General features: G+C 60.2%; 215 protein-coding genes, 7 tRNA genes, 1 other RNA gene, 1 riboswitch and 1 other annotated feature (2 of these 225 cut by a window edge). Of the genes, 115 read left to right on the top strand and 108 right to left on the bottom strand.

What is annotated here, in order from left to right:
* Positions 1-21: the beginning of a YbgA family protein gene (locus tag ACMGGW_RS04360; RefSeq protein ID WP_025301870.1), read on the bottom strand. The gene continues 936 nt to the left of window position 1, outside the view; only the first 21 of its 957 coding nucleotides appear in the window; the start codon lies at positions 19-21; its stop codon lies beyond the left edge, outside the window.
* A 142-nt stretch (positions 22-163) separates the two neighbouring features.
* A complete protein-coding gene (locus tag ACMGGW_RS04355; RefSeq protein ID WP_004939916.1) occupies positions 164-373 on the bottom strand; it encodes a YbfA family protein in 210 nt (69 codons plus the stop codon).
* Between the two features lie 440 nt (positions 374-813).
* Between ACMGGW_RS04355 and ACMGGW_RS04350 the strand changes: the two genes are divergently transcribed.
* The 6 genes from ACMGGW_RS04350 (at position 814) to kdpE (ending at position 8752) form a co-directional block, all read left to right on the top strand.
* Entirely contained in the window at positions 814-903 is a 90-nt protein-coding gene (locus ACMGGW_RS04350) for a K(+)-transporting ATPase subunit F (RefSeq protein ID WP_016928742.1), read from the top strand.
* The gene (kdpA, locus tag ACMGGW_RS04345; RefSeq protein WP_043136574.1) at positions 903-2591 is read left to right on the top strand and encodes a potassium-transporting ATPase subunit KdpA; all 1689 of its coding nucleotides are present in this window, start codon (positions 903-905) and stop codon (positions 2589-2591) included. Before ACMGGW_RS04350 ends, kdpA begins: the two co-directional genes overlap by 1 nt.
* Before the next feature lie 26 nt (positions 2592-2617).
* Positions 2618-4687 carry a potassium-transporting ATPase subunit KdpB gene (gene kdpB / locus ACMGGW_RS04340; RefSeq protein WP_025301868.1) on the top strand — a complete coding sequence of 690 codons (2070 nt, stop codon included), beginning with the start codon at positions 2618-2620 and terminating at the stop codon, positions 4685-4687.
* Between the two features lie 18 nt (positions 4688-4705).
* Entirely contained in the window at positions 4706-5275 is a 570-nt protein-coding gene (gene kdpC, locus ACMGGW_RS04335; RefSeq protein WP_025301867.1) for a potassium-transporting ATPase subunit KdpC, read from the top strand.
* Positions 5276-5349: 74 nt separating this feature from the next.
* Positions 5350-8046, top strand: coding sequence for a two-component system sensor histidine kinase KdpD (gene kdpD / locus ACMGGW_RS04330; protein ID WP_043136571.1), 2697 nt, complete (start codon positions 5350-5352; stop codon positions 8044-8046).
* A 16-nt stretch (positions 8047-8062) separates the two neighbouring features.
* The gene (kdpE, locus tag ACMGGW_RS04325) at positions 8063-8752 is read left to right on the top strand and encodes a two-component system response regulator KdpE (RefSeq protein WP_016928747.1); all 690 of its coding nucleotides are present in this window, start codon (positions 8063-8065) and stop codon (positions 8750-8752) included.
* 27 nt (positions 8753-8779) lie between these two features.
* On the opposite strand, the gene ACMGGW_RS04320 is transcribed toward kdpE, so the two are convergent.
* The 4 genes from ACMGGW_RS04320 to seqA all read right to left on the bottom strand — a co-directional run bounded on the left by ACMGGW_RS04320 (position 8780) and on the right by seqA (position 12174).
* Positions 8780-9079, bottom strand: coding sequence for a DUF3861 domain-containing protein (locus ACMGGW_RS04320; RefSeq protein WP_004939927.1), 300 nt, complete (start codon positions 9077-9079; stop codon positions 8780-8782).
* Positions 9079-9720, bottom strand: a complete 642-nt coding sequence (locus ACMGGW_RS04315) for a PadR family transcriptional regulator (protein WP_025301865.1) — start codon at positions 9718-9720, stop codon at positions 9079-9081. The genes ACMGGW_RS04320 and ACMGGW_RS04315 overlap by 1 nt, the downstream gene beginning before the upstream one ends.
* A 190-nt stretch (positions 9721-9910) precedes the next feature.
* The gene (gene pgm / locus ACMGGW_RS04310; RefSeq protein WP_115436692.1) at positions 9911-11554 is read right to left on the bottom strand and encodes a phosphoglucomutase (alpha-D-glucose-1,6-bisphosphate-dependent); all 1644 of its coding nucleotides are present in this window, start codon (positions 11552-11554) and stop codon (positions 9911-9913) included.
* Between the two features lie 77 nt (positions 11555-11631).
* Positions 11632-12174: a replication initiation negative regulator SeqA gene (gene seqA, locus ACMGGW_RS04305; protein WP_025301864.1), complete on the bottom strand. Its 543-nt coding sequence runs from the start codon at positions 12172-12174 to the stop codon at positions 11632-11634.
* Between the two features lie 224 nt (positions 12175-12398).
* On the opposite strand from seqA, the gene ybfF reads away from it, so the two are divergent.
* From ybfF to fur, 4 genes are all read left to right on the top strand, one after another.
* The gene (ybfF, locus tag ACMGGW_RS04300; RefSeq protein WP_025301863.1) at positions 12399-13172 is read left to right on the top strand and encodes an esterase; all 774 of its coding nucleotides are present in this window, start codon (positions 12399-12401) and stop codon (positions 13170-13172) included.
* 256 nt (positions 13173-13428) lie between these two features.
* On the top strand, positions 13429-13716 hold the full coding sequence (gene ybfE, locus ACMGGW_RS04295) for a LexA regulated protein (RefSeq protein WP_004939936.1): 288 nt from the start codon (positions 13429-13431) through the stop codon (positions 13714-13716).
* Between the two features lie 264 nt (positions 13717-13980).
* A complete protein-coding gene (gene fldA, locus ACMGGW_RS04290; protein ID WP_025301862.1) occupies positions 13981-14520 on the top strand; it encodes a flavodoxin FldA in 540 nt (179 codons plus the stop codon).
* A gap of 329 nt (positions 14521-14849) precedes the next feature.
* Entirely contained in the window at positions 14850-15296 is a 447-nt protein-coding gene (fur, locus tag ACMGGW_RS04285) for a ferric iron uptake transcriptional regulator (protein WP_019454058.1), read from the top strand.
* Positions 15297-15542: 246 nt separating this feature from the next.
* Here fur and ACMGGW_RS04280 read toward each other — a convergent pair whose 3' ends face one another.
* From ACMGGW_RS04280 to nagE, 5 genes are all read right to left on the bottom strand, one after another.
* The gene (locus ACMGGW_RS04280) at positions 15543-18200 is read right to left on the bottom strand and encodes a beta-N-acetylhexosaminidase (protein ID WP_089180624.1); all 2658 of its coding nucleotides are present in this window, start codon (positions 18198-18200) and stop codon (positions 15543-15545) included.
* A 13-nt stretch (positions 18201-18213) separates the two neighbouring features.
* On the bottom strand, positions 18214-18540 hold the full coding sequence (gene chiQ / locus ACMGGW_RS04275; protein ID WP_025301860.1) for a ChiQ/YbfN family lipoprotein: 327 nt from the start codon (positions 18538-18540) through the stop codon (positions 18214-18216).
* A 45-nt stretch (positions 18541-18585) separates the two neighbouring features.
* Entirely contained in the window at positions 18586-19989 is a 1404-nt protein-coding gene (gene chiP / locus ACMGGW_RS04270) for a chitoporin ChiP (protein WP_025301859.1), read from the bottom strand.
* A 577-nt stretch (positions 19990-20566) separates the two neighbouring features.
* Positions 20567-22231 carry a glutamine--tRNA ligase gene (gene glnS / locus ACMGGW_RS04265; RefSeq protein WP_025301858.1) on the bottom strand — a complete coding sequence of 555 codons (1665 nt, stop codon included), beginning with the start codon at positions 22229-22231 and terminating at the stop codon, positions 20567-20569.
* Between the two features lie 240 nt (positions 22232-22471).
* Positions 22472-24508 (bottom strand): N-acetylglucosamine-specific PTS transporter subunit IIBC, encoded by a 2037-nt coding sequence (nagE, locus tag ACMGGW_RS04260; RefSeq protein WP_025301857.1) that lies wholly within the window; start codon positions 24506-24508, stop codon positions 22472-22474.
* A 334-nt stretch (positions 24509-24842) separates the two neighbouring features.
* Here nagE and nagB point away from each other — a divergent pair, with 334 nt between their 5' ends.
* The 12 genes from nagB (at position 24843) to ACMGGW_RS04200 (ending at position 33267) form a co-directional block, all read left to right on the top strand.
* The gene (gene nagB, locus ACMGGW_RS04255; protein ID WP_004939952.1) at positions 24843-25643 is read left to right on the top strand and encodes a glucosamine-6-phosphate deaminase; all 801 of its coding nucleotides are present in this window, start codon (positions 24843-24845) and stop codon (positions 25641-25643) included.
* 18 nt (positions 25644-25661) lie between these two features.
* Positions 25662-26801, top strand: a complete 1140-nt coding sequence (gene nagA, locus ACMGGW_RS04250) for an N-acetylglucosamine-6-phosphate deacetylase (protein WP_025301856.1) — start codon at positions 25662-25664, stop codon at positions 26799-26801.
* Between the two features lie 27 nt (positions 26802-26828).
* Positions 26829-28049 carry a DNA-binding transcriptional regulator NagC gene (gene nagC / locus ACMGGW_RS04245; protein ID WP_004939956.1) on the top strand — a complete coding sequence of 407 codons (1221 nt, stop codon included), beginning with the start codon at positions 26829-26831 and terminating at the stop codon, positions 28047-28049.
* A gap of 67 nt (positions 28050-28116) precedes the next feature.
* On the top strand, positions 28117-28869 hold the full coding sequence (locus ACMGGW_RS04240) for an HAD-IIA family hydrolase (protein ID WP_004939957.1): 753 nt from the start codon (positions 28117-28119) through the stop codon (positions 28867-28869).
* Positions 28870-29059: 190 nt separating this feature from the next.
* Positions 29060-30502: a carbohydrate-binding protein gene (locus tag ACMGGW_RS04235; RefSeq protein ID WP_060447626.1), complete on the top strand. Its 1443-nt coding sequence runs from the start codon at positions 29060-29062 to the stop codon at positions 30500-30502.
* A gap of 283 nt (positions 30503-30785) precedes the next feature.
* Entirely contained in the window at positions 30786-32450 is a 1665-nt protein-coding gene (asnB, locus tag ACMGGW_RS04230) for an asparagine synthase B (protein WP_004939961.1), read from the top strand.
* A 218-nt stretch (positions 32451-32668) separates the two neighbouring features.
* Positions 32669-32745, top strand: a tRNA-Met gene (locus ACMGGW_RS04225).
* Between the two features lie 16 nt (positions 32746-32761).
* Positions 32762-32846, top strand: a tRNA-Leu gene (locus ACMGGW_RS04220).
* A 30-nt stretch (positions 32847-32876) separates the two neighbouring features.
* Positions 32877-32951, top strand: a tRNA-Gln gene (locus ACMGGW_RS04215).
* Between the two features lie 44 nt (positions 32952-32995).
* A tRNA-Gln gene (locus tag ACMGGW_RS04210) sits at positions 32996-33070 on the top strand.
* Between the two features lie 41 nt (positions 33071-33111).
* A tRNA-Met gene (locus ACMGGW_RS04205) sits at positions 33112-33188 on the top strand.
* A gap of 4 nt (positions 33189-33192) precedes the next feature.
* A tRNA-Gln gene (locus tag ACMGGW_RS04200) sits at positions 33193-33267 on the top strand.
* A gap of 87 nt (positions 33268-33354) precedes the next feature.
* Here the strand turns inward: ACMGGW_RS04200 and ubiF are convergent.
* Positions 33355-34536, bottom strand: coding sequence for a 3-demethoxyubiquinol 3-hydroxylase (gene ubiF / locus ACMGGW_RS04195; protein WP_197832312.1), 1182 nt, complete (start codon positions 34534-34536; stop codon positions 33355-33357).
* Positions 34537-34733: 197 nt separating this feature from the next.
* Between ubiF and miaB the strand changes: the two genes are divergently transcribed.
* The 12 genes from miaB to ACMGGW_RS04135 all read left to right on the top strand — a co-directional run bounded on the left by miaB (position 34734) and on the right by ACMGGW_RS04135 (position 46417).
* Positions 34734-36158, top strand: coding sequence for a tRNA (N6-isopentenyl adenosine(37)-C2)-methylthiotransferase MiaB (miaB, locus tag ACMGGW_RS04190; protein WP_025301853.1), 1425 nt, complete (start codon positions 34734-34736; stop codon positions 36156-36158).
* Between the two features lie 119 nt (positions 36159-36277).
* Positions 36278-36613 (top strand): zinc ribbon domain-containing protein YjdM, encoded by a 336-nt coding sequence (locus ACMGGW_RS04185; protein WP_004939967.1) that lies wholly within the window; start codon positions 36278-36280, stop codon positions 36611-36613.
* A gap of 234 nt (positions 36614-36847) precedes the next feature.
* Positions 36848-37903, top strand: coding sequence for a PhoH family protein (locus tag ACMGGW_RS04180; RefSeq protein ID WP_025301852.1), 1056 nt, complete (start codon positions 36848-36850; stop codon positions 37901-37903).
* Positions 37900-38373, top strand: a complete 474-nt coding sequence (gene ybeY / locus ACMGGW_RS04175) for an rRNA maturation RNase YbeY (protein ID WP_016928766.1) — start codon at positions 37900-37902, stop codon at positions 38371-38373. Before ACMGGW_RS04180 ends, ybeY begins: the two co-directional genes overlap by 4 nt.
* An 85-nt stretch (positions 38374-38458) precedes the next feature.
* The gene (gene corC, locus ACMGGW_RS04170) at positions 38459-39337 is read left to right on the top strand and encodes a CNNM family magnesium/cobalt transport protein CorC (RefSeq protein WP_025301851.1); all 879 of its coding nucleotides are present in this window, start codon (positions 38459-38461) and stop codon (positions 39335-39337) included.
* A 7-nt stretch (positions 39338-39344) separates the two neighbouring features.
* Positions 39345-40874 (top strand): apolipoprotein N-acyltransferase, encoded by a 1530-nt coding sequence (lnt, locus tag ACMGGW_RS04165; protein ID WP_025301850.1) that lies wholly within the window; start codon positions 39345-39347, stop codon positions 40872-40874.
* A gap of 392 nt (positions 40875-41266) precedes the next feature.
* Positions 41267-42163, top strand: coding sequence for an amino acid ABC transporter substrate-binding protein (locus ACMGGW_RS04160; protein ID WP_025301849.1), 897 nt, complete (start codon positions 41267-41269; stop codon positions 42161-42163).
* A 213-nt stretch (positions 42164-42376) separates the two neighbouring features.
* Complete coding sequence (locus tag ACMGGW_RS04155; protein ID WP_420279206.1) at positions 42377-43117, top strand: amino acid ABC transporter permease; 741 nt, start codon at positions 42377-42379, stop codon at positions 43115-43117.
* On the top strand, positions 43117-43791 hold the full coding sequence (gene gltK, locus ACMGGW_RS04150) for a glutamate/aspartate ABC transporter permease GltK (protein WP_025301848.1): 675 nt from the start codon (positions 43117-43119) through the stop codon (positions 43789-43791). Before ACMGGW_RS04155 ends, gltK begins: the two co-directional genes overlap by 1 nt.
* On the top strand, positions 43791-44516 hold the full coding sequence (locus tag ACMGGW_RS04145) for an amino acid ABC transporter ATP-binding protein (protein ID WP_025301847.1): 726 nt from the start codon (positions 43791-43793) through the stop codon (positions 44514-44516). The genes gltK and ACMGGW_RS04145 overlap by 1 nt, the downstream gene beginning before the upstream one ends.
* 115 nt (positions 44517-44631) lie before the next feature.
* Positions 44632-45564, top strand: a complete 933-nt coding sequence (rihA, locus tag ACMGGW_RS04140) for a pyrimidine-specific ribonucleoside hydrolase RihA (RefSeq protein WP_197832313.1) — start codon at positions 44632-44634, stop codon at positions 45562-45564.
* A gap of 148 nt (positions 45565-45712) precedes the next feature.
* On the top strand, positions 45713-46417 hold the full coding sequence (locus tag ACMGGW_RS04135) for an FMN-dependent NADH-azoreductase (RefSeq protein ID WP_049206176.1): 705 nt from the start codon (positions 45713-45715) through the stop codon (positions 46415-46417).
* 40 nt (positions 46418-46457) lie between these two features.
* Here the strand turns inward: ACMGGW_RS04135 and ACMGGW_RS04130 are convergent, their stop codons facing one another.
* Entirely contained in the window at positions 46458-46940 is a 483-nt protein-coding gene (locus tag ACMGGW_RS04130; RefSeq protein WP_025301844.1) for a zinc ribbon-containing protein, read from the bottom strand.
* A 285-nt stretch (positions 46941-47225) separates the two neighbouring features.
* Between ACMGGW_RS04130 and leuS the strand changes: the two genes are divergently transcribed.
* From leuS to lipA, 13 genes are all read left to right on the top strand, one after another.
* Entirely contained in the window at positions 47226-49808 is a 2583-nt protein-coding gene (gene leuS, locus ACMGGW_RS04125; RefSeq protein ID WP_197832314.1) for a leucine--tRNA ligase, read from the top strand.
* A 14-nt stretch (positions 49809-49822) separates the two neighbouring features.
* Complete coding sequence (lptE, locus tag ACMGGW_RS04120) at positions 49823-50383, top strand: LPS assembly lipoprotein LptE (RefSeq protein WP_049242706.1); 561 nt, start codon at positions 49823-49825, stop codon at positions 50381-50383.
* Positions 50380-51414, top strand: coding sequence for a DNA polymerase III subunit delta (gene holA / locus ACMGGW_RS04115; RefSeq protein WP_149570297.1), 1035 nt, complete (start codon positions 50380-50382; stop codon positions 51412-51414). The genes lptE and holA overlap by 4 nt, the downstream gene beginning before the upstream one ends.
* On the top strand, positions 51404-52066 hold the full coding sequence (gene nadD, locus ACMGGW_RS04110) for a nicotinate-nucleotide adenylyltransferase (protein ID WP_025301840.1): 663 nt from the start codon (positions 51404-51406) through the stop codon (positions 52064-52066). The genes holA and nadD overlap by 11 nt, the downstream gene beginning before the upstream one ends.
* Before the next feature lie 194 nt (positions 52067-52260).
* Entirely contained in the window at positions 52261-52578 is a 318-nt protein-coding gene (rsfS, locus tag ACMGGW_RS04105; RefSeq protein WP_025301839.1) for a ribosome silencing factor, read from the top strand.
* 3 nt (positions 52579-52581) lie between these two features.
* Positions 52582-53052: a 23S rRNA (pseudouridine(1915)-N(3))-methyltransferase RlmH gene (gene rlmH, locus ACMGGW_RS04100; protein ID WP_004940002.1), complete on the top strand. Its 471-nt coding sequence runs from the start codon at positions 52582-52584 to the stop codon at positions 53050-53052.
* Positions 53053-53090: 38 nt separating this feature from the next.
* On the top strand, positions 53091-54986 hold the full coding sequence (gene mrdA / locus ACMGGW_RS04095; RefSeq protein ID WP_025301838.1) for a peptidoglycan DD-transpeptidase MrdA: 1896 nt from the start codon (positions 53091-53093) through the stop codon (positions 54984-54986).
* An 8-nt stretch (positions 54987-54994) separates the two neighbouring features.
* Positions 54995-56107 carry a peptidoglycan glycosyltransferase MrdB gene (gene mrdB / locus ACMGGW_RS04090; protein ID WP_004940006.1) on the top strand — a complete coding sequence of 371 codons (1113 nt, stop codon included), beginning with the start codon at positions 54995-54997 and terminating at the stop codon, positions 56105-56107.
* Positions 56108-56117: 10 nt separating this feature from the next.
* On the top strand, positions 56118-57203 hold the full coding sequence (gene rlpA, locus ACMGGW_RS04085) for an endolytic peptidoglycan transglycosylase RlpA (protein WP_060447629.1): 1086 nt from the start codon (positions 56118-56120) through the stop codon (positions 57201-57203).
* 180 nt (positions 57204-57383) lie between these two features.
* A complete protein-coding gene (gene dacA, locus ACMGGW_RS04080) occupies positions 57384-58595 on the top strand; it encodes a D-alanyl-D-alanine carboxypeptidase DacA (RefSeq protein WP_004940010.1) in 1212 nt (403 codons plus the stop codon).
* A 104-nt stretch (positions 58596-58699) separates the two neighbouring features.
* Entirely contained in the window at positions 58700-58966 is a 267-nt protein-coding gene (ybeD, locus tag ACMGGW_RS04075; RefSeq protein WP_004940012.1) for a DUF493 family protein YbeD, read from the top strand.
* Positions 58967-59100: 134 nt separating this feature from the next.
* On the top strand, positions 59101-59769 hold the full coding sequence (gene lipB, locus ACMGGW_RS04070; protein WP_025301836.1) for a lipoyl(octanoyl) transferase LipB: 669 nt from the start codon (positions 59101-59103) through the stop codon (positions 59767-59769).
* Entirely contained in the window at positions 59762-60727 is a 966-nt protein-coding gene (gene lipA, locus ACMGGW_RS04065) for a lipoyl synthase (RefSeq protein WP_025301835.1), read from the top strand. Before lipB ends, lipA begins: the two co-directional genes overlap by 8 nt.
* Before the next feature lie 93 nt (positions 60728-60820).
* Here lipA and tatA read toward each other — a convergent pair whose 3' ends face one another.
* Positions 60821-61036 carry a Sec-independent protein translocase subunit TatA gene (tatA, locus tag ACMGGW_RS04060; protein ID WP_025301834.1) on the bottom strand — a complete coding sequence of 72 codons (216 nt, stop codon included), beginning with the start codon at positions 61034-61036 and terminating at the stop codon, positions 60821-60823.
* 218 nt (positions 61037-61254) lie between these two features.
* Here tatA and ACMGGW_RS04055 point away from each other — a divergent pair, with 218 nt between their 5' ends.
* Positions 61255-62322, top strand: a complete 1068-nt coding sequence (locus tag ACMGGW_RS04055; protein WP_025301833.1) for a diguanylate cyclase — start codon at positions 61255-61257, stop codon at positions 62320-62322.
* Position 62323: 1 nt separating this feature from the next.
* Here the strand turns inward: ACMGGW_RS04055 and ACMGGW_RS04050 are convergent, their stop codons facing one another.
* Positions 62324-62752, bottom strand: coding sequence for a GNAT family N-acetyltransferase (locus tag ACMGGW_RS04050; RefSeq protein ID WP_025301832.1), 429 nt, complete (start codon positions 62750-62752; stop codon positions 62324-62326).
* 82 nt (positions 62753-62834) lie between these two features.
* A riboswitch (Fluoride riboswitch) is annotated at positions 62835-62897 on the top strand.
* 79 nt (positions 62898-62976) lie between these two features.
* Here ACMGGW_RS04050 and crcB point away from each other — a divergent pair.
* The 3 genes from crcB (at position 62977) to ACMGGW_RS04035 (ending at position 65442) form a co-directional block, all read left to right on the top strand.
* Entirely contained in the window at positions 62977-63360 is a 384-nt protein-coding gene (gene crcB, locus ACMGGW_RS04045; protein ID WP_016928782.1) for a fluoride efflux transporter CrcB, read from the top strand.
* 288 nt (positions 63361-63648) lie between these two features.
* Entirely contained in the window at positions 63649-64245 is a 597-nt protein-coding gene (locus tag ACMGGW_RS04040; protein WP_025301831.1) for a TetR/AcrR family transcriptional regulator, read from the top strand.
* Positions 64246-64251: 6 nt separating this feature from the next.
* Positions 64252-65442, top strand: coding sequence for a multidrug effflux MFS transporter (locus tag ACMGGW_RS04035; protein ID WP_025301830.1), 1191 nt, complete (start codon positions 64252-64254; stop codon positions 65440-65442).
* Between the two features lie 57 nt (positions 65443-65499).
* Here the strand turns inward: ACMGGW_RS04035 and cspE are convergent, their stop codons facing one another.
* Positions 65500-65709: a transcription antiterminator/RNA stability regulator CspE gene (gene cspE / locus ACMGGW_RS04030; protein ID WP_004940030.1), complete on the bottom strand. Its 210-nt coding sequence runs from the start codon at positions 65707-65709 to the stop codon at positions 65500-65502.
* Between the two features lie 346 nt (positions 65710-66055).
* On the opposite strand from cspE, the gene ACMGGW_RS04025 reads away from it, so the two are divergent.
* The 6 genes from ACMGGW_RS04025 (at position 66056) to ACMGGW_RS04000 (ending at position 71973) form a co-directional block, all read left to right on the top strand.
* Positions 66056-67219 (top strand): M20 peptidase aminoacylase family protein, encoded by a 1164-nt coding sequence (locus tag ACMGGW_RS04025; protein WP_025301829.1) that lies wholly within the window; start codon positions 66056-66058, stop codon positions 67217-67219.
* A 189-nt stretch (positions 67220-67408) separates the two neighbouring features.
* Entirely contained in the window at positions 67409-68734 is a 1326-nt protein-coding gene (locus ACMGGW_RS04020) for an LLM class flavin-dependent oxidoreductase (protein WP_025301828.1), read from the top strand.
* Positions 68735-68760: 26 nt separating this feature from the next.
* Complete coding sequence (locus ACMGGW_RS04015) at positions 68761-69681, top strand: ABC transporter substrate-binding protein (protein ID WP_025301827.1); 921 nt, start codon at positions 68761-68763, stop codon at positions 69679-69681.
* Positions 69682-69690: 9 nt separating this feature from the next.
* A complete protein-coding gene (locus ACMGGW_RS04010) occupies positions 69691-70218 on the top strand; it encodes a GNAT family N-acetyltransferase (RefSeq protein ID WP_025301826.1) in 528 nt (175 codons plus the stop codon).
* Between the two features lie 30 nt (positions 70219-70248).
* On the top strand, positions 70249-71136 hold the full coding sequence (locus ACMGGW_RS04005; RefSeq protein WP_019454099.1) for an amino acid ABC transporter permease: 888 nt from the start codon (positions 70249-70251) through the stop codon (positions 71134-71136).
* A 9-nt stretch (positions 71137-71145) separates the two neighbouring features.
* On the top strand, positions 71146-71973 hold the full coding sequence (locus tag ACMGGW_RS04000; protein WP_025301825.1) for an amino acid ABC transporter ATP-binding protein: 828 nt from the start codon (positions 71146-71148) through the stop codon (positions 71971-71973).
* A 36-nt stretch (positions 71974-72009) separates the two neighbouring features.
* On the opposite strand, the gene ACMGGW_RS03995 is transcribed toward ACMGGW_RS04000, so the two are convergent.
* The gene (locus tag ACMGGW_RS03995; RefSeq protein WP_025301824.1) at positions 72010-72519 is read right to left on the bottom strand and encodes a VOC family protein; all 510 of its coding nucleotides are present in this window, start codon (positions 72517-72519) and stop codon (positions 72010-72012) included.
* 166 nt (positions 72520-72685) lie between these two features.
* Between ACMGGW_RS03995 and ACMGGW_RS03990 the strand changes: the two genes are divergently transcribed.
* Complete coding sequence (locus ACMGGW_RS03990) at positions 72686-73165, top strand: cold-shock protein (RefSeq protein ID WP_025301823.1); 480 nt, start codon at positions 72686-72688, stop codon at positions 73163-73165.
* Positions 73166-73246: 81 nt separating this feature from the next.
* Positions 73247-73408: a YnfU family zinc-binding protein gene (locus ACMGGW_RS03985; RefSeq protein ID WP_015376921.1), complete on the top strand. Its 162-nt coding sequence runs from the start codon at positions 73247-73249 to the stop codon at positions 73406-73408.
* 6 nt (positions 73409-73414) lie between these two features.
* On the opposite strand, the gene ACMGGW_RS03980 is transcribed toward ACMGGW_RS03985, so the two are convergent.
* The 7 genes from ACMGGW_RS03980 to ACMGGW_RS03950 all read right to left on the bottom strand — a co-directional run bounded on the left by ACMGGW_RS03980 (position 73415) and on the right by ACMGGW_RS03950 (position 79418).
* A complete protein-coding gene (locus ACMGGW_RS03980) occupies positions 73415-74863 on the bottom strand; it encodes a GGDEF domain-containing protein (protein ID WP_038628979.1) in 1449 nt (482 codons plus the stop codon).
* A 630-nt stretch (positions 74864-75493) separates the two neighbouring features.
* The gene (locus tag ACMGGW_RS03975) at positions 75494-76045 is read right to left on the bottom strand and encodes a flavodoxin family protein (protein ID WP_004940045.1); all 552 of its coding nucleotides are present in this window, start codon (positions 76043-76045) and stop codon (positions 75494-75496) included.
* A 327-nt stretch (positions 76046-76372) separates the two neighbouring features.
* Complete coding sequence (locus ACMGGW_RS03970; protein WP_025301821.1) at positions 76373-77905, bottom strand: glycosyltransferase family 39 protein; 1533 nt, start codon at positions 77903-77905, stop codon at positions 76373-76375.
* Between the two features lie 125 nt (positions 77906-78030).
* On the bottom strand, positions 78031-78174 hold the full coding sequence (locus tag ACMGGW_RS03965) for a hypothetical protein (protein ID WP_016928795.1): 144 nt from the start codon (positions 78172-78174) through the stop codon (positions 78031-78033).
* 109 nt (positions 78175-78283) lie between these two features.
* Positions 78284-78610, bottom strand: coding sequence for a gamma-glutamylcyclotransferase family protein (locus tag ACMGGW_RS03960; RefSeq protein ID WP_025301820.1), 327 nt, complete (start codon positions 78608-78610; stop codon positions 78284-78286).
* Positions 78611-78743: 133 nt separating this feature from the next.
* A tRNA-Arg gene (locus ACMGGW_RS03955) sits at positions 78744-78820 on the bottom strand.
* A 388-nt stretch (positions 78821-79208) separates the two neighbouring features.
* On the bottom strand, positions 79209-79418 hold the full coding sequence (locus ACMGGW_RS03950; RefSeq protein WP_025301819.1) for a hypothetical protein: 210 nt from the start codon (positions 79416-79418) through the stop codon (positions 79209-79211).
* Between the two features lie 205 nt (positions 79419-79623).
* On the opposite strand from ACMGGW_RS03950, the gene folD reads away from it, so the two are divergent.
* On the top strand, positions 79624-80490 hold the full coding sequence (gene folD / locus ACMGGW_RS03945; RefSeq protein ID WP_016928798.1) for a bifunctional methylenetetrahydrofolate dehydrogenase/methenyltetrahydrofolate cyclohydrolase FolD: 867 nt from the start codon (positions 79624-79626) through the stop codon (positions 80488-80490).
* Between the two features lie 10 nt (positions 80491-80500).
* Positions 80501-80713, top strand: coding sequence for a ribosome-associated protein YbcJ (gene ybcJ / locus ACMGGW_RS03940; protein WP_033637394.1), 213 nt, complete (start codon positions 80501-80503; stop codon positions 80711-80713).
* Between the two features lie 58 nt (positions 80714-80771).
* Here ybcJ and cysS read toward each other — a convergent pair whose 3' ends face one another.
* The gene (gene cysS / locus ACMGGW_RS03935) at positions 80772-82157 is read right to left on the bottom strand and encodes a cysteine--tRNA ligase (protein ID WP_033637393.1); all 1386 of its coding nucleotides are present in this window, start codon (positions 82155-82157) and stop codon (positions 80772-80774) included.
* A gap of 308 nt (positions 82158-82465) precedes the next feature.
* On the opposite strand from cysS, the gene ppiB reads away from it, so the two are divergent.
* The 4 genes from ppiB (at position 82466) to purK (ending at position 85431) form a co-directional block, all read left to right on the top strand.
* Complete coding sequence (gene ppiB, locus ACMGGW_RS03930) at positions 82466-82960, top strand: peptidylprolyl isomerase B (protein WP_025301816.1); 495 nt, start codon at positions 82466-82468, stop codon at positions 82958-82960.
* A gap of 10 nt (positions 82961-82970) precedes the next feature.
* A complete protein-coding gene (locus tag ACMGGW_RS03925) occupies positions 82971-83693 on the top strand; it encodes a UDP-2,3-diacylglucosamine diphosphatase (RefSeq protein WP_060432577.1) in 723 nt (240 codons plus the stop codon).
* Positions 83694-83842: 149 nt separating this feature from the next.
* Complete coding sequence (gene purE / locus ACMGGW_RS03920; protein ID WP_016928802.1) at positions 83843-84367, top strand: 5-(carboxyamino)imidazole ribonucleotide mutase; 525 nt, start codon at positions 83843-83845, stop codon at positions 84365-84367.
* A complete protein-coding gene (purK, locus tag ACMGGW_RS03915; protein ID WP_004940189.1) occupies positions 84364-85431 on the top strand; it encodes a 5-(carboxyamino)imidazole ribonucleotide synthase in 1068 nt (355 codons plus the stop codon). Before purE ends, purK begins: the two co-directional genes overlap by 4 nt.
* Positions 85432-85494: 63 nt before the next feature.
* Here purK and ACMGGW_RS03910 read toward each other — a convergent pair whose 3' ends face one another.
* From ACMGGW_RS03910 to ybbA, 3 genes are all read right to left on the bottom strand, one after another.
* On the bottom strand, positions 85495-86901 hold the full coding sequence (locus ACMGGW_RS03910) for a sugar porter family MFS transporter (protein WP_193402536.1): 1407 nt from the start codon (positions 86899-86901) through the stop codon (positions 85495-85497).
* Between the two features lie 357 nt (positions 86902-87258).
* A complete protein-coding gene (gene ybbP / locus ACMGGW_RS03905) occupies positions 87259-89691 on the bottom strand; it encodes a putative ABC transporter permease subunit YbbP (protein ID WP_025301813.1) in 2433 nt (810 codons plus the stop codon).
* Positions 89688-90374 (bottom strand): putative ABC transporter ATP-binding protein YbbA, encoded by a 687-nt coding sequence (gene ybbA / locus ACMGGW_RS03900; protein ID WP_025301812.1) that lies wholly within the window; start codon positions 90372-90374, stop codon positions 89688-89690. The genes ybbP and ybbA overlap by 4 nt, the downstream gene beginning before the upstream one ends.
* On the opposite strand from ybbA, the gene tesA reads away from it, so the two are divergent.
* From tesA to ACMGGW_RS03885, 3 genes are all read left to right on the top strand, one after another.
* Positions 90345-90983 carry a multifunctional acyl-CoA thioesterase I/protease I/lysophospholipase L1 gene (gene tesA / locus ACMGGW_RS03895; RefSeq protein ID WP_161800806.1) on the top strand — a complete coding sequence of 213 codons (639 nt, stop codon included), beginning with the start codon at positions 90345-90347 and terminating at the stop codon, positions 90981-90983. The genes ybbA and tesA overlap by 30 nt on opposite strands.
* Before the next feature lie 26 nt (positions 90984-91009).
* Entirely contained in the window at positions 91010-91786 is a 777-nt protein-coding gene (locus tag ACMGGW_RS03890) for an SDR family oxidoreductase (RefSeq protein ID WP_197832316.1), read from the top strand.
* Positions 91787-91863: 77 nt separating this feature from the next.
* A complete protein-coding gene (locus ACMGGW_RS03885; RefSeq protein WP_025301810.1) occupies positions 91864-92718 on the top strand; it encodes a co-chaperone YbbN in 855 nt (284 codons plus the stop codon).
* A gap of 112 nt (positions 92719-92830) precedes the next feature.
* Here ACMGGW_RS03885 and cfa read toward each other — a convergent pair whose 3' ends face one another.
* Positions 92831-93982 (bottom strand): cyclopropane fatty acyl phospholipid synthase, encoded by a 1152-nt coding sequence (gene cfa, locus ACMGGW_RS03880; protein WP_049295151.1) that lies wholly within the window; start codon positions 93980-93982, stop codon positions 92831-92833.
* A 320-nt stretch (positions 93983-94302) separates the two neighbouring features.
* Between cfa and ACMGGW_RS03875 the strand changes: the two genes are divergently transcribed.
* The gene (locus ACMGGW_RS03875) at positions 94303-95208 is read left to right on the top strand and encodes an SPFH domain-containing protein (RefSeq protein ID WP_004940203.1); all 906 of its coding nucleotides are present in this window, start codon (positions 94303-94305) and stop codon (positions 95206-95208) included.
* A 2-nt stretch (positions 95209-95210) separates the two neighbouring features.
* The gene (locus tag ACMGGW_RS03870) at positions 95211-95672 is read left to right on the top strand and encodes an NfeD family protein (protein WP_025301808.1); all 462 of its coding nucleotides are present in this window, start codon (positions 95211-95213) and stop codon (positions 95670-95672) included.
* On the opposite strand, the gene cueR is transcribed toward ACMGGW_RS03870, so the two are convergent.
* Positions 95669-96070 carry a Cu(I)-responsive transcriptional regulator gene (gene cueR / locus ACMGGW_RS03865; RefSeq protein WP_025301807.1) on the bottom strand — a complete coding sequence of 134 codons (402 nt, stop codon included), beginning with the start codon at positions 96068-96070 and terminating at the stop codon, positions 95669-95671. The genes ACMGGW_RS03870 and cueR overlap by 4 nt on opposite strands.
* 107 nt (positions 96071-96177) lie before the next feature.
* Here cueR and copA point away from each other — a divergent pair, with 107 nt between their 5' ends.
* From copA to ybaK, 3 genes are all read left to right on the top strand, one after another.
* Positions 96178-98889, top strand: a complete 2712-nt coding sequence (copA, locus tag ACMGGW_RS03860) for a copper-exporting P-type ATPase CopA (protein ID WP_127146257.1) — start codon at positions 96178-96180, stop codon at positions 98887-98889.
* A 133-nt stretch (positions 98890-99022) separates the two neighbouring features.
* Complete coding sequence (locus ACMGGW_RS03855) at positions 99023-99829, top strand: TraB/GumN family protein (protein ID WP_197832317.1); 807 nt, start codon at positions 99023-99025, stop codon at positions 99827-99829.
* Positions 99830-100057: 228 nt separating this feature from the next.
* The gene (ybaK, locus tag ACMGGW_RS03850) at positions 100058-100537 is read left to right on the top strand and encodes a Cys-tRNA(Pro)/Cys-tRNA(Cys) deacylase YbaK (RefSeq protein ID WP_049272291.1); all 480 of its coding nucleotides are present in this window, start codon (positions 100058-100060) and stop codon (positions 100535-100537) included.
* Between the two features lie 10 nt (positions 100538-100547).
* On the opposite strand, the gene dacB is transcribed toward ybaK, so the two are convergent.
* Positions 100548-102014 (bottom strand): D-alanyl-D-alanine carboxypeptidase/D-alanyl-D-alanine-endopeptidase, encoded by a 1467-nt coding sequence (dacB, locus tag ACMGGW_RS03845; RefSeq protein ID WP_197832318.1) that lies wholly within the window; start codon positions 102012-102014, stop codon positions 100548-100550.
* A 92-nt stretch (positions 102015-102106) separates the two neighbouring features.
* Positions 102107-103270, bottom strand: coding sequence for an MFS transporter (locus ACMGGW_RS03840; RefSeq protein ID WP_197832319.1), 1164 nt, complete (start codon positions 103268-103270; stop codon positions 102107-102109).
* 100 nt (positions 103271-103370) lie between these two features.
* Here ACMGGW_RS03840 and ACMGGW_RS03835 point away from each other — a divergent pair, with 100 nt between their 5' ends.
* Complete coding sequence (locus ACMGGW_RS03835; RefSeq protein ID WP_147823487.1) at positions 103371-104138, top strand: AraC family transcriptional regulator; 768 nt, start codon at positions 103371-103373, stop codon at positions 104136-104138.
* A 108-nt stretch (positions 104139-104246) separates the two neighbouring features.
* Here ACMGGW_RS03835 and ushA read toward each other — a convergent pair whose 3' ends face one another.
* The gene (gene ushA, locus ACMGGW_RS03830; RefSeq protein ID WP_197832320.1) at positions 104247-105899 is read right to left on the bottom strand and encodes a bifunctional UDP-sugar hydrolase/5'-nucleotidase UshA; all 1653 of its coding nucleotides are present in this window, start codon (positions 105897-105899) and stop codon (positions 104247-104249) included.
* A 178-nt stretch (positions 105900-106077) separates the two neighbouring features.
* Here ushA and ACMGGW_RS03825 point away from each other — a divergent pair, with 178 nt between their 5' ends.
* Positions 106078-107298, top strand: a complete 1221-nt coding sequence (locus ACMGGW_RS03825) for an MFS transporter (RefSeq protein ID WP_049206191.1) — start codon at positions 106078-106080, stop codon at positions 107296-107298.
* Between the two features lie 245 nt (positions 107299-107543).
* Positions 107544-109235 carry a YbaL family putative K(+) efflux transporter gene (gene ybaL, locus ACMGGW_RS03820; RefSeq protein ID WP_025301798.1) on the top strand — a complete coding sequence of 564 codons (1692 nt, stop codon included), beginning with the start codon at positions 107544-107546 and terminating at the stop codon, positions 109233-109235.
* A gap of 58 nt (positions 109236-109293) precedes the next feature.
* Here the strand turns inward: ybaL and ACMGGW_RS03815 are convergent, their stop codons facing one another.
* The 12 genes from ACMGGW_RS03815 to ACMGGW_RS03760 form a co-directional block, all read right to left on the bottom strand.
* Positions 109294-110598 (bottom strand): inosine/guanosine kinase, encoded by a 1305-nt coding sequence (locus tag ACMGGW_RS03815; RefSeq protein ID WP_025301797.1) that lies wholly within the window; start codon positions 110596-110598, stop codon positions 109294-109296.
* Positions 110599-110688: 90 nt separating this feature from the next.
* The gene (gene hemH, locus ACMGGW_RS03810) at positions 110689-111651 is read right to left on the bottom strand and encodes a ferrochelatase (protein WP_004940253.1); all 963 of its coding nucleotides are present in this window, start codon (positions 111649-111651) and stop codon (positions 110689-110691) included.
* A 119-nt stretch (positions 111652-111770) separates the two neighbouring features.
* Positions 111771-112934, bottom strand: a complete 1164-nt coding sequence (locus tag ACMGGW_RS03805; RefSeq protein ID WP_089195595.1) for a glycerate kinase — start codon at positions 112932-112934, stop codon at positions 111771-111773.
* Positions 112935-112943: 9 nt separating this feature from the next.
* Positions 112944-114209: a GntP family permease gene (locus ACMGGW_RS03800; RefSeq protein ID WP_025301795.1), complete on the bottom strand. Its 1266-nt coding sequence runs from the start codon at positions 114207-114209 to the stop codon at positions 112944-112946.
* Positions 114210-114328: 119 nt separating this feature from the next.
* Positions 114329-115462, bottom strand: a complete 1134-nt coding sequence (locus tag ACMGGW_RS03795) for a sugar diacid recognition domain-containing protein (RefSeq protein WP_025301794.1) — start codon at positions 115460-115462, stop codon at positions 114329-114331.
* 166 nt (positions 115463-115628) lie between these two features.
* The gene (adk, locus tag ACMGGW_RS03790; protein WP_025301793.1) at positions 115629-116273 is read right to left on the bottom strand and encodes an adenylate kinase; all 645 of its coding nucleotides are present in this window, start codon (positions 116271-116273) and stop codon (positions 115629-115631) included.
* Positions 116274-116476: 203 nt separating this feature from the next.
* Positions 116477-118342, bottom strand: coding sequence for a molecular chaperone HtpG (gene htpG / locus ACMGGW_RS03785; RefSeq protein WP_197832321.1), 1866 nt, complete (start codon positions 118340-118342; stop codon positions 116477-116479).
* A 144-nt stretch (positions 118343-118486) separates the two neighbouring features.
* The gene (recR, locus tag ACMGGW_RS03780; RefSeq protein ID WP_025301791.1) at positions 118487-119092 is read right to left on the bottom strand and encodes a recombination mediator RecR; all 606 of its coding nucleotides are present in this window, start codon (positions 119090-119092) and stop codon (positions 118487-118489) included.
* On the bottom strand, positions 119092-119421 hold the full coding sequence (locus tag ACMGGW_RS03775) for a YbaB/EbfC family nucleoid-associated protein (RefSeq protein ID WP_025301790.1): 330 nt from the start codon (positions 119419-119421) through the stop codon (positions 119092-119094). Before ACMGGW_RS03775 ends, recR begins: the two co-directional genes overlap by 1 nt.
* Positions 119422-119462: 41 nt before the next feature.
* Complete coding sequence (gene dnaX / locus ACMGGW_RS03770) at positions 119463-121421, bottom strand: DNA polymerase III subunit gamma/tau (RefSeq protein ID WP_089180605.1); 1959 nt, start codon at positions 121419-121421, stop codon at positions 119463-119465.
* Positions 120066-120130 (bottom strand) — a sequence feature (DnaX frameshifting element). Its footprint overlaps the gene before it by 65 nt.
* Positions 121422-121513: 92 nt before the next feature.
* Positions 121514-122065, bottom strand: coding sequence for an adenine phosphoribosyltransferase (gene apt / locus ACMGGW_RS03765; protein WP_019454166.1), 552 nt, complete (start codon positions 122063-122065; stop codon positions 121514-121516).
* 153 nt (positions 122066-122218) lie between these two features.
* A complete protein-coding gene (locus ACMGGW_RS03760; RefSeq protein WP_197832322.1) occupies positions 122219-122599 on the bottom strand; it encodes a DUF454 family protein in 381 nt (126 codons plus the stop codon).
* Positions 122600-122733: 134 nt separating this feature from the next.
* Between ACMGGW_RS03760 and priC the strand changes: the two genes are divergently transcribed.
* Entirely contained in the window at positions 122734-123270 is a 537-nt protein-coding gene (gene priC / locus ACMGGW_RS03755) for a primosomal replication protein PriC (protein WP_141970581.1), read from the top strand.
* Positions 123271-123376: 106 nt separating this feature from the next.
* Positions 123377-123556, top strand: a complete 180-nt coding sequence (gene rsmS, locus ACMGGW_RS03750) for a pleiotropic regulatory protein RsmS (protein WP_016928837.1) — start codon at positions 123377-123379, stop codon at positions 123554-123556.
* A gap of 40 nt (positions 123557-123596) precedes the next feature.
* On the opposite strand, the gene mscK is transcribed toward rsmS, so the two are convergent.
* The 3 genes from mscK to acrR all read right to left on the bottom strand — a co-directional run bounded on the left by mscK (position 123597) and on the right by acrR (position 128120).
* The gene (gene mscK / locus ACMGGW_RS03745) at positions 123597-126980 is read right to left on the bottom strand and encodes a mechanosensitive channel MscK (protein ID WP_164063555.1); all 3384 of its coding nucleotides are present in this window, start codon (positions 126978-126980) and stop codon (positions 123597-123599) included.
* 100 nt (positions 126981-127080) lie between these two features.
* Complete coding sequence (locus ACMGGW_RS03740; protein ID WP_004940282.1) at positions 127081-127434, bottom strand: DsrE/DsrF/TusD sulfur relay family protein; 354 nt, start codon at positions 127432-127434, stop codon at positions 127081-127083.
* A gap of 11 nt (positions 127435-127445) precedes the next feature.
* Positions 127446-128120, bottom strand: coding sequence for a multidrug efflux transporter transcriptional repressor AcrR (gene acrR / locus ACMGGW_RS03735; RefSeq protein ID WP_025301785.1), 675 nt, complete (start codon positions 128118-128120; stop codon positions 127446-127448).
* Positions 128121-128262: 142 nt separating this feature from the next.
* Between acrR and sdeX the strand changes: the two genes are divergently transcribed.
* The 4 genes from sdeX to ykgO all read left to right on the top strand — a co-directional run bounded on the left by sdeX (position 128263) and on the right by ykgO (position 133208).
* On the top strand, positions 128263-129450 hold the full coding sequence (gene sdeX / locus ACMGGW_RS03730; protein ID WP_025301784.1) for a multidrug efflux RND transporter periplasmic adaptor subunit SdeX: 1188 nt from the start codon (positions 128263-128265) through the stop codon (positions 129448-129450).
* Between the two features lie 17 nt (positions 129451-129467).
* Positions 129468-132614: a multidrug efflux RND transporter permease subunit SdeY gene (gene sdeY, locus ACMGGW_RS03725; protein WP_025301783.1), complete on the top strand. Its 3147-nt coding sequence runs from the start codon at positions 129468-129470 to the stop codon at positions 132612-132614.
* 186 nt (positions 132615-132800) lie between these two features.
* Positions 132801-133055, top strand: coding sequence for a type B 50S ribosomal protein L31 (locus tag ACMGGW_RS03720; RefSeq protein ID WP_004940303.1), 255 nt, complete (start codon positions 132801-132803; stop codon positions 133053-133055).
* 12 nt (positions 133056-133067) lie between these two features.
* Positions 133068-133208 carry a type B 50S ribosomal protein L36 gene (gene ykgO, locus ACMGGW_RS03715; protein WP_004940304.1) on the top strand — a complete coding sequence of 47 codons (141 nt, stop codon included), beginning with the start codon at positions 133068-133070 and terminating at the stop codon, positions 133206-133208.
* Between the two features lie 107 nt (positions 133209-133315).
* On the opposite strand, the gene ACMGGW_RS03710 is transcribed toward ykgO, so the two are convergent.
* The 3 genes from ACMGGW_RS03710 to ACMGGW_RS03700 are packed head-to-tail and all read right to left on the bottom strand — an operon-like array spanning position 133316 to position 135787.
* Entirely contained in the window at positions 133316-134194 is an 879-nt protein-coding gene (locus ACMGGW_RS03710; protein ID WP_197832323.1) for a metal ABC transporter solute-binding protein, Zn/Mn family, read from the bottom strand.
* A gap of 25 nt (positions 134195-134219) precedes the next feature.
* The gene (locus ACMGGW_RS03705) at positions 134220-135077 is read right to left on the bottom strand and encodes a metal ABC transporter permease (RefSeq protein WP_043135664.1); all 858 of its coding nucleotides are present in this window, start codon (positions 135075-135077) and stop codon (positions 134220-134222) included.
* Complete coding sequence (locus ACMGGW_RS03700) at positions 135074-135787, bottom strand: metal ABC transporter ATP-binding protein (protein ID WP_043135662.1); 714 nt, start codon at positions 135785-135787, stop codon at positions 135074-135076. Before ACMGGW_RS03700 ends, ACMGGW_RS03705 begins: the two co-directional genes overlap by 4 nt.
* A 408-nt stretch (positions 135788-136195) precedes the next feature.
* On the opposite strand from ACMGGW_RS03700, the gene ACMGGW_RS03695 reads away from it, so the two are divergent.
* From ACMGGW_RS03695 to ACMGGW_RS03685, 3 genes are all read left to right on the top strand, one after another.
* Positions 136196-136549, top strand: coding sequence for a hypothetical protein (locus ACMGGW_RS03695; protein ID WP_025301779.1), 354 nt, complete (start codon positions 136196-136198; stop codon positions 136547-136549).
* A gap of 158 nt (positions 136550-136707) precedes the next feature.
* Complete coding sequence (gene tomB, locus ACMGGW_RS03690) at positions 136708-137076, top strand: Hha toxicity modulator TomB (protein ID WP_004940312.1); 369 nt, start codon at positions 136708-136710, stop codon at positions 137074-137076.
* Positions 137077-137126: 50 nt separating this feature from the next.
* Entirely contained in the window at positions 137127-137330 is a 204-nt protein-coding gene (locus ACMGGW_RS03685) for an HHA domain-containing protein (protein ID WP_004940313.1), read from the top strand.
* A 330-nt stretch (positions 137331-137660) separates the two neighbouring features.
* On the opposite strand, the gene ffs is transcribed toward ACMGGW_RS03685, so the two are convergent.
* Positions 137661-137757: signal recognition particle sRNA small type (ffs, locus tag ACMGGW_RS03680), an RNA gene on the bottom strand.
* Between the two features lie 156 nt (positions 137758-137913).
* Between ffs and ACMGGW_RS03675 the strand changes: the two genes are divergently transcribed.
* The gene (locus ACMGGW_RS03675) at positions 137914-138228 is read left to right on the top strand and encodes an MGMT family protein (protein WP_025301778.1); all 315 of its coding nucleotides are present in this window, start codon (positions 137914-137916) and stop codon (positions 138226-138228) included.
* A gap of 64 nt (positions 138229-138292) precedes the next feature.
* On the opposite strand, the gene ACMGGW_RS03670 is transcribed toward ACMGGW_RS03675, so the two are convergent.
* Complete coding sequence (locus ACMGGW_RS03670; RefSeq protein WP_025301777.1) at positions 138293-138784, bottom strand: YbaY family lipoprotein; 492 nt, start codon at positions 138782-138784, stop codon at positions 138293-138295.
* Between the two features lie 231 nt (positions 138785-139015).
* Between ACMGGW_RS03670 and tesB the strand changes: the two genes are divergently transcribed.
* Positions 139016-139879 (top strand): acyl-CoA thioesterase II, encoded by an 864-nt coding sequence (gene tesB / locus ACMGGW_RS03665; RefSeq protein WP_016928847.1) that lies wholly within the window; start codon positions 139016-139018, stop codon positions 139877-139879.
* 90 nt (positions 139880-139969) lie between these two features.
* Here tesB and amtB read toward each other — a convergent pair whose 3' ends face one another.
* The 5 genes from amtB to ACMGGW_RS03640 all read right to left on the bottom strand — a co-directional run bounded on the left by amtB (position 139970) and on the right by ACMGGW_RS03640 (position 146011).
* Positions 139970-141256: an ammonium transporter AmtB gene (gene amtB / locus ACMGGW_RS03660; RefSeq protein ID WP_038628958.1), complete on the bottom strand. Its 1287-nt coding sequence runs from the start codon at positions 141254-141256 to the stop codon at positions 139970-139972.
* Between the two features lie 36 nt (positions 141257-141292).
* Positions 141293-141631, bottom strand: a complete 339-nt coding sequence (gene glnK, locus ACMGGW_RS03655; RefSeq protein ID WP_004940327.1) for a P-II family nitrogen regulator — start codon at positions 141629-141631, stop codon at positions 141293-141295.
* Positions 141632-141910: 279 nt separating this feature from the next.
* On the bottom strand, positions 141911-143689 hold the full coding sequence (gene smdB, locus ACMGGW_RS03650) for a multidrug efflux ABC transporter permease/ATP-binding subunit SmdB (protein ID WP_151429016.1): 1779 nt from the start codon (positions 143687-143689) through the stop codon (positions 141911-141913).
* The gene (smdA, locus tag ACMGGW_RS03645) at positions 143682-145457 is read right to left on the bottom strand and encodes a multidrug efflux ABC transporter permease/ATP-binding subunit SmdA (protein ID WP_060432557.1); all 1776 of its coding nucleotides are present in this window, start codon (positions 145455-145457) and stop codon (positions 143682-143684) included. The genes smdB and smdA overlap by 8 nt, the downstream gene beginning before the upstream one ends.
* A gap of 92 nt (positions 145458-145549) precedes the next feature.
* On the bottom strand, positions 145550-146011 hold the full coding sequence (locus ACMGGW_RS03640) for an Lrp/AsnC family transcriptional regulator (protein ID WP_004940330.1): 462 nt from the start codon (positions 146009-146011) through the stop codon (positions 145550-145552).
* Between the two features lie 122 nt (positions 146012-146133).
* Between ACMGGW_RS03640 and ACMGGW_RS03635 the strand changes: the two genes are divergently transcribed.
* Positions 146134-147174, top strand: coding sequence for a PLP-dependent cysteine synthase family protein (locus ACMGGW_RS03635; RefSeq protein WP_025301773.1), 1041 nt, complete (start codon positions 146134-146136; stop codon positions 147172-147174).
* A gap of 61 nt (positions 147175-147235) precedes the next feature.
* Here ACMGGW_RS03635 and cof read toward each other — a convergent pair whose 3' ends face one another.
* Positions 147236-148060 carry an HMP-PP phosphatase gene (gene cof / locus ACMGGW_RS03630; RefSeq protein WP_025301772.1) on the bottom strand — a complete coding sequence of 275 codons (825 nt, stop codon included), beginning with the start codon at positions 148058-148060 and terminating at the stop codon, positions 147236-147238.
* Between the two features lie 103 nt (positions 148061-148163).
* Between cof and ACMGGW_RS03625 the strand changes: the two genes are divergently transcribed.
* Positions 148164-149879, top strand: a complete 1716-nt coding sequence (locus ACMGGW_RS03625) for an SgrR family transcriptional regulator (protein ID WP_164099568.1) — start codon at positions 148164-148166, stop codon at positions 149877-149879.
* A gap of 115 nt (positions 149880-149994) precedes the next feature.
* Entirely contained in the window at positions 149995-150693 is a 699-nt protein-coding gene (gene queC, locus ACMGGW_RS03620) for a 7-cyano-7-deazaguanine synthase QueC (protein WP_049296013.1), read from the top strand.
* A 35-nt stretch (positions 150694-150728) separates the two neighbouring features.
* On the opposite strand, the gene ACMGGW_RS03615 is transcribed toward queC, so the two are convergent.
* The 9 genes from ACMGGW_RS03615 to bolA all read right to left on the bottom strand — a co-directional run bounded on the left by ACMGGW_RS03615 (position 150729) and on the right by bolA (position 161379).
* Positions 150729-151142 (bottom strand): acyl-CoA thioesterase, encoded by a 414-nt coding sequence (locus ACMGGW_RS03615; RefSeq protein ID WP_025301769.1) that lies wholly within the window; start codon positions 151140-151142, stop codon positions 150729-150731.
* Positions 151143-151296: 154 nt separating this feature from the next.
* The gene (locus ACMGGW_RS03610; protein WP_025301768.1) at positions 151297-151677 is read right to left on the bottom strand and encodes a ComEA family DNA-binding protein; all 381 of its coding nucleotides are present in this window, start codon (positions 151675-151677) and stop codon (positions 151297-151299) included.
* A 138-nt stretch (positions 151678-151815) separates the two neighbouring features.
* The gene (ppiD, locus tag ACMGGW_RS03605; RefSeq protein ID WP_025301767.1) at positions 151816-153699 is read right to left on the bottom strand and encodes a peptidylprolyl isomerase; all 1884 of its coding nucleotides are present in this window, start codon (positions 153697-153699) and stop codon (positions 151816-151818) included.
* A 178-nt stretch (positions 153700-153877) separates the two neighbouring features.
* Positions 153878-154150 carry a nucleoid-associated protein HU-beta gene (gene hupB / locus ACMGGW_RS03600; RefSeq protein ID WP_004940351.1) on the bottom strand — a complete coding sequence of 91 codons (273 nt, stop codon included), beginning with the start codon at positions 154148-154150 and terminating at the stop codon, positions 153878-153880.
* Positions 154151-154366: 216 nt separating this feature from the next.
* Positions 154367-156721, bottom strand: coding sequence for an endopeptidase La (gene lon / locus ACMGGW_RS03595; RefSeq protein ID WP_025301766.1), 2355 nt, complete (start codon positions 156719-156721; stop codon positions 154367-154369).
* Positions 156722-156915: 194 nt separating this feature from the next.
* Positions 156916-158187, bottom strand: coding sequence for an ATP-dependent protease ATP-binding subunit ClpX (gene clpX, locus ACMGGW_RS03590; protein ID WP_004940354.1), 1272 nt, complete (start codon positions 158185-158187; stop codon positions 156916-156918).
* 143 nt (positions 158188-158330) lie between these two features.
* A complete protein-coding gene (gene clpP / locus ACMGGW_RS03585) occupies positions 158331-158954 on the bottom strand; it encodes an ATP-dependent Clp endopeptidase proteolytic subunit ClpP (RefSeq protein ID WP_004940356.1) in 624 nt (207 codons plus the stop codon).
* Between the two features lie 438 nt (positions 158955-159392).
* Complete coding sequence (tig, locus tag ACMGGW_RS03580) at positions 159393-160697, bottom strand: trigger factor (protein ID WP_004940358.1); 1305 nt, start codon at positions 160695-160697, stop codon at positions 159393-159395.
* Positions 160698-161064: 367 nt separating this feature from the next.
* On the bottom strand, positions 161065-161379 hold the full coding sequence (gene bolA / locus ACMGGW_RS03575; RefSeq protein WP_004940361.1) for a transcriptional regulator BolA: 315 nt from the start codon (positions 161377-161379) through the stop codon (positions 161065-161067).
* A 314-nt stretch (positions 161380-161693) separates the two neighbouring features.
* Between bolA and ACMGGW_RS03570 the strand changes: the two genes are divergently transcribed.
* The 8 genes from ACMGGW_RS03570 (at position 161694) to ACMGGW_RS03535 (ending at position 170601) form a co-directional block, all read left to right on the top strand.
* Positions 161694-162272, top strand: a complete 579-nt coding sequence (locus ACMGGW_RS03570; RefSeq protein WP_033634001.1) for a lipoprotein — start codon at positions 161694-161696, stop codon at positions 162270-162272.
* A 51-nt stretch (positions 162273-162323) separates the two neighbouring features.
* Positions 162324-163802, top strand: a complete 1479-nt coding sequence (gene ampG / locus ACMGGW_RS03565) for a muropeptide MFS transporter AmpG (protein WP_127146261.1) — start codon at positions 162324-162326, stop codon at positions 163800-163802.
* Between the two features lie 440 nt (positions 163803-164242).
* Positions 164243-165193: a cytochrome o ubiquinol oxidase subunit II gene (gene cyoA, locus ACMGGW_RS03560; protein WP_025301763.1), complete on the top strand. Its 951-nt coding sequence runs from the start codon at positions 164243-164245 to the stop codon at positions 165191-165193.
* A 3-nt stretch (positions 165194-165196) separates the two neighbouring features.
* Positions 165197-167188 (top strand): cytochrome o ubiquinol oxidase subunit I, encoded by a 1992-nt coding sequence (cyoB, locus tag ACMGGW_RS03555; protein WP_025301762.1) that lies wholly within the window; start codon positions 165197-165199, stop codon positions 167186-167188.
* Positions 167178-167792 carry a cytochrome o ubiquinol oxidase subunit III gene (locus tag ACMGGW_RS03550; RefSeq protein WP_004940367.1) on the top strand — a complete coding sequence of 205 codons (615 nt, stop codon included), beginning with the start codon at positions 167178-167180 and terminating at the stop codon, positions 167790-167792. Before cyoB ends, ACMGGW_RS03550 begins: the two co-directional genes overlap by 11 nt.
* The gene (locus ACMGGW_RS03545) at positions 167792-168130 is read left to right on the top strand and encodes a cytochrome o ubiquinol oxidase subunit IV (protein ID WP_016928864.1); all 339 of its coding nucleotides are present in this window, start codon (positions 167792-167794) and stop codon (positions 168128-168130) included. Before ACMGGW_RS03550 ends, ACMGGW_RS03545 begins: the two co-directional genes overlap by 1 nt.
* Positions 168131-168147: 17 nt before the next feature.
* Positions 168148-169038 carry a heme o synthase gene (cyoE, locus tag ACMGGW_RS03540; protein WP_025301761.1) on the top strand — a complete coding sequence of 297 codons (891 nt, stop codon included), beginning with the start codon at positions 168148-168150 and terminating at the stop codon, positions 169036-169038.
* A gap of 198 nt (positions 169039-169236) precedes the next feature.
* Positions 169237-170601, top strand: coding sequence for an MFS transporter (locus ACMGGW_RS03535; RefSeq protein ID WP_025301760.1), 1365 nt, complete (start codon positions 169237-169239; stop codon positions 170599-170601).
* A 34-nt stretch (positions 170602-170635) separates the two neighbouring features.
* On the opposite strand, the gene ACMGGW_RS03530 is transcribed toward ACMGGW_RS03535, so the two are convergent.
* The gene (locus ACMGGW_RS03530) at positions 170636-171127 is read right to left on the bottom strand and encodes a YajQ family cyclic di-GMP-binding protein (protein WP_025301759.1); all 492 of its coding nucleotides are present in this window, start codon (positions 171125-171127) and stop codon (positions 170636-170638) included.
* Between the two features lie 182 nt (positions 171128-171309).
* On the opposite strand from ACMGGW_RS03530, the gene panE reads away from it, so the two are divergent.
* Both panE and yajL read left to right on the top strand, forming a co-directional pair.
* Positions 171310-172221 carry a 2-dehydropantoate 2-reductase gene (gene panE, locus ACMGGW_RS03525; protein WP_025301758.1) on the top strand — a complete coding sequence of 304 codons (912 nt, stop codon included), beginning with the start codon at positions 171310-171312 and terminating at the stop codon, positions 172219-172221.
* Entirely contained in the window at positions 172184-172774 is a 591-nt protein-coding gene (gene yajL / locus ACMGGW_RS03520; protein WP_043135643.1) for a protein deglycase YajL, read from the top strand. Before panE ends, yajL begins: the two co-directional genes overlap by 38 nt.
* Before the next feature lie 66 nt (positions 172775-172840).
* Here yajL and thiI read toward each other — a convergent pair whose 3' ends face one another.
* Positions 172841-174289, bottom strand: a complete 1449-nt coding sequence (thiI, locus tag ACMGGW_RS03515; protein WP_043135640.1) for a tRNA uracil 4-sulfurtransferase ThiI — start codon at positions 174287-174289, stop codon at positions 172841-172843.
* Between the two features lie 160 nt (positions 174290-174449).
* Between thiI and xseB the strand changes: the two genes are divergently transcribed.
* From xseB to ACMGGW_RS03495, 4 genes are all read left to right on the top strand, one after another.
* The gene (gene xseB, locus ACMGGW_RS03510) at positions 174450-174713 is read left to right on the top strand and encodes an exodeoxyribonuclease VII small subunit (RefSeq protein ID WP_025301755.1); all 264 of its coding nucleotides are present in this window, start codon (positions 174450-174452) and stop codon (positions 174711-174713) included.
* Positions 174714-174718: 5 nt separating this feature from the next.
* Positions 174719-175639: a (2E,6E)-farnesyl diphosphate synthase gene (ispA, locus tag ACMGGW_RS03505; RefSeq protein WP_043135638.1), complete on the top strand. Its 921-nt coding sequence runs from the start codon at positions 174719-174721 to the stop codon at positions 175637-175639.
* Between the two features lie 34 nt (positions 175640-175673).
* Complete coding sequence (gene dxs, locus ACMGGW_RS03500; protein WP_025301753.1) at positions 175674-177539, top strand: 1-deoxy-D-xylulose-5-phosphate synthase; 1866 nt, start codon at positions 175674-175676, stop codon at positions 177537-177539.
* A gap of 107 nt (positions 177540-177646) precedes the next feature.
* Positions 177647-178621: an aldo/keto reductase gene (locus ACMGGW_RS03495; RefSeq protein ID WP_025301752.1), complete on the top strand. Its 975-nt coding sequence runs from the start codon at positions 177647-177649 to the stop codon at positions 178619-178621.
* 33 nt (positions 178622-178654) lie between these two features.
* Here ACMGGW_RS03495 and pgpA read toward each other — a convergent pair whose 3' ends face one another.
* The 6 genes from pgpA to nrdR form a co-directional block, all read right to left on the bottom strand.
* Positions 178655-179149 carry a phosphatidylglycerophosphatase A gene (gene pgpA / locus ACMGGW_RS03490; RefSeq protein WP_004940382.1) on the bottom strand — a complete coding sequence of 165 codons (495 nt, stop codon included), beginning with the start codon at positions 179147-179149 and terminating at the stop codon, positions 178655-178657.
* On the bottom strand, positions 179142-180134 hold the full coding sequence (gene thiL / locus ACMGGW_RS03485) for a thiamine-phosphate kinase (RefSeq protein WP_043135634.1): 993 nt from the start codon (positions 180132-180134) through the stop codon (positions 179142-179144). Before thiL ends, pgpA begins: the two co-directional genes overlap by 8 nt.
* A gap of 51 nt (positions 180135-180185) precedes the next feature.
* The gene (nusB, locus tag ACMGGW_RS03480; RefSeq protein ID WP_004940384.1) at positions 180186-180602 is read right to left on the bottom strand and encodes a transcription antitermination factor NusB; all 417 of its coding nucleotides are present in this window, start codon (positions 180600-180602) and stop codon (positions 180186-180188) included.
* Positions 180603-180622: 20 nt separating this feature from the next.
* A complete protein-coding gene (gene ribE / locus ACMGGW_RS03475) occupies positions 180623-181093 on the bottom strand; it encodes a 6,7-dimethyl-8-ribityllumazine synthase (protein ID WP_004940385.1) in 471 nt (156 codons plus the stop codon).
* 107 nt (positions 181094-181200) lie between these two features.
* Positions 181201-182310 (bottom strand): bifunctional diaminohydroxyphosphoribosylaminopyrimidine deaminase/5-amino-6-(5-phosphoribosylamino)uracil reductase RibD, encoded by a 1110-nt coding sequence (gene ribD, locus ACMGGW_RS03470; RefSeq protein ID WP_025301750.1) that lies wholly within the window; start codon positions 182308-182310, stop codon positions 181201-181203.
* A gap of 10 nt (positions 182311-182320) precedes the next feature.
* The gene (gene nrdR / locus ACMGGW_RS03465) at positions 182321-182770 is read right to left on the bottom strand and encodes a transcriptional regulator NrdR (RefSeq protein WP_004940387.1); all 450 of its coding nucleotides are present in this window, start codon (positions 182768-182770) and stop codon (positions 182321-182323) included.
* 176 nt (positions 182771-182946) lie between these two features.
* Between nrdR and ACMGGW_RS03460 the strand changes: the two genes are divergently transcribed.
* Positions 182947-183507 (top strand): DUF3251 domain-containing protein, encoded by a 561-nt coding sequence (locus ACMGGW_RS03460; RefSeq protein WP_025301749.1) that lies wholly within the window; start codon positions 182947-182949, stop codon positions 183505-183507.
* 64 nt (positions 183508-183571) lie between these two features.
* On the opposite strand, the gene secF is transcribed toward ACMGGW_RS03460, so the two are convergent.
* The 5 genes from secF to queA form a co-directional block, all read right to left on the bottom strand.
* The gene (gene secF, locus ACMGGW_RS03455) at positions 183572-184540 is read right to left on the bottom strand and encodes a protein translocase subunit SecF (protein ID WP_004940389.1); all 969 of its coding nucleotides are present in this window, start codon (positions 184538-184540) and stop codon (positions 183572-183574) included.
* 10 nt (positions 184541-184550) lie between these two features.
* Positions 184551-186398 carry a protein translocase subunit SecD gene (secD, locus tag ACMGGW_RS03450; RefSeq protein ID WP_004940390.1) on the bottom strand — a complete coding sequence of 616 codons (1848 nt, stop codon included), beginning with the start codon at positions 186396-186398 and terminating at the stop codon, positions 184551-184553.
* 24 nt (positions 186399-186422) lie between these two features.
* Positions 186423-186755: a preprotein translocase subunit YajC gene (yajC, locus tag ACMGGW_RS03445; RefSeq protein WP_004940391.1), complete on the bottom strand. Its 333-nt coding sequence runs from the start codon at positions 186753-186755 to the stop codon at positions 186423-186425.
* A 33-nt stretch (positions 186756-186788) separates the two neighbouring features.
* Positions 186789-187913 (bottom strand): tRNA guanosine(34) transglycosylase Tgt, encoded by a 1125-nt coding sequence (gene tgt / locus ACMGGW_RS03440; RefSeq protein WP_016928877.1) that lies wholly within the window; start codon positions 187911-187913, stop codon positions 186789-186791.
* A 72-nt stretch (positions 187914-187985) separates the two neighbouring features.
* Entirely contained in the window at positions 187986-189056 is a 1071-nt protein-coding gene (gene queA, locus ACMGGW_RS03435; protein WP_089180598.1) for a tRNA preQ1(34) S-adenosylmethionine ribosyltransferase-isomerase QueA, read from the bottom strand.
* A gap of 120 nt (positions 189057-189176) precedes the next feature.
* Between queA and ACMGGW_RS03430 the strand changes: the two genes are divergently transcribed.
* The 3 genes from ACMGGW_RS03430 to ggt all read left to right on the top strand — a co-directional run bounded on the left by ACMGGW_RS03430 (position 189177) and on the right by ggt (position 192588).
* Positions 189177-189758, top strand: a complete 582-nt coding sequence (locus ACMGGW_RS03430) for an ACP phosphodiesterase (RefSeq protein ID WP_033651078.1) — start codon at positions 189177-189179, stop codon at positions 189756-189758.
* 229 nt (positions 189759-189987) lie between these two features.
* A complete protein-coding gene (locus ACMGGW_RS03425) occupies positions 189988-190590 on the top strand; it encodes a peroxiredoxin C (protein ID WP_004940403.1) in 603 nt (200 codons plus the stop codon).
* A 234-nt stretch (positions 190591-190824) separates the two neighbouring features.
* Positions 190825-192588: a gamma-glutamyltransferase gene (gene ggt, locus ACMGGW_RS03420; protein ID WP_127146263.1), complete on the top strand. Its 1764-nt coding sequence runs from the start codon at positions 190825-190827 to the stop codon at positions 192586-192588.
* 53 nt (positions 192589-192641) lie between these two features.
* Here the strand turns inward: ggt and malZ are convergent, their stop codons facing one another.
* Positions 192642-194465 (bottom strand): maltodextrin glucosidase, encoded by a 1824-nt coding sequence (gene malZ, locus ACMGGW_RS03415; protein ID WP_164099572.1) that lies wholly within the window; start codon positions 194463-194465, stop codon positions 192642-192644.
* Positions 194466-194712: 247 nt separating this feature from the next.
* Between malZ and ACMGGW_RS03410 the strand changes: the two genes are divergently transcribed.
* Positions 194713-195969 (top strand): mechanosensitive ion channel family protein, encoded by a 1257-nt coding sequence (locus ACMGGW_RS03410; RefSeq protein ID WP_049295136.1) that lies wholly within the window; start codon positions 194713-194715, stop codon positions 195967-195969.
* A gap of 132 nt (positions 195970-196101) precedes the next feature.
* On the top strand, positions 196102-196365 hold the full coding sequence (locus ACMGGW_RS03405; RefSeq protein ID WP_164099573.1) for a hypothetical protein: 264 nt from the start codon (positions 196102-196104) through the stop codon (positions 196363-196365).
* A gap of 32 nt (positions 196366-196397) precedes the next feature.
* Here ACMGGW_RS03405 and proY read toward each other — a convergent pair whose 3' ends face one another.
* The 5 genes from proY to phoB form a co-directional block, all read right to left on the bottom strand.
* A complete protein-coding gene (proY, locus tag ACMGGW_RS03400) occupies positions 196398-197804 on the bottom strand; it encodes a proline-specific permease ProY (RefSeq protein WP_025301743.1) in 1407 nt (468 codons plus the stop codon).
* A 73-nt stretch (positions 197805-197877) separates the two neighbouring features.
* Positions 197878-199194 carry a branched-chain amino acid transport system II carrier protein gene (brnQ, locus tag ACMGGW_RS03395; protein WP_021504688.1) on the bottom strand — a complete coding sequence of 439 codons (1317 nt, stop codon included), beginning with the start codon at positions 199192-199194 and terminating at the stop codon, positions 197878-197880.
* Positions 199195-199679: 485 nt separating this feature from the next.
* Positions 199680-200642: a PstS family phosphate ABC transporter substrate-binding protein gene (locus ACMGGW_RS03390; RefSeq protein ID WP_025301741.1), complete on the bottom strand. Its 963-nt coding sequence runs from the start codon at positions 200640-200642 to the stop codon at positions 199680-199682.
* A 14-nt stretch (positions 200643-200656) separates the two neighbouring features.
* Positions 200657-201973 (bottom strand): phosphate regulon sensor histidine kinase PhoR, encoded by a 1317-nt coding sequence (phoR, locus tag ACMGGW_RS03385; RefSeq protein WP_025301740.1) that lies wholly within the window; start codon positions 201971-201973, stop codon positions 200657-200659.
* 24 nt (positions 201974-201997) lie between these two features.
* Complete coding sequence (gene phoB / locus ACMGGW_RS03380) at positions 201998-202687, bottom strand: phosphate response regulator transcription factor PhoB (RefSeq protein WP_004940438.1); 690 nt, start codon at positions 202685-202687, stop codon at positions 201998-202000.
* A 215-nt stretch (positions 202688-202902) separates the two neighbouring features.
* Here phoB and sbcD point away from each other — a divergent pair, with 215 nt between their 5' ends.
* From sbcD to licT, 3 genes are all read left to right on the top strand, one after another.
* Positions 202903-204135 (top strand): exonuclease subunit SbcD, encoded by a 1233-nt coding sequence (sbcD, locus tag ACMGGW_RS03375; protein WP_025301739.1) that lies wholly within the window; start codon positions 202903-202905, stop codon positions 204133-204135.
* Positions 204132-207383 (top strand): exonuclease subunit SbcC, encoded by a 3252-nt coding sequence (gene sbcC / locus ACMGGW_RS03370; protein WP_164099574.1) that lies wholly within the window; start codon positions 204132-204134, stop codon positions 207381-207383. Before sbcD ends, sbcC begins: the two co-directional genes overlap by 4 nt.
* 232 nt (positions 207384-207615) lie before the next feature.
* A complete protein-coding gene (gene licT, locus ACMGGW_RS03365; RefSeq protein ID WP_043135622.1) occupies positions 207616-208464 on the top strand; it encodes a BglG family transcription antiterminator LicT in 849 nt (282 codons plus the stop codon).
* Here the strand turns inward: licT and ACMGGW_RS03360 are convergent.
* From ACMGGW_RS03360 to mak, 3 genes are all read right to left on the bottom strand, one after another.
* Positions 208461-208847: a type II toxin-antitoxin system VapC family toxin gene (locus ACMGGW_RS03360; RefSeq protein ID WP_049209293.1), complete on the bottom strand. Its 387-nt coding sequence runs from the start codon at positions 208845-208847 to the stop codon at positions 208461-208463. The two genes, licT and ACMGGW_RS03360, sit on opposite strands and share 4 nt — an antisense overlap.
* Entirely contained in the window at positions 208844-209077 is a 234-nt protein-coding gene (locus ACMGGW_RS03355) for a type II toxin-antitoxin system Phd/YefM family antitoxin (protein ID WP_025301735.1), read from the bottom strand. Before ACMGGW_RS03355 ends, ACMGGW_RS03360 begins: the two co-directional genes overlap by 4 nt.
* 102 nt (positions 209078-209179) lie before the next feature.
* Positions 209180-210094, bottom strand: coding sequence for a fructokinase (mak, locus tag ACMGGW_RS03350; protein WP_420279194.1), 915 nt, complete (start codon positions 210092-210094; stop codon positions 209180-209182).
* Between the two features lie 216 nt (positions 210095-210310).
* Here mak and rdgC point away from each other — a divergent pair, with 216 nt between their 5' ends.
* Positions 210311-211222, top strand: a complete 912-nt coding sequence (gene rdgC, locus ACMGGW_RS03345; RefSeq protein ID WP_004940461.1) for a recombination-associated protein RdgC — start codon at positions 210311-210313, stop codon at positions 211220-211222.
* Positions 211223-211287: 65 nt separating this feature from the next.
* On the opposite strand, the gene ppnP is transcribed toward rdgC, so the two are convergent.
* The 15 genes from ppnP to ACMGGW_RS03270 all read right to left on the bottom strand — a co-directional run bounded on the left by ppnP (position 211288) and on the right by ACMGGW_RS03270 (position 226041).
* Positions 211288-211578 (bottom strand): pyrimidine/purine nucleoside phosphorylase, encoded by a 291-nt coding sequence (ppnP, locus tag ACMGGW_RS03340; RefSeq protein ID WP_004940463.1) that lies wholly within the window; start codon positions 211576-211578, stop codon positions 211288-211290.
* Between the two features lie 211 nt (positions 211579-211789).
* Entirely contained in the window at positions 211790-212467 is a 678-nt protein-coding gene (locus ACMGGW_RS03335) for an AroM family protein (RefSeq protein WP_197790692.1), read from the bottom strand.
* Between the two features lie 4 nt (positions 212468-212471).
* On the bottom strand, positions 212472-213401 hold the full coding sequence (locus ACMGGW_RS03330; RefSeq protein WP_025301732.1) for a DUF1177 domain-containing protein: 930 nt from the start codon (positions 213399-213401) through the stop codon (positions 212472-212474).
* 34 nt (positions 213402-213435) lie between these two features.
* Complete coding sequence (locus ACMGGW_RS03325) at positions 213436-214992, bottom strand: OPT/YSL family transporter (RefSeq protein ID WP_049209291.1); 1557 nt, start codon at positions 214990-214992, stop codon at positions 213436-213438.
* 219 nt (positions 214993-215211) lie between these two features.
* Positions 215212-215985 carry an IclR family transcriptional regulator gene (locus ACMGGW_RS03320; RefSeq protein ID WP_025301730.1) on the bottom strand — a complete coding sequence of 258 codons (774 nt, stop codon included), beginning with the start codon at positions 215983-215985 and terminating at the stop codon, positions 215212-215214.
* A 253-nt stretch (positions 215986-216238) separates the two neighbouring features.
* A complete protein-coding gene (locus ACMGGW_RS03315) occupies positions 216239-216538 on the bottom strand; it encodes an energy transducer TonB (protein WP_254623382.1) in 300 nt (99 codons plus the stop codon).
* Between the two features lie 20 nt (positions 216539-216558).
* On the bottom strand, positions 216559-217029 hold the full coding sequence (locus ACMGGW_RS03310) for a hypothetical protein (RefSeq protein WP_420279191.1): 471 nt from the start codon (positions 217027-217029) through the stop codon (positions 216559-216561).
* 2 nt (positions 217030-217031) lie between these two features.
* Positions 217032-218363 (bottom strand): HlyD family type I secretion periplasmic adaptor subunit, encoded by a 1332-nt coding sequence (locus ACMGGW_RS03305; RefSeq protein ID WP_197832325.1) that lies wholly within the window; start codon positions 218361-218363, stop codon positions 217032-217034.
* Positions 218360-220138: a type I secretion system permease/ATPase gene (locus tag ACMGGW_RS03300; protein WP_089180590.1), complete on the bottom strand. Its 1779-nt coding sequence runs from the start codon at positions 220136-220138 to the stop codon at positions 218360-218362. Before ACMGGW_RS03300 ends, ACMGGW_RS03305 begins: the two co-directional genes overlap by 4 nt.
* Positions 220139-220210: 72 nt before the next feature.
* Positions 220211-220777: a heme acquisition protein HasA gene (locus ACMGGW_RS03295; protein ID WP_033642038.1), complete on the bottom strand. Its 567-nt coding sequence runs from the start codon at positions 220775-220777 to the stop codon at positions 220211-220213.
* A gap of 78 nt (positions 220778-220855) precedes the next feature.
* Positions 220856-223555, bottom strand: coding sequence for a TonB-dependent hemoglobin/transferrin/lactoferrin family receptor (locus ACMGGW_RS03290; protein ID WP_197832326.1), 2700 nt, complete (start codon positions 223553-223555; stop codon positions 220856-220858).
* A 156-nt stretch (positions 223556-223711) separates the two neighbouring features.
* Entirely contained in the window at positions 223712-224665 is a 954-nt protein-coding gene (locus ACMGGW_RS03285) for a FecR family protein (RefSeq protein WP_127146271.1), read from the bottom strand.
* Positions 224666-224741: 76 nt separating this feature from the next.
* Entirely contained in the window at positions 224742-225242 is a 501-nt protein-coding gene (locus ACMGGW_RS03280; RefSeq protein ID WP_049206220.1) for an RNA polymerase sigma factor, read from the bottom strand.
* A 146-nt stretch (positions 225243-225388) separates the two neighbouring features.
* Positions 225389-225589 carry a YaiA family protein gene (locus ACMGGW_RS03275; RefSeq protein WP_004940491.1) on the bottom strand — a complete coding sequence of 67 codons (201 nt, stop codon included), beginning with the start codon at positions 225587-225589 and terminating at the stop codon, positions 225389-225391.
* A 47-nt stretch (positions 225590-225636) separates the two neighbouring features.
* A complete protein-coding gene (locus tag ACMGGW_RS03270) occupies positions 225637-226041 on the bottom strand; it encodes a nuclear transport factor 2 family protein (RefSeq protein WP_043135601.1) in 405 nt (134 codons plus the stop codon).
* A 96-nt stretch (positions 226042-226137) separates the two neighbouring features.
* Here ACMGGW_RS03270 and ACMGGW_RS03265 point away from each other — a divergent pair, with 96 nt between their 5' ends.
* Positions 226138-226881 (top strand): helix-turn-helix domain-containing protein, encoded by a 744-nt coding sequence (locus tag ACMGGW_RS03265; protein WP_049209288.1) that lies wholly within the window; start codon positions 226138-226140, stop codon positions 226879-226881.
* A gap of 36 nt (positions 226882-226917) precedes the next feature.
* On the opposite strand, the gene aroL is transcribed toward ACMGGW_RS03265, so the two are convergent.
* The 3 genes from aroL to ACMGGW_RS03250 all read right to left on the bottom strand — a co-directional run.
* The gene (gene aroL, locus ACMGGW_RS03260) at positions 226918-227442 is read right to left on the bottom strand and encodes a shikimate kinase AroL (protein WP_025301720.1); all 525 of its coding nucleotides are present in this window, start codon (positions 227440-227442) and stop codon (positions 226918-226920) included.
* A 109-nt stretch (positions 227443-227551) separates the two neighbouring features.
* Positions 227552-228070: a GNAT family N-acetyltransferase gene (locus ACMGGW_RS03255; protein ID WP_049295125.1), complete on the bottom strand. Its 519-nt coding sequence runs from the start codon at positions 228068-228070 to the stop codon at positions 227552-227554.
* A 53-nt stretch (positions 228071-228123) separates the two neighbouring features.
* Positions 228124-230221: the 3' portion of a TonB-dependent siderophore receptor gene (locus ACMGGW_RS03250; protein WP_049206223.1), read on the bottom strand. It continues 26 nt past the right edge of the window; the window shows 2098 of its 2124 coding nt (coding positions 27-2124); its start codon lies off the right edge, out of view; it ends in the stop codon at positions 228124-228126.

The following is a 230221-nucleotide window of genomic DNA, read 5'->3' as shown; positions in this document are numbered from 1 at the left end:
GATAGGGATCTTGTCGCTCATACCGCTCTCCCATGTTGTTGACCGATGAGGAAAGTGTAGAAGAATGGCTTGCCAAATACGACCTTGCGCTTGATAGGGGTGGCCAGAGGCATAAAAAAACCCCCGCCACAGGGCGAGGGTTTTTTCGTGAATCGGCAGCGACTCAGTAGAAATCGCAGGACGCCAGTTCCGCCTGCTGCAGCCAGACCGGCTTATCGCTGGTTTTTGACCAGACGCGGTGCAGGTAGCTGTAAAAACGCCCGCGATCGCTGCGGAACAGCATCACCGGCAGGGCCAAAATGCCCGCGATAACCACTGCGCTGCGGCGCAGGAGAATCCGATGCAGTGAATAAGCGTGATAGGTCGTAGACATGCGAACCTCCTTAAAAACGCCTGCCGTTGATTTGTCAGGGAAAACGGCGTGGGCGTATCAAATGAACAATCGGTAATTTGGTAACTGAGCAAAATTTTAGCGCACTTGATGAAAGTTTACTACTCATCCGACCACTAAATCGCACAAAAAATCGCTAATCACCGCAGCGATTCGTAATTTTGTTACAGTCAGGTTAATTTTTAACTAATCATGGGTTACATTGTGGTTATTATCCGGTTCCTGCTTCCACACCCTGCCCTTGCTTATTCACTCATCAGGCGCAATCTCGCCGCCAACCTGCTGCTTGAAATGCTCAATTTCCGCTGAAATTTCAGCCATTTTTATACTTTTTTTACACCCGCCCGCGCGATTTTTTCATCTTCTTTCTACCCCGCTCCCTACACTGCCTCTATCAAAAACAACACCTCTGGAGGTGTCCCGTGAGTTTCAGCGTTATTGGTGGTGCGCTGTTGGTCCTGCTGCTGTTGGCCTATCTGGTCTACGCCCTGTTTAACGCGGAGGATTTCTGATGGCGGCTTCAGCCTTTTTACTGATCGCCAGTTTCCTGCTGGTGCTTCTGCTGCTGGCCCGGCCGCTGGGCGGCTTTATGGCGCGCCTGATCGAAGGTGAGCCGCTGCCTGCGCTGCGCGGGGTGGAAGCCGGCGTCTGGCGCGCCTGCGGCATCCGCGCCACCGAGATGAACTGGTGGCAGTACGCGCTGGCGATCCTGGCGTTCAACCTGCTCGGCCTGGCGTTGCTGTTCGCCCTGCTGATGACGCAGGGCTCGCTGCCGCTCAACCCGCAAGGCTTCCCGGGCCTCTCCTGGGATCTGGCACTCAACACCGCCGTCAGCTTCGTCACCAACACCAACTGGCAGGCCTACAGCGGTGAAAGCGCTCTCAGCTATTTCAGCCAGATGGCCGGGCTGGCGGTGCAGAACTTCGTCTCCGCCTCCACCGGCATCGCCGTGGCCTTTGCGCTGATCCGCGCCTTTACCCGCCGCGCCGGCAAGACCGTCGGCAACGCCTGGGCCGATCTGTTCCGCATCACGCTGTATGTGCTGCTGCCGATCGCGCTGCTGATCGCCCTGTTCTTCGTCAGCCAGGGCACGCTGCAAAACTTCCTGCCTTACCTGCACGTCACCACGCTCGAAGGTGCGCAGCAGACGCTGCCGATGGGGCCAGTGGCCTCGCAGGAAGCGATCAAGATGCTCGGCACCAACGGCGGCGGCTTCTTCGGCGCCAACTCGGCGCACCCGTTCGAGAACCCAACCGTGCTGACCAACTTCGTGCAGATGCTGGCCATCTTCCTGATCCCCTGCGCGCTGTGCTTCTCCTTCGGCCAGTTGGCCGGTGAAAACCGTCAGGGCCACGCGCTGATCTGGGCGATGGCGCTGATCTTCGTGGTGGCGGTGGTGGTGGTGATGGTCGCCGAGCTGGCGGGCAACCCGCACCTGAGCGCGCTGGGCGCCGACAGCAACATCAATATGGAAGGCAAAGAGTCGCGCTTTGGCATTCTCGCCACCAGCCTGTTCTCGGTGGTGACCACCGCCGCGTCCTGCGGGGCGGTCAACGCCATGCACGACTCCTTCACCGCGCTGGGCGGCATGGTACCGATGTGGCTGATGCAGATCGGTGAAGTGGTGTTCGGCGGCGTCGGCTCCGGCCTGTACGGCATGCTGCTGTTCGTACTGCTGACGGTATTTATCGCCGGCCTGATGATCGGCCGCACCCCGGAATATCTGGGCAAGAAAATCGACGTTTACGACATGAAGATGACCGCGCTGGCGATCCTGGTCACGCCGACGCTGGTGTTGCTGGGCAGCGCGCTGGCCATCGGCACCGACGCGGGCCGCGCCGGCATCCTCAACCCGGGCGCTCACGGCTTCAGCGAAGTGCTGTACGCCCTGTCCTCCGCCGCCAACAACAACGGCAGCGCCTTCGCCGGGTTGAGCGTCAATACGCCGTTTTACAACCTGCTGCTGGCCTTCGCCATGTTCGTCGGCCGCTTCGGGGTGATCCTGCCGGTGCTGGCGATCGCCGGTTCGCTGAGCGCCAAACAACGCCAGCCGGCGGGCAACGGCACCCTGCCGACCTATGGGCCGCTGTTTATCGGTCTGCTGATCGGCACCGTATTGCTGGTGGGTGCACTGACCTTCGTGCCGGCGCTGGCGCTAGGCCCGGTGGCCGAGCATTTGCAGCTTTGGTTGGCAAACTAACCGACGTCACAGAGAGAGAATAAGAGATGACTCGCAAACAACGCGCGCTGTTTGAACCGGCTCTGGTGCGCACCGCGCTGATCGATGCGGTGAAAAAACTGGATCCTCGCGTTCAATGGCGCAACCCGGTGATGTTCGTGGTGTATATCGGCAGCCTGCTGACCACCGCCATCTGGCTGGCGATCCTCGCCGGCCAAACCGACGGTGCCGCCGCCTTTACCGGCAGCGTCGCCCTGTGGTTGTGGTTCACCGTGCTGTTCGCCAACTTCGCCGAGGCGCTGGCCGAAGGCCGCAGCAAGGCCCAGGCGGAAAGCCTGAAAGGCACCAAGAAAACCAGCTGGGCGAAAAAGCTGGCCGGCCCGCGCCGCGACGGCGCCACGGAGAAAGTGGCCGCCGAAAGCCTGCGCAAAGGCGATATCGTACTGGTGGAAGCCGGCGATACCGTCCCGTGCGACGGCGAAGTGCTGGAAGGCGGCGCCTCGGTAGATGAAAGCGCCATCACCGGCGAATCCGCCCCGGTGATCCGCGAATCCGGCGGGGACTTCTCCTCGGTCACCGGCGGCACCCGCGTGCTGTCCGACTGGCTGGTGGTACAGTGCAGCGTCAACCCGGGGGAAACCTTCCTCGATCGCATGATCGCCATGGTGGAAGGCGCCAAGCGCCGCAAAACGCCGAACGAGATCGCGCTGACTATTCTGCTGGTGGCGCTGACCATCGTGTTCGTCCTGGCCACCGCCACCCTGTTCCCGTTCTCGCAATACAGCGTGGAAGCGGCCGGCAGCGGCAGCGTGGTCACCATCACCGTGCTGGTCGCCTTGCTGGTTTGCCTGATCCCCACCACCATCGGTGGCCTGCTGTCCGCCATCGGCGTGGCCGGGATGAGCCGCATGCTCGGCGCCAACGTGATCGCCACCAGCGGCCGCGCGGTGGAAGCCGCCGGCGACGTGGACGTGCTTCTGCTGGATAAAACCGGCACCATCACGCTGGGCAACCGCCAGGCTTCAGAGTTCCTGCCGGCGCCGGGCGTGAAAGAGCAAGAGCTGGCGGACGCCGCGCAGCTGGCCTCGCTGGCGGACGAAACGCCGGAAGGCCGCAGCATCGTGGTGCTGGCCAAACAGCGCTTCAACCTGCGCGAACGCGATCTGCAGGCGCTGAACGCCACCTTCGTGCCCTTCTCCGCCCAGACCCGCATGAGCGGCGTCAACGTGCAGGAGCGCATGATCCGTAAAGGCGCAGTGGATGCCATTCGCCGTCACGTCGAAACCAATCAGGGGCACTTCCCGCGGGCGGTGGACGATCTGGTGGAAAGCGTGGCGCGCACCGGCGGCACGCCGCTGGTGGTGGCGGAAGGCGCCCGAGTGCTGGGCGTGGTGGCGCTGAAGGATATCGTCAAGGGCGGCATCAAGGAACGCTTCAATGAGCTGCGCAAGATGGGCATCAAAACGGTGATGATCACCGGCGATAACCCGCTGACCGCGGCGGCGATCGCCGCCGAAGCCGGGGTGGACGACTTCCTGTCGGAAGCCACGCCGGAAGCCAAGCTGGCGCTGATCCGCCAGTATCAGGCGGAAGGCCGTCTGGTGGCGATGACCGGCGACGGCACCAACGACGCCCCGGCGCTGGCGCAGGCCGATGTGGCGGTGGCGATGAACTCCGGCACCCAGGCCGCCAAAGAGGCGGGCAACATGGTCGATCTGGATTCCAACCCGACCAAGCTGATCGAAGTGGTACACATCGGCAAACAGATGCTGATGACGCGCGGCTCGCTGACCACCTTCAGCATCGCCAACGACGTGGCCAAATACTTCGCCATTATTCCGGCGGCGTTCGCGGCCACCTATCCGCAGCTGAACGCGCTGAACGTGATGCACCTGCACTCCCCTGCCTCCGCCATCATGTCGGCGGTGATCTTCAACGCCCTGGTGATCGTGTTCCTGATCCCGCTGGCGTTGAAAGGGGTGAGTTACAAACCGATGAGCGCCGCGGCCCTGCTGCGCCGCAACCTGTGGCTGTACGGGGTCGGCGGTCTGCTGGTGCCGTTCGTCGGCATCAAACTGATCGACCTGATCCTGGTCGCGCTGCACGTCGCCGGTTAACCATTGAGGGAAATGAACATGACGTATTTACGACCTGCGCTGGTGATGCTGATCCTGCTGACGTTGATCACCGGCATCGCCTATCCGCTGCTGACCACCGGGCTGGCGCAGCTGCTGTTTTCTGGGGCGGCCAACGGTTCGCTGCTGTACCAGGGCGACAAGGCGGTCGGCTCCGCACTGATCGGCCAGAACTTCACGCGCGCCGACTATTTCTGGGGCCGCCCATCGGCCACCGGCGATTCGGCCTATAATTCGCTGGCCTCCGCCGGCAGCAACCTGGCGGCCACCAACCCGGCGCTGGATAAGGCTATCGCCGAGCGCGCAGCGCAGCTGCGCCAGGCCAATCCTGCGATGAGCGGCCCGATCCCGGTCGATCTGCTGACCGCCTCCGGCAGTGGGTTGGATCCGCAGATCTCGATCGCCGCGGCGCGGTATCAGCTGGCGCGGGTCGCGGCGGCGCGTCATTTGCCGCCGGAACAGGTCGCCAAACTGATCGAAGACAACACCGATCGGGCCACGCCCAACTTCATGGGCGAATCGGTGGTCAACGTGCTGAAGCTGAACCTGGCGCTGGATGCGTTGAAGTAACGCGCCGTATTCAGCATAGTGATAGGGTTCGGCATGCCGAACCCCTTTTTTGCTTGGTAACACAAGGAATTGTCATGGTCGAAGAAGAACAGCAGCGTCCCGATCCCGACAGCCTGCTGGCGCTGGCCAATGAAAAACCGCGCGGCCGGTTGAAGGTATTCTTCGGCGCCTGCGCCGGCGTCGGCAAGACCTACGCCATGCTGCAGGAGGCCCAGCGCTTGCGCGCTCAGGGGCTGGACGTGTTGGTCGGCGTGGTGGAAACCCACGGCCGCAGCGAGACCGCCGCCCTGCTCGACGGCCTGGCGCTGCTGCCGCAAAAGCGCATCCAGCATCGCGGGCGACTGGTGCATGAATTCGACCTCGACGCCGCGTTGGCGCGCCACCCGGCGCTGATCCTGATGGACGAACTGGCGCACAGCAACGCCCACGGTTCGCGCCACCCCAAACGCTGGCAGGATGTGGAAGAGCTGCTGGACGCCGGCATCGACGTGCTGACGACCGTCAACGTGCAACATTTGGAAAGTCTGAACGACGTGGTGGGCGGCGTGACCGGCGTGCGGGTGCGCGAAACGGTGCCCGACCACGTGTTTGACGAGGCCAGCGAAGTGGTGCTGGTCGATCTGCCGCCGGACGATCTGCGCCGACGGCTGCACGAAGGCAAAGTGTATATTCCCGGCCAAGCCGAGCGCGCCATCGAGCACTTCTTCCGCAAAGGTAACCTGATCGCCCTGCGCGAGCTGGCGCTGCGCCGCACCGCCGATCGGGTCGATGACCAGATGCGCGAATTTCGTGACACCCAGGGGCGCGAGAAAGTGTGGCACACCCGCGACAGCATTCTGCTGTGCGTCGGCCACAACAGCGGCAACGAAAAGCTGGTGCGCATCGCCGCCCGGCTGGCGGCGCGGCTTGGCTGCCACTGGCATGCGGTCTACGTGGAAACCCCCAAGCTGCACCGGCTGCCGGAAAACCAGCGCCGCGCCATTCTGCGCGCGCTGCGGCTGGCGCAGGAACTGGGTGCCGAAACCGCTACCCTGGCCGATCCGTCCGAAGAGCGTGCGGTGCTGCGCTACGCCCGCGAACATAACCTCGGCAAAATCATCATCGGCCGCCGCAGCGAGCAGCGCTGGAAGCTGCGCGGCAGCTTCGCCGATCGCCTCGGCCGGCTGGGCCCGGATCTCGATCTGGTGATCGTCGCGCTGGAGAGCGACGCCGCACAGCCGCCGCCAGGCAAGGAGCACGACGGCCGCAGCTTCAATGAGAAATGGCGCATGCAGCTGCGCGGCTGCGCGGTGGCGGTGGCGCTGTGCGCGCTGATCACCCTGCTCTCGCAGTGGCTGCTGCCGGGCTTCGATCAGGCCAACCTGGTGATGGTCTACCTGCTCGGCGTGGCGATCGTCGCACTGTTCTTCGGCCGCTGGCCATCGGTGCTGGCGGCGGTGATCAACGTCGCCAGTTTCGATCTGTTCTTCGTTCAGCCCGAATGGTCGTTCGCCGTCAGCGATATGCAGTATCTGCTGACCTTCGGCGTGATGCTCGCCGTCGGCATCATCATCGGCAACCTGACCGCCGGGGTGCGTTATCAGGCCCGGGTGGCGCGCTACCGCGAGCAGCGGGCGCGCCATCTGTACGAAATGTCGCGCGGGCTGAGCCGCGCGCTGACCGTGGCCGACATCGCCAACACCAGCCGTCATTTCCTCTCCAGCAGCTTCCAGGCGAAAACCGTGCTGCTGCTGCCGCAGGAAGGCGGCCGGCTGCAGCAAATGGTCGGCGAGGAAGGCGGGCTGCTGTCGGTAGACGAAGCCATCGCGCGCTGGAGTTTCGATAAAGGCTTGCCGGCCGGCGCCGGCACCGACACCCTGCCCGGCGTGCCTTACCAGTTGCTGCCGCTCAATACCCCCAAGCAGACCTTCGGCCTGTTGGCGATCGAGCCCAATAACCTGCGCCAGCTGATGGTGCCGGAACAGCAGCGGTTGCTGCAAACCTTCGCAGTGCTGATCGCCAGCGCGCTGGAACGACTGCACCTGGCGCGCAGCGCCGAAGAAGCCAAGCTGGACGCCGAACGCGAACAGCTGCGCAACTCGCTGCTGGCGGCGCTGTCGCACGATCTGCGCACGCCGCTGACGGTACTGTTCGGCCAGGCGGAAATCCTCACGCTGGACCTGGCGGCCGAAGGCTCCAATCACGCCACCCAGGCCAGCCAGATCCGCCAGCAGGTGCTGAGCACCACCCGGCTGGTGAACAACCTGCTGGATATGGCGCGCATCCAGTCCGGCGGTTTCAGCCTGCGCAAAGAGTGGCAGTCGCTGGAAGAGATCGTCGGCGCTTCGCTGCACATGCTGGAGCCGCTGCTCAGCCAGCATCCGATCGAGGTCGAGCTGCCGCCGGAACAGATCCTGGTCAACTGCGACGGCAGCCTGCTGGAACGGGTGTTCACCAACCTGTTGGAAAACGCCAATAAATACGCCGGCGCCGAGGCCACCATCGGCATTCGCGCCCGCACGCTGCCCGAGTGGCTGGAAGTCGAGGTCTGGGATAACGGCCCCGGCATCCCCGCCGATCAGCTGCAGCTAATTTTCGACAAGTTTTCACGCGGCAATAAAGAGTCGGCGATCCCCGGCGTCGGCTTGGGGTTAGCGATTTGTCGTGCCATTATTGAAGTGCATGACGGCCGCATCTGGGCGGAAAACGGCGCCAACGGCGGCGCCAGCTTCCGCTTCGTGCTGCCGCTGGAAAAACCGCCCGAGATCGACGGCGACGCCTTCGATCTGTAATCAACGCAGAGGAAACGTGAGCATAACGCCAACCAACATTCTGATTGTTGAAGATGAAAAAGAGATCCGCCGCTTCGTGCGCACCGCGCTGGAGAGCGAAGGCCTGCGGGTATTTGAAAGTGAAACGCTGCAGCGCGGGTTGATTGAAGCCGGCACGCGCAAACCGGATCTGATCATCCTGGATTTGGGCTTGCCGGACGGCGACGGGCTGAGCTACATCCGCGATCTGCGGCAGTGGAGCGCCATTCCGGTGATCGTGCTCTCGGCGCGCAACGCCGAAGAGGACAAGATCGCCGCGCTGGACGCCGGCGCCGACGACTACCTCAGCAAACCGTTCGGCATCGGCGAGCTGCTGGCGCGGGTGCGGGTCGCACTGCGCCGCCACTCAGCTAACCAACAGGAAAGCCCGCTGGTGAGCTTTTCGGCGATCACCGTCGATCTGGTGAATCGCCGGGTGCTGCGCAACGACGAAGATCTGCATCTGACGCCGATCGAGTTTCGCCTGCTGGCGGAGCTACTGGCCAACGCCGGCAAAGTGATCACCCAACGCCAGCTGTTGAGCCACGTCTGGGGGCCGAACTACGTGGAGCACAGCCACTATCTGCGCATCTACATGGGCCACCTGCGGCAGAAGCTCGAAGCCGATCCGGCCCGGCCCAAACACCTGCTGACCGAAACCGGCGTCGGCTATCGCTTCATGCCTTAACCCCGGTGGGCGCGGTTTGCCGCGCCTTTACGCCGCCGGGCCCTTCTTCAATCCGACCATAAATTCCTTAAACGCCTCGCGCAGCGGAGCGAACACCGGGTGTTTGCGGTTTTCGATCATCACTTCGGAGAACAGCTTCAATCCTACGGCGAAGGCCGCGCTCTGCTCGGGGCCGAAGTTCAGATCGTCACGCGCCCGAATGCGCTCGACGATCTCGAGAATATCGTCGTGGTTGGTCACCTCAAAACTCAGCGGTGCTTTCTCGACGGGGTTGCCCTGGCGATCGCTCAGGGCTTCAACGGTAATGTTAAAACGGTGGCCGGGCATCAGTTCTTCTCCTGCTGCGTGGGTTGAATATGCATTTCGCTTTCGATCGCCGCCACGGCGGTCAGCAACGCGGCGTTGATGCGCTCCACCTGCTGCGGCGTGAGATCGGCGCGCATCACGTTGCCGCGCAGCAGGCTGCGCAGACGGTTCATGGCGTCGTAGATGCCTTCCGCCAGGTTGCCGTGCCGATGATGCTCGCGGCCGGCGCCCGCCAGGCGCGCCAGAATGACGTCAACCACCTGTTGATGCTTTTGCAGCTCGCCCTCGCCCGCCACGGTGATACGGTAGCTTTTGCGGCCGTTGCCGGTGGTGAGCGGCTCAAGGAAATCCTGTTCTTCCAGCAGCGTCAGCGTGGGGTAAATCACCCCCGGGCTCGGCACGTACAGGCCGGATGACGCTTCCTCGATCGCCTTGATCAATTCGTACCCGTGGCTGGGCTTGCGCGCCACCAACGCCAGCAACACCAGGCGCAGATCGCCGTGTTCGAACAGACGATGACGCCCGCCCCGGCCACCACGCCCACCTCGGCCGTGTTCTTCGCCTTCGCCGCCGAAGTGATGGCGCCCGCCGCGATGACGGCGGCCCTCTTCGCACTCATGATGGTGGTGGTGATGCCGGTGTAAACCTAATCGATGAAACATAAGGTGATACCTCGCTTAACAGTGAACATCAATACGAGGTTGTTTAGATATATCTAAACAGCGTCGATAGCGCTAATCTAGATCGATATATCTAAATGCGCAAGCGCGTGCCGTGAAAAAGATATATCTAAATTACAGGCATAAAAAAAGCGCTGTAAAAACAGCGCTTTTTATCCATCAAGAAAAGCGATTACTTGGCGGAAGCCAGCACTTCGCTGACGATCTCGACCGCTTCGTGCTCAATCTTCTCGCGGTGTTCCGCCCCGAGGAAGCTCTCGCAGTAGATCTTGTAAGCCTCTTCAGTACCGGAAGGACGGGCCGCGAACCAGCCATTGTCAGTCATCACTTTCAAGCCGCCGATCGACGCGCCGTTGCCCGGCGCCGCGGTCAGACGTGCGGTGATCGGATCCCCGCCCAGCGTACTGGCCTTGACCATCTCCGGCGACAGTTTGGACAGCGCCGCTTTCTGCGCATGGGTTGCCGGCGCCTGGATGCGGTTGTAGCTCGGCGCGCCGAAGCGCTTGGCCAGATCGTCATAATGATGCTGCGGGTTCTCACCGGTTACCGCGGTGATTTCAGCCGCCAGCAGGCACATGATGATACCGTCTTTGTCGGTCGACCACGGCTGGCCGTTGAAGCGCAGGAACGAGGCCCCGGCGCTTTCTTCGCCGCCGAAGCCCAGGCTGCCGTCGAACAGGCCGTCCACGAACCACTTGAAGCCGACCGGCACTTCCACCAGCTTGCGCCCCAGGTCAGCCACCACGCGATCGATCATCGCGCTGGATACCAGCGTTTTACCTACCGCCACATCGGCGCCCCACTGCGGGCGATGTTGGAACAGGTAGTTGATGGCTACCGCCAGATAGTGGTTCGGGTTCATCAGGCCCTTCGGCGTGACGATGCCGTGACGGTCGTAATCCGGATCGTTGGCGAACGCCAGATCGAATTTGTCGCGCAGCGCCAGCAGGCCGGCCATCGCCGACTCGGACGAGCAGTCCATGCGGATGATGCCGTCATGGTCCAAGTGCATAAAGCGGAAGGTCTGATCGATGGAGTCGTTCACCAGCGTCAGATCCAGCTTGTAGTGTTCCGCCACCCGCTGCCAATAGGCGATGCCGGAGCCGCCGAGCGGATCCACGCCCAGCTTCAGGCCGGCGCGTTGAATGGCCGGCATGTCGACCACGTCAACCAGGCCTTCGACATAAGGCTGCACCAGATCTTTGGCATGCAGGTGGCCGCTGTTCCAGGCCTTATCCAGCGACTGACGCTGAACGCCTTTCAACTGCTGCGCCAGCAGTTCGTTGGCGCGCTTCTCGATCACCGACGTCAGGTTGGTGTCAGCCGGGCCGCCGTTCGGCGGATTGTATTTGATACCGCCATCTTCCGGCGGGTTATGGGACGGCGTAATGACGATGCCGTCGGCCTGAGCGCCGCCGCGGCGGTTGTGGCACAGAATGGCGTGCGATACCGCCGGCGTTGGCGTGAAGCCGTTGTTTTCCTGCACGATCACATCGACGCCGTTGGCGGTCAGCACTTCCAGCACGGAAATGAAGGCCGGCTCGGACAGTGCATGGGTGTCTTTGCCCACGTAGCACGGGCCGGTAGTGCCTTGCTGATAACGAACTTCGGCGATCGCCTGAGCGATGGCGAGGATGTGCGCTTCGTTGAAGCTGTGGCGCTGCGCGCTGCCGCGGTGGCCGGAGGTACCAAACTTCACCGCATGTGCGGCATTGCCGGCTTCCGGTTGCAGCACATAGTACTGCGACGTCAGCTGGGCTACGTTGATCAGATCGCTTTGGCGGGCGGGCTGCCCGGCACGTGGATTATTCGCCATCGACATATCTCCCTCATCCCTGTCGGTGACCGGGCAAATACGTCGCGCACGGCCATCATGACGGGCTGTTCGCTAAATTAGACGGTACCGCAAACTTTCTCGATCAGTTCCGCCGGGAACTGCATCGCCTGCATGATGTGTTCGATCATGCTGCGCTTGCGGCCGGTATTGGTATTGGTGATCACCCAGTAAGGGGTGCCCGGTACATGCTTCGGCTTGGTGTGCGTGCCGTTGGCCAGCAGAGTCTGCTGATCGCCGGCGAAATAGGTGCGGGTACGGCCGGTCAACGCCTCGGTAGCGGCGGCGAAACCGGCGGCATCGAGGGTGTACAGCGTGGACAGCACCAGCATGAAACGGTTGACCGCTTTGTTCTGCTCGGCGTATTCATCCGACAGCAGCAGTTCACGCACGGCGCGTACGCGATCGCGCGGACGCTGAGCCGGCACCGCTTTTTCCAGCTCGACGGACTGTGACGCACTGGCGGCAGGCAACGCGCGCACCGGTTGCCCGGCGGTGAATTTCAACATGCGGCGTAAAATATCGGACGCGCTTTCACCGATGTGTTGCGTGTGGCTGGCAATATAACGGTAAAGCTCTTCGTCGACTTCAATAGTTTTCATCTTTATCCAATACTGTTTTTTCTACTTAGAACCTGAAGCCAGATCCTGCATTCAAGCCATGGGATTATAAGGTTAAAAGCGCTGGGGCGAACACAACAATGTGCCTCCGGACGGCAAATGCAGACTAATACCTATAGCCGGCACTGCCAAGCCCGCGCCGCGAAAATTCCGCATGATTCATCGTGCGATTCAATCATGATACCCTAATCTGAATCTCTCTCAGTATGAACTTCGCCATGAAATTACATTATCAACTGCTGGCCGCCGAGTCAGACGCGCTGCCGGTGCTGCTGATCCACGGGCTGTTCGGCAATCTGGACAACCTGGGCGTGCTGGCGCGCGATCTGCATAAACAGCACAGTGTGATCAAGGTCGATCTGCGCAACCACGGCCTCTCCCCGCGCGCTGACGACATGAACTACCCCGCCATGGCGCAGGATCTGCTGGCGCTGCTCGACGAACTGCAGCTGGAAAAAGCGATCGTCATCGGCCATTCGATGGGCGGCAAAGCGGCGATGGCACTGACCGCCATCGCGCCCGAGCGCATCGCCAGGCTGATCGTCATCGACGTCGCGCCCGTGGATTACCAAACCCGCCGCCACGACGAGATCTTCGCCGCGCTGAAGGCCGTCAGCGCCGCCGGCATTACCCAGCGCCAGGCGGCTGCCCAACTGATGCGCGACTACCTGCAGGAAGAAGGCGTGATCCAGTTCCTGCTGAAGTCCTTCCATAACGGTGAATGGCGCTTCAACCTGCCGGTACTGATCGAACGCTACGCAGACATTACCGGCTGGCAGGAAGTCCCGGCCTGGCCGCATCCGACTCTGTTCATTCGCGGCGGCCTGTCGCCGTACGTGCAGGACAGCTACCGTGCGGATATCGCCCGCCAGTTCCCGCAGGCCCGCGCACACGTCGTCGCCGGCACCGGCCATTGGGTGCACGCCGAAAAACCGGAAGCGGTGCTGCGCGCCATCCACCGTTTCCTCGGCGAAGCCTGAAAAACGCACTCACCTGGCGAAAAAACGCGCTAAAGATAACGGCTTAGCGCGTTTAGCCCGCAGTTAGGCATTGTCGCCGCTCCATCTGCTGGGGTAATATGGCGCGCTATAATTTTGCCGCCGCGCCAGCGCGTTCGCGAACGCCGGTTCGGAGGTGAATTTGGGTTAGGGTTTATTGGCCCGAAGTGTGTTAACCGATGCCTCCGGAAGCGTGCGAGCGCTTTTTGATGCAAACTCCCTTGCAGTACCGCTACCTATGGCAAAAGAACAAACGGATCGCACGACGCTGGATCTGTTCGCAGATGAACGCCGTCCGGGGCGCCCGAAAACCAACCCGCTTTCCCGCGATGAACAGCTTAGAATCAATAAGCGCAATCAGTTACGGCGCGATAAAGTGCGTGGATTGCGACGCGTAGAGCTGAAAATCAACGCGGACGCGGTGGATGCCCTGAACAAACTGGCGGAACAGCGCAACATCAGCCGCAGCGAACTCATCGAGCAGATGCTGTTGGCACAACTGGCGGAAGAACAGCCGGAACATTGATCTCTTCGGCCGCACGCGCGGCGCGGCGTTAAGGACAACGCCGGATCGACCCCGCTTTTCTTCATTCTCCGGCATCGCATAAATGCGATAAAACCCCGGCGCCACTTTCTGGCATGATACGCATTTACCGGTAAGAGACTGCGCCTGTCGGCGCCCGCCCCGGAGGCGAAAGGCTCTTGCCATGGCATCATTTTAATCGGCGTCAGCGGCGGCAGTGCTGGCATCGAGTAATGCAATTACTTGAATTTAAAGGTTATACGCGATATGGCTACTGTAGGCATTTTCTTTGGCAGCGACACTGGCAATACCGAAAACATTGCCAAAATGATCCAGAAAATTCTCCAGAAACAGTTTGGCGACGACGTCTCTGAAGTGCATGACATCGCTAAAAGCAGCAAAGAAGACCTGGAAGGGTTCGATATCCTGCTGCTGGGTATCCCGACCTGGTACTACGGTGAAGCGCAGTGTGACTGGGATGATTTCTTCCCGACGCTGGAAGAAGTCGACTTCAACGGCAAACTGGTGGCGCTGTTCGGCTGCGGCGACCAGGAAGACTACGCGGAATACTTCTGTGACGCGATGGGCACCATCCGCGACATCATCGAACCGCGCGGCGCAGCCATCGTGGGCCACTGGCCGACCAAAGGCTACCACTTCGAGGCCTCCAAAGGCCTGGCGGACGACGATCACTTCATCGGTCTGGCGATCGACGAAGACCGTCAGCCGGAGCTGACCAACGAGCGCGTGGACGCTTGGGTCAAACAGATTGTCGAAGAGCTGAGCCTGGCCGATATTGTCGGCTAAACCCCGGCACTGGCGAAAGGTTGAACAAAGGCCCTGTAAAGTGCATAGTGTGCCGACAGGGCCGTCATCGGCAACAGGGATTGCTGCGATAGAAGCTACAGATTTGTAACTTCCCACCCCGTCACGGTAGACTGAGATATCGGTTTATCCCATCCATCAAGGCGTTGCATGCAAAACATGCAATAGTGCAATTATATCTTTGTTAACAACCGGCGGTTTCCATTTAGTACAACCGGTTCTATAATGAGACGCATTAACTCTTTGTGCCGACCGATGCCACAGGCGAGTACGCCTCAACTTGATTAGCATAGTAACAGGACTGAATTCGCATGACCGACAACAACATCGCATTGAAGAAGGCCGGCTTAAAAGTCACGCTTCCGCGACTCAAAATCCTGGAAGTACTGCAAAATCCGGAATGCCATCACGTCAGTGCGGAAGATTTGTACAAAAAACTGATTGATATGGGCGAAGAGATCGGGCTGGCAACGGTTTATCGCGTACTGAACCAGTTTGACGATGCGGGCATTGTGACACGTCACAATTTCGAAGGCGGCAAGTCCGTGTTCGAGCTGACCCAACAGCATCACCACGATCACCTGATTTGCCTGGACTGCGGCAAAGTGATCGAATTCAGCGACGAATCCATCGAAGTGCGCCAGCGTGATATCGCCAAGCAGCACGGTATCAAGCTCACCAACCACAGCCTGTACCTGTACGGCCACTGTGAAACCGGTGACTGCCGCGAAGACGAAACGCTGCACGACAAGAAGTAAGCCCTGACCGGCTATGAAAAACCGCCTCACACCGAGGCGGTTTTTTTATGCCCGCCGTACAACGGACAAAAAAATCCCCGGGCAAGCCGGGGGAAAATCATGTCATGAAATATCACAATTGCAGCGGCACAGCGACTCCACGTACTACTCTCACTACAACGTCCGCCCTACGCCGACACGCGTGGGCGAACGCATTCCCCCTTCGTTATACGGCCGCCGCCAGGGCAGCGGGCCGTTGCACCGGGCTTAGACCTTCTCGGCGCGGCTGTAGCGTTTGCCGTCCGGGCTGACCGAACGCACCTGCACTTCACCGGAGATCGCCGGCTTGGCCTTGGCATCATAGCGCTGCCACTGCTTGCCACCGTCGGTGGAGTACTCGATGCCCAACCCCGGCAGCGCGATATTCGCCTCCAGCTTGCCGCCCGCTACGCGTGCGCCCGGTACCGGCAGACGGTAAGCGACGCCGCCCTTGTCCAGCTTGGCCAGTTCACGCTGGCCCAGGATATTGGCAAAGCGCAGCCAGTCTTTCTCCAGCGTCTTGGTATCGACAAAGTGGGTTTCCCCGCCTTTGTATTCGCGGCCGGCGCGATAGTCCTGCTCCCAACCGGCGCGGTGCCAGGCACGTTCTGCCACCGAGAGCGCGCGTGGGAAGATCATGTATTCCATCTGCGGGTCGGTGCGCTGGGTTTCGCTCCACAGCTGAGCGGACAGCCCGTAGGCGCCCGGCCACGGCTTGTCGCTCTTGGCGTTGAAGTGGTTGCCGTCTCGGTCAACCGAGGTTTCCGCGTTCTGCGGCATGTTGTCCGGCGCGAAGCTGAACACCTTGCGTTCGTCGCTGAAGCGGGTACCCCAGTAGTAACCGCGCTCGTCCGGGTTCACCTCGTAAGGGAAGTCCATATAGACGTAGTCCGGGTTGGAGACCACCACTTCATACCCTTTGTTGGCCCAGTCGTTGACGCTATCGAAACCGCCCCAGTACAACGTGTCCCAGAAGTTGACGCCCACGCGCGAGGTGGCGAACGCCTTCGCGCTCTCGGCGTCTTTCAGGCCGTCTTGCCAGGCCTGCATTCTGTCGATGCCGTGCGCTTTCACCAACTTGCTGACCTCTTGGCCAAAGTAGCTCGGCAGGTGCTCCATGTCGGCCACCTTGCCCTCTTTGATCATCGTCTGGCAAACCTGCGACTTGGCCCACGGCTTATCTTCGTTGCTCTGATCGATGATGCCTTTGCCCGGCTCCGGTTTCGCCTTGTCGGTATAGCCGGCGCCCAGGCGAATGTTTTTCGCTTCGTCGCCGCCGAAGTGCCAGGTCTTGATCGGCTGGCCGGCCTCTTTATGCATCTGGGCGATCTCTCCGATCACCTTGTCGACAAAGCGCTGGGAAGAGTCCAGGCACGGGTTCAGGTAGCTCTGGCGGTTAAAGAACTGCACGGAGGTGGTGTTGGAGGTATCGGTCGGATCCACCAGGCGGAATTCGTTGGCCTCCTGCTCTTTCCCGGCGGCATGCAGCTTTTTATAGCGCGCTTCCATCGAGACCACCGCGGCGCGGGCGTGTGCCGGCATGTCGATCTCCGGGATCACCTCAATCTGGCGCGCCTGAGCGTATTTGATGATGTCGATATAGTCCTGACGGCTGAAGAAGCCGCTGTAGACGTCCGGCCCCTGGCCGTACTGCGGCAGCAGGCAGGTGGTTTCGCTCAGATCGTGGCAGCGCTGGCCGCCGACTTCCGTCAGCTCCGGCAAACCGGGGATCTCGATGCGCCAGCCTTCGTCATCGCTCAGGTGGAAGTGGAATTTGTTGAGCTTGTAGGCCGCCATCTGATCCAGCAGGCGCAGCACCGCATCCTTCTTATGGAAGTTGCGCGCCACGTCGAGGAAAATGCCGCGATACTGGAAGCGCGGCGCGTCGCTGGCGTCCAGCGTGGCGATCTTGCCGCTGCCGTCGCTCGGCACTAACGACAGGATCGACTGCAGCCCGTAGAACACCCCGGCCTGATCGAAGCCGATCACCCGCGCCTCTTTCTTGCCAATTTTCAGCTCATAGGCACCCGGCACCGCCATCGCGCCTTTAAATTTGCCCGGCTGGATGTCGGTTTTGATCGGGTAACCGTTGGCCTGAACCGGCACGCCCAGCAGCGCGAAGCGCTGGTTGACGACGTCCGCCGCCGGCTTAACCAGCGTGCTCAGATCCGGCGATACCCCTTTGCGCAGATCGACGTCCTGCGCGTGAACCTTCACCTGCATCGGCGTCGGCACGATCTGGCCGCGCAGCGCACCGGCAGGCAGCGTCTGCAGATCGGCATTGCTGACAAAGCGCGAAGCCGGCGTCATCAGAATGTTTTTGTCGTCCTTGGTGCGCTTCCACTGGTCGCCGGTGAACGGCGCCACAAACTGATCCAGGTTTTCGGTGTCGGTATTCGCCAGCATTTTCGGCTTAGCGTCGCCGGAGGTGGCATACCAGCGCGGCAGGAAGTCGTTTCTGAACAGCTGCCAATATTCGGCGACCACCGGGATTTCCACCGCCTTACCGGCCGGGAAGCCGCTGAATTTGGCGGTCGGCTCCAGCTTGTACAGATCGCCGGTGAGGTGAGCGATCTTGAACTGGTCGTTGTCTACCCGCAGGGTCTGGCGCGGGCTGTGGAAATAGATGACCCAGTCTTTGCCGTCGATCGCCTGGCCGTCGTTGCTGAGGGTGAACAACACCCGGTTGCAAGAGGCCCAGTCAGCGCCCAGCGCCGCGCAATCCACGCCGTTTTCGCCGGCGCGGTTATCCAGCATTTTCACGTTCAGCTTCAGCTGGCTAAGCTGATCCACCAGCTGTTGATCGGCCATGGCGCTCCCCATGCCGCCCAGGAATCCCATCGTTGCCGTCAAGGCGGCAAGCGCGCTCAGTTTGAATGCGTTCATCTTCTTATCCTTCTTAATTATTGTTATCGCGAATTTCTTGCCACAGCTTGCCGCACTTGGCGTCGTAAGCCTGACCGTTACCGCTGTGCACCGCCATAATGCAGTTCTGATAATCCATCACCCGCACCGTTTCCTGCGCGGCGAACTGCTGGTGCTGCTTCTCTTGTTTCAGCACGTTCAGCACCGCCTTACAGGGCTGCAGACGCTCCGGCGAGCCTTCGGCAGTGTTGATGCAGGCGCTGTAAGCCTGCTTCAACTTGGCGTCTTCCGGCGGCGCGGTGGGTTGCGCGCAGGCGCTCAGGGCCGCAGCGGCCGCCAACATCAGCATGATTTTTTTCATCGTTGAATTCCCTTAACTGCCCCGGCGGCGAGGCCGGGGAACGCATCAGAAGATGGTGAATGGCGCGATGACCATGAACTTGACGTCTTTCTCGTCCTGGAAGATGTTGCCGTAACCGCCGCCCCAGCTCGGGATGTTGGTGTGGTTGTCATACTGGGTGTAGTGCAGTTTGATCAGGGTGCCCTTGGCGCGCCCTTCCTGGATGGTATACATCGCGTCCAGGCTCCAGGCGCTCTCTTTCAGGCGCTGGCTCTGATCGTAGATCGGGTTGGTGCTCGGCTTGGCGTCCCAGGCGTAAACGTAGGAGCCGCCGACCGCCATGCCCGGCAGGTTCCAGTTGCTGAGGTCATACATCACGCCGGCGTACACCGCTTTCTCGCCGTTGGCGTTAAAGTCGGAGCGGTTATCCCACCACACGTCCAAACGACCGTTGGACGAAGCGTAGGTCGGGGTCATGCGCTGCAGGAAGAAGCCCTGGTTGCCTTCCGCCTTGACCATGGTGCCTTCCAAACGCCAGTTGAACTGCCCGGTGGTGTAACCGAAGGTCAGCGCCTGCAGCCAGGCCAGACCGTCGTAGATGCTGTTCGGATCGTTCTTGTCGCTGATGCGGTCTTCCGCACCGTAGAACTGGTAACTGGTGGTCAGCGGGTTGCCCAGCAGATCGAATTTGTAAGACGCCTTGGTGAAGTATTGATTCACATACCCCTGTGCCTGGCCGAAGGCAGCTTCCAGCACCAAATCGTTTTTGAAATCGTACTTGGCGCCCAGCGAGTGCAGGTAGGAGACGCGGGTTTTCTTATCGTTCTGGCGGAAGTCATCCACCTCGATATGCCACGGCGCCTTGTATTTGTCGGCCCACATGTAGGAGAAGCTCAACGCGCCGGCATCGCCGTAATCGAACTTGGCGCCGGCTTCAGCCCCCTGATAGGTGCCCGGCATAAAGCTCCAGTGCGGCGCCAGCAGGGTTTGGCCGCTCGGCTGAATGTAACCGGCACGCGCCCAGACCGGGCCGTATTTGAATTTAGCGGCAGCTTTGTACAGGCTGACGCCACCTTTGTCACCGGAATAGTCTTCGTCGTAGGTACGGTTTTTAGAGGAGAACGCGATCTCGTTCGGGTGGCCGCTGGCGCTGGATTCCGCCAGCTCGATGGCGGTAAAGGCGCCGACGTCCAGGCCGAACATGTCCCAGGCGTAGCCCGACGCGAAATCCAGGCTCAGGTTGGCGGTGGAGTGCGACAGGTTGGTGGTGTATTGGTTGTAATCCTTGCTGTCCGGATTGAGATCTTTACGGTCGCGCTCACGTTGCCAGTAATAAATGCCGCCGGTCAGCGTGGAATCATCGATAAACCCTGCGGCTTTCGCCTCAGGCGCCATGGCAAACCCTGTTCCCAACAGCGCGCCCGCGACTGCGAGCGCCAGCGTTTTACGCTGAGCACCGTGCGTACCCATAGTGAAATTCCTCTTTGACTTAACTTAAAAGTTGCAGCCGCCTGTGTTCACCACTGCCCTGCACGACTGCCAATAAAAAACCCGAACGGGTAAAAAATATTGCCGACGAGATGTTATTCCCACAGCACTAATTGCTACAGACAGACTATTTTTCGCGACGCGAATTATCAAATGAAAAATGCGGAAGATTTGTCAAAGTATGACAAGGAGCACATATCAGTGATATTTTGTTACGCCGGCAATCATGGAAGGTGTCGAATAAAAAATTCAATTAAATCAGAATAAATTGAGATACAAGGTCAACCAGAGACGATTAATGGTTTCAGCCTGACTAAATTCGTCAGGCAGACGATAAAAATTGAGAGCGCTCTCTAAATGAAATTAATTCGCATCACGAATATATAAGTGAAAATTAAGATTAATAAGGCCAATATCAGAAAACTTATGGCCTCACGCGCTGCGATTAATTAAACGCAGCCCAGATAAATGTGAGAGGAACAGATTATTCGCTAAATCGCAGGTATAAAAAAGCGCGGCCTAAGCCGCGCTGATTCATTAATTTTCGAGGCGAATAAGATTAGCCTTCGATTTTCGCCCAGGTGTCACGCAGGCCGACGGTGCGGTTAAACACCAGATGCTCGGCCGACGAGTAACGGTTGTCGGCGCAGAAGTAGCCTTCACGCTCGAACTGGTAGGCTTTCTCCGGCTGTGCGGCCGCCAGGCTCGGCTCAACGAAGCCGTGCTTGATCACCAGCGATTCCGGGTTGATGGTGGAGAGGAAGTCCTCCGCCGCGCCCGGGTTAGGCACGCTGAACAGGCGATCGTACAGGCGAATTTCCGCCGGCAGCGCGTGCGCCGCAGACACCCAGTGGATCACGCCCTTCACCTTGCGGCCGTCGGCAGGATCTTTGCTCAGCGTTTCCGCATCGTAGCTGCAGAAGATGGTGGTGATCTCGCCCGCTTCGTCCTTCTCGACGCGCTCGGCCTTGATCACGTACGCATTGCGCAGACGCACTTCTTTGCCCAGCACCAGACGCTTGTACTGCTTGTTGGCTTCCTCGCGGAAGTCGGCGCGATCGATATAGATTTCGCGGCTAAACGGCACATCGCGGCTGCCCATTTCCGGTTTGTTCGGGTGGTTAGGCATGGTGACCATTTCCACCGCATCGCCCATGTTCTCGATGACGATTTTCACCGGATCCAGCACCGCCATGGCGCGCGGGGCGTTCTCGTTCAGATCGTCACGGATGCAGGATTCCAGCGCCACCATCTCGACGTTGTTGTCTTGCTTGGTCACGCCGATGCGCAGGCAAAACTCGCGGATAGAGGCGGCGGTATAACCGCGACGGCGCAGACCGGAAACGGTCGGCATACGCGGATCGTCCCAGCCCTCAACGATCTTCTCGGCCACCAACTGGTGCAGCTTGCGCTTCGACATGATGGCGTATTCGAGGTTGAGGCGCGAAAACTCGTACTGACGCGGGTGGCAAGGAATGGTGATGTTATCCAGCACCCAGTCATACAGACGGCGGTTATCCTGGAATTCCAGAGTACACAGCGAGTGGGTGATCCCTTCCAGCGCATCGGAAATGCAGTGGGTGAAATCGTACATCGGATAGATGCACCATTTATTGCCGGTCTGGTGGTGTTCGGCGAACTTGATGCGGTACAGCACCGGATCGCGCATCACGATAAACGGCGAAGCCATATCGATCTTGGCGCGCAGGCAGGCGGCGCCTTCGGCAAACTCGCCGTTGCGCATCTTCTCGAACAGCGCCAGGTTCTCTTCCACGCTGCGATCGCGGTACGGGCTGTCTTTGCCCGGCGCGGTCAGCGTGCCGCGATATTCACGGATCTGCTCCGGCGACAGCTCATCGACGTAGGCCAGGCCCTTGGAGATCAGCTCAACCGCATACTGATGCAGCTGATCGAAATAGTCTGAGGAGTAACGAACGTTGCCGCTCCACTCAAAGCCCAGCCACTCCACGTCGTGCTTGATTGACTCCACGAACTCGATGTCTTCTTTCACCGGGTTGGTGTCATCGAAACGCAGGTTGCACTGGCCCTGATAGTCCTTGGCGATGCCGAAGTTCAGGCAGATGGACTTGGCGTGGCCGATATGCAGATAGCCGTTAGGCTCCGGCGGGAAGCGGGTATGTACCGACGTGTGTTTCCCCGACGCCAGATCTTCATCGACGATCTGACGGATAAAATTGGTTGGGCGGGCTTCAGCCTCACTCATTTCACTGTTCCTCAATGCAAAGCGCTACACATAACCGCCTATGATCCAACAAGCCACGTCTGGAAACAACCGTTTGTTTCACGAAAAATGCGGCGCGTTGCACCATCGGCGCGCAGCGCACCGCCATGGGGCGAAACGGAATAAAAAAAGCGGGAAGAGATCGCTCTCTTCCCGCCAAGTCGGGGCAAACTCCGCCATGATGCGTGACCGGCCCCGGATACTACTCAGGTAAAAACGGCCTTACTTTTGGATCTCGTACAGCTTGGTCTGACCGGCGACCACCGAGCCGCTGGCCAGCGCCGCCAGGCCGGCGTAGTCGTCAGCGTTGCTGACCACCACCGGGCTTATCATCGAGCGCGCGTTAGCGTTCAGGTAATCCAGATCCAGTTCCAGAATCGGTTGACCGGCTTTCACTTCCGCGCCCTCTTCCACCAGGCGTTTGAAGCCCTGGCCTTCCAGCGCGACGGTGTCGATCCCCATGTGTACCACGACCTCAGCGCCCTTGTCGGTTTCCAGGCAGAACGCGTGGTTGGTATTGAAGATTTTCACCACGGTGCCATCCGCCGGCGCCACCACGATCTTGTCGGTCGGGCGAATCGCCAGGCCGTCACCGACCGCCTTGCTGGCGAAAGCTTCGTCCGGCACCTGATCGAGCGCCACGACTTCACCCGTCACCGGCGCCACCAGCGTTTCAAACGCGACTTTCGGTGCGTTCGGCACCGCCTGCGGTTTGACTTCCGCGGCAGGGGCCGCCGCCGGAGCCGCCGCAGCCGCTACCGGGCCGGCCGCAATTACGTTGCGCATTGCGCTGGCAATCAGCTCGGCACGGGTGCCGACGATCACTTGTACGCTCTGCTTGTTCAGACGAATAACGCCCGACGCACCAAGGCGTTTCGCCAATGCGTCGTTCACCAGCGCAGAGTCCTTCACGTTCAAACGCAGGCGGGTGATGCAGGCGTCGATGCCGGTCAGGTTGTCGGAGCCGCCGATCGCGCCGACGTAGCGACGGGCCAGCGTGGTGGTTTCGTTCTCGTCTTTACCGGCGCTGCTGTTGACGTTGACGTCATAACCGTCGGTTTCGTCACCGGCAACCGCCAGCTCGCGGCCCGGGGTCATCAGGTTGAACTTGTTGATGGTGAAGCGGAACACCACATAGTAGATAACGAAGAACACCAGGCCCTGCGGGATCAGCATGTACCAGTGGGTCGCCAGCGGGTTACGCACCCACAGCATCATATCCACCAGGCCGGCGCTGAAACCGAAGCCTGAAATCCAATGCATGTTAGCGGCGATGAACACCGAGATACCGGTCAGTACGGCGTGGATCACGTACAGCACCGGTGCCACGAACATGAAGGAGAACTCCAGCGGTTCGGTGATGCCGGTAAAGAAGGCAGCGAATGCCCCTGCCATCATGATCCCCAGCACCTTCGCCTTATTCTCAGGACGCGCGCAGTGATAGATGGCCAGCGCCGCGCCCGGCAGACCGAACATCATGATCGGGAAGAAGCCCGCCTGATAACGGCCGGTGATGCCAACAACCGCTTTACCCGCGTCAATCGACTGCTGGCCGCCGAGGAAGTTAGGGATATCGTTGATGCCGGCCACGTCGAACCAGAACACCGAGTTCAGCGCGTGGTGCAAGCCGACCGGGATCAGCAGGCGGTTGAAGAAGGCATAGATACCCGCGCCGACGGAGCCCAATTTTTGGATGTGTTCGCCGAAGCTCACCAGAGCGCCGAACACGACCGGCCAGACGAACATCAGGATGTAAGCGACCAGGATCATCAGGAAGGAAATGAGGATCGGCACCAAACGGCGGCCGCTGAAGAACGACAGCGCCTTAGGCAACTCGACACCGCTGAAGCGGTTGTACACTTCGGCGGAGATGATACCCACCAGAATACCAACGAACTGGTTCTCAATCTTGCCGAACGCGGCAGGCACCTGATCGAGCGGGATCTTCTGAATCATCGACACGGCGGCCGGTGAACAGAGGGTCGTCAGCACCAGGAAACCGACGAAACCGGTCAGTGCGGCAGAGCCGTCCTTATCTTTGGACATGCCGTAGGCGACACCAACGGCGAACAACACCGCCATATGATCGATAATCGCAGAGCCAGACTTAATCAATAAGGCAGCGAAAGCGTTGTCGCCGCCCCAACCAACAGGGTCAATCCAGTACCCGACGCCCATCAAGATGGCGGCGGCGGGCAGCGTGGCGACCGGCACCATCAGCGCCCGTCCCACCTTTTGCAAATAACTAAGAATGTTCACCTTTTCCCCCTATGTTGTCCGCGGACGGACCCTATTAGTAGTTTATTTGGAGCTCTCACTACCTTTTTAGAAACAATGCTTGGCACGTATCACTCATGCCGAGTGTAAAAAATTTATTTTGTATCGCAAATTAAAACCTCCTTTTTTGTGATAAATATCACCAAAAAGTAGTCTTTCCCTCCCAGATTGCTGGCCATCACACAAAACTTATTTTATCATTCAAAAAATCAACCGGACGGACGATTCACGCGAGAATCATAAAGCTGGGTTACGCTTAGGACTCCCGCAGGCCCGTACAGTATAGCTTTAGTTTACTTATCCCAAGAGGTGTTAGATGAGACTTATCCCACTGAAAGATACCGCACAAGTCGGCAAATGGGCCGCGCGTCATATCGTTCAACGCATCAACGCATTCAAGCCAACCGCAGAGCGCCCGTTTGTCCTCGGCCTGCCTACCGGCGGCACGCCGCTGGAAGCCTACAAACATCTGATTGCGATGCACAAAGCAGGTGAAGTAAGCTTTAAGCATGTTGTGACTTTCAACATGGACGAGTACGTTGGCCTGCCGCAGGAACACCCGGAAAGCTACCACACCTTCATGTACCGCAACTTCTTTGACCACGTTGATATCCCTCGTGAAAATATCAACCTGCTGAACGGCAACGCCGCGGATGTCGACGCCGAGTGCCGCCAGTACGAAGAGAAGATCAAATCTTACGGCAAAATTAACCTGTTCATGGGCGGCGTGGGTATCGACGGCCATATCGCGTTCAACGAGCCGGCTTCGTCCCTGGCTTCGCGCACCCGCATCAAAACGCTGACCGAAGACACCCGCATCGCCAACTCGCGCTTCTTCGGCGGCGACGTCAGCCTGGTGCCGAAATATGCGCTGACCGTCGGTGTTGGCACGCTGCTGGATGCCGAAGAAGTGATGATCCTGGTGACCGGCCACGCCAAGGCGCAGGCGCTGGAAGCCGCTGTGGAAGGCAATATCAACCACATGTGGACCATCAGCTGCCTGCAGCTGCACGCCAAAGCGGTGGTGGTGTGCGACGAACCGGCCACCATGGAACTGAAAGTCAAAACCGTCAAATATTTCCGCGAGTTAGAAGCGGAAAGCGTGAAAAGTCTTTAATCTTTGCAGGGGGCTACGATGTTCGCTTTAACCCACGGCCGAATCTATACCGGCCACGACGTACTTGATGACCATGCAGTCATTATCGCTGATGGGCTGATCGAGAGAGTCTGCCCGGTGGCTGAATTGCCCGCCGGCATCGAAACGCGCGATCTGGGTGGCGCCATCCTGGCCCCCGGGCTTATTGACGTGCAGCTGAACGGCTGCGGCGGCGTCCAGTTCAACGATTCGCTGGAAGCAATCTCGGAAGAAACGCTGGAGATCATGCAGCGCGCCAACGAGAAATCCGGCTGCACCAGCTATCTGCCGACGCTGATCACCAGCAGCGACGAATTCATGAAGCACAGCGTCGACGTGATGCGCGCTTATCTGAAAAAGCACCAAAACCAGGCGTTGGGCCTGCACCTGGAGGGGCCGTACCTCAGCCCGGTAAAAAAAGGCACTCACAACCCGGCGTTCATTCGCAAGCCAACGCAGGACATGATCGATTACCTGTGCGCCAACGCCGACGTGATCACCAAGGTGACGCTGGCACCGGAAATGGTTGAGCCGCACGTTATTAAACAACTGACCGAGGCCGGCATCGTGGTCTCCGCCGGCCACTCGAATGCCACCTACGATCAGGCGCGCACCGGCTTCGCCGCCGGCATCAGCTTCGCCACCCACCTGTACAACGCCATGCCGTATATCACCGGCCGCGAACCGGGGCTGATGGGGGCGATATTCGATACGCCAGAGGTCTATACCGGCATCATCGCCGACGGCCATCACGTGGCCTGGGCGAGTATCCGTAACGCCAAACGCCTGAAAGGTGATAAATTGGTCTTGGTCACCGACGCGACCGCACCGGCGGGTGCAGATATTGACCAATTTATTTTCGCCGGTAAAACAATATACTATCGGGATGGGCTGTGCGTGGATGAGAACGGCACCCTGAGCGGTTCCGCGCTGACCATGATCGAAGCGGTGCAAAACAGCGTCGAGCATATCGGCATCGCGCTGGACGAAGCGCTGCGCATGGCGACGCTGTATCCGGCGCGCGCCATTGGCGTCGATCACCGTCTGGGCACCCTCGAAGCCGGCAAGGTGGCTAACCTGACCGCCTTCACCCGTGATTTCAAGATCACCAAAACGCTCGTTAACGGTAACGAGGTTTAATTCAATGAACAGCGAGTAACATTATTGATGAGCACTGGCGGACAAGCACAAATAGGGAACGTTGACTTAGTCAAACAACTTAACGGCGCAGCAGTTTACCGCCTGATCGACCAGCAGGGCCCGATCTCGCGCATTCAAATTGCCGAACTCAGCCAGCTTGCTCCCGCCAGCGTCACCAAAATTACTCGCCAGTTGCTGGAGCGCGGGCTGATCAAAGAAGTCGATCAGCAAGCCTCCACCGGCGGCCGCCGCGCGATCTCCATCGTGTCGGAAACCCGTCATTTCCATACCGTCGCGGTGCGTCTCGGCCGCCACGACGCCACCATCACCCTGTATGACATGAGCGGTAAATCGCTCAGCGAAGAACACTATCCGCTGCCGGAACGCACCCAGGAAACGCTGGAGAATGCGCTGTTCGCCGCCATCGCCCAATTCATCGAAGCGAACCAGCGCCGCCTGCGCGAACTGATCGCCATCGCGGTGATCCTGCCCGGCCTGGTGGATCCGGCGCTGGGCGTGGTGCGCTACATGCCGCACATCAGCGTCAGCAACTGGGCGCTGGTGGACAACCTGCAGCAGCGCTTCAACGTCACCAGCTTCGTCGGCCACGACATCCGCAGCCTGGCGCTGGCGGAGCACTACTTCGGCGCCACCCGCGACTGCGAAGACTCGATTCTGGTGCGCCTGCACCGCGGTACCGGCGCCGGCATCATCGTCAACGGGCAGATTTTTCTCGGTAATAACGGCAACGTCGGCGAAATCGGCCATATCCAGATCGATCCGCTGGGTGAACGCTGCCACTGCGGCAACTTCGGCTGCCTGGAAACCGTGGCCGCCAACGCGGCGATCGAACAGCGCGTGCGCCAGCTGCTGAGCCAGGGCTACCCGAGCAAATTGACGCTGGAAGACTGCGGCATCAACGCCATCTGCAAGGCCGCCAACCGTGGCGATCTGCTGGCCAGCGAAGTGATCGAACACGTCGGCCGCTATCTGGGCAAGGCAGTGGCCATCGCCATCAACCTGTTCAATCCGCAGAAGGTGGTGATCGCCGGTGAGATCACCGAAGCGGATAAGGTGCTGCTGCCGGCGATCCAGAGCTGCATCAATACCCAGGTACTGAAGGACTTCCGCAAAAATCTGCCGGTGGTGACCTCCGAACTCAATCATCGCTCGGCGATCGGCGCTTTCGCCCTGGCCAAACGCGCGATGCTCAACGGCGTGCTCTTGCAGCGATTGCTGGAAAGCTGATCCGCCGCTTCTGGCAGGTGTGTTATCGTCACCTCTTGCCTGCCGTAATCATGAGAAACAGCGACAAATGAAAATCAAAAACGTTATATGCGATATCGACGGCGTGCTGCTGCATGACAATACGCCGGTGCCCGGCGCCGATCTGTTCCTGGCGCGCATCCAGGAACAAGGCATGCCGCTGGTGGTGCTGACCAACTACCCGTCACAGACCGCGCAGGATCTGGCGAACCGCTTCGCCGCCGCCGGGCTGGAAGTGCCGGAGAGCGCGTTCTATACCTCGGCGATGGCCACCGCCGATTTCCTGCGCCGCCAGGAAGGCAAAAAGGCCTACGTGGTCGGTGAAGGCGCCCTTATCCATGAGCTGTACAAAGCCGGTTTCACCATCACCGACATCAACCCGGATTTCGTGATCGTCGGTGAAACCCGCTCTTACAACTGGGACATGATGCACAAAGCCGCCTATTTCGTGAGCAATGGGGCGCGCTTTATCGCCACCAACCCGGATAGCCACGGCCACGGCTTCTCGCCGGCCTGCGGCGCACTGTGTGCCCCCATCGAGAAGATCACCGGCCGCAAGCCGTTTTACGTCGGCAAGCCCAGCCCGTGGATCATTCGCGCCGCACTGAACAAAATGCAGGCGCACTCGGAAGAAACGGTGATCGTCGGCGACAACCTGCGTACCGACATCCTGGCGGGCTTCCAGGCGGGCCTGGAAACCGTTCTGGTACTGTCCGGTGTCTCCACGCTGAGCGACATCGAAACCATGCCGTTCCGCCCGAGCTATGTCTACCCTTCCGTCGCCGATATCACTATCTTCTGATGCGGCCATGGCGGCCGTCCGGCCGCCATTATTTCCTTCTCCCTCAGCGTCAGTTTGAATTTAATTCGTTCATGGCAGCAAAAGGTTTCAGCCTGCCTGCATTAAAAATCCTCATTATAACTTTACGCCCCGCCAATAGCTGATATTGCCGGCGAGCGGAAAACCCTTCCCCCTTATCAATGAGGCTACCATGAGCACAAATAACATTATTAATGCCGTCGCCGCCGATGATGCGGCCATTATGCCGTCTATCGCCAATAAAAAGATCCTGATGGGTTTCTGGCACAACTGGGCCGCCGGCGTCAGTGACGGCTATCAGCAAGGCCAGTTCACCAATATGAACCTGACCGACATTCCCGCCGAGTACAACGTGGTGGCCGTCGCCTTTATGAAAGGCCAGGGCATCCCGACCTTCAAACCTTACAACCTGTCCGACGCCGAGTTTCGCCGCCAGGTAGGCGTGCTGAACAGCCAGGGCCGCGCGGTGCTGATCTCCCTCGGCGGCGCAGACGCGCATATCGAGCTGAAAACCGGCGACGAAGACAAGCTGAAAGACGAGATTATTCGCCTGGTGGAAGTCTATGGCTTCGACGGCCTGGATATCGATCTGGAACAGGCGGCGATCGGCGCCGCCAATAATAAAACCGTCTTGCCTGCGGCGCTGAAAAAAGTAAAAGACCATTACGCCGCCCAGGGGAAAAACTTTATTATCAGCATGGCGCCGGAATTCCCGTATTTGCGCACCAACGGCACCTACCTGGATTATATTAACGCCCTCGAAGGCTATTACGACTTTATCGCGCCGCAATATTATAACCAGGGCGGCGACGGTATTTGGGTGGATGAACTCAATGCCTGGATCACGCAGAATAACGACGCCATGAAAGAGGATTTCCTCTACTACCTGACGGAAAGCCTGGTTACCGGCACCCGCGGCTATGCGAAGATCCCGGCGGCGAAATTCGTCATCGGCCTGCCGAGCAACAACGATGCCGCCGCCACCGGCTACGTGGTCAACAAACAGGCGGTGTATAACGCTTTCTCGCGTCTCGACGCCAAAAACCTGTCGATCAAGGGCCTGATGACCTGGTCAATCAACTGGGATAACGGCAAGAGCAAAGCCGGCGTCGCCTACAATTGGGAGTTCAAAACCCGCTATGCGCCGCTGATTCAGGGCGGCGTCACCCCGCCGCCGGGAAAGCCTAATGCGCCGACGGCGCTGACGGTCTCCGAGCTGGGCGCCACCTCGCTGAAACTGAGCTGGGCCGCCGCCACCGGCGCCTCACCGATCGCCAGCTACACCGTCTACCGCAACGGCAACCCGATCGGCCAAACCGCCGGTCTGTCGCTGGCCGACAGCGGTCTGACGCCGGCAACCCAGTACAGCTACTTCGTTACCGCGACCGACACCCTGGGCAATACCTCCCTGCCGAGCAGTGCGCTGGCGGTCAAAACCGCCAACGACGGCACGCCGCCCGATCCGGGCGCGCCCGAATGGCAGAACAACCACAGCTACAAAGCCGGCGACGTCGTGAGTTATAAAGGCAAGAAATACACCTGTATTCAGGCGCACACCTCCAATGCCGGCTGGACGCCGGATGCCGCGTTCACCCTCTGGCAGCTCATCGCCTAATCGCTAATCGATTGCCGGTCAAACTGGCCGGCAATCCCGCCATCACGCTAAAAATTGCATAATCGACAATTTTTTACGCCGATAACTGAAAATCCGTTAAAAACCTCAGCCACGCAAACAACTATTTCTCAGCGCATGGCTAAAACGCTTGCATCCTCCGCAGCTTTTGGCGCATTTTCATAACCACAGCGCAGCAAAACCGCGTTATCGCTGATAAATCGGCAATGCTGCCCATAACAGTAAAAACAACATCACAGTCATAAAAGCCCGTTAGGAGAGTTGTATGTGTTCTATTTTCGGTGTGCTCGATCTGAAGTCCGATCCCGTTGAACTGCGTAAGAAAGCGCTGGAGCTGTCACGTCTGATGCGCCACCGCGGCCCGGATTGGTCCGGCGTTTACGCCAGCGACAAAGCCATTTTGGCCCACGAACGCCTGTCGATCGTCGACGTCAACAACGGCGCTCAACCGCTGTACAACGCTGCGCACACCCACGTTTTGGCGGTCAACGGCGAAATTTACAACCACCAGGCGCTGCGCCAACAGCTGAGCGACCGCTATGCGTTCCAGACCGGCTCCGACTGTGAAGTAATCCTGGCGCTGTATCAGGAGAAAGGACCGGACTTCCTCGACGATCTGCAAGGCATGTTCGCTTTTGCCCTGTATGACACTGAAAAAGACGCCTACCTGATCGGCCGCGATCACCTGGGCATCATCCCGCTGTACATGGGCCATGACGAACACGGCAACCTGTACGTTGCCTCGGAAATGAAAGCGCTGGTGCCGGTGTGCCGCACCATCAAGGAATTCCCGGCCGGCAGCTACCTGTGGAGCCAGGACGGTGAGATCCGCGAATATTATCGCCGCGACTGGTTCGATTACGACAGCGTCAAGGACAACGTGACCGACGCCGCCGCCCTACGCACCGCGCTGGAAGAGTCGGTGAAAAGCCACCTGATGTCCGACGTGCCTTACGGCGTGCTGCTGTCGGGCGGGCTGGATTCCTCGGTCATCTCGGCGATCACCAAGAAGTACGCTGCGCGCCGCGTGGAGGATCAGGAACGCAGCGAGGCCTGGTGGCCGCAGCTGCACTCCTTCGCCGTCGGGCTGGAAGGCTCGCCGGATCTGCGCGCCGCGCAAGAGGTGGCTAACCACCTGGGCACCGTGCACCATGAGATCCACTTCACCGTGCAGGAAGGGCTGGACGCCATCCGCGACGTGATTTATCACATCGAAACCTACGACGTCACCACCATTCGCGCCTCGACGCCGATGTACCTGATGTCGCGCAAAATCAAGGCGATGGGCATCAAGATGGTGCTTTCCGGCGAAGGCGCGGACGAAGTGTTCGGCGGCTACCTGTACTTCCATAAGGCGCCGGACGCCCGCGAATTCCACGAAGAGACCGTGCGCAAACTGCTGGCGCTGCACATGTTCGACTGCGCGCGCGCCAACAAGGCGATGTCCGCCTGGGGCGTCGAAGCCCGCGTGCCGTTCCTGGACAAGAAATTCCTCGACGTGGCGATGCGCATCAACCCGAAAGATAAAATGTGCGGCAACGGCAAAATGGAAAAACACATCGTTCGCGAATGTTTCGAGTCCTATTTGCCCGCCAGCGTGGCCTGGCGCCAGAAAGAGCAGTTCTCCGACGGCGTCGGCTATAGCTGGATCGACACGTTAAAAGAGGTGGCTGCGCAGCAAATTAGCGATCAACAGCTCGAAACCGCGCGTTTCCGCTTCCCGTACAACACGCCAACGTCGAAAGAAGGCTACCTGTACCGCGAAATCTTCGAAGAGCTGTTCCCGCTGCCGAGCGCCGCCGAATGCGTGCCGGGCGGCCCATCCGTCGCCTGCTCGTCCGCCAAGGCCATCGAGTGGGATGAATCGTTCAAGAAGATGGACGATCCTTCCGGCCGCGCCGTCGGCGTGCACCAGGCCGCCTATAAATAATTGCGCGGCATTTCCCTCAGGGCGGGCCTTTTGGCCCGCCTTTTTGTTGCCTTTTCCGCCCGCCAACTGCCTGAATTGCCGATTTTATCGCCATAATGTTCACAACCCAGACAAACGGCGCTTCCGGGCGCTTTTTCGGGAAAAAACTTGTTGACGCAAATCGGTCATATACGCATAATGCGCCCCGCAACGCCGATGAAGGCAAAGCAAAAAAAGAGGGCTACGTAGCTCAGCTGGTTAGAGCACATCACTCATAATGATGGGGTCACAGGTTCGAATCCCGTCGTAGCCACCATCTCTTTTTTGTATTTGCGGGAGTGGCGAAATTGGTAGACGCACCAGATTTAGGTTCTGGCGCCGCAAGGTGTGCGAGTTCAAGTCTCGCCTCCCGCACCATTTCTCTTCATCGTCGGCGCAGTATGTTGATGGGGTATCGCCAAGCGGTAAGGCACCGGTTTTTGATACCGGCATTCCCTGGTTCGAATCCAGGTACCCCAGCCATATTCTTTCGGGAATGGGGTTTCAACATAAGATTTGTTTGCAGGTGGGGTATCGCCAAGCGGTAAGGCACCGGTTTTTGATACCGGCATTCCCTGGTTCGAATCCAGGTACCCCAGCCATAACAAACTGCTTGCAAATCAAAGAAGTAAAAAGTAACATCGGCTACGTAGCTCAGCTGGTTAGAGCACATCACTCATAATGATGGGGTCACAGGTTCAAATCCCGTCGTAGCCACCATAATTGGGGTGTCGCCAAGCGGTAAGGCTCTGGTTTCTGATACCAGCATACCCAGGTTCGAATCCTGGCACCCCAGCCATATTTAGAAAAGCCCGCTTCGGCGGGCTTTTTGCTGTCTGGCGTTCAGCCAATCCTAACGGGCCCAGCCACCGCTGAGCCCTGTCGGTTACAATCCCAACGCGTACTTCAACGCATGTTCTTTCAGCTTGCCCGCCCGCTGCGCGGCCATCAGCGCCAGATTGCGCGCGACGTTCAGCGGCGCCAGGTTATTGCTGAAGGCGGTATAAAACAGATCCATGCCGCTCTGCATCAGCAGATTGTCGGTACGGCGGCGACGCTGATAACGCAGCAGTACCGCCTCGCTGCTCCAGTCCTCTCCCTGATCCCGCGCCTCGCTCAGCACGTTCAGCAAGGCATCCACATCGCGATACCCCAGATTGACGCCCTGCCCGGCCAGCGGGTTGATGGTATGCGCCGCATCGCCCACCAGCGCCAGCCCCGGCAGCACGTAGCGCTGCGCATGACGCCGCGTCAGCGGGAACGATCCGGCAGCGTGCACCTTGACCGGGCCCAGTCGCGCCGGAAAAGCGGTAGCGATTTCGCGCTCCAGCTGCGCCGGCGGCATCGCCTGCAGTTGGCGAATGCGCTGCGGGCTGTCATACCACACCAGCGACGCCCAGCTGTCGTACAGCGGCAGGAAGGCGCGGGGCCCGGACGGGAAGAAGCGCTGCCAGGTCACATCCTGCTGCGGCGCGCCGGTATCGACGGTGATCAACATGCACGCCTGACGATATTGCCAGCCGTTGGTGCCGATCGCCGCCAGCTTGCGCACCTGCGAGTTGGCCCCGTCGGCACCGACAACCAGCCGCGCTTGCAGCGTCTCGCCGCTGTCCAGCGTCAGCTGCCAGGCATTGTCCGCCCGCTGCAGCGATTGCAGCCTGGCGGGGCACAGCAGCGTCAGGTTGGCGCACTGCGCGAACTGTTGCCACAGCCCCAGCTGCAGAATGCGGTTTTCCACCATAAAGCCCAGCTCGGGCAGCCCCAGGGACACCGCGTCGAACGCCACGCGCGACGACGCCCACTCCCAGGTCTCCAGCCGGCGATACGGCGTCGTACGCATCGCCGTCACGGCCTGCCAGGTGCCGAGCTGTTTCAGCAGCCCCACCGAGGTGCAGCCGATCGCGGAAATGCGCAGGTCCGGCGGGCTTTGCGCCTCGAACGCCTGCGGCGCCTGATGTTCCAGCAACGCCACCGACCAGCCCGCCTGCGCCAGCCCCAGGGCCGCCGCCGCGCCGACCATGCCGCCACCCACCACCACCGCGTCATACCGATTTTGAGATGTCTTCATATTGGCTATGTTTTCTATGTGAATGCTCGCCATCCCACCCGACATGGCGTTTTGCGCAGTGTACCGGATTTTCGCTTCGGCTTCAGGTTGCGTGCCATTTTCCCCCGCGCTGGTCACAACGGCGGCAAATGATTACAATACGCGCCCTGCATGTCGCGTAACGCAACTTTCGCTCCGCACTGAGTAATGGCAAGTCAATGACGAAAAAACTACATATCAAAACCTGGGGCTGCCAGATGAATGAGTACGATTCATCGAAAATGGCCGACCTGTTGAACAGCACGCACGGCTTCGAGTGGACCGACAACGCCGAGGAAGCGGACGTGCTGTTGCTGAACACCTGCTCGATCCGTGAAAAAGCGCAGGAGAAAGTTTTCGCCATGCTGGGGCGCTGGCGCTTGCTGAAAGAGAAGAACCCGTCTGTCATCATCGGCGTCGGCGGTTGCGTGGCCTCGCAAGAAGGCGAACTGATCCGCAGCCGCGCGCCTTGCGTCGACGTGGTATTCGGCCCGCAGACCCTGCACCGCCTGCCGGAAATGATCAATCACGTTCAGGGCACCCGCAGCCCGGTGGTCGATATCAGCTTCCCGGAGATCGAAAAATTCGACCGCCTGCCGGAGCCGCGCGCCGAAGGCCCGACCGCCTTCGTGTCGATCATGGAAGGCTGCAACAAATACTGCACTTTCTGCGTGGTGCCTTACACCCGCGGCGAGGAAGTGAGCCGCCCGAGCGACGACGTGCTGTTCGAAATCGCCCAGCTGGCGGCGCAGGGCGTGCGCGAGGTCAACCTGCTCGGCCAAAACGTCAACGCTTACCGCGGCGCGACGCATGACGGCGATATCTGCTCATTCGCCGAACTGCTGCGCCTGGTGGCGGCCATCGACGGCATCGATCGCATTCGCTTCACCACCAGCCACCCGATCGAGTTCACCGACGACATTATCGCGGTGTACGAAGACACGCCGGAGCTGGTCAGCTTCCTGCATCTGCCGGTGCAGAGCGGTTCGGACCGCATCCTGACCATGATGAAACGCGCGCACACCGCGCTGGAGTATAAGGCGATTATCCGCAAGCTGCGCAAGGCGCGGCCGGCCATCCAGCTGAGCTCCGATTTCATCGTCGGTTTCCCGGGCGAAAGCCAGGCCGACTTCGAACAGACCATGAACCTGATCGCCGACGTCAACTTCGACGTCAGCTTCAGCTTCATCTATTCGTCGCGCCCCGGTACGCCGGCGGCGGACATGGTCGACGACGTCAGCGAAGAAGAGAAAAAGCAGCGGCTGTACATTCTGCAGGATCGCATCAACCAGCAGGCGCTGCAGTTCAGCCGCCGCATGCTCGGCACCGTCCAGCGCATTCTGGTGGAGGGCACCTCGCGTAAAAGCGTGATGGAGCTGGCCGGGCGCACGGAGTGCAACCGTGTGGTAAACTTCGAAGGCACGCCCGACATGATCGGCCAATTTGTCGACGTGGAAATTACCGAGGTGCTGACCAACACCCTGCGTGGCGCAGTGGTGCGCACCGAACAGCAGATGGATCTGCGCGTACATGAATCCCCGCAGTCGGTGATCGCCCGTACCCGCAAAGAAAACGCGCTGGGCGTCGGCATTTACCAGCCCTGACGCCGCGGCGGCCGCCTTATCACCGCCCGTTCGCGCTACTCCTTACCGTTTCTCCGCCGGGCGTCCGCGCCCGGTGATGTTCTTTTTTTATTTTTTTATTGTTGAAGAGGCGACATAACATGCAACTCCCACACTGCCCGAAGTGCAACTCCGAATACACCTACCAAGACAATGCCCTGTTCATCTGCCCTGAGTGCGCCCACGAGTGGAGCGACAGCGCCCCGGCGGAAGATCAGGACGCGCTGATCGTCAAAGACGCCAACGGCAACCTGCTGGCGGACGGCGATGCGGTCACCGTGATCAAAGACCTGAAGGTTAAAGGCAGCTCCTCGATGCTGAAGATCGGCACCAAGGTGAAAAACATTCGCCTGGTGGAAGGCGATCACAACATCGACTGCAAAATCGACGGTTTCGGCCCGATGAAGCTGAAATCCGAGTTCGTGAAAAAGAACTGATTCCCAGCGGCCTTGTTCTGTGATGACGCGGCGGGCTTTGCGCCCCGCCGCGTTTTTTCCTTATCTTCCCTTGAATTCCGCCGACGGCGCACAGATAGATCAGCGGTAAACTTGCGCCGTTGCGGCGCACCATGAATAATTCAAGAAAGAGAGTATTCAGGCTCGCCCTGAACGCGCGCGTCCCGGACGCGCTATGTGACATCAACCAGGCCCGATGTGACCTAGAGGAATAGTTTGAACGTCGCAACACAAGAAATTTTGTTAGAGCCCGCAGACAACAAGCGTTTGCTCAGCCTGTGCGGCCCGTTTGATGACAACATCAAGCAACTCGAGCGCCGATTGGGCATCGAAATCAATCGCCGCGACAACCGTTTCAAGCTGGTCGGCAAAAACCTGTGTGTGGTTGCCGCCGCCGATATCCTGCGCCATCTGTACGTGGATACCGCGCCGATTCGCGGCGTGATCCCGGATATCGATCCGGAGCAAATCCATCTGGCGATCAAAGAGAGTCGGGTGCTGGAACAGGTGGCGGACAGCGTGCCGGATTACGGCAAGGCGGTCACCATCAAAACCAAGCGCGGTATGGTGAAACCGCGCACGCCTAACCAGGCGCAGTACATCGCCAATATTCTCGATCACGACATCACCTTCGGCATCGGCCCGGCGGGCACCGGCAAAACCTACCTGGCGGTCGCCGCTGCGGTGGATGCGCTGGAACGCCAGGAAATTCGCCGCATACTGCTGACCCGCCCTGCGGTCGAAGCCGGCGAAAAGCTGGGCTTCCTGCCCGGCGATCTGAGCCAGAAGGTCGATCCTTATCTGCGCCCGTTGTACGACGCCCTGTTCGAAATGCTGGGCTTCGAGCGCGTAGAGAAGCTCATCGAACGCAATGTGATCGAAGTCGCGCCGCTGGCCTATATGCGCGGCCGCACGCTGAACGACGCCTTTATCATCCTGGATGAGAGCCAGAACACCACCATCGAGCAGATGAAGATGTTCCTGACACGCATCGGCTTCAACTCGAAGGCGGTCATCACCGGCGACGTCACCCAGATCGACCTGCCGCGCAACCAGAAATCCGGCCTGCGCCATGCGGTGGAAGTGCTGTCGGACGTGGAGGAGCTGAGCTTCAACTTCTTCCACAGCGAAGACGTAGTGCGCCACCCGGTGGTGGCCCGCGTGGTCATCGCCTATGAGGCCTGGGAAGCCGCCGAACAGAAACGCAAAGACGCGATTGCCGAGCAACGTAAGCGCGAGGCGCTCGCCGCCTCCGAGCAGGAGACACCATGAGTCAGGTGATTTTGGATCTGCAGATTGCCTGTGAAAGCAGCGACGGCCTGCCGGATGAGGCCACCTTCCAGCGCTGGCTGGAAGGCGTGCTGCCGCAATTTCAGGAAGAGGCCGAGGTCACCGTGCGTCTGGTGGACGAAGCGGAAAGCCACGAGCTGAACCTGACCTACCGCGGCAAAGACAAGCCGACCAACGTGCTCTCTTTCCCGTTCGAAGCCCCGCCGGGCATCGAGCTGCCGCTGCTCGGCGATCTGATCATCTGCCGCCAGGTGGTTGAGCAGGAAGCGATTGAGCAAGGCAAAACGCTGGAGGCCCACTGGGCGCATATGGTTGTCCACGGCAGTCTTCATCTGCTAGGGTATGACCACATCGAAGACGATGAAGCCGAAGAAATGGAGTCTTTGGAAACCGAAATCATGCACGGACTGGGTTATCCTGATCCGTACCTGGCGGAAAAAGACCCCGTCTGACGTCAGCCGTTTACCCCACAGCCCCCATGCGGGGCTGTCGCTGACGCCCCTTAACTCTGACATGAGTGACAGTAACTAAAACGCCATGAGCGACGACCATTCACAAAGCAATGACAGCCCCAGTCCCAAGAAGGGGTTCTTTACTCTTATCCTTAACCAGCTGTTCCACGGCGAGCCCAAAAACCGTGGCGATCTGGTCGAGCTGATCCGTGATTCCGAACAAAACGACCTGATCGATCCCGATACCCGCGACATGCTGGAAGGCGTGATGGATATCGCCGAACAGCGCGTGCGCGACATCATGATCCCCCGCTCCCAGATGGTGACGCTCAAGCGCAACCAGACGCTGGAAGAGTGCCTGGACGTGATTATCGACTCCGCCCACTCGCGCTTCCCGGTGATCAGCGAAGATAAAGATCACATCGAAGGCATCCTGATGGCCAAGGATCTGCTGCCGTTCATGCGCGCAGACTCCGAGCCGTTCAGCATCGACAAAGTGCTGCGCACCGCAGTGGTGGTGCCGGAAAGCAAACGCGTCGACCGGATGCTGAAAGAGTTTCGCTCCCAGCGCTATCACATGGCGATTGTCATTGACGAATTCGGCGGCGTGTCCGGCCTGGTCACCATCGAAGATATCCTGGAGCTGATCGTCGGCGAGATTGAAGACGAATACGACGACGAAGACGATCTGGATATCCGCCAGCTCAGCCGCCACATGTACACCGTGCGCGCGCTGGCGCCGATCGAAGACTTCAACGACGCCTTCGGCACCCATTTCAGCGACGACGAGGTCGATACCATCGGCGGTCTGGTGATGCAGGCCTTCGGCCACCTGCCGGCGCGCGGGGAAACCATTGAAATCGAAGGTTACCTATTTAAAGTTGCCATGGCCGACAGTCGACGTATCATCCAAGTTCATGTAAAAATTCCGGACGACTCTCCACCACCGAAACTGGAAGATTAAATCCAACATGGCTAAAGCCTCATTACTTGAACGCCAGCGGGTTCGCGCCCTGCTGGCGCTGTTGTCAGGTGCCGGCGGGACGCTGGCGTTCTCGCCCTACGATTTCTGGCCCGCGGCCATCGTCTCCCTGTTCGGCCTGCTGGCCGTTACCCTCAATCGCACCACCAAACAGTCCGCCCTGCTCGGCTTTGTCTGGGGCTTCGGGCTGTTCGGCAGCGGCATCAACTGGGTGTATGTCAGCATCGCCGATTTCGGCGGCATGCCCTTCGCCGTCAACGTCTTCCTGGTGGTACTGCTCGCCGCTTACCTGTCGCTGTATACCGGGCTGTTCGCCGGGCTGCTGACGCGCCTGTGGCCGGCCACCCGCTGGTGGCGGCTGGCCATCGCCGCGCCGGTGCTGTGGCAGGTGACCGAATTCCTGCGCGGCTGGGTGCTGACCGGCTTCCCGTGGCTGCAGTTCGGCTATAGCCAGATCAACGGCCCGCTGAAGGGCATCGCGCCGCTGCTGGGCGTCGACGCCATCACCTTTGTGCTGATGGCCATCGCCGGCCTGCTGGTGTACGCCGTCAATCAGCGCCGTCTCTCGGCAGCCGTGATTGCCGCCGCGCTGCTGCTGTTGCCGTGGCCGCTGCGCCAGCTGCAGTGGTTTACCCCGCAGCCGGAGAAAGCGGTGAACGTCGCCATGGTGCAAGGCAACATCGCTCAATCGATGAAATGGGATCCGAAAGCGCTGGTCAGCACGCTGCAAACCTATCTGGACGAAACCCGTCCCTACATGGGCAAGGCGCCGATCGTCATCTGGCCGGAATCCGCCATTCCGGATTATGAAGCCAATCAGAACGGCTTCCTGACGATGATGGACGACCTGATGCGGGCGAAGAACAGCAGCCTGATCACCGGCATCGTCGACGTGCGCGCCACGCCGCAGGGCCAGCAAATCTACAACAGTGCCATCGTGCTCGGTGAACCGACGCCGTACAGTTACCCGGCCAACGATCGCTACAACAAGCACCACCTGGTACCGTTCGGCGAGTTCGTGCCGCTGGAGACGCTGCTGCGGCCCCTGGCGCCGTTCTTCGACCTGCCGATGTCCTCCTTCAGCCGCGGCGACTACGTACAACCGCAGCTCAGCGTACGCGGCTACAACCTGACGGCGGCCATCTGCTACGAAATCGTGTTGGGCCAGCAGGTGCGCGATAACTTCCGCCCGGACACCAACTTCCTGCTGACCATCTCCAACGATGCCTGGTTCGGCCACTCCATCGGCCCGTGGCAGCACTTCCAGATGGCACGCATGCGGGCGCTGGAGCTCGGCCGACCGCTGCTGCGCAGCACCAATAACGGCGTCACCGCCGCGGTGGACGCGAATGGCGAGGTGATCGCCGAGATCCCGCAGTTCACCCGTCAGGTACTCGAAGTGAAAGTCACGCCGACCACCGGCCTCACGCCTTATGCGCGCTTCGGCGCCACGCCGCTGTGGGTGATCACCCTGTTGCTGGGCGGCTGGGCGCTGATGTTGGGCCTGCGCCGCAAATAGCCCTCTTCGTCGGGGCGCACCCGCTGCGCCCCGCTTTCCCGTCAAATCTTCCCTCAGTCAGAAAACGCCGTTAAATCAACGCGGCTGGCACACTCCTTGCTTTTATCTATGGCGACATCGCGCGCCGGTTTACTTTTGCTGACGTTTTGTCGCACCTGCGCACATTTTGGGTGCATTGAACGCACCGCACGGGTGCGCCGACGTTTTGTTGCATTGATTTGGTGCGCGCGGCGTCTCAAAAAATGAAACATTTTAGTTTCAAGGTGTTCACAATCGGTTATTTTTTAACAGCGTTCAGTTCATAAGACTATCTTTATAACTTGAGCAATAAACAGTCGATTTAACCTGACGCTCTTTAGTCAGAGCCACAACAACAGTAAAGGAGTTGGACCATGCAAATGCGTAAATTGGCGTTATCGTTACTGCTGCTCGGTGCGGCAGGTAGCGTGGCGCACGCGGAAGACCTGACCGGTACGCTGAAGAAAATCAAAGACAATGGCGTGATCGTTGTCGGCCACCGCGAATCGTCAGTGCCGTTCTCCTACTACGACAACCAACAAAAAGTTGTGGGCTATTCTCAGGACTACTCCAACCAAATCGTTGAAGCCGTTAAGAAAAAGCTGAATGCACCGAATCTGCAGGTGAAAATGCTGCCGATTACCTCGCAGAACCGCATCCCGCTGCTGCAAAACGGCACCTATGATTTCGAGTGCGGCTCCACCACCAATAACCTCGAGCGCCAGAAACAGGCCGCCTTCTCCGACACCATTTTCGTGGTCGGCACCCGCTTGCTGGTGAAAAAAGGCTCCGACATCAAAGACTTTAAAGACCTGGCCGGCAAACCGGTGGTGGTCACCTCCGGCACCACCTCTGAAGTGCTGCTGAACAAGCTGAACGACAGCGGCAAGATGAACATGCGCATCATCAGCGCCAAAGACCACGGCGACTCCTTCCGCACTCTGGAAAGCGGCCGCGCGGTGGCCTTCATGATGGACGACGCCCTGCTGGCGGGCGAGCGCGCCAAGGCCAAGAAGCCGGATCAGTGGGAAATCATCGGCACACCGCAGTCGAAAGAAGCCTACGGCTGCATGCTGCGTAAAGACGATCCTGCGTTCAAGAAACTGGTCGATGACACTATCGCCCAGGCGCAAACCTCCGGCGAAGCGGCCAAGTGGTTTGATAAATGGTTCAAGCAGCCGATTCCACCGAAAAACCTCAACATGAACTTCGAACTGTCGGACGACATGAAGCAGCTGTTCAAAGAACCTAACGACAAGGCATTGAACTAAATAGAATGACAGCCGGGGCGGCCGCCAGGCCAAACCGGCCCAGTTGATGACTGGGACAGACAGGTATGAGGGGGGCCGTTCCCCTCCCTCATTTTCCCCAAGGCGCATCACCGACATCCGCACACAATAAGCCAGCCAGACTGGCCGCGCGGCGATCGGCGCTCATCAAGTCATCAATCTTCGGCGCTCTGCGCCCGTTTACCGGAGTTTGTTATGTCAATAGATTGGAACTGGGGTATCTTCCTGCAGCAGGCCCCGTTTGGGAACACCACTTACCTCGGCTGGATCTGGTCCGGCTTTCAGGTCACGGTGGCCCTCTCCGTCTGTGCATGGATTATCGCTTTCTTCGTCGGTTCGCTGTTCGGTATCTTGCGTACCGTACCCAACCGCTTTCTTTCCGCCCTCGGCACCTGTTACGTCGAACTGTTCCGCAACGTGCCGCTGATCGTGCAATTCTTTACCTGGTATCTGGTGATCCCCGAGCTGCTGCCGGCCAATATCGGCACCTGGTTTAAAAGCGAGCTGGATCCCAACGTGCAGTTCTTCGTCTCTTCCATGCTTTGCCTGGGATTGTTTACCGCCGCCCGCGTTTGCGAACAGGTGCGCGCCGCCATCCAGTCCCTGCCGCGCGGCCAGAAAGCGGCCGGGCTGGCGATGGGCCTGACGCTGCCGCAAACCTACCGCTACGTGTTGCTGCCGAACGCCTACCGGGTGATCGTGCCGCCGATGACCTCGGAGATGCTCAACCTGGTCAAAAACTCCGCCATCTCCTCTACCATCGGGCTGGTGGACATGGCCGCGCAGGCCGGCAAGCTGTTGGATTACTCCGCACACGCCTATGAATCCTTTACCGCCATCACGCTGGCTTATATCGGCATCAACGCCGTTATCATGCTGTTTATGCGTCTGGTCGAAAAGAAAGTGCAGTTGCCTGGCAACCTGGGGAGTAAATAATGTACGAATTTGACTGGGCGTCGATCGTCCCAAGCTTCCCGTTTCTGCTGCAGGGCATGGTAATCACGCTGAAGATCACCGTGACCGCCATCGTGGTCGGCATTCTGTGGGGTACCGTGCTGGCGGTGATGCGCCTGTCGCCGTTCAAACCGATCAGCTGGTTCGCCACCCTGTACGTCAACCTGTTCCGCTCGGTGCCGCTGGTGATGGTGCTGCTGTGGTTCTACCTGGTGGTTCCAAGCTTATTACAACAGGTTCTAGGCTTATCGCCGAAAACCGATATTCGCCTGATCTCGGCTATGGTAGCCTTTTCCCTGTTTGAAGCGGCCTATTACTCGGAAATCATCCGCGCCGGCATCATCAGCATCTCGCGCGGCCAATCCTCCGCCGCGCTGGCGCTGGGCATGACCCATTGGCAATCCATGCGGCTGGTGATCCTGCCGCAGGCGTTCCGCGCCATGGTGCCGCTGCTGCTGACCCAGGGCATCGTCCTGTTCCAGGATACCTCGCTGGTTTACGTACTGAGCCTGGCCGACTTCTTCCGCACCGCGTCGACCATCGGCGAACGCGACGGCACCCAGGTTGAAATGATCCTGTTCGCCGGCTTTGTCTATTTTGTTATCAGCCTCGCCGCCTCGGCGCTGGTAAGCTATTTGAAGAAAAGGACTGTTTGATGATATCCCTGAAAAATGTTTCTAAGTGGTACGGTCACTTTCAGGTGTTGACCGATTGCACCACCGAAGTGAAAAAAGGCGAAGTGGTCGTCGTCTGCGGTCCTTCAGGTTCCGGCAAGTCCACCCTGATCAAAACCGTCAACGGCCTCGAGCCGATCCAGCAGGGCAATATCCTGGTGAACGGCACGCCGGTCAACGACAAGAAAACCAACCTGGCGCAGCTGCGTGCCAAGGTTGGCATGGTGTTCCAACACTTTGAGCTGTTCCCGCACCTGTCTATCATCGACAACCTGACGCTAGCGCAGGTGAAAGTGCTCAAGCGCGACAAATCCGCCTCACGCGAGAAGGGTCTGAAGCTGCTGGAGCGCGTCGGCCTCTCCGCCCATGCCAACAAGTTCCCCGGTCAGCTGTCCGGCGGCCAGCAGCAGCGCGTCGCCATCGCCCGTGCGCTGTGCATGGATCCTATCGCCATGCTGTTCGATGAGCCGACCTCTGCGCTCGATCCGGAAATGATCAACGAAGTGCTGGACGTGATGGTCGAACTGGCGAACGAAGGCATGACCATGATGGTGGTAACCCACGAAATGGGCTTCGCCCGCAAGGTGGCGAATCGAGTGATCTTTATGGACGAAGGCAAAATCGTCGAAGACCGCAACAAAGACGATTTCTTCAACAACCCCGAGTCCGATCGCGCCAAGGATTTTCTGGCCAAGATCCTGCACTAAACGCTCTGCCTATGCGCCCCGCCAGGGGCGCATCTTTTCCCCCGGCACTAAAAGCGCTTGTTTCTCCCCGGTTTTGATCCGATGCTCGCTGGATAACAAACAGAGGAGAAAGAACATGCCCCGCCCTATTATCATCGATTGCGATCCTGGCCTCGACGACGCCATCGCGCTGGCTATGGCGCTGCGTTCGTCAGAACTGGACATCAAAGCCATCACCACCTCCGCCGGCAACCAGACGCCGGAAAAAACCCTGCATAACGCGTTGGGCCTGTTGACCCTGATGCAGCGCGAGGACATCCCGGTCGCCGCCGGCGCCAGCGGCCCGCTGATGCGCGAACTGGTGATCGCCGACTATGTCCACGGCAAAACCGGCATGGGCAACACCCACCTGCCGACGCCGACAATCAAACCCGATCCCCGCGGCGCCGTCGAGCTGATCGCCGACTTGCTGCGCGCCAGCCCGCAGCCGATAACCCTGGTGGTGACCGGCCCGATGACCAATATCGCCCTGCTGCTGGCCCAGCATGCCGAGCTGAAAAGCCATATCGAACGCATCGTATTCATGGGCGGCGGTATGAACGCCGGCAATACTACGCCTGTCGCGGAGTTCAACATCTTCGTCGATCCCGAAGCCGCCGAAATGGTGCTGAAATCCGGGGTGCCGCTGACCATGGCCGGGCTGAACGTCACCCATCAAGCGCTGGTGTTGCCGCAGGATATCGAGCGCATTCGCCAGATAGACAATCCGGTCGCGCAGGCGGTCGCGGAGATGCTCGATTTTTACCTGCCGCTGTACCTCAGCCATCCGCGCGGCCTGCCCGGCGCTGCGATGCACGATCCCTGCACCATCGCCTGGCTGCTGGCGCCGCAGCTGTTCACCGGCGTAGAACGCTGGGTCGGTGTGGAGACCAAAGGGGAATACACCGTCGGCATGACGGTGGTGGACTATTTCCAGCAAACCGGCAACGCGACCAACGTGGAAGTGCTGACCAGCATCAACCGCGAGGGTTTTATCGATCTGCTGGCCGAGCGCCTGGCGCGTTATTGATCCCATCGGGGCGCGCTCGCGCCCCTCATTCAACTTTTTTGATTTAACTCAGCGAATTTTTGCGCTATCACTGTTGATGGCTTGCCTCTACCATGCGTTTACACCGACTGACATCGTCACCGATTAAACTTCGCCTGGAGATAAGCCAATGAGCCGCGTACTGGTCCTGAAATCAAGTATTCTGGGTGAATATTCCCAGTCTGGAAAATTAGTCGATTTTTTTGTTGAACAATGGCGTGAAGCTCACCCAGAAGACACGTTCACCGTGCGCGACTTGGCTAACCCAACGCTGCCGGAGCTGGATGGCGAAGTGATGGCTGGCTTTACCGCCGGCGACAACCCGCTGACGCCGCATCAGCAGAGCACCCTGGCGCTTTCCGATGAGCTGATTGCCGAGCTGAAGTCGCACGACACGCTGATCATCAGCGCCCCGATGTACAACTTCAACATCCCGACGCAGCTGAAAATCTACTTCGATCTGATCGCCCGCGCCGGTCAGACGTTCCGCTACACCTCCGCCGGTGCCGAAGGGCTGGTGACGGGCAAGAAAGCGATCGTCATCTCCAGCCGCGGCGGCATCCACGCCGACACGCCGACGGATCTGATCACGCCGTACGTGAAGCTGTTCCTGGGCTTTATCGGCATCACCGACGTTGAATTCGTGCTGGCGGAGGGCTTCGCCTACGGCCCGGAAGCGGCGGAGAAAGCCGCCCAGGACAGCCGCGTCGCGGTCGCGCAGAAAATCCCGGCCGGCGTCGCCGTACCGGCCAGCGCACCGGCGCAGGCGCAAGCCGCCCCAGCAGCCGTCAGCGGCGGTTTCCTGAGCAACCTGCTGAAGAAACTGTTCCGTTAAACGCCGGCCTTAGTGTTCCCCGCCCTGGCGGGGAACGTCATCAAGGCTCAAACGGCCGACGCTGGAACTGGTCGTGACCGCATTTCGGGCAAAGCGGCAGCACCTCCGGCGTGTAAAACGCCAGATGGTAGTGACACTGCTCGCACACCAGATTGCCCAACCCCACCACTTCACCGCTGTGATAAACGCCGTGATGGCTGACATCCTTGAACACTTCACGCCACTCCAGCTGGGTTTTGTCGGTGATATCCGCCAGTTCCTGCCACAGGCTCTCTTTGATCACCCGCATAAACACGCTGTCGGTAAACTCGTCCCGGCTTTCCTGATAGCTGCGGGCGAACTCTTCCAGATCGCGCCGCACCGCCTGCGTCACCTGCCGCACCTCGTCGCGGGTCAGATCTTCGGCCTCGTTCAACCGCCGCTCCGCGCTGGCCACCAGTTCGTCGATATCACGTTCACCGTTTTTCAGGCGTTCGGTCAGCGATGCCACCAATTCGCGGTAATACTGAGCAACCTTGTTCATAGACTCTCCTCGATAAACGCTGCGCCGGGCTTGGCTGTAGGGATACCCCTAAGCTACTTGTTCTTATTTTAGCCGTAAATGACTGATGTCACTTGGCAAGACGCGGGATCCGCAGGTTGTGAGCCGCGTCATGGCGGCGTTTTTTTTAAATGCGCCGAGTCAGGCGCTTGGAGTTGTTGCCGAGAGGGCTTATCAGCTATGCTATGCGGATCTACGAATACTAAATGTTCATTGCGTTGCCTCTGACCGGGGCAACGGTTTACACCTACAGGACCACCGGCCGCCATGCAAGAGCAATACCGTCCAGAAGACATAGAATCGAACGTACAGCTTCACTGGCAAGAGAAGCAGACTTTCAAAGTTATCGAAGACGACAGCAAGGAAAAGTACTACTGCCTATCCATGCTGCCTTACCCGTCCGGCCGACTGCACATGGGCCACGTTCGTAACTACACTATCGGCGACGTGATCTCGCGCTATCAGCGCATGCTGGGCAAAAACGTACTGCAGCCGATCGGCTGGGATGCGTTCGGCCTGCCGGCGGAAGGTGCGGCGGTGAAAAACAACACCGCACCGGCCCCGTGGACCTACGACAACATCGAATACATGAAGAACCAGCTGAAACTGCTGGGCTTCGGCTACGACTGGGATCGCGAAATCGCTACCTGCCAGCCGGAATACTACCGCTGGGAACAGTGGTTCTTCACCAAGCTGTATGAAAAAGGCCTGGTCTACAAGAAGACCTCGGCGGTGAACTGGTGTCCGCACGATCTGACCGTGCTGGCCAACGAACAGGTTATCGACGGCTGCTGCTGGCGCTGCGACACCAAGGTCGAGCGTAAAGAGATCCCGCAGTGGTTCATCAAAATCACCGCTTACGCCGATCAGCTGCTGAACGATCTGGACACGCTGGAAAGCTGGCCGGAGCAGGTGAAAACCATGCAGCGCAACTGGATTGGCCGCTCCGAAGGCGTGGAAATCACCTTCGACGTGGCGGACAGCGAAGAGAAGCTGACGGTTTACACCACCCGTCCCGACACCTTCATGGGCGCCACCTACGTGGCGGTCGCCGCGGGCCACCCGCTGGCGCAACAGGGCGCGCGCAACAATCCGGCGCTGACCGACTTCATCGACGAATGCCGCAACACCAAAGTGGCCGAAGCCGAAATGGCGACGATGGAGAAGAAAGGCATGCCAACCGGCCTGTTCGTTGTCCACCCGCTGAGCGGCGAGAAGCTGCCGGTGTGGGTCGCCAACTTCGTGCTGATGGAATACGGCACCGGCGCCGTGATGGCGGTACCGGCGCACGACCAGCGCGACTGGGAATTCGCCACCAAATACGATTTGCCGATCAAACCGGTGATCCTGAACCTCGACGGCAGCCAACCTGACGTGAGCGCCGAAGCGATGACCGACAAAGGCGCGCTGTTCAACTCCAGCGAGTTTGACGGTCTGGACAACGAAGCCGGCTTTAACGCCATCGCCGACAAACTGGTCGCCAAGGGCGTGGGCCAGCGCAAGGTCAACTACCGTCTGCGCGACTGGGGCGTCTCCCGTCAGCGTTACTGGGGCGCGCCAATCCCGATGGTGACGCTGGAAGACGGCACCGTGATGCCGACGCCGGAAGATCAGCTGCCGGTGATCTTGCCGGAAGACGTGGTCATGGACGGCATCACCAGCCCGATCAAGGCCGACCCTGAGTGGGCGAAGACCACCGTTGACGGCCAGCCGGCGCTGCGTGAAACCGACACCTTCGACACCTTTATGGAGTCTTCCTGGTACTACGCGCGCTATACCTGCCCGCAGTACGACCAGGGCATGCTGGATCCGGCCGCCGCCAACTACTGGCTGCCGGTCGATCAATATATCGGCGGTATCGAACACGCCATCATGCACCTGATGTACTTCCGCTTCTTCCACAAGCTGATGCGCGATGCGGGCCTGGTGGATTCCGACGAGCCGGCCAAGCGCCTGCTGTGTCAGGGCATGGTGCTGGCCGACGCCTTCTACTACACCGGCAACAGCGGCGAGCGCGTCTGGGTATCTCCGGTTGACGCCACGGTCGAGCGCGACGACAAGGGCCGCATCATCAAGGCCACCGATCCGCAAGGCCGTGAACTGGTCTATGCTGGCATGAGCAAAATGTCGAAGTCGAAGAACAACGGCATCGACCCGCAGGAAATGGTGGAAAAATACGGCGCGGACACCGTGCGTCTGTTCATGATGTTCGCTTCACCGGCAGAAATGACGCTGGAGTGGCAGGAATCCGGCGTAGAAGGGGCTAACCGCTTCCTGAAGCGCGTATGGAAACTGGCCTACGATCACGTGGCAAAAGGCGCGGTACAGCCGCTGGACGTGGCGGCGCTGAACGAAGATCAGAAAGCGCTGCGCCGCGATCTGCACAAAACCATCGCCAAGGTGACCGACGATATCGGCCGCCGTCAGACCTTCAACACCGCGATCGCCGCCGTGATGGAGCTGATGAACAAGCTGGCCCGCGCGCCGCAGGAGAGCGAGCAGGATCGCGCGCTGCTGCAGGAAGCGCTGCTGGCCGTGGTTCGCATGCTGTATCCGTTCACCCCGCACGTGTGCTTCACCCTGTGGCAGTCGCTGGGCGGCGAAGGCGACGTGGACACCGCGCCATGGCCGGTTGCCGACGAACAGGCGATGGTCGAGGACTCCAAGCTGGTGGTGGTGCAGGTGAACGGCAAGGTTCGCGCTAAAATCACCGTATCTGCCGATGCGACCGAAGAGCAAGTGCGCGCGCGCGCTGCCGAAGAGCATCTGGTGGCTAAATATCTGGACGGCGTCACGATTCGCAAAGTGATCTACGTTCCGGGCAAACTGCTTAACCTGGTTGTGGGTTAACACAAGGAGGAGTTGTGCGACAACGTATTCTGACGCTGTTGCTGGGGTTGGCGGTGCTGGTCACCGCCGGCTGCGGTTTTCACCTGCGTGGCACCACGCAGGTGCCTAATGAAATGAAAACGCTGATCCTGGACAGTTCGGATCCTTATGGTCCATTGACGCGCGCGGTGCGTGAGCAGCTGCGTTTGAACGCCGTGACCATCGTCAGCGATCCGAAGCGTAAAGACGTGCCTTCTCTGCGCATCGTCGGCGCGACGGAAAGCCAGGATACCGCCTCGATCTTCCAGGACGGTAAAACCGCCGAGTACCAGCTGGTGCTGACCGTGCAGGCCCAGGTGCTGCTCCCGGGCCACGACCTGTACCCGCTGTCGGTAAAAGTGTTCCGTTCGTTCTTCGACAACCCGCTGACCGCGCTGGCCAAAGACTCCGAGCAGGAGATCATTCGCCAGGAAATGCGTGAGCAGGCGGCGCAACAGCTGGTGCGCAAACTGCTGACCGTGCACGCGGCGGAAGAAGAAAACCGGCAGAAAGCCGCTGCCGTCGGCGAACGAGCGGCAAGCCAAACCGCACAATGATCCGCATTTATCCGGAACAACTTGCCGCGCAGCTCCGAGAGGGGCTGCGCGCTTGTTATTTATTGAGCGGCAATGAACCGCTACTGCTGCAGGAAAGCCAGGATCTGCTCCGGCAGGCTGCGCAACAGCAGCAGTTCAGCGAGCACTACAGCATTTCCCTCGACGCCCATACCGACTGGGACGCCATCTTCGGCATCTGCCAGGCGATGAGCCTGTTCGCCAGCCGCCAGACGCTGCTGCTGATCTTCCCGGAAAACGGCCCGACGGCGCCGATCGGCGAACAGCTGACCAAGCTTGCCACGCTGCTGCACGAGGATATTCTGCTGATCCTGCGCGGCCCGCGCCTCACCAAAGCGCAGGAAAACAGCGCCTGGTTCAAGGCGCTCAGCCCACACGGCGCCCTTGTCAGTTGCCAGACGCCGGAACAGGCACAGCTGCCGCGCTGGGTCGCCACGCGCGCCAAGGCGATGAAGCTGGAATTGGACGACGCCGCCAATCAGCTGTTGTGCTACTGCTACGAAGGCAACCTGCTGGCGCTGTCGCAGGCGCTGGAGCGGCTGTCGCTGCTGCACCCAGACGGCAAACTCACGCTGCCGCGCGTCGAACAGGCGGTGAACGACGCCGCCCACTTCACGCCGTTCCACTGGCTGGATGCCCTGCTGGCCGGCAAAAGCAAGCGCGCCTGGCATATCTTGCAGCAGCTGCAGCAAGAGGACGTGGAGCCAGTGATCCTGCTGCGCACCTTACAGCGCGAACTGCTGCTGTTGCTGACGCTGCAGCGCCGCATGGCGTCCGCGCCGCTGCGCACGCTGTTCGACCAGCACAAGGTCTGGCAGAATCGCCGCCCGCTGGTGACCCAGGCGCTGCAACGCCTGTCCGGCGCCCAGCTGCAGCAAGCGGTACAGCTGCTGACGCAAATCGAGCTGACCCTCAAGCAGGACTATGGCCAGTCGGTCTGGCCGGAACTGGAAACCCTGTCGATGCTGCTGTGCGGCAAACCCCTGGCCACGAGTTTTAGCGATGCCCACTAATCCGGAACACCCCACCGTTTTGCACGCGCTGTTCGGCGGCACCTTCGATCCGATCCACTACGGCCACCTGCGGCCGGTGGAAGCGTTGGCCGCCGAAGTGGGTCTGAATCGCGTCACGCTGCTGCCTAACCACGTGCCGCCGCACCGCCCGCAGCCGGAGGCCAATGCGCAGCAACGCCTGAAGATGGTCGAGCTGGCGATCGCCGGCAACCCGCTGTTTGCGGTCGACGATCGCGAACTGCACCGCACCACCCCCTCCTACACCATCGAGACGTTGGAAACGATTCGTAAAGAGCGTGGCGCCGCCCAGCCACTGGCGTTTATTATTGGCCAGGACTCGCTGCTGACATTGCATAAATGGCATCGCTGGCAGGCGCTGTTGGACGTCTGCCACCTGCTGGTGCTGGCGCGCCCGGGCTATAACGATCGCATGGACACACCGGAACTGCAGCAGTGGCTGGAACGCCATCGCACCGTCGATCCGGCGCTGCTCAGCCGTCGCCCGCACGGCCATATCTATCTGGCAGATACGCCGGAACTGGAAATTTCCGCCACCGAGATCCGCCAGCGCCGCCATCAGGGCCTCAACTGCGACGACCTGCTGCCACGCCCGGTGCAGCGCTATATCGAGTTGCAGGGTTTATATCGCTAGCGAAAGGTGCGTGATATACTGCGCCGCTATTTTTCAGGTATCCGCTGAAAACCCCGGAAACCTTAGCTGGCCGGGCAGTCACCAGTTAGCTGGCTTTCAGCGGCAGCCTGCCGAAACCATTATCCGGTTACGCCGCGGCGTGCGCATGTTGCCCGCTGCAGTCGACTGAACAGAACACACCCGAGGGGGAACCTTTGCAAGGTAAAGCGCTCCAAGATTTCGTCATCGATAAAATCGATGACCTGAAAGGCCAAGACATTATCGCTCTGGACGTACAGGGCAAATCCAGCATCACTGATTGCATGATCATCTGCACCGGCACATCGACTCGCCACGTGATGTCGATCGCCAACCACGTGGTACAGGAATCCCGTGCCGTAGGCATGGAGCTGTTTGGCATGAAAGGCCAGGAAGCCTCCGACTGGATCGTGGTCGATCTGGGCGAAGTGATCGTACACGTGATGCAGGAAGAAAGCCGTCGCCTGTACGAGCTGGAAAAACTCTGGAGCTAAGCGGTGAAACTGCAATTGGTGGCGGTCGGCACCAAAATGCCAGACTGGGTGCAAACCGGCTTTATGGATTACCTGCACCGCTTTCCCAAAGATATGCCGTTTGAGCTGACCGAGATCCCGGCGGGCAAACGCGGCAAAAACGCCGACATCAAGCGCATTCTGGACAAGGAAGGCGAACAGATGCTGGCGGCGGTGGGCAAAGGCAACCGCATCGTTACGCTGGATATCCCAGGCACGCCGTGGGAAACGCCGCAGCTGGCGCAGCAGCTTGAGCGCTGGAAGCAGGATGGCCGCAACGTCAGCCTGCTGATCGGCGGCCCGGAAGGGCTGGCGCCCGCCTGCAAAGCCGCTGCCGAGCAGAGCTGGTCGCTTTCTCCGTTGACGCTGCCGCATCCTTTGGTGCGCGTCCTGGTGGCCGAAAGCCTCTACCGCGCCTGGAGTATTACAACAAATCATCCTTACCACCGGGAATAGCCGGTGGTGACCGTGACAGAGTGAAATAAAGCAGCGGGATGAAAATAGAACGTAACCCTTTTCGCGACTATACGGCTGAATCCGCCCTGTTTGTACGCCGCGCCCTGGTGGCGTTCCTGGTCATCCTGGTGCTGTCCGGCATCCTGATCGCCAACCTGTATAATCTGCAAGTGGTCCGCGTCGAGGATTACCGCACCCGCTCCAACGAAAACCGCATCAAGCTGGTGCCCATCGCGCCCAGCCGCGGCATTATCTACGATCGCAACGGCACCCCGCTGGCACTCAACCGCACCATTTATCAGCTGGAGCTGATGCCGGAGAAGGTTGACGATCTCAAAGCCACGCTGCAGGCGCTGCGCACGGTGGTCGATCTGACCGACGACGACATCACCAATTTCGAAAAAGAGCGCAAGCGTTCGCGCCGTTTCGTCTCCATTCCGGTGAAAACCGCGCTAACCGAGGTGCAGGTCGCCCGCTTTGCGGTCAATCAGTTCCGCTTCCCCGGCGTGGAAGTAAAAGGCTACCAGCGCCGCTACTACCCCTACGGTTCCGCCCTCACCCACGTCACCGGCTATGTGTCTAAGATCAACGACCGCGACGTCGAACGCCTGGATAAAGACGGCAAGCTGGCCAACTACGCCGCCACCCACGATATCGGCAAGCTGGGCATCGAACGCTATTACGAAGACACGCTGCACGGCAAAACCGGCTATGAAGAGGTCGAGGTCAACAACCGTGGCCGGGTGATCCGCCAATTGCACGAACAGCCGCCTTCCGCCGGTCAGGACGTTTACCTGACGCTCGATCTTGATTTGCAGCGCTATATCGAGCAGCTGCTGGTCGGCAGCCGCGCCGCGGTGGTGGTGAGCGATCCACGCACCGGCGCCATCCTGGCAATGGTGTCCAACCCGAGTTACGATCCAAACCTGTTCGTCGACGGCATTTCCAGCAAGGACTACCAGGGGCTGTTGAACGATCCGAATCGCCCGCTGATCAACCGCGCCACGCAGGGGGTCTATCCGCCAGCATCAACGGTGAAGCCTTACATCGCGGTGTCGGCGCTGAGCGCCGGAGTGATCACCAAAAACACCGTGGTGTTCGATCCCGGTTGGTGGCAACTGCCCGGCTCGGAAAAACGCTTCCGCGACTGGAAAAAATGGGGCCACGGCCGCCTGAACGTCACCAAGGCGCTGGAAGAGTCCGCAGATACCTATTTCTATCAGGTCGCCTATGACATGGGGATCGATCGGCTGTCGACCTGGCTGACCAAATTCGGTTACGGCCAGTACACCGGCATCGATCTGTCCGAAGAACGATCCGGCCTAATGCCGACGCGCGAGTGGAAGCTGAAACGCTATAAAAAGCCGTGGTATCAGGGCGACACCATTCCGGTGGGTATCGGCCAGGGTTACTGGACCGCCACGCCGATCCAGATGGCCAAAGCGCTGAACACCCTGATCAACGACGGCACCGTCAAAACGCCGCACCTGCTGCAGAGTACCCGCGTCAACGGCGCGCTGGTGCCGTTCAAACAGGAAGAGAGCACGCAGATCGGCGATATTCACTCCGGCTTCTGGGAAATCGCCAAAGACGGCATGTATGGTGTGGCCAACCGTCCGAACGGGACGGCGCGCAAATACTTTGCGGACGCACCTTATAAAGCCGCGGCGAAATCGGGTACCGCACAGGTATTCGGCTATGAAACCTACAACGCCCACAAACTGGCGGAGCACCTGCGCGATCACAAACTGATGACCGCCTTCGCACCGTTCAACAATCCGACGGTGTCGGTCGCCATCATTCTGGAAAACGGCGGCTCCGGTCCGGCGGTGGGAACCATCACCCGCCAGATCCTCGACCACATTCTGCTGGGCGACAATAATACGCAATTGCCAAGCGAGGCCCCGCTGCCGCCTGGCGTAGAAGGTGACTAAGGTAGAACATGACTGAAAGCCAACAAAAAGGCTCGATCTGGACCAAAATCCACATCGACCCGACGTTCCTGCTGCTGATCCTGGCCCTGCTGGTCTACAGCGCCTTCGTGATGTGGAGCGCCAGCGGCCAGGACATCGGCATGATGGAGCGCAAGATCGGGCAGATCGTCATGGGGCTGATCGTGATGGCCGTCATGGCGCAGATCCCGCCGCGCGTGTACGAAAGCTGGGCGCCCTATCTGTATATCTTCTGCGTGATTTTGCTGATCCTGGTGGACGCCTTCGGGCAGATCAGTAAAGGCGCGCAGCGCTGGTTGGATCTCGGCGTAGTGCGCTTCCAGCCGTCGGAAATCGCCAAGATCGCCGTGCCGCTGATGGTGGCGCGCTTTATGAACCGCGACGTCTGCCCGCCTTCGCTGAAAAACACCGCCATCGCGCTGGTGCTGATCTTCCTGCCGACGCTGCTGGTGGCCGCGCAGCCGGATCTGGGCACCTCTATCCTGATCGCCGCTTCCGGCCTGTTCGTACTGTTCCTGTCCGGCATGAGCTGGAAGCTGATCGCCGTCGCCGCCGTCGCGCTGGCGGCCTTCATCCCGGTGCTGTGGTTCTTCCTGATGCACGGCTATCAGCGCGACCGCGTCATGATGCTGCTCGATCCGGAGAGCGACCCGCTCGGCGCCGGTTATCACATCATTCAATCCAAGATCGCCATCGGCTCCGGCGGCCTGTCCGGCAAGGGCTGGCTGCACGGCACCCAGTCGCAGCTGGAGTTTCTGCCGGAGCGCCATACCGACTTTATCTTCGCCGTCCTGGCCGAAGAGCTGGGGCTGATCGGGGTGCTGGTGCTGCTGGCGCTTTACCTGCTGGTGATCATCCGCGGGCTGATGATCGCCGCCAAGGCGCAAACCACCTTTGGCCGCGTCATGGTCGGCGGCTTGATGCTGATTTTGTTCGTTTATGTCTTTGTTAACATCGGTATGGTCAGTGGCATTTTGCCGGTAGTTGGCGTACCTTTGCCTCTGGTCAGTTACGGGGGTTCGGCGCTGATAGTGTTGATGGCCGGTTTCGGCATCATCATGTCGATCCACACGCATCGGAAAATGCTGTCTAAAAGTTTATAAGAGGTGAGTAATGCGTAAGGAATGGCTTTGGATCGGCGTCGCGGCGGTGTTGCTCTCCGCCTGTACCGCCCCGACCACGGAACAGCAAGCCCCTCCGCAGCCGTACAACGGCCCGGTGGTGGAAATCGGCGGCGTCGAGCCTCAATATGAACCCTATAACCCTAATAACATGCAGGATTATAAGGTTAATGGCGATACTTACCGCATCGTAAAAGATCCGCAGAACTTCTCGCAGACCGGCCTGGCGGCCTGGTATGGCGAAGAGGCCAACGGCAACACCACGGCGCTGGGCGAGCAGTTTGACCCCAACGGCCTGACGGCGGCGCATCCGACCCTGCCAATCCCAAGCTATGTGCGCGTCACTAACCTGGCCAACGGCCGTCAGCTGGTGGTGCGCGTCAACGATCGCGGGCCTTACACCAAGGGCCGTATTATCGATCTGTCGAAAGCCGCCGCCGATCGCCTCAACCTGTCGAACAACACCAAGGTCAAAGTCGATTTCATCAATGTGGCGCCGGACGGCACGCTGAGCGGCCCAGGCACCATCGGTACCATCGTGGCGAAGCAGAGCTATGCCCTGCCGTCGCGCCCGGATCTCGGCGCCAGCGGCATGGGCACCCCCATCCAACAGGACGTGCCGGTCGCCAGCGGCGCGGCGGTACGCCCGATCGATAACAGCACCCTGCGCACCGACGACGACAACGCCCCAGCAACTGGCGGCAACGCCGGTAGCGGCCGCAGCGGTTTCCTCGGCGCGCCAAGCGCATTGCCGGCCGGCGTGCTGGAAGGTTCGGAGCCTGAAGCCGCCGCCGTGGCTGCACCGGTCGCGGCCGGCGCCGCAGCTGCCGGCATGGCTGCCGCTTCGTCCTCCGGCGGTTACGTGGTGCAGGTCGGTGCGCTGAGCAGCGCCGAGCGTGCCCAGAGCTGGCAGCAAAGCCTGAGCCAACAGTTTGGCGTCCCGGGCAAAGTGGCGGCCAACGGCAACGTTTATCGCGTCCAGCTCGGCCCGTTCAGCAGCCGTCAGCAGGCGGCCCAGCTGCAGCAACGCCTGGCGAGCGAAGCGCAACAACAGTCTTTCGTTACTGCTGCACCCTGAGCATTAAGCCCGGTGGGCATTCACGGCCGATAAGCGGTTATTTAGCTGAAACATTTTCTTGCAGCTAAAAGGGCACTAACCGCAATTAGTCAGATGAATGGGTAATGCCTGCCGGGATCGCATCTGCTATAGTGTGGCTCGTTTTTTAACTTTACTTTCACGGATGTTGTAGTCCCGATCATGAAACAAGTAACTTCTTTTCGCTTAATCAAAAGCATCGCCCTCGGCACCGTTATCGCAATGAGCGCAGCCTCCGTTGCGCACGCCGATGACGTTAACATCAAAACCATGATCCCAGGTGTCCCGCAGATCGATGCGGAAGCGTACATCCTGATTGATTACAACTCCGGCAAGGTGCTGGCCGAGATGAACGCCGATGCGCGTCGCGATCCGGCCAGCCTGACCAAAATGATGACCAGCTACGTCATCGGCCAGGCGCTGAAAGCGGGTAAAATCGGCCAGGACGATCTGGTGACCGTCGGCCAGGACGCCTGGGCGACCGGCAACCCGGTGTTCAAAGGCTCCTCGCTGATGTTCCTGAAGCCGGGCGATCGCGTGCCGGTCTCCAAACTGACCCGCGGCATCAACCTGCAGTCCGGTAACGACGCCTGCGTGGCGATGGCCGACTACGTCGCCGGCAGCCAGGACGCGTTCGTTAACCTGATGAACACCTACGTCAGCAAGCTGGGCCTGCAGAACACTCACTTCCAGACGGTACACGGCCTGGATGCCCAGGGCCAGTACAGTTCGGCGCGCGACATGGCGCTGATCGGCCAGGCGCTGATCCGCGACGTGCCGGAAGAGTACGCGATCTACAAAGAAAAAGAGTTCACCTTCAACAATATCCGCCAGATGAACCGCAACGGTCTGCTGTGGGATAACAGCCTGAACGTCGACGGCATCAAAACCGGCCATACCGACGCGGCGGGTTACAACCTGGTGGCTTCGGCGACCGAAGGCCAAATGCGCCTGATCTCCGCCGTGATGGGCGGCCGCACCTACAAAGGCCGTGAAGCCGAAAGCAAGAAACTGCTGACCTGGGGCTTCCGCTTCTTCGAAACCGTGGCGCCGCTGAAAGTCGGTAAAGAGTTCGCTTCTGAGCCTGTCTGGTTCGGCGATGCCGACCGCGTTGAGCTGGGCGTGGACAAAGACGTCTACCTGACCATTCCGCGCGGCCGCATGAAAGATCTGAAGGCCAGCTACGTGCTGAACACGCCGGAAATTCACGCGCCGCTGGCGAAAAACCAGGTGGTGGGCAGCATCAACTTCCAGCTGGACGGCAAAACCATCGATCAGCGCCCGCTGGTGGTGATGAACGAAGTGAAAGAAGGCGGTTTCTTCAGCCGCATCGTGGACTACATCAAACTGATGTTCCACCACTGGTTCGGTTAATGGTTGAAACGGGCGAAATTGCCCCCATATACTGAATAACATTAACTCCCGCCCCGGCGGGAGTTATAATTTATAGATTAGCTAGCACTCTGGAGCGCACGCACATGCAAAAAACTAAACTGAACGAACTGCTCGAATTCCCTTGCTCGTTTACCTACAAGGTGATGGGCCTGGCGCAGCCTGAGCTGGTTGACCAGGTAGTTGAAGTGGTGCAGCGCCATGCGCCGGGCGATTACAACCCGCAGGTCAAGCCAAGCAGCAAAGGCAACTACCACTCCGTCTCCATCACCATCAATGCCACTCACATCGAGCAGGTCGAAACCCTGTACGAAGAGTTAGGCAACATTGAAATTGTTCGCATGGTGCTGTAATTCCAGCATAAACCCCTGCTTATCAACCCGGGATGGCGCAGCGTCTTCCCGGGTTGCGCATTTTTGGTCAGCGAAAGGCTGGCCGCAAGCCGGAGCGCCCGGTATAATGGCTTTACCACTTCTGTAACCTGACGATGACTCTTTTGCAACCAGACAAGATCATTTTGCGTCAGCTGGGGTTGCAGCCCTACGCGCCTGTATCCCAAGCCATGCATAACTTCACCGACAGTCGTACCGAGACTACGCCGGACGAACTGTGGCTGGTACAGCATCACCCGGTGTTCACCCAAGGCCAGGCCGGCAAAGCCGAACATGTGCTGATGCCCGGCGACATCCCGGTGGTCCAGAGCGATCGCGGCGGCCAGGTGACCTACCACGGGCCGGGTCAGCAAGTGATGTACGTGATGGTCGATCTGAAACGCAGCAAGGTCGGCGTACGTCAATTGGTCACGGCGATAGAAGATACGGTTATCAACACCCTCGCCCACTTTCGCCTCGCATCGCGCGCCCGTCCGGATGCGCCTGGCGTGTATGTGGGGGAGCAGAAAATCTGTTCGTTGGGTTTGCGGATCCGCAAAGGCAGCTCATTCCACGGCCTGGCCCTGAATGTGGCGATGGATCTCAGCCCCTTCCAACGCATCAACCCTTGCGGTTACGCCGGCATGCAGATGACGCAGGTCAGCGCGCTGGCGCCCGGCGTTGGCATTGAAGACATACACCCAATCCTGGTACAGGAATTTGTTCATTTACTCGGCTACCAGACGGTCGAGCTTCGTAACTGGAACCTGCACGATTATGAGTAAACCAATTCAGATGGAACGCGGCGTCAAATACCGCGATGCTGACAAAATGGCGCTGATCCCGGTCAAAACGGTGGTCACCGAACGGCAGGAGCTGTTGCGTAAACCCGAGTGGATGAAGATCAAACTGCCTGCCGACTCAACGCGCATTCAGGGCATCAAAGCCGCGATGCGTAAAAACGGCCTGCACTCCGTCTGTGAGGAAGCCTCGTGCCCTAACCTGTCCGAGTGTTTCAACCACGGTACCGCCACCTTTATGATCCTCGGCGCTATCTGCACCCGTCGCTGCCCGTTCTGCGACGTGGCCCACGGCCGCCCGATCGCGCCAGACGCTAACGAGCCGGAAAAGCTGGCGCAAACCATCGCCGACATGGCGCTGCGTTACGTGGTGATCACCTCGGTTGACCGCGACGACCTGCGCGACGGCGGTGCTCAGCACTTTGCCGACTGCATCTCGGCCATCCGCGCCAAGAGTCCGAACATCAAAATTGAAACGCTGGTGCCGGACTTCCGCGGCCGTATGGATCGCGCTCTGGAGATCCTCACCGCCACGCCGCCGGACGTGTTTAACCACAACCTGGAAAACGTGCCGCGCGTCTACCGCCAGGTGCGCCCGGGCGCCAACTATGAGTGGTCGCTGAAGCTGCTGGAGCGCTTTAAAGAAGCTCACCCGGATATCCCGACCAAATCCGGCCTGATGGTCGGCCTGGGCGAAACCAACGCGGAAATCGTTGAAGTGATGCGCGATCTGCGTCGCCACGGCGTGACCATGCTGACGCTGGGCCAGTACCTGCAGCCGAGCCGTCACCACCTGCCGGTGCAGCGCTACGTCAGCCCGGCCGAGTTTGACGAGATGAAAGAAGAAGCGATGGCGATGGGCTTCACCCACGCCGCCTGCGGCCCGTTCGTGCGTTCGTCTTACCACGCCGATCTGCAGGCCAAAGGGATGGAAGTGAAATAACGCGTAATAGTTTGTTACGCTAAAGACGGCGGAAACGCCAAAAAACGGATGTCCGCAAGGCATCCGTTTTTTATTGCGCGCAGTCAGACGGAATTAAACGTCTTTCTTTTCGACGCTCTGCTGAGCGGACTGGCTCTCGGCGGTGCTGTTGCCGGCGGCCGGCGGCGTGCTGTCGTCGCCCACCGCTTTTTTAAAGCCTTTCAGCGCCGCGCCAAGATCGGCGCCGAGCGTGCGCAGTTTGCTGGTGCCGAACAGTAAAATCACCAACACCGCAATCACCAGAAGTTTGGTAATGCTGATACCTTCCATACTCACCTTCTTATCATAGAGCGCTGTGTGAACAGCGAGAAAAACTGACCTTGCCTGCGAATATTTAGCGACTTTCCTTCGGCTCACACAACCGCAACATGTAACAGAGTGAGATCCGTTGCAGGAATGTCACGCAACCTCGCGGCGTGAATCCCAGACTATTCTTAGTTTATCACCCGCATGATACGCTGCCGTGATACTCATCAGGGAGATGCCGGATGTATATTGCCCCATCCATTTTCGATGCCCGAAAATCCGGCCTCAGCTTCGCCAAACGCACCTATCTGCCCCGCGTCGCCGGTCTGGGGCTCGGGTTTATCTGCGTTTGCGCCGCGCTCTATCCCTTGGCTCCGCCCGCGGCGGTCTGGCTATTGCTGGCCTTTCACGGCTTTCTCTGGCCGCATCTGGCCTATCGCCTGGCCTGCCGCGCCAAAGATCCGTTCAAAGCCGAGATCCGCAACCTCTTGATCGACTCCGCCTTCGGCGGCTTCTGGGCAGCGATGATGGCATTCAATGCCCTGCCGGCGATCGTCATCCTGTCGATGATGAGCATGAACAACATCGCTTCGGCCGGCAAAGCGCTGTTTGTCAAAGGATTGGCGATTCAATTGGCCACGGCGATGCTCACCGGCACGCTGCTCGGCTTCCCGTTTCATCCATACAGCACGCCGCTGCAAGTCTATCTGTGCCTGCCGATGATCTACCTTTATCCGACGTTGCTGGGGCTGGTGACCTACCGCACCGCCAAACGGCTGGCGGAAAAAAAACAGGAGCTGCAACGCATCAGCACCCGCGATGGGCTGACCGGCTTATATAACCGTCGCCACTGGGAACATCTTCTGCATCGCCAGTTCGATAGCTGCCGCCGCTACCAGGACAACGCCACGCTGATCCTGATGGACATCGACCGCTTCAAAACCATCAACGACACCTTCGGCCATGCGCTGGGGGATGAAGCCCTGGCGGTATTGGCGGAAGAGCTGCTGATCGGCTTGCGCAACGTGGATATCGTCGGGCGCTACGGCGGCGACGAGTTTGGCGCGGTGCTGCCGAATACTAACGCCGAACAGGCGGAAATCGTCCTGCACCGCATCCAGCAGCGGCTGGACGCGGTCAGTTTCAAGGAGGCGCCGCAGCTGCGGCTGCAGATCAGCGCAGGCATCGCTAACTACCACCCCGCGCTGGGCGGCTATCTTGACTGGCTGAAAGCGGCCGACGGTGCGCTCTATCGGGCGAAGCATAATGGCCGCAACCGGCTGGAAACGGCAGTGCCGCCAGGGGAGTAACTTACTGACTTAATAACTTGGCAAAATACTTCGGCGCTTCGACAAAGCCTTCGCGCCGGTAAAACGCATGCGCCCGCTCGCGGCGACTGTGGCAATGGACCTCTAACCGATCGCAGCCGCGACGGTGCGCCAACGCCTCGCCCTCCGCCAGCAGCCGCCGGCCTACGCCCGCGCCGCGCGCTCGGTCATCGACGCAAAAATAGCTGATGCGGCCAATGTCGCCGGCCAACGCCAGCTGCGGCAGGAAATGCAGCGACAACACGCCCAACACCTGCTCCCCGTCCGTCGCCACCAGCAGCGCCTCATCCGGATGCGCCAACAGTTGCTGCATGCGCTGCGTCAGAAACGCCTCGGTGCCGGGATAATCCAACGCCGTCATTAATTCGGCGATAGCATGGCGATCGCTCAGGCGCGCCGTTCTGATTTGCATAGGGTGACCTCGCAGAGTGTCGATACTACAAAATAGATGGCGTTAGGTGTAACATCCACCGGGTACGGCAAAAAAGGCCGTGCGGCACGCTGGAGATGACATTCCTCCCTAACCGCCTTCACAGGCTGATGATGTCTACGTAACCTCTCGGAGAGAGGCGCGTAGCGTTACGCCTGTCCCTTTCCGAGTCCCGTGAATTTCTCTGATTGAAAGGTAGTTGCCCCATGTTGAGTTCTTTACTGGCCGTATTTATCGGCGGCGGCGTCGGCAGCGTTTTGCGCTGGGCGGTAAGCATGAAAATGAATCCGCTGAATGCCCACATTCCGCTCGGTACGCTGATGGTCAATCTGATCGGTGGTTTTATCATCGGCCTGGCGATGGCGATTTTCACCCGCATGACGCATCTGGATCCCACCTGGAAATTACTGATTACCACCGGGTTCTGCGGCGGCCTGACTACCTTCTCCACCTTTTCGCTGGAGGTGGTATACCTGATGCAAGATGGCCGCTTCGGCTGGGCGCTGGCCAACATGCTGCTCAACCTGGCCGGCTCGCTGGCGATGACGCTGCTGGCCTTTATGCTGGTAATGTGGCTCAACGGGCGCTAAGCCCTTAATGTTTCCTTAATCTTGCATGCGCATAATCTCATCCAGTACTCCTGACTGGATGAGAAACCGCTATGTTTAGCCTGCCGAAAACCGCCGCCGAAGCGATTGCCATTGCGCTGTGCGTCCTGATCGTCGCCGCCTTTATCAAATCCTACCTGTTCGCTTAAGCGCCCTTACCCGCAGCACGCGTTCATCTTGCGTCTTTCCGGCCGTTTACACTACAATTGAGAATGAACGTTCACACCCAAAAATGTGAACCCGGCTCACGCGTAGCAAAGGATCGGGCAGATGCTCTCCCCCAACGACAGTAAACAGGCCAAGGTGCAGGCGCGCCGCGATCAGATCGTCGAAGCGGCGAAAATCAGTTTCCGCCGCCACGGCTTCCACGCCGCCAGCATGGCGGAGATCGCCCAAGGCTCGCAGCTCAGCGTCGGGCAAATCTATCGCTATTTCGCCAATAAAGACGCGATTATCGAAGAGATCGTCAACCGCATCATCACTAACAAGATGCAGCGGCTGGAAAACCTTGGCGATCACATCAACCTGATCGCCGGTACGTTGGCGGCGCGCACGCTGTTTCAGCAGCCGGGCGAGAGCGAAACCGATCACATGCTGATGCTGGAAGTGACCGCCGAGGCCACGCGCAACCCGGTGGTGGCCAAACTGCTCAGCGATGCGGAAGCGCGGCTGTTTCGCCACGTGTGCCACAATCTGCAGCGGCTGTATCCCCATTTCAGCGCGGAAGAGATCGCCGCGCGGGTGGAATTTATCGCCGTCATGAGCGAAGGCACCGGTTACCGTATCCTTACCACGCAAAAAGCCGATGCGTCCCTGCTGCGCGATCTGTATCAGCAGGCCATTTCTCACCTGTTCAGGAAACTCTAATCTCCCATGACCAAACACTTAGCCAGACAGCGTCTGGTGTACGCCGTCGTGCTTGGCCTGCTGGCCGCGCTGGGGCCGCTGTGCACCGATCTCTACCTGCCCGCCCTGCCGGAAATGGCGGGTGAGCTGAATACCTCCACCGCCGCCGCGCAGCTCAGCCTGACCACCGGGCTGCTCGGTCTGGGCGTCGGCCAGCTGATTTTCGGCCCTTACAGCGACAAATTGGGCCGTATGCGCCCGCTGCTGCTGTCGCTGATCCTGCTGCTGGGCGCTTCGCTGTGGTGTGCGCTGGCGCCCACCATCGACCAACTGCTGATCGCCCGCCTGCTGCAAGGCATCGCCGGTGCCGGCGGCGCGGTGATTTCCCGCGCCATTGCTCGCGATCTGTACGCCGGCCATGAGCTGACCCGTTTCTTCGCCTTGCTGATGCTGGTTAACGGCCTGGCGCCGATCGTCGCACCGGTGCTGGGCGGCGTGATGCTGCAGGTAATGAATTGGCGCGGTATCTTCGGCGTGCTGGCGGCCATCGCCGTGCTGCTGTTCAGCCTGTCGGCGCTGAAGCTGCGCGAATCCCTGCCGGTCGAGCGCCGCAGCCAGGGCGGTATCCTGGCGATGCTGATGTCGCTCGGCGGGTTGCTGACCCAGCGCTATTTCATGGGCCTGTGCCTGACACAGGGCTTCGTGATGGCCGGCATGTTCGCCTATATCGGCGCCTCGCCTTTCGTCTTGCAGCAGATCTACGGCCTCAGCCCGCAGATGTTCAGCCTATGCTTCGCCATTAACGGCGTCGGCTTGATCATTGCGGCACAGCTGGCCAGCCGTCTCAGTTCGCGTTGGGGGGAACGCCGGGTATTGAGGGGCGGGTTAACGCTGGCGGCCGTCGCGTCGCTGTTGCTGCTGTTGGCCGCCGCGCTGCATGCGCCGCTGGTCGTGTTGCTGGTGCCGCTGTTCTTCTCGGTAGCGGTGATCGGCATCGTCGGCCCGACCGCCTCTTCGCTGGCGATGCAAAGCCAGGGAGACAAAGCGGGCAGCGCCTCGGCCTTGATCGGCGTGTGCATGTTCGCCCTCGGCGCCTGCGCCGTGCCGCTCACCGGGCTGGGCGGCACCTCGGGCCTGTCGATGGCGCTGACCATCGTCGGCTGTTACGCCATCGCCATCCTGCTGTTCGGCCTGTTGGCCCGCCGCAACGACGCATAACGCGCCCAATAAAAAACCCGCTCAATGAGCGGGTTTTAAGAAATTCAGCTACGCAGCTTAGATAGCAGTAACGTTAGCGGCAGATGGGCCCTTGGCACCGTTCGTGATTTCAAATTCTACACGCTGGCCTTCAGCAAGCGTTTTGAAACCGTTGCTAACGATGGCAGAGAAGTGGACGAAAACGTCCTTGCTACCATCTTCCGGAGTAATGAAACCGAAGCCTTTGGATTCATTAAACCACTTAACGCTACCTTTAATCTTAGACATCAAACTTACCTTTAACGTGAATGAAAGACACAAAACCTGTGTCGATTACAGTACAGCAAGCAGGCAGGATTTTGTCCACCACCGCGATCACAGAAATCCGATAAAGAGTGAAAAAATCCGTGTTGTCCGGTGTAAATGGATTGCACCGGTTGCGATACGTTACCGTTCCAGGCCAAACCTCTCCCTGCGCCGGCGAACAACGAGCGAACGCCCAAACTCGCCCGCTTCCCCCAGCGTTGACGCCCCCATGCAGACGCAATCGCTATGAAATATAACCAGATGGTCTTTTTGCTTCGGCGGTCCCTGCACTAGGGTTAGGGTTTATTTCCCACTGTGAGCCAAGCCTATGACCAGCCAATTGGCAGACAAAATCATCGCCTATCGGCGTGAGCTGCACCAAAACCCGGAACTTTCCAATCACGAATTCGCCACCACCGCCCGGCTGACCCGCTGGCTGGAAGAGGCAGGCATCCGTCTGCTGCCGCTGGCGCTGAAAACCGGCGTCGTGGCGGAGATCGGCAGCGGCAAGGGGCCGATTATCGCGCTGCGCGGCGACATTGATGCCCTGCCGATCGACGAAATCGCCGACGTGCCCTTCAGCTCGCAAAACAGCGGCGTAATGCACGCCTGCGGCCACGACTTTCACACCTCGGTGATGCTCGGCGCCGCGCACCTGCTCAAAGCGCGTGAGGCCGAGCTGCCCGGCACGGTGCGCATCTTCTTCCAGCCGGCGGAAGAGACCTTCAACGGCGCCCGGCACCTGATCGACGCCGGCGCGCTGGATAACGTTGCGGCGGTATTTGGCCTGCATAACGCGCCGGAGCTGCCCACCGGCACCTTCGCCACCCGCGCCGGGCCGTTCTACGCCAACGTCGATCGCTTCCAGATCCACATCACCGGCAAAGGCGCCCACGCCGCCAAACCGGAACAGGGCGTCGATACCATCGTCACCGCCAGCCAGATCGTCGGCGCGCTGCAGACGCTGCCCAGCCGCAGCTTCAGCTCGCTGGAATCGCTGGTGGTGAGCGTGACGCGCATCGAAGGCGGCAATACCTGGAACGTGCTGCCGCAAACCGTGGAGCTGGAAGGCACGGTGCGCACCCACAGCGACGCGGTGCGCCGCCAGGTGCCTGATAAAATTCGCCAGGTGATCGACGGCGTTGCCGCCGCGCTCGGCGCGCAGGCCGAACTCCACTGGCAGCCGGGGCCGCCGGCGGTGATCAACGACGCCCATTGGGCGGCGTTCAGCAAAACCGTCGCCGCCGAGGCCGGCTACCGGGTCGAAGAGGCGGAGCTGCAAATGGGGGGTGAAGATTTCGCGCTGTATCTGCATCACGTGCCGGGCGTCTTCGTCAGCATCGGCTCCGCCAGCGAGTTCGGCCTGCATCATCCGCGTTTCAATCCCGATGAACGCGCCCTGTTCCCCGCGGCACAATATTTTACGCTGCTGGCGGAACGCACGCTGCAACAGCTCACTACCGCGCCAGAAAAAGCCCTCAGCAACGCCTGAATAACGTGAAATAGTATTTCCCCGACGCCGCAGATACCGCGCCGGGGATTATTATTTTCGCTCGCCGTGATATTTGCAGTTTTCAACATTTGAATATGCTGTTTTGTTGTTTTACATCCCGTTGCCGCTCATCAATAGTGGACACATCAGACACCGCGCGCCTTTGCGGCGCATGACAGGATAATCACGATGAGCGACAACGCGAATAATCAACGGCAATTACGGCTGGGCGCCATTCTGCACGGCGCATCGGGAAATATGTCCGCCTGGCGCCACCCGGATGCCACCGCCGACGCCAGCATCAACCTCGAATTTAATATCACCTCGGCGAAAAAAGCCGAACAGGGGAAATTCGATTTCGTCTTCGTCGCCGATGGCTTATATATCAACGAAAAATCCATTCCGCATTTTCTTAATCGTTTCGAACCGCTCACCCTGCTGGCCGCGCTGGCCGCCGCCACCGATAAAATCGGCCTGGTAGGCACCCTTTCCACCTCTTACAGCGATCCGTTCACCGTCGCCCGCCAGTTCGCCAGCCTCGACCACCTGAGCAACGGCCGCGCCGGCTGGAACGTGGTGACGTCGCCGCTGGAAGGCTCGGCCAAAAACTTCTCGCGCGCCGAACACCCGGAACACAGCCTGCGTTACCGCATCGCCGGCGAATTTCTCGACGTCGCCAAAGGGCTGTGGGATTCCTGGGAAGACGATGCCTTTGTGCGCAACAAGGCTAGCGGCGAATTCTTCCGCACCGGCAAGCTACACACCCTCAATCACCAGGGAGAGTTCTTCTCGGTGCAGGGGCCGCTGAACATCGGCCGCACGCCGCAGGGGCGCCCGATCCTGTTCCAGGCCGGCGCCTCCGAAGACGGCAAACGGCTGGCGGCTCAACACGCCGATGCGATCTTCACCCATCACGACACGCTGGAGCAGGCGCAGGATTTTTATCAGGACGTGAAGCGGCAGCTGGTGGAACAGGGGCGCGAGCCGGACGACCTGCGCATCTTCCAGGGCGTCAGCGTGATCGTCGGCGACGACGACGCGGACGTCGAGCGCCAGTACCAGGAGACCGCCCGCCTGGTCAGCATTGAGAACGCCCTCAACTATCTTGGCCGCTACTTCGAACATTACGACTTTTCCCGCCATCCGCTGGACGCGCCCTTCCCGGACATCGGCGATCTGGGGCAAAACAGCTTCCGCAGCACTACCGACGCCATCAAGCGCAACGCCCGCGAACGTAACCTCACGCTGCGCCAGGTGGCGCTGGAAGCCGCCTCGCCGCGCCCGGTGTTCAGCGGCACGCCGGAAGCGGTGGCGGACGGCCTGCAACGCTGGTTCGACGGTGAAGCCGCCGACGGTTTCATCATCAGCGGCGGTACGCCCAACGCCTTCGGCCACTTCGTCGATCGGGTGGTACCCATCCTGCAACAGCGTGGCCTGTTCCGTCAGGCGTACCACGGCGATACGCTGCGCGAGCACCTGGGCCTGAAGCGCCCGTTGAACAGATTCACCCAATAATAAGATCGTTTTCAGGGATATCCGCTATGCAGAAAACCGTTACCGCCGCCCTCGTGGCGGCCTTGCTGAGCCTGACCGGCGCCGCGCAGGCGGGCACCGGCATCGATTTACAGGCCAATGAAATCCCGATCCACGCGCCGAAAAACCCGCAGGCGATCGCCAAACTGCCGGCCGATTTCCACTTCGTGAAGCCGGGCCAATTCACCGTTGCAATCGCCGCGCTCAACACGCCGCCGCTGGCGCTGTTCGCCGCCGATAACCGGCGGCTGATCGGCAGCGAAGTGGATATCGCGCAGCTGGTGGCCGACAGCCTGGGGCTTGAATTAAACGTGGTGCAAACCTCGTGGGAAGACTGGCCGCTGGGGGTGGTTTCCGGCAAATATGACGCAGCCATCACCAACGTCACCGTCACCAAAGAGCGCAAAACCCGCTTCGACTTTGCCACCTACCGCATCGATTCGCTCGGCTTTTACGTCAAAACCGGCGGCAAGATCGCGACGATCAAACAGCCTGCCGATATCGCCGGATTAAAGATCATCGTTGGCTCCGGCACCAATCAGGAAGCAATTTTGCTGGCGTGGGACAAACAGAACCGGCAGCAGGGGCTCAAACCCTTCCAGCCGATCTACGTGACCGACGATGCGGCCGCCACGCTGGCGATCCAGTCCGGCCGCGCCGACGCCTACTTCGGGCCGAACGTGCTGGGCGCCTATAAAGCAGCGCTGAACGGCCGCACCCGGCTGGCGGGCACGGTGGAAGGCGGTTGGCCCAAGGCGGCACACATCGCCGTCACCACCCGTAAAGGCAACGGCCTGGTGCAGGCGGTGAACGAAGCGCTGAACGGCACGATCCGCGGCGGGCAGTACGATCGGGTGCTCAACCGCTGGGGCGAGAGCGTCGAACGCCTTGCGCAGTCGGAAATCAACCCGCCCGGCCTGGGCGATTAGGAGCGCGCGATGACGCAAGACACTTTCATTCAGACGCTGCCGACCGACCCACTGATCGCCCCGGTGATCGAGGGGCTGTTCGGCGAATATCGCCAGCGTTACGGCGACTATTTTGGTGACCAGGAACCGGAAGCGCTGGATCTGTACGCGCCGCCGCAAGGGGCCTTCATCGTGCTGCTGCGCGCCGGTGCGCCGATTGCCATGGGCGCCTTCAAACGCTATGACGCACAGACCGCCGAGCTGAAGCGCATCTGGACGCGAGGCGATCTGCGCCGCCAGGGCCTGGCACAGCGGGTGTTGCAGCAGTTGGAAACGCTGGCGTTGGCGCAAGGATATCGCCAGCTCTATCTGACCACCGGCTTTCGCCAGCCCGAAGCGGTGGGCCTGTATCTGAACAACGGGTATCAGCCGCAGTTCGATCCCACCGTCGACAGCGAGGTTTACAGCCGCCCGCCCTACGATGGCCGCCTGCCGTTCCGCAAAAGCCTGATTGCAGAGGATGCGTGTTGTTGCGCGTCGGAAAGGAAAATCGCCTAAGGCCCCTTTATCTGTATCAGGAGACATGACATGTCCAAACAAGAAGTCTTGAAAGTGGTGCCCGCCCGCTATCCGCTGCGGCTGATCGGCGCGCTGTTTTCGCTGTTTATTCTGGCCGCCATCGTACAATCGGTGGCGGGTAACGCGCGCTGGGAATGGGGCGTGTTCGCCGAGTGGTTCTTCGCGCCGGCGGTACTGGCGGGGCTGGGGCAAACCCTGCTGCTGACGCTGCTCGGTACGCTGTTCAGCATCCTGTTCGGCACCCTGTTGGCGCTGGCGCGCCTGTCGCGCTCCTACCTGCTGGCGTCGCTGGCCTGGGGCTATATCTGGCTGTTTCGCTCTCTGCCGCTGATCCTGGTGCTGATCATTCTGTACAACTTCTCCTATCTGTATGACGCCATCTCGCTGGGCATTCCCTTCACCTCCGTGGTGTTCGCCAGCTTTCCCACCATCGACATTCTCGGCCAGTTCGCCGTGGCGGTGCTGGGCCTGACGCTGGTGCAGTCCGCCTACACCGCCGAGATCATCCGCGGCGGCATCCTGGGCGTGGATTACGGCCAGCACGAGGCGGCGGCGGCGCTGGGCCTGCCGGGCTATCGTCGCACCTTCCGTATCATTCTGCCGCAGGCACTGCGCTCCATTATTCCGACCGGTTTCAACGAGATCATCAGCCTGGCGAAAGGCACCTCAATCGTTTACGTGCTGGCGCTGCCGGAGCTGTTTTACACCATTCAGGTTATCTATAACCGCACCCAGCAGGTGATACCGCTGCTGATGGTCGCCACCGTCTGGTACCTGTTCATCACCACCGCGCTGTCGGTGATCCAATACTATATCGAGCGCTATTTCGCCCGGGGCGCGGTGCGCGAACTGCCGCCGACGCCCTGGCAGAAACTGGCCGGCTGGCTAAAACGTTAGGAGACCCACATGTCTGAAGCCATTGATTATTATGCCTTGCCCGAGCAGCCGGTACGCAATCTCACCCCGGTGCCGGCACGCGGCCTGATCGAAATCAGCAACGTCAGCAAGTTCTTCGGCAAACACAAGGCGCTGGACGACGTCAGCCTGACGCTGCAGCCGGGCACAGTGACCGTGATCCTCGGCCCTTCCGGCTCCGGCAAATCGACGCTGCTGCGGGCGATCAACCACCTGGAGCGCGTCGACGAGGGCTTTATCCGCATCGACGGCGACTACGTCGGCTACCGCCGCAAGGGCAACCGGCTGTACGAGCTGAAGGAAAAGGCCATCCTCCGGCAGCGCATCAACGTCGGCTATGTGTTCCAAAATTTCAACCTGTTCCCGCACCTGACGGTGCTGGAAAACATCATCGAAGCGCCGGTGGTGCACAAAATTCACTCCCGCGAGCGGGCGAAGGCGGTCGCCTATGAGCTGCTGGATACCGTCGGGCTGCGCCACAAGGCGGATGCCTACCCGCGCCACCTATCCGGCGGCCAACAACAACGCATCGCCATCGCGCGCGCGCTGGCGCTGAACCCGAAGGTAATCCTGTTCGATGAACCGACCTCCGCGCTCGATCCCGAGCTGGTCGGCGAAGTGCTGGACGTGATTAAGGGGTTGGCGGATCTGGGCGTCACGCTGGTGGTGGTCACGCATGAAATCGGCTTTGCGCGCGAAGCGGCGGATCGGGTGGTGTTTATGGTCGACGGGCAGATCGTCGAACAGGGCGACGCCAGGCAGGTGCTGTCCCAACCGCAGCATCCGCGCACCGTTAACTTCCTCAACAAAGTGCTGTGATCGTCGGGGCGCCGCGGCGCCCCGCACCTGAGCCGCTTATAGGCCGGCAAAACGCCGCTTCTCGGCGGCGAAATCCAGCGGGCGGATCCCCTGCTGGTTTTTATCCTCGTCGGTCAGCAACGCCGGCGGAATAAACCAGGTCACCTCGAACAGCAGTCCGTCCGGATCGTGACCATAAATGCTTTTGTGCACGCCATGATCCTCTTCCAGCCCGAGAATACCGCGTTCGGCCAACAGGTGACGAATGCGCTCCAGCTCTTCCAGACTGTCCACCTCCCAGGCCAGATGGTACAGCCCGGCCGGTGGCTCATGCTCCGCCGGCGGCTCGTTGTTGGCGCGAAACACCCCGGCGCGCTGCTGGCCCAGATTCTTGCTGAACAGCGCCAAATCGTGATCGTTTTCCGAATCGGCGGCCTGGGTAAATACCGCGCGATCGGGGCTGTCGGACGGCTTCAGCTTGAAGCCCAAGACCTGATGATAAAAGTCGGCGCTCTGCCGCACATCGCTGACATACAGCACGGCGTGATTGAGACGTTTGATGCCCATCGATATTCCTTTTTCGCATTGAATGAAGTCAGCATGAACATAGCATGTGGCCAGGAAGCCGCTAAATGCCGTTATCGCATGACTAAATGCCGCCCGCGCAATCTGTCGCTGCAAGGCATTCCGCGCTATCATAAGCGCTGTATTGAACCCTTTTGTGAGAATAGCGATGAACGGCAAGATAACGACTTTTTTTGAAGACAAAGGCTTCGGCTTTATTACCGACGAGAACGGAGAAAATCGTTATTTTCACGTGATTAAAGTGCAGAACCCGGAGCTGATTAAGAAAAACGCGGCGGTCACCTTCGAGCCAACCAACAACACCAAAGGCCCGTCGGCTTATGCGGTAAAAGTGTTGGCGCCCAGCAAATACATCATCATCGCCAATGAAAGAATCAAGATCACCAGCATCAAGTCTTTTAATACCTTCACCAAGGAAGTGCCGGTCAAAGCCGACGTGGATAAAGAGAACACCGTGCTGTCGGTTGGCCTGCTGATGAACCGCATTCGCCCACAGTCCGAAGATCAGGCGCAGACCATGCAAACGCTGCGCATGCTGACCATTACCACCTTCCAGAACACCACCCATACCTTCTCCGAGCACGAGATCGATATGGATGAAACCATCAAGGCGCTGAAAAGCCTGTAAGTATCTGCGTACGGAAAATAACCAACGAAATTTGTCGTTGCCTGTGTTAGCGTGAGTTTTCACCTGACACAGGCCATTGATATGTCCGATTCCAGCAGCGTCAAAGGTTTTATCAACCGCTCCACCCAAATCGTCTGCCCTAAATGCGGCTATGTTACCCGGCAAAAATGCGCAGCAATGCTGCAAGATGTGATACTGATTTGCCCTAATTGCGAAACCCGCTTCGAGCCCAGGCAAGGCTGAAAACGGTTAACGGAACAGGATATGCTCGACGCTGTTGCCGTTGATCACGTTGAACGACTCCACCCGATTACGCCCCTGCGATTTGGCGCGATACAGCGCGATATCCGCCATATTCATCAGCTGTTCCAACGATTTCACCTCATTCATCGCCAGGCTGGCAACGCCGACGCTGATGGTGATTTTCAACGTCTGCTTGCCTTCCGCCTGCAGCTCCGTCTGCTCCACCAGCCGGCGCAAATGTTCCCCCAGCGCCACGCCCTGCGCCGCCAGCGCGCGCGGCAGCATGATAGCAAACTCTTCCCCGCCCAAGCGGCCGAACAGCTGATCGTGACGCAGCTCGCGCCGCACGATGTGCGCGAACGACGCCAAAACCTGATCGCCGGCGCTGTGGCCGTGCGTATCGTTGATCTGCTTGAAATGATCAATGTCGATCAGCAGCAGCGACACCGCCTCTTTGGAACGGTGTTTATGCTCCAGCAACTCGCCCGCTTTGCGGGTCATCGCGCTGCGCGCCAGCACCCCGGTCAGAAAATCGTGGTTGGCACTGTGCTCCAGACGTCGCATCAGCTTTCGGTTGGCGGCGATGGAGCTGGCGAGGATCAGCGGCCCCATCACCAGCATGGCGATGCCCAATCGGGCGGACATCAGGGTATCGAGGAAGGCGTTGTGGTTGTTCGGCGTTTCATAAAGCACCAGGTTGGCAGAAATGCTGCTGATCTCGGTCATGCCGGTCAACAGCGTCAGCAACGTCACGGGGAACAGCGGGTAGCGTACCGCGCACCACAGCAGCGCCGGGATCGGGAAGGCGATGGCGCCCGGCCCGCCGATATAGACGCTGAACGCCAGCGACAGCAGCAACGCCAGCAACGGCAGGCAGCCTTTCAGGCGCCAACGTACCTGCATGCGCAGCAGTTGCTTCAGCCGCGGCGCCGCCATCAGCACCGGCAACAGCAGCAAGGTCGTCGAGAATTGCTCACTGAACCAAGCCAGCCAGGCGATCACCACCGTGTTGTTATAGAGGCTATCATTACGCAGCACCGACAGCGTCGACGCCACCGCCGCGCCGGCCAAACTGGCGCTGAACATATAGAGTATCGCCTGGGGCTTGCCCATGCGCCGTTGAGATTGTGGCAGCATCAGCATGATGCCGTAACCGACGGCGATCAGCGACATGTTGCAGGCGTTCAGCCACAGCGCCAGAGACCAACCTTCGCCGGTGCTGAGATCGGCGGCGACCATGCCCAGATAGGTGGTAAGCCAGCCGAGCGGCGTGCCGTAAATGGGTTTGCGCAGCAGCAGACCGAGCAGAATCGCATTCACCGGCCAAAATAAGGAAAGCGAGCCAATCGGCCGGCTAAGAATACCCACCAGGGAAAGCAAAAAAGCCAGCATGAAAAGATTGATCAGCTGAACCGTTAGCGGCAGGCCATGCCTGGCGTTTATTCTGGCGTTCATCGCCTTGCCCATATTTTGCTAATAACCAGAATAATAATGTGCATACTCTCTCGCCCGGCCAGTGAGGGATAGTCAACCCGGATTTCAACCAAAAAAGCCAGACAAATCAATAATAAAAAACGTTAACATTTAATTAACAGACTTTTCTTAGCCCCGTTCGGCTGCGGCGGGCACACCCGCGTAGCGTCAGCAAATAATGGCTACTCTGCTGTCAGCATAGCGCATAGCGTAATAGGTCGCCGACGGCGTCAATTACATTAATAAGCTTGTGGTTATTGGTCGTTGAATGATGTTTGAATAACTGCGCGATTATTTTCCTGCAACTGGGCCGCCCGTGCAATAACAACCCAAAAAAAGCCCGCATGAAGCGGGCTTGCTTGAACAACAGCAAATCGACAGTTACAACACGGCCATGCCTTGCATGCCCGTGTTGCCACGCAGTATAGCGGTGAAAGCTTAAGCAGACCTTAGCAACAAAAAACCCGGCCTAGGAACCGGGAATATTTGTACGAAATGCAGTGTTAGCCCAAGCAGGCTAATAACATTTCGCAGCCTACACGCCAATTGTGCAGAGAAAATGAACGCGGCATCCGTTCAACCGCACCGCCACCCCATCTACACGGTAAGGCCTTACGCCAGTTTGGCGGCAAAGCCCGCTACGCGCTGGCCATAGAGCTTGGCGGTCGCCAGATCGCCCGACAGCATCTCATCCACGCCGGCATCCGCCGGGGTCTGCACCAGCAGCCCCACCGAACCGCCCAGGTTATTGACGTCGGTACGCTGCGCCGATTTGGTGTTGGCCGGCAGCAGCCCCAGACTGACCCACAGGCCGCCATGTTGCGAAGCCAGCGTCTGCAGCGCGATCAACGTGACCTGCTTGTCGCCGTTCAGGCTGGCGCTGTTGGTAAAGCCGCCGAACACTTTGTCCTGCCACTTGCGGCCGAACCAGGCTTTGGAGCTCGCGTCGGCGAATTTCTTGAACTGCCAGGACGGGCCGCCCATATAGGTCGGCGAGCCAAAGATGATGGCGTCCGCCTCATCCAACGTCTGCCAGGCTTCGTCGCTGATGTCACCGTTCTGATCGATGGCGATCAGTTCCGCCCCCGCACCTTCCGCCACGACTTTCGCCAAACGCTCGGTATGGCCGTAGCCGGAATGAAACACCACTACTGTCTTCGCCATAGAAATTCTCCACTCATTGCACAAAGGCACCGACGGCGCCCCCTCTCGCGTTCAATCTAATCAAGCGCGCAGCGGCTGAATACCGAATAAAACTGACGGTGTTATTCAAAAAAATCGCGTTACGCACCGCCGGGTATGCGCAGATAAAAAAAATCCCGCACAAGGCGGGATAAACTTAACAGGGATGGGGTAATACACTACAGGGAATGGATAACACACAACATCATCGGGTAGAGCTACAGTACCAATCCCAATGTATAGAACTGTCATCCCCGCGTAAGTTTGCTCGGCCAGATGTAACGCCGAATGGGAAATATGACATTTTGCTCAACGCACCACGAACAGGCGCGATTCGAAACCGCCGCTTTTGAAGGTGCCGGTATTGACCCATCCCGGCGGCGAACGGCCGAAGTCCTGATTGAAATCGCCGCTGCTGACCAGCCAGATCCGGCGATGGCCTTTCGCTAACGCGCTGAGATTATCGACGTAAGTCTGCGCCGCCCGATCGTGGAAAAAGGTGCCGAAACCATAGGCATTGGGCTTGCCCGAAATGCCGTTGGGCCTGGCCGGGGTATACAGCAGGGCGCGATAGCCCTGCTTGTTGTAATACACGTAGCTCAGGTAGTTGAACATGTTGCTGACCACCACCGCATCGTTAGGCTGATAGTGGCTGTTGATATAGTGCACCATCACCTTGAACTCATCTTTCTCGACCGGGTAGTCGTTACGCACGCCGCAGCCGAACAGCAGGCTGAAAAACAACAGCAAAGAGATCCCGCGCACCCGGCTTTTCGTTCCGGCGATCAGCACGCCCAACACCAGCGGAATGCCGAGCGCAGCAGAATAGAGATAGCGATCGACAAACAGCGGCGTGCGCCAGGAAATGGCGAATACCAGCGTCACCGGGATCAGAATGCCACCGAGCAGCAGCAGCGAGAATGTCCTTGGCATCGCGCGCCGTTTCAGCAGCAGCGCGCACAACGCGACAAACATCGCCGGCAGCAGCCAGAGAATGATCGTGGGATAGTTGCTGCCGTCGTGGCCGGTGAGAAAACGCCAATACATTGCCGGCAGATCGCCCCAGGAAACCTGAGGGATCCAACCGACGTCGCCGCCAACCCGCAGCTCGGCGATATGTGCCAGCAGATTGAACAGCACCAGCAGCCAGGGAATGTAAGCCACCCCGATCGCCACATTGGCCAGCCACCACGCCGGGTGCTTGATGTAACGTACGCCTTCGCGGCGGCACGACAGCGCCAGCACCACCAGCCAGTGGGCGATCAGCGTGAAAATGGTGAAGTAATGGGTATAAAAGCTCAGCGTCATCAACAGCGCATACAGCGCCAGATAGCGGCGGTTATCCGGCGTTTTCAGCCACTTCGCCAACGCCATGGCGGCGGCGATCGCCAGCATCCCCATCAGCGCGTACATGCGCGCCTCCTGGCTGTAACGCACCGCCATCGGCATGATTGCCATCAGCCACCCCGCTATCAGCGCCGCCCGCTCATTGGTCAACCAACGGGTAAAACGCATCGCCAGCGCCACCGTCATTACGCCGAACACCAGGCTCAGCGAGCGGGCCGCCATGATGCCGTCGCCAAACAGCGCCATCCAGCCATGCAGCAACAGGTAATAAAGCGGCGGGTGAACATCGAAAGAAGCGTGGTACAGCAAAGCGCCCACGTCATAGCGGCTGGTCAGTACGCTGGAGGCTTCATCGCACCAAAAATACCGATCTGATAAGGAAATAAATCGCACGATCGCCGAAAACGCCACGATCGCCAACGCGTAATGTTTGTAACCGATGCCCTTTAAGCCGTTGTTGCTCAAAGAAACATTCGATACCTGCTGCAGTGACATAACGGCATTCCGCCCAAGAGAACCACACCGTGTGGAGACGCAGCGTCATCATTGCCGACGGCGGGTAAATGGCGGGTAAATCAGTGCGAAAAAGTCGGTGCAATCACCGCGGCGCCGCACGGCCCTCAGCGGATTTCAACGCTGATATCCGGGTAGGCTTTCTCCCCGTCGCTGAGGTAATGCCCCAACGCCCGGTAAGCCATGACGTACAGCACGGCGGCGGCGCACAGGCACAGCAAGGTCACGAGCAGGAATCTGGATTTGCGCACGATAGGCTCCATGGGGAAATTTTCGCCTATTGTAGCGCGGCAAAATAAACGAAAGTTCAATTGCCGGCGGGTCAAGCGCCTCGCACTCACTCGGCGAGGCGGCTTCATCTCATTTCTTCAACATGTAGATAAACGAATCGACGGTTTCGCCGCCGGCGGTGGAGACGCTGACCGCCACCCGTTCATACCCCTCACCTTCGAACGCATCGATAGTCGGCCAGTGGTTGACGAGATTAGCTGAACGGAACAGAAAACCGTTCACGCGATTGCCGCTGTTATCCAACACGATGCCTGGGTAGCCCATCTCGGCGCCCCAGCCTTCGTTAAGCAGCGATCCGCCGACACTGCCTTCTTCCCAGCTGCCGCCGATGGCTTCCATAATGTGCGCGTTGGGTCTGCCCGGCCCCAGGGTGCCGTAAACGAATAAGCTTTGCATGTTGCTCTCTGCCACTGACTAAAAGTTAGCGAACGAACATAGCATGGCGCTCAATGGCGAGCCAACGAGAGTATGGATTACGCAGTCGAATTTTTGAGGGAACAAGTCGGGGGGAAGAAAATCAAGGAAGTAATGGCACGCCCTATAGGATTCGAACCTATGACCTACGGCTTAGAAGGCCGTTGCTCTATCCAACTGAGCTAAGGGCGCATTGAGATGCGGCAACCTGTGGTTGCGGGTTGCGATTATACGGTCAGAGGTTAGCGAGTCAATGCCTTTTCATGACGTTACGGCGGCGACGGCGCTTTATGGCGTTTTTTCCGCCAGCGCCCGCGCTATGTTACGGTGCGCCAGGCCGACCGCGGTATCGCCTGGTGTGCGCTCAGCCTCTTGCCGCCCACCGCCCCGCCGCAGACAAAGGCGCGTAGACTGTACCACTGCGGCAATATCCCCCCAATCGGCATGCTCAACCACCTGCATATTGCAGGTCGCTTCCCCCTTTCCCCCAATGCGGAGTCAGGGCGTGCGCTGTTTAAGGATGCCTGGCTCCACGGCGCCCAAGCCAGCAATAGCGCGCAACCTCCCCATGCGCTGCCGTTCATGCGCACAGCTTCCGCCACAGCGCGCTCAGGCGCGCCCGCCACGACGGCGCTGCCTGGTGCTGGCCGAGCTGATGCAGCGCGGTGAGTTGCGCACTGCCCGCCGGATGCCGTGAAGAATCGAACACCGTCTCCCCTACGTGTTTAGGCTCCGCCGGTTGCTGATCAGGTTGATGATGCAACGGATAAAGCCGGGTTATCGCTCTCATGATCCTGCCCTCTTTCGCCCTGTGTATGGCCCCAGCGTATGCAAATGCAGGTAAAAATGGCGTAGAGGATCCTGAGGCCGATATAAAAAAAGCGTAAATCGCCGTCGGCAACGGCGGCGAGGGTGATTCTGCGCCTGACAGCGCGCTCAGCTTCTGCCAGAATAGCGGCATCCCCGCTTTTCTTAATTGATGGATTTCCACACTGATGTCAGCAAAGATTATTGATGGTAAAACGATTGCGCAGCAGGTTAGAAACGAAGTGGCTGAGCAAGTGAAACAACGTCTGGCGGCCGGCAAGCGCGCCCCAGGGCTGGCGGTTGTGTTGGTCGGCGAGAATCCGGCTTCGCAAATTTACGTCGCCAGCAAGCGCCGCGCCTGCGATGAAGTCGGCTTCCTTTCCCGCTCCTACGACCTGCCCGCTGCCACCAGTGAAGCCGAGCTGCTGGCGTTGATCGACCAGCTGAACGCCGACGCAGAAATCGACGGCATTCTGGTGCAGCTGCCGCTGCCGGCCGGCATCGATAACGTCAAGGTGCTGGAACGCATCCACCCGGACAAAGACGTCGACGGCTTCCACCCGTACAACGTCGGCCGCCTGTGCCAGCGCGCGCCTAAGCTGCGCCCGTGCACGCCGCGCGGCATCGTTACCCTACTGGAGCGTTATAACATCGATACCTACGGCCTGAATGCCGTGGTGGTCGGCGCGTCCAACATCGTCGGCCGCCCGATGAGCATGGAGCTGCTGCTGGCCGGCTGCACCACCACCGTCACCCACCGCTTCACCAAGAATCTGCGTCATCACGTCGAGAACGCCGATCTGCTGGTGGTGGCGGTCGGCAAGCCGGGCTTCATTCCGGGCGACTGGATCAAACCGGGCGCCATCGTGGTGGACGTCGGCATCAACCGCTTGGAAAGCGGTAAAGTGGTGGGCGACGTCGATTTCGACGCCGCCAGCGAGCGCGCCGCCTACATCACCCCGGTGCCGGGTGGCGTTGGCCCGATGACCGTTGCTACACTGATCCAAAATACCTTGCAGGCCTGCGAGGAATATCACGACGTTCAACCTAAATAAGTAAGGCAGTATGGAAATTTTCAATCTGGACAATCATCCCCACGTCGAACTGTGCGATCTGCTGAAGTTCCAGGGCTGGTGTGAAAGCGGCGGCGCCGCCAAAGAAGTGATCGCTGAAGGGCAGGTGAAAGTCGACGGCAAGGTCGAAACCCGCAAGCGCTGCAAGATCGTCGCCGATCAGGTGGTGGAGTTCAACGGCGGCAAGGTCATGGTTAAACCCTAACCCGCAGCCATAGAAAAAGGCGCTGAATTCAGCGCCTTTTTTGTTTCCTTCTGCCGGATTACTTACGGCGCCAGGTGGTGCCCTGCGGGCCGTCTTCCAGCACGATGTTCATCTCGTTCAACCGATCGCGAGCGGCATCCGCCAGCGCCCAGTCTTTGGCGGCGCGCGCTTCGTTACGCTGTTTGATCAGCGCTTCAATCTCCGCCACTTCGCCGTCATCAACCTGAGCGCCCCCTTGCAGGAACTGCTCCGGCTCCTGCTGCAGCAGGCCGAGCACTTTCGCCAGCTTGCGCAGTTCCGCCGCCATGCCGTTGGCCGCCGCCATGTCTTCACCCTTGAGGCGGTTAACCTCGCGCGCCAGATCGAACAGCGCCGAGTAGGCTTCCGGGGTATTGAAGTCGTCGTCCATCGCTTCGCGGAAGCGGGCTTCGAACGCTTCGCCGCCGGCCGGTGCGGCGTCGGCATCGGTGCCGCGCAGCGCGGTATAGAGGCGCTCCAGCGCGGTGCGCGCCTGCTTGAGGTTCTCTTCGCTGTAGTTCAGCTGGCTGCGATAGTGGCCGGACATCAGGAAGTAACGCACCGTTTCCGCATCGTAATGGCCGAGCACGTCGCGGATGGTGAAGAAGTTATCCAGCGATTTGGACATCTTCTCTTTGTCGATCATCACCATGCCGGAGTGCATCCAGTAATTGACGTACGGGCCGTCGTGGGCGCAGCTCGACTGCGCGATCTCGTTCTCGTGGTGCGGGAACATCAGATCGGAACCGCCGCCGTGGATGTCGAAGTGGGTGCCCAGCTGTTTGCAGTTCATGGCGGAGCATTCGATATGCCAGCCCGGACGGCCCGGCCCCCACGGCGACTGCCAGCTCGGCTCGCCCGGCTTGGACATTTTCCACAGCACGAAGTCCATCGGGTTGCGCTTCACGTCGTCGATTTCCACGCGCGCGCCGGCCTGCAGCTGATCCAGATCCTGGCGCGACAACAGCCCGTATTGCGGATCGCTGTCGATGGAGAACATCACGTCGCCGTTGCTGGCCACATAGGCGTGATCGCGATCGATCAGGCGCTGCGTGATCTCGATGATCTCGGCGATATGCTGGGTCGCGCGCGGCTCTTGATCCGGACGATCGATCAGCAGCGCGTCGAAGTCGGCGTGCATTTCCGCCAGCATACGCTCGGTCAACTGGTCGCAGGTCTCATGATTTTCCGCCGCGCGGCGAATGATTTTGTCGTCTACGTCGGTGACGTTGCGCACGTAGTTCAGCGAATAGCCGAGATAGCGCAGGTAACGCGCCACCACGTCGAAAGCGACAAAGGTACGACCGTGGCCGATGTGACACAGGTCATAAATGGTTACCCCGCACACGTACATGCCCACTTTCCCGGCATGAATGGGTTTGAATTCCTCTTTTTGACGACTCAGGGTATTAAAAATCTTTAGCATCGGGAGATTCCGTGGTGTGCGTGATAACAAAAAAGATAACCGGGCTTCAGGTTTCCGCCCGGTAGCGTATTGAAACCTGAAGCCTGATCTATTGCAAGGTTAAGGCCATGCTTTGCTGGCTTCACGCGAAGAAAACGCGCAAAATTCGGCGGTCAGCGCAATTGTTATAATATAACATAAACACAATTACCACAGACAGTGCGCGGTTGAGCCGCTGCTGACTCGCTAGGGCGGATATGTTATAAGGGCGGTCTGAATGTTCACTCGCTTTACGTGACGTCTCACTTCACCTTGTTAGGATTAAAACTATGGTTACTTTCCACACCAATCACGGCGATATCGTTATCAAGACCTTTGCTGACAAAGCGCCGGTTACCGTTGAAAACTTCCTGAACTACTGCCGCGCCGGTTTCTACGACAACACCATCTTCCACCGTGTGATCAACGGCTTCATGATCCAGGGCGGCGGTTTCGAGCCGGGCATGAACCAGAAAGCGACCAACGCGACCATCAAGAACGAAGCCAACAACGGTCTGAAAAACACCATCGGCACCCTGGCAATGGCACGTACCAACGATCCGCACTCCGCCACCGCACAGTTCTTCATCAACGTGGCTGACAACGACTTCCTGAACTTCCGCGGCGAAAACGCGCAAGGTTGGGGCTACTGCGTGTTTGCAGAAGTGGTTGAAGGCATGGACGTGGTCAACAAGATCAAAGGCGTGAAAACCGGCCGCAGCGGCATGCACCAGGACGTACCGGTAGAAGACGTCGTGATCAACAGCGTGACCGTCAGCGAGTAATCGCGGCTGCATGAGTACGCTGTTCATCGCAGATCTGCACTTGTGCGCACAGGAACCGGCAATCACTGCCGGTTTTCTGCGTTTTTTACGGCGCGAAGCGGTGCACGCCGACGCGCTGTACATCCTCGGCGACCTGTTTGAAGCCTGGATCGGCGACGACGATCCCGAGCCGCTGCATGCGGAGATCGCCGCGGCGCTGAAAGCGCTGCAACAGGCCGGCGTGCCCTGCTATTTCATCCACGGCAACCGCGATTTTCTGCTCGGCAAACGCTTCGCCCGCGCCAGCGGCATGCAGCTGCTGCCGGAAGAAAAAGTGCTGGAGCTGTACGGCCGCAGGATCCTGATCCTGCACGGCGACACCCTGTGCACTGACGATCAAGCCTATCAGCAATTCCGCCGTAAAGTGCACAACCCGCTGATTCAAAAACTGTTCCTCGCGATGCCGCTGCGCTGGCGACTGAAGATCGCCGCCAAGATGCGCGCCCGCAGCCAGCAATCCAACCAGTACAAGTCGGACGCCATCATGGACGTCAACCCGCAGGCGGTCGAGCAAACCATGCTGCGCCACGACGTGCACTGGATGATCCACGGCCATACCCATCGCCCGGCGGTGCACCGGCTGGCATTGAGCAATGGCGAAGCCCATCGCGCGGTGCTGGGTGCCTGGCACGTCGAAGGATCGATGATCAAAGTCAGCGCCGACGCCGTCGAGCTGATCTCATTCCCATTCTGAATTCCGCACTGGCGCGCGAGTAAAAATTCGCGCTTTCGACGGTGAAAACCGGCGACGCAACCGTTTTCCTCGCCGTGCGCTCATGGTATGCTCTACGCCCTCATTCGGCCCTCAGCCGACGCCAGAAAAATCACAGGAGCCTTACACCCATGGGAGCCAACGCCGCTTCAGCCGCCAATACCGGGGCGAAAATCGCAATTGTAATGGGATCGAAAAGTGACTGGGCCACCATGCAGTTCGCCGCCGAAGTCCTGACCCAGCTCGATGTCCCCTTCCATGTCGAAGTCGTTTCCGCTCACCGCACGCCGGACAAGCTGTTCAGCTTCGCCGAGCAGGCTGCCGCCAACGGCTTTGACGTGATCATCGCCGGCGCCGGCGGTGCGGCGCACCTGCCGGGCATGCTGGCGGCGAAAACCCTGGTGCCGGTGCTGGGTGTGCCGGTGCAAAGCGCCGCGCTGAGCGGCGTAGACAGCCTGTACTCCATCGTACAGATGCCGCGCGGCATTCCGGTGGGCACGCTGGCGATCGGCAAAGCCGGCGCCGCCAACGCCGGGCTGCTGGCGATGCAGATCCTGGCGCTGCACGACGCCGCGCTGGCGCAGCGTTTGGCGGACTGGCGTCAGGCGCAGACCGAAGACGTCTTGAACCACCCCGATCCGCGGGAGGACGCATGAAGCCGGTTTGCGTACTGGGCAACGGCCAACTGGGGCGCATGCTGCGCCAGGCCGGCGAACCGCTGGGCATCGCCGTCTACCCTGTCGGCATCGATGCCGAACCTGAAGCGGTGCCGTATCAGAACAGCGTCATTACCGCCGAGATCGAACGCTGGCCAGAAACCGCGCTGACGCGCGAGCTGGCGACCCACAGCGCCTTCGTCAACCGTGACATCTTCCCGCGTCTGGCGGATCGCCTGACGCAAAAACAGCTGCTCGACCAGCTCGGCCTGGCGACCGCGCCGTGGCAGCTGCTGGCGAGCGCCGCCGAATGGCCGCAGGTGTTCGCTGCGCTGGGCGAGCTGGCGATCGTCAAACGCCGGGTCGGCGGCTATGACGGCCGCGGCCAATGGCGCTTGCGCCCGGGCCAGGAAGCCGAACTGCCGGCCGACGCCTATGGCGAGTGCATCGTCGAGCAAGGCATCAATTTCTCCGGCGAAGTGTCGCTGGTGGGCGCGCGCGGCCACGACGGCCGTTCGGTATTCTACCCGCTGACCCACAACCTGCATGAAGACGGCATCCTGCGCACCAGCGTGGCGCTGCCGCAGCCCAACCCGGCACTGCAGCAACAGGCCGAGCAGATGCTGGCGGCGATCCTGAACGAGCTGAATTACGTCGGCGTGATGGCGATGGAGTGCTTTATCGTCGGCGATCGGCTGCTGATCAACGAACTGGCGCCGCGCGTGCACAACAGCGGCCACTGGACGCAAAACGGCGCGTCCATCAGCCAGTTCGAATTGCACCTGCGCGCGATTCTCGGCCTGCCGCTGCCGCAGCCGGTGGTGAGCACGCCGTCGGTGATGGTCAACCTGATCGGCACCGCCGTCAACGAACAGTGGCTGTCGCTGCCGCTGGTGCATCTGCACTGGTATGAGAAAGAGGTGCGCCCGGGCCGCAAGGTCGGCCACCTCAATCTGAACGACCCGAGCGCCGCCGATCTGCGCCAGGCGCTGCAGGCGCTGGCGCCGCTGCTGCCGGGTGAATACCAAAGCGGGCTGGCCTGGGCACAGCAGAAGCTGGCTTAACGGTTTATACCGCCGAAAAGAAGAAGGTTCAGCCCAGGCTGAACCTTTTTTTTGCCGCAAAGATCAACGCGAGCCGATGTTACGCAACGGTTTGCCGGCCATCAGATTGCGTTCAATATGTTCCAGAGAAATATTTTTCGTTTCCGGGATCAGCGCCAGCGTGATGAAAACAAACAGCACGTTAAGCCCCGCATAGACCCAAAAGGTGTGAGCGCTACCCAACGAATTCAGCATGGTCAGGAATGTCGCCCCCACGATCATATTGGCGATCCAGTTAGTGGCGGTGGAACAGGTGATGCCGAAATCGCGGCCTTTCAATGGCTGGATCTCTGAGCACAGCACCCAAATCAGCGGGCCGGCGCTCATGGCAAAGCCGACGATAAACATCAGCAGCATGACGATGGCGAAATATTGCTCCGCCGCCGAGTTCATGCCGATGTTCATCATGGCTCCCAGCGCCCCCATGCCGACGGCCATCACGATAAACCCAAGGATCAAAGTGGGCTTGCGGCCCCAGCGGTCTACCAGCCCAATAGCGATAAAGGTGGCCAGCACGTTGACCAGACCGACGATCACCGTGCCCCACATCTGCTGTTCCGTACTGGCGAAGCCCGCCAGACCGAAAATCTTCGGCGCGTAGTACATGGTGACGTTCATCCCGGTGAACTGCTGCATCACCTGAAGAAGAATGCCAAGGAAAACCGCGCGGCGGAAATTTTTATTGCCTTTGAATAACGCCCAACCGCTTTGCTTCAGTTTGAGGCTTTCACGAATTTCATTCAGTTCATACTGCGCCTGGGCACTGCTGTCGCGCAGCTTCTCCAACACCTGACGCGCCTGCTCATGACGATTGCGCGAGGCCAACCACCGCGGGCTGTCAGGTAAAAAGAACACGCCGACCAACAACAGCCCGGCCGGGATGGTGATGACGCCCAACATCCAGCGCCAAGCACCGGTATAGCTGAATGCCGTATCAGACAGGTAAGCGGCCAGAATGCCGATGGTGATCATCAATTGATACATCGAGATCATGCTGCCGCGGATTTTCTCCGGCGCGATTTCAGAAAGATAAATCGGCGCGGTATAAGAAGCGATCCCCACCGCCAATCCCAGCAGAATACGTGAAACGATCAACACCTCCACGTTGGGGGCGAACGCAGAACACAGCGATCCCGCCACGAAGAGGATAGCGCCGATCATCAAACTGTATTTGCGCCCCAGCCGGAAGTTCATCCAGCCGCTGCCGATGGCGCCGACGGCGGCGCCAAACATCATTGAGCTGACCACCCACTCCTGCTGAGAGCTGGTGATCTGAAAAGTCTCGGTAATAAACGGCAGGGCGCCGGCGATCACGCCGATATCAAGACCGAACAGCAGGCCGGCCAAGGCGGCTAAAAAACAGACGAAAAAAGTCATGCCGACATGAGTCGGGCTTTTCTCCGCCGGTGTCACTTTGACGGTATCGCTCATACAGCCTCCAAGAGAAAACGGTCATCAGTGTGCGACATGATAGGAGGCAATGCGTCGAAGATAAGTGAGTGCGATCACATTAGTGAAAACGGTTACATTCCATTAAAAATGGATATGCTGTTTTTTAAGGTGGATAAAGTCGCTTAATTTATGCATAACCCTATAAATTAATGCATAAAATAGGCGAAACCGACCTGATATCCGTTGCACCGATTATCAAAAGCAGTCGTATTGACACAACATAAATGTAATCGATTTCACTCAAGGTAGGCATGAAGAGGAATAGCACCAGTAACGCGCCCAAGAAAAACGGCAGGCCCGGCCACGCTTGGCGGCAACGGACCTGCGACAGCAAGATCAGCCCTCATAACTGCGGAACAGCGCCCGGCCGCGCAGCAGGCGCACGCCCAGCCAGCCGCCGCACAGCGACAGCAGCAGCGCGCTGGCCAGCGGCAGCGCCCACCACAGCACCGGCGTCGGCGTCCACGGGAAGTCAAACACCCGGCTCTGCAGCAGCCACAGCGCCGCCTCGGCGCCTACCGCCGCCGCGATGCCCGCCACCAGCCCCAGCAGGGCGAACTCGCACCACAGCGTGCGGCGCAGCAGCCGTTTGCCGGCCCCCAGCGTGCGGTACACCACCAGCTCCTGGCGGCGCTGACGCATGCCGACCTGCACCTGTGCCAGCAGCAGTAGGCCGCCGCACAGCACCACCAGCACCACCATCACCTCCAGCGCGCGGCTGACCTGTTGCAGCACGCCGCCGACCTGTTTCAGGATCGCGCCGATGTCCAGCAGGCTGAGCGTTGGGAACTGGCGGTTGAGCTGGGTCAGCATCTGGCCGTCGCCGTCGTAGCGGAAGCTAGTGAGCCAGGTCTGCGGCTGGCCGTCCAGCGCGCCCGGCGGGAAGATAAAGTAAAAGTTCGGCTTCAGGCTTTCCCAATCCACCTGGCGCAGGCTGGTGACTTTGGCGCTGAACGCCTGGGTATCGCCGCTGAAGGTCAGCGTGTCGCCCAGCGTGATCTTCAGCCGCCCGGCGATACCTTCATCCATCGAGACTTCGCCGCTTTTCGGCGGCCAATTGCCCGCCACCAACGGATTGTGATCCGGCAGTTCGGCCAGCCAGGTCAGGTTCAGCTCACGGTTCACCGCCTCGCCGCCCGGATCGTCTTCATGCACCCGTTCGGTCGCCACCTGCTGGTTTATCTCGGTCAGGCGCACCCGGACGATCGGGTAATAGGTTTCCGGTTTGATCTGGTGCTGCTGCAGGAAGGTTTTCACCTGCGGCACCTGCGCCTCGGTCATGTTGAGCAGGAAATAGTTCGGGCTGTCCGGCGGCAGCTGTTGCTGCCAGCGTTCGAGCAGATCGCCGCGCAGCACCAACAGCAGCGCCAGCAGCATGAACGACAGCGAGAACGCCGCCAGCTGGCTGATGGTCACCCACGGCTGATGCAGCAGGCGGTTGACCGCCAGCCGCAGCGCCAGGCTCTTGAGCGTGATGCGGCGCAGCAGCAGCAGGCTGCCCCAGCCGATGCCGCCCAGCAGCAGCGCCAGTACCGCCATACCCGCCAGGATCGCCCACAGCAGCGTGCTGGCCCCCATCAGCGTCACCAAAAGCGCCACCACGATCGCCACCGTCACCGGCAGGAAGTAGCGCAGCGGCCAGACGTTGGCCACCACATCGCGGCGCAGCACCCGCAGCGGCTGGGTAGCCAGCAGTTGGCGATACGGCCGCAACCCGACCAGCAGCGAAATCAGCACCAGCGCGCCGAGCGCCCACAGCCACGGCCAGGCGCCGGCGGCGGGCAATGCAGCCGGCAACACCGGTTTCAGCAGGCGAATCAGCAGCGCTTCGAACGCCAGCCCGATCGCCCCGCCGCACACCGCCGCCAGCGCCATTACCGCCAGCCACTGGCCGACGATCAATTTACGCAGCGCGCCGCGCCCGGCACCAAGAGTTTTCAGCACCGCAATCAGATCGTAGCGGCTGCGGCAATAGTGGCTCATCGCCACCGCCACGGCGGCGATCGACAACAGCAGCGTCAGCAGAGCCGACAGCAGCAGGAACTGTTGGGAGCGCTGCAGCGACTTGCCGAGCGCGCTGCCGGACTCCTGTAGCCCGAACCAGCGCTGATCCGGCGTCAACTGCGGCGTCAACCGCGCTTCGTAACGCTGAATATCCGGCTCGGCGCCGGCGAACATGTAGCGGTAGGTCAGCCGGCTACCCGGCTGCACCGCGCCGGTCTTATCGACGTCCGCCAGGTTGATCATGATGCGCGGCGCGGTCTGGAACGGATTGAAACCGGCGTCCGGCTCCTGAATGATTTCACCGGCGATGCGCAGCGTGGTGTCGCCCACCTCGAGCGAATCCCCCACTTTCACGTTCAGCAGCGCCAGCAAACGCGGCGCCACCAGCACGCTGCCCGGTTCGGGCTGGATGTTGGCCGGGCGCGTTTCCAGCTTGCCGTACAGCGGATAGGCCAGATCGGTGGCTTTCACGTCCGCCAGCTGCGGCCGATCGCCGGCATAGGTCATGGTGGTGAACGACAGCTGACGACTCACCTTCAGCCCCTGTTGCTGCGCGTCCAGCAGCCAGCCTTCCGGCACCGGATGCGCGCTGCGCAACACCCGATCGCCGGCGATAAAGTCACGGCTCTGCTGGCTGAGCCCTTTGTCCATGCGATCGCTGATGCTGCCCAGCGCCAGCACGCAGGCCACGGAGAGCGTCAACGCCAACCAAACGATCAGCAGCGACGGCGAGCGCCATTCGCGCCAGAACCAGCGCCAGATCATGCTTCCTCCCACAGCTTGCCTTCACGCAGCCGCAGCCGCCGCTGGCAGCGCGCCGCCAGGGTTTCGTCATGGGTCACCAGGATCAGGGTAGTGTCAAAATCGCGGTTGAGGGAAAACAGCAGGTCGGCGATGCGATCGCCGGTCTGACGATCGAGGTTGCCGGTCGGTTCATCGGCGAACAGCACCCGCGGTCGGCCGCTGAAGGCGCGCGCCAGCGCCACGCGCTGCTGCTCGCCGCCGGACAGCTGCGCCGGCAGGTGATCGAGCCGTTTCCCCAGCCCCAACTGATCGAGCAGTTGCACCGCCTGCTCGCGGCTCTGTCTGTCGCTCTCGCCGCGCAACAGCGCCGGCAGCTGCACGTTCTCCAGCGCGTTCAGCGTCGGCACCAGCATGAACGACTGAAACACGAAGCCGACATTCCTGGCGCGCAGCGCGGCGCGCCCCTCTTCGTCCAGCGCGGTCAGCGACTCGCCGAGCAAGCGCACCTCGCCTTCGCTGCCGTCATCCAGCCCGGCCAAAATGCCCAGCAAGGTCGATTTCCCCGATCCGGATTCGCCGATCAGGGCGATCGTCTGCGCGGGTTTGACAAGCAGCTCGACTCCGGTAAGGATGGTGAGCTGATGCTCACCCTGACCAACGTGTTTACTAAGATGATGAACTTCAAGAACGTTTTCCGCTGGCATCTTCCCTTCCTTTTGCTGTTGGGATTATTCAGTTTACGCGCTGCCGCCGCCGATACCTTGTTGATTTTGGGCGACAGTTTAAGCGCCGGCTACCGCCTGCCGATCGAGCGGGCGTGGCCGACGCTGTTGGCCGAACAGTGGCAGAAAAAGTCGGGCGCGCCGCAGCTGGTCAACGCCAGCATCAGCGGCGACACCGCCGCGCAGGGGCTGGCGCGTCTGCCCGCGCTGCTGAAACAGCATCAGCCGCGCTGGGTGCTGATCGAGCTGGGCGCCAACGACGGCCTGCGCGGCTTCCCGGCGCAGGACGTACAGCGCGATCTCGGCCAAATCATCACGTTGGTGCAGCAAGCCGGCGCGCAGCCGCTGCTGATGCAGATCCGCATCCCGCCGAACTACGGCCGCCGCTATACTGAAGCGTTCAGCGCCGTCTACCCGGCGCTGGCCAAACAGTTCAACATTCCGCTGCTGCCGTTCTATATGGAACAGGTGGTGGTGAAGCCGGAATGGATGCAGGATGACGGATTGCACCCCAATGGGGATGCCCAGCCGTTTATCGCCACCTGGATGGCGGAGCGCCTGGAGCCTCTAGTAAAGCATGAGTCTCACTAAATTAGGGTCGTACACTAGGTAAAGTTATGCAAAAAGCGGTATTGATAACCGGCTGTTCCAGCGGGATAGGCTTGATTGCGGCGCAGGATCTGCGCAACCGCGGCTACCGGGTGCTGGCTGCCTGCCGCAAACCGCAGGACGTGGAAAACATGCGCCAGCTCGGGCTGGAAGGCATCGAGCTGGATCTGGACGACAGCGCCAGCGTCGAGCGCGCCGCCGCCGAGGTGATCGCGCTGACCGACGGCCGCCTGTACGGCCTGTTCAATAACGGCGGTTTCGGCGTTTACGGCCGGCTCAGCCGCATTTCGCGCAGCCAGCTGGAGCGGCAATTCGCCACCAACCTGTTCGGCACCCACCAACTGACCCAACTGTTGTTGCCCGCGATGTTGCCGCACGGCGAAGGGCGCATTATTCAGACCAGTTCGGTGATGGGCCTGGTTTCCAGCGCCGGGCGCGGCGCCTACGCCGCCAGCAAGTTCGCGCTGGAAGCCTGGTCGGACGCGCTGCGCATGGAGCTGCACGGCAGCGGCATTCAGGTCAGCCTGATCGAACCGGGGCCGATCTCCACCCACTTTAGCCAGAACGTCAACCAGGCGCAGAGCGACAAGCCGGTGCACAATCCCGGTATCGCCAAGCGTCTGACGCTGCCGCCGGAGGCCATTCTGCCCAAATTGCGCCACGCGCTGGAAAGCCCGCGCGCCAAATTGCGCTACCCGGTGACCCTGCTGGCGCACGCCATGAGCGTGCTGCGCCGCATTTTGCCGGGCCGCTGTCTGGATTGGCTGCTGCGCAGCAACGCTTAATTCGCCCGCCGGGGTTGAAGAATGGCGGCGCGCCCCCATCTACACCCCATGGCTCCGCACGATCAGAGAGAAAAAAGATGCTAGCTCAAGCTGTTGTTGATATTAACGAAACTAACCTGCACCAGACGCTGGAACAGTCGATGTCCATTCCGGTGCTGTTCTACTTCTGGTCCGAGCGCAGCCAACACTGCCTGCAGCTCACGCCGGTGCTGGACAAGCTGGCGGCGGAATACGCCGGTCAGTTCATTCTGGCCAAGGTGGACTGCGACGCCGAACAGATGATCGCCTCCCAATTCGGGTTGCGTTCGATTCCGACGGTCTACCTGTTTAAAGACGGTCAGCCGGTCGATGGCTTCCAGGGCCCGCAGCCGGAAGAAGCGATCCGCGACTTGCTGCAGCGTTTCCTGCCGAAGGAAGAAGATCTGAAACTGGCGCAGGCGCAAGAATTGCTGGCCGCCGGCAACGCCGCCGAAGCGCTGCCGCTGCTGAAAGACGCCTGGCAGAGCAGCCAGCAGCGCAGCGACATCGGTCTGACGTTGGCCGAAACCCAGATCGCCCTCAGCCGCAGCGAAGATGCCGAAGCTGTGCTGGCGACCATCCCGCTGCAGGATCGCGATACCCGCTATCAGGGCCTGGTGGCGCAGATTGAACTGTTGAAGCAGGCGGCGGACACGCCGGAAATCCAGCAGCTGCAACAACAGGTGCAGCAGCAGCCGGACAACGTCGAACTGGCGGTGCAGCTGGCGCTGCAGCTGCATCAGGTCGGGCGTAACGAAGAAGCGCTGGAACTGCTGATGGGGCATCTGAAGAAAGATCTGGCCGCCGCCAACGGCAGCGCGCGCAAAACCCTGATGGACATTCTGGCCGCGCTCGGCACCGGCGACGCGCTGGCCGCTAAATATCGCCGCCAGCTGTACTCCCTGCTGTACTGATATCCGTCATACTTGAAGCTGCATCCAGGCGGCAAATGTGAGAAGCCCTGGGAACTTAGATAACTAAGTGACCAGGGCTCGAACGTGCAGCCAGCTTGAAATATGACGGGGATTAGCGATAGACCCGCACCCCGCCCTCCACGCCCGCCGGGCTGAACAACACCTGCCACAGCTGAATGTTGCGCGAACGGAACGCGCCGGCGCAGGCGTTCAGGTAATAGGTGAACATGCGTTCGAAGCGCTCGGAATAACCGCCCATCAGATCCGGCCACGCCCGTTTGAAATTCTCCAGCCAGGCCATCAGCGTGCGATCGTAATCGGCGCCAAAGTTGTGCCAATCCTCCATCACGAAACGCCCTTCGCTGGCCTCGGCGATATGCCGCACCGAAGGCAGGCAGCCGTTGGGGAAGATGTATTTGTCTATCCAGGCGTCGACGTTGAGATCGGTTTGATTGGAACCGATAGTGTGCAGCAGGAACAGACCGTCGGGCTTCAGGTTGCGCGCCGCGACGCTGAAGTAGGTCTCGTAGTTTTTCGGCCCGACGTGCTCGAACATGCCGACCGACACGATGCGATCAAACTGACGATCCAGATCGCGGTAATCCTGCAGCAAGATCTCGACGTCCAGCCCGGCGCAGCGTTCCTGCGCCAGCTTCTGCTGCTCGGCCGAAATGGTCACGCCGTGCACCGAGACGCCGTAGTTTTGCGCCGCAAACTGCGCCAATCCGCCCCAGCCGCAACCGATATCCAGCAGCGTCATGCCCGGTTTCAACTGCAGTTTTTCGCAGATCATCCTGAGCTTGGCCTGCTGCGCCTGCTCCAGCGTCTGCGCCTCTTTCCAGTAGCCGCAGGAGTATTGCATATAAGGATCGAGCATCGCCCGGAACAGGTCGTTGCCGATGTCGTAGTGCTCTTTGCCCACCTGCCAGGCACGCTTGCGCGATTGGCGATTGAACAGCCGGGCATAGGCGATGCGCGCGATGTCGCTCAGGCTTTTCGGCAGCCGCTCATCGACGCCGGCCTGCAGAATGCGGGTGAACAGCATGTCCAGCCGTTCGCACTCCCACCAGCCGTCCATATAGCTTTCGCCGAAGCCGAGCGAGCCTTCCTGCAAAATGCGTTTGAACAGCGCCGGGTTATGCACCCGGATATCCCAGGCGCGCGGGCCGTTGATGGCGACGCCGGCTTCCGCCAACATCTCCTCCACAATGCGATACCAACGATCCTTCTTCTGGGCGAGTTCATCAACACTGAGCGAATCCATAACAATCCTTGGCCGAAATGTCATTTCAAAAAGCATAGTCGCAAATAAAAATGACAACTTTTTGACGGTAAATACAGGGGGTGTTTTTACTCTAGCCAAGGCGAGCAACAGCATGAAATGAATAAAAATTATTGAAATCATGCCATTTAGGCATACTTATTTTTCAGCTGTGCCACACTTGTCGTGACAACACTCTGTTCCAGACGCGGGATCCACCGCTCGCGGGTTGCGTCAGCGCCCTGGATTAAGTCGCGGTATCAGTAGGCATTTTTCCGGCGCTGACGTAATATCTGTTTACATATGTCTGACAGGAGGTTTGCATGCTTACTTTTATTCCCATCGTGATCGTCGTCGCGCTGATTGTGGTGTTCGCCGGCGTCAAAATTGTGCCGCAGGGGTTCCAATGGACGGTAGAACGCTTCGGCCGCTACACCAAAACGCTGATGCCGGGGCTGAACCTGGTGGTGCCGTTCATGGACCGCATCGGCCGCAAAATCAACATGATGGAGCAGGTGCTGGATATCCCTTCCCAAGAGGTGATTTCCCGCGATAACGCCAACGTCGCCATCGACGCGGTGTGCTTCATCCAGGTGGTCGATCCGGCGCGCGCCGCCTACGAGGTCAGCAACCTCGAACAGGCGATCGTCAACCTGACCATGACCAACTTCCGCACCGTGCTCGGCTCAATGGAGCTCGACGAAATGCTGTCGCAGCGCGACAGCATCAACAGCCGCCTGCTGCACATCGTCGATGAAGCGACCAATCCTTGGGGGGTGAAAATCACCCGTATCGAGATCCGCGACGTGCGGCCGCCGGCGGAACTGATCGCCTCGATGAACGCCCAGATGAAGGCCGAGCGCACCAAGCGCGCCGACATCCTGGAGGCAGAGGGGGTGCGTCAGGCGGCCATTCTGCGCGCCGAGGGGGAGAAACAATCGCAGATCCTGAAGGCCGAGGGCGAACGCCAGTCGGCGTTCCTGCAGGCGGAAGCGCGTGAACGCGCCGCCGAGGCCGAGGCGCGCGCCACCCAGCTGGTATCCGACGCCATCGCCAGCGGCAACATTCAGGCGGTGAACTACTTCGTGGCGCAGAAATACACCGACGCGCTGCAAAAGATCGGTTCCTCCAACAACAGCAAAGTGGTGATGATGCCGCTGGACGCCAGCAGCCTGCTCGGCTCGATCGGCGGCATTACCGAACTGCTGAAAGAAAGCAAAGGCAAATAATCATGCTCGAACTGATCGCGGCGAATCCGCTGTGGTTCTGGCTCTCTCTCGGGGGCGTGTTGCTGGCGGCGGAAATGCTCGGCGCCGGCGGCTACCTGCTGTGGAGCGGTGTGGCGGCGCTGTTGGTCGGCGCCCTGATCTGGCTACTGCCGCCGCTTTCCTGGGCATGGCAAGGCATGATCTTCGCCGTCCTGACCGTCGTCGTCGCTTACCTGTGGTGGTACTGGCTGCGTCGGCGCCCGGCGGCCGCATCCGGCGGGTCGCCGGTGCTCAACCAGCGCAACCGCCAGCTGATCGGCACCCGCGCCACGCTGACGGAGCCAATGCACAACGGTATGGGGCGCATTAATATCGGCGACAGCAGCTGGCGCGCGCAGGCGGCGGAAGATCTGCCCGCCGGCACCGAGGTGGAAGTGGTGGCGGTGGAAGGGGTCACGCTGGTGATCCGCGCCATCAGCCGTTAATTAGAACGACAACACCCCGCCAGGTTATTGATGATGGGGCACTCCGCCCCCTCATCGCCCGGGCATTGTTCCGCCAGCGTCAGCAGGCGCTGGCGCATGTTCCCCAGCTCGCTGATGTGCTTTTCGATCTCCGCCACCTTCTGCAGCGTGCGTGCCTTCACGTCGGCGCTGTGGCGGGCCGGATCGTTGAACAACGCCACCAGTTCGCGGCACTCGTCCAGGTTGAAGCCCACCTGCCGCGCCTGACGCAGCAGCGTCAGCTCTTCGACATGCTTGGCGGAATAGTGGCGGTAACCGTTGTCGCTACGGATCGGGGCGGTAATCAGCGCTTTCTCTTCGTAAAAACGAATCGTCTTGCTGGTTAACCCGGTTTTTTTCGCGACGTCGCTAATATTCATTTTCCCTCCTTGACCTTACCCTTGCTGGAAGGTTTAAGCTCCATTCTTAGTGAAAACAGGTCAGGCGGTCAACCTTTAAACACCGCCTCTACGCAAGGAGTTCAATCATGTCACACACCACTATGCTGGCATTGCAGGGGTTGTCCTGCATGAACTGCGCGCAGCGGGTGAAAAAAGCCCTGGAAAGCCGCAGCGATGTCGAACAGGCGGAGGTTAACGTTCATTACGCCAAAGTGACCGGCGAAGCGCCGGACAGCGCATTGATCGACAGCGTGATCGCCGCCGGCTATCAGGCCGAAGTCGCGCCGCGCGCCGACACCGAACTGCAGCTGAGCGGCCTGAGCTGCATGCACTGCGTCGGCAGCACCCGCAAGGCGCTGGAAGCGGTGCCGGGGGTGTTCGCCGCCGAGGTCGAGATCGACAGCGCGAAAGTGTACGGCGATGCCGATCCGCAGGCGCTGATCGCCGCGGTGGAACATGCCGGTTATCACGCCAGCGTGGCGGGTGCCGTCGTCCCAAAAACTGAGCCGTTGACTGACGCAACACCTTCGTTGCCGGACGTTCAGCCAGCGGCGCAGCCTCCCCTTCCGGCAACCGACAACGCGGACGACAGCGTACAGCTGCTGCTCAGCGGCATGACCTGCGCCAGCTGTGTCAATAAAGTGCAGCATGCGCTGCAAAGCGTCCCCGGCGTTGAACACGCGCGCGTCAACCTGGCGGAGCGCAGTGCGCTGGTCACCGGCGCCGCCGATGCGCAGGCACTGGTAGCGGCGGTGGAAAAAGCCGGCTACGGTGCCGAGATGATTCAGGACGAGACAGAACGTCGCGAACGCCAACAGCAGACCGCACGCGCCAACATGAAGCGCTTTAGCTGGCAGGCGGCGCTGGGGCTGGCGTTGGGTATCCCGCTGATGGCCTGGGGGCTGTTCGGCGGCAGCATGACGCTGACGCCGGAAACCCAGCGCCCCTGGCTGCTGGTCGGCGTCATCACCCTGGCGGTGATGGTGTTTGCCGGCGGGCACTTCTACCGCAACGCCTGGCGCGCGCTGATGAACGGCAGCGCCACCATGGATACCCTGGTGGCACTCGGCACCGGCGCCGCCTGGCTTTACTCGATCGCCGTCAACATTTGGCCCGATTTCTTCCCGATGGAAGCGCGCCACCTCTATTACGAGGCCAGCGCGATGATCATCGGTTTGATCAACCTCGGCCATGCGCTGGAGCAGCGCGCTCGTCAGCGTTCTTCACAGGCGCTGGAGCGGTTACTGGATCTGACACCGCCCACCGCGCGGCTGGTGACCGACGACGACGAACGCGATATCCCGCTGGCGGAGGTGCAGCTCGGCATGACGCTGCGGCTGACCACCGGCGATCGCGTGCCGGTCGACGGTGAAATCGTGCAGGGCGAAGTCTGGCTCGATGAAGCGATGCTGACCGGCGAAGCGGTGCCACAGCAGAAAGGCCCCGGCGATACGGTGCATGCCGGGACGGTGGTCGACGACGGCAGCGTGCTGTTCCGCGCCGCCGCCATCGGTAGCCAAACCACGCTGGCGCGCATCATCAAACTGGTGCGTCAGGCGCAGAGCAGTAAACCGGCGATTGGCCAGTTGGCTGACCGCGTCTCGGCGGTGTTCGTGCCGGCGGTGGTGGCGATCGCCCTGTTCAGCGCAGCGATGTGGTACTTCTTCGGCCCGCAGCCGCAGCTGGTCTATACGCTGGTGATCGCCACTACGGTGCTGATCATTGCCTGCCCGTGCGCATTGGGCCTGGCAACGCCGATGTCGATCATCTCCGGCGTCGGCCGCGCGGCGGAGTTCGGCGTGCTGGTTCGCGACGCCGACGCCCTGCAACAGGCCAGCCAGTTGGACACCCTGGTGTTCGACAAAACCGGCACCCTGACCGAAGGGAAACCGCAGGTGGTGGAGATCCTGACCTTCAATCAGGTCAGCGAGCAGCAGGCGATCGGCTGGGCCGCCGCGCTGGAACAAGGCTCCAACCACCCGCTGGCGCGCGCCATCATGGAACGCGCCGCCGGGCAAACGCTGCCGCAGGTGGCGCAGTTCCGCACCCTGCGCGGCGCCGGGGTCAGCGGGGAGATCGACGGCGCGCAGTTGCTGCTGGGTAACGCCGCGCTGCTGGAACAGCATCAGGTCGCGACCGCCGAACTGGATGCGCCGATGCGCGCCCAGGCCGAACGCGGCGTGACGCCGGTGCTGCTGGCCGTTGACGGTAAACCGGCCGCGCTGTTCGCCATTCGCGATCCGCTGCGCGAGGACAGCATCGCGGCGCTGCAGCGCCTGCACCAGCAGGGATATCAGCTGGTGATGCTGACCGGCGACAACCCGGTGACCGCCAACGCCATCGCCAAAGAGGCCGGTATCGATCGGGTGATTGCCGGCGTGCTGCCGGACGGCAAAGCGGCGGCGATCAAACAGCTGCAGGCGCAGGGCCAACGCGTGGCGATGGTCGGCGACGGCATCAACGACGCCCCGGCGCTGGCGCAGGCCGACGTGGGCATCGCGATGGGCGGCGGCAGCGACATCGCCATCGAGACCGCCGCCATCACCCTGATGCGCCACAGCCTGAATGGCGTAGCGGATGCAGTGGAGCTGTCGAAGGCCACGCTGCGCAACATGAAGCAGAACCTGTTCGGCGCCTTTATCTATAATACGCTGGGCATTCCAATCGCCGCCGGCGTGCTCTACCCGCTGACCGGCACACTGCTCAGCCCGGTGGTGGCGGGTGCCGCGATGGCGCTGTCGTCGATTACCGTAGTCAGCAACGCCAACCGGCTGCTGCGTTTTAAACCCAGGAAGTAAGCTCCGGGGCGCCGTCAAGGCGCCCCGCTGTTTTCCGGGCTTCCCTGCGCGGCGGATAGCGTTTAGCATGAATGACGATTTTCCCTCGCCTTGCACGCGAAAACGCGCACCCGTTATTCAGGAGCCACGCCGTATGGGTCAACTGTTACGCCGCCTCGCCGCCTTTCTCGGCCTGATCTCGCCCAAAAATTACGCTTATCCGGCGCTGGACATCACCCTGCCGGGCAAACGTCGGCTGCATCTGGTAGGCAGCATCCATATGGGCACCGTCGATATGTCGCCGCTGCCGCCCCGGCTGGCCGCCCGGCTGCAACAGGCCGACGCGCTGATCGTCGAAGCCGATATCACCGGCGCCGCCTCCCCTTTCGACCACGCCGAACAGCAGCCGGAGCTGGAACAGCGCCTGTCCGCCGAAGAGTATCAACAGCTGCTGGCGCTGTGCCACGAACTGGGCGCCGATCCGCACGCCTTCGCCACCCTGCCCGGCTGGCAGGTGGCGCTGATGATGCAGGCGCGGCAGGCTCAGCGTCTGGGGCTGCGCGCAGAGTACGGCGTAGATTATCAGCTGCTGCAGGCCGCCCGGGCGCAGGACAAACCGGTGATCGAACTTGAAGGGGCGCAGCAGCAGTTGGCAATGCTGGAACAGCTGCCGGAAGGCGGCATCGCACTGCTGCGCGATACGCTGGAACACTGGCATACCAACGCGCGGCTGCTGCAAACCATGGTGAGCTGGTGGCTGGACGCCAAACCGCGCGGCACGCTGGACACGCTGCCGGCCACCTTCAGCGCTGGGCTTTACGACGTGCTGATGCATCAGCGCAATCGCGACTGGCGGCGTCAGCTGGAGGCGCTGCCGGCCGGGGACTATGTGGTGGCGGTTGGCGCATTGCACCTGTATGGCGAGGATAACCTGCCGGCGATGCTGCAGCCACAGGGGTAAAAAAGTGGCCAATATCACTATTGGCCAGTCAAAGAGGAATTTCTTGTATTCTAGTTATACGCATAGCAACCGTGTTAACGGTTACAGTAAACAGGGTAGCAACCCGGTGAATATCTTGGCAACCCGCTTTATGTAACAGCCGCTCAGGTTGCCGTGCAGGTTGGATTTTTGTATTTTTAAGACTGGTTATCACCCCTTCCCCGCTGGGGACATTTTGGACAACACATCATGACGCCCGCAGTCGTTCTGCTTGAAAAACAAAAGGTCACCTTTACCCTCCATCCTTATCACCACGACAGCGACGAAACTAATTTCGGCGACGAGGCAGTGAGAAAGCTGGGGCTGGATGCCGATCGGGTTTACAAAACCTTGCTGGTGGCGCTGAACGGCGACGCCAAACACCTGGCGGTGGCGGTCACGCCGGTCGCCACCCAGCTGGATCTGAAAAAGGTTGCCCGCGCCCTCGGCGCCAAAAAGGCCGAGATGGCCGATCCGCAGCTGGCGCAGCGCGTCACCGGGTATCTGGTGGGCGGCATCAGCCCGCTGGGGCAGAAAAAACGGCTGCCGACGGTGATCGACAGCCCGGCGCAAGCGTTCGCCACCATCTACGTTTCCGGCGGCAAACGCGGGCTGGACATCGAGCTGGCCGCCGCCGATCTGTGCCGCCTGCTGGCCGGCAGCTTCGCCGACATCGCCAAACGCGACTGACGACGCGTACTCAGCGGCACACCACCGTGGCGTCACAGGCTGCCAGCGTCTCCACCAGGCGGTCCTCCAGCGCCTTCACCTCCGCGCCGGGCACCAGATAGTTGTTGCTGATAATGGCGAACGCCAGCGGCCGTCCGGTCGCCGAATCGACATAGCCGCTGAGCGATGAGACCCCGGTCATGGAGCCGCTCTTGGCGTGGGCGCGCCCCGCCGCCGCGCTTTTTACCATACGGTGCTGCAGCGTGCCGCCCACCAGCAACCCCGGCTGGCCCGCGACGGGCAAAGCGCGATACCAGTCGGCGAACCACGGCTGTTTTCTGGCCGCCAACAGCAGCGTCGTCAGCTGTTGCGGCGTGATCTGGTTCATGCGCGACAGCCCTGAACCGTCCACCTGACGGTACGCGCCGGCCGCGATGCCCTGGCTTTGCACAAACTGGCCGATCGCCTGCAGGCCGGCGGCCCAATCCCCCTTACCCTGCGTTTTGCGGCCCATCGCTTTGGTCAGTACCTCACCGTAACCGTTATTGGACACTTTCAGGAAGATGACGATCAGGCGGGAGAGCGGCGGCGAGGTTTTTTGCGCCAGCAGCTGTGCGCCGGCCGGCGTCACGCCCTCTTCAGCATTACCGCGCAGGGTAATGCCGTGCGCGCGCAGGGCATTTTGCAGTAAGGCGCCAACCACGCGGGTGGGTTGATCGACAGTGATCAATCGCGAACGGGCCTCCGCCTGCGCGGCGATGGTGCCGCTGACCACAACCCGATTACTGCCCGGCTGGCGCTCGAACGTCAGTGCGGTGTCGCCGCCGGTGCTGGTACGGTTGACCAGCGTCACCGCGTCATTGGCGGGATAGAAGCTCACCCGCCCCGGCGCACCGGCGCGGGCGCCCGGTTGCACATCCACCCGCACCACGTTGATATCGCCGCCAGGGGTAAAGGCGTAGTTTAGCGCCGAGATCGGTGCAGCGAAGGCAAAGGGTTCATCGTCCCAGCTCCAGCCGGCGCCGAATGGCGTTTGATCGAACGCGCTGGCGTCCAGGATCAGCCGCCCATGAATCTGGCGAACGCCGCGCTGCGCCAGCGTGGCGGCGAAGGTGTCGAGATCGTCAGGATGCAACGTCGGATCGCCGCTGCCCTGCAGATAGAGATCCCCCTGCAAGGTGTTGCCGCGCTGTTCACCGGTGGTCAGCAGCCGGGTTTCAAACCGGTAATCCGCCCCCAGCACGCCGAACGCCGCCAGAGAAGTGAACATCTTCATGTTGGAAGCCGGCGCCAAACGCTGCTCCGCGTGCGCCTGATAAAGCACGGTGCCGCTCTCGGCATCGCGCACCATCACGCCGCTCGACGCCCCAACCAGCGCCTTGTCCTGGCCGAGGGCCGCCAGCGCCTGGCTAAGCGTTTGCTCATGACCTTGGCCGGATGACGAACACCCCGCCAGCGCCAGGATGGCGGGCAGCAGCCAGCCTGCGGTTTTCAACATGTCATCTTCCTGTTTGCGTTATCAAAACCAAATTGTCGCTCAGGCTATCATTGGAAGGCAGCGGTGGCGAGAATGTCCGCCCCGTTTATCATTCAGCTACGCGCAGGCAACGCCAAACGACGCTCGTTGTGCGCCACCCGCCACGCCAACAGCAGCACGCAGAGACTGCAGAGCGACAGCACGGCACCCAGGTGCAGCGACAGCCCCGCCAGCACCAGGCCACCGCCGAGCATCAGGTAATACATCAGGCCAAGGATGGCGCCGGCAGTGCCCATGCAGTCTTTATAATGGCGCAGCGCGCGCGCCAGAATATTGGGAATGGCGATGCCGTACGCCATCACCACCAGCATCATCGGCAGAACAAACCACAAGGTCCCTTCCAGCAGCAATACCAGCAGGCCGCCGGTCAGCGACAGCGCGCAGGCCAGCATCAACAGTGCGGGGAACAGCCAGCGTTTGCCGATCAAAAACTTGTTGATCGCCGCGCCGATACCCACTCCGACCGCCAATACCAAACCGGTATAACCGAACCACTGCGTCGGCAATCCCAACGCTGAGAAGTGGAATGGCGCCAGTTGGTAATAGCTGAACATGCAAATATTGAACAACGCCACCAACAGCGCACTGAGCCAAATATCCCCGTCCTTGATCATCCGCCCCAGCGTGCCGAAAAATGAACTCTTCACCACCTGTTGCGGACGCGTCTCCGGCAGTTGCCAACCGGCATAGCCCAACAACAGCGCCGCCAACAGCGCCAAACCGCCGAACACCCCCTGATAGCCCCAATAGTAAGTCAGCACTGCGCCGCTCAACACGCCAACCGCCGGACTGATCGCCATGGCGATCCCCATCACCGAGAACACCCGCGCCAACTCATAACCGTCGAAGCGATCGCGAATCGCCGTTTGCGTCCCGACCGAACCGACCGCCGCGCCAAAGGCGGCCAGCACACGCGCCGCCAGCAGCACGCTGAAGCTGCCGCTGAACAGCGCGATGATAGAAGCCAGCAGATAGAGCGTCAGCCCGGCCAAAATGGTAGGACGCCGCCCGATGACGTCGCACATCCGCCCCCATACCACCACGCCGAGCGCAAAAGCGAAAAAGTAACAAGAGAGCGTTTGCGCCGCCATCTCCGCACTGACCCGGAAACCGTGCGCAATGTGCGTCAATGCCGGGCTGTAGATGGTCTCCACCACCTGGGGAAACATCATCATCGACGTCGCCAACGTCAGCGTCAGCGTCAGTTTACGTTGCATAACAGATCCTGTAGCCAAGAATAGGCTGCACAAGGTAGCATCAGCTCCCCGGTACCGATTACAATATAAAAGACAATAAATTTACAAAATCGGACATACTATGGCGTGGCTTCAGGCGCAGGACAGTTTTAATCCGGATACGCTCGACAACGGGGTACTCGGGATCGCCGCCGAACTGGCGCAGCACGACTCGGGCACGCATTGGCATGACAGGGGGCAGTTGCTGTTCTGTCAGCAAGGCAGCATGCGCATCACGCTCAACCAAAGCATCTGTATGCTGCCGCCGGGCAGAGTCGCCTGGATCCCGCCGCAGGTGGCTCACCGCGTTCAGGTCAACGGCGTCGTCGGTTACCGTTCGCTTTATCTCGACGCCGATCGCTATGCCTGTCTGCCTGCGCAGCTTGCCGTACTGACAGCCTCGCCGCTGCTGCGCGAGGTGTTGGAACGCATCGCGTTCGCCGCTTTCGACACCGACTGGCAGCACGGGCCTCACGCCAATATTCTGGCGGTCTGCCTCGACGAGATCGCCGCCGCACCGCGCGAACTGACGTTGCTGCCGCTGCCCAGCGACCGGCGCCTGCGCCATCTGACCAATCTGGACATGCTTCCGCCGCTGCACGAGCTATCGCGCTATAGCGGCGCTTCCGAGAAAACCATCAGCCGGATTTTCCGCCGTGAAACCGGTCTCAGTTATCAACAGTGGCGTCAGCAATGGCGCCTGATCAAAGCGATAGAGATGTTGGCCGCAGGGCTGAGCCAATCCGAGGTCGCCGGCCAGCTGGCGTTTTCCAGCGACAGCGCCTTCGCCACTTTTTTCAAGAATATGATGGGTTGCCCAGCGAGGGCGTATATGGAGAGACGAAAGTAAGACGCCGTCTAAAACGGCAACGCCGACAGAAGGCGTTGATGGAGAGGAGGCTCGCGAAGGCGGGAACGGCGCCCCCGCGACACGCGAGAACGCCGTTCCGCTACACCTCTATCGATAGACGATCTCGCCCTTTGGCTCGTAGGCCGCCGCATCCAGCGGCGAGTGTTTCTCGATGTACTGCTTCAGCACTTCGGCATCGATAAAGCCGGTGTTGACGTAGCTCGGCAGCCCGTCCAGCTTCGGATAGCCGTCGCCGCCCAGCGCATTGAAGTTCAGTGTCGCCATGCGGTAGGTTTTATCCGCCTGCAGCGGCTGGCCGTTGATCTTCACCTCGCTGACGCCCTTGCCGTCCGCCACTAGGCTGACGTTGGCGAACTGGGCGTAGGCGCCGGAGTCCGGCTTCATGTTGGCCACCACCGCCAGATACTGTTCAACCTCACGGCCTTTCATATCGACATGCACCAACGTGTTGCCAAACGGCTGCACCTTGAGCACGTTCTTGTAGGTGATATCGCCGCTTTCAATCGAATCGCGCACCCCGCCGCCGCTCATCACGGCGAAGTCGGCGTCGGCGCGCTCCCTCTGCGCCGCCAGCATCACCCGAGCCAGGTTGGTCTGCACGAAGCGCACCTTGCTGCGATCGCCTTCAAGCTTGCCGTTGACGCTGCCGATCTTCACGCCCAGCTGCGCCTTGCCCTTATCCTGGAACGGCGTCAGCAGCTTCATCATGGTCGGATCTTCCGCAATCTGCTGGGTGTAGTACACCCGCTCGCTGGTGCCGTCCGTCTTCTCCACCTTCTTCTTCAGGTTTACCGGGATCAGCTGATAATGCACCAGCTTCAGCTCGCCGTTGCGGAATTCGAAGTCGGCGCGACCCACGTATTTCCCCCACTCATGCGCTTGCACGATCCAGGTGCCGTTCTGGCGATCCGGCGAGCACGGCGTGCCCGGCACATAATCCACCTGTTTGCGGTTGTCGCCGGCCATACACACCGGATCCTGTGAGTGGCCGCCGACGATCATGTCGAGATATCCGGCCGGCAGGCTGCGCGCCATCTCCACGTCGCCCGGCGCGTTCGAGCCGTGTTCGCCGTTATCGTAGTGCCCCATGTGGGTGGCGGCGATAATCACGTCCGGCTTCTCGTCCTTGCGAAGTTGCTCCACCACCTGCTTCGCTTCCTGCGCCGGCACGCGGAACTCCATGTCGGTGAAGTACTCCGGGTTGCCAATCTTAGCAGTGTCGTCGGTCGTCAGGCCGATAACGGCAATCTTGATGCCCTGCTTGTCGAACAAGGCGTAAGGCTTGAACAGGCGTTGGCCGGTGCTTTTCTGATAGATATTGGCGGACAGCAGCGGGAAAGTTGCCCATTTCTCCTGCTGGCGCAGTACGCTCAGCGGGTTGTCGAATTCGTGGTTGCCGATCGCCATCGCGTCATAGCCCACCAGGTTCATGCCGCGGAAGTCCGGCTCGGCGTCCTGCAAATCCGATTCCGGCACGCCGGTGTTGATATCGCCGCCGGACAGCAACAGCAGGCTGCCGCCCTGCGCCGCCACTTCCTGACGAATGCCGTCCACCAGCGTTTTCTGCGCGCCCAGACCGTATTCGCCGTGATCGTTCTGCCAGAAGTGACCGTGATGATCGTTGGTATGCAGAATGGTGATGGCGTAGGTCTTATCCTTTTCCCAGGCACTGGCGGCCCCCGACAGCAACGTCAGGGAAACGGCCAGCGCGCATGCGGTGGTTTTCAGCGAAAAACGCATGGCGGATCTCCGTGTATTCAATAGCTTTTATGATGAGGGCGGAATTGTAGCGCGAATTAATGACAGCTGATTTCAAATTTTTGCGATGTGAGTCTGATTATTTCAGATATGGTAAAAATTGGGCGCCCTGCCTAAGATGTCATCTCTGTGCTCAACAACTTCTCAGGCTAATAATAATATGACCGACAGTAGCCAAAGCGCGATGCCGCCCGCCAAGGGCAGTGCGGTGAAGGGAACCGCCTTCTCCATCCTTGGCGCCATCAGCGTGTCTCACCTGCTCAACGATATGATCCAGTCGCTGATCCTGGCGATCTACCCGATCCTGCAAGCCGATTTCCACCTCAGTTTCGTGCAGATCGGCATGATCACCCTGACCTATCAGCTAACCGCCTCGCTGCTGCAGCCGCTGATCGGGTATTACACCGATAAACACCCGCAGCCTTACTCGTTGCCGATCGGCATGGGCTTTACCCTGTCCGGCCTGCTGCTGCTGTCGGTGGCGAGCACCTTCCCGCTGGTGCTGCTGGCGGCGGCGCTGGTGGGCACCGGCTCATCGGTCTTCCACCCGGAATCCTCGCGCGTGGCGCGCATGGCCTCCGGCGGACGACACGGCCTGGCGCAGTCGCTGTTCCAGGTCGGCGGCAACTTCGGCAGCTCGCTCGGCCCGCTGCTGGCCGCGCTGATCATCGCGCCTTACGGCAAAGGCAACGTCGCCTGGTTCACGCTGGCGGCACTGCTGGCGATCGTGGTATTGCTGCAGGTCAGCAAGTGGTATCAACATCAGCACCGGGCAACTAAAGGGCAGCCGAAAAGCCCGTCGATGCTGAAACCGCTGCCAAAACGTACCGTTGCCTACTCGCTGGGCATTCTTCTGGTGCTAATTTTCTCCAAATACTTCTACTTGGCCAGCATTAGCAGCTATTACACCTTTTATCTGATACATAAGTTCGGCGTTTCAGTGCAGAATGCGCAAATTCATCTGTTCGCCTTCCTGTTCGCTGTAGCGGCTGGCACCATTATCGGCGGGCCTCTTGGCGATAAGATAGGGCGTAAATACGTTATTTGGGGCTCTATTCTCGGCGCTGCACCATTTACCCTTGTTTTACCCTATGCATCACTCTATTGGACCGGCATTTTAACGGTGATCATTGGAGTTATTCTCGCCTCGGCGTTCTCCGCCATTCTGGTCTACGCTCAGGAGCTTATCCCCGGTAAAGTCGGCATGGTTTCCGGCTTATTCTTCGGTTTTGCTTTCGGTATGGGCGGGTTAGGCGCGGCAGTTCTTGGTTATGTCGCCGATTTAACCAGTATCGAACTGGTCTACCAAATCTGTGCTTTCCTACCGCTGATCGGCATTATCACCGCGCTACTGCCCAATATGGAGCATAAACCGCAATAACCCCGCGAACCGCCCGGATGAAATTATTTATTCATCCGGGTTATCCTACGGATAAATCAATGTTATTTGGCTTATCTGACACAAAACTCCCTTATTGCCCCGCCTTAAGTGAAATCCTCTGCTTTTTTACAAAAAAGGCCAAATTAGCCAAGCAAGCCGCGAACAAATGCAATAAACTAAATGTATCTTTTCGTAACTTTGTTGCGTTTCTCCCGTGCCGCGATGCATAGCCAGAAGGAGTATGGATGCATAATTCAACACCGCTCATTACCACCATCGTCGGAGGGTTAGTACTCGCCTTCCTCCTCGGCATGCTGGCGAACCGCCTGCGCATCTCCCCTCTGGTGGGGTATCTGGCCGCAGGGGTACTCGCCGGCCCGTTCACCCCCGGTTTCGTTGCTGATACCTCACTGGCGCCGGAACTGGCGGAAATCGGCGTTATCCTGTTGATGTTCGGTGTTGGCCTGCACTTCTCTTTGAAAGACCTCCTCGCAGTAAAATCTATCGCCATACCCGGCGCCGTGGCGCAGATAGCCGTCGCTACCCTGCTCGGCATGGGGCTGTCCAAGCTGCTCGGCTGGGATCTGATCTCCGGGCTGGTGTTCGGCCTCTGTCTCTCCACCGCCAGCACCGTGGTGCTGCTGCGCGCGCTGGAGGAACGGCAGCTGATCGACAGCCAGCGCGGGCAAATCGCCATCGGCTGGCTGATCGTCGAAGATTTGGCGATGGTGCTGACGCTGGTGTTACTACCGGCCTTCGGCAACATGCTGGGCAACAACAACGCCAGCAGCGGCCAACTGCTGATGGAGCTGGCGCTGACCATCGGCAAGGTCATCGCCTTCATCGCGCTGATGATCGTGGTCGGCCGCCGTCTGGTACCGTGGATCCTGTCGAAAACCGCCAGCACCGGCTCGCGCGAACTGTTCACCCTGGCGGTATTGGCGCTGGCGCTCGGCATCGCCTACGGCGCGGTGAAACTGTTCGACGTCTCCTTCGCCCTGGGCGCCTTCTTCGCCGGCATGGTGCTGAACGAGTCCGAACTGAGCCACCGCGCGGCGCACGATACCCTGCCGCTGCGCGACGCGTTCGCGGTGCTGTTCTTCGTCTCGGTCGGCATGCTGTTCGATCCGATGATCGTGATTAACGAACCGCTGGCGGTGCTGGCGACGCTGGCGATCATCGTGTTCGGCAAATCCGCCGCTGCGTTCCTGCTGGTGAAAATGTTCGGCCACTCCAAGCGCACCGCGCTGACCATCTCCGCCAGCCTGGCACAGATCGGCGAGTTCGCCTTTATTCTGGCGGGCCTCGGCATCACGCTCGGCATGATGTCGGAACACGGTCGCAATCTGGTGCTGGCAGGCGCTATCCTGTCGATCATGCTCAACCCGCTGTTGTTCACCCTGCTGGAGCGCTATCTGGCCAAGACCGAAACCATCGAAGAGCAAATCCTCGAAGAGGCGGTGGAAGAAGAGAAGCAGATCCCGGTAGAGATGTGCAACCATGCGCTGGTGGTCGGCTACGGCCGCGTCGGCAGCCTGCTGGGCGGCAAACTGGCCGAGGCGGGCATTCCGCTGGTGGTGATCGAAAACTCCCGCCCGCGGGTGGAAGCGCTGCGCGAGCAAGGCATCAAGACGGTGTTGGGCAACGCCGCCAATCCGGAAGTGATGGATCTGGCGCGGCTCGACTGCGCACGCTGGCTGCTGCTGACTATCCCCAACGGCTATGAGGCCGGCGAGATCGTCGCCTCGGCGCGCGCCAAGCGCCCGAACATCGAGATCATCGCCCGCGCCCACTACGACGACGAGGTGGCCTACATCACCGATCGCGGCGCCAATCAGGTAGTGATGGGCGAACGGGAGATCGCCAACAGCATGCTGAACATCCTGCAGCTGGACACCCTGAGCGAAGAAGAAAAAATGGGCGGCTGCCCGATCTGAAACGCCCCGCGCGCACAAAAAAAGGTCCGGCATGCCGGACCTTTTCTTTTTCAGCGGGTTAACGCTCCCAGTAAGACTCTTCCAGGCTGTCTTCGCGCTCCGGCAGGCCGCGAGTGAGGCGCGGCGAATGCTGGTTCAACACCTGGTAGCTGACGCGGTTGGCGTATTTGCACACCTGCGCCAACGAAGAGTATGTCAGGTAACTGCGCACGTGCTTGCTGGAATTCGGCACGTTATGGCGGTGATAGCCGTTGGCGGCGATATCGTGCAGCAACGCCGACAGTGCGCCGTCGCCGGCGCCGTTGGTGTTCATGATCCTCTCGGGGCCGCCCATATAAGGCGCGATGTGCGAATAAACGCGCAGCGGATTTTCACAGTGTTCGCGGCGCATGGCGCGGCTGAATTCGTAGCGGTTGAACTCGGCGATATGCCCCGGCAGCAGCGGGTGCTGGGTCTGGCGCTTGTTGGCTTCTTCGGTGTAACCCGCCATATACAGGCCGTTCGGCCCGGCGGTGCACAGCACCAGATCCACCCACTCCAGCGCCATGTCCGAGGCGGTCAGCGGATCGCTCAGCCCGGTCAGCTCCAGCGCTTCGTCTTCATTCATCGCCAGAATCGTCACGTTTTCCTTCAGGAAGTCGCGCCACCACTGCGGGTTGTCGGCGATCACGTACTTGGTGCCCAGCGTCAACACCACCGGCACGTCGTGTTTTTTGGCATATTCGATCGCCTGCAGGGTGGCGGCCTTCATCGGCTCCCCCTCCTTACAGCGCACCAGATAAGAGCTCAGCACCAGCGCCGACGCGCCGGCGATCACCTCTTCAGGAATGCTTTCCGGGCGCAGCTGGTTCATTTGGCCAGGGTTGATGGCGAAGGTGCGCTCGCCGCTTTCCCCGATCAGCGTGAAGCAGCGGCCGATGGCGCCGTCTACGCCCTGCAGATAGTTGAGATCGGTACGGCTGGAGGTATTGCACAGATAACGGTAGGCGTAGCTGCCGATTTTCACGTTGCTGCACATCACGCCGAGCAGCACCGAGCGATCGTCCGCCAGCACCGAATAGTTGTGCATGGTGTTACCGATGGTGCCGCCGGCGAACTGATGGGTAACCAGGTTGTTTTCGTTCAGTTCCTGATACAGCGCCTCGGCGACGTCGTCTTCGATCACCAGAGAGTGGCCCAGGCTCAGGCCGTAGCGCTGGACAAAAGCGTCGTCCACTTTCGCCTCGATATCCACCAGCGTCTGATCGATGCCGACGATATACGAGGTGCTGATTTCACTTTCGGGCTGAGCCTGCTGCAGAAGCGGATCGCGGGCGCTCACCGGGAAATAGTGTTTGGACTTGCGTTTACCAGGAAATTTCATGTGATTGGCGGTGGTGACGGTTTAACAAGCGGAGAATGTTAACACATCCCCGCCCGATCACGATGCATCTAATAGACAGATTATGGATGATTACAGGCGCTGCGCCACCAGCTGCTGCATCATATCGATATGCGCCGGCTCGTCGTTCAACGCCGAGATATATTCAAACTTCTCGCCGCCGGCCTTGAGGAAGATCTCGCGGTTCTGTTCTTTGATCTCTTCCAGCGTTTCCAGGCAGTCCGCCGAGAAACCGGGGCAAATCAGCTGAATGTGCTTCACGCCCTGCGCCGGCAGCCCCTTCAGGGTCTCATCGGTGTATGGCGTCAGCCACGGCTCGCGGCCAAAGCGCGATTGGTACGTCATCATCACGCGCTCCGGCGCCAGCGGCAGCGTGGCGCTCAGCGCACGCAGCGTATCCTCGCAGCGCTGCGGGTAGTCGTCGCCCAGGCGCGCATAGCGTTTGGGGATGCCGTGGAACGACAACACCAGCCGATCCGGCTGGCCGTGCTCGGCGAACGAGCGCTCCACGCTTTGCTGCAGCGCGGCGATATAGGCCGGGTGTTCGGCGTAATCGCGGATGAAGGCCACCGACGGCAAGCGGCGATAGCCTTTCAGCACTCGCGCTACGCCATCCCATACCGCCGCGCTGGTGGAACAGGAGTATTGCGGGTAGAGCGGCAGCACCACCAGGTTGGTCACACCTTGCGCCAGCAGCTTGTCGATGGCTTCCGCCAAACTTGGCGAGCCGTAGCTCATTCCCAGCTCCACCGGCGTATTCGGCATGCGCGCCGCCAGCGCCCGCTGTTGGCGGCGGCTGTATACCAGCAGCGGCGAGCCTTCTTCCATCCACACCGACTGATAGAGCTTCGCCACGCGCGGCGAGCGGATCGGCAGGATCGCGCCGTTGAGGATCGGCCACCAGATCAGCGGCGCCGTGTCGACCACGCGATCGTCACTGAGGAATTCCTTCAGATAGCGTTTGACCGCCGACGAGGTCGGCGCATCTGGTGTGCCCAGGTTCACCAGCAATACGCCGTGTTTCTCTTGCTTCATCTCAGTTCCCCTCATTTCCTTTCCGGCCGGCATTCCGTTCTGGGTCGGGATGTCAGCAGCCATTAATGCCGGCTATTGTAACGGAAAAGTCCTGCGTCGGAACCGATAACAGCAACAGGCTATCCCTGTGGGCTTCCCCCTTGCGCCAGTTGCCATACCGCCGCCACGTTGCGCGCCGTCACCTGCAGATTGCGATCGGCGTCCGCCAGCGCGTCTTCCAGCGTCACGATGCGATCGAGCACCGAAAACGCCGCATCGATGCCGTGTTGATGCACCACCGAATAATCCGGCGTCAGGCTGCCGGCGATGGCGATCACCGGCACGCCGTGACGCTTGGCCACTCGCGCCACGCCGATCGGCGTTTTGCCGTGGATCGACTGGCTGTCCAGCCGCCCTTCGCCGGTGATCACCAAGTCGGCATCGCGCACCGCTTCATCCAGGCGCAGGGTTTCGGTGACAATCTCGATGCCCGGCCGCAAGCGCGCTTCGAGCATGCCAAGCAGCGCCGCCCCCATGCCGCCCGCCGCGCCCGCCCCTGGCTGGGTCAGCACGGCGCGGCCGGTTTCCCGCTCCAGCAGTTCACCATAGTGATGCAGCGCCGCATCGAGCTGGGCCACCATCTCCGGCGTCGCCCCCTTCTGCGGCCCGAACACCGCCGACGCGCCCTTTTCGCCGCACAGCGGGTTATCCACGTCGCAGGCGGCGGTTACGCTCACCCGTTGCCAACGCGCGTCCAGCCCGGCGAGATCGAGATGCACCAGCTGCGCCAGTGCCGCACCGCCCACCGGCAGCGGCCGGCGATCCTTATCCAGCAATTTAACGCCCAGCGCCTGCATCATCCCAGCGCCGCCGTCGTTGGTGGCGCTGCCGCCGATGCCGAGAATGATCGCCTTCACGCCGCGCTCCAGCGCCGCCAGCATCAGCTCACCGGTGCCGTAACTGGTGGTGATGCGCGGATCGCGCCGGTTGGGCGGCGCCAAATGCAGCCCGGAAGCGGCGGCCATTTCAATCACCGCGGTTTCGCCGTCGCCCAGCAGGCCATAAAATCCCAACACCGGCTCCCCCAGCGGCCCGGTGACCGTCACCTGGACGATTTCGCCGCCGGTGGCCGCCACCATCGACTCCACTGTGCCTTCGCCGCCGTCCGCCATCGGCAGCTTCACGTAGTGCGCCTGCGGGTAAATTTGGCGGAATCCCCGCTCGATGGCGTCAGCGACGCCGAGCGCGCTCAGGCTCTCTTTGAAAGAATCCGGGGCAATAACCACTTTTTTCAGCGTTTTCATCACTGTTCCTTATCCCGCCAGGTTAAATACGCCAAACATCAGCGCCGAGATTGCCGCAATGGTGAACCCCACCAGCGTTTCATACGGCAGCAGCTTCAGCCGCTCGTGCACCGCCATATTGACGCTGCCGCCGGTGGCGTGGAAGAAGCTGCCGTGCGGCAGGTGATCCAGCACCGTGGCGCCCGCATGGATCATCGCCGCACCGGCCAATCCGCTCACCCCCAGCTCGAGCAGCGTGGAGCTGAACACCCCGGAAGCCACGGCGGTGCCGGCGGTGGTCGAGGCGGTCGCCATCGACATCAGCGCGCCGGACAGCGGCGCCAGCAGCCAGGCCGGTAGCCCGGTGTGCGTCAAACCGTTAATCAAGACATCCTTCAGCGCCGAGTTGGCGATAATGCCCGCCAGCGTGCCGGTGCCGAGCAGCATAATCGCCACCGGCGCCATGCGCGACAGGCCGGAAACCATAAACTGATTGCACTGGCGGATGCGCCCCATCAGCAGCGCGCCCGCCAACCCGCCAGCAGGCAGCGCGATCAGCGGATCGACGGCGATACCGGCGATCGGCCGCAGCGACAGCAGCAGGATCGCCACCAGCGGCGCGCTGATCGCCGCAGCGAAGCCCGGCCGCGCCCCTTCGGCATGCTGAGTCAGCTCTTCAGCCATCACCCTGCCGCCTTTATCGCTCAGGCGGCGCGCCAGCAGATAGGCCACCACCAGGCCGCACAGCCCCGGCACGATGCCGGCCATCATCACCGAAGTGAGCGGCACATGGAAGTTGTCCGCCGCCGCGATGGTGTTCGGGTTGGGAGACATCACGTTGCCGGCCTTGCCGCCGCCGATCATCGCCAGCAGGATCGCCGCGCGCGAAATGCCGGCCCTCTGGGCGATCGACAGCGCGATCGGCGCGACGGTGATCACCGCCACATCGATAAACACCCCCACCGCCGTCAGGATCAGTGTAGCCACCGCCAGCGCCAGCAGCGCGCGGGTTTCGCCCACTTTGCGCACGATGGTTTCGGCGATGGTGTGCGCCGCGCCGGATTCGATCAGCACCCCGGCCAATACCCCCGCCGCCAGAATGCGCATCACGGCGTTGGTGATGCCCTGCGCCCCGCCGATCATCAGCGTTACGGTCTGCACCAGATCGGCGCCGCCGCACAGCCCGCCCGCCAGCGCGCCGGCAATCATGCCGTAAGCCGGCGGCACCTTGCGTAGGATCAGAACGATGGCGACGGCTAACGCCACCAGCGCTCCCAGAGTGGATACGGTTGTCATTGTTGTTTTCTCCGTGGTTGATGTGCAGGCCAACATATCCCGCGCGCCCGGCGTTGACCTGAGGGGAAACAACAAAAAATTGCCGAAGGAACGGCGCGAAATTTGTGGGTTGGCACAACTCAGTCGTGCATCAGCATGCCGATATACAACCGCAGAGCGTCGGTTAATTGATTGATTTTCATGCCAGTTATGGCTTCGATGCGCTGCAGGCGGTAGCGCAGGGTATTGACGTGAATATGCAGCTGCGCGGCGGCCTGCGTCTGATCACAATTCTGCGAAAAATAGTGGCGCAGCGTGGCGCGCAGCACGCCTTTTTCATCCTGTTCGCCCAGCGTCCGCCAGGGGCGCCCCAGCTCTTGCGCTCGCCAGTCCTCCCCGAGATCGCACAGCAGCGACGGCAGCGGATAGTCGTGGTAGAACAGCGTGGCGTGACGCAGTTTCAGGCGCTGCGCCATTGCCTGGGTGGCACGCGCCGTCAGGCTGGAACGGTAGGCGCTTTGCGGATCGTCATAAAAACCGCCGACGATCAGCCGCACCCGAAAGCGGTGTTTTAGCTGGTTTTGCAAACGCTGCGCCTGCTGGCGCTCCAGCTTCAAACTCCATTCGCCCTGAGCCATGCAGGCCGGGCGCAACAGGGTCATTTCATTGAAGCCGGTAATGGCGATCAACGCGTCGCGCTGGGTGGCCTCCAGCTCCGCCAACAGCTCACGCAGCAGGTGCGGCTGCGCCTCTTGCAGCTCGACGATCCAGACGATGCGCGCCTGGCGAAGATCCAATCCCAGATACGCCGCCATCGCTTCCAGCGACGCGGTGTTCGGCTGCGGCTGCAGCAGCTGGTTCGCCAGCTCTTCCCGGTAGCGTTTTTCCCACTGGTGCTGATCCAGCAGCGCCGCCTGCTCCACCATCATCTCCGCCGCCATCTTCACCAGTTCAGCGTAGGCGCGCACCTCGGCCGGCTCGCCGGAGATGCCGATCACCCCCACCCGCTGATTGCGAAAGCTGAACGGCAGGTTGATGCCGGGCCGCACGCCCTTCAGGTGTTCGGCGGTGGCGCGGTCGATTTCCACCACCCGGTTCTCCGCCAGCGCCAGCACCGCGCCTTCATGACGCTGGAACAGGCGCTGCGGGTTGCCGGAGGCGATGATCACGCCGTTGCTGTCCATCACGTTGACGGAATGGCTGATGATGCCCATCGCCCGCTGGACGATCTGGCGCGCGGTGGCTTCCGCCAGAAGATTGGTTTGTCTGAGCATGCCCGGCTCCCTGCTGAGGGTGAAAACGCAGGCTTGTTATACGCCATTTAGCGCGGGCGATTAACGGGCACGGCCGCAACAAGCTGCCGCGATCACAATTTGGCGGGAAAACGGCAAAAAAAAACGCCGGACCACAGGCCCGGCGTCATGCACTGCCAGTTTGCTATCAACCGAGGATAGTCGCCAGCTCTGCGCTCACTTCGGCCACCTTGCGGGTGCCGTCGATTTTGCGGTATTGGGTGTTGCCCGCTGCCGCTTCTTTGCTGTAGTAAGAGATCAGCGGCGCGGTCATCTGATGGTATTCCACCAGGCGCTTGCGCACGGTCTCTTCCTGATCGTCCTTGCGCGTGGTCAGCTCTTCGCCGGTCACGTCGTCTTTGCCTTCCACCTGCGGCGGGTTGAACTTCACGTGGTAGACGCGGCCGGACGGCGCGTGTACGCGGCGGCCAACGATGCGGTCAACGATCAGCTCGTCCGGCACGTCGAACTCCAGCACGAAGTCCACGTTGATGCCGGCTTCTTTCATCGCGTCAGCCTGCGGAATGGTGCGTGGGAAGCCGTCCAGCAGGAAGCCCTTGCGGCAATCTTCCTGCGTGATGCGCTCTTTGACCAGCGCGATCACCAGCTCATCGGTCACCAGCTTGCCGGCGTCCATGATCTCTTTCGCCTGCTTGCCCAGTTCACTGCCGGCCTTCACGGCTGCGCGCAACATGTCACCGGTGGAGATTTGCGGAATGCCGTATTTCTCCATGATGAATTGAGCCTGAGTACCTTTACCAGCGCCCGGAGCGCCCAGCAGAATGATACGCATTGCGTAAATCCCCTTGCTATGTAGTTTTTATAAAATTGCGAAAACGCTCAACGATACCATTTCAGGGGGGGCAGGCTCAAGGCGCGCGAAGGAAATCGATTGCGGAATGTGCAAAAAAACGGACGAACAAAAGGCAAGAAAAAGCGGGGAAAAACCGGAAATACGCCCCTAACGGTGCCGTTAAGGGCGCTTATCTTCAGCTTTTAAGCGGACAGCAACTTATTCATGCGACGGATGAACAAGTTCGGATCCTCCAGCGTGCCGCGTTCAGCCAGCAGCGCCTGATCCAATAACAGGTCGATCCATTCGGCGAAATGTTCGTTATCGCCCACGTCGGATGCTCGTTTGACCAGTGCATGCTCGGGATTAAGCTCGAAAATGTACTTCACTTCCGGCGCCTGCTGACCGGCGGCGGCGAACAGCTTGGCCATCTGGGTGCTCATTTCGTCGGCGTCGGTCACCACGATCGCCGGCGTATCGGTCAGGCGGTGCGTCAGGCGTACATCCTTCACACGCTCGCCCAGCAGGGTTTTCACGCGTTCGATGAACGGTTCCAGCTGCTTCTCGGCCGCCTTCTGCTCTTCGGTTTCATCCGCCAGTTTATCCAGCGTTTCATCCGCTTTGCTGACCGACTGGAACGTCTTGCCGTCGAACTCGGTCAGGTAGCTCATCATCCACTCGTCGATGCGATCGGACAACAGCAACACTTCGATGCCTTTCTTGCGGAACAGCTCCAGATGCGGGCTGCTCTTGGCGGCGGCGTAGCTGTCGGCGGTGATGTAGTAAATCTTTTCCTGCCCTTCCGCCATGCGGCCGACGTACTCTTCCAGCGACACGGTCTGCGCCGAGCTGTCGCCGTGGGTGGTCGCGAAGCGCAGCAGTTTGGCGATCGCTTCCTGGTTGCCGTTGTCTTCCGCCGGGCCTTCTTTCAGCACCAGACCGAACTGCTGCCAGAATTTCTGGTAGCCTTCGGCGTCGTCTTTGGCCAGCTTATCCAGCATCTGCAGCACACGCTTGGTCAGCGCACCGCGCAGGTTCTGCGTCACACGGCTGTCTTGCAGGATCTCGCGCGACACGTTCAGCGGCAGATCGTTGGAATCGATCAGGCCGCGCACGAAGCGCAGGTAGTTCGGCATGAACTGCTCGGCGTCGTCCATGATGAACACGCGCTGCACGTACAGCTTCAGGCCGTGTTTGTGATCGCGGTTCCACATGTCCCACGGCGCCTGCGCCGGGATATACAGCAGGCTGGTGTACTCCTGCTTGCCTTCCACCCGGTTATGGCTCCAGCTCAGCGGATCGGTGAAATCATGGGCGATGTGCTTGTAGAACTCTTTGTACTCTTCGTCGGTGACGTCAGCCTTGCTGCGGGTCCACAGGGCCTGCGCCTTGTTGATCTTCTCCCAGGTGACGGTGCCGTCTTCTTCGTTCTTGCTTTCGATCTCTACCGGCAGGGCGATGTGATCGGAATATTTGCCGATCACCGAGCGCAAGCGCCAGGCGTCGAGGTACTCATCTTCGCCTTCGCGCAGATGCAGGGTGATTTCGGTGCCGCGGGTCTCTTTGGTGATGTCGGCGATGGTGTAGTCGCCTTCACCGGCGGACTCCCAGAACACGCCTTCGTCATCGGCGGCGCCGGCAGCGCGGGTGCGCACGGTCACTTTGTCCGCCACGATGAACGCCGAGTAGAAACCGACGCCGAACTGGCCGATCAGCTGGCTGTCTTTCGCCTGATCTGAACCGATGGATTCCAGGAACGCTTTGGTGCCCGATTTGGCGATGGTGCCGAGGTTTTCGATCACTTCTTCGCGGCGCATGCCGATACCGTTATCGGCGATGGTCAGGGTGCGCTGCTCTTTATCGAAGGACAAGCGCACGCGCAGCTCGCCGTCGCCGGCATACAGCTCTGGCGCGGACAGGGCGCGGAAGCGCAGCTTGTCGGCGGCGTCAGAGGCGTTGGAAATCAGCTCGCGCAGGAAAATTTCTTTGTTGGAGTACAGCGAATGGATCATCAAATGAAGCAGCTGTTTTACTTCAGACTGGAACCCGCGGGTTTCTTGACCTTTCATACTCATTGATTACCTCAAAAGACAATGGCTACCAAAATCGAACAATGAGGATCAGATGAGGGTCAGGGTCTTGTTTTTCAAGCGGACGGCGGGAAATTTTTGGCAAAAAAACGACGGGGCCGAGTGGCCCCGTCCGGGAAAACATCAGAACTTGATGGCGTGACGCCCGGCCAGCGAATGCGACAGCGTGGTGCCGTCGACCATCTCCAGCTCGCCGCCCACCGGTACGCCGTGGGCGATGCGGCTGGCGAGCACGCCATACTGGCCGCACATCTCGGCGATGTAGTTGGCAGTCGCTTCCCCTTCCACCGTCGGGTTGGTGGCGAGGATCACTTCGGTGATGCTTTCCTTTTCCAGCCGTTGCTCCAGGCGATCGAGACCGATATCCCCCGGCCCGATGCCATCTAGCGGCGACAGATGGCCCATCAGCACAAAGTAGCGCCCGGCGAACTGGCCGGTCTGCTCGATGGCGTGAATATCCGCCGGGCTTTCCACCACACAAATCTGGCCGTTTTGCTGACGGCGCGGATTGGCGCAGATGGTGCAGATGTCCTGCTCGGTGAAGGTGCGGCAGTCGGCGCAGTGGCCGATTTCCGACATCGCGCGCGTCAACGCCTGCGCCAGGCGCATGCCGCCGCTGCGATCGCGCTGCAGCAATTGAAACGCCATGCGCTGCGCCGATTTCGGGCCGACGCCCGGCAGGCAGCGCAGCGCCTCCATCAGGGATTCAAGGAGCGGGCTGGTTTGCATCAGAACGGCATCTTGAAGCCAGGCGGCAACTGCATGCCGCTGGAAACGGAGGCCATTTTCTCTTTCTGAGTCTCTTCGATGCGGCGCGCGGCGTCGTTAAACGCGGCGGCGATCAGATCTTCCAGCATGTCTTTGTCATCTTCCATCAGGCTAGGATCGATCTCCACGCGGCGGCAGTTGTGTGCGCCGTTGATGGTGACTTTCACCAGGCCTGCGCCAGACTCGCCGGTCACTTCCAATTTGGCGACTTCTTCCTGCATCTGCTGCATTTTTTCTTGCATTTGCTGGGCTTGCTTCATCAGGTTGCCCAGACCGCCTTTACCAAACATAGTCGTCTCTCGTCGCTAGGGCCGCGCACCTCGCGCGGCGTTTAAAGGGGGCGGATACTCTCTTCATCCAGATCCGCGTCGAAGAACCGGCACAGCGTCTGGATATGGGTATCCGCAACGATGGACTGGCGCGCCTGCGCCAGTTTTTCTTCATAGATGGCTTGTCGCCACTCCAGCGGGGTGCGCTCCGCCGGATTATCGTCCTCCACCACGGTCAGCTCAACCGGGCTGCCGTACAGCTCGCCGAGCGCTTCGGCCAGCGTCTTCTGCGCCGAAGGCGAATTCAGATGGCGCTGCGAAGACCGCAGATGGAGGTTAATTTTGCCCGGTTCCGGCTGCTGCTTGAAGGCGTTCAACGCCAGCTGCTGCACCAGTTTCGGGATCTTGAGCTTATCGATTTCCGCCGCCCAGGCGTCGCGCTCCAGCGATTCCACCACCAGCTTGGCGGCCAGCTCCGGCGTTTTCTCGTGCTCCAACGCCGTGCGCAGCGCTTTCGGCGTCGCCAACGGTTCCGGCGCCGCTTCCGGCTCGGTCTGCGCGCGCCAGCGATAGGCTTCCGGCTTCGCCGGTTTTTCCGGCACCTTCTTCTCCGCCAGGCGCTGCTGGCTACGCTCGGTCACGGAAGCCAAACGCCCCAGCGCCGAGTTTGCCGGCCGCGCTATTCCTGGCGCCGCCGGCTCATTCTTTTTTGGTGTGGATGCTCCCTGCTGCCGTTGCAGCTGGGACCGCGCTTTCAACAGCTGGGCGGTGGCATCCGGTAAAGGGGTCGATGATTGTCGCTGCGGCGCGGCCGGCTGCCCTAGCGGGGGCGGCGCGTCCTGAAACTGCGGCGGCTGTGGCGATGTGGCCTGCTGCGGCTGCGCCATCGGCGCCGGCGCGGTCTGCACCAACGCCACCGGCTCCGGGATCACCGCTTTCGGGTGAAACGCCAGCGCACGCAGTAGGGTCATCTCAACCCCCATGCGACGATCCGGCGCATAGGCCAGCTCTTTGCGGCCCACCAACAGCGTTTGGTAATAGAGTTGCACATCGGCCGGCGGCAGAGTGCGCGCCAGCTCACGCAGCCGTTGTTCCACGGCGGCGTAGTGGTTGTCGAGCATCGAAGGCAGCAGTTGCACCATCGCAATGCGGTGCAGCAACGCCAGCGTCTCCACCAGCAGGTTTTCCCAATCCACGCCGCGCGAAGCGGCCTGCGCGACCTGCGCCATCACCTTTTCGCCGTCGGCGCTGACCAGCGCTTCGAGGATCGCCAGCGGCTGCTCGTCATCGAGCGTGCCGAGCATCTGGCTGACGGTGGCGGCGGTCACCTGCCCCTGCCCCATGGCGATCGCCTGATCGGTCAGGCTCAGCGCATCGCGCATGCTGCCGTCGGCGGCGCGCGCCAGCAGTTGCAGCGCGCGGGCGTCGCTGGTGATCTGCTCCGCCGTCAGCACCGTTTCCAGCTGCTGACGGATCTGATCGACGTCCAGCGCTTTGAGGTGAAACTGCAGGCAGCGGGAAAGAATGGTCACCGGCAATTTTTGCGGATCGGTGGTGGCCAACAGGAATTTCACGTGCGATGGCGGCTCTTCCAGCGTCTTCAGCAACGCGTTGAAGCTGTGGCGCGAGAGCATGTGCACTTCATCGATCAGGTAGACCTTGAAGCGGCCGCGCGCCGGCGCGTACTGAACGTTGTCCAGCAGATCGCGGGTATCTTCCACCTTGGTGCGGGAAGCGGCGTCGATCTCGATCAGATCGACGAAACGCCCCTGTTCGATCTCACGGCAGTTGTCGCATTGGCCGCACGGCGTGGCGGTGATGCCGGTTTCACAGTTCAGGCCTTTGGCCAGCAGGCGCGCGATGGTGGTTTTCCCCACGCCGCGGGTGCCCGAGAACAGATAGGCGTGATGGATCCGCCCCAGCGAGAGGCCGTTGGCCAGCGCGGTCAGGACATGTTCCTGGCCGACCACGTCTGCGAACGTTTGAGGGCGCCACTTACGGGCGAGAACCTGATAGCTCATTAATACCGGAGAAGTCGAGTAATCTGGAGGGTCATGCTAACACAGCCCCGCGGCGATCCGCGAGGCCGTTGTGCCCAAGGGGCGATGCCGCATCAATGGCCGGCGAAGTCCACCAGGCAGTAGCAGTCGATACCCAGCTTGTTCAGACGCGCTTCCCCGCCCAGATCCGGCAGGTTGATGATGAACGCGGCGTCTTTCACTTCACCGCCCAGACGGCGGATCAGTTTGGTGGTTGCTTCGATGGTGCCGCCGGTCGCCAGCAGATCGTCCACCACCAGCACTTTGTCACCCGCGGTGATGGCGTCGGTGTGGATCTCCAGCTTGTCGGTACCGTACTCCAGCTCATAGCTTTCGCTGAGCGTGGCACGCGGCAGTTTGCCCGGTTTGCGCACCGGCACGAAACCGACGCCCAGCGCCAGCGCGACGGGCGCACCGAACAGGAAACCACGCGCTTCGGTACCCACCACCTTGGTCACGCCCGCTTCGCGATAGCGCTCAACCAGCAGCTCGATGCTGGCGGCGTAGGCCAACGGGTTTTCCAGCAGGCTGGTCACGTCGCGGAACAGGATGCCCGGCTTCGGATAATCCGGGATGGTTTTGATACTGTCTTTAATAAACTGAAGCTGCTGCGCAGTAGCGGTCATAATTGTTGCCTGATAAAGCTGCCTGAAAACCGGCGCGCCGCTCACCCGCCGCCTCTGGGTGAAACACACCGGAGAAGGAATGGCAGGCGATCCGCGCACGAAAACGCCCAAATCTATGCAAACTGGCGGACAAATGCAACCAGCGGCGCACAATCAGCGCTGTTTTTGTTGCGACAGGTCAATAACCGGCAGGCGCAGCATAAAGGTCAGCAAAATAGCCAACATCAGCAGCAACAGACCGCGCACCCACCAGATTTTCACCAGCCACAGCGGACAGGCGAAGGTCAGCACGATCACTAGCACCGCCTTCCACTTCGCTCCCGGCGGCAGCGCGCGATGCTGCTGCCAGTGGCGCAGATAAGGGCCAAACCAGGAACGGTACAGCAGCCAGTGATGAAAGCGCGGCGAAGAGCGGGCGAAGCACCAGGCAGCCAACAGCAGGAACGGCGTGGTCGGCAACAGCGGCAGCACCACGCCCAACGTCGCCAGCACCACCGCCAGCCAGCCCAAAATGATCAATAACCCTCGCTTCATGCGGCTCTTCGCTCCTCAATCGGTTGCGGCTTACTGTAGCATCGGCGCCGCGCCGGCGGAATATGCATGCGGCGCTTGTTTCAGGGCGGCATCGCGGGCAAGCTTACGCCTGTTGAAATCAAGAGGGAGCTTATGTGAGCACTCAGCGTCTATTACAGGTGTTGGCGCAGCAGATCGCGGCGCTGGCGGCCGAAGTCACTCCGCGCGGCGACGCCCCGATCCCGCAGGCGCGGTTCGACGCCGCCCTGTTCGCCAACCGCGGCACGCGGCTGCGCGACTACCTGGCCGAGGTGGAGAAGAATTTCGCCCAGCTGCAAAGCGCCGCCAACGACAGCCGCACCAGCCAGGTGGCCTTTCTGGCCGAAAAACTGGTGGCTCAAATCTCTGCCCTGCAGCGCGAGCTGGCAACCCAGGCGCTACGGCGCAAGAATCAGCCGAAGGAAGCCCCCGAGGCCGATCTGTACCACAAGCTGGCCGAGCACCAGGATTACGAACGCAGGCTGATCGCCATGATTCAGGATCGGGAAAGCCTGCTGGGGCGCCAGACCACACTGGCGGCGCAGCAAAAGCTGCAGCACGAGCTGGCGGCGCTGGAGGGGAGACTGATGCGCTGCCGTCAGGCGCTGGCGCGCATCGAGCGCAATATCGAGCGCAAAGAAAACGGTTTTTGAAGATTTATCACAATATTTTAATGATTATTCCCGGTTGCGCGCCGGGTTCACTATACTCTGCCGAGACACGAGTTTTTCATCCCATTAATTAATAAGCGCAGGTGCTATGTCTCTGGAAAATGCCTCACCCGAACTGCAGCTGGCGGTAGACTTGATTTACCTGCTGGAATGCAACGAGATCGATCCGGCTACCGCGTTGGCAGCACTGGATATCGTCAAACGGGATTATCAGGAAAAGCTGCAGCGCGCCGGCGTCACCTCTCCCTATTTGCCTGCCGGACAGTAATCAGGGACAGCCCGCTGTCCCTTCCATCTTTCAACGCACATCAGCCCGCCGTCTGGCCGCCTTCATCCGGCGAGAGCGTTCTTTTCACTTCCTGCACTTCATTGCCCTGCTGGTTATGCAGATACACCTCCAGCTGATTGAAGGCGATGTCGATGCCGTTTTCCCGGCACAAGCGGTCGATTGAGCGGTTCAGTTCGTCCACCGTGTAGCTGCGATCGCGCAGTTCCCGTACATAGAGCCGCAGTTCGTGATCCAGCGTGCTGGCCCCGAAGTTGAGGAAGAACACCTGCGGTTCGGGATCGGTCATCACCCGCGGGTTGTCGTGCGCCGCCTGCAGCAGCACCTTTTTCACCTTGTCGAGATCGGAACCGTAGGCCACACCCACCTTGATCAGCACGCGGGTGATGGTGTCGGACAGTGACCAGTTGATCAGCCGCTCGGTGACGAACGCCTTGTTCGGAATGATCACCTCTTTGCGATCGAAGTCGGTAATGGTGGTGGCACGAATGCGGATCTTGCTGACCGAACCGGAGAAGGTGCCGATGGTGATGGTATCGCCGATGCGGATCGGGCGTTCGAACAGAATGATCAGGCCGGAGACGAAGTTGGCGAAGATCTCCTGCAGGCCAAAGCCAAGCCCGACCGTCAGACCGGCGGCCAGCCATTGCAGTTTGTCCCAGGATACGCCCAGCGATCCCAGCGCAACCACGGCACCCACGGCGGTGATCAGGTAAGTGAGCACGGTGGTGATGGCATAAGACGCCCCCTGCCGCAGCTGCAGCCGCGACAGCACCACCACCTCCAGCAGGCCGGGCAAGTTGCGGGTGAGCACATAAGCGACGATCACCGCGGCGATCGCCACCATCATGTTACCCAGCGTCACCGCCTGCGACACGCTGCTGCCCGCCACGGTGCTGGTGTAATGCCACAGCGTGATGCTGTCCAGGTAAGCGATGACCGTCACCAGATCCGACCAAATGGCGTAGAAGGCGCTGGCGAAGATGGCGAACAGCACCAGGGTGGTCAGGCGCAGCGACTGCTGGTTGATCTGATCGAGCGCTAGCGGCGGCTCTTCCACCACCGCTTCACCGCCTTCGGCCCCCTCTTTCACCACGTTTTGCCGCCGCGCCAGCGCGCGCCGGTAGGCCAAACGCCGCGCCGCCACGCTCAGGCCGCGCAGGGCAGTCAGATACACGATATTCCACAGGAAGAACAGATACAGGCTGTCTATCCAGCGGCTGGCCAGCCGCAGCGTGGTATAGAAGTAACCGGCGAACATCAGCCCCAGCAGGATCAGCGGTGTGGCGGCAAGCGCGGTCACCACCACCAGCCGCACGGCATGCGAGCCCTTTTCACGCCAGCTGTCGCGGCACAGCGGGAACACCAGCACCGCAAGCAGCGCCAGCGTCAACATCACCACGATCTGGCCGATGACGTCTTCCACCAGACGCAGCGGCGCTTTCTCGCCCAATACCGACCAGAAGATCAGCGGCTGCAGCGCCAGCCCCAGCCGCAGCGTCTGGCGGCGGTAATGCGCGCACAGGTTAGCGCCGAAGTTGAAATGCCGCTCGGCGATGCCGCCCGGTTTCAGCATGCGATAGCTGAAGCCGAACACCAGCCACGACAACGCCAGCTGCTGCGACAACGCCCAAATAAAGTCGCTGATACCCAAATCCGCGCGATACATCCAGAAACCGACGCCGAGCAGCAGCGCGGCGCCAGGCAACACCTTCAGCAAGGTCAGCGCGATGGCCTTCGGCGTGTGCAGCTGGCCGTCGCGCTTCAGTTGCCCCACGTCGTTGGCCAGCTTTTGCAAATGACTGTCGATCAACCGGTAGCGCCAGCGCAATACCCCGATCGCCAACAGCAGCGGGATCAGGAACACCAGCGCATTCAAGCCGCCCTGCAATAGCTTGCCACCGTCGAATTTGATATCGAGCCCGGCGAGCTGATCGCGCACCGCCTCCGGCATTGCCTTCAGCCACGCCAGATCGACCGGCTTGTTGCTGTTGACCCAGAAAATCTGTTGGGTCAGCGTATCCTGCAGCGAGCCGTAGACGCTGGTGAGCTGCTGCTGGTTGATCTGCAGGTTGATCGACAGCGACAGCTGGTTGCTGAGCTGCTTGTTCAGCTGATCCAGCAGTTCGCGGCGCATGTCGACAATCTCGTTCAGCGCGTCGATCACTTCCGGGCCGGCCTTTTCCTTGCTCTCTGCCACCAGCTGATTGATGTAATCCTCACCCTTGAACAGATCGTCGCGTTGCTGATTGATATCGAACTGCTCCAGCCGCAGATCGGCGATGCGCGTGTCTATATCAGCCAGCAGCGTGCCCTGCGGCAGGCTCTGCTGCTGCTGATACAGAATGCGCGACAGCACCAGGCTGCCCTTCAGCACCTGGATCTGCTCTTTCAGGTTACGTTCCGCCTGCAGACCGCGATCGAGCCAGTTTTTGACCCGAATATTCTGCTGGAACAGGGTGTTGCTCTCTTCGGTGGCGGCAATCAGCTGTTGGCTCAACTGTCGGTTGACGTCCAGCTGCTTGCTGACCAGCTGATCGTGCTGGATATCGGTGGCGTCTTCCGGGTTCTGCGCCTCTTTGGCGGTTTTTTCAGACAGCGTCAGGCGCTTGCTGTTGACGAGCTCCTGCAGCAGCTGCACCGACCGATCCAGCGCATCGATATGCGCCGTGGTGTAATCACGCTGTTTTTGCAGCAGATCTTGTAGCGTGGTGTTGGCTTCCAGGCTCTTGCGCTGCAGCTCCAACTGCGCGTTGAGCAGCGCCTGTTCGGTGGCCAGCATGACCTGCTGGCTATTGCGCAGCGAATCTTGCCCCGGCGTCTGGCCGCTGAGCTGGCTGCGGATCTCCTGCAGGCGCTGCGAAGCGGCGTACATGGTGCTCTGCACCCGTTCAGGCTGGGTTTGCAGCGACACCAGTTGGCTGTTGTAGGTCGAGAGGCTCTCCTGCGCGCTTTGCAGCTCGTCGAGCGTTTGATACAGCCGGCTTTCCAGCTGGCGCAGCGACAGCGGCAACAGCGCGGCGCGCGCGGCCGCGTTGTCCGTCGGCTGCTTCAGCGCATCCAGTTCGGCGGTGACCTGATTGAGCTTCGCCGGCGCCTGCTGCACCTGCTGTTTAAGCTGTGCGACGTCTTGCCGGTTGCGCTCGATGGCATCCAGCAGTTCCAGCGTGCGGGTCAAATCCTGCTGGGAGAGCTTTTCGACCGGCGTCAGGGCTTTTTGTTTGTTCAGCGTTTCCAGCTGGCTTTGCACTTCGCTGCGCTGCGGCAGATCGCCGTTCAGCGCCGCCTGTGCCGGCAAGCAACACGCAAAAATTAGGAAAAAGAGTGTCACGGCGGCGATGCGCCGCCGGCATGCGCCGACAAACGTGAGCGGCGTCAGAGAAGGCAGAGTCAACCAGCGATGCATGATTTGGCTTCGGATCGGTAAAGAAGCCTGAAGATTATCACGACCGCCGGCGGGCAACGAACAACAAAAACGTTGCCGGTGATGTCTCGTTGTCGCGAAATCAGAAAGTCAGCACTTTCTCCGCCGCCAGCGTCCACTGCGCCAGCTCGACCAAGGTGCCGATCGCCACGCCGTCCGCCAGCGGCAAGCGGCTGACGCCGCGCGCGTCGGCGCAGGTCTTGCACAGCTTGACCGGCACCTGCTGCGCGGTGAGGATCTCCAGCATCTGCTGCAGATGGTACCCTTCGTGCGGCTGCTGTCCGGCCAGCCCGGCCACCACCGCGTCGGACATCAGAAACAGCCGCAGGTCGAGGCTGCTCTGCTGCTCTTTCATGGCGATGGCCAACCGCAGCGCATTGAACAAGGATTCATGGCCATAGGCGGCGCCATTGGCAATAAGAACAACTGATGACATGAAATCTCTCCTTATAAAGGAAGGCGGTCGGCGTCAGGCGTCACCGCGTCGGGTTTGAGGCGCAAGGTGGGGCAAAACTGCAGCATCTCCAAAAACGCGTCCACCAGCGCTTCGGCTTCGGCCCGCAGATCGAAACTTTCCGGCATAAACAGCCAGTTTTCCATCAGGCCGGTGATATAACCGCGCAGGATGATCGCCGCACGGCGGGTATGTAAATCGGCGGGCAATTGCCCGTGGTGAATGCAGTTATACAGCACCGCTTCGATGCGTTCATAGCCGGCGAGGTACAGCACCTTGCGCGAATCCAGCAGCGGCATCATTTCACCGACAAACTCGCATTTGTGGAATATAATTTCCATCAACGCCCGCCTACGGCCGTCTTCAACCGTAGACGTCAGAATGTAAATCAGAATTTCTCGGATAACCCGCAGTGGATTATCGGGAAACTTTGCCTGATACTCTGTTTCGAGCTGGTCAATTTTCGGCTCGGTAGATTCCCAAACTTCATTAAACAGGTCTACCTTATTCTTGAAGTGCCAGTAGATGGCTCCACGCGTAACCCCGGCAGCGGTGGCAATATCTGTCAGTGACGTTGCAGCAACGCCACGTTCAGAGAACTCTCTCACCGCAGCATCAAGGATTTGCTGTCGGGTTTCTTGCGCCTGCTGTTTGGTTTTTCGTGCCATGGCATTGTTATTTAGGGGGAGTGTGATTTACATACATTCGCGAATGTATGTACCATAGCACGCACATATAATTAACGCAGCAATGGGTTTTAAAGCTTGTGATCCATTGATCATTTTGAAATCGGACACTTGAGGTTTTTCTATGAACAAAAACAGAGGGTTAACGCCTCTGGCGGCCGTTCTGATGCTTTCAGGCAGCTTAGTGCTAACAGGATGTAACGATAAAGAAACCCAACAGCAAGGCGCCCAACAACAGGCGCCTGAAGTGGGCGTAGTCACCTTGAAGGCTGAGCCTCTCAACATTACTACCGATCTTCCTGGCCGCACCGCTGCGTATCGTATCGCCGAAGTTCGCCCTCAGGTCAGCGGCATCATCCTGAAGCGCAACTTCGTTGAAGGCAGCGATATCAAGGCCGGGACGTCTCTGTACCAAATCGATCCCGCAACCTATCAAGCCAGCTACGACAGCGCGAAAGGCGATTTGGCCAAAGCACAGGCCAGCGCTTCCATCGCACGCGTGACGGTAAACCGCTACAAGCCATTGCTGGGCACGAGCTACATCAGTAAACAGGACTACGACAACGCCGTCTCCACGCTGCAGCAGGCGGACGCCGCCGTCGTGGCCGCCAAGGCCGCCGTGGAAACCGCGCGCATCAACCTGGCGTACACCAAGGTGACCTCTCCGATCTCCGGCCGCATCGGCAAGTCCGCCGTGACCGAAGGCGCACTGGTCAGCAACGGCCAGGCAACCGCACTGTCTACCGTGCAGCAGCTGGATCCGATGTATGTCGACGTCACCCAGTCAAGCACTGATTTCCTGCGCCTGAAGCAAGAGCTGGCCAGCGGCGCGCTGAAGCAGGAAAACGGCAAGGCAAAAGTGAAACTGATGCTGGAAAACGGCACCGAATACGCGCAGGAAGGCACGCTGGAGTTCTCTGACGTCACCGTCGATGAAACCACTGGCTCCATCACCATTCGCGCCCTGTTCCCTAACCCGAACGATACGCTGTTGCCGGGCATGTTCGTACGCGCCCGTCTGGACGAAGGCGTGCGCAGCGATGCGCTGCTGGTGCCTCAGCAAGGCGTTACCCGCAACCCGCGCGGCGACGCGACGGCGTTGGTGGTAGGGGCAGACGACAAAGTTGAGCTGCGCACGCTGAAGGCCGACCAGGCGATCGGCGACAAATGGCTGGTGACCGATGGCCTGAAATCCGGCGATCGCGTGATCGTCTCCGGCCTGATGAAAGTGCATCCGGGCGCGCAGGTAAAAGTGCAGGAAGTTGACACTCAGGCGCAAAAACAGCCGCAGTCTGAAGCGCAGAAGTCATAAAAAGGAGCCTGTAATACATGGCTAAGTTCTTTATAGATCGCCCGATTTTCGCCTGGGTAATCGCCATCATCGTCATGTTGGCGGGGGTGCTTGCAATAATGAAACTGCCAATCGCGCAGTATCCCACTATTGCACCGCCGGCGGTGAGTATTTCCGCCAACTACCCGGGCGCAGATGCCAAAACGGTGCAGGATACCGTCACGCAGATTATCGAACAGAACATGAACGGTATCGATAACCTGATGTACATGTCCTCCACCAGTGATTCCTCTGGTAGCGTCACCATTACCCTGACGTTTGATTCCGGCACCGATCCTGACATCGCGCAGGTTCAGGTTCAGAACAAACTGTCGTTGGCCACCCCGTTGCTGCCGCAAGAAGTTCAGCAACAGGGCCTGAAAGTAGAAAAATCCAGCAGCAGCTTCCTGATGGTGGCCGGCTTCGTTTCCGACGATCCGAACATGACTCAGGACGATATTGCGGACTACGTGGCGTCCAACATCAAGGACCCGATCAGCCGTTCGTCCGGCGTGGGTGAAGTGCAGCTGTTCGGTGCCCAGTACGCGATGCGTATCTGGCTGGATCCGAACAAGCTGAACAACTTCCAGCTGACGACCACGGACGTGACCTCCGCCATCACCGAGCAGAACAACCAGATCGCCGCAGGCCAGCTGGGCGGCCTGCCGCCGGTGCCGGGGCAGCAGTTGAACGCCTCGATCATCGCGCAGACCCGTCTGACTTCGCCGGAAGAGTTCGGCAAGATCCTGCTGAAAGTGAATACCGACGGTTCTCAGGTACGCCTGCGCGACGTCGCTCATATCGAGCGCGGCGCGGAAAGCTATGCCGTTACCGCTCGCTACAACGGCAAGCCTGCCGCCGGCCTGGGTATCAAACTGGCGACCGGCGCCAACGCCTTGAACACTGCCAAAGGTGTGAAAGACGAGCTGGCCAAGATGGCGCCATTCTTCCCGCAAGGGATGAAAGTGGTTTATCCGTACGACACCACCCCGTTCGTTAAAATCTCCATCAACGAAGTGGTGAAAACGCTGATCGAAGCCATCATCCTGGTCTTCCTGGTGATGTATCTGTTCCTGCAGAACTTCCGCGCGACGCTGATCCCAACCATCGCGGTGCCGGTAGTACTGCTGGGGACCTTTGCGATCCTCGCCGCGTTCGGCTTCTCGATAAACACCCTGACGATGTTCGGCATGGTGTTGGCGATCGGCCTGCTGGTGGATGACGCCATCGTGGTGGTGGAAAACGTCGAGCGCGTCATGTCCGAAGAGGGGCTGCCGCCGAAAGAAGCTACCCGTAAATCGATGGGCCAGATCCAGGGCGCGCTGGTGGGTATCGCCATGGTGCTGTCGGCGGTATTCGTGCCGATGGCGTTCTTCGGCGGTTCAACCGGCGCCATCTATCGCCAGTTCTCGATCACCATCGTGTCCGCGATGGCGTTGTCGGTGCTGGTGGCCTTGATCCTGACGCCGGCGCTGTGCGCCACCCTACTCAAACCGATCCCGAAAGGCGATCACGGGGTTAAAACAGGCTTCTTCGGCTGGTTTAACCGCATGTTCGAGAAGAGCACGCATCACTATACCGACAGCGTGGGCAACATCCTGCGCAGCACCGGCCGCTATCTGATCATCTACCTGTTGATCGTGGTTGGCATGGGCCTGCTGTTCCTGCGCCTGCCTTCCTCGTTCCTGCCGGACGAAGATCAGGGCATCCTGTTGACCATGGTGCAGTTGCCTGCCGGTGCCACCGAGTCCCGTACCAACAAAGTGCTGGAAGAAGTCTCTGACTACTTCCTGAACAAGGAAAAGGACAACGTGGTTTCGGTGTTTACCGTCGCGGGCTTCGGCTTCAACGGTAACGGCCAGAACAACGGCCTGGCATTCGTCAGCCTGAAAGACTGGGGTGAGCGTCCAGGGGCCGGGAACAAGGTCGAGGCGATCGCGGGCCGTGCCATGGGTGCCTTCTCGCAGATTAAAGAAGGCCTGGTGTTCCCGTTCAACCTGCCGGCGATCATCGAACTCGGTACCGCAACCGGCTTCGACTTCGAGCTGATTGACCAGGGTGGCCTGGGGCACGAAAAACTGACCGAAGCGCGTAACCAGCTGTTGGGCATGGTTGCTCAGCATCCGGACGTGCTGGTGGGTGTGCGCCCGAACGGCCTAGAAGATACGCCGCAGTTCAAACTGATCGTCGATCAGGAGAAAGCCAAGGCGCTGGGCGTCAGCATCACTACCATCAACAGCACGCTGAGCACCGCCCTGGGTGGTTCGTACGTCAACGACTTCATCGACCGCGGTCGTGTGAAGAAGGTGTATGTACAGGCCGACGCGCCGTTCCGTATGCTGCCGGAAGACATCAACAAGTGGTACGTGCGCGGTACCAGCGGCCAGATGGTGCCATTCTCCGCCTTCTCTTCGGCGAAGTGGGAATACGGCTCACCGCGTCTGGAACGCTATAACGGCCTGCCGTCGATGGAAATTCTGGGCCAGGCTGCACCGGGCAAGAGTACCGGTGAAGCGATGAACCTGATGGAACAGCTGGCATCCAAACTGCCAAGTGGCATCGGTTACGACTGGACCGGTATGTCCTATCAGGAACGTCTGTCGGGCAACCAGGCGCCGGCGCTGTACGCCATCTCGATTCTGGTGGTGTTCCTGTGTCTGGCAGCGCTGTATGAAAGCTGGTCCGTGCCGTTCTCGGTCATGCTGGTATTGCCGCTGGGGGTTATCGGTGCGTTGCTGGCCGCGACGATGCGCGGCATGAACAACGACGTGTACTTCCAGGTGGGGCTGCTGACCACCATCGGTCTATCGGCGAAGAACGCCATCCTGATCGTTGAGTTCGCCAAGGATCTGATGGAGAAAGAAGGCAAAGGTCTGATCGAAGCGACGTTGGAAGCGGTGCGTATGCGTCTGCGTCCAATCCTCATGACGTCCCTGGCCTTCATCCTCGGGGTTCTGCCGCTGGTTATCAGCAGCGGCGCAGGCTCCGGCGCACAGAACGCGGTAGGTACCGGCGTAATGGGCGGGATGATCACCGCCACCGTCTTGGCGATCTTCTTCGTGCCGGTGTTCTTCGTGGTGGTTCGCCGCCGCTTCAGCAAGAAGAACGAGGACCTGGAACACAGCCATCCGGTAGAGCACCACTGATCGCTCAGTGATGGGAGCTCCACCCGATAACCGAAAAGGCCGCGCATGCGGCCTTTTTCTTTTGCTTCAGTTGCTTAATGCAAACCGTTCTCATTAATTCAGTTTTGTGTGCAATTTGCGCTTGATCGCGATGCCAGGTCGGCGCATAATTATTGTTATAGTATAACATCACAAGAGAGAGCCATTATGAAACCCGGCATCCACCCCGATTATCGCACCGTGGTGTTCCACGACGTCAGCGCCAATGCCTACTTCAAAGTGGGATCGACCATCAAAACCGATCGCACCATCGAGCTGGACGGCGAAAGCTGGCCGTATGTCACCCTCGACGTCTCTTCCGCTTCGCATCCGTATTACACCGGCAAGCAGAAAGACTATTCCAAAGAAGGCAGCACGGCGCGCTTCCAGCAGCGCTTTGGCCGCTTTATCGGCAATAAGTAACAAGGAAATCCCATGCAGGTATTGAGTTCATTGCGTTCGGCGAAAAACCGCCATCCGGATTGCAAAGTCGTGCGTCGTCGTGGCCGCATCTATGTGATCTGTAAAAGCAATCCGCGATTCAAAGCGGTACAGGGACGTAAGAAAAAGCGTTAACTCCAAAGTGTCATCTGTCGCAAAGCCCCGTTGCTGCTCAACGGGGCTTTTTTTTACGGCGAGAAAGTACCTGCAAGCCGTCCCCCGCCGGCAGGCGGGGGCGGAGATTACTTCATGCTGCTCAGCAGCGCGTCGACATTGTGCTTGAACGCCTGCTCATAGGTGGCCGCCGGGCCGCCCGCGCGGGAGAACGCTTCAGGGTACAGCTCGCCGCCCGCCTTGGCGCCGGTGGCGGCGGCGATCTGTTTCACCAACCGCGGATCGGTCTGATTTTCGATAAAGTAAGCGTTGACCTTTTCCTGTTTGATTTGCTTGATCAGATTGGCCACGTCGCTGGCGCTGGCTTCGGCCTCGGTGGAAAACCCGACCGGGGCAAGGAAGGTGACGCCGTACTCTTGCCCAAAGTAGCCAAACGCATCATGGCTGGTCAGCACCTTACGTTTCTGTGGCGGCACTGCGGCGAACTGGGTTTTGGCCCACTGGTCCAGCTTTTGCAGCTGCTGAATGTATTCGGCTCCGCGCTGGCGAAAATAGTTGGCATCCTCGGGATCGGCGGCAATCAGGGCGTTCATCACGTTGGTAGCGTACTGTACGCCGTTTTTCATGCTGTTCCAGGCGTGGGGATCGGTAATCGGTTTGCCGTCCTCTTCCATCTGGCGGGTACTGATCCCCTGTGAAGCGGTGATCACCTGCCCTTTATAACCCGAAGCGCTGACCAAGCGATCGATCCACCCTTCCAGCCCCAGACCGCTGACGAACACCACATCAGCCTGAGCCAGCTTCTTGCCGTCCTGCGGCGAAGGCTCGAAGCTGTGCGGATCGCCATCCGGCCCCACCAGCGTGCTGACCTTAACGTGATCGCCGCCCACCTCTTTGACGATATCACCCAGAATGGAAAAGCTGGCGACGGCGTCGACGGTCTTCGCCATCGCCCATGGGCTGGCCAGCAGAGCAGCAACCGCCAGCGATATAGGTAAACGTTTCATACTTTCTCCTTGCAAATGGCACTTCTCAACGGCGCGCGAAGGCGCAAATGCCTCCGCGCGTTCCAAACAGGATCGAGACGAAAAAGATGACGCTGGCGCTGAGCACGATCGCCGGGCCGGCAGGCAGCGAAGCATAGTAGGACCACACCAGCCCAATCACGCTGGACAGCGCGCCGATGCCCATCGCCGTCGCCAGCGTCTGCGGCAGATTGCGCGCCCAGAAGCGCGCGCTGGCGGCGGGCAGCATCATCAGCCCCACCGACATCAGGGTGCCGAGGATCTGGAATCCTGCCACCAGATTGACCACCACCAGCGCCAGAAATAGGCCGTGGATCAGCGCCAACCGGCGCGGGGCGTTGACGCGCAGAAAAGTGACGTCGAAGGATTCGATCACTAACGCGCGGTACAGCGCCGCCAATGCCAGCAGCGAAACCGAGGCGATCGCACCGACCATCAGCATGGCCTGCGCATCCACCGCCAAAATCGAACCGAACAGCACGTGCAGCAGATCCACGCTGGAACCGCGCAGCGAGACCAGCGTGACCCCCAGCGCCAGTGACCCCAGATAGAACCCGGCGAAGCTGGCATCTTCTTTTAACGGCGTGCGGCGGCTCACCAGGCCGGACAGCATCGCCACCGCCAACCCGGCGATAAAACCGCCCACCCCCATCGCCACCAGCGACATGCCGGAGATCAGATAACCGATCGCCGCGCCCGGCAACACCGCGTGGGACAATGCGTCCCCGACCAGGCTCATGCGGCGCAGCAGCAGAAACACGCCCAGCGGGGCGGCGCTGAGCGACAACGCCAGACAGGCCATGAGCGCGCGGCGCATAAAACCGAAAGAGAGGAAAGGATCGATAAGCCCATGCAACAACATCATGGCGCCACCGCCCGCAGATCCGGCTGCCGTTCGGCGGCGTGATACCTCGGCACCTGTTCCAGCACCCGCTTGGCCGCGCCCCAGTGGCAAGCCTGCGGCGTCAGCAACAGTACCTGTGAAAAATGCTCGGCGACCATCGACATATCGTGCAGCACGGCGATCACCGTTTTCCCCTGCCGGTGCAGTTGCGCAATCACCTGCAGCAAAATTTGCGTGGTGGCGCTGTCGATACCAGTGAAAGGTTCATCCAGCAAAATCAGCGGCGCCTGTTGGACCAGCAGGCGCGCAAACAACACCCTCTGCAGCTGGCCGCCAGACAGTTCACCCACCGGAGTGTGCGCCAGCGCGCTCATGCCAACGCTCGCCAACGCCTCATTGACCTGGCTCGCCGCACGCTTGTTCATGCCGCCGAACATGCCACTTTGCGGCCAACAGCCCATCGCCACCAGATCGCTTACCGCAATCGGGAATTGCCGATCCAGCTCAGCCTGTTGCGGTAGATAAGCTCTGCGCGGCGGCTTTCCGCCGATAAAACTCAGGCTGCCGCCCAGCGGCGGCAACAATCCGGCGAAGGTTTTCAGCAGCGTCGACTTACCTGCCCCGTTGACGCCCACCACCGCGGTGAGCGATCCGGCGGTAAACTGCCCGCTCAGCGGCGGGAAAAGCGGCGTGGCGCCATAGCCTATCGCCAGCTGACGCAAGGTAATCATGGCAGCGACACCGCCCAGAAGATGCCGAGCCACAGCAGGGCCAGCAGCATAACGGCACCTGCGCAACGCGCGGCAGCAGAGGTGGTGAACAACGAATTCAGTGACGGCGTGGCGTCATGTTGCGAAGTGGGAGTCAATGTCGTAGCCAAAAATGATGGGTTTATAGTTATAATATAACATCACATACACTGTCGCATCTCAAGCTATGGCGCGACAATAATGCAACGGAACGTAACAATCTCTCGCGCAGCGGCACTTTCCCCCCAAGCCTCCTTATCAAATCCAGGGATATTCCCATTCGGTTGAAATGTTGGCGTAAGGTAAAGAACAGCGGTAAATCGAAAAATTTACCGACGAGGGAGGAAAAGGAGTAAGATAAGCAGATAACATTGCTGTTGGCCGAGATTAATGCTTGTTACCCTTGCCTGTAACCTGGATGTCAACGCACTTTCTGTTAACAAATTAAAGAAAGTGATTAATGACAATATAGCGGAGTTAGTGCCGGCGCTGACCAGCGGACTCAGTTTTTATTCTGAAAGTGCACGCTATGCCGAAGATTCATTAGAAATACTTGATATAGTGCAACAGGGTGGTAGCGATTATTCAATGAGTTATCGTTATAAGTGGGGCATTTTTAATGCCTGCCTGGATATCAACAGCGAAGACACTCTCAGCGATAGCGTCCGGTTCCGTGTGACAGAACGGGGTTTAATCTTCGACATCATTGATAACTCACGTCCATCTACAGCGGATGAATTGTAAGTTTACGTAATAACTACAGGCCAAACGCGAAAAAATGATTTATATTCACTTTACGGGAAGTTTATTTAAAGACCGTTAAGCTGCCTCCGTCCATGATGTAAATCAGCTTACTCACATAGTGTTATCACACCGCAATTAAGACTTACGGAGGGGATGATATGGATGAGTATTCGCCTAAGCGACACGACATTGCTCAGCTCAAATTCTTGTGCGAAAATTTGTATGATGAAGGTATCGCTACCCTGGGAGACAGTCATCATGGGTGGGTCAACGATCCGACGTCCTCCGTCAACCTGCAGCTTAATGAGTTGATCGAACATATCGCTTCGTTTGTGATGAGCTATAAAATTAAATACATGGACGAATCTGACCTGTCGGAGTTAGTCGAAGAATATCTCGATGATACCTATACGCTGTTCAGCAGTTACGGTATCAATGATTCCGACCTGCGCCGCTGGCAAAAAACCAAGGCGAGATTATTCAGAATGTTCTCAGGAGAGGACATCTGTACGACAATGAAAACTTAAGGGATAATTATTCCCGAGCTATTTTTACGGTTATTAAACTAAAGGCCACCATGACTAAAACCGACTATCTGATGCGTTTACGTAAATGCACCACGATTGATACTCTCGAACGTGTTATTGAGAAAAATAAGTACGAGCTTTCCGATGATGAACTGGAGCTGTTTTACTCAGCGGCCGATCACCGTCTGGCAGAGCTCACCATGAACAAACTGTATGACAAAATCCCCACCTCCGTTTGGAAATATGTCAGATAATCAGACCCCCAACGCGTTGAGCCGATGCTTTTATCGGCTTCAATGTTCAAGCTGAATACGTACTTTTCCTATTGACAGTAAAACTTCATTTGCACTCCCCCTTTCAATAATAATATTGCCTGGAAGCAATTTTCTTTTTAAATCGAGACAGGTTACGCCATCGCCCCCTCATTATGCTTGCATCCAGAACCGCTAATTCATTATCCAAAAGAATTGAGGGCGGGAAGAAAAGAAATGCCTTGTCGCTCTGCCTGATGGCAGAAAGGGATAATCGATGAGTAGAAGAGAGACGGCAAAAGTGCGGATTGGCGAAGGCCAAATGGGTGGGGACCCTGCCAGCTACATCCCGGCACACACGTCACCTGCTGCGGCTGCTTCCTTCCGGACCTGACCGAGTTCACAAGTTAGTGTTGCGGGAGAACCAACAGGGCCCCCATTGACGGCTTCTGTACTCTGAAGCGGTGGGCATTATCGGCGATGCCCCGCCAAATAGCAAGCCAACCGGGGCTAACCGCTGTTTTCTTACCCACCTGCACTGTGGCACACTCTTCGCCTGGGTTTTGACTCGCGCAGGAACAGCAATATGCAACCAGAAGACGCCTCTTTCAGCCAGCGGGTATTCCACATCGTGGCCGCCATTCCTTACGGCAAAGTCACCACCTACGGCGAAGTCGCCCGGCTGGCCGGTTCACCGCGCGCCGCGCGCCAGGTTGGCGGCGTGCTGCGGCGTTTGCCGGAAGGCAGCGCGCTGCCCTGGCACCGGGTGATCAACCGGCACGGACAGATCTCGCAGCAGGGGGAGGATTTTCAACGGCAACGGCAGGCACTGCTGGCGGAAGGGATTATTTTCGGCCCGCACAGCACGGTCGATTTCGAGCGCTACGGCTGGCGCTGGTAAAACAAAACAGCCTTTGGCCGAAGCGCAAAGGCTGTTGATTTCATCTTGCTGTACCGCAGGAAATTTACTGCATGGCGGTTGGCGCAGCCTGAATCGGCACACCCTGAACCGGAACCAGCAGCAGATCGGCGCGGGTGCCGTTGCGGTTAACCACTTCCTGGATAGTGTCGGTAATAAACATCAGTCGCCCGTTGACCGTCACCGCCGCGCTCAGAATGATACGCGCATTCGGTTGGATGTCGGACGGATTGTACGGTAGCGTAAAGTTGAATGGCGCCTGTTGCCCTTCAGTACGTATCGCGCGCTGTGCAATCACTTTGGACGGGGCATCCGCCAGCGAGGCGTCAGAGAGGGTGACCGTCAGTACGGCGTCCGGCGGCAGCGCAATACGCTGACGTATATTAACCGAACCTGTCACCGCCGGGCCTTGAATCTGCGTTTGCGCAGCCGCCGGATTACCGGCCGCCTGTGTAGGCACATCAGCACTCTTTTGCGCGCATCCTGCCAGCGTGATCGTCAGTGCCGCGGCACCGCCTACGATTTGCCAGAGTTTCATGGATCGGTCTCCTTTTTTATTATCAACATGTTGGTGGCTTTCACCACCGCACTTATTAAACCTAGCACAAAACACTGATAAATCCACTTTACCCCGCCTATTAATCACTTAAACAGCCCAGGGCGCCCACGATTAAGAGCATTCTCATCGGCCCTGTAATGCAAAATGTTGACGCCACGCCGTGATATTCCGCACACTGCGCAAAATGATTATTAGAAAGGTAACAATTTTATGAGCCAGGCATTGCAAAACCTCCTTGATCTGCTGGATCTGGAGAAAATCGAAGAAGGGCTGTTTCGCGGCCAAAGCGAAGATCTGGGGCTGCGCCAGGTGTTCGGTGGACAGGTTGTCGGCCAGGCGCTCTACGCCGCCAAGCAGACGGTGCCGGACGAGCGCAGCGTGCACTCGTTCCACAGCTACTTCCTGCGCCCGGGCGACAGCAGCAAACCCATCGTTTACGACGTAGAAACCCTGCGCGACGGCAACAGCTTCAGCGCCCGTCGCGTCAGCGCTATTCAGCACGGCAAACCTATTTTCTATATGACCGCCTCTTTCCAAAGCCCGGAAACCGGTTTCGAGCACCAGAACCTGATGCCGGACGTGCCGCCTCCAGAAGGGCTGCTGTCCGAGTCAGAGATCGCCCAGAAGCTGGCGCATATGCTGCCGGAAAAAGTGCGCGAAAAATTTATCGGCCAGAAGCCGATCGAAATGCGCCCGGTGAAATTCCACAATCCGTTGAAAGGCAGCGTGGAAGAGCCGCATCGCTACGTGTGGTTCCGTGCCAACGGCAGCATGCCGGACGATCAGCGCATCCACCAATATCTGCTGGGCTACGCGTCGGACTTTAACTTCCTGCCGACGGCGCTGCAGCCACACGGCGTCGGCTTCCTCGAGCCGGGCATGCAGGTGGCCACCATTGACCACTCAATGTGGTTCCACCGTCCGTTCCGTATGGATGACTGGTTGCTGTACGCGGTGGAGAGCTCCTCCGCCTCCGGCGCACGGGGCTTTGTGCGCGGCCAGATCTACACTCGCGACGGCGTACTGGTCGCCACCACCGTGCAGGAAGGGGTGATTCGCCAGCGCGACGCCTAATCCGCAATATAAAGTAAGGGGCGATGTTTCCATCGCCCCTTTTTGCTTCATCATTATTTTAGTCTTTCGCGCACTGCCCTGCTTCGAGTCTTATTGGTTGTAGGCGCTCTCGCCGTGGCTGTTGACATCCAGCCCTTCGCGCTCCTGCTCTTCCGGTACTCTCAGCCCCACCATCGCGCCCGCAATCTTGAAGGCGATAAAGGCGGCGACGCTTGACCACACCAGCGTAATCACGACGCTCAGCAGCTGGATCCACACCTGATGGCCCATCGTCACGCCTTCGGCATAGCCGGTGCCACCGAGGGAAGAAGCGGTGAACACGCCGGTCAGCAGACAGCCGACAATGCCGCACACCCCGTGCACGCCGAACACGTCGCAGGTGTCGTCCACTTTCAGCCATTTCTTCAACGTCACGACGCCCCACAGGCCGGCAACGCCGCCTACCAGGCCGATGATCAACGCCCCACCCACGCCCACGGTGCCCGCCGCCGGCGTCACCGCAACCAGCCCGGCGATCATGCCGGAGCAGGCGCCCAGCAGCGAAGGCTTGCCGCGCAGCACCCACTCTGCGAAGGTCCAGGAGAGAATGGCGCCCGCGGTAGCCACCACCGTGTTGAGGAATGCCAGGGCCGCGATGCCGTTGGCCGCGCTGGCGGAACCGGCGTTGAAACCGAACCAGCCGATATACAGGATGGACGCCCCGGTAAACACCATCGGCAGGTTGTGCGGTTTGAACGCCTCTTTACCGAAGCCGGCGCGTTTGCCGAGCAGATAGGCGCCGATCAGCCCCGCGCTGGCGGCGTTGATGTGTACCACGGTGCCGCCGGCGAAGTCCAGCGCGCCGTCGGTGGCCAGATAGCCACCGCCCCACACCATGTGCGCGATCGGCAGGTAAGACAGGGTGAACCACAGGATCGCGAAGATCAGCACCGCCGAGAAGCGAATGCGTTCGGCGAAGCCCCCCACCACCAGCGCCACAGTAATGCAGGCGAAGGAGGCTTGGAAAGCGACGTGGATCATCTGGCTGATGCTGCCAGTGACGCTGTCGATGCCGATGCCTTTCAGCATCGCCGTCTCGAATCCGCCGAACACCGCATTGCCTTCGCTGAACGCCAGGCTGTAGCCATACAGCACCCACAGCACGCAGACCAGCGCGAAGGTGACGGTGACCTGCGTCAGCATCGACAGCACGTTTTTGCCGCGCAGCAGGCCGCCGTAAAACAGCGCGATGCCCGGCAGCGTCATGAACAGCACCAACGCGGTGCAGATCATCATAAAGGCGTTGTCGGCCTTATCGGCGACCGCCGGGGCGGCCAGGGCCAAAGAAGGAACCAGGGTTACCGAACTCAGGCCCAACATGGATAACAGTCTTTTCATTATCAATCCATCCCCATTGCTTAACTGAGTTCGTGGTTACAGTGCCGATTCGTCGGTTTCGCCGGTGCGAATGCGGATCACGCGTTGCAACTCGGCAACGAAAATTTTGCCGTCGCCGATTTTACCGGTGTAGGCGGCTTTGCTAATCACATCAACCACTTCATCCAACTGATCGTCGGCGATAGCGATATCGATTTTGACCTTGGGCAAGAAGTTGACGTTATATTCGGCGCCGCGATACAGCTCGGCATGCCCCTTCTGGCGGCCAAAGCCCTTCACTTCGGTTACGGTCAACCCCTGAATGCCCACGGAGGACAGAGCCTCGCGCACATCCTCCAGCTTGAACGGTTTGATTACCACGGTCACCAGCTTCATATTGCCCCTCCACGAATTAAGCCCAAACTCACCCCTGGTACGCGTCATATGTAGCAAGGGCTGTGCCAAATTTAATTTTGCATGACGATTCAGCGGATTAGCGCACACGCGGGCGCCGCCGCGACGCAGCGCAGCGCCGATACCTTGAATGGGTTAAATAATGCGCACTAATTTGGTGCGCATCGCGTCGAAAAAGTGCAGAAAGGGGGCGTAGCTTGGGCGAGTTGCCTGCTTGTGGTGCGTTGGGAAAAATAAGGGCCGCGAATGCGGCCCGTGGGATCAGACGAGTTGGCTCTCCTCGCGCACCGCTTCCGCCAACTGCTCGCCCGCCAGCTGCAGCTGATACATCTGGTAGTAGCGCCCCTGCTGCGCCAGCAGCTGTTGATGGTTGCCCTGCTCCACCGCGTGGCCACGATGCAGCACCAGAATGGAATCGGCATCGACGATGGTTGAGAGGCGGTGGGCGATCACCACCAGCGTGGTGTGCTCGCGGATCGCACGCAGCGCCCGCTGGATCGCCTGTTCGGTGCCCGAGTCGATATTGGCAGTCGCCTCGTCGAGAATCAAAATCTGCGGCGCCTGCACCAAGACCCGCGCCATCGCCAGCAGCTGTTTCTGCCCGACCGACAGGTTATTGCCCTGCTCCCCCAGGCGGGTGTGGATACCCTGCGGGAAGCCGCGCACCAGACTCGCCAACTGCACCGTTTCCAGCGCCCGCCAAACGGCGTCTTCCTCGATGTTACGCCCCAACGTGACGTTGGCCAGTACCGAATCGGCGATCACCACCGGATCCTGCTGCACCATCGCTACACCCTGACGCAGCGTGCGGTGCGACAGGCTGGATATCGGGCGTCCATCGAGACGCACTTCCCCCTCGCTGACCGGGTAATAGCCCATCAGCAAGTTGGCCAAGGTGCTCTTGCCGCTGCCGGTATGTCCGACCAGCGCCACGAAGCCGCGTGAGGGCACCGCCAGCGAAATATGCTGCAGCACCTTTTTGTCCGCACGGTAAGCGAAGCTCAGATCGGTGATGTCGATGCGGCCACCGGCCAGAGGACGATCGTCGGCACCGTAACTCTGCTGGCTGCGATCCATCAGCTCGAAAATGCGTTCGCCGGCCACCACCGCCTGCTGCAGGATCGACTGCTGTGACGTCAGCTCGATCAGCGGTTCATTCAGGCGCCCCAGGTAGTTGATGAAGGCGTAGAGGACGCCGACGCCAATCACGCCCTCGCCGCTGAAGCCGAACAGCATCAGCAAACCGCACAGCACCAGCGCTGAAAACAGGCTGAGCAGCGGCCGCAGCAGAAAACCGTCGAGCCGCAGGGTCTGCATACGCGCAAGATAATGCGACTGGCTGGCGGCGCTCATGCGCTCGCCGAAGCGCACCTGCTGGCGGAACTGCTGAATCACGCCCATGCCGTTGATCACTTCGTTGAAACCGTCGTTGATGTCCGCCAGATAACTGCGCACCCGGCGCACAATCGGCGTGCTGTAGTATTGATAGATGCCCATCACCACGAACACCGCCGGGAAGATGCAGATAGCCACCAGCGCCATGCGCCAGTCGAGGCTGAACATCGCCACCAGCATGGCGCCGATCAGCGCGGCGCTTTTCAGCACCGTGGAGACCACCATCACGTACAGATCCTTGATCACTTCGGTGTCGTTGGTAACGCGCGAGATCAATTGCCCGACCGGTTGTGTGTCAAAGGCGCTGAGCGGTTGGCGCAGCGCGGCGTCCATCACGTCGGTACGCAACCGCTGCACCACGCCCACCGCCGCCTGGTTGAACAACAGCGCCTGGAAGTAGTGCAGCGCCGCCGCCAGCAGCTCCAGCAGAATGTAGGCCGCCGCCAGCCCGCCGACAATCATCAGCGGCAGTTGCCCTTTGGCGACGTAATTATCGATAAAATAGCTGACCAGGATCGGCCCGGCGACTTCCGCCGCCGCCGCTATCCACAGCATCAGCACCGCCAGCCCCAGCGGTTTGCGGTACGGCGAGCCGTAGGCCAGCAGCCGCTTCAGCGTCGGCCACAGCTTTTGCACTTTATTCATCGGCCAACGCCTCCTCGCCGTTTTCCGGCGCTTCGTCCAGCGCCGCTTCCAGCTGCTGATAACGGTACATATCGCGATACCAGCCCGGCTGCGCCGCCAGCGCCGCCGGATCGCCGCGCTGCGCTACACCGCCGTGCTGCATCACCAGGATCTCGCTGGCTTCGGTCAATGCCGACAGCCGGTGCGCGCTGATGATCACCGTGCGATCTTGCCCCCAGCTGCGCAGGTTGTGCAGGATTTGGTGTTCGGTACGGCCGTCCACCGCCGACAGCGCGTCGTCGAGGATCAAGATCTCTGCATCCAGCAGCAGCGCACGCGCAATGGAGATGCGCTGTTTCTGCCCGCCCGACAACATCACGCCGCGTTCGCCCACCTCGGTGTCATAGCCTTGCGGCAGCCGCAGAATGTCCTCATGGACGCTGGCCAGCCGCGCTGCCTGTTCGATCTGCGCCTGCGTCGCGCCCGGATGGCCCAGCGCGATGTTGTTCGCCACGGTATCGGAGAACAGGAACGGCGTTTGGCTCACCACCGACAGTCGCGAACGCCAGTCGTCGAGTTTGACCTGCGGCAACGGCAGGCCGTGATAGCGGATCTGCCCTTGGTCGACGTCGAACTGACGCTGGATCAGCGACAACAGCGTCGATTTACCGGCCCCGGTCGGCCCGCACAGCCCCAGCATTTGCCCTGGTTTCAGCGTCACCGCCACATCGTGCAGCGCCGGATGTGGGTTTTCCGGGTAATGGAACGCGCGGATATCCACGTCCAGCACGCCGCGCCCGGCCGGCAGCGCCTGTGGGCCATCCTGCACCGCCGGCGCCTCATCAAGCAGGCTGCGGATGCGGCTGTAGGCCGCGCTGCCGCGTTCGACGATGTTGAACATCCAGGCCAGTGCCAGCATCGGCCAGATCATCAGGCCGAGATACATCACAAAGCTGGTCAGTTGCCCGAGCGTCAGCGAACCGTTCACCACCATCCAGCTGCCGCCGCCAATGGCCAGCAGGTTAGACGCACCGATGGCGATATAAATGGTCGGATCGAAGCGCGCATCCACCCGCGCCACGTGCATGTTCTTGGCCCCGGTCTGCGCCGCCACCTCGGCGAAGCGGTTGGATTGGTGATCTTCCAGCCCGAAGGCCTTGATCATGCGGATGCTGGTCATGCTTTCCTGCGCCTGATCGTTCAGGCTGGAAAACGCCGCCTGTGCCGATTTAAAACGCTGGTGCAGCTGGTCGCCGTAATATTTGATGGCGATCGCCATCAGCGGCATCGGGATTAACGCCAGCACCGTCAGCTGCCAGCTGATTTGGGTGCTCATCACCACCAGCACCACCAACCCCATCACCAGCGAATCCACCAGCGTCAGCACGCCTTCACCGGCGGCGAACACCACGCGGTCCACGTCGTTGGTGGCGCGCGCCATCAGATCGCCGGTGCGGTGGCGCAGGTAGAACGCCGGGTTTTGCCGGCTGAGCTGGCGGTAAAAGTTTTCGCGCAGCTCGACCGCCAACTGGTAGGACGCGCCGAACAGCAACACCCGCCACACATAGCGCAGCAGGTAAACGACGATCGCGGTACCGATCATCAACCCGAGCCAGGCCATCAGCACGCCGGTGGACATCTGTTTTTCGGTGACGCCGTCCACGATGATGCCGACCAGCTTAGGCGGCAGCAGTTGCAGGATGGCGATGACGATCAGCAGCACCACCGCCCCGAGGTAGCGGCGCCACTCCCGGCGGAAGTACCAGCCGATTTGAGCAAATAATCTCACGCAGTTTGATTCCAGGGTTTTATGGGATTTGTCTCTTTTTCTGCTTCAGCAGAGCAGGATACCACCGTTGAGCCGCCCGTCCGGTGAACTTTTCACTCCGGCACCGGCAGCGCGGTGGTGTATTTGATTTTTTCCATGGCAAAGCTCGAGGTGACGTCAATAAGGCCCGGTACGCCGTTCACCAGACGCTTATAAAAGCCGTCGTAGCTTTTCATGTCCGCCACTTCGACCTGCATCAGGTAGTCGTACTCTCCCGCCATGCGGTAAAACGCCAGCACCTCGGGCATCTGGCTGGTCAGCTGCACAAAAGCCTGATACCACTCGCTGCTGTGCTGCTGGGTTTTGATCAGCACGAACGCCGTCAGCCCCAGGCCGAGCTTTTCATTATCCAGCAAGGCCACCCGACCGCGGATATAGCCCTCGTCTTCCAGACGCTTCAGGCGTTTCCAGCACGGCGTCGAGGTCAAATTGACCGCATCCGCCAGCGCCTGCAGCGACTGGGTGCAATCTTGCTGCAGCATGCACAGCAGCTTACGGTCTGTTTTATCTAACATAGCGGCCACCAGGAGAAAAATTTTCTCTCATTAGGCGATTAAACAGGAAAAATGGCAATCCTTTTTTCCCGCCGACAGGCTATGCTACGCCATAAATCAGCCCCCTATTCTGAGGCCAAATCATGACAAACTCTTGGGTAAAATATGCTATCGGTGAAATAGAAGCGGATTTTCAACGCTCCGCCGATACGCACCTAATTCGCCTGAACCTGCCGGCGTTTCCCGGCATCTGCCTGTACCTGAAAGATGAGAGCACCCACCCGACCGGCAGCCTGAAACACCGCCTGGCGCGCTCGCTGTTCCTTTATGGCCTGTGCAACGGCTGGATCACCGAGAACACCACCATTATCGAGGCCTCCTCCGGCAGCACCGCGGTGTCCGAAGCCTACTTCGCTCGCCTGATCGGCCTGCCGTTCATCGCGGTGATGCCGTCCTGCACCGCGCGCCGCAAGGTGGAACAGATCGCCTTTTACGGCGGCCGCTGTCACTTCGTCGATCACGCCGCCCAGATCTACGCCGCCTCCGAACAGCTGGCGAAAGAGCTGAACGGCCACTATATGGATCAGTTCACCTACGCCGAGCGCGCCACCGACTGGCGCGGCAACAACAACATCGCCGACAGCATCTTCCGCCAGATGGCGCGCGAACCCTTCCCGGTGCCGAAACACATCGTAATGAGCGCCGGCACCGGCGGCACCTCCGCCACGCTGGGGCGCTACATCCGCTATCAGGGGCACGACACCCGGTTGACGGTGGTCGATCCGGAAAACTCGGTGTTCTATGACTGCTTCCACCACGGCGATCGCACCCTGATCGGCAGCTGCGGCAGCCGTATCGAAGGCATCGGCCGCCCACGCGCCGAGCCGTCGTTCATCCCATCGGTGGTCGACAACATGCTGCGCGTGCCGGATGCTGCCAGCGTCGCCACCATTCACTGGCTGGAAGGCGTGCTGGGCCGCAAGGTTGGCGCCTCTACCGGCACCAACGTTTGGGGTGCGCTGCAGTTGGCGAAGCAGATGCGGGAAAACGGCGAGCAAGGATCGATCGTCACCCTGCTGTGCGACAGCGGCGAGCGTTACCTGGATACCTATTACAACCCGGAATGGGTCAGCAACAACATCGGCGATCTGCAGCCGTATCTGGCGCAGCTAGCGGATTTGTAACGCCAGGCGTTAGGTAAAAAAAAAGCCGGGTAGTCATACCCGGCCGGCTGTAAGGAGAACCTCATTCTTCGGGGGAATAGGTGAGGCAAGGTGAACGCAGCCAATGTTGTAAATAGTGGGCCACCGCCTGTTGCTGGCAATGGCCGATAACCGGTAGCTGCGGCAGCAGGGATTTCAGCTGCGGCAGGGCGTTGCCCATCACCACGCCGTGCCCCACCGCCCCCAGCATCTCTTTGTCGTTCATTGCGTCGCCGAACGCCATGCAGTCGGCCATCGTCAGCCCCAGATGGCGGCTCAGCCGGTCCAGCGCCGTACCCTTGTTGCAACCGAGCGGCAACACCTCCAGGCAGTCGTAGGCGGAAAAGCACAGATCGGCCTCACCACCCAGCTGTGCCCGCAGCTGCACCTGCAAGGCCAGCAATTCCTCATGCGGCGCGACAAAACACACCTTGCTGTTGCCGAACGCCGGCAGGCGGCGCACGTCGGCCAACTGAAAACGAAAGCCGCTCAGGTGATGCGCCCGCAGCATCTCTTCCGGCACGGGGAATTCGGTCAGCCAACCTTCGTCGCGGAACACATGCATGCTGGCGCAGGTGCGCCAATGATGATGCAGCACCTCTTCGGCGACCGCCGCCGGCAGATCGGTAGCATGCAGCTGTTGGCCGCGGTTGTCATACACCCGCGTGCCATTGCCGGTGATCAGGTAGCCCTGCAGCCCCAGCTGCGCCATGATCGGTTGCGCATCGAGGTAGTGCCGTCCGGTGGCGAACGTCACCACCATCTCCCGTTCCACCAGCTGGTTCAGCACCGCCAGCGTTTCCGGGCCAACCCGGTGATCCGGCATCAACAGCGTGCCGTCCATATCGAAAGCTGCCAGGCGATACATAGAGACCTCTGAATGTGAACGCGATTACAATCACTGCAGTATGGGATGGCATTTGCGGAAGTAATAGTGAACAATTTGAGAAAACTGTTCCGGATTTCTACTCATGCGCCTGGTTCACCGTCTCAGCCAATATCAACGCCTGTACCATCAACTCGGCAGCGCACCGGTCGCCGTGACCATCGGCGAACTGGCGGCGATGTTCTACTGCAGCGAGCGGCACGCCCGCACGCTGGTGCAGCAACTGCAGGATCAAGGCTGGTTGAGCTGGCATTCGCAGCCCGGCCGCGGCAAACGCGCTCGCCTGCACTGCCTGAAAACCCCGGATGAACTGCGCGCGCAGCTACTGCAACAGCTACTGCAACAGGGCAACCATCAGGGGGCGCTGGAGATGGCGCAACTCGATCCGCAGCACCTGCAGGATCTGCTCAGCCCGCACCTCGGCGGGCAATGGCAGGCCGGCAGCCCGACGCTGCGCATTCCCTATTACCGCACGCTGGAAGCGCTCGACCCGCTCACGCTGACCGGCCGCGCCGAACAACATCTGGTGTCGACCCTGCACGCCGGGCTGACGCGCCTTGTGACCGGTAACCCGGAACCGCAGCCCGATCTGGCGCACCACTGGCAGATTGACGATCGCGGCCTGCGCTGGCGCTTCTTTCTGCGCAGCCAGCTGCGCTGGCACAACGGTGAACCGCTGACCGGCCACCAGCTGCTGCAAACGCTGGAAAAACTGCAGCGCCACCCGCGTAGCCAACCCAGCTTGGCCAACGTCGCGAACATCAGCCTGCCGCATCCGCTGTGCATTCAGTTTGATCTGCAGTTGCCGGACTATTGGCTGGCCCACCGGCTGGCGGAGCTGCCTTGTCTGATGCCCCATCCGGAGCTGCCGGCCATCGGCGCCGGCCCGTTCAAACTGACGTTGAATGAACCGCAGCTGGTGCGGCTAGAACAGCACGCCGGTTACCATCTGCAGCATCCGTATCTGGACACCATCGAATACTGGATCACCCCCGATCTGCCCACCGCCGGCGCCGACGCCAGCTGCCAGCATCCGGTACGCATCACCATCGGTCAGCAAGACGATTTGGCGCAGGCCCGGCCGGTACAGCGCAGCATGAGCCTGGGCTGGTGTTATTTGGCGCTGAACCTGCGCCACGGCGTGCTGAGCGAAGCCCAGGGGCAAAAGCTGCTGATGCTGATCCAGCAGTCAGGCCTGCTGAACCATCTGCCGATCCCCAACAGCGTGATCACCCCCAGCCATGAAATGCTGCCCGGCTGGCGCATTCCCAGCCAACAGATTGAAGAAGATGTCCCCCTGCCTGCCCGGCTGACGCTGCTGTATCGGCCACCGGTCGAGCTGGAAACGGTGACGGTCGCGCTGCAACAGCTGTTGGCGCAGCACGGCTGCGAGCTGGAGGTGCGCTACTACGCCGGCAAGCGCTGGCAAAGCGAGGAACAGATCGCCCAGGCAGACCTGCTGTTGGCGGACAACCTGATCGGCGAAGCGCCTGAGGCGACGCTGGAGAGCTGGCTGCGGCAGGATACGCTGTGGCGCGGCATCCTGACGGAAAGCCGCTGGCAGCAGCAACAGGAGACGCTGCAGCAGATCCAGCAGCTGCAGGCGCAGCAACCGCGCTTCGAGCGGCTGCAGGCCTATTACCAACGGCTGATGGCCGCCGCCATCATCACGCCGCTGTTCCACTACCAGTATCAGATCAGCGCGCCGCCGCGCATGCATGGCGTGACGCTGACCGCGCACGGCTGGTTCGATTTTTGCCAGGCGTGGCTGCCGCCGCCGGTGGACGACGCACCGACCTGAGCCGAACCGCCCTGCGCCTGGCGGCCCTTTCTGCTACTATTGTCGCCGCAACGCAATTTTTATCCTGCCGCCCGAATGTGTATCGGGAATGGCCAAAGTCCAAAAAGGTGATTTTATGAAGCGCGCGGTTGTCGTTTTCAGCGGTGGACAAGACTCCACGACCTGCTTGATCCAGGCATTGCAACAGTATGACGAAGTTCACTGCGTCACGTTCGATTATGGCCAGCGCCATCGCGCCGAGATTGAAGTGGCTCAAGAGCTGTCGGTGGCCCTCGGCGCCAAAGCGCACAAGGTGCTGGACGTAACGCTGCTCAATGAGCTGGCCGTCAGCAGCCTGACGCGCGACAATATTCCGGTTCCCGCCTACGATCCCAACCAGAAAAACGCGCTGCCGAGCACCTTCGTGCCGGGCCGCAATATCCTGTTCCTGACGCTGGCGGCGATCTACGCCTACCAGGTGGAAGCGGAAGCGGTGATCACGGGCGTGTGTGAAACCGATTTCTCCGGCTACCCGGATTGCCGCGACGAGTTCGTTAAAGCGCTGAACAAAGCGGTGGTGCTGGGCATCGCTCGCGATATCCGCTTCGAAACACCGCTGATGTGGCTGAACAAGGCCGAGACCTGGGCGCTGGCGGATTATTACCACCAGTTGGATCGCGTGCGGCAGGATACGCTGACCTGCTACAACGGCATCAAGGGTGACGGCTGTGGTGAATGCGCTGCCTGCAACCTGCGCGCCAATGGCCTGATGCAGTACCGGGCCAACCAGGCGGAAGTGATGGCGGCGTTGAAACAGAAGGCCGCTCTGGCCTGAGGCAGTGACGGCGGCAACCTCTGCCGCCCGTGAGTTTACTGCGGGTTTTCCTTCAGCGTGAGCGCCTCCAGGTGCTCGCGCAATTCGCCTTCAATCGGCAGCGCCCGCTGCGTTTTCAGATCGACGCACACGAAAGTCAGCAGCGCGTCGGCCACCGGCGTCCCCGCCGGATCCTGCGTCACCTTTTGGCTCAGCACCCCGCTCTTGCCGTTGAGCTGCACCATCTGGCTGTCGATACGCAGCTTATCCCCCAATACTGCCGGGCTGCGGTAATTGATATTGATGTTCACCACGATGAAAGCGATGTTGTTTTCCGTCATCCAGCGGAACCCGGCCTCGTTTTCCAGCCACTCCCAGCGCGCCTCTTCCAGAAACTCCAGATAGCGGGCGTTGTTAACGTGCTGGTAAACATCAAGGTGATAACCGCGAACTTTGATAAAGGTTTGCATAGGGAACGATCGCTCCTGCCTGGTGATTACAGAAAGAGGGAGCCGCAGAGGCTCCCTCGCCCGTTTGGTCAACGCGCCAAACTGGTAAGACCTGTAAAATGTAGCAGAGGAGTCACGGCCTCAGCGGCATTTTGCCACGCAGCCGCGACCGGGATCACATTTTCAGTCGGGTGCGATTCTTCTCAAACAGCGCCGGCCCGATGCCCGGCACCTCCTGCAGTTGCTCAACCTGGGTGAACGGCCCGTTCTGTTCGCGGTAGCGCACGATGCCTTCCGCCTTCTTCAGACCGACGCCGCTCAGGGCGGCAGCCAGCTGTTCGGCGGTGGCCTGATTGATGCTGACCGCCGCCTCTTCGGTTGCCTTGGTCATCACCGATTGCCCGCCATTGCCCGCCGGTGTTGAGAGCATCGGCGCCGGCGCATCGGCTTTATCTACCGCGGCGGCTGGCCCCGCGAGGCATAACAACAGCGCGGTCAGCACCGCTTTGACGTGATGACGGTAACCTGATAACGCTTTTTTCTCTGTATGTTGCATGCTGTATCCTCCTTGTGTGTGACAGCACGGCTACCTTGCCGCGGCGGCGGATATTCAGCAATCGGCGGATATCAGATGTGGAAAAGGCCGCGAAAGCGGCCTTTGTTTGTTGCACTGCGTTGCAGAAAAATGCGGCGATTACTGCGGCTGTTGCTCAGCGGCGCCCATTTTGATTTTGGCTTCTTTACGCAGGCTCGCCAGCAGCGAATCGAAGGAAACGCCGGTCGCGCCCTCTTCCATCTTGCCGACGAAGGTTTTCATTTCGTCTTCCGGCAGCGTGCCTGGCTTCACCGCATCGAGTGCGATCAGCACCACGTTGTCCTGGCGATCCTGCGACATGCCGTACACCGGTTTGCCATCCTGCGGGTGCGGCAGCGCGAACACGCTCTCCACCAGCTGGCTGTCTTCCGGCGCGCGCGCCATCTTCTGCACGGCGCCAAAGCTCAGGCCGGCGGCTTTCATCGCCTCGTCGCCCTTGCCCTGCTTCAGCTCAACCAGCAGCTTCTCGCCCTGCAGCTTCGCTGCCTGCAGCGCCTTGTTGCGCTTCACCAGATCTGCCACGCGGTCTTTGACCTGGTCGAACGGCTCGATGCCTTCCGGCTTGTGGCCACTCACGCGCACCACGAAGGCGCGGTCGCCGTCTACGGTGATAACGTCAGAGTTGCTGCCCGGCGCGCCGTTCTCGCCGATCAGCGAGCCGTCGAAGATCGCCTGCACGACCGGCTTGAAGTTCAGCGCGGCGGGAATGTTGTCGCGGGTGAACCAGTCGCTTTGCGCCGCTTTCACGCCGGCCGCTTCTTCAGCCGAGGCCAGTGATTCGTTGTCGCTGGTCGCCGCTTCGCTCACCTTCTGCTGCAGCGCGTAATACGCGTCTACCGCTTTCTCCTGCTGCACCTGCTTGGCGATAGCATCATGCACTTCGCTCAGCGGTTTCAGTTTCTCAGGTTCGATGTCGTTCAAACGCACGATCAGGAAGCCGACAGAGGATTTCACCACGCCGGACAGCTGCCCTTTCTCGGTCAGGTTAGCCTGTTTCAGCTCGTCGGCGGTGGTTTCCGGCTCCAGCCAACCCAGCTCACCGCCGGTACGGCGTGAGATGATGTCGGTGGATTTCTCTTTCGCCAGGGTGGCGAAATCGGCACCCTTCTTCAGCTCGTCCAGCGCCGCGTTGGCTTCCGCCTCGGATTTCAGCTGGATCACGCTGTAGTTTTTACGCTCCGGCTGGCCATAGCTGCTCTTGTGCTGGTCATAGTAAGCGCTGATGTCCTCTTCGCTCACTTTCACCTTGTCCTGCATGGACGCGGCGTCCAGCGGGATATAGCTCACCTTCACCTGCTCCGGAGCGATGAAGCTGTTTTTATTCTGATCGTAATACGCCTTCAGTTCGTCGTCGCCGGCGCTCTGTTTCGCCTGCAGCGCTTTCAAATCGATGGTCGCCAGGCGCACGTCGCGCTCCTGCAGCACCAACGCCGCCATCGCTTGCGATTCGGACGGCAGCACAAAGCCGGAATCGCCGAAGGCCTGGATCACCTGCTGATTGACCAATTGCTGACGCATCGACTGCGCGAAATTGTCGGCGGTGTAGCCCATGCGGCCGATCAGGTCGAGGTATTTGGCGTTATCAAACTGGCCGTTGGTCTGGAAGTAAGGCGCCTTGCGGATGGCGTCCTTGATCTGATCGTCGCTGACCGTCAGGCCCAGTTTCTTGGCGTACTGGTCGAGCAGCATGTTGTCGATCAACTGGGACAACACCTGACGGCGCATCTGCTGCATGTAGCCTTCGTTGCCGGCCAGCGCGGAGAACTGGTCACCCAGTTGCTGCTGCATGCGGCTACGCTCGCTTTGGAAAGCCTGTTCCAGCTGAGCGCGTTCGATCGTCTGACCATTTACTTTCGCAGCATAATCGCCGGAGCCGCCGATCAGGTAGTTACCCACCCCGGTCAGAACGAATGACAGGATGATCAGGGCCAGGATGATTTTGAGCACGACGTGATTGGCAGCCGCGCGTAAATTGTCCATCATAGTGTGACAACACTCCGCTGTGATGTGGATTAACAACCCTTGTGCAGGCGCGTTCCCTGCGACAAAAATAAAAAAAGCGCATCAGTCCGATGCGCCTTGTATCTTACCTTACCAGCACCGCTGCGTCAGGTGATTGTTTATTACAAAACCCTGTTACGCTAAACGGTTAGACGCTAAATCAGTTTACAGCGTCTTTCAGCGCTTTCCCTGCACGGAAGGCCGGTACTTTGGCTGCCGCGATTTTGATCTCTTTACCGGTCTGCGGGTTGCGGCCGGTACGAGCCGAACGTTCACGTACGGTGAAGGAACCGAAACCTACCAGAGCCACGTCATCCCCTGCTTTCAGAGAGTCGGTAACGGAAGCGATTACTGCGTCTAAAGCACGTCCCGCTGCCGCTTTGGAAATATCAGCACCTGCGGCAATCTTGTCGATCAGTTGTGACTTATTCACTCTATCATCCCCTCTAGAATTCTATCGTCGCACCGAAAAATCCCTACGGTTGCGACAGCGCAGCTGTTATATCAATCCCATCGAACCTTGGCAAGCCACCGACTGGGTGGCAAAACGCGGGCCGACAGAGATCTAACTTAGCGGTACAAAAAAATACTGGCAAGTCCGAAATGGCTTGCCAGTATAAGTTTTATCAATGGTTTTTGCGATTCGTCACTATTTTGCCGCTACCGGCAGTGCGCCGAAGGCCGGGTTTTGTAACGCAATGTTCAAAACTTCATCGATTCGCTGCACCGGATGAATCTCCAGATCGGCGATAACATTGTCCGGGATCTCTTCCAAATCGCGCTTGTTCTCGTAAGGGATCAGCACGGTTTTGATGCCGCCGCGATGCGCCGCCAACAGCTTCTCTTTCAGGCCGCCGATCGGCAACACCTGGCCGCGCAGCGTGATCTCGCCGGTCATCGCCACATCGGCGCGTACCGGGTTGCCGGTCAGGCAGGAGACGAGCGCGGTGCACATCGCGATACCGGCGCTCGGGCCGTCTTTCGGCGTCGCCCCTTCAGGCACGTGCACGTGGATGTCGCGTTTCTCGTAGAAATCGGCGTTGATGCCCAATTTCTCCGCGCGCGCACGCACCACGGTCAGCGCCGCCTGAATCGATTCCTGCATCACCTCACCCAGGGAACCGGTGTAGGTCAGCTTGCCTTTGCCCGGCACGCAGGCGGTTTCGATGGTCAGCAGATCGCCGCCCACTTCCGTCCACGCCAGCCCGGTGACTTCGCCCACGCGGTTTTCGGTATCCGCACGGCCGTAATCGACGCGCTGCACGCCCAGGTAATCCTTCAGGTTGTCGCCGTTGATCTCGATATGCTTGAGCTTCTTGTCCATCAGCAACGTTTTCACCGCTTTACGGCACAGCTTGGAGATTTCACGCTCCAGGCTACGCACCCCGGCTTCGCGGGTGTAGAAGCGGATGATGCCGATGATGGCGCTGTCGTCGACCGTCAGTTCGCCTTTTTTCAGCGCGTTGCGCTCAAGCTGCTTCGGCAGCAGGTGCTGCTTGGCGATGTTGAGCTTCTCGTCCTCGGTGTAACCCGACAGGCGGATCACTTCCATACGGTCCAGCAGCGGCGCAGGAATGTTCATCGAGTTCGAGGTGGCAACGAACATCACGTCGGACAGATCATAATCCACTTCCAGGTAGTGGTCGTTGAACGCCACGTTCTGTTCCGGATCCAGCACCTCCAGCAGGGCGGAAGCCGGATCGCCGCGCATGTCGGAAGACATCTTGTCGATCTCATCCAGCAGGAACAGCGGGTTCTTCACCCCAACCTTGGCCATCTTCTGGATCAGTTTGCCCGGCATCGAACCGATGTACGTACGACGGTGACCGCGGATTTCCGCTTCGTCACGCACGCCGCCCAGCGCCATGCGCACGTACTGGCGACCGGTCGCTTTGGCGATCGACTGCCCCAGCGAGGTTTTACCCACGCCCGGTGGCCCCACCAGACACAGGATCGGCCCCTTGATTTTGCTGACGCGGCTCTGCACCGCGAGGTACTCGAGGATGCGATCCTTGACGCGCTCAAGGCCGTAGTGATCGGTATCGAGCACTTCCTGCGCCTTGTTCAGGTCTTTTTTCACCTTGCTGCGCGCATTCCACGGCACCTGCAGCATCCAGTCGATGTAGCCGCGCACCACGGTCGCTTCCGCCGACATCGGCGACATCATCTTCAGCTTTTGCAGTTCCGCTTCGGTTTTCTCGCGCGCCTCTTTCGGCATTTTCGCCGCATCGATCTTGCGCTTCAGCGCTTCGTGCTCGTCCGGCGCGTCGTCCATTTCGCCCAGTTCTTTCTGAATCGCCTTCATCTGCTCATTCAGATAGTACTCGCGCTGGCTCTTCTCCATCTGCTTCTTGACGCGGTTGCGGATACGTTTCTCAACCTGCAGCAGGTCGATCTCCGATTCCATCATCGCCATCAGGTATTCCAGACGCTCGGTGATGTCGGACATCTCGAGCACCGACTGCTTGTCGCTGAGTTTCAGCGGCATGTGGGCGGCGATGGTGTCCGCCAGGCGCGCGGCGTCGTCGATGCTGTTCAGTGAGGTCAGCACCTCCGGCGGGATTTTTTTGTTCAGCTTGATATAGCCTTCAAACTGATTGATCGCGGTGCGCACCAGCACTTCCTGCTCGCGCTCGTCGATCGATGGCGACTCCAGGTATTCCGCCTGCGCGGCGAAATGCTCACCGCTGTCGGACAGCGTAGTGATGCGCGCGCGCTGCAGCCCCTCGACCAGCACTTTTACCGTGCCGTCCGGCAGCTTCAGCATCTGCAGGATCGACGCTACGGTGCCAACCGAGAACAAGTCGTTAATGCCAGGTTCATCCGTTGAGGCCTCTTTCTGTGCCACCAGCATGATCTTCTTATCGTGATCCATTGCGGCTTCGAGGCACCGAATCGATTTTTCCCGGCCAACAAATAACGGGATCACCATGTGCGGATAAACCACCACGTCGCGCAATGGCAGGACGGGGATTTCAATGCGTTCGGAACGCTCAGGGTTCATAGAGCTCTCTCTTAGTTTAATTTCCGCCAGGTTGAGGGGGAATCTCATGAGACGCAAGCATCTAACGTTTCATAAAATCTGGTTAATGAGTATATGGGGATGAATCTCTTACATTCAACGGCAAGAATGCAGGAAAAAGAAATGGGGGATGAAATCCCCCATTTTGCTGATAACGCTCTGGTTTGACTGGCTAATTATTCGCCAGATGCCTGGGCTTCCGGCTTGCCGTAAATCAGCAGCGGCTTGGATTGGCCGGCGATCACCGACTCGTCGATCACCACTTTGTCTACGCTATCCATCGACGGCAGATCGTACATGGTGTCGAGCAGCGCGCCTTCCACGATGGAACGCAGGCCGCGGGCGCCGGTTTTGCGCGCCATGGCTTTCTTGGCGATGGCGTTCAGCGCTTCGTCACGGAACTCCAGCTCCACGCCTTCCAGGTTGAACAGCGCCTGGTACTGCTTGGTCAGGGCGTTCTTCGGCTCTTTCAGGATCTGAATCAGCGCGTCTTCGCTCAGTTCGCTCAGGGTCGCCACGACTGGCAAACGGCCGATGAACTCAGGGATCAGCCCGAATTTGATCAGGTCTTCCGGTTCGGCCTGCAGCAGCAGTTCGCCTTCGGTCGCCTTCTCGGACTCGCCCTTGACGGTCGCGCCGAAGCCGATGCCGGAGCCGGTGTTGACGCGCTGACCGATCACCTTATCCAGGCCGGCAAATGCGCCGCCGCAGATAAACAGGATCTTGGAGGTATCGACCTGCAGGAACTCCTGCTGCGGATGCTTGCGCCCGCCCTGCGGCGGAACCGCGGCGATGGTGCCTTCAATCAGCTTCAGCAGCGCCTGCTGCACGCCTTCACCCGAGACGTCACGCGTGATCGACGGGTTGTCGGACTTGCGGGAAATCTTATCGATTTCATCGATATAAACGATGCCGCGCTGCGCTTTTTGCACGTCATAGTCACATTTTTGCAACAGCTTCTGGATAATATTTTCCACGTCCTCGCCCACGTAACCAGCTTCGGTCAGCGTGGTGGCGTCGGCCATGGTGAACGGCACGTCCAGGAAACGCGCCAGCGTTTCCGCCAGCAGGGTTTTACCGCTGCCGGTCGGGCCGATCAGCAAGATGTTGCTCTTGCCCAACTCGATACCGTTGCTGGTATCGCCGTTGCGCAGGCGTTTGTAGTGGTTGTACACCGCAACCGCCAGCACTTTCTTCGCCTGCTCCTGGCCGATGACGTAGTCATCCAGGTGGTGGCGGATTTCGTGCGGCGTCGGCAGCGCACTGCGCTCACGATGCGGGGCAACTTCTTTAATCTCTTCGCGAATAATGTCGTTACACAGATCGACACATTCATCGCAGATATACACTGACGGCCCGGCAATCAGCTTACGCACTTCATGCTGGCTTTTGCCGCAAAAAGAGCAGTACAGCAGCTTTCCTGAACCGTCTTTGCGCTTATCTGTCATCAGTCAAACCTCTTCTTTAGTCTTGTCCCGCAGGAAAATCACGGCGGCAGTGCGCCCAAACTCATATCGGGAACGCCGAGGGGCTACAACAGAGCGAGCCCCTGCCCACTCTGATTACTATAGTCCATCGGCGCCGCGTGGTTCTAGCTGCGGTGTGTCAGAATGCCGTCAACCAGGCCGTATTCCACGGCTTCTTCCGCGGTCATAAAGCGATCGCGCTCGGTGTCGCGTTCGATCTGCTCCAGCGGCTGGCCAGTATGCTCGGCCATCAGTTCGTTCATGCGTGCTTTCACCTTGAGGATTTCACGCGCGTGGATTTCGATGTCCGTCGCCTGGCCCTGGTAGCCGCCCAGCGGCTGGTGAATCATCACGCGCGAGTTCGGCAGGCAGAAACGCTTGCCTTTGGCGCCGGCGGTCAGCAGGAAGGAGCCCATCGAGCACGCCTGGCCCATACAGATGGTGCTGACGTCCGGCTTGATGAACTTCATGGTGTCGTAAATCGACATGCCCGCGGTAATTACCCCACCCGGCGAGTTGATGTAGAGGTAAATGTCTTTTTCCGGGCTTTCCGCTTCGAGGAACAGCATTTGCGCCACGATCAGGTTGGCCATGTGATCTTCCACCTGGCCGGTCAGGAAAATGATGCGCTCTTTCAGCAGGCGGGAATAGATGTCGTAAGAACGCTCCCCGCGTGAAGTCTGCTCTACCACCATCGGCACCAGCGCCATGTTCGGTGCAAATTGATCTCGTTCGCCACTGTATGACATTACCGTCTCCTAATAGAAATTGCCTTGGCGGCCAGGGTGTCACCCTAATACGCCGATTCTACTTGAGAACGGCCATGATGACTATGCTCAAGCATTCGACCCGCGCCACACGTACCCGACGGTTATTTCATCCCGCGCACTTTGGCAAACAGCCCCAGAATTATTCTTTACAGATTGGGGGAGCCCGGCGCGATTTCAAGCCCAGAGGCCGATTTTCTCCGCGCGCCGAAAACGATGCCGTTAATCTGACCGTTATCATGCCAGCCAGTTCCCCAGGCAACAGGGTAAATATAGTGCATATTGCCCCGTTTAACCTGAGATTAATCAGCAACGTGGCAAAAAGAAAAGCCCGCAACCTGAGGTTGCGGGCTTTTTCATCGGGCGCCGGTTCGCCAGGCGAAACCGGGGGCGCCGTTCATTGCGCCCGGCACGCCGGCATTACGCCTGTTGAGTCTGGTTCATCAGCTCGCTGAAGGTAGTGGCTTTTTCTGTCACTTTCGCTTTTGCCAGCAGGGCTTCAACCGCTTGCTCTTCCAGAGCCACGTTGCGCATGTTGTTCATCAGCTCTTTGTTTTTGCTGTAGAACTCGATGACTTCGCTTGGATCTTCGTAGGCAGAAGCCATTTCTTCGATCAGCGTCTTCACGCGGTCTTCGTCAGCTTTCAGATCGTTGGTGCTGATCACTTCGCCCAGCAGCAGGCCAACCACTACGCGGCGTTTCGCTTGCTCTTCGAACAGCTCGCGTGGCAGTTCCAGCGCTTGCTTCTCGTTGCCGCCGAAACGCTGTGCAGCCTGACGACGCAGTACGTCGATTTCGCCGTCGATCAGGGCAGCAGGCACGTCGATTTCGTTCGCGCTCACCAGGCCATCGATCGCCTGAGACTTGATGCGGTTACGCACGGCGCCTTTCAGCTCGCGCTCCATGTTCTTGCGAACTTCGGTGCGCAGACCGGCAACGGAACCGTCCGCCACGCCGAAACGTTTGATGAACTCTTCGGTCAGTTCCGGCAGTTCGCGCTCTTCAACTTTCTTCAGCACGATAGCGAATTTGGCCGCTTTGCCCTTCAGGTTTTCCGCGTGGTAATCTTCCGGGAAGTTCACGTCGATGGAGAACTCTTCGCCCGCTTTGTGACCGACCAGACCTTCTTCGAAGCCTGGGATCATGCGGCCCTGGCCCATTGCCAGCACGAAGTCAGACGCTTTACCGCCTTCGAACTCTTCACCGTCGATAGAACCGGTGAAGTCAACGGTCACGCGATCTTCAGCTTCCGCTGCGCGATCGGTTTCTTTCCAGGTCGCCTGCTGCTTGCGCAGGGTGTCCAGCATCGCGTCGACGTCTTCGTCGTTCACTTCGACCACAGGTTTTTCAACTTCGATGTTTTCCAGGCCTTTCAGCTCAACTTCTGGATACACTTCGAATTCAACGGCGAAAGTGAAGTCTTCACCTTCTTTGTACTCGCCCGGCACGTAGTTTGGTGCGCCGGCCGGATTAATCTTTTCTTTGATGATCGCATCAACGAAGCTGCGCTGCATCGCTTCGCCCAGCACGTCCTGACGAACAGAAGCGCCGTAACGCTGTTCCACGATGTTCATCGGCACTTTGCCTTTGCGGAAGCCGTCGATACGCACGCTTTTCGCTGCGTTGATCAGCTCTTTCTTCACCGCCTGCTTGATAGTATCAGCCGGTACAGTAATAGAGAGACGGCGCCCAAGGCCTTGAGTGGTTTCTACTGAAACTTGCATCTTGTTACCTCAAAAAAATCACAGTGCTCGGTCAACTCCGTTCCAAGAACCAGGACGGCTACAGATAAGAACCGAGTTCCCTGATGACAGAAGCGTCCCGAAACCATTCCGGAAAAATAAGACGCGACATTATAGCGGCGCATGCGTGGCGAGTCGAGGAAAGCTAGGCGGCGCAGGCGCGCTAAAACTCACACTTTTGCCGATTCGATCGCCAAAAGGCCGCCAAAACAGACCGAACGTTGGCCACATTGCGCGTCGGCCGTGTCGTCGTCAAAAACAGAAACGGCCCGCAGGCCGTTTCAAAATTCGTCAGTAGTAATACCCTAATTCAAGGGCAAAGTTCCACTGATACCTGAAAATTTCCCCCTCAGGCCAGCGTCCCAGCGCCGCGGCACGGCGGCGAGGCCGGCACGGTATCCTGCAACCCTTCCCACTCCTTGAGCGTATAGGTGTGCAGCGCCAGCGCGTGTACGCCATCGGCCAACTCTTCCGACAATACCCCGTAGATGGAGCGGTGACGCGTCAAAAAACGTTCGCCGACGAAGCGATCGCTGACCAATACCACTTTGAAATGGCTTTCTGAACCCGCCGGAACGTTATGACGATAGCTTTCATCAACGACTTCCAGATACGCGGGCTCAAACGCCGCCCTTAACTTTGCTTCTATTTGCTCGCGAATCATAGGATCTCCTTACAACACCGGCAGAGGACCGTGCCCATCTAGTTCAATATTAGCCGGTTTTCCCCCGTTTAGACCATCGCAGGGACAAATTTCTCTTTTCTGCGGTCAAATGATGAGCGCTATCCCCGTCGCTTGGGGGATTATCCGATTGAGCGGGACAAAAAAGCGTGTTTTTATCAACGGCAGGTAAAAATTTGTCACTCTGGCGCCTTCCGCGCTTCCACCGCACGGCGGCGATGCTATGATGTCGGCAATTTGTTGTCGGCTATCCCACTCTGATTATTGCTAAATCCATCGAGAATGAGACAGAAAACATGTTAAAGAAACTTTGTCTTCCTTTGCTGGCCGCCCTGCTGCTGGCCGGCTGCGCAACCAGCAGCAACACCCTGAACGTCACGCCGAAAATCGTTCTGCCGCAGCAGGATCCTACCCTGCAGGGCATCACCGTCAGCATCAACGGTGCGGATCAGCGTACCGACCAGGCGCTGGCCAAGGTAAACCGCGACGGCCAGCTGGTCACGCTGACGCCATCGCGCGATCTGCGTTTCCTGCTGCAGGAAGTGCTGGAGAAACAGATGGGCGCACGCGGCTACATGATCGGCGCCGACGGCCCGGTGGCGCTGCAGATCGTCGTCAATAACCTGTACGCGGACGTCTCCGAAGGCAACCTGCGCTACAACATCACCACCAAAGCCGACATCTCGATCATCGCCCAGGCGAAGAACGGCAACAAGCAGGTGAAGAATTACCGCTCGACCTATAACGTGCAGGGCGCCTTCACGGCGACCAACGAGAAGATCACCGACGCCGTCAACTCCGTGCTGGGCGACGTGATCGCCGACATGGCACAGGACACCAGCGTCAACGATTTCATCAAGCAAAACGCGCGCTAATCACCGCACCTTGCGCCGCCCGGCGGATCGGGCGGCGCAGACAGGGAACTCATGTCGAAACACTATCTGAACATCTTCACCCAGCGTAACTCCGCCATTCTGCTGCTGCTGGGCTTCGCGTCGGGTCTGCCGCTGGCATTGACCTCCGGCACGCTGCAAGCCTGGATGACCGTCGAAAATATCGATCTGAAAACCATCGGCATCTTCTCGCTGGTGGGCCAGGCCTATGTCTTCAAATTCCTCTGGTCGCCGTTCATGGACCGCTATACCCCGCCGTTCCTTGGACGGCGCCGCGGTTGGCTGCTGATCAGCCAGTTACTGTTGGTGGTCGCGATCGTGGCGATGGGCTTCATGCAACCCGCGCAGCACCTGTGGTGGTTGGCGGCGTTGGCGGTGCTGGTGGCGTTTTGCTCCGCTTCGCAAGATATCGTGTTCGACGCCTATAAAACCGACCTGCTGAAAGCCGAAGAGCGCGGGACGGGCGCGGCGATCTCGGTGCTGGGGTACCGGCTGGCGATGCTGGTTTCCGGCGGCCTGGCGCTGTGGCTGGCGGATCGCTATTTCGGCTGGCAAGCCACCTACTGGCTGATGGCCGGGTTGATGCTGATCGGCGTGGCGGCCACGCTGCTGGCGCCGGAGCCGGACGAAAGCATCCCGGCGCCGCGCTCTATGGAACAGGCGGTCGTCGCGCCGCTGCGCGATTTCTTCGGCCGCAACAACGCCTGGCTGATCCTGCTGCTGATCGTGATGTACAAAATGGGCGACGCCTTCGCCGGCAGCCTGAGCACCACGTTCCTGATCCGCGGCGTGGGGTTCGACGCCGGTGAAGTCGGGCTGGTGAACAAAACCCTCGGCCTGTTCGCTACCATCGTCGGCGCCCTGTTCGGCGGTGTGCTGATGCAGCGTCTCAGCCTGTTCCGTGCGCTCATGCTGTTCGGCGTCCTGCAGGCAGTCTCCAACCTCGGGTATTGGATCCTGGCGGTGACCGACAAGAGTCTGCTCACCATGGGCAGCGCCATCTTCCTCGAAAACCTGTGTGGCGGCATGGGCACCGCGGCCTTCGTGGCACTGCTGATGACGCTGTGCAACCGCTCGTTCTCCGCCACTCAGTTCGCGCTGCTGTCGGCGTTGTCCGCCGTAGGACGCGTCTATGTCGGCCCGATCGCCGGCTGGTTCGTCGAAGCCCATGGTTGGCCGCTGTTCTATCTGTTCTCGATCGCCGCCGCCCTGCCGGGCTTGCTGTTGCTCGGCATCTGCCGCCAGACGCTGGAACACACCCAGCAGCATGGCGACTTTATGCCGCGCACCGAGTTTTCAGAATCTTACCGTTGGGCGCTGCGCTTGCTGGCGCTAGGCTGTTCGTTGCTGGGTCTGTGGTTGCTGTTGCTGATCGCCAATGCGCTGGACTGGGCACAGGCACCGCTGTTGGCCGATCGGCTGCTGCAGGTCGGCGCCGCGCTGAGCCTGCTCGGCGTCGCAATGGGCAGCACGCTGGATTACCTGGCGTTGCGCCGCACCCGTTTGGCATAACCTGACCGGCCGGCGATTTCGCCGGCCGAAAAAAAAGCGATCCGAGGGTATATTTATTTCGCTAAAAAAAGATAATCGGCGCGGAAATTATTTTTTTATCCGACTGCGGCGCTCGGAAATAAAATTAAATTCACCTTTAAGACACAATTATTTTACATTAAATAAACCTTTTCTGCGTATTTCCCCGCCGCGCATTTCTTCGCCAAATTCATCATACCTTTAGTTTTCCTTAACATACGGGCTGCTCGTCACGATTCAGCGTGCCAACGCGTTGTTGTCATTAGTAAATTGTCACGCAGGGTTACATCTGTGACCCCCTTAACAGAAAGTGTCAACAAGCCGCTGACACTCCCTTAAGCATGTTTACAGTACTGCAACCTTCCCGTAAAATGCCCGCACACATGAAACGACAATTGAGCCTTTGTTATTGAGGTCGTTAGATGAGACTTAAGAAATACAATAAAAGTATTGGGATGCTGTCATTAATCGCAGCCACTGTATTGCTCAGTGGTTGCGATATGGTTTTGATGAATCCCAAAGGAGCAATTGGTGTTGAGCAACGGACACTGATTATCACTGCAATCGCGTTGATGTTGATCGTGGTGGTGCCAGTTATCTTCATGGCGTTCGCCTTTGCCTGGAAGTATCGCGCTTCCAACAAAGACGCCAAGTACAGTCCGAACTGGGCCCACTCCAACAAGATCGAAGCGGTCGTCTGGACCATTCCTATCATTATCATCGCCATCCTTGGCACCATTACCTGGAAGACTACCCACGAACTCGACCCGTTCAAGCCGATTGTCACCGACAAGAAGCCGATGACGATCGAAGTGGTGTCGCTCGACTGGAAATGGCTGTTCATCTACCCGGAACAAGGCATTGCGACCGTTAATGAGCTGGCTTTCCCGAAAGATGTTCCAGTCGAATTCAAGATCACCTCTAACTCGGTAATGAACTCGTTCTTTATCCCGCAGTTGGGTGGACAGATTTATGCGATGGCCGGCATGCAGACCAAACTGCACCTGATCGGCAACGAAGCCGGTGCCTACAAGGGCATCTCCAGCAGCTACAGCGGCGCAGGCTTCTCCGGTATGAAATTCACCGCGATCGTTACCCCGACCGAAGGCGACTTCGATCAGTGGGTGGCCAAGGTGAAGGCATCGTCTAAAAACCTGAACACCACCGACGACTTTAACAAACTGGCAGAGCCGAGTGAAAACAACCCGGTTGAGTACTTTGCCGCTGTCAAACCGAATTTGTTCAAAGAAACAATTGCCAAATTCATGGGCGACATGGATATGCACAAGGGCGCTGGCGCGCACGAAGGCATGGACATGAGCCAAGGTATGGACATGGGTGAACATGCTGCTCACGCCGGAGCCGAGGAATAACTGATGTTGGGAAAATTAACACTTGATGCGGTTCCGTACCACGAACCGATCATCATGGTCACCGTAGCCGCAATTATTGTCGGGGGCCTGGCAGTGCTGGCGCTGCTGACCTATTTCGGCAAATGGAAGTGGCTGTGGAGCGAATGGCTGACTTCGGTCGACCATAAAAAAATTGGTATCATGTACATCGTCGTGGCGATGGTCATGCTGCTGCGCGGCTTCGCCGACGCCATCATGATGCGTAGCCAGCAGGCGTTGGCGTCCGCCGGCGAAGCCGGGTTCCTGCCGCCGCACCACTACGACCAGATCTTCACCGCGCACGGCGTTATCATGATCTTCTTCATGGCGATGCCTTTCGTGGTCGGCCTGATGAACGTCGTGGTACCGCTGCAAATCGGTGCGCGCGACGTTGCCTTCCCGTTCCTGAACTCCCTGAGCTTCTGGTTCTTCGTGGTGGGCGTTGTGCTGATCAACATCTCCCTGGGGGTCGGTGAGTTCGCTCAGACCGGTTGGCTGGCGTATCCGCCGCTGTCGGGTAAAGAGTACAGTCCTGGCGTCGGGGTCGATTACTGGATCTGGAGTCTGCAGATTTCCGGTCTGGGTACCCTGCTGACCGGCGTGAACTTCTTCGCCACCATTCTGAAGATGCGCGCCCCTGGCATGCCTCTGATGAAGATGCCGGTGTTCACCTGGGCGGCACTGTGTACTAACGTCCTGATCATCGTTTCTTTCCCAATTCTGACCGTCACCATCGCGCTGCTGACCCTGGATCGCTATCTGGGCACCCATTTCTTCACCAATGATATGGGCGGCAACATGATGATGTACATCAACCTGATTTGGGCCTGGGGTCACCCAGAGGTGTATATCCTGGTTCTGCCGGTGTTCGGCGTGTTCTCCGAAGTCACCGCAACCTTCTCCAGAAAACGCCTGTTCGGCTATACCTCACTGGTATGGGCAACCATCGCGATTACCGTTCTGTCGTTCATCGTCTGGCTGCACCACTTCTTCACCATGGGGTCCGGCGCGAACGTTAACGCCTTCTTCGGTATCGCCACCATGATCATTTCCATCCCGACCGGGGTGAAAATCTTCAACTGGCTGTTCACCATGTATCAGGGCCGTATCAAGCTCAACTCCGCGATGCTGTGGACCGTTGGCTTCATCATCACCTTCTCCGTGGGTGGTATGACCGGCGTTCTGCTGGCGGTACCGGGCGCGAACTTCGTGCTGCACAACAGCCTGTTCCTGATCGCTCACTTCCACAACGTCATCATCGGCGGCGTGGTGTTCGGTTGCTTCGCGGGCCTGACCTACTGGTTCCCGAAATCCTTCGGCTTCACGCTGAACGAAAAATGGGGCATCCGCGCGTTCTGGTTCTGGATCATCGGCTTCTTCACCGCCTTCATGCCGCTGTACGCATTGGGCTTTATGGGCATGACCCGTCGTATCAGCCAGAACATCAACCCTGAGTTCCACCCTCTGCTGCTGGTTGCAGCCGGCGGTGCGGCACTGATCGCCTGCGGCATCCTGTGCCAGCTGACCCAGATCTTCGTCAGTATCCGTGACCGCGAACAGAACCGCGATCTGACCGGTGACCCATGGGGTGCTCGTACTCTGGAGTGGTCAACCTCGTCTCCACCGCCGTTCTATAACTTTGCCGTAGTGCCACAGATCCATGACCGTGATGAGTTCTGGGACATGAAAGAAAAAGGCGAAGCGTATAAGAAACCGGCTAAATACGAACCGATTCATATGCCTAAGAACACCGGCGCCGGCGTTATCATCGCCTTCTTCAGCCTGGTATTCGGTTTCGCAATGATTTGGGAAATCTGGTGGATGGCTCTGGCCGGCTTCATCGGTATGATCGTTGTCTGGATCGGCAAGAGCTTCGATCACGATGTTGACTACTATGTGCAGGTTGATGAAATCGAGCGCATTGAGAACCAACACTACGAACAAATCCGTAAAGCAGGCGTGAACCATGTCAACTGAAACTCTGACCAATCATAACGCAGCCCATGCAGAGCATGGGCACCACGACGCAGGAGAGACCAAAGTCTTCGGATTCTGGATCTACCTGATGAGCGACTGTATTTTGTTTGCGAGCTTGTTCGCGACTTATGCAGTCCTGGTGAACGGGACCGCTGGCGGTCCCTCAGGCAAAGACATCTTCGACCTGAAGTTTGTCCTGGTCGAAACTTTCCTGCTGTTGTTCAGCTCCATCACCTACGGCATGGCGATGATCGCCATGAACAAAGGTAAAGTTGGCGGTGTAAACACCTGGTTGTTCCTGACCTTCCTGTTTGGTCTGGGCTTCGTGGCGATGGAAATCTATGAATTCCATCACCTGATCGCCGAAGGCTTCGGTCCGGATCGCAGCGCGTTCTTGTCCAGCTTCTTCGCGCTGGTCGGCACCCACGGTCTGCACGTGACTTCTGGCCTGATTTGGATCATCGTGCTGATGATTCAGGTGAGCAAGTTCGGCCTGACCGCGACCAACAAAACCCGCCTGATGTGCCTGAGCCTGTTCTGGCACTTCCTGGACGTGGTCTGGATCTGCGTATTTACCGTTGTCTACCTGCTGGGGGTTATGTAATGAGCCATTCATCCCATGAAACCTCTCACGGCGGCGCAAGCCACGGCAGCGTGAAGTCATACCTGATCGGCTTTATCCTGTCGATCATCCTGACGGTAATTCCATTTGCGATGGTAATGAACGGCTCCGCCTCTCATTCCACCATCCTGGCGGTTGTTGTCGGTATGGCGGTTATCCAGGTGATTGTTCACCTGGTTTACTTCCTGCACATGAACACCTCATCGGAAGAGCGCTGGAACCTGGTGGCATTGCTGTTCACCGCTATGATCATCGGTATCGTTGTTGTAGGTTCACTCTGGATTATGTACAACCTCAACATCAATATGATGGTCGATTAAGAGCTGAGCTGCACGTGATGATTAAGCAATACCTGCAAGTCACTAAACCAGGAATTATTTTCGGCAATTTAATTTCTGTCGTCGGGGGATTCCTGCTCGCTTCCAAAGGGAGCATCGACTATCCCCTGTTTCTCGCCACCCTGGTGGGTGTCTCGTTGGTGGTCGCGTCGGGCTGTGTGTTTAACAACTACATCGACCGCGACATCGACAAGAAAATGGAGAGAACGAAGAATCGGGTGCTGGTAAAAGGCCTGATCGCGCCGAGTGTCACCCTGGTTTATGCGACCGCTTTGGGTATTGTGGGCTTTGCGTTGCTGTATATCGCAGCCAACCCGCTGGCCATGTGGCTGGCGGTGATGGGCTTCGTGGTTTATGTCGGCGTTTACAGCCTGTACATGAAACGCCACTCGGTCTACGGCACGCTGATCGGCAGCCTGTCGGGCGCCGCGCCGCCGGTTATCGGCTACTGCGCGGTGACCAACGAGTTCGACGCCGGCGCGTTGATCCTGCTGGCTATCTTTAGCCTGTGGCAGATGCCGCATTCTTATGCGATCGCTATCTTCCGCTTTAAAGATTACCAGGCGGCCAACATTCCGGTGCTGCCGGTGGTGAAAGGCATTTCCGTCGCCAAGAACCACATCACGGTCTACATCCTGGCATTTATGATCGCCACGCTGATGCTGACCCTGGTTGGTTATGCCGGCTACAAGTACCTGATCGTTGCTGCGGCGGTGAGCGTATGGTGGCTGGGCATGGCGCTGCGCGGTTACAAGACCGAAAACGACAGCGTCTGGGCGCGTAAACTGTTCGTGTTCTCCATCGTCGCCATCACCTCGCTGAGCGTGATGATGTCGATCGACTTCAGCGCCACGGCGGCGCCTGAAGCGCTGGTGACCTACGTTTGGTAAGCCAAATCATCTGTGAATGGGCCGCTTTTGCGGCCCATTTTATTTGTCACGCCGAAAAGCGGCCAAACTGTAATATCTGTTAAACAACATTCGATTTACCCCCCCTGCCCTGCACACTAAAATGACGCAGCTTTACAGAAATCATGCCATCAGGCGCTGTCGCAACGTCTGATGGCATGGTTTTTACCGAGGTTTGATGTGAACGATAATTCAATGACCCCGCAGGAGCGCCGCGCCACCTGGGGATTGGGCACCGTATTCTCCCTGCGCATGCTCGGCATGTTTATGGTACTGCCGGTGCTGACCACCTACGGCATGGCGCTCAACGGCGCCAGCGAAGCGCTGATCGGCATCGCCATCGGCATTTACGGCCTGGCACAGGCGGTATTTCAGATCCCGTTCGGCCTGGTGTCCGATCGCATAGGCCGCAAGCCGCTGATCGTCGGCGGCCTACTGATCTTTGCCCTCGGCAGCGTGATCGCCGCCGTCACTGACTCTATCTGGGGCGTGATCCTCGGCCGCGCGTTGCAAGGCTCCGGCGCCATCGCCGCCGCGGTAATGGCGCTGCTCTCCGATCTGACCCGCGAGCAGAACCGCACCAAAGCGATGGCGTTCATCGGCGTCAGCTTCGGTATCACCTTCGCCATCGCCATGGTTCTGGGCCCCATCATCACCCATGCCTTGGGCCTGCATGCGTTGTTCTGGATGATCGCCGTGCTGGCGCTGGCCGGCATCGTCATCACTCTGGCAGTAGTACCTTCCGCCGACACCCATCTGCTGAACCGCGAGTCCAGCATCGTGCGCGGCAGCTTCCGCAAAGTGCTGAGCAACTCGCGCCTGCTGAAGCTCAACTTCGGCATCATGTGCCTGCATATCCTGCTGATGTCGAGCTTCGTGGCGCTGCCGCTAGCGATGGAGAAAGCCGGGCTGGCGGCCAGCGAGCACTGGATCGTCTACCTGGTCACCATGCTGGTGTCGTTCGCCGCCGTGGTGCCGTTCATCATCTATGCCGAAAAATATCGCCGCATGAAGCAGGTCTTTATGGGCTGCGTGGCGGTGCTGTTCTGCGCCGAAGTGCTGCTGTGGCTCTCCGGCGCACACCTGTGGGGCATCATCGCCGGCGTGCAGCTGTTCTTCATGGCCTTCAACGTGATGGAGGCCATTCTGCCTTCGCTGATCAGCAAAGAATCGCCGGCCGGCTACAAGGGCACCGCGATGGGGGTCTACTCCACCAGCCAGTTTATCGGCGTGGCGATCGGCGGCAGCCTCGGCGGCTGGCTGTACGGTTTGCAGGGGGCGGGCTTGGTGTTTATCGCCGGCGCCGTGCTGGCCGCCGTCTGGTTCCTGGTCAGCAGCACCATGAAAGAGCCGCCGTATGTCAGCAGCCTGCGCATTACGCTGTCGGAACTGGCGGTGAAGGATTCAGCGCTGGAAAGCCGCCTGAAGGCGCAGCCCGGCGTGGCCGAGGCGATCGTCGTGCCGGAAGAGCGCAGCGCCTACGTCAAGGTGGATACTAAGCAGACCAATCGCGGTCAGCTGGAAGCGCTGGTCAATTCGCTGTAAAGAATCAGGGCCGGCAATGCCGGCCCCGTAGAGATTAATCGCGGAAGTTCTTGAACTGGAACGGCTGCCCCAGATCGCCGCCGCGCACCAGTGCCATCACGCTCTGCAAATCGTCGCGTGACTTGCCGGTCACCCGTACTTCTTCACCCTGGATCTGCGCCTGCACCTTCAGCTTGCTGTCTTTGATCAGCTTGACGATTTTCTTCGCCACAGAGGTTTCAATCCCCTGCTTCAGCTTGGCTTCCACGCTGTAGGTTTTGCCGCTGTGGGTAAACTCTTCCGGGATCTCCAGCGCAGCGCCGTCGATGCTGCGCTTGCTCAGCTTTTCGCGCAGAATGTCGAGCAACTGCTGCACCTGGAAATCAGACTCGGTGGCAACCTTGATGCTTTGGTCTTTCTCGTTTAGCTCAAAGCTGGCCGGCACGTTGCGAAAATCCCAGCGGGTACCGAGATCGCGGGTAGCGTTCTCAACGGCGTTACGCACTTCCTGCATATCAATTTCGGAAACGATGTCGAAAGATGGCATACTTCTTCCTCCTGAATGAGTGCCTAATAGCTTAGGCGATTTTGATGCCGAGCATGATAACCGCTTTGCCGCCTCAGACAAAATCTGCTGAACGCACGCAGGGATAGCGCTTCGGGCTGCCATAAAGCCTATAGTTAATTCACGGTAATTGAGCGGTATTCCCGTGTTTCCAAGGAGACTGAATGAAAATAACCATTCTTGGTTGCGGCGCGCTCGGACAACTGTGGCTCTCCCGGCTGTATCAGCAGGGCCACGATGTACAGGGATGGCTAAGAGTGCCACAGCCTTTTTGCGCAGTGAACGTGATAGAGCCGGAAGGCGTCTCGTTCAATCGCAATTTGCCCACCAACGATCCGGAGCATCTTGCGCAAAGCGAGCTGCTGCTGGTGACGCTAAAAGCCTGGCAGGTGTCCAGCGCGGTCAGCACGCTGCTGCCGAAGCTGAACCCCCAGTGTGCTATTTTGCTGCTGCACAACGGTATGGGCACCCAGGAAGAGCTGCCGCCGAACGGCCAGCCCATCCTGCAGGGCACCACCACCCACGCTGCGCGCCACGAAGGCAGCACCATTATCCACGTCGCCACCGGCATCACCCACATCGGCCCAACCTCGCCGGCCGCCCAACACCTCAGCCACCTGGCGGAAGTGCTGCATCAGGCGCTGCCTGACGTCGCCTGGCACAACAATATCGCCTCGGCCAACTGGCGCAAGCTGGCGGTCAACTGCGTGATCAACCCGCTGACGGCGCTGTACGGCTGCCGCAACGGCGACCTGCAGCGTTACCCGGAACAGATCGAAACGCTGTGCCGTGAAGTCGCTAGCGTGATGGCGATGGAGGGCTACCACACCTCCTGTGAAGGCCTGATGCAATACGTGATGGACGTGATCCACAGCACCGCCGACAACATTTCGTCGATGCTGCAGGACATCCGCAGCCAGCGGCACACCGAGATCGACTACATCACCGGTTACCTGCTGCGCCGCGCGCGCAGCCACGGCCTCACGCTGCCGGAGAATGCGCGGCTGTTTGAATTGATTAAACGAAAGGAAAATGAATATGAGCGTATCGGCGCTGGTCTGCCTGGCACCTGGTAGCGAAGAAACCGAAGCCGTCACCACCATCGACCTGCTGGTGCGGGCGGGCGTAAAAGTCACTACCGCCAGCGTTGCCGGCGACGGCGAGCTGACTATCGTCTGTTCGCGCGGCGTCAAGCTGCTGGCCGACGCGCCGCTGGTGGCGATCGTCGATGAGCCGTTCGACGCCATCGTGCTGCCCGGCGGCCTGAAAGGCGCGGAATGCTTCCGCGACAGCCCGCTGCTGGTGGAGAAGGTGCGGCAAATGCATCTGCAGGGCAACATCGTCGCCGCCATCTGCGCGGCGCCGGCGCTGGTGCTGCAACACCACGATCTGTTCCCGATCGGCAACATGACCGGCTTCCCGGGCCTGAAAGACCAGATACCGGCGGATAAATGGATGGAGCGCCGCGTGGTGTACGATGCCCGCGTCAACCTGCTCACCAGCCAGGGGCCGGGCACCGCGATGGAGTTCGCGCTGAAGCTGATAGACCTGCTGCTTGGTAAAGCCAAGGCGGCGGAGATCGCCGCGCAGCTGGTGCTGATCCCGGGGATGTACGACTTCCGCGACTGAGCGGCTTGCCGATAAAAAAAGGGCTGAACATCGGTTCAGCCCTTCTCGTTGATGCCGCTCCGTGCGTTACGGGCGATAAACCTTCACGTTGTTGAAGCCCTGCTCCAACAGGTACAGCGCCTGCAGGCGGCTCATCACGCCGCGCTCGCAGTACAGCAGGTAGGTTTTGCTCTGGTCCAGATTACCAAACTGGGTGCTCAGCTTGTAGAACGGCAGCGCTTTCACTTCAACCTGCTCCAGCTGCAGCGGTTTCTCTTCCTGCTCGTCGTTGGAGCGGATATCCAGGATCACCTCGTCGGCGCCGAAGGCCGCGACGGTTTCCACCTCGGTCACCTGTTCCTGCGTCTGTTCGGCGATAGAGCGGATATCAACGTTCTTCGCCTCGCTCACCACGCGGTCAAGAATGCTGAAATCGAAGTGGCTCTCTTCCTCTTCGATCTTGGCCTTGACGGCTTTTACCGTCGGGCTCTTCGAAATCACACCGCAATATTCCGGCATGGTTTTGGCGAAGTCTTCAGTGCCGATTTCGCGCGCCAGCTTGATGATGTGCTCTTTATCGTGCGAGATCAGCGGACGCAGGATCAAGGTATCGGACGCATTGTCGATCAAGCGCAGGTTGGTCAGCGTCTGGCTGGAGACCTGCCCCAGCGCCTCACCGGTCACCAGCGCCTGCACGCCGTAGCGTTCGGCCACTTGCGAAGCGGCGCGCACCATCATGCGCTTGAGCACCACGCCCATCTGGCCATCGTCGACCTTCTCCAGGATCTCGCCCACCACCGGTTCGAAGTCGATAGCGACGAAGCGCACCTTGTGCGAACTGGCGAAGCGATTCCAGAGATAATGTGCCACCTGCTTCACGCCGATCTCGTGCGCAGCGCCGCCCAGGTTGAAGAAGCAGAAGTGCACGCGGCAACCGCGACGCATCAACATATAGCTGGAGACGCCCGAGTCGAAACCGCCGGAAATCAACGACAGTACGTCTTCCTGGGTGCCGACCGGGTAACCACCGATGCCTTCGAGGCGGCGTTTGACCAGCATCAGCTTGTCGTCTTCAATCTCCAGATTTACCGTGACCTGCGGGCGGCTAAGGTTAACGCGCGCGCTCTCGATATGCTGGTTCAGGCCGCCGCCGACGTAGCGCTCTACGTCCTGCGAATTGAACGCCTGCTTGCCGCGGCGCTTGACGCGCACGCAGAAGGTTTTGCCTTCCAACTGGGCGCGGTAGGCTTCCAGCGTCTGCTCGAAGATGTGGTGGATGTCGGTATAAGCGCGGTCTTCCACTTCCAAAATATGGTGGATGCCGGGAATGCGCGTCAGGGCGTCGGCGATGATCGGCCGCTGGTTTTCATCTTTGGCGCGAACTTCGATATGATCCCAGTGACGGACGACCGCCAGCGTTTCATCATACTGCTTCAGGACGTTGCGAATATTGGTCGAGAGAATCTTGATAAAGCGCAAGCGCACAGATTGGCTCTTGATGGTGATTTCCGGGAACAATTTAATGATAAACTTCATGGCGGTCTTTGTTGTCAGATAAGAATTACGGCGCGGAGTATATCACCATATCGCCGTGCTCTGCGCACAAAACCACACATGAGCGCCATGATTTGCTAATCAAGATCCGCTAGGATAGGCTCTGGCGCCACGGTTCACATGATGACGTAAAAAGAAAATTATGCCGAAAAAACCAGCACAATCAGCCAGTACAGAGCAAACTGCCAGCTTTGAAAGCGCCCTCGGCGAGCTGGAAAGCATCGTGACGCGTCTGGAGTCAGGCGAATTGCCGCTGGAAGACGCGCTGAACGAGTTCGAACGTGGCGTACAGCTGGCGCGTCAAGGCCAGCAGAAACTGCAACAGGCGGAACAGCGTGTGCAGATACTCCTTAACGACAGCGCCGACGATGCGGCGCTGACGCCTTTTACACCGGATACCGAGTAACCGACATGTCTGAGATCGCCCCATCGGCCGCTTTTGCCGATCAAATGCAGATTTTCCGCCAGCGTGCCGATCGCGCGCTGTTGGACTTCATCGCCCCGCTGCCGTTCAACGACGGCAACATGGTGGCGGCGATGCGTCACGGCGCCTTGCTGGGCGGCAAGCGCCTGCGGCCATTCCTGGTCTACACCACCGGCCAGATGTTCGGCGTGTCGCTGAGCAACCTGGATGCGCCGGCGGCAGCGGTAGAATGCATTCATGCCTACTCGCTGATCCACGACGATCTGCCGGCGATGGACGACGACGATCTGCGCCGCGGCCAGCCGACCTGCCACATTAAATTCGGCGAAGCCAACGCGATCCTGGCCGGCGATGCGCTGCAAACGCTGGCGTTTTCGATCCTGGCCGATGCCGAAATGCCTGACGTGGCGTTGCGCGATCGGCTAGCGATGGTCTCCGAACTGGCGACCGCCAGCGGCGTAGCCGGCATGTGCGGCGGCCAATCGCTGGATCTGGAAGCCGAAGGCAAGCGCGTCGATCTGCAGGCGCTAGAGCAGATCCACCGCCACAAAACCGGCGCGCTGATCCGCGCGGCGGTGCGCTTGGGCGCGCTGAGCGCCGGCGAAGCCGGGCGAGCGGCGCTGCCGCAGCTGGATCGTTACGCCGCCGCGGTCGGCCTGGCGTTCCAGGTTCAGGATGACATTTTGGACGTTGTCGGCGAGACTGAGAAAATCGGCAAGCGCCAGGGAGCGGACCAACAACACGGAAAGAGTACCTACCCGGCGTTACTCGGGCTTGACAGCGCGAAAGCAAAAGCGTGGGATCTCTATCAGGAAGCATTAGCTGCATTGGACACTTTGGCAGCGCAATCTTATAACACAGCGCCATTGCGAGCGTTAGCCAGCTTCATTATTGAACGCGACAATTAACGTGTGACGTTAACTCCTCTGATATGAGTATCGAATGAGTCTTGATATAGCCAAATACCCAACCCTGGCGCTAGCGGAAAACCCCGAGGAACTCCGCTCGCTGCCCAAAGAGAGCTTGCCGAAGCTGTGCGATGAGCTGCGGCAATACCTGCTGAACAGCGTCAGTCGTTCCAGCGGCCACTTTGCCTCCGGGCTGGGTACCGTCGAACTGACGGTGGCGTTGCATTTCGTCTACAACACGCCGTTCGATCATCTGGTGTGGGACGTCGGCCACCAGGCCTACCCGCACAAAATTCTGACCGGTCGTCGCGACCGCATCGCCACCATTCGGCAAAAGAACGGCCTGCATCCGTTCCCGTGGCGCGCCGAAAGCGAATACGACGTGCTGTCGGTCGGCCACTCATCGACCTCGATCAGCGCCGGCCTCGGCATGGCGGTGGCGGCAGAGCGTGAAGGCAAAGGCCGCCGCACGGTGTGTGTGATCGGCGACGGCGCCATTACCGCCGGCATGGCGTTCGAAGCGATGAACCACGCCGGCGACATCAATCCGGACATGCTGGTGGTGCTGAACGACAACGAGATGTCGATCTCGGAAAACGTCGGCGCGCTGAACAATCACCTGGCGCAGCTGCTGTCCGGCAAGCTTTACTCCACCCTGCGCGAAGGCGGCAAGAAAGTGCTGGCCGGCGTGCCGCCGATCAAGGAGCTGGTGAAACGCACCGAAGAGCACCTGAAAGGCATGGTGGTGCCGGGTACGCTGTTCGAAGAGCTGGGCTTCAACTACATCGGCCCGGTAGACGGGCACGACGTACAGGGCCTGGTCGCCACGTTGAAAAACATGCGCGATCTGAAAGGCCCACAGCTGTTGCACATCATGACCAAGAAAGGCCGTGGTTACGCGCCGGCGGAGAAGGATCCGATCAGCTTCCACGCGGTGCCGAAGTTCGATCCCGCCAGCGGCACGCTGCCGAAAAGCGCCGGAGGTCTGCCGACCTATTCGAAAATCTTCGGCGACTGGCTGTGTGAAACCGCCGCCAAAGACAGCTCGCTGATGGCGATCACGCCGGCGATGCGCGAAGGCTCCGGCATGGTGCAGTTCTCTCGCGACTACCCGCAGCAATATTTCGACGTGGCGATCGCCGAGCAGCACGCGGTCACTTTCGCCGCCGGGCTGGCGATCGGCGGCTACAAGCCGGTGGTGGCGATCTATTCCACCTTCCTGCAACGCGCCTACGATCAGCTGATCCATGATGTGGCGATCCAAAACCTGCCGGTGATGTTCGCCATCGATCGCGGCGGCATCGTCGGCGCCGACGGCCAGACCCATCAGGGGGCGTTCGATCTGTCGTTCATGCGCTGCATCCCGACCATGGTGATCATGACGCCAAGCGACGAGAACGAATGCCGGCAGATGCTGTATACCGGCTATCACTATAACGATGGCCCGAGCGCCGTGCGCTATCCGCGCGGCACCGGCACCGGCGCTGCGCTGGAGCCGCTCAGCCTGCTGCCGATCGGCAAAGGCGTGGTGCGCCGTCAGGGGGAAAAGATCGCCATTCTCAACTTCGGCACCCTGCTGCCGGAGGCCGCGCAAGCGGCGGAAGCGCTCAACGCCACGCTGGTCGACATGCGCTTCGTCAAACCGCTGGACGAGCAGTTGGTGCTCGAACTGGCCGCCAGCCATGAAACGCTGGTCACGCTGGAAGAGAACGCGATCATGGGCGGCGCCGGTAGCGGCGTTAACGAACTGCTGATGGCCAAACGCCGCCCGGTGCCGGTGCTGAACCTCGGCCTGCCGGACAGCTTCGTCTCGCAGGGCAGCCAGGAAGAGCTGCGTGCCGATCTGGGGTTGGACGCCGCCGGTATTCAGCGCCAAATCGAAACCTGGCTGGCGCAGTAATCAGCCCCCGCGCCTGAAAAAACGCCTCCGCCCTCGGGGGCGTTTTCGTTTCCGCCCTTCGGGATCCGCGCTACAGTTACTGTCTGAGCTGTGAATGGGAGGCAAGCATGAAGTACCTAAAACTGGGCAACACCGATCTGAACGTCTCGCGCATCTGCCTGGGTTGCATGACCTACGGCGAACCGAACCGCGGCAATCACGCCTGGACGCTGCCTGAAGAGAGTAGCCGTCCGCTGCTGAAACAGGCGCTGGAAGCCGGCATCAACTTTTTCGACACCGCCAACAGCTATTCCGACGGCAGCAGCGAGGAGATCCTCGGCCGGGCGCTGCGCGACTATGCGCGCCGCGAGGAGGTGGTGATCGCCACCAAGGTGTATTTCCCGCTGAGCAACCTGGAGCGCGGTTTGTCGCGCGCCAAGATCATGCAATCCATCGACGACAGCCTGCGGCGTCTGGGCACCGACTATGTCGATTTGCTGCAAATCCATCGCTGGGATTACGAAACGCCGCTGGAAGAGACGCTGGAAGCGCTGCACGACGTGGTGAAAGCCGGTAAGGCGCGATACATCGGCGCCTCCTCGATGTACGCCTGGCAGTTCGCCAAAGCGCTGTATACCGCCGATCTGCACGGCTGGACGCGCTTCGTCAGCATGCAGGATCAATACAACCTGATCCAGCGCGAAGAAGAGCGCGAGATGCACCCGCTGTGCGCCGCCGAAGGCATCGCCGTGCTGCCGTGGAGCCCGCTGGCGCGCGGCCGCCTGACCCGCCCCTGGGGCGAAACCACCGCGCGGCTGGTTTCCGACCAGTTCGGCAAGAGCCTGTACGAGGAAACCGAAGGCATTGACGCCATTATCGCCGAGCGCGTCGCCAGCCTCGCCGAGGAACGCGGCGTGTCACGCGCGCAGATCGCGCTGGCCTGGCTGCTGAACAAGCCGGCGGTCAGCGCACCGATCGTCGGCGCTTCGCGCAGCGAACAGCTGGACGACGCCATCGCCGCAGTCGATTTGAGTTTGTCGCCGCAAGAGGTGGCGGAACTGGAGACGGCTTACGTGCCGCACCGGGTGACAGGGTTTGAATAAAGAGAAGCGGGCGCGAAACAGCGCGCCCGTCTGTCAGAACAGCCCGATCGGCCAGTGGTGCCCAATCAGGTAGATGATGCCGGCGGACAGCACGCCGGCGATGATATCGTCGACCATAATACCCATGCCGCCATGCACGTTGCGGTCGAACCAGCGGATCGGCCACGGCTTCCACATATCCAGAATGCGGAAGATGACGAAACCGGCGGCGACCCAGCGCCAATCGTTGACCGGCAACGCCATCAGCGTGATCCACATGCCGACGAACTCGTCCCAGACGATGCTGCCGTGATCGTGCACCTTCATGTCTTTTGCCGTGCGATGGCAAATATAGACACCGATGCAAATGCTGAACATCACCGCCAGCGAGTAAAGCTGCCACGGCAGTTGGATCAGCAGCAGCCAGAACGGGATCGCCGCCAGCGATCCCATGGTGCCCGGCATCACCGGCGACAAACCGCTGCCAAAACCGGTGGCCAGCAGGTGCCACGGATTGCTCATCCGCAGCCGGCGCTTGGCTTCATCCATCGGTGCCCGGCTCCGCGTTGAAATGATCGAAACCGGCCCAGTCCAGCTCTACCGCCTCATCGTCGCGATAATAGCGAATACCTTCAGACAGCGGGCCAATTTGGCCGATACAGGTGTAGTCGGCTCCGAGGTGGCTCAGCGCCACTTCCAGCGCACCGCGGTTGATCTCCGGCACGGTGAAGCACAGCTCATAATCTTCGCCGCCCGCCAGCGCCCAACGCAGCGCCTGCTCGGCATCGGCGTGGCTGCTCAGCGCCTGCGACATCGGCAGCTCGTCCAGTACGATGCGTGCGCCACAGTCGCTGGCCTTCAGGATATGCTTCAGATCGGAAATCAGGCCATCGGAGATGTCGATCGCCGAGCTGGCCAGATCGCGCAGCGCCTGCCCCTGCAACACCCGCGGCTGCGGCCGCAGATGACGAGCGACCAGATAATCGCGCGCCGCCGCATCCGTCACCGCCAGGCGATCCTGCAGGATCGCCAGACCGGCGGCGCTGTCGCCCAGCGTGCCGGTCACATAGATCCAGTCGCCGATGCGCGCGCCGCTGCGGGTCAGCGCCCGGCCGGCCGGGATCAGCCCCTGAATGGTCAACGTCATGCTCAGCGGGCCGCGCGTGGTATCGCCGCCAATCAGCTGCATGCCGTAATAGTTGAGCTGATCGAACAGGCTGTCGCTGAAGGCCTTCAGCCACGGCTCGTTCACCTCCGGCAGGGTCAGGGCCAGCGAGAGCCACGCAGGATCGGCGCCCATCGCCGCCAGATCGCTCAGATTGACCGCCAGCGCCTTGTAACCGAGATCGGCCGGATCGATGTCCGGCAGGAAGTGAATGCCCGCCACCAGTGTATCGGTACTGACGGCCACCAGCTGTTTTTCCGGCACTGCCAGCAGTGCGCAGTCATCTCCAATGCCCAACTGTACATCCCGGCGCACGCGCTTAAACCGGTCAAAATAGCGGGCAATGAGGTCAAATTCGCCGCATGCCATATCGATATTCCACTAGAAGAAATTAAGGCCGGGAATGCCGGCCTTAATGTTTTACTTTTTCTTGCGAAGGGTTGGCGCCACTTTATCCAGCACCCCGTTCACAAACTTGTGGCTGTCTTCCGCGCCGAAGGTTTTCGCCAGCTCGATCGCTTCGTTAATCGCCACCTTATAAGGGACATCCTCGCGCATTTTCAGTTCAAACAGCGCGACGCGCAGCACCGCGCGCTCCACCTGGCCCAGCTCTTCGAGCTGACGCGACAGGTAAGGCGCCATCAGTTCGTCCAGCATACCTGCATTCACTGCCGCGCCGGACAGCAACTCGCGAAAATAGGCGACGTCAACATCTTTGACATCCTGCTCCGTCAGGAACTGGTGTTCAACATCGGCAAGGTCGTTTTTAGACAACTGCCAAGAGTAAAGCGCTTGAACAGCGCACTCACGAGCGCGGCGACGAGCAGCAGGTTTCACGGAATTCCCCTTAACTAAATTCAGGCTTTAATAGCTTTGATAACATTAATCATTTCAAGTGCGGTCAGCGCGGCTTCAGCGCCCTTGTTGCCCGCTTTGGTGCCGGCGCGTTCGATCGCCTGTTCGATGCTTTCGGTGGTCAGCACGCCAAAGGCAACCGGGATTTCGGCATTCATCGCAACGTTGCCGATGCCGGAGCTGGCTTCGCCCGCTACATATTCGAAGTGCGCGGTGCCCCCACGGATAACGGTGCCCAGCGCGATAACCGCGTCGTATTTGCCGGTTTTGGCCAATACGCTCGCCGTCAGCGGCAGCTCGTAAGCGCCCGGGACCCAGACAACGGTGATGTTGTCGTCAGCAACCTGACCAATGCGTTTCAGCGCGTCGATGGCACCTTCCAGCAGGCTGTCGTTGATGAAATTGTTAAAACGTGCAATTGCGATCGCCACACGGGCATTTGGAGTAGCAACAACACCTTCGATAACTTTCATGGGCTTTCCTTAAAAATGGGTTCAATACCCCGCAGGGGGGCGGATTCTATCATATTCTTTCATCGCCTGCGCGGCGCTTTTGTAAAACCGGCGCGCGGGCGCGAGATTCAGTGTTTCGCCCGCAGGCGCAAACGCAGATCGGGGCCAACCTGACGCACGTCGCTAAAGACGAATTCCGGCGCGTCGGCCAGCCGTTCCAGGCCCGGCAGATGACACAGGCCACGGCCATTATCGCCCAACAGTTTCGGCGCGATGTACAAAATGAGCTCATCCACCAGGCCAGCCTGCAGCAGCGCACCGGCCAGCGTTGCGCCCGCCTCTACCCAGATTGAATTCACCTGGCGCTTGGCCAACAGCATCATCATCACCACCAGATCGATGCCGCCGCCGTGCGCCGGGCAGATAAACTGTTCGACCTCTTGCGGCCAGGCCTGTTCATCCGCCTGCAGGCGCGCCAGCCAGGTAGCGCCCGGCTGCTGCACCACGCGGTGCTGCGGGGTAATGCGATTTTGGCTGTCGAGCAGGATGCGCAGCGGCTGGCGCAGATTTTCGCGCGGATAGAGGCGCTGCGTCTCGGCGTCCAGCTCATCCCAACGCACCGTCAGCGACGGATCGTCCGCCAGCACGGTGGCGCTGGTGCTGAGAATGGCGGCGCTCTGCGCGCGCAGGCGCTGCACGTCCTGACGCGCTTCGGGTGAGGTGATCCACTGGCTTTCGCCGGAGGCCATCGCCGTGCGGCCGTCCAGCGACGCGCCCAGCTTCAGCTGCACATAGGGGAAACCGGTGCGCATGCGTTTGAGGAAGCCCAGGTTGACCGCTTCGGCCTCGGCCAGCATCAGGCCATGACGGACTTCGACGCCGGCCTGCTGCAGCTTGTACAGCCCGCGCCCCGCCACCTGCGGATTGGGATCTTGCATCGCCGCTACCACCCGCGTCACGCCGGCGGCCACCAGCGCATCGGCGCAGGGCGGCGTACGGCCGTGGTGACTGCACGGCTCGAGCGTCACGTAGGCGGTGGCGCCGCGCGCCTTGTCGCCCGCCATGCGCAGCGCGTGCACTTCCGCATGCGGCTCGCCGGCGCGCAGATGATAGCCTTCACCGACAATTTCGCCGTCGCGCACGATAACGCAGCCGACGTTCGGATTGGGCGCGGTGGTGAAACGCCCCAGCCGCGCCAGTTCGAAGGCGCGCGCCATGTAAAATTCGTCGTGATGCATGAAAGATCCTTTAGTCTTGCAGGCGGGCAATCTCTTCACCGAACTCGCGCACGTCTTCGAAGCTGCGGTACACCGACGCGAAGCGAATGTAGGCCACCTTATCCAGCTTTTTCAGCGCGTCCATCACCAGATTGCCGACTAACTTGGTCGGCACTTCGCGTTCGCCGGTGGCGCGCAGTTGGGATTTGATATGATTAAGGGCGTTTTCCACATCGTCCGAGCTGACCGGGCGCTTTTCCAGCGCTTTCAGCATGCCGCGACGCAGTTTGTCTTCGTTGAACGGCTCGCGCACCTCATCGCTTTTAATCACTCGCGGCATCACCAGCTCGGCCACCTCGAAGGTGGTGAAGCGTTCATTGCATACCAGACACTGGCGGCGGCGGCGCACTTGCGAACCGTCCCCCACCAGGCGGGAATCGATGACTTTGGTATCAACGGCGGCGCAGAAAGGGCAATGCATAACACGTCCTGATAAACGTTTTTTATAGATAAATGCAGTTTAACCCGAAGTGCAGCCACAACAAAGGGCGGCGGCCATTTGTTGCGACAGGCGGCGGGAAGGTGGCAGCGATATGACTTTCACCACTATGCGGACTAAGCTTGATAGCAGGAGACTCAGCATAGGAAATCGCCGTCATGACAACCTGTTACCCTAAAATCGCCCTGCTCGCCGCCGCCATTTTGCTGGCGGGCTGCGCGCACAACACCGCCGTGCCTCAGCTGCGCCATCAGGTCGCCGCGCTGAACCAGAAAGTGAGCGTACTGACCGACCAAACCACCGCACTGGAGCGGCAGAATTTGCTCAATCAGCACTCCGACAATGGCGTCTACCTGCTGCCGGCGGCTCGAAGCGCTGCCCGTTTGCAGAGCAGCATCGGCGAACTGAGCGTTTCGCTGAGCCACATCAAGAGCGAAGCCAACGGCACGCAGGCGCAGCTGCATGTGCGCATCCTCTCACAGGCTACGCTGCCGCCGTTCAACGCGGTGGTGGAATGGGGTCAACTGGATGAGGCCACCGGCCGGCCGCTGACCGCCGAAGCACTGTCGCAACCGATCGCCAGCGCCGACTCGCTGCTGCCGAAACCTGGTCAGGACTTCGAGCTACGCTTCAGCGGCCTGACGCCGGAACAGCTCGGCTATATCCGTCTGCACAGTCTGGTGGCCACCGCCCAACCGGCGGTGGTGCAGCAACGCTGAAACCCAAAGCAAAAAAAAGGAGCGCCATCGGCGCTCCTTCTCATTTCGCTGAATACTGCGGCGGTTAAGGCAGAATCGAAGGCTGATCCGCGCCCTCTTTTTCCACTTTTTGCTGCAGCATGTGCTCGCGTTTCATCCCCAGCTTCAACGCCAGCGCGGACGCGACGTAGATGGAGGAAACGGTACCGATCGACACGCCGATCAGCATCGCCAGCGAGAAGCCTTGCAGCATCGCGCCACCGAAGATGTACAGCATCAGCACCACCATCAGGGTAGTACCGGAAGTCATCAGCGTACGGCTCAGCGTCTGGGTCAACGACACGTTCATGATCTCGTAAGGCGTACCGCGGCGGATCTTGCGGAAGTTCTCACGAATACGGTCGGAGACCACGATGCTGTCGTTCAGCGAGTAACCGATAACCGACATCAGGGAAGCGACGATGGTCAGGTCAATCTCGATGTGGAACAGCGACAGCACGCCCAGCGTGATGATCACGTCGTGCGCCAGCGCGATAACCGCCCCCAGCGCCAGGCGCCATTCGAAGCGGAAACCGACGTAGATCAGGATACAGATCAACGCCACCAGCAGCGCCATGCCGCCGGTTTGCGCCAGCTCGCTGCCCACGCTCGGGCCGACGAACTCGATGCGCTTCACGGTGGCGTTTTTATCCACCGAGTCGTTGATCACGCCGATCACCTTGTTGCCCAGTTCCTGGCCTGCGGTGCCGGTCGCCGGTGGCATGCGCACCATCACGTCGCGACTGCTGCCGAAGTTCTGGATGATCGGATCCTGGAACCCGGCCTTCTCCAGCGTGTCGCGCATCAGGTCAAGGTTAGCCGGCTTCTCCAGGTTGATTTCAATCACCGTACCGCCGGTGAAATCCAGACCCCAGTTAAACCCGCGCACCGACATGGTGACGATCGACGCGACCAACAGCAGCAACGAGATGCCGAAGGCCAAATAGTCCCAGCGCATAAAGTCGTAGACTTTACGGCCGTAGTTGAGTTGCTCAACAGTATAATCCTGTGCCACAACGCACTCCTCAGATAGACAGCTTGTTAATGCGTTTGCCGCCGTAAAGCAGGTTGACGATGGCACGGGTACCGACAATCGCGGTGAACATGGACGTCGCCACACCGATCGCGGTGGTGATCGCAAAGCCTTTGATCGAACCGGTGCCCACTGCGTACAGGATGACCGCGGTGATCAGCGTGGTGATGTTGGCGTCGACGATACTGGAGAACGCGCCTTTATAGCCCTCATGGATTGCCTGCTGAACGGACCGGCCATTCTTCAGCTCTTCCTTGATACGTTCGTTAATCAGTACGTTGGCGTCGACCGCCACCGCCAGCGTCAACACGATCCCGGCAATGCCCGGCATGGTCAGCGTCGCCCCCGGCAACAGGGACATCACGCCGACGATCAGCACCAGGTTGGCGACCAGCGCCGTGGTGGCGATCACGCCGAACTTACGGTACCAGACCACCATGAAGACGATGGACGCCACCAGGCCCCACAGACAGGCTTCCAGACCTTGGGTAATGTTCTGCTGACCCAGGGTTGGACCGATGGTGCGCTCTTCAACGATCTGAATCGGCGCGATCAGCGCACCCGCACGCAACAGCAGCGAAAGCTGACGCGCTTCGTTCGGGTTGCCGATACCGGTGATGCGGAAGCTGTTGCCCAGACGCGACTGAATGTTCGCCACGTTGATCACTTCTTCCTGTTTCACCAGCACCGCACGGCCGTTGGCGTCTTTCTTACCGCTGTCCTTATACTCCACGAACAGGGTCGCCATCGGCTTGCCGATGTTGTCCTTGGTGAAGTTGGACATCGACGTGCCGCCGGCGCTATCCAGCGAGATGTTAACCTGCGGCTGGTTGTATTCGTCGGTGCTCGAGGTGGAGTCGGTGATGTGGTCACCGGTCAGGATCACGCGCTTGTACAGCACGATCGGCTGGCCGTCGCGGGTATATTTCACCTCGGAATCGCCCGGCACGCGGCCATTGGCCGCCGCGGTGGCGTCCGCATTGGTGTTCACCAGACGGAATTCGAGGGTCGCGGTGGCGCCCAGAATTTCTTTGGCGCGCGCGGTGTCCTGAATGCCCGGCAGCTCGACCACGATGCGGTCAGCGCCCTGGCGCTGCACCAGCGGTTCGGCGACGCCGAGCTGGTTGACGCGGTTACGCAGGATAGTGATGTTCTGCTGGACGGCGTATTCACGCGCTTCGCTCAGACGGGCGTCCGTCAGGTTCGCTTTCATGGTGTTGGCGCCGTTGGCGGACAGCACCAGATCGCGCTGACGCGGGCCGATGTAGCTGATGGCCTGGTCGCGAGCCGCATCGTCACGGAAGCGAACTTCCACGCCGTTGTTGTCCAGCTTGCGGATAGATGCGTAAGGAATGCCCTTCTCGCGCAGCTCGCTGCGCAGGGTATCCATGGTCTGTTCCTGCAGCTTGCTCAACGCGGTGTCCATGTCCACTTCCATCAGGAAGTGCACGCCGCCGCGCAGGTCCAGGCCGAGTTTCATCGGTTCTGCGCCCAGCATGGCCAGCCAGGTCGGCGTGGCCGGCGCCAGGTTCAGCGCCACGACGAATTTGTCACCCAGCTCGGTCACCAGCGCTTCGCGGGCGCGCAGCTGAACGTCAGGATCTTTAAAGCGAGCCAGGATAGCGCCATTTTCCAGCGCAATCGACTTGCTCGCGATGTTGTCTTTTTCTAATACGGTACGGACCTGGTCCAGCGTAGTTTCACTGGCGGCGACGCCGCGCGCGCCAGTGATTTGTACGGCCGGATCCTCACCGTAGATGTTGGGAAGCGCATAAAGCAGACCGACGAGGATCACGACGATCAACATCAGATACTTCCACAAAGGATAACGGTTTAGCACGGCAATTCCCTTCGGGAAAAAAGATTACAGGGCCTTCATGGTACCTTTCGGCAGAACGGCCGCCACGAAGTCACGCTTGATCATCACTTCCGTGGTGTCGTTCAGCGCGATGGCGATGATGCCGGTGTCGGCCACTTTGGTCACACGACCGATCAGGCCGCCGGTGGTCAGCACTTCGTCGCCTTTACCGATGGAGTCCATCAGCTTCTTGTGATCTTTCGCGCGTTTCTGCTGTGGGCGCAGGATCATGAAGTAGAAGATCAGGCCGAACACCACCAGCATAATGATCAGAGAGTACGGGCTTCCCTGAGCCGGAGCCCCTGCGGATGCGACGGCGTCAGAAATGAAAAAGCTCATTGAAATTCCCTCATTAAGTTATCAATTATTAGATCAAGCGTTTAAAGGCGGAATCGGCTTGCCGATCCGACCATAGAAATCCGCAACAAACTGCTCTAATTTACCCTCTTCGATAGCCTGGCGTAAACCCGCCATCAGGCGCTGGTAGTGACGCAGGTTATGAATTGTGTTCAGTCGAGCACCCAATATTTCGTTGCAACGGTCGAGATGGTGCAAGTAGGCGCGGCTGTAATGGCGACACGTGTAGCAATCACAGTCCTTATCCAGCGGAGAAGTATCATCCTTGTGCTTGGCATTACGGATTTTTACCACACCGTCAGTCACGAACAAATGGCCGTTGCGGGCGTTGCGGGTCGGCATGACGCAGTCGAACATGTCGATGCCGCGGCGCACGCCTTCCACCAAATCTTCCGGCTTGCCGACGCCCATCAAATAGCGTGGCTTATCTTCCGGAATTTGCGGGCAAACGTGTTCAAGAATGCGATGCATATCCTCTTTCGGCTCGCCTACAGCCAAGCCGCCCACAGCGTACCCGTCAAAGCCGATATCCACCAGCCCTTTGACGGAAACATCACGTAAATCTTCGTAAACGCCGCCCTGAATGATGCCGAACAGCGCATTTTTATTTTCCAGCTCGTCGAAACGCTGGCGGCTGCGCTGCGCCCAACGCAGCGACATTTCCATCGAACGCTTGGCGTAGTCCCAGTCGGCCGGGTACGGCGTACATTCATCGAAAATCATCACGATGTCGGAACCCAGGTCATACTGGATTTCCATCGATTTTTCCGGGCTCAGGAACACCTTGTCGCCGTTGATCGGGTTGCGGAAGTACACGCCTTCCTCTTTGATCTTGCGCATCGCCCCCAGGCTGAACACCTGAAAACCGCCGGAGTCGGTGAGGATCGGGCCCGGCCACTGCATGAAATCATGCAGATCGCCGTGCAGCTTCATGATCTCCTGGCCAGGGCGCAGCCACAGGTGGAAGGTGTTGCCCAGCAGGATCTGCGCGCCGGTTTCTTTCACTTCTTCCGGCGTCATGCCCTTGACCGTGCCGTAGGTGCCGACCGGCATAAAGGCCGGGGTTTCCACCACGCCGCGGTCGAAAATCAGGCGGCCGCGGCGTGCGCGGCCATCGGTAGTTTGTAGTTCGTACTTCACAAAGCCTCCAGCATCAGAGAAACAGTCTGATGTCGTTGAAACGGGGCCGCGCCGTGGGCGCAGCCCGGGAAATTAACCGCCGACGGACTCGTTTTCCGCCTGCGGATTACGGCTGATGAACATCGCATCGCCATAGCTGAAAAAGCGGTACTGCTCGGCCACCGCCTGCTGATAGGCGTTCATGGTATTTTTGTAGCCGGCGAAGGCCGACACCAGCATGATCAAGGTCGATTCCGGCAGGTGGAAATTGGTCACCAGCGCGTCGATCACCTGGTAGTGATAGCCCGGATAGATAAAGATGCTGGTGTCGCCGAAGAACGGCGCAATCAGCGCCTCTTTGCTGGCCGCAGCGGCGCTTTCCAGCGAACGCACCGAGGTGGTGCCCACCGCCACGACGCGCTTGCCGCGCGCTTTGCAGGCCAGTACCGCATCCACCACCTCCTGCGGCACTTCGGCGTATTCGGCGTGCATCACGTGATCTTCGATGGTTTCCACGCGCACCGGCTGGAAGGTGCCGGCGCCGACGTGCAGCGTCACGAACGCCATTTCCACGCCTTTGGCGCGCAGCGCCGCCAGCAGCGGTTCGTCGAAGTGCAGGCCGGCGGTCGGCGCGGCGACCGCGCCCGGTTTCTCGCTGTAGACCGTCTGATACAGCTCACGGTCGGCGTCTTCATCCGGGCGAGCGATATAAGGCGGCAGCGGCATGTGGCCGGCCGCGTTGAGAAGGGTGAATACATCGCGTTCGTCGTTGAAGCGCAGCTCGAACAGCGTCTCGTGGCGCGCCACCATGGTAGCGGCGATGCTCTCATCATCCCCCAACAGCAGCTCGGCGCCCGGCTTGGGCGCTTTCGACGCGCGCACGTGCGCCAGCACGCGATGGTCGTCCAGCACGCGCTCCACCAGCACTTCTATCTTGCCACCGCTGACCTTGCGGCCGAACATGCGCGCCGGGATCACGCGGGTATTGTTGAACACCAGCAGGTCGCCGGCTTCCAGCTTATTCAGCAGATCGGTGAATACGCCGTGCGTCAGCGCCCCGCTCGGCCCGTCCAGCTGCAGCAGGCGGCATGCGCTGCGCTCGGCCTGGGGATAGTGGGCAATCAGGGATTCGGGAAGTTCAAACGAAAAATCAGCGACGCGCATGGGTATTCACTTCTTCAATTTAAGGCTGGTTGGTAAAAAACAGGCGGCCTAGTCTAAAGCCGGGGGCGGTCAGCGGCAAGAAATAAGGAGGATTTGCCTGACTTCGGGTATAGTTGAGGGATGAATTTTCTCGCTCATCTTCACCTGGCCATGCTGGCGGACAGCTCGCTGCTGGGCAACCTGCTGGCTGATTTCGTGCGCGGCAACCCCGCCGCCGACTATCAGCCCGAGGTCGTAGCCGGCATCATGATGCACCGCCGCGTCGACGTGCTGACCGACAGCCTGCCGCAGGTGAAAGCCTGCCGCGACTATTTCAGCGCCCCCTACCGCCGCGTGGCGCCAATTACCCTCGACGTGGTGTGGGACCATTTTCTGGCGCGCCACTGGCAGCAGTTGGAGCCTTCACGCGACCTGCACCAGTTTACCCAGGAAGCCCGCAGCCAGATCGAACCTTACCTGCCGCTCACGCCGCCGCGTTTTCAGAACCTGAACGGCTATCTGTGGCCGGAACGCTGGCTGGAACGCTACGCCGAATTGCCGTTCATCGCCCGGGTATTGCAGGGCATGGCCAGCCGCCGTCCGCGCCTCGATGCCCTGGCAGGCTCGTTCGCCGACGTCGAGCGACACTATCATCAGCTTGAAACACAATTCTGGCAGTTTTATCCGCAAATGATGCAGCAGGCGAAGGAAAAAACGCTATGAGGTCAAGCTCAAGCGTTTGAAATTGCAGCGCCTTGCAAGAATTTACGCTTTGCCGCTTGCCCTTTTGTGGGAAAAGGTTATTTTTAAAGCCTGTCAAATTTAATTAATGAATTTAATAGGTAAAAGCTATCTCATCGATTGGTCTTTTGCCCTTTATTCGCCAAGTCGTGGCCCCTATACTGGCCCTTGTTTTTACATCCACCCTTTAACACCTATTACAGGAGTAATTATGGTCCTGGTAACTCGTCAAGCCCCTGACTTCACTGCAGCTGCCGTACTGGGTAGCGGCGAAATCGTTGAAAACTTCAACCTGAAGAAGCACCTGAACGGTAAACCAGCCGTGCTGTTCTTCTGGCCAATGGACTTCACCTTCGTATGCCCTTCCGAGCTGATCGCTTTCGATCACCGCTATGAAGAGTTCCAGAAGCGTGGCGTTGAAGTGGTTGGCGTTTCCTTCGACTCAGAATTCGTCCACAACGCATGGCGTAAAACCCCTGTCGACAAAGGCGGCATCGGTGAAGTGAAATACGCAATGGTTGCTGACGTTAAGCGTGAAATCCAGAAAGCTTACGGCATCGAACACCCGGAAGCTGGCGTTGCGCTGCGCGGCTCCTTCCTGATCGACAAAGACGGCATCGTGCGTGCTCAGGTTGTTAACGACCTGCCAATCGGCCGTAACATCGACGAAATGATCCGTACCGTTGACGCGCTGCAATTCCACGAAGAGCACGGTGAAGTGTGCCCGGCTCAGTGGGAAAAAGGCAAAGCAGGTATGGGCGCTTCCCCAGACGGCGTGGCAAAATACCTGTCTGAAAACGCTGCCAAGCTGTAATTTCAGCCTGATAGTGAATCAACCGGCCCACGCGGCCGGTTTTTTTATGCCCCTTTTTGGGGCAGACCGCCCGCCTTCAGTGCTTTATTTCCCTGTTTCCGCTCACATTTCCCGCCCAGTTCGCCGCGTGAATGCCCATCTGCGGCTACTATCAATAACGCTGGCTCGCGCTTTGCAAGCGAACAGCGGCAAGCAAACACAACACAATAAAAAACTGACAGGGTAGGAATAACTATGTTTTTACAGAAATGGAGCAAACCCCTGACCATGGCGGCGCTGCTGGTCAGCGGCAGCCTGTATGCGGCATCCAACCCAGCGGTGGAAGCCAAAAACGGCATGGTGGTCACCTCGCAGCATCTGGCTTCGCAGGTCGGGGTGGATATCCTGAAGATGGGCGGCAACGCCATCGACGCCGCCGTGGCGGTCGGCTATGCGCAAGCGGTGGTGAACCCCTGCTGCGGCAACATCGGCGGCGGCGGCTTTATGACCGTCCACCTGGCGGACGGCACCGACACCTTCATCAACTTCCGCGAAACCGCGCCGGCGGCGGCCAGCGCCAACATGTATCTGGATGCCGACGGCAAGGTGAAGAAAGACGCCAGCCTGTACGGCTATCTGGCGGCGGGCGTGCCGGGCACCGTGCTGGGGATGGAAACCGCGCGTGAGAAGTACGGCAAGCTGAGCCGCGAACAGGTGCTGGCGCCGGCGATCAGGCTGGCGCGCGAAGGCTTTGTGCTGACCCGCGCCGATACCGATATCCTCGACACCACCATCGCGCGCTTCAAACAGGATCCCGAGTCGGCCAAAATCTTCCTGCGCCCGGACGGCAGCCCGCTGCAGCCGGGGGACAAACTGGTGCAAACCGATCTGGCCAATACGCTGGAAGCCATCGCCAAAGGGGGAACCGACGCCTTCTACAAAGGCAAGATCCCACAGGCGGTGGAGGTGGCGGCCAAACAGGGCGGCGGCATTTTGACGGCGGCCGACTTCGCCAACTATAAAGTCACCGAAACGCCGCCGATCACCTGCAGCTATCGCGGCTACAAGTTCGTGTCGGCGCCGCCTCCCAGCTCCGGTGGCGTCACGCTGTGCGAAATCCTCAACGTGGTGGAAGGCTATGACCTGAAAAGCATGGGCTTCAACTCGGCGGCGGCCATTCACACCATGACCGAAGCGATGCGCCATGCCTACATGGATCGCAACACCTACCTCGGCGACCCGGAATTCATCAAGAACCCGATCGACCGGCTGGTGAGCAAGAGCTACGCCGAGCAGATCCGCAAGAAAATCGTCGCGGACAAGGCCACGCCGTCGGAAAACGTACAGCCCGGCATGGAACCGCATGAGAAGCCGGAAACCACCCATTATTCGATCGTCGACCACGACGGCAACGCGGTCTCCACCACCTATACCGTCAACGGCCGCTTCGGCGCCGTGGTGATCGCACCGGGCACCGGCTTCTTCCTCAACGACGAGATGGACGACTTCACGGTGAAAGTGGGCGAGAAAAACCTGTACGGGCTGGTGCAAGGCACCGCCAACAGCATTGCCCCCGGTAAGCGCCCACTATCGTCGATGAGCCCGACGCTGGTGACCAAGGACAACAAGATTTTTATGGTGCTGGGCTCGCCGGGCGGCTCACGCATCATCACCATCACCCTGCAGACCGCGTTGAACGTGATCGACCACGGTATGGCGCCGCAGGAAGCGGTGGACGCACCGCGCATCCATCACCAATGGTTGCCGGATGAGGTGTACTACGAACAGCGCGGCGTTTCCGCCGATACGCTGAAGCTGCTGAGCGGCATGGGCTATAAGATGGTCGAGCAAACGCCGTGGGGCGCCGCCGAACTGATTCTGGTCGGTTTGCCGGGCGCGGCGGGCGTCAGCCCGGCCAACTCCGGCAACGATTCGGCGGTTTCCGGTAAAGTGCGTGAAGGCTACCTGTACGGCGCCAACGACGTGCGTCGCCCGGCAGGCTCCGCGGTCGGTTACTGATGTAAACGCCCACTCACCTTGATCGCGGGGGCCCTTCGGCCCCCGCAGTTCCCTTAGCCTTCATACCGCCACACGGTGGCCGACTCTTCCGCCAGCTGCAGGCGCAGCCCGCCGGCCGTTTCGCTCAACTCTCCCCGCCCTTCCACACGCCGCCACGGGCCACGGGCCAACAGCGGGTTGTGCGGCAGCTGCGCCTGGCCGCTGCCGGCGCGCTGCAGCGCCACCAACACCTGCTCCTGCTGATACAGGCGCACGAACACCAGCGTTTCTCCGCTGGCGTACAGCACCTGACAGCCGCCGCGACGCAGCGCCAGGCTCTGTTTACGCAGCGCCGCCATACGCTGGAACAGCGCCAGCAGCGGCCGCTCCCAGTCACCGACGTCCCACGGGAACGGCTTGCGGCAGAACGGATCGTTGCCGCCGTCCAGGCCAATCTCATCGCCGTAATAGAGACAAGGCACGCCGATCCAGCTCAGCAACCACACCGCCGCCATCTGCATGCGCGCCGCGTTCCCCTGCAACAGCGTGAGGAAACGCGCGGTATCGTGGCTGTCCAGCTGATTGAACTGGATCAGCTGGCGGCCGTGCGGCAGCCCCGCGCGGTAGCCGTCCATCCACTGCGCGCACCCGGCGGCGTCCAGCCGCACCGGGTGATAGGCCACGTCCAGCCCCGCCAAGAACGCCCGCACTGGCAGCGCAAAGCCCATGTAGTTCATCGCCGCATCCTCCACGCCGGCGTGCAGCCAGCGGCGCGCGTCGCCGAAGTGCTCGCCCAAGACGTAGGCCTGCGGATTCTCCTGCTTCACCGCCTGATAGATTCCTGCCAAATGATGCAGATTGCCGGTGGCACCGCCGTTCTCCCCTAGCATGTGCACCACGTCCAGCCGCCAACCATCGATGCTGTACGGCGGGCGCAGCCAGTGGCGCACCACGCTGCCTTCCCCGCGATAGATCGCTTCCGCCACCTGCGGCTCGGCGAAGTTGAGCTTCGGCAGGCTGGCGTTGCCCTTCCAGTCGAGCGCGCGGCCGTCCGGGTAAAAGTTGAACCAGCCGCGATACGGTGAATCGGGGTGGTGACAGGCGCCGTTTTCGCCCTGGCGATGGCGGTCGAACCACGGATGCGAGTCACCGGTGTGGTTGAATACCCCGTCCAGCACCAGTTTCATGCCCACCTTGTGAGTGCTCACTCGCAAACGCTGCAGCGCCGCGTTGCCGCCGAAGTGCGGATCGACCTGGTAATAGTCCTCGGTATCGTACTTATGCACGCTCGGCGCGGTAAAAATCGGGTTCAGATACAGCGCCGTCACGCCCAGCTGCTGCAAATACGGCAGTTTGGCGCAGATGCCGTCCAGATCGCCGCCGTAAAAGGTCGAGGCGGCGTGACGATCCTCCAGCGGATGCTGCCAGTCGCGCCGAATCACCTCGGCACCGGCCGCGTGATGGCGGTAGCTGCCGCTTTGGATGCCGTGCTCGCCGCCGCTGCTGGCGAAGCGATCGGGGAAAATCTGGTAGAACAGCTGATCCGCCACCCACTCGGGGCCATGGTCGGGCTCGTCGACGGCGAACTGCGCCAGCTGGCCCGGCGGCGTTGGCGACCAGCCCTGCGGGCCGAACCACTGCTGGCGATCGGCCCACAGCAGCTTGAAGCAGTAACGCCGCGTCGGCTCGCCCTCATTCAGCGTCAGGCTGGCCTGGTAGCGCCGCATCCCCTCGTAGCGCTGCGCTTTCATCACCAGCAGCCACTCTTCGTTGTCCGGTTCGGCGCGCAAAAACACCCGTTCCGGCAGTTCATCCCCCTGTAACCACAGCGTGATATCCAAACGTTGCCCTTGCTTCACCACAAAAGGCGGGACCGGTTGATGCCAGGCGTTAAGCATACTGTTTCTCCTGCTGTACCAAACGAAATCGACGGCGTTCTTCAAGAAGCGAACAATGCCACGTTAAGTGCAACTCCCCCTCCTCTCTGGCCGCAAAACCCAGGGATGAGCCGGGGGGCGGAGACCGAAAAATAACGCTAACTCGATGTAAAAAAAGGTAAACAGGCACAAATCCTTCACGTTACCCCTTAGGCTAACGCGTTTTGAGCTTACAGGATATTTTTTGCGCATTTTTTAAGGAGCGGTAATGCAACAACAGATAACGCGCTGGCTGGAACAGTTTGGTTTGGAATTCGGCGGAGTGATGTCGCTGTTGATGGTATTGGGGTTGATTGTCCTGATCTCGGTGGTGATCCACCTGGTGCTGCACCGGGTGGTGTTGGCCGCCCTTCAGCGCCGCGGCCAGCAATCGCAGCGCGTCTGGCAACAGGCCATAACCCAATACAAACTGTTCCAGCGCGTGGCGCTGCTGCTGCAAGGGGTGATCATCAGCATCCAGGCGACGCTGTGGTTGCAGAGCGGCAGCCAAACCCAGGCGGTGATCGTCACCGCCGCGCAGGTGTGGATCCTCGCCTTCACCCTGCTGTCGCTGTTCTCGCTGCTGGATACGCTGCTGGCGCTGCTGCGCCAAAGTCCGATCGCCAATCAGCTGCCGCTGCGCGGCATTTTCCAGGGCCTGAAACTGGTGGCGGCGATCCTGATCGGCATCATGATCGTTTCGTTGCTGATGGGCAAATCGCCGCTGCTGCTGCTCAGCGGCCTGGGTGCCATGACCGCGGTCTTGATGTTGGTGTTCAAGGATCCGATCCTCGGGCTGGTGGCCGGCATTCAGCTCTCCGCCAACGATATGCTGAAGATCGGCGACTGGCTGGAAATGCCGAAATACGGCGCCGACGGCGCGGTCACCGACATCGGCCTGACCACGGTCAAAGTGCGTAACTGGGACAACACCGTCACCACTATTCCTACCTACGCGCTGATCTCCGACTCGTTCAAGAACTGGCGGTCGATGTCGGAATCCGGCGGGCGCCGCATCAAGCGCAGCCTGAATATCGACACCGGCAGCGTGCACTTCCTGTCGGAAGAGGAACAGCGCCGCCTGCAGCGCAACCCGCTGCTGCACAGCTACCTGAACGTCAAGACCCAGGAGCTGAGCCAGCATAACCAGGAGATCGCCGTCGATCTGGCCTCGCCGCTCAACGGCCGCCGCCTGACCAACCTCGGCACGCTGCGCGCCTATCTGGAAGCCTACCTGCGCGCTCACCCGCGCATTCACCAGAATATGACGCTGATGGTGCGCCAGCTGGCGCCGACGCCGGAGGGCCTGCCGCTGGAAATCTACGCCTTTACCAACACCACGGTCTGGGCGGAGTACGAAAGCATTCAGGCGGATATTTTCGACCATCTCCTGGCGGTGATCGACGAGTTCGGCCTGCGCGTGCATCAAACGCCAACCGGCAACGACCTGCGCGGCATGCTGCGACAAAGCGCGAACGCTTCCTGACGTCGGCTGACGTAACTGTGTCTGCTGGTAATTATTCTCTTTCAATTGCCAGCAGATATCTCCATCCCCTTCTTTTCCCCGGCGAAAACGGCGTTAATGCGCCATCACCTTCACTACCGAGAGGGAAAGCCCTTGCTGAAACGGTTACGTCACCGGCTGTTTACCCTGCTGGCCACCCTGCTGTTTATCGGCTGCCTGCACAGCGCGTCGCTGGATGAAAGCCGCATGCCCCGCAATCTGCAACCTTCGCTGAGTGCACTCAGCAGCAACCTGCAGGACATTCGCGAAGTGCTGGCGCGCTGCGCCGGCGAGGAAGAAGAGGAACGGCTGAACGACGGCGGCGTACGCATCGAAGCGCGCGCCGCCGGGGAGGATGAAGCGGAAGACAAACGCTAAAAAAACACCGGCCTCAGCCGGTGTTTTTCCATTTAGTCTTGCTGCGTCGCCAACGGCGCGCGTTTTTTCTGATGGTTGACCTTGAACCAGTACCCCGCCAACAGCAACACCACCCAGACCAGGCCGGCGTACAGCGAGACGCGCGTGGTCGGGAAGTAACCGATCAGACCGATGATGAACACCAGGAACACGATCGCCACCACCGAGGTGAATACCCCACCGCGCAGTGGGAACGCCAGCTGTTTCACCTGCTCTTTGCTCAGGCTGCGGCGGAAGGCAATTTGCGAGAACAGGATCATGATCCACACCCACACGGTGGCGAAGGTCGCCAGGGAGGCGATCACCAGGAACACGCTCTCCGGCATGATGTAGTTGAGGTATACCGCCAGCAGCAGCGCCAACATCATCACCACTACCGTCACCCAAGGAATGCCGCGCTTCGACACCTTGCTGAACATCTTCGGCGCGTGGCCCTGTTCGGCCATGCCGTGCAGCATGCGGCCGACGCCGAACACGTCGCTGTTAATCGCCGACAGCGACGCGGTAATCACCACGAAGTTGAGGATGCCCGCCGCCACGGTGATGCCCATATGCTGGAAAGTCAGCACGAACGGGCTGCCGTTGGTACCCACCTGGTTCCACGGGTAGATAGACATAATGACGAACAGCGTGCCGACGTAGAACACCAGAATGCGCCACGGCACCGAGTTGATGGCTTTGGGTATCGATTTTTTCGGATCTTTGGCTTCGCCGGCGGTAATACCGATGATTTCAATGCCGCCGTAAGCGAACATCACCAGCTGCAGCGACAGGATCATGCCGATAAAGCCGTTGCTGAAGAAGCCGCCGTTCGACCACAGGTTATGAATACCGGTCGGTTGCCCGCCGTTGCCGATACCCCAGATGATGATGCCGATACCGGCCGCGATCATGATGATGATGGTGGCGACCTTGAAGAACGAGAACCAGAACTCCAACTCGCCGAACACCTTGACGCTCATCAGGTTGATGGCGCCGATGATCAACACCACGCTCAGCACCCAGATCCAGTGCGGCACTTCCGGGAACCAGACCCCCATATAGATGCCGAAAGCGGTCACGTCGGCGATGGCGACGATCAGGATTTCAAAGCAGTAAGTCCAGCCGGTGATGTAACCCGCCATCGGGCCGAGGTAGTCCTGCGCGTAGCGGGAAAATGAGCTGGCCTGCGGGTTGTTGACCGACATCTCCCCCAATGCGCGCATGATGATGAAGGCCACGATGCCGCCGATCAGGTAAGCCAGCAGCACGCTCGGGCCGGCCATTTTGATGGCGTCCGCCGAGCCGTAGAACAACCCGGTGCCGATGGCTGACCCCAACGCCATAAAGCGGATATGACGCGTGCTGAGGCCGCGTTTCAGCTTATTGTCGGGGACAGTGGTGGGTGACTGTTGTTGCATGAAAATGACCCATAGTTTTAAACGTAAAAAAGCCACGGACATGTCCGTGGCCCTAGATTAAGCCGGGGGATTATCAGTGCGCGGTCACTTGGGAACGCGTACACACCCGATCATAAATCGCGACCAGCGCCAGCATCAGCAGCGAAGGCGGCAACCATGCCAACCCCTGCTCCGCCAGCGGCAGGTGAGTGGTCCAGGCCGGCAGCAGCTGCTGGAAGCTGGACGCTTTCACCGCGTCAAGGATACCAAACAACAGGCTGACAAGCATCACCGGCGCGATGATGCGCGGCGCGCTGTGCCACCAACGCAGGGTGAAGCTCAGCACCACCAGCACGATGCACGGCGGGTAAATCGCGGTCAGCACCGGAATGGAGATCTGGATCAGGTGGCTCAGGCCGAGGTTGGACACCACCATCGAGAACAGGCCCAGGATAAACACCAGCGTCTTGTACGAGAACGGCAGATATTGCGCGAAGAACTCGGCGCAGGCGCAGGTCAGGCCTACCGCGGTCACCATGCAGGCGATGAAGATCAGCGCCGCCAGGAAGAAGCTGCCCAAACCGCCGAAGGTGTTCTGAACGTAAGCGTGCAGGATCACCGCGCCGTTGGTGGCGTCAGGCACCAGCGCGCCGCTGCCGGAGCCCAGCTTGAACAGGCTCAGGTAAACCAGCGTCAGGCCCACGCCGGCGATCAAACCGGCCAGAATGGTGTAACGAGTCAACAGACCGGCGTCTTTCACGCCGCGCGAACGCGCCGCGTTGACGATAACGATGCCGAACACCAGCGCGCCCAGCGTATCCATGGTCAGATAGCCGTTAACGAAGCCGGAGGAGAAAGGCACGCTCTGATAAGCCGTCGTCGCCGGAATCGGCGCACCGGCAGGCCACAGCAGCGCGGCGATGCCCAGTACGGCCAGCGCGACGATCTTCAGCGGCGCCAGCACATGGCCGACGGTATCGAGCAGGCGACCCGGATACAGAGAGATGCCGATCACCAGCGCGAAGTACACCAGGCTGTAGATGAACAGCGGCATGGCCCCGTCGCCGGTCAGCGGGGCGATGCCCACTTCGAAGGACACGGTGGCGGTGCGCGGCGTGGCGAACAGCGGGCCGACGGCCAGGTAGCAGACGGTCGCCAGCAGCAGGCCGGCGCCGCGGCCGATCGGCGAACTGAGGGCGTCGATGCCGCCGCCGACGCGCGCCAACGCGATGACGGTGATGACCGGCAGACCCACGGCGGTGATCAGGAAGCCCAGCGCTGCGGTCCAGACGTGTTCACCGGACTGCAAGCCGACCATCGGCGGGAAGATGATGTTCCCGGCCCCAACGAATAAGGCAAAGGTCATGAAACCCAGTGCCAGGATATCTTTTGACGTTAAACGATGACTCATACGATGTCGTGTTGCCTGTTCAAATGAAAAAAATGGTCCGATAGCGTGGTGGCGTAACGCCCCACCCGGTTGCCGGCATGCCCTAACGTTGCAGCGCCAAATAAGCACCCTAAACGCAGTCGATCCGGCGTTTATGTCCCTATTCGAAAGTGGCCGCTCATGAAGATGGGCAAAATTTTAGGAGTTATAAAAATGGAGGTTTAATCCGACAACGAGGGCTAAGGTAAACGTTTATAGCGCTTCAAGGCAAGACGCACGGCGAAAAGCAGAGCTATCGACCATATAAACTTTAGCCACCAGTCGATCATATTGGCTATCAATAAATATACACTACATGATTTGTATCATTTTTGAACAGCAGATTCACGAAACGTGAAGCATATATCACTTTACCGCGCGAAAACGCCAATATAAGCCCGATTTTCGCGTGGCACGAGCTTCGTTTGGCCGTGAAAAAAGGCGAAAATTACGTCGCATTTTGTCGGTTATTTCATCATGGCCGGCGCGAGCGGTGGCAACCCAAGCGCCTGACGGGTCTTCTGCAGGGCGCCCGGCGGCAGCGGCAGATAGCCGTCGTGATTGACCAGGCTCTGCCCGGCAGTCGACAGCACGCGGTCGAGGAACGCGGCGGTCAGCGGCTCCAGCGGTTGATTAGGGGCTTTGTTGATGTAGATATACAGATAGCGCGACAGCGGGTAGCGATCGTTGCGCACGTTGGCGGCGGTAGGGGCAACATAGTCCTCTCCCGACTCCGCCAACGGCAGCAGCCGCACGCCGCTGGCGCGAAAACCGATGCTGGCGTAGCCGATGCCGTTGAGCGAACCGGCCACCGCCTGCACCACCGAGGCTGAACCGGGCAGCTCATTGACGCGCGGCATAAAATCGCCGCCGCACAGCGCACGCAGTTTGAAATAGCCGTAGGTGCCGGACGCCGAGTTGCGGCCGAAACGCTGCAGCGAACGCGTCGCCCAGTCGCCACTCAGCCCCAGCTCGCCCCAGCGCGTCAGCGGTTTGCTTTCGCCGCAGCGCCGGGTGGCGGAGAAAATGCGATCGAGCTGCTGCAGATTGAGGCCGCGCAGCGGGTTGTCCTGATGCACCAATACCACCAGCGCATCCACCGCTACCGGCACCGCCAGCGGCGCATAGCCGTAACGGTGTTCGAACGCCGAAACCTCGGCGGCCTTCATCGGCCGGCTCATCGGGCCCAGCTGCGCGGCGCCCGCCGCCAACGCGGTCGGCGCGGTCGACGATCCGGCGGCCTGGATCTGCAGGTTAACGTTGGGATAATGCTGGCTGAAATCCTGCGCCCATAGCGCCATCAGATTCGCCAGGGTGTCGGAACCGACGCTGGACAGGTTGCCCGCCAGCATGCCGTCGGGCTGCGCCAGCGCGCCGCGCCCGGCCAGCAGCGCCAGGCAAAGCAACAGCCCTCGGGTTATTCGGGTCATACCGGTGTCTCGCGTTAATTTTTCACCGCATTCTCTGATAAAGCGGCGGGAACAATCAACCGATTGGGTAAGGTAAAGATAAAGCGGGTGCCGATCCCCGGTTCGCTGAGGATCTCCAGCCGCGCATCGTGATGGCTGAGCGCGTGTTTGACAATCGCCAGCCCCAGCCCGCTGCCGCCGGTCTGGCGCGAACGGGCCTTGTCGACGCGGTAAAAACGCTCGGTCAGGCGCGGCAGGTGCTCGGCGGCGATGCCCGGCCCGTTGTCGCTGACCTGGAACTGCGCGCCGTGCGCCGTCTGCTGCCAGCTCACTTCGATGTGGGTACCCTTCGGCGTGTGGTTGACCGCGTTGTACACCAGGTTAGACACCGCGCTGCGCAACTGATCTTCATTACCGAACACGTTGAGCTGCTCGTTAACCCGGAAGGTGATCTCGTGATTGCCGCCGCTCAGCGACTGCGCCTCGCGCTGCAACACCCGCAGCATCAGCGGGATATCCACGCGCTCGTTCATGTCGACATTGGGTGCCGCCTCGATGCGCGACAGTGTCAGCAACTGCTTGACCAGCCCGTCCATCCGGCGGGTCTGCTCTTGCATGGTGCCGAGCGCCTTGCTGCGCAGCGAACCATCCTGCTCTTCGTCACCCATCATCTCCAGGTAGCCCTGCAGCACCGTCAGCGGCGTGCGCAGCTCATGGCTGACGTTGGCGAAGAAGTTGCGCCGCGCGCCCTCCAGCTGGCGCATCTGGGTGACGTCGCGCGCCACCATCAGCAGTTGCCCTTCGGAATACGGCATCACGCGGAATTCGACGTAGTGTTCGTTGTTCAGCTGCAGCGTCAGCGGGCGTGAAAACTCCTGCTGTTGCAGATAGTGGCTGAATTCCGGATAGCGCAGCAGGTTGAGGATGTGCTGGCCGTTGTCTTCCGGCCAGCGGAAGCCGAGCAGATGCTGCGCCAGCCCGTTGCACCAGAAGATATTGCCCTCGACGGTGGTCATCACCACCGCGTCAGGCAACGATTCGGCCCCGCTGCGAAAGCGCTTGATCAGCAGCGCCAGCTCGCGCCGGCGGCGGCGATTGCGCTGCTGCATCTGATACAGGCCATAGAACAGCGGCTCCCAGCTCCAGCGGCCGGGCGGCGGCGTCATGCTGCGGTCAATCCACAGCCAATGGGAGAGTTTGAGCTGGTTGTAGAAATTCCACACCAGCGCAGCCAGCGCGGAGGCCAGCAGAAACCAGGGCAGATAACCGAAAATCAGCCCCAGCAGCAAGGCGGGCAAACAAAAAAGAGCCAGCTCCAGAGCCAGCCTCTTCCACGACAGACGTTCTAACACGGCATATTCTCCAGCGCAGCGCGATCAGTAGCGCGTTGAGAACCGGTAGCCGGTGCCCCGAACGGTTTGAACCATTTTATCATGCCCACTGGTTTCTAACGCTTTGCGGAGCCGACGGATATGCACGTCAACGGTACGGTCTTCCACATAAACGTTAGTGCCCCAGACGTGATTAAGCAACTGCTCACGGCTATAAACCCGCTCCGGGTGGGTCATAAAGAAGTGCAGCAGCTTGAACTCGGTCGGCCCCATGTCCAACGCCTGATCGTTCGCCATCACGCGGTGGGAGGACGGGTCCAGGCTCAGGCCTTGCATTTCAATCACTTCTTCCACCGCCATCGGTGAAATGCGGCGCATGACCGCCTTGATGCGCGCCACCAGCTCCTTGGGCGAGAACGGCTTGGTAATGTAATCATCCGCCCCCACTTCCAGGCCGCGCACGCGGTCTTCCTCTTCCCCGCGCGCGGTCAGCATCATGACCGGAATATCGCGGGTCAGCGCTTCGCGCTTCATATGTTTGATAAACTGAATGCCGGAACCGCCGGGCAACATCCAGTCAAGCAACACCAAATCAGGGAACGGCTCAGACAGACGCGTCACGGCGCTGTCATAATCCTCGGCTTCCAACGGTTGGTAACCATTTTGTTCCAACACAAAGCACACCATCTCACGGATCGGCGCTTCGTCTTCCACCACCAGTATGCGTCTTGCCATCGTCAATCCTGCCAATGTGTTAGCGACTTTTCGGGCGCCATTATGCGTCAGTTTTGTGACACTTTTATGAAAAAAACCGGCTGTTATAGGCAGTAAGCATAGCGATTATTTCCCGCAGTAAAGAAAAATCATCCGGTTGTCATCATCATTGCGCCGGGACAGCCGCCGCCGCGGCCTTTATAATCATCGCCATTATCTTTGCATCCGGGAGTGTCATGCGCCTGATCCACACCTCTGACTGGCACCTTGGCCAGTACTTTTTCACCAAAAGCCGCGCCGCCGAGCACCAGGCTTTTCTGAACTGGCTGATCGAACAGATCGAACAGCAACAGGTGGATGCGCTGATCGTCGCCGGGGATCTGTTCGATACCGGCTCACCACCCAGCTATGCCCGCGAGCTGTACAACCGCTTCGTGGTGGAACTACAGCGCACCGGCTGCCAGTTGGTCGTGTTGGGCGGCAACCACGATTCGGTGGCGACGCTGAACGAATCGCGGGAACTGCTCTCCTGCCTGAACACCACGGTGATCGCGAGCGCGCAAGGCGCGGCCGAACAGCAGATCGTGGTGCTTAACCAGCGCGACGGCCAGCCGGGCGCGGTGCTGTGCGCCATCCCGTTCCTACGGCCGCGCGATCTGCTTACCAGCCGCGCCGGCGAATCCGGCGCGCAGAAACAGCAGGCGCTGCAGGAAGCCATCGCCGAACATTATCAGACGCTGTATCAGGCGGCCTGCGAGCGCCGCGACCAGCTGGGCTTGCCGCTGCCGATCGTCGCCACTGGCCACCTGACCACCGTCGGCGTCACCACCTCCGACTCGGTGCGCGACATCTATATCGGCACTCTGGACGCCTTCCCGGCGCAGGCCTTCCCGCCCGCCGATTACATCGCGCTCGGCCACATTCACCGCGCGCAGAACGTCGCCAAGTCAGAGCATATTCGCTATAGCGGCTCACCGATCCCGCTCAGCTTCGATGAGCTGGGCAAAGCCAAAAGCGTCTTCCTGGTCGATTTCGCCGACGGAGCCCTCCAGCAGGTAGATGCGTTAACGATCCCGCAGTTCCAGCCCATGCAGCTGATCAAAGGGGATCTGGCCGAGATCGAACGGCAACTGCAGCAATTTGCCGACTATGCCGGCGAGCTGCCGGTGTGGCTGGATATCGAAGTGGCGACGCAGGACTACCTCAGCGATATTCAGCGCCGCATCCAACTGATGGCGGATGAGCTGCCGGTGGAAGTGGTGCTGTTGCGGCGCAGCAAAGAGCAGCGCCGCCAGGCAATCGCGCAGCAGGATAAGGAAACGCTGAACGAACTGAGCGTCAACGAGGTGTTCGAACGGCGCCTGGCGCAGGAGGCCGACATGCCCGAAGCACGCCAACGGCGGATGCACCAACTGTTCCGCCAGGTGGTCGATGCGGTGCAGCACAATCCTGAGGAGACCAACCCATGAAGATCCTCAGCCTGCGGTTAAAAAACCTCAACTCGCTGCAGGGCGAATGGAAAATTGACTTCACCGCCGAGCCGTTCGCCAGCAACGGCCTGTTCGCCATTACCGGCCCGACCGGCGCGGGCAAAACCACCCTGCTGGACGCCATTTGCCTGGCGCTGTACCACCAGACGCCGCGCCTCAACGTCACGCCGAGCCAGAATGAACTGATGACCCGCCACACCGCCGAATCGCTGGCGGAGGTCGAATTCGAGGTCAAGGGCGTCGGCTATCGCGCCTTCTGGAGCCAGCGCCGCGCCAAGAATGCGCCGGACGGCAATCTGCAGGCGCCGAAGGTCGAATTGGCGCGCCGCGAGGACGGCAAGATCCTGGCGGACAAGGTGCGCGACAAGCTGGAGCTTACCGCAACCATCACCGGGCTGGACTTTGGCCGCTTCACCAAATCGATGATGCTGTCTCAGGGGCAGTTCGCCGCCTTCCTCAATGCCGATGCCAACGATCGCGCCGAACTGCTGGAAGAGCTGACCGGCACCGAAATCTACGGGCGACTGTCCGAACAGGTGTTCGAGTCGCACAAGCAGGCCAAAACCGACCTGGATGCGTTGCATCAACGCGCCAGCGGCATCGAACTGCTGAACGACGAGCAGCGCCAGTCTCTGACCGAACAGCTGACGGCGCTGAGCGCGCAGGAAATCGCCCTCGGCGAGCAAACCCAGCGACAGCAACAGGCGCTGAGCTGGCTGCAGCAATGGCAACGCCTCCGGCAACAGCAAGGCGAGGGTCAACGGCGGCTGGAAACCGCCCAGCGCGAGCAGGCGGAGGCCGCCCCGCAGCTGCAGCAGTTGGCGCTCAGCGAACCGGCCGAGAAATTGCGGCCGCTGCGCGGCGAACGCGATCGCTGCCGCGCCGAGCTGCAGACGATACAACAGCAGGCAGCCCAGCTGACGCAGCAACAGGAACAGCACTCGGCGCAGCTGGCGCCGCTGCAGCAGGCGGTGGAAAAAGCCCGCCTGGCGCAGCAAACCCATGCCGAGTATATGCAGCAGCAGCAACAGCTGATCGATGAGCAAGTCGCTCCGCTCGACCACCAAATAGCCCAACTGCAGTCGACACAGGCCGAGCGACGACAGGCCGCCGATGCCACCACGCAGCAGTGCGCCCAGCAGCAAACTACGCTGGAGCAGCTCACCGCTCAGCGCAGCCAGCTGACGGCACAGGGCGCACTACATCAGCAGCAGTTGAACGCGCTGAACGAAGCGCTGGCCGTTCAACAACAGCAGCAACAGGCGCTGGAGGCGCAAACGCCGTTGGCCCCGCTGCGCCAACGCCTGAGCGCCCTGGCGGATCTGCGCCCAACACGCCAGCAGCTGTTTACTCTGGCGTCCCTTAACCGTCAGACCCGCGAGCGTCTGGCTAGGCAACAGGCGGAGCACGCCGAGCGGCAAACGCAGCTCGCCGGGCTGCAACAGCAGTTGGAGAGCGCGCGTCAGCAATTCAAACAGCACAAGGCGCAGCTGCAGGAAGTGGAGCAGATCCACGAACTGGAAAAACGCATCGTCAGTCTGGAAGCGGAGCGCGCCCTGCTGCAAAGTGGTGCCCCCTGCCCACTGTGCGGTTCCACCAGCCATCCAGCAGTAGAGCAGTATCAGGCTGTACAGCCTTCGGCCACGGAACAGCGTTTGGTTGAGATGCGTACTCTCACCGAGAAACTGCAAACCCAGGGCACCGAGTTGCGCACCCGCTGCGAAGGCCTGCAGGAACAGCAACAACGCCAGCAGCAAACCATCGCGCAGGATGAACAGCAGTTGGCTGCCCAACAGCAGCAGTGGCAGCAGCTCAGCGCACCGCTGGCGTTCGACTTTACGCTGGCGGAGAGCGAGCGACTCAGCGCCTGGCTGAGCGGTTGCGACGATGAAGAGCGGCGCGGGCAGCACGCGCTGCAGCAGCATGAACAGGCGGCGCAGGCAGTACAACAGGCAAAAGACGCGCTCGCCGCTCTGCAAACGCAGCAGCAGCAGGCGCAGCAACAGCTGGCGCTGCTCGAAGAGCGCTTTACGCTGCTGCAGAAAACCTATGCCGACAGCCTGCAACAGCAGCAAGACCTGCAACAACGCTGGCAGGAAGGCGAGAAAACTCTCGCAGAGCGGCGCGCGCAGCGGCTGGCGCTGTTCGGCGAACAGCGGGTCGCCGAGGTGCGGGAACAGCTGCGCGCCAAACAAACCGCCTGTGAACAGGCCAGCTTACAGGCCGCCGAGCAGTGGCAAAAGGCGCAGGAACTGCGCGAGCGCCTGACCGGCCAGCAGGCCGGGTTACAACAACAGCACACCCAGATGCAGGAGCGGCTGCAGCAGGCGCAGCAGCAGTGGCAGCAGGCGCTGGCCGACAGCGAATTCGCTGATGAAACCGCCTTCACCGCCGCGCTGCTGGACGACACACTGCGCCGCGAATTGCAGCAGCGTAGAGAGCAACTGCAACAGCGGCAGGTAGAGGCCGCGGCCCTGCTGACGCAGGCGACGCAAACGCTGGAGCAGCATCGGCTGAGCCGCCCTGAGGGGGTGGATGAAGCCAACACGGATCTCGACGCGCTCACCCAATCGCTGGCCGAGTTGGCACAGCAGTTGAAAACGTTGCAGCTGCGCCAGGGTGAACTGCGCAACCAATTGGAAAGCGACGCCGCCCGTCGCCTTAATCAGCAGGCACTGTTCGAGCAGATCGCCCGCAGTCAGCAAGACTACGACGACTGGAGCTACCTCAACCAGCTGATCGGCTCGAAAGAAGGCGACAAGTTCCGCCGCTTCGCTCAGGGGTTAACGCTCGATCATCTGGTCTATCTGGCTAACCAGCAACTCGGCCGGCTGCATGGGCGCTACCTGCTTCAGCGCAAAACCAGCGATGCGCTGGAGCTGCAGGTGGTGGACACCTGGCAGGCGGACGCGCTGCGCGATACCCGCACCCTGTCCGGCGGTGAGAGCTTCCTGGTCAGCCTGGCGCTGGCGCTGGCGTTGTCCGATCTGGTCAGCCACAAAACCAGCATCGACTCGCTGTTCCTCGACGAAGGCTTCGGCACGCTAGACGCCGAAACCCTCGATACCGCGCTGGACGCGCTGGACAGCCTGAATGCCTCCGGCAAAACCATCGGCGTGATCAGCCACGTCGAGGCGATGAAAGAACGTATTCCGGTGCAGATCAAGGTGAAAAAGGTCAACGGGCTCGGCGTCAGCCGGCTGGAGGCGCATTTCAGGCTGGAATGATCCCGCGGCGCGCGGCGCAGAAGTGTGACCGCGGCGGCACTCCGCAGTGAAAAGCGTTGAGCCGCGGCGGGCACGGGTTATTATGCCAACATAATAGGATTGTTACTGTATCCCCTCCGCCGCTCAGGGCCGCAGGGAAGAAACATAAAATACAGGCAAAACCTGACACCCGGGATCGCTCCCGGGCGTCAGGTTTTTTCGTTTTCAGGATGCTGAAACACCGGGAAAAACCATGAAAATCGCTAAAATACTCAATAATAACGTGGTGATTACGCTGGACGACCGTCAGGAAGAGACGGTGGTGATGGGAAAAGGAATCGGCTTTAAAAAGAAGCCCGGCGATACGCTGGACGAAAGCCTGATCGAAAAGGTATTCACCCATAACGGCGGAGAAACCGCCGAGCGCTATAAAGAGCTGCTCGCCGAGATCCCATTAGCCTGCGTCACCACCGCCGACAAGATCATTACTCTCGCCCGCGAACGCCTGCCGGGCAAGTTGCATAACATCGTCTACATCACGCTGACCGATCACATCCACTTCGCCCTGCAGCGCCATGCGCAAGGGCTGGATATCAAAAATGCGTTGCTGTGGGAGATTAAAAAGCTCTATCCGGCCGAGTTCGCCGTCGGGCTGGAGGCGCTGGCCCTGATCGCCCAACGGCTGGACACCGCGTTGCCGGAGGACGAAGCCGGATTTATCGCCCTACACCTGGTCAACGCCCAGCTTAACGACGAGATGCACAACACGCTGCATATTACCCGCGTGATGCAAGAGATCCTCAACCTGGTCAAATACCATTTCCGCTTTGATTACAACGAGGAATCCCTGAGCTACCACCGTTTCGTCACCCATTTGAAATTCTTCGCCCAGCGCCTGCTGGGGAAAAACTACGTCGACAGCGACGACGACTCGCTCTATCAGGTGGTGAAAGAGAAGTACCGCGAGTCATTCGCCTGCGCCGGTAAGATCAACCGCCACATCGAAAAGCACTATCAGCATCAGCTCACCACGGAAGAGATGATGTTTCTGACCATTCATATCGAACGGGTGCGCAGCGAAAGCGAGGAAAAGCCGGCTTAACGGCGAGCGTCGGCTACCCGCACGCCGTACTGCGGAAACACCGCGTCGGCGGAGACCAGCGTCAGCCCTTCGGCCTGCACCTGTGCGATCAGCATGCGATCGAAAGGATCCTGATGATAGGGCGGCAACTGCCCGGCCTGTTGGCAGTGAAAGGCGTCCATCGGCAGCGACAGAAAATCTTCGGCCTCGATGATCGCAAAGATATCTTCCGGCAGCGCCAGTTTGCCCAGCGCCTGCTTGATCGAGATCTCCCAAATGCTGGCCGCGCTGACGTACACCGCATTGCCCGGATCGGCGATCTGCCTTTTGGCGTTCGCGCCCAAGCAGGCGTCATCGATCAGCCACCACAGCAACGCGTGGGTATCCAGCAACAGGCGCTTCATGCATCGCCCTCAAACAACGCCGCAATGGCCGCATCCTCGGCGTTGAAATCCGCCGGCACGGTGAACTTGCCCTTGGCGGCGCCAGGGCGGCGCGCTTCCCCCTTGATGGCGACCAGCTGTACGTACGGCTTCCCTGCTTTTGCAATAATCACGGTTTCTCCCTCCGCGGCTCTGTCCGCCAACTGGCTCAGATTGGATTTGGCTTCGTGCATATTGGCCTGAATCGGCATACGCGTCCTCCTTAGCTAAGTTAGCTAAATCATAAAACGCCGTCCAGTTTTTGTACAGGGAAGGGTTTAAAGCGCGAGCAGCCTCGCGCTTTGCTGCAACGTTTAGCGCTGCTGTTGCGGCCACAGCCAGGCCGCACCGCGTACGCCGCTGGAGTCGCCGTGAACCGCCTTGCGGATCGGCGTTTCACACTCGCCGCCAAATACCCAACTTTTCACCCGCTGCGGCACCGTGCGGTACAGGCGATCCACGTTGCTCATGCCGCCGCCGAGCACCACCACGTCCGGATCCAGCATGTTGATCACGTGCGCCAGCGATTTCGCCAACCGCATTTCGTAGCGAACGATCGCCTGCTCCGCCAGCGCATCGCCCCGCTCGCTCAGCGCCATGATCTCATGCCCTTGCAGCGCGTTGCCGCTCAGGCGCGCATAGTCGGTAGCGAAACCGGTGCCGGAAATAAAGGTTTCGATGCAGCCCGGCTTGCCGCAGTAACACGGCACGTCGCGAGCGTAACGCAGCTCATCGTCATCCTGCCACGGCAGCGGGTTGTGGCCCCACTCGCCGGCGATGCCATTGCCGCCAGAATGCGCCTGGCCGCTCAGCGCCACGCCGGCGCCGCAGCCGGTGCCGATAATGACCGCGAACACCGTTTTCGCGCCAGCGCCTGCGCCGTCGGTAGCTTCCGACACCGCCAGGCAGTTGGCGTCGTTGGCGATACGCACCTCGCACGCCAGCAGCGCCGACAGATCCTTGTCCAGCGGTTGGCCGTTGAGCCATACCGAGTTGGCGTTCTTCACCCGCCCGGTAAACGGCGACAGCGTGCCGGGAATGCCGATCCCGACCGATCCCAATTCGCCGGTATGATCTTCCGCCAGCTTCACCAGCCCGGCGATCGCCGCCAGGGTTTGCCCATAGTCATGGCGCGGCGTGGCGATGCGATGGCGAAACAGCTCCCGCCCGTCGTCCGCCAACGCAATCACTTCAATTTTCGTCCCACCCAAGTCGATGCCAATGCGCACGTATTTTTCTCCTCGATGCCACGTAGCGTTGCCACAGCCTAATGTAAGCGCGCAGATGAATCACCTGTTTCCCACCCTCCACCCCGCCCTTTCTCGGTGCGTAAAGCAACGCAATTCGGAGAGAATGGGGCGATTTTTCAGCGTCAATTCGTTATCATGCCGCCCTGCTTTTGACGAATCAGCGTGCCGAGCGCACGCCCAGCCAGGGATAACATTATGCTGTGGTTTAAGAATTTGATGGTTTACCGTTTGAGCCGCGAAGTGGCGTTAAACGCGGATGAAATGGAAAAACAACTCAGCGCGTTCGCCTTCACGCCGTGCGGCAGCCAGGACATGGCGAAGACTGGCTGGGTCTCCCCGATGGGCTCGCACAGCGATGCGCTGACGCACGCGGTCAACGGCCAGATCGTCATCTGCGCGCGCAAGGAAGAGAAAATCCTGCCGTCGCCGGTCATCAAGCAAGAGCTGCAGGCCAAGATTGAGCGCCTGGAGGCGGAACAACACCGCAAACTGAAGAAAACCGAGAAAGACGCGCTGAAGGACGAAGTGCTGCACAGCCTGCTGCCGCGCGCGTTCAGCCGCTTCAACCAGACCTTCATGTGGATCGACACCGTCAACGATCTGATCATGGTCGATGCCGCCAGTGCCAAACGCGCCGAAGATACGCTGGCGCTGCTGCGCAAGAGCCTCGGCTCGCTGCCGGTGGTGCCGCTGACGATGGAAAGCCCGATCGAACTGACGCTGACCGAATGGGTGCGTTCCGGCGAGATGCCGGCCGGCTTCGCCATTCAGGATGAAGCGGAATTGAAAGCGATTCTGGAAGAAGGCGGCGTGATCCGCTGCAAGAAACAGAATCTGATCAGTGACGAAATCGCGGTGCATATCGAAGCCGGCAAGCTGGTGACCAAGCTGGCGGTGGATTGGCAGGAGCGCATTCAGCTGATGCTGTCGGACGACGGCTCGCTCAAGCGCCTGAAGTTCGCCGACACGCTGCGCGAGCAGAACGACGACATCGATCGCGACGACTTCGCCCAGCGCTTTGACGCCGACTTTATCCTGATGACCAGCGAGCTGGCGGCGTTGATCAAAAACACCATCGAAGCGCTCGGCGGCGAAGCCCAGCGTTAATCCCGCCGCAGAAACGACCAGGGCCCAGCCTTCGCTGAGCCCTGCGTTCCCCTAACGAGCAACGTTTATTTGCTCAGATAGCGGCACAGATAGGCGGTCGCGTCGGCCACCTGCAGGTTGAACTCGCTGTGCCCCGGCACGAAGAACTTCTCACCCGGCGTAAACACCTGCCAGTCCGGCGCCCCTGGCAGCAGCACTTTCAGCGCCCCGGTGATCACCGTCATTTCTTCCGGTTGCGCGGTGGAGAAGGTGTATTCGCCCTCTTCCATCACGCCCACGCTGGTAAGACCGATGCTGCTACTGTCAAAACCGATAGACTTCACTTTTCCGGCAAAATACTCATTCACTTTCAGCATAGACTGGCACCCGCGTAATCATCTTGATGGAAAATCCATATTGGGGGATTGCGGTTGATCTGTCACTGGTTTTTCGCGCGAAATGCGATCGCGGCGCAGAGTAAAACGCTGCCGGGCTTCTCACCGGCAGTCAGGGCTGCTGAAGCCCAGGGAGATCCAGGGGCGCAAAGCGCCTGAGACCGCGTCGAGCGGTAACTTTTCGCTATTTGAATCAGTCGACTAACTCTGCAGCCAGCTTGGCGACCAGTACGTTCGACAACAACACTGGCACCGACAGACGCGCCTGCAAAAAGGCGCGGTGACGCTGGTGATAACCGATGCAGTCTAGCACCACCACCTCCGCCCCCTGCCGCAGCAGTGCGCAAGCCGCCTGCTGCAGCGCGGCATCATCTGCCAGATAGGGGCTGGCGACGGCATAGCTCGGCGGCGTCGCCAGCTGCCGCCATTTACGCGCCTGCTGCTCAACCTGTTCCGCCATCGGCACCACGATGCCGACGCGGTGTGCGCCGACGATCGCGGAGATCAACGGCGGAATAATACGATCCGGCTCCAGCAACAGCGCCTGTTCCGCCTGCAATTCGCCGAATTCGCCGGTGCACAGCAGCAGGATCACCTGGCACCCCGCCGCCTCCAACTCGCGGATCTTCTGCTGCAACCCGCTTTCAACGCGAGCGGCACAGAGCGTCACCTGCGTGCCGTCCAACAGGCGCGACACCAGCAGCTTATCGCCCTGTTGCGGCGCATAACGCTCGGCGATCTGCCCGGCATCCAGGCCGTCCAGCAAACCGACGTGCCTCACCCGCTCCGCCGGCAGATAAGCAGACAGCAGCGGCATGATATCGCTGCGCGGCGCCTGACCGAGGGTCAGCGTGGCGAATGAAGCCGTCATGGGTCTATCTCCTTTTTTGCAGGTGGCTCAGACTGCCGTACAGCGCCAGCAGCTGGCCGAATTCGGCAGCATCGTAGAACCGGCAAGTGCCGCGGCCAAATTCTTTGGCGACCTCCACCGCGAATTTGACCACCAGCGCGATGTCCGTTTCGTGGCTGGCGCCGGTGCCGCAGCCCGGCACCACCGATTCGCTGCAAATCGCCACGCCGACCACCGGCGCCGCAGTAGCGGTCGAGGGCTGCAGGATGCTGTTGAGGTGATGCACACCGTTGCCATAAGGGGTGATATCCTGCGTGGTGATCGGGAAGGTCACCGCCGGGCGGCCGCTGGTCATCTCCATGATGCGCAGCAGATCTTCCGCCACCCGCAGGATGTAGCCCTCTTTCACCGTCGGCGACAGCGCATAGCCTTTGTGGTTGATGATGCGATTGCCCTTGGTGGTATCGATCGACAGGATGGCGTCAGCCTCCGGCACCACTTCATTATCGTTCATCGTCACGTCATCGATCGGCGAATCCATAAAATCGACCGGATCGTGCGGCCGGGTCGGCGCGTTCGGGCAAATATGAGTGGTGACGATCACATCGCCCGGCAGCGTGTCGCCCTTACGCTGCATCTCTGCCAGCTTCAGCGCGGCGGCAATGGCGGCGATCGCGCCGTCGCCGTCAGACACCAGCCCGATACGCGTCGGCCGCGCGCCGATGCCGCCCAGGCGGCCGATAATGCCCAGCGTCGGCGCCGCACCGCCAGCGAATTGGCCTGCGCTACCGGGGATCTCGATGCGCACGAAATCGGTACCGCCCTTCGGCCCGTCGGCGCGCAAGGTGCTGGCCCGGATCGCCGGGTAAGGCGCAAACAGATCGACGACGTCCTGGCCGCTGACGAATGCGCTATCAATCAATTCAAAAACCTGCAGCGTTTGTTGCAAACTCATGGTCGTTTTACCTCACCAATGTCATCGGCAGGGGCTATTTGCCCTTGCTGGAAAAAATCGAGCTGAAGAAGTTGTAGAGCGCGTCGCCGGCGATAAACCCGGCCGCCATGATCTCCATCGGTGTGCGGCCACGATCGCCCCAACGGCGCAGGATCGCCACGCGCAGCGCGATACCCACCAGCACCGCCCACCCGGCCAAGGCGTTATTGATCAGCAGACCGGTCGCCAGCAACACGCCGAGCTGGCGCTTAGGGCCGCCGATCAGCTGTACCACGGCGCCGGGGATCGCCCAGATCAAAAGGCTCCAGGCGATGCCCGGCTGCGCACCGGCCTCGATGGTCTTCGCGTAAACGCGCGCGACCGGCGGGATCAGGTCCTGCAGGAAATAGCTGTGATAAGAGAGGTAAACCACCGGAATGGCGATGAGGAAGGCAATCAGCGCCGCAAACAGCTGAATGCGGCGCCCCAGCAGCTCCTGCCGCAGATCCTCGCCGTAGCCACGCAGGATGAAGCCGGCTTTCAAATCAAAGCCCATGTCGGCGAAGGCCGGCCCGGTGGCGGCGGTAAAACCGGTCAGGATGCACAACGCCAGCGGTGGGAAACCGATCAGGATACCGACGATCAGGGTGATCAACGCCACCGCGAACGCCGGAAACCAGCCGGAGTGCATGGCGGCGATACCGACGATCAGCTCATGAACGAAAGCGGCGAACGCCGCGTATATCACGAACAGCGCCAACATCGGCAGCGACATCTCGCTGAACAGCCCGCCGATCAGAGCCAAAAACGCGGCGATGGCGATGTAGCCGACCGCGCCCAGGCCGAGCGCTTTGCTTACCGCACTGTCCGGTTGGGTATAACCGGCGCTATCGGCGCGGCGGCTGCGGATCACCTGCGCAACCTGGATCAGCGCCACCAGGCCGGCGCCGACCATCACGCCGTGCGGAATAAAATGGGCATTGATATCGAAACCGGCCACCGGATCGGCGTAAGCCCGCAACAATAACCCGACGCCAAACATGCTCAGCGCCCAGATATTGCCGATAAAGGCGGTGCCGAAGGCCGCCATGGGGATCTTGAGCATTGATCCGGCGATACCTACCCCTACGCCCACCACCAAAAGCCAGGCCTGCTTGCCGCCGCGATCGCCGGCTTTAATCGCTTCCGCGGCGGCGACGCCGGGCGGCCAGGCATTGGCGGCGGGGAACACTTTGGTATCGAACAGGCGATAAAGCAGATAGGCGTCAAGCAACATCGCCGCCGCCACGCCGCAGAACATCGGTAAAATAAGCTGCGGTTGCCCCATCACGTAAGGCACCGCAATCGGCATCAGCAGACAATTGGCCGCGCCGAAGGTGGCAGAGGAGATCACCGTCTGCGCCAGGTTCTGAGTGTGCACCGAGCGGTAGCGTTGGAACATTTTCAGCGGAATGCGTGCCAACAGCATGGCAATCAGCGCACCGATGATCGAGGTGTTGGGCGTCACGCCCAGCGTGGTGATCAGCTGAACGCCGATGATCGCCCCCACCACCGAAAGTAGCGCCATGACCAACAGCGTGCCGGCCTCTTTTAGCGGATTATTTGATTTCATGCTTGGTTTCCCTGAATATTTCCTGCTGCGTGGCGGAAATAACGCCAAACGATAGCTCGCCGCGGCAGTTCCATTATTTGGAACTACCGGTGTCACAACGTGATTATTTTCTTATTCAGCCTGTCTATTTCTTACCAATAAAATACGGTGAAATATAATTAATGAGTTCCCTGGTGTCGGCGCTCGTTAATTATGATGCAACACGATAGCTCAGGCGCGTTATTTGATCTGCTGCCAATAATCATCGCCATATTTTTCCGCCAGTTGGCGGCTGACTGCGGTTAATTCGGCCAAGACTTCCGGTACAAACGGCTGCTCCTCGCCCTGCGAGGGGAAGGACAGGCACAACCCCACCGTCTCGCTGCCGTGCTTGTTCACCAGCGCGGTCGCCAGCGAACTGATGCTGTTCAAGGTTTCATTGCGCGCCAGCGACCATCCCTGACGCCTCACCTGCTGCAACGTCTGCAACAGCGCATCCAACGTTTGCGGCGCATTGGGCGAAGTCGCCCGGTAACCGCCGGCGTAACGCGCCCGAACCTGCTCGTCGCTTTCACGCGCCAGTATCGCCCGGCCGACCGAGGTTTCCGCCGCCGGCGAACGGTAACCCGCCGGGGTGACCACCTGCAAAAAGTGGCGGCCGGGAAACATGCGCATCACCATGATCTCCTGCCCTTCCAATATCGAAAGGTAGCCGGTACACGCTGTCTGGCGGCACAGCTGCGCCATACTGGCCGCCAGGTTGTCCACCAGCGGCATCGACAGATAGTGGCTGGATGCCGCCAGCAACAGCGCGCCGATGTGATAACGCCGGCTATCGGGATCGCGCTCCAGCATGCCCTGATTTTCCATGGTCTGCAGCAGGCGCGATACCGTGCTTTTCGGCAGCGCCAATTGCTCAACCACGTCGCTGAATGCAATACCCGGTTGGCCATGCATCACACGTTGTTGAGAAAAGAGTTTTAATACCGCAGCGGCATTTTCCAGCGTTGTCATGATCCGCCTTGTTCCACTATATGGAACTCAGTTCCTGTTTTATAATTAAAAACTAAAACCCGAACTCCGCAGCGTCAAGCTGTTTATTTTTTGTCAGCCGCAAAATAAAAGGCATTCGTGCTTTTCAAATGAAAATATTGCGTAGAACGCCGACTTATCCGCGTCGAATAAAATAACGATACGCTCTGAAAATAATGAACAGCAGGACAAGCTGCTGAAAAATGATTTTCTCAGGAGGAGATATTGCCGCGGCTCAGAAACCCGCGCCGCGCAAACTGAAATCGATCGGCAACGTCAATTCCACCGTGCCGTTGACGTAGGCGTCCGCCGGCGGCGTGGGCAGCGGCGAAGCGCGTTTGACCAGCGCCTGGATTTCGCGATCCAGCGACGGCAACCCGGCGCTGCTGACCAGCGTCACCGCCAGCACATGGCCCTGCCTGTCCAACGTGAAACGCACCTGCCCGACGCCCTGGCGCTTTAGCCGCAATGCGTCTTTGGGGTAACGTTTAAAACGATTCAGGCGGCCGCTGATGCGGCTGCGCCAGTTGTCCACTCCCGCCTGAGCATAGGGCGTCAGGCGAGTTTGCGGCGCGGCCGTTTTATCCGCCCGGCCCGGCGGTGGCGCACCGACGCTTTGCTCCTGAACCTTCGGCGGCGCGATCGTTTTCTCCTGCGGCGGTGTGAGCGGCAGGGGGGAGTCTTCACCGGCTTGGGCGGTTTTTTCTGCTTCGGCGGTACGGCGATGTTCGGCCGCACGGCTTCAGGCACCTTCACCGTCGGCAAGGGTTCCGGCGGCGCCGGCGGTTCAACCTGAGGCGGCGGCGTCCTTTGCCCCGGCGGTTGTTTTACCTCGGCCGGGGCCTGCGGTGCGGCGGCCATCACCACCATGACCGCCGGCGGCGGCACCCACGCCGGCGCGGCCTTGTCTCGCCAGGGCCAGAACAGCGCCACGACCAGCAGGTGCAATGCCAGCACCAGCACCAGGCAACGGCGCCAGGGCATGACGGCACCGGGTGCGGCGAAAGGCAGCGGCGAAACCGACATGCTCACTCTTCCGTCAAGGCCAGATGAAGGCGATCGGTCAGCGGTTTGAACAGGTAGTTCATCATCGAACGCTCGCCGGTGCGAATGAAGCCTTCGACCGGCATCCCCGGGCGGATTTCCAACCCGTTCAAACGTTGCAACCCTTCTTCGCTGACCTTGACGCGCACGCTGTAATAGGGCGCGCCGCTTTTCTCGTCGGTCAGGCGATCGGCCCCGACCAGCGTCACCTCGCCCTCGACGCGCGGCGTGGTGCTTTGGTTGAACGCCGAGAACAACAGTTCGACCGGCAGCCCTACCTGCACCTTGTCGATCAGTTCGACCGGGATACGCGCCTCCACCTGCAGCCCCCGATCGCTGGGCACGATCTCCATCAGTTGCTGACCGGCGCCGATCACGCCACCTTCGGTGAACACGCTCAGCCCCACCACGGTGCCCGCCACCGGCGCTTTCACCTGCGTATGACCCAGATCGGCCTCCGCCTTGGCCAGGCGGTTATCCAGTTCGTCCAGCTTCATCCGCACCTCGGCCAGCTGGCTACTGACCTCTTTCTGATACTCTTCCCGCCGCTGGATCGCCCGCAGCTTCAGCTCCAGTATTTGGCGGCCCAGGCGGCCGATATTGCCGGTGTCCTCGGACGCCTGGCCATCAATCTGCGCATACTGCCCTTCCAGATCCAGCAGCCGATTGCGCGCCACATACCCCTGCGCAGCCAGCTTGCGCATACCGCTCAGTTGCTCCTGCAACATGGCCTTTTGCCGTTGCTTGCTGGCGTAAGACTGACGGATCCCTTCCAGCATCGCCTGCGATCCGGCAATGCTCTCCGCGATCGCCGCCAGCTCACTCTGCAGCGCCGCTCGGCGGCTGGTGAACAGCTGCTGCTGCAGCAGCATCAACGACATCACCTCTGGCTCCTCCCGCCGCGCCTGCAGCAATGCCGGGAAAGCGATCGCCTGCAGGCCGTCGCGTTCGGCCTGCAGCCGCGCCCGCTGCGCGGCGTTGCTCAACTGCTGGCTGCGCAGCGCATCGCGCTGGGTGCGGCTGTCGACGGTATCCATCAGCAACAGCACCTGCCCGGCGCGAACCCGGTCGCCTTCATGCACTTGAATTTGCGACACTACGCCGCCGCTCAGGTGCTGCACCGCCTTACGGTTGCCGGCCACCACCACGCTGCCGGAAACCGGCACGCCTTTGTCCAGCGGCGCCAACAGCCCCCACAGCAGGAAGCCGCCAAACCCCAACAGCACCAGCCAGCCGCCGAGCCGCAGATGGCGCCCTTCGTCGAACTGTCGGGAAAGGGCGTCGATATCGCCGGGGATCACACTCTGATTGCTCATACTTTTCGTTCACCGCTGGCCGTTTTGGCAAAGTTGGCGTAGTTGACGTTGAAGCCGCCGCTGCTGCGGCCGACGTTGGCCGGTACGGCTGCAGGCGCAAAACCAGGCAGTTTCTTCAGGATGGCGTCGCTGGGGCCGAAGTGCTGCACCTGGCCGGCGGCCAGCACCAGCAATTTGTCGGTGGTCGCCAGGATCGCCGGTTTGTGGGTCACCAACACGATGGTGGTGCCGCGCGTCTTCAGCGCTTCGATCGCCCGCTGCAGCGCCTCTTCCCCTTCACGATCGAGGTTGGCATTCGGTTCGTCCAACACCACCAACGCCGGAGAGTCATACAGCGCGCGCGCCAGCGCCACCCGCTGACGCTGGCCGCCGGACAGGCCGCTGCCGCCCTCGCCCAGCTCGGTTTCATACCCTTTGGGCAAATGCAGGATCAATTGGTGCACGCCGGCCAGCGCGGCGGCGGCCACCACCTTCTCGGCGTCAACCTGGCCAAAGCGGGCGATGTTTTCCGTTAGGGTACCGGCGAACAGCTGGATATCCTGCGGCAAGTAGCCGATATGCGGCCCCAGCTGCTGTTTATCCCACTGCCGGATATCCGCGCCGTCCAGCCGCACGTCGCCGCTGAGCGGCGTCAGCGCGCCGACCAGTTGGCGCATCAGCAACGTTTTGCCGGAGCCGGATGCGCCAATGACGCCCAGCACCTCGCCGGCCTCCAGACGAAAACTGACGCCGTGCAATACCGGTGCACTCCCGCCGGGCGCGCTGGCGGCCAGCTGATTCACGGTCAATGTCCCGTTGGGCGCCGGCAGCGGCAGGCTCGCCGCCCGCGGCGGATTAGCGGCCAACATCACCTCCAGCCGCTGCAGGGACTGGCGCGCCGACGACCACTGCTTCCAGGCGCCGATCAGCTGATCGATCGGCCCCAGCACCCTGCCTATCAGGATCGATCCGGCGATCATCATGCCCGGCGTAATATCGCCGTTCACCGCCAGCAGCGCGCCGCAGCCCAACATCAGCGACTGCAATGCCAGCCGCACGGTTTTCGACCAGGCGGTGACGGCGGCGATTTTCTCGCTGGCGCGGTTCTGCAACAGCAGGAACTGCTGATGCTGCCGCAGCCAGCGCAGGCGCAAGTCGGTCAGCATCCCCATGGCGGCGATAGCTTCGGCATTACGCAGGTTGCCGTTGGCCTGCTGCGTGGCGCTCAGCGCGACCCGGCCGGCCTCCGCGAGCGGCGCCTGCGACACCCGCTGGTTGAGCCAGGCCAGCAGCACCAGCACGATCACTCCGGCGCTGGCCAACGCGCCAAGCCAGGGGTGGAGCAGAAACACCACCAGCAGATAAACCGGGAACCAGGGGGCATCGAAAAAGGCGAACAGCGCATTGCCGGTGGCAAATTGGCGCAGGTTGGTCAGATCGTTCAGCGCCTGCCCTGCCAGCGGGTTGCCGGTTTTCAGATTGGTTTCGAAGGCGGCGTCGTAGACTCGCTGATTGAGGCGCATATCCATCTGGGCGCCGAGGCGGATCACCACCTGGCTGCGCACCCACTCCAGCAGCCCCATAAACAGGTAAAGGCCGACCACCATCAGGGTCAGCATCGCCAGCGTCATGCGGTTGCCCGACGGCAACACGCGATCGTAGACCTGCAGCATGTACAGCGCCGGTGCCAGCATCAACAGGTTGATCACCGCGGTAAACAGCGCGATGCCCCAAAATCCGCGCCGGTATGCGGCCAGCACGCTCATCACTTCTCCGCGCCTGACGGCGTTTTTCATGGCGTTTTCCATCGGCTAAAAACGAGAAAATGCCCGCCGGGGCGCACGGCGCCGGCGGGCAAACAGCCGCAATCAGGCCGCCAGCAGTTCCGGGCTGTCGGCGTGCTGCACGCCCACCGCCGTCGCCGCCGCCACCTGATCGAAGGTGGAATTGACGCTCAGGCCGTAGTCGTCGAGGATGCCGTTCAGCGCGGTTTCCAGCGCGCCGGTATCGCCGGACATCAGGCCGTACACTACCTGGTGCACCACGCCATCGTGGCCCTGCGCCTGCAGGCTGCTGAGGTTCAGGCCGCCGAAGCTGACGTCAGGCACCTGGATGTTGTACGGCGTGGAGCCGCCGCCGTTCAGGCCGTCGCCGAACGACAGCGAATCCAGCTGGCCGTACAGGGTGTGCGCCGGGGCATTGAACAAGGTGTAGGTCAGGTTGCCGCCCGCCACGAACGAGGTAACGTTGTTGGCGGTGCTGGTCACGGCGTATTGGCTGCCGGACAGGCTGCCGCCATAGAAGCCGCCGCTGTTGGAGTCGGTGACGTTACCGTTGGTGTGGTTGATATCGCCAAATGACGACGCCCACTCGTTCAGATAGTTATGGATGCTGTAGCTGCCGAAGCTGCTGTCATAGTTGACTGAAAATGCCATTTCTCTATCTCCATTGATGAATGGCGCCCCTTGCGAGGCCGCCCTTGTGCTCAAGAATGAGCAACGCCCTTTTACTGCTTAAAAACGATATTCCACCCCGCCCTGCACGGTGCGGCCGCGCCCCAGCGTGTTGGCCAGCGTCTCGCCGTAGCTGACGACGTAGGCGCGGTTGGTCAGGTTCTCCACCGAGCCGCGCAGCGTCAGGCTGTCGGTCAGCTTGTAGCTGGCATACAGATCGAACAGGGTGTACTTCGGCCAGTCGGCCAGGTACGGGTAGTTGGACGGCACCGAACTGTCCTGATAGCCCGGCGCGAAGCGCACGGTCACCCCGGCGTCCAGCTTGCGATCGAAAGCGCGGCCGCCCAGCGTGACCGAGCCGCGATCGCCCGGCAGATAGGCTGCCGTGCCGAACTGCGAACCCCCGTCGCACGTGACGGCATCATTGGACGCGGCATCCGGTTCAACATAGAAGTTGCCGCGGCGCGATCCGTCGCCGTAGCGCAGACGCCCTCCCAACCAGGCCTTGTTCGAGCAGAACTCGTTTTTGCCGATCATGTGGGTATAGGTCAGGTCGGCGTAGAACACCCCGGCGTCATAGTTGAGCTGGTACTCCAGCCCGCGGAAGCGGGTTTTCGACAGGTTGTTGACGTAAGCAGCATTGCCGATGCTCGGCTGCACCAGCCCCGGTTTATTGCGGTCTATCGCCAGGTTGATGTAGTTATCCACTTTGGTATCGAAGTAGGCCACCTTCGCCACCAACCGATCGCCCTCAAACCACAGATCCGGCTGCTGCACGTTGAACCCGACTTCCCAGGCGCGCGAGCGCTCGGGCTGCAGGAACGGGTTGGGGTATTGCGTGGATGAACTGTGCGCGCTGCCGTTGGTCAGCGTTTCGGTGATCGCCGGCGGCCGCCAGGATTTGCCGTAGGTGGTATACAGCTCAAGCCACTCCACGCCGGGGCGTACCGCCACCGCCAGCGTTGGCGACAGCTTGCCCTGATCGCGATCCACGTCCCAATCTTCGCGGGTGGTGGTTGAACAGCCGGTCAGACGCAACGCTTTGCAAGGATTGTCAATCGTGTAGCGTTGCCCATCCTTGGCCAAATCTGGATAGCTCAGGCCGGTCTGGCCGCGCAGGCGATAGCGGTCGTAACGCAGCCCGCCCTCCAACGTCAGCCAGCCGTCGTAGTCGTAGGTCAGGTTGGCGAACAGGCTGGCGACCGAACGGTTGCCGGCCGGCGTCACCCCTTCCATGCCTTGGCGGGAAGAGTCGCTGGTTGCCTTGTCGTAATAAAACTCCAGCCCGTAGTTGGCGCGGAAGTCATGCCCCGGCGCCAGGCTGAAGCGCGAGGTATTTTGCGCCTGCGCGCCGTAGGTACGCAGGCGGGTACGCGTCGCGTAGCCGTTGTCCAGCAGCGAGCTGGTGCTGTAGGTGTCGCTGTCATCCTGAGTATCGACGTAATACAGCTTGGCCTGAAAATCGAGCCAGTCGACGTCTTCCGGCGCCAGGCTGTAATCAAACGCTGCGTTGCGCGCCATCACGTCGCTGTAACCGGTGCGCTTCCAGCCCAGTTCATAGGGCGGGCGGGTGCCCAGGTTGGTCAACGTGCCGGCGATCGGCGACGCGGTCTGGGTCTGCAAATAGCTCAGCTGCAGGCGTTGGTTGGCGGGCAGATTCCAGCCCACCTTGGCCAGCCGCGAGTGCATACGGTAATTTGTGTCGGGGATTTTGTTGTTCTTGATGCTCTCGGCGTAGCGATCGTAATTGCCGGTGTCGTTATTGATGCGAATGTTACCGATATCGCCCTTGTTGCCGGGCCAATAATCGCCGAGGTGGCGTTCGCTGGCAGCCAGCAGGATATCGCCGGTTTCGTTGCCCAATGCCAGTACGCCGCTGCCGATGAAGTGGGTGCCGTTATCGCCGGTGCTGGCGTGCAGCTTGCCGCCCAGCTCTTTGCCCGGCGCCAGGAAATCGCTCGCGCTGACGGTATTGAAGGTGGCAATGCCGCCGAGCGTGCCGGCGCTGCCCATGCCGCCGGTGGTGCCCTTGTCGATAGTCACGCCGGACAGCAGTTCGGAATCGATGTACATGGTGCCATTACGCTGACCATGGCCGCTCTTTTGAAAATTCTGCCGCATGCCGTCGATATTCATGTTCACCCGGCCATAGTCTTGTATGCCGCGGATGTTGACCGACAGCGCAGGATCTTGCTGGCTGACGCTGGAATAGGCTCCCGTAGTCTGCTCCAGAATATCGGCCGCGTGTCGCGCCGGGCGGTTGTCCATCTGTTCGCGGCTGATGACGCTGACCGAGCGCGGTTCGTCGTAAACCCAATCGTTGGCGTTGATGCCGCTGGCACCCAGCACCGTCAGGCTGTCCAACGCCAGCGCGCCACCGTCGCCGTTCGCCGTCGGCAGCCGACTCAATACGATTTGCCCCTGCGGCTGCAGGCGGAAAGCCACCGGATTGCCGCCGATCAAGCGCCGCAGGCCCTGTTCAACGCTCATGCTGCCGTTCAGCGCCGCCGCCTGCATGCCGTCGAGTTTCACCTCGTCAAAAAACACCTGCATGCCGGCCTGCTCGGCGAAGCGCAACATGGCACTCTGCAGCGGCTGCGCCGCAATGTTGAAATTCTTTTGCTGTGCGGCCTGCGCGCCGTTCGCCTCAGCCTGGACGGCAAGCGCCACAGCCGGCTGAGTCAACATCATCGCCGCCAGCGCGGCGCGTACCGCCATGGCCAATCGGCCGGCCGGCGTGGTTCCCTTGTGAATAAGCATGCGTGTGTGTTCCACCCGAAAGAATGTCAAACCAAGTGATAATGGAAATCAATCTCGTTTAAACATAAGGACGTTCCGGGAGGCAAAAACCCGTAAAGATTTTTTACAGAAAGTGAAAATAGCGGCGAAGCGGGCATCCCGGCCCGCCTTGGCCGCTCAGTAAAGCAGCGTGATGCCGGGGAGATTCAGCTGGCGGGCGGAGAGTTCCTGACGAATGGCACCGACGCCGTCGTCGAGTTTATTGAGCGCGAACACACCGCTCACCGTGCGCGTTCTTAGCGCGGGATTGACCGCCACGATGCGGGTCCCGCGATAGCGGTTGAGCTGCGCGAGCGCCTGCGTCAGCGGTTGGCGGTCGATCACCAGCCAGCCGCGTCGCCAAGCGTCATCACCGGCCGTTTGCCGCGTCAGCTGCAGCTGCCCGTTGCGGTAATGCGCCGCCTGGCGTTGCGCGACCACCAGCGAGCGCTCGCCGCGCTCAAGCGTCACCCGCACGCTGTGCTGATGCACGCTGACGTCGACGCCCTGTTCAGTGCGCGCCACGCTGAACTCGGTGCCCAGCGCCTGGGTGACGCCGTTTTTCGCCTCCACCCTGAACGGACGGCTTTCCGCCCCGCCCAACGGCGCGACGATAAAATAGGCGGCGCCGCTCAGCAGCCGCACCTTGCGCTCATCTGCGGAATACGCCAGCGCGATCGCGCTGCCGCTGTCCAGCGCCACCCGGCTGCCGTCCGGCAAAGCAACTTCGCGCACCTCACCGCGAACGGTTTGATAATCGGCCTGCAGGCCGATCCACAGATCCGGCCCGCGATAAACGCCGAATGAAACGGCGAGCGCCACCGCCGCTGCCACCGCCCAGCGGGGCCATCGATAGCGAGAGGGCGTTTTCAGCGCCGCCACCTGCGGTTGTAACGCCTGCCGCTGCTCAGGCGGCAGTTGCCCAAGCGTCGTCCACAGCAGGCGAGCCTGACGCAGCGCCGCCGGATGCTGCGGATCGGCGGCCAGCCAGGCGTCCAACGCTCGCCGCCGATCGGCCGGCAGCGCCCCTTCGGCCAGACTCACGGCCCAGGCGGCCGCCTGCTGTCGCGCCTGTGCGGTTAGCGGTTTCATAATGGCATAGACCTCTGTTTTTTCTGGTTATAGGTTAAGACGTCTGAGCGCGGATAAACCCGTAAAAAAATTGCCATTATTGTTCTTCCATCCGCGCCATCAGCCGCTCGAGGGCGCTGGCCAGGTGTTTTTCCACCGTGCTGAGCGACACGCCCAGCTGCGCCGCCACCTGCGCCTGGGTCAGGCCATCGAGCCGGTTAAGGCGGAAAATCTGCTGCGTGCGCGGCGGCATGTCCGCTAGCGCCTGCTGCAACAGCTGCAGCAATTGGCTATCGATCGCCCGTTGTTCAAGCGCCGGTTCACCGGAGGGATACTGCGCCAGAATGTCGTCTTCGACCGCTTCGGTCTGCCGCCGCTGCTGCTGGCGCACATGGTCGAGCATCAGGTTTTTGGCGGTTTTGTACAGGTAGGCTTCGATATCGAGAATGTTACCCTGCGGATATTGCTCGGTAAGGCGGGTAAAACTTTCCTGCGCCAAATCCGCGGCCAGCTGAGGGTCGCGCAGTTTGGCGTTCAAATAGGCTTGCAGCGGCCGCATATGGCGCAGAAACAGCGCCTGCAACTCGGAATTGGACATCTCTTTTCCCAGAAGTGAAACACCCAATAGGGGCGATAAAAATCACATAAATGATTATCATTATCAATATTGTTCTGGGAAATATATGCTAACGCGGGGGGATAAACAGGAAACCGGCCTGGCGCCGGTTTCCGCTGTGCAGCAGGTCAGAGCTCTAGCGCCTCGTCTTCATAGCGGTGCTTGGCGTCGAGCGCTTCCTGCTCGGTTTCATGTTCACTGAGCAGCGTATTCGGCTCAATGTCGTCGGTGCGCACTTCAAAACGGCGCAGATGCAGGTTCGGGTCGCCCCGAAACACCTCAACGACGCGGGCGCTCCGTGGATAAGCAGGTTGATCATTTTCGCGCATGCCGTTCTCCCGTGTGTTTCACACAGTAGCAAGTATAGCAGCCGCCCTCATTCCGGCACGCGCGAGCCAAGATCGCGATCGCCGGGGGCGCCCGCCAACAGCTCGGTCAGTTCGTCGCAGGCGCAAATCCGGCCTTCACGCACGGTGAAGTGCGCCAGCACCCGCACGCGGCTGCGGGTACCGTCGCGCTTTTCCACCTCGACCAGATGGTGGGTCAGCACTGCCTCGCCCTGCTCCGCCGCCGCGATCACGCTCAGCGTCATGCGGCGGGTTTGCCGTTTCAGCAGCGCCATATGTTGCTCAAACTGCTCGAAGTTCAGCACCTTGCCATCCACCTGCTGGCGGTAGTCTGCGCTGAAACGGGCAGCGAGCTGCGTCGGCCGATGCTCCGGGCTGGCGACGACCTGCTGCAGCGTATCGAGCACCAGGTTCAGTGGGGTAACTTGAGTCATCACGTTTCTCCGAAATAGGGTGAACGGCGATCCTATCCCGGCCAGGCGATGGCATAATAACCACATCAAGACTTTCAATAACGTTAAACGGCCAACATGACGCAGATCCGCAGCCAACGCCTTCAGCATGAAAAAAAGCACCTGACGCCCTGGCACCGGCACGAAGGCGGCCAGATCTATCTCTTGACGCGTGGCATGCTGGCAATGGAACTCCCGGGCCGGCAATGGGCGATCACCGGCGGTACGCTGGGCTGGCTGCCGCCGGGATGCGCCCATCAGGCGCTGGCCTGCGGCGACGTGGCGGGCTGGAGTCTGTATCTGCCGGGGGAAAGCGTGCCGGAGATGCCGCCGCAGCCGCAGCTGTTCACGGCCTCTGCGCTGTTGCAGGCCCTGGTGGAGCGTATCGCGCAGTTCCCCGCCGGCCCACTGAGTGCGCCGCAACGGCGGCTGCTGCAGGTGCTGCTGGATGAAATGCACGCGGCAAGCCGCGCGCCGTTGCAATTGCCGCTGCCGCAGGACGCCCGGTTGCTGAACATCGCCCGGGCGCTGCTGAACGATCCCGCCAGCCTGCGCAGCCAGCGCGACTGGGCCGACTGGGCCGGGCTCAGCCCGCGCACCCTGAGCCGCCGCTTTGTGCAGGAAACCGGCATCAGCTTCGCGCTGTGGCGCCAGCAGGCGCGGGTATTGCGTTCACTGGAGGGATTATCACGCGGCGCAGCGGTCGCCGAGGTGGCCGACGCCTGCGGCTACGACAACGTCAGCGCCTACATCGCCGCCTTTCGCCGCCGCTTCGGCGTCACGCCCGGGGCGTACTTTGCGGCCGCTCGGCAAACGGAATAGGAAAACGGGCGCCCAGCGCCCGAAGAGAAGAAAGGGTTATTTCACCGTCTCACGCGGCAGCACCGCGAGGATTTGCTCCACCACCCGCTGCGGATCGGCGGCGCCGTCCATCACGTAATGCGCGGCGTCCTGATACAGCGCTTCACGCGCCGCCAGCACCTCGAGCATCTCTTCGGCGATCGGCCTGCCGGTGAGCGTCGGGCGCTGCGCATCTTCCGGGTACTCTTCCAACCGCTGCGCCAACACGCTGGCCGGCGCGCGCAGATAGATAACGGTGCCATGCTGGCGCATAAACTGACGGTTCTCTTCCGCCAGGATCGCGCCGCCACCGGTGGCAACTACAGTTGACGGTTTGGTCACGGTTTGCAACGCGATGGTTTCGCGGCGACGGAACCCCAGCCAGCCCTCGCGCTCGACCATTTCCGCCACGCTCATCTGTACCGCTTGCTGCATAAACAGATCGGTATCGACGAACTGATAGCCCAACGCCAGCGCCAATGCGCTGCCTACCGTGGTCTTGCCGGCTCCGCGAGCGCCTATCATGAACAGGGTTTGTGTCATTACGGGTTGTCCCTTATGCGGTGACTTGAGTGCATTGCATACCAAAATACCGAGCGGGTGCGATGGCGTGGTGGCTGCATCATACCCTGCCCGCTCTGTATTTCAATATTTACGATAGTGTAAATTCCATGGCACAGCGACTGCCGACGGCAAAGCCGTGCGCCAGATCCTCATCCAGGTGCCGCCGCAGGGCGACCGTGAGCCGCGCGTCGTCGAGCGGCCGGAATCCCAGCCGCCGGTAGTAGGGCGCATTCCACGGCACATCAATGAAGGTGGTGAGCGTCAGGCGAGTGGCGCCCTGCCGTTTGGCTTCTTCCGCCACCGCGCCTATCAGGCGGCGGCCGACGCCCTGCCGTTGCCAGGCAGCGGCGACCGATAATTCGGCGACATGCCAGTCTTCCCCCTGAGCCAACACGGCGATAAAACCGGCGCACTCACCGTTGTCGCTTTCCGCCAGCCATTCACGGCGCTCGGCGATAAACGCGGCGTGCTGTTTCGGGGCCATCACCTCGCCTTCGGCGATAAAGCGCCATTCCGGCTGCTGGCGAAACAGCTGCGCCGCCGAACGTTCAACCGCCATCAGATGCGCGATATCTCGCTGCTGCGCCAAACGGATCTGCAGGCTCATGAGTTCTCCTTAACGTTGGGGCGGTTATTTAAACAAATTCCACCGCCCGTGGCTCAGAAATCGATACTGCCGCGCAGCACCACCTCACGCGGCTCTCCCACCGCCACGCGCAGATTGCCACCGCTGGACGGATAGTAGGTTTTATCGAACAGGTTCTTCACGTTCAGCTGCCATTTCACCCGATAGCCGTTGATCGGCATGGTGTAAGCGGCGAACGCATCAGCAACGGTGTAGTTATCCAGGTAGAAGCTGTTGGCGGCGTCACCCGGGCGGCGGCCCACGTAGCGCGCGCCGGCGCCGATACGCACCTCATCGCCGCTGTACAGGCCCAGGCTGCCGAGGTTCTGGGTCAGGAACAGCGAGGCGGTATGGCGCGCCACGTTGGTCATCTCTTTGCCCTTGTTGTCCGGATCGTCCACCACGCGGGCGTCGGTATACGCATAGGAACCGATCAGGCTCAGCGAGTCGGTAAGATTACCGGCCACGTCCAGCTCCACGCCCTGCGAACGCACGCGCCCGGCGGTGCGCGTCACGGTTTCGCCCTCCACCAGCTCATTGACCATCACGTTGCGTTTGGTGATGTCGAACAGCGCCAGCGTACCGGTGACGCCGTTCGGCAGCGCCAGCTTGCCGCCGACCTCCCACGACTTGCCCTGTTCCGGCGGCAGCGAATCAATTTGGGTGGCGATGGAAGAGTTCGGCTTGAACGACTCGGTATAGCTGCTGTACAGCGACACGTAAGGCGTCAGCTTGTAGACCACCCCGGCGCGCGGCACCAGCTTGCCGTCCGAGCTGTCGGTGTTGGTCTGGAACGGCCGCCCCTTGCCGGCATAGACGTCGAAAGCGTCGTAACGCAGCCCGCCCATCACCAGCCATTTATCAGTCAATTGGATAGAATCCTGCATAAACCAACCGTAGCTGGTGAGGTTTTCCCGCTGGTCGCTGTCTTTGGCGCTGACCGCGGTCGACGGCGGCATCAGGCCGTATACCGGATGATAGATATTGAAATCGCTGTTCTTTTTACCGCGGATCATGTCGCCGCGGTAGGTACGGTTATCTTCAAAATCAAAGCCGAACAGCATCTGGTGGTTGATGCTGCCCCAGTCCACGTCGCCATTGAGCGTCAGCTGCACCGCGTTGGCGTGGCTGACGGCGTTGGCGGTCGAGTCGGCCTGGCGGCTCAACACGCCGGTCACCGGGTTCAGCGCCGTGGCGCGCGCCTGGTTGTCACTGTAGCTGTTGCGGCTGTAGGCGTAGGTCAGCGAGCTTTTCCAGCGCTCGTTGAGCGTTTGATCGATCTGCAGGGTAATGCTGTCCTGATCGCCGCGGGTAGCGTTATAGGCTTCGTCGAAACGGCGATCGCGCGGCGTATTAACCGGTTTGCCGGTGCGCGAATCGATAATGGTGCCGCGATCGAACGGCACCAGATATTCCATATGCTCGTAGGCCAAGCGCACGGTGGTGTTCTCGCCATACCACATCAGCGAGGGCGCGATCACCGTCTGGCGGTTGCGGCCGAAGTTGCGCCAGTAGTCGGTTTCATCGTGATCGACGATCATGCGATAGGCGAATCCCGACGTGCCGAGCGGCCCGGTAACGTCGAGCTGGCCGCCGCCGCCGTTGAAGCTGCTGCCCCAGCCTTCCACGTGGGTATGTTGCTGCAGCTGGGGCTTTTTGGTGATCATATTGATCATCCCGCCCGGCTCGCCCATGCCATACAGCATCGAGGCCGGCCCCTTGAGCACCTCCACCCGCTCGGTGGTCGGCGTAAAGTTGCGTGCCTGCACCGAGCGCACGCCGTCGCGCAGAATAGAGCCGTCGCGGTTATCGCCGAAGCCGCGTTTCATGACCGCGTCCTGAGTGCCGCCCAGCGTGTTGGCCTGGGTAATGCCGCTGACGTTGTACAGCGCTTCGTCCAGGCTGCTGACCGCCTGATCGGTAATCACCTGCTGCGGCACCACGTCGATCGCCTGCGGCACATTCAACAGGTTGGTTTCGCTGCGGGTGCCGGTGACGCTGGTCAACGGCTGATAGCTCTGCACACCGTCGGCGTCTTTGCGGCCAATCACCGTCAGGCTTTCTTCTTTCGACGCGACTTTTTCCGCCGCCCACGTCGGCAATGTTGCGCAGGCCGCCAAAGGCAATGCGCAC

It is taken from the genome of Serratia sp. BNK-4 (assembly GCF_048685115.1).
In the GTDB taxonomy this organism is placed as follows: Bacteria; Pseudomonadota; Gammaproteobacteria; order Enterobacterales; family Enterobacteriaceae; genus Serratia; species Serratia bockelmannii.
This window is presented reverse-complemented; position numbering and strand designations above follow the sequence as displayed.

Bases quoted from the DNA above. Each gene is read 5' to 3' on its own strand.
- ACMGGW_RS04355 (WP_004939916.1), bottom strand. From the start codon at position 373: ATGTCTACGACCTATCACGCTTATTCACTGCATCGGATTCTCCTGCGC.
- kdpA (WP_043136574.1), top strand. From the start codon at position 903: ATGGCGGCTTCAGCCTTTTTACTGATCGCCAGTTTCCTGCTGGTGCTT.
- kdpB (WP_025301868.1), top strand. From the start codon at position 2,618: ATGACTCGCAAACAACGCGCGCTGTTTGAACCGGCTCTGGTGCGCACC.
- kdpC (WP_025301867.1), top strand. From the start codon at position 4,706: ATGACGTATTTACGACCTGCGCTGGTGATGCTGATCCTGCTGACGTTG.
- kdpD (WP_043136571.1), top strand. From the start codon at position 5,350: ATGGTCGAAGAAGAACAGCAGCGTCCCGATCCCGACAGCCTGCTGGCG.
- ACMGGW_RS04320 (WP_004939927.1), bottom strand. From the start codon at position 9,079: ATGCCCGGCCACCGTTTTAACATTACCGTTGAAGCCCTGAGCGATCGC.
- ACMGGW_RS04315 (WP_025301865.1), bottom strand. From the start codon at position 9,720: ATGTTTCATCGATTAGGTTTACACCGGCATCACCACCACCATCATGAG.
- pgm (WP_115436692.1), bottom strand. From the start codon at position 11,554: ATGGCGAATAATCCACGTGCCGGGCAGCCCGCCCGCCAAAGCGATCTG.
- seqA (WP_025301864.1), bottom strand. From the start codon at position 12,174: ATGAAAACTATTGAAGTCGACGAAGAGCTTTACCGTTATATTGCCAGC.
- ybfF (WP_025301863.1), top strand. From the start codon at position 12,399: ATGAACTTCGCCATGAAATTACATTATCAACTGCTGGCCGCCGAGTCA.
- ybfE (WP_004939936.1), top strand. From the start codon at position 13,429: ATGGCAAAAGAACAAACGGATCGCACGACGCTGGATCTGTTCGCAGAT.
- fldA (WP_025301862.1), top strand. From the start codon at position 13,981: ATGGCTACTGTAGGCATTTTCTTTGGCAGCGACACTGGCAATACCGAA.
- fur (WP_019454058.1), top strand. From the start codon at position 14,850: ATGACCGACAACAACATCGCATTGAAGAAGGCCGGCTTAAAAGTCACG.
- ACMGGW_RS04280 (WP_089180624.1), bottom strand. From the start codon at position 18,200: ATGAACGCATTCAAACTGAGCGCGCTTGCCGCCTTGACGGCAACGATG.
- chiQ (WP_025301860.1), bottom strand. From the start codon at position 18,540: ATGAAAAAAATCATGCTGATGTTGGCGGCCGCTGCGGCCCTGAGCGCC.
- chiP (WP_025301859.1), bottom strand. From the start codon at position 19,989: ATGGGTACGCACGGTGCTCAGCGTAAAACGCTGGCGCTCGCAGTCGCG.
- glnS (WP_025301858.1), bottom strand. From the start codon at position 22,231: ATGAGTGAGGCTGAAGCCCGCCCAACCAATTTTATCCGTCAGATCGTC.
- nagB (WP_004939952.1), top strand. From the start codon at position 24,843: ATGAGACTTATCCCACTGAAAGATACCGCACAAGTCGGCAAATGGGCC.
- nagA (WP_025301856.1), top strand. From the start codon at position 25,662: ATGTTCGCTTTAACCCACGGCCGAATCTATACCGGCCACGACGTACTT.
- nagC (WP_004939956.1), top strand. From the start codon at position 26,829: ATGAGCACTGGCGGACAAGCACAAATAGGGAACGTTGACTTAGTCAAA.
- ACMGGW_RS04240 (WP_004939957.1), top strand. From the start codon at position 28,117: ATGAAAATCAAAAACGTTATATGCGATATCGACGGCGTGCTGCTGCAT.
- ACMGGW_RS04235 (WP_060447626.1), top strand. From the start codon at position 29,060: ATGAGCACAAATAACATTATTAATGCCGTCGCCGCCGATGATGCGGCC.
- asnB (WP_004939961.1), top strand. From the start codon at position 30,786: ATGTGTTCTATTTTCGGTGTGCTCGATCTGAAGTCCGATCCCGTTGAA.
- ubiF (WP_197832312.1), bottom strand. From the start codon at position 34,536: ATGAAGACATCTCAAAATCGGTATGACGCGGTGGTGGTGGGTGGCGGC.
- miaB (WP_025301853.1), top strand. From the start codon at position 34,734: ATGACGAAAAAACTACATATCAAAACCTGGGGCTGCCAGATGAATGAG.
- ACMGGW_RS04185 (WP_004939967.1), top strand. From the start codon at position 36,278: ATGCAACTCCCACACTGCCCGAAGTGCAACTCCGAATACACCTACCAA.
- ybeY (WP_016928766.1), top strand. From the start codon at position 37,900: ATGAGTCAGGTGATTTTGGATCTGCAGATTGCCTGTGAAAGCAGCGAC.
- corC (WP_025301851.1), top strand. From the start codon at position 38,459: ATGAGCGACGACCATTCACAAAGCAATGACAGCCCCAGTCCCAAGAAG.
- lnt (WP_025301850.1), top strand. From the start codon at position 39,345: ATGGCTAAAGCCTCATTACTTGAACGCCAGCGGGTTCGCGCCCTGCTG.
- ACMGGW_RS04160 (WP_025301849.1), top strand. From the start codon at position 41,267: ATGCAAATGCGTAAATTGGCGTTATCGTTACTGCTGCTCGGTGCGGCA.
- ACMGGW_RS04155 (WP_420279206.1), top strand. From the start codon at position 42,377: ATGTCAATAGATTGGAACTGGGGTATCTTCCTGCAGCAGGCCCCGTTT.
- gltK (WP_025301848.1), top strand. From the start codon at position 43,117: ATGTACGAATTTGACTGGGCGTCGATCGTCCCAAGCTTCCCGTTTCTG.
- ACMGGW_RS04145 (WP_025301847.1), top strand. From the start codon at position 43,791: ATGATATCCCTGAAAAATGTTTCTAAGTGGTACGGTCACTTTCAGGTG.
- rihA (WP_197832313.1), top strand. From the start codon at position 44,632: ATGCCCCGCCCTATTATCATCGATTGCGATCCTGGCCTCGACGACGCC.
- ACMGGW_RS04135 (WP_049206176.1), top strand. From the start codon at position 45,713: ATGAGCCGCGTACTGGTCCTGAAATCAAGTATTCTGGGTGAATATTCC.
- ACMGGW_RS04130 (WP_025301844.1), bottom strand. From the start codon at position 46,940: ATGAACAAGGTTGCTCAGTATTACCGCGAATTGGTGGCATCGCTGACC.
- leuS (WP_197832314.1), top strand. From the start codon at position 47,226: ATGCAAGAGCAATACCGTCCAGAAGACATAGAATCGAACGTACAGCTT.
- holA (WP_149570297.1), top strand. From the start codon at position 50,380: ATGATCCGCATTTATCCGGAACAACTTGCCGCGCAGCTCCGAGAGGGG.
- nadD (WP_025301840.1), top strand. From the start codon at position 51,404: ATGCCCACTAATCCGGAACACCCCACCGTTTTGCACGCGCTGTTCGGC.
- mrdA (WP_025301838.1), top strand. From the start codon at position 53,091: ATGAAAATAGAACGTAACCCTTTTCGCGACTATACGGCTGAATCCGCC.
- mrdB (WP_004940006.1), top strand. From the start codon at position 54,995: ATGACTGAAAGCCAACAAAAAGGCTCGATCTGGACCAAAATCCACATC.
- rlpA (WP_060447629.1), top strand. From the start codon at position 56,118: ATGCGTAAGGAATGGCTTTGGATCGGCGTCGCGGCGGTGTTGCTCTCC.
- dacA (WP_004940010.1), top strand. From the start codon at position 57,384: ATGAAACAAGTAACTTCTTTTCGCTTAATCAAAAGCATCGCCCTCGGC.
- ybeD (WP_004940012.1), top strand. From the start codon at position 58,700: ATGCAAAAAACTAAACTGAACGAACTGCTCGAATTCCCTTGCTCGTTT.
- lipB (WP_025301836.1), top strand. From the start codon at position 59,101: ATGACTCTTTTGCAACCAGACAAGATCATTTTGCGTCAGCTGGGGTTG.
- lipA (WP_025301835.1), top strand. From the start codon at position 59,762: ATGAGTAAACCAATTCAGATGGAACGCGGCGTCAAATACCGCGATGCT.
- tatA (WP_025301834.1), bottom strand. From the start codon at position 61,036: ATGGAAGGTATCAGCATTACCAAACTTCTGGTGATTGCGGTGTTGGTG.
- ACMGGW_RS04055 (WP_025301833.1), top strand. From the start codon at position 61,255: ATGTATATTGCCCCATCCATTTTCGATGCCCGAAAATCCGGCCTCAGC.
- ACMGGW_RS04050 (WP_025301832.1), bottom strand. From the start codon at position 62,752: ATGCAAATCAGAACGGCGCGCCTGAGCGATCGCCATGCTATCGCCGAA.
- crcB (WP_016928782.1), top strand. From the start codon at position 62,977: ATGTTGAGTTCTTTACTGGCCGTATTTATCGGCGGCGGCGTCGGCAGC.
- ACMGGW_RS04040 (WP_025301831.1), top strand. From the start codon at position 63,649: ATGCTCTCCCCCAACGACAGTAAACAGGCCAAGGTGCAGGCGCGCCGC.
- ACMGGW_RS04035 (WP_025301830.1), top strand. From the start codon at position 64,252: ATGACCAAACACTTAGCCAGACAGCGTCTGGTGTACGCCGTCGTGCTT.
- cspE (WP_004940030.1), bottom strand. From the start codon at position 65,709: ATGTCTAAGATTAAAGGTAGCGTTAAGTGGTTTAATGAATCCAAAGGC.
- ACMGGW_RS04025 (WP_025301829.1), top strand. From the start codon at position 66,056: ATGACCAGCCAATTGGCAGACAAAATCATCGCCTATCGGCGTGAGCTG.
- ACMGGW_RS04020 (WP_025301828.1), top strand. From the start codon at position 67,409: ATGAGCGACAACGCGAATAATCAACGGCAATTACGGCTGGGCGCCATT.
- ACMGGW_RS04015 (WP_025301827.1), top strand. From the start codon at position 68,761: ATGCAGAAAACCGTTACCGCCGCCCTCGTGGCGGCCTTGCTGAGCCTG.
- ACMGGW_RS04010 (WP_025301826.1), top strand. From the start codon at position 69,691: ATGACGCAAGACACTTTCATTCAGACGCTGCCGACCGACCCACTGATC.
- ACMGGW_RS04005 (WP_019454099.1), top strand. From the start codon at position 70,249: ATGTCCAAACAAGAAGTCTTGAAAGTGGTGCCCGCCCGCTATCCGCTG.
- ACMGGW_RS04000 (WP_025301825.1), top strand. From the start codon at position 71,146: ATGTCTGAAGCCATTGATTATTATGCCTTGCCCGAGCAGCCGGTACGC.
- ACMGGW_RS03995 (WP_025301824.1), bottom strand. From the start codon at position 72,519: ATGGGCATCAAACGTCTCAATCACGCCGTGCTGTATGTCAGCGATGTG.
- ACMGGW_RS03990 (WP_025301823.1), top strand. From the start codon at position 72,686: ATGAACGGCAAGATAACGACTTTTTTTGAAGACAAAGGCTTCGGCTTT.
- ACMGGW_RS03985 (WP_015376921.1), top strand. From the start codon at position 73,247: ATGTCCGATTCCAGCAGCGTCAAAGGTTTTATCAACCGCTCCACCCAA.
- ACMGGW_RS03980 (WP_038628979.1), bottom strand. From the start codon at position 74,863: ATGAACGCCAGAATAAACGCCAGGCATGGCCTGCCGCTAACGGTTCAG.
- ACMGGW_RS03975 (WP_004940045.1), bottom strand. From the start codon at position 76,045: ATGGCGAAGACAGTAGTGGTGTTTCATTCCGGCTACGGCCATACCGAG.
- ACMGGW_RS03970 (WP_025301821.1), bottom strand. From the start codon at position 77,905: ATGTCACTGCAGCAGGTATCGAATGTTTCTTTGAGCAACAACGGCTTA.
- ACMGGW_RS03960 (WP_025301820.1), bottom strand. From the start codon at position 78,610: ATGCAAAGCTTATTCGTTTACGGCACCCTGGGGCCGGGCAGACCCAAC.
- ACMGGW_RS03950 (WP_025301819.1), bottom strand. From the start codon at position 79,418: ATGAGAGCGATAACCCGGCTTTATCCGTTGCATCATCAACCTGATCAG.
- folD (WP_016928798.1), top strand. From the start codon at position 79,624: ATGTCAGCAAAGATTATTGATGGTAAAACGATTGCGCAGCAGGTTAGA.
- ybcJ (WP_033637394.1), top strand. From the start codon at position 80,501: ATGGAAATTTTCAATCTGGACAATCATCCCCACGTCGAACTGTGCGAT.
- cysS (WP_033637393.1), bottom strand. From the start codon at position 82,157: ATGCTAAAGATTTTTAATACCCTGAGTCGTCAAAAAGAGGAATTCAAA.
- ppiB (WP_025301816.1), top strand. From the start codon at position 82,466: ATGGTTACTTTCCACACCAATCACGGCGATATCGTTATCAAGACCTTT.
- ACMGGW_RS03925 (WP_060432577.1), top strand. From the start codon at position 82,971: ATGAGTACGCTGTTCATCGCAGATCTGCACTTGTGCGCACAGGAACCG.
- purE (WP_016928802.1), top strand. From the start codon at position 83,843: ATGGGAGCCAACGCCGCTTCAGCCGCCAATACCGGGGCGAAAATCGCA.
- purK (WP_004940189.1), top strand. From the start codon at position 84,364: ATGAAGCCGGTTTGCGTACTGGGCAACGGCCAACTGGGGCGCATGCTG.
- ACMGGW_RS03910 (WP_193402536.1), bottom strand. From the start codon at position 86,901: ATGAGCGATACCGTCAAAGTGACACCGGCGGAGAAAAGCCCGACTCAT.
- ybbP (WP_025301813.1), bottom strand. From the start codon at position 89,691: ATGATCTGGCGCTGGTTCTGGCGCGAATGGCGCTCGCCGTCGCTGCTG.
- tesA (WP_161800806.1), top strand. From the start codon at position 90,345: ATGAACTTCAAGAACGTTTTCCGCTGGCATCTTCCCTTCCTTTTGCTG.
- ybbA (WP_025301812.1), bottom strand. From the start codon at position 90,374: ATGCCAGCGGAAAACGTTCTTGAAGTTCATCATCTTAGTAAACACGTT.
- ACMGGW_RS03890 (WP_197832316.1), top strand. From the start codon at position 91,010: ATGCAAAAAGCGGTATTGATAACCGGCTGTTCCAGCGGGATAGGCTTG.
- ACMGGW_RS03885 (WP_025301810.1), top strand. From the start codon at position 91,864: ATGCTAGCTCAAGCTGTTGTTGATATTAACGAAACTAACCTGCACCAG.
- cfa (WP_049295151.1), bottom strand. From the start codon at position 93,982: ATGGATTCGCTCAGTGTTGATGAACTCGCCCAGAAGAAGGATCGTTGG.
- ACMGGW_RS03875 (WP_004940203.1), top strand. From the start codon at position 94,303: ATGCTTACTTTTATTCCCATCGTGATCGTCGTCGCGCTGATTGTGGTG.
- ACMGGW_RS03870 (WP_025301808.1), top strand. From the start codon at position 95,211: ATGCTCGAACTGATCGCGGCGAATCCGCTGTGGTTCTGGCTCTCTCTC.
- cueR (WP_025301807.1), bottom strand. From the start codon at position 96,070: ATGAATATTAGCGACGTCGCGAAAAAAACCGGGTTAACCAGCAAGACG.
- copA (WP_127146257.1), top strand. From the start codon at position 96,178: ATGTCACACACCACTATGCTGGCATTGCAGGGGTTGTCCTGCATGAAC.
- ACMGGW_RS03855 (WP_197832317.1), top strand. From the start codon at position 99,023: ATGGGTCAACTGTTACGCCGCCTCGCCGCCTTTCTCGGCCTGATCTCG.
- ybaK (WP_049272291.1), top strand. From the start codon at position 100,058: ATGACGCCCGCAGTCGTTCTGCTTGAAAAACAAAAGGTCACCTTTACC.
- dacB (WP_197832318.1), bottom strand. From the start codon at position 102,014: ATGTTGAAAACCGCAGGCTGGCTGCTGCCCGCCATCCTGGCGCTGGCG.
- ACMGGW_RS03840 (WP_197832319.1), bottom strand. From the start codon at position 103,270: ATGCAACGTAAACTGACGCTGACGCTGACGTTGGCGACGTCGATGATG.
- ACMGGW_RS03835 (WP_147823487.1), top strand. From the start codon at position 103,371: ATGGCGTGGCTTCAGGCGCAGGACAGTTTTAATCCGGATACGCTCGAC.
- ushA (WP_197832320.1), bottom strand. From the start codon at position 105,899: ATGCGTTTTTCGCTGAAAACCACCGCATGCGCGCTGGCCGTTTCCCTG.
- ACMGGW_RS03825 (WP_049206191.1), top strand. From the start codon at position 106,078: ATGACCGACAGTAGCCAAAGCGCGATGCCGCCCGCCAAGGGCAGTGCG.
- ybaL (WP_025301798.1), top strand. From the start codon at position 107,544: ATGCATAATTCAACACCGCTCATTACCACCATCGTCGGAGGGTTAGTA.
- ACMGGW_RS03815 (WP_025301797.1), bottom strand. From the start codon at position 110,598: ATGAAATTTCCTGGTAAACGCAAGTCCAAACACTATTTCCCGGTGAGC.
- hemH (WP_004940253.1), bottom strand. From the start codon at position 111,651: ATGAAGCAAGAGAAACACGGCGTATTGCTGGTGAACCTGGGCACACCA.
- ACMGGW_RS03805 (WP_089195595.1), bottom strand. From the start codon at position 112,934: ATGAAAACGCTGAAAAAAGTGGTTATTGCCCCGGATTCTTTCAAAGAG.
- ACMGGW_RS03800 (WP_025301795.1), bottom strand. From the start codon at position 114,209: ATGACAACCGTATCCACTCTGGGAGCGCTGGTGGCGTTAGCCGTCGCC.
- ACMGGW_RS03795 (WP_025301794.1), bottom strand. From the start codon at position 115,462: ATGCTCAGACAAACCAATCTTCTGGCGGAAGCCACCGCGCGCCAGATC.
- adk (WP_025301793.1), bottom strand. From the start codon at position 116,273: ATGCGTATCATTCTGCTGGGCGCTCCGGGCGCTGGTAAAGGTACTCAG.
- htpG (WP_197832321.1), bottom strand. From the start codon at position 118,342: ATGAAAGGTCAAGAAACCCGCGGGTTCCAGTCTGAAGTAAAACAGCTG.
- recR (WP_025301791.1), bottom strand. From the start codon at position 119,092: ATGCAAACCAGCCCGCTCCTTGAATCCCTGATGGAGGCGCTGCGCTGC.
- ACMGGW_RS03775 (WP_025301790.1), bottom strand. From the start codon at position 119,421: ATGTTTGGTAAAGGCGGTCTGGGCAACCTGATGAAGCAAGCCCAGCAA.
- dnaX (WP_089180605.1), bottom strand. From the start codon at position 121,421: ATGAGCTATCAGGTTCTCGCCCGTAAGTGGCGCCCTCAAACGTTCGCA.
- apt (WP_019454166.1), bottom strand. From the start codon at position 122,065: ATGACCGCTACTGCGCAGCAGCTTCAGTTTATTAAAGACAGTATCAAA.
- ACMGGW_RS03760 (WP_197832322.1), bottom strand. From the start codon at position 122,599: ATGAAGCGAGGGTTATTGATCATTTTGGGCTGGCTGGCGGTGGTGCTG.
- rsmS (WP_016928837.1), top strand. From the start codon at position 123,377: ATGTCTCTGGAAAATGCCTCACCCGAACTGCAGCTGGCGGTAGACTTG.
- mscK (WP_164063555.1), bottom strand. From the start codon at position 126,980: ATGCATCGCTGGTTGACTCTGCCTTCTCTGACGCCGCTCACGTTTGTC.
- ACMGGW_RS03740 (WP_004940282.1), bottom strand. From the start codon at position 127,434: ATGTCATCAGTTGTTCTTATTGCCAATGGCGCCGCCTATGGCCATGAA.
- acrR (WP_025301785.1), bottom strand. From the start codon at position 128,120: ATGGCACGAAAAACCAAACAGCAGGCGCAAGAAACCCGACAGCAAATC.
- sdeX (WP_025301784.1), top strand. From the start codon at position 128,263: ATGAACAAAAACAGAGGGTTAACGCCTCTGGCGGCCGTTCTGATGCTT.
- sdeY (WP_025301783.1), top strand. From the start codon at position 129,468: ATGGCTAAGTTCTTTATAGATCGCCCGATTTTCGCCTGGGTAATCGCC.
- ACMGGW_RS03720 (WP_004940303.1), top strand. From the start codon at position 132,801: ATGAAACCCGGCATCCACCCCGATTATCGCACCGTGGTGTTCCACGAC.
- ykgO (WP_004940304.1), top strand. From the start codon at position 133,068: ATGCAGGTATTGAGTTCATTGCGTTCGGCGAAAAACCGCCATCCGGAT.
- ACMGGW_RS03710 (WP_197832323.1), bottom strand. From the start codon at position 134,194: ATGAAACGTTTACCTATATCGCTGGCGGTTGCTGCTCTGCTGGCCAGC.
- ACMGGW_RS03705 (WP_043135664.1), bottom strand. From the start codon at position 135,077: ATGATGTTGTTGCATGGGCTTATCGATCCTTTCCTCTCTTTCGGTTTT.
- ACMGGW_RS03700 (WP_043135662.1), bottom strand. From the start codon at position 135,787: ATGATTACCTTGCGTCAGCTGGCGATAGGCTATGGCGCCACGCCGCTT.
- ACMGGW_RS03695 (WP_025301779.1), top strand. From the start codon at position 136,196: ATGCTTGTTACCCTTGCCTGTAACCTGGATGTCAACGCACTTTCTGTT.
- tomB (WP_004940312.1), top strand. From the start codon at position 136,708: ATGGATGAGTATTCGCCTAAGCGACACGACATTGCTCAGCTCAAATTC.
- ACMGGW_RS03685 (WP_004940313.1), top strand. From the start codon at position 137,127: ATGACTAAAACCGACTATCTGATGCGTTTACGTAAATGCACCACGATT.
- ACMGGW_RS03675 (WP_025301778.1), top strand. From the start codon at position 137,914: ATGCAACCAGAAGACGCCTCTTTCAGCCAGCGGGTATTCCACATCGTG.
- ACMGGW_RS03670 (WP_025301777.1), bottom strand. From the start codon at position 138,784: ATGAAACTCTGGCAAATCGTAGGCGGTGCCGCGGCACTGACGATCACG.
- tesB (WP_016928847.1), top strand. From the start codon at position 139,016: ATGAGCCAGGCATTGCAAAACCTCCTTGATCTGCTGGATCTGGAGAAA.
- amtB (WP_038628958.1), bottom strand. From the start codon at position 141,256: ATGAAAAGACTGTTATCCATGTTGGGCCTGAGTTCGGTAACCCTGGTT.
- glnK (WP_004940327.1), bottom strand. From the start codon at position 141,631: ATGAAGCTGGTGACCGTGGTAATCAAACCGTTCAAGCTGGAGGATGTG.
- smdB (WP_151429016.1), bottom strand. From the start codon at position 143,689: ATGAATAAAGTGCAAAAGCTGTGGCCGACGCTGAAGCGGCTGCTGGCC.
- ACMGGW_RS03640 (WP_004940330.1), bottom strand. From the start codon at position 146,011: ATGTTAGATAAAACAGACCGTAAGCTGCTGTGCATGCTGCAGCAAGAT.
- ACMGGW_RS03635 (WP_025301773.1), top strand. From the start codon at position 146,134: ATGACAAACTCTTGGGTAAAATATGCTATCGGTGAAATAGAAGCGGAT.
- cof (WP_025301772.1), bottom strand. From the start codon at position 148,060: ATGTATCGCCTGGCAGCTTTCGATATGGACGGCACGCTGTTGATGCCG.
- ACMGGW_RS03625 (WP_164099568.1), top strand. From the start codon at position 148,164: ATGCGCCTGGTTCACCGTCTCAGCCAATATCAACGCCTGTACCATCAA.
- queC (WP_049296013.1), top strand. From the start codon at position 149,995: ATGAAGCGCGCGGTTGTCGTTTTCAGCGGTGGACAAGACTCCACGACC.
- ACMGGW_RS03615 (WP_025301769.1), bottom strand. From the start codon at position 151,142: ATGCAAACCTTTATCAAAGTTCGCGGTTATCACCTTGATGTTTACCAG.
- ACMGGW_RS03610 (WP_025301768.1), bottom strand. From the start codon at position 151,677: ATGCAACATACAGAGAAAAAAGCGTTATCAGGTTACCGTCATCACGTC.
- ppiD (WP_025301767.1), bottom strand. From the start codon at position 153,699: ATGATGGACAATTTACGCGCGGCTGCCAATCACGTCGTGCTCAAAATC.
- lon (WP_025301766.1), bottom strand. From the start codon at position 156,721: ATGAACCCTGAGCGTTCCGAACGCATTGAAATCCCCGTCCTGCCATTG.
- clpX (WP_004940354.1), bottom strand. From the start codon at position 158,187: ATGACAGATAAGCGCAAAGACGGTTCAGGAAAGCTGCTGTACTGCTCT.
- clpP (WP_004940356.1), bottom strand. From the start codon at position 158,954: ATGTCATACAGTGGCGAACGAGATCAATTTGCACCGAACATGGCGCTG.
- tig (WP_004940358.1), bottom strand. From the start codon at position 160,697: ATGCAAGTTTCAGTAGAAACCACTCAAGGCCTTGGGCGCCGTCTCTCT.
- bolA (WP_004940361.1), bottom strand. From the start codon at position 161,379: ATGATTCGCGAGCAAATAGAAGCAAAGTTAAGGGCGGCGTTTGAGCCC.
- ACMGGW_RS03570 (WP_033634001.1), top strand. From the start codon at position 161,694: ATGTTAAAGAAACTTTGTCTTCCTTTGCTGGCCGCCCTGCTGCTGGCC.
- ampG (WP_127146261.1), top strand. From the start codon at position 162,324: ATGTCGAAACACTATCTGAACATCTTCACCCAGCGTAACTCCGCCATT.
- cyoA (WP_025301763.1), top strand. From the start codon at position 164,243: ATGAGACTTAAGAAATACAATAAAAGTATTGGGATGCTGTCATTAATC.
- cyoB (WP_025301762.1), top strand. From the start codon at position 165,197: ATGTTGGGAAAATTAACACTTGATGCGGTTCCGTACCACGAACCGATC.
- ACMGGW_RS03550 (WP_004940367.1), top strand. From the start codon at position 167,178: ATGTCAACTGAAACTCTGACCAATCATAACGCAGCCCATGCAGAGCAT.
- ACMGGW_RS03545 (WP_016928864.1), top strand. From the start codon at position 167,792: ATGAGCCATTCATCCCATGAAACCTCTCACGGCGGCGCAAGCCACGGC.
- cyoE (WP_025301761.1), top strand. From the start codon at position 168,148: ATGATTAAGCAATACCTGCAAGTCACTAAACCAGGAATTATTTTCGGC.
- ACMGGW_RS03530 (WP_025301759.1), bottom strand. From the start codon at position 171,127: ATGCCATCTTTCGACATCGTTTCCGAAATTGATATGCAGGAAGTGCGT.
- panE (WP_025301758.1), top strand. From the start codon at position 171,310: ATGAAAATAACCATTCTTGGTTGCGGCGCGCTCGGACAACTGTGGCTC.
- yajL (WP_043135643.1), top strand. From the start codon at position 172,184: ATGAGCGTATCGGCGCTGGTCTGCCTGGCACCTGGTAGCGAAGAAACC.
- thiI (WP_043135640.1), bottom strand. From the start codon at position 174,289: ATGAAGTTTATCATTAAATTGTTCCCGGAAATCACCATCAAGAGCCAA.
- xseB (WP_025301755.1), top strand. From the start codon at position 174,450: ATGCCGAAAAAACCAGCACAATCAGCCAGTACAGAGCAAACTGCCAGC.
- ispA (WP_043135638.1), top strand. From the start codon at position 174,719: ATGTCTGAGATCGCCCCATCGGCCGCTTTTGCCGATCAAATGCAGATT.
- dxs (WP_025301753.1), top strand. From the start codon at position 175,674: ATGAGTCTTGATATAGCCAAATACCCAACCCTGGCGCTAGCGGAAAAC.
- ACMGGW_RS03495 (WP_025301752.1), top strand. From the start codon at position 177,647: ATGAAGTACCTAAAACTGGGCAACACCGATCTGAACGTCTCGCGCATC.
- pgpA (WP_004940382.1), bottom strand. From the start codon at position 179,149: ATGGATGAAGCCAAGCGCCGGCTGCGGATGAGCAATCCGTGGCACCTG.
- thiL (WP_043135634.1), bottom strand. From the start codon at position 180,134: ATGGCATGCGGCGAATTTGACCTCATTGCCCGCTATTTTGACCGGTTT.
- ribE (WP_004940385.1), bottom strand. From the start codon at position 181,093: ATGAAAGTTATCGAAGGTGTTGTTGCTACTCCAAATGCCCGTGTGGCG.
- ribD (WP_025301750.1), bottom strand. From the start codon at position 182,310: ATGCATCACGACGAATTTTACATGGCGCGCGCCTTCGAACTGGCGCGG.
- nrdR (WP_004940387.1), bottom strand. From the start codon at position 182,770: ATGCATTGCCCTTTCTGCGCCGCCGTTGATACCAAAGTCATCGATTCC.
- ACMGGW_RS03460 (WP_025301749.1), top strand. From the start codon at position 182,947: ATGACAACCTGTTACCCTAAAATCGCCCTGCTCGCCGCCGCCATTTTG.
- yajC (WP_004940391.1), bottom strand. From the start codon at position 186,755: ATGAGCTTTTTCATTTCTGACGCCGTCGCATCCGCAGGGGCTCCGGCT.
- queA (WP_089180598.1), bottom strand. From the start codon at position 189,056: ATGCGCGTCGCTGATTTTTCGTTTGAACTTCCCGAATCCCTGATTGCC.
- ACMGGW_RS03430 (WP_033651078.1), top strand. From the start codon at position 189,177: ATGAATTTTCTCGCTCATCTTCACCTGGCCATGCTGGCGGACAGCTCG.
- ACMGGW_RS03425 (WP_004940403.1), top strand. From the start codon at position 189,988: ATGGTCCTGGTAACTCGTCAAGCCCCTGACTTCACTGCAGCTGCCGTA.
- ggt (WP_127146263.1), top strand. From the start codon at position 190,825: ATGTTTTTACAGAAATGGAGCAAACCCCTGACCATGGCGGCGCTGCTG.
- malZ (WP_164099572.1), bottom strand. From the start codon at position 194,465: ATGCTTAACGCCTGGCATCAACCGGTCCCGCCTTTTGTGGTGAAGCAA.
- ACMGGW_RS03410 (WP_049295136.1), top strand. From the start codon at position 194,713: ATGCAACAACAGATAACGCGCTGGCTGGAACAGTTTGGTTTGGAATTC.
- proY (WP_025301743.1), bottom strand. From the start codon at position 197,804: ATGCAACAACAGTCACCCACCACTGTCCCCGACAATAAGCTGAAACGC.
- brnQ (WP_021504688.1), bottom strand. From the start codon at position 199,194: ATGAGTCATCGTTTAACGTCAAAAGATATCCTGGCACTGGGTTTCATG.
- ACMGGW_RS03390 (WP_025301741.1), bottom strand. From the start codon at position 200,642: ATGACCCGAATAACCCGAGGGCTGTTGCTTTGCCTGGCGCTGCTGGCC.
- phoB (WP_004940438.1), bottom strand. From the start codon at position 202,687: ATGGCAAGACGCATACTGGTGGTGGAAGACGAAGCGCCGATCCGTGAG.
- sbcD (WP_025301739.1), top strand. From the start codon at position 202,903: ATGCGCCTGATCCACACCTCTGACTGGCACCTTGGCCAGTACTTTTTC.
- sbcC (WP_164099574.1), top strand. From the start codon at position 204,132: ATGAAGATCCTCAGCCTGCGGTTAAAAAACCTCAACTCGCTGCAGGGC.
- licT (WP_043135622.1), top strand. From the start codon at position 207,616: ATGAAAATCGCTAAAATACTCAATAATAACGTGGTGATTACGCTGGAC.
- ACMGGW_RS03360 (WP_049209293.1), bottom strand. From the start codon at position 208,847: ATGAAGCGCCTGTTGCTGGATACCCACGCGTTGCTGTGGTGGCTGATC.
- ACMGGW_RS03355 (WP_025301735.1), bottom strand. From the start codon at position 209,077: ATGCCGATTCAGGCCAATATGCACGAAGCCAAATCCAATCTGAGCCAG.
- rdgC (WP_004940461.1), top strand. From the start codon at position 210,311: ATGCTGTGGTTTAAGAATTTGATGGTTTACCGTTTGAGCCGCGAAGTG.
- ppnP (WP_004940463.1), bottom strand. From the start codon at position 211,578: ATGCTGAAAGTGAATGAGTATTTTGCCGGAAAAGTGAAGTCTATCGGT.
- ACMGGW_RS03335 (WP_197790692.1), bottom strand. From the start codon at position 212,467: ATGACGGCTTCATTCGCCACGCTGACCCTCGGTCAGGCGCCGCGCAGC.
- ACMGGW_RS03330 (WP_025301732.1), bottom strand. From the start codon at position 213,401: ATGAGTTTGCAACAAACGCTGCAGGTTTTTGAATTGATTGATAGCGCA.
- ACMGGW_RS03325 (WP_049209291.1), bottom strand. From the start codon at position 214,992: ATGAAATCAAATAATCCGCTAAAAGAGGCCGGCACGCTGTTGGTCATG.
- ACMGGW_RS03320 (WP_025301730.1), bottom strand. From the start codon at position 215,985: ATGACAACGCTGGAAAATGCCGCTGCGGTATTAAAACTCTTTTCTCAA.
- ACMGGW_RS03310 (WP_420279191.1), bottom strand. From the start codon at position 217,029: ATGTCGGTTTCGCCGCTGCCTTTCGCCGCACCCGGTGCCGTCATGCCC.
- ACMGGW_RS03305 (WP_197832325.1), bottom strand. From the start codon at position 218,363: ATGAGCAATCAGAGTGTGATCCCCGGCGATATCGACGCCCTTTCCCGA.
- ACMGGW_RS03300 (WP_089180590.1), bottom strand. From the start codon at position 220,138: ATGAAAAACGCCGTCAGGCGCGGAGAAGTGATGAGCGTGCTGGCCGCA.
- ACMGGW_RS03295 (WP_033642038.1), bottom strand. From the start codon at position 220,777: ATGGCATTTTCAGTCAACTATGACAGCAGCTTCGGCAGCTACAGCATC.
- ACMGGW_RS03290 (WP_197832326.1), bottom strand. From the start codon at position 223,555: ATGCTTATTCACAAGGGAACCACGCCGGCCGGCCGATTGGCCATGGCG.
- ACMGGW_RS03285 (WP_127146271.1), bottom strand. From the start codon at position 224,665: ATGAAACCGCTAACCGCACAGGCGCGACAGCAGGCGGCCGCCTGGGCC.
- ACMGGW_RS03280 (WP_049206220.1), bottom strand. From the start codon at position 225,242: ATGTCCAATTCCGAGTTGCAGGCGCTGTTTCTGCGCCATATGCGGCCG.
- ACMGGW_RS03275 (WP_004940491.1), bottom strand. From the start codon at position 225,589: ATGCGCGAAAATGATCAACCTGCTTATCCACGGAGCGCCCGCGTCGTT.
- ACMGGW_RS03270 (WP_043135601.1), bottom strand. From the start codon at position 226,041: ATGACTCAAGTTACCCCACTGAACCTGGTGCTCGATACGCTGCAGCAG.
- ACMGGW_RS03265 (WP_049209288.1), top strand. From the start codon at position 226,138: ATGACGCAGATCCGCAGCCAACGCCTTCAGCATGAAAAAAAGCACCTG.
- aroL (WP_025301720.1), bottom strand. From the start codon at position 227,442: ATGACACAAACCCTGTTCATGATAGGCGCTCGCGGAGCCGGCAAGACC.
- ACMGGW_RS03255 (WP_049295125.1), bottom strand. From the start codon at position 228,070: ATGAGCCTGCAGATCCGTTTGGCGCAGCAGCGAGATATCGCGCATCTG.